Source organism: Pedobacter sp. R20-19 (assembly GCF_000708265.2).
GTDB lineage: Bacteria > Bacteroidota > Bacteroidia > Sphingobacteriales > Sphingobacteriaceae > Pedobacter.
On record NZ_JCKI01000001.1, the window covers coordinates 115,344 to 346,029 of the forward strand.

Annotated in this window: 204 protein-coding genes and 1 tRNA gene (2 of these 205 only partly in view); 100 read left to right on the forward strand and 105 right to left on the reverse strand. The window is 37.6% G+C overall.

Annotated features, from left to right (window positions below):
- Together AN34_RS00525 and AN34_RS00530 are read right to left on the reverse strand one after the other, a co-directional pair.
- A protein-coding gene (locus tag AN34_RS00525; RefSeq protein WP_029281185.1) for a M14 family metallopeptidase crosses the window boundary here: on the reverse strand, positions 1 to 96 show its 5' portion. Its footprint begins 1,644 nt before the window's first position; the window shows 96 of its 1,740 coding nt (coding positions 1–96); its start codon is at positions 94 to 96; the stop codon falls past the left edge of the window.
- Positions 97 to 125: 29 nt separating this feature from the next.
- On the reverse strand, positions 126 to 857 hold the full coding sequence (locus tag AN34_RS00530; RefSeq protein ID WP_029281187.1) for a hypothetical protein: 732 nt from the start codon (positions 855 to 857) through the stop codon (positions 126 to 128).
- Between the two features lie 59 nt (positions 858 to 916).
- Between AN34_RS00530 and pepT the strand changes: the two genes are divergently transcribed.
- Positions 917 to 2,170 (forward strand): peptidase T, encoded by a 1,254-nt coding sequence (pepT, locus tag AN34_RS00535; protein WP_029281189.1) that lies wholly within the window; start codon positions 917 to 919, stop codon positions 2,168 to 2,170.
- Positions 2,171 to 2,220: 50 nt separating this feature from the next.
- Here the strand turns inward: pepT and AN34_RS00540 are convergent, their stop codons facing one another.
- On the reverse strand, positions 2,221 to 2,559 hold the full coding sequence (locus AN34_RS00540) for a hypothetical protein (protein ID WP_029281191.1): 339 nt from the start codon (positions 2,557 to 2,559) through the stop codon (positions 2,221 to 2,223).
- Positions 2,560 to 2,743: 184 nt separating this feature from the next.
- Between AN34_RS00540 and AN34_RS00545 the strand changes: the two genes are divergently transcribed.
- The 3 genes from AN34_RS00545 to AN34_RS00555 all read left to right on the forward strand — a co-directional run bounded on the left by AN34_RS00545 (position 2,744) and on the right by AN34_RS00555 (position 5,499).
- Positions 2,744 to 3,610 carry an aldose 1-epimerase family protein gene (locus AN34_RS00545; protein ID WP_029281193.1) on the forward strand — a complete coding sequence of 289 codons (867 nt, stop codon included), beginning with the start codon at positions 2,744 to 2,746 and terminating at the stop codon, positions 3,608 to 3,610.
- 131 nt (positions 3,611 to 3,741) lie between these two features.
- The gene (locus tag AN34_RS00550; protein ID WP_051666096.1) at positions 3,742 to 4,164 is read left to right on the forward strand and encodes an ester cyclase; all 423 of its coding nucleotides are present in this window, start codon (positions 3,742 to 3,744) and stop codon (positions 4,162 to 4,164) included.
- Between the two features lie 255 nt (positions 4,165 to 4,419).
- The gene (locus AN34_RS00555; RefSeq protein ID WP_029281197.1) at positions 4,420 to 5,499 is read left to right on the forward strand and encodes an acyltransferase; all 1,080 of its coding nucleotides are present in this window, start codon (positions 4,420 to 4,422) and stop codon (positions 5,497 to 5,499) included.
- A gap of 38 nt (positions 5,500 to 5,537) precedes the next feature.
- On the opposite strand, the gene cysM is transcribed toward AN34_RS00555, so the two are convergent.
- Positions 5,538 to 6,410, reverse strand: a complete 873-nt coding sequence (cysM, locus tag AN34_RS00560) for a cysteine synthase CysM (RefSeq protein ID WP_029281199.1) — start codon at positions 6,408 to 6,410, stop codon at positions 5,538 to 5,540.
- Positions 6,411 to 6,415: 5 nt separating this feature from the next.
- Complete coding sequence (locus AN34_RS00565; RefSeq protein WP_029281201.1) at positions 6,416 to 7,228, reverse strand: serine O-acetyltransferase; 813 nt, start codon at positions 7,226 to 7,228, stop codon at positions 6,416 to 6,418.
- A gap of 399 nt (positions 7,229 to 7,627) precedes the next feature.
- Here AN34_RS00565 and AN34_RS00570 point away from each other — a divergent pair, with 399 nt between their 5' ends.
- The 5 genes from AN34_RS00570 to AN34_RS00595 all read left to right on the forward strand — a co-directional run bounded on the left by AN34_RS00570 (position 7,628) and on the right by AN34_RS00595 (position 10,751).
- Positions 7,628 to 8,185, forward strand: coding sequence for a hypothetical protein (locus tag AN34_RS00570; RefSeq protein ID WP_157263141.1), 558 nt, complete (start codon positions 7,628 to 7,630; stop codon positions 8,183 to 8,185).
- Positions 8,186 to 8,329: 144 nt separating this feature from the next.
- Positions 8,330 to 8,515: a hypothetical protein gene (locus tag AN34_RS00575; protein WP_036676298.1), complete on the forward strand. Its 186-nt coding sequence runs from the start codon at positions 8,330 to 8,332 to the stop codon at positions 8,513 to 8,515.
- A 537-nt stretch (positions 8,516 to 9,052) separates the two neighbouring features.
- Positions 9,053 to 9,568 (forward strand): thermonuclease family protein, encoded by a 516-nt coding sequence (locus tag AN34_RS00585; RefSeq protein ID WP_231625463.1) that lies wholly within the window; start codon positions 9,053 to 9,055, stop codon positions 9,566 to 9,568.
- 122 nt (positions 9,569 to 9,690) lie between these two features.
- Positions 9,691 to 10,254 (forward strand): Crp/Fnr family transcriptional regulator, encoded by a 564-nt coding sequence (locus AN34_RS00590; protein ID WP_029281208.1) that lies wholly within the window; start codon positions 9,691 to 9,693, stop codon positions 10,252 to 10,254.
- Between the two features lie 107 nt (positions 10,255 to 10,361).
- Positions 10,362 to 10,751 (forward strand): RidA family protein, encoded by a 390-nt coding sequence (locus AN34_RS00595; RefSeq protein ID WP_029281210.1) that lies wholly within the window; start codon positions 10,362 to 10,364, stop codon positions 10,749 to 10,751.
- Between the two features lie 154 nt (positions 10,752 to 10,905).
- Here AN34_RS00595 and AN34_RS00600 read toward each other — a convergent pair whose 3' ends face one another.
- The 3 genes from AN34_RS00600 to AN34_RS00610 are packed head-to-tail and all read right to left on the reverse strand — an operon-like array spanning position 10,906 to position 13,171.
- Positions 10,906 to 11,811, reverse strand: coding sequence for a hypothetical protein (locus tag AN34_RS00600; protein WP_029281212.1), 906 nt, complete (start codon positions 11,809 to 11,811; stop codon positions 10,906 to 10,908).
- 21 nt (positions 11,812 to 11,832) lie between these two features.
- Positions 11,833 to 12,618, reverse strand: a complete 786-nt coding sequence (locus AN34_RS00605) for a hypothetical protein (RefSeq protein ID WP_029281214.1) — start codon at positions 12,616 to 12,618, stop codon at positions 11,833 to 11,835.
- Positions 12,611 to 13,171, reverse strand: coding sequence for an RNA polymerase sigma factor (locus tag AN34_RS00610; protein ID WP_051666100.1), 561 nt, complete (start codon positions 13,169 to 13,171; stop codon positions 12,611 to 12,613). Before AN34_RS00610 ends, AN34_RS00605 begins: the two co-directional genes overlap by 8 nt.
- Before the next feature lie 773 nt (positions 13,172 to 13,944).
- Between AN34_RS00610 and AN34_RS00615 the strand changes: the two genes are divergently transcribed.
- The gene (locus tag AN34_RS00615) at positions 13,945 to 16,740 is read left to right on the forward strand and encodes a PAS domain-containing protein (RefSeq protein WP_051666102.1); all 2,796 of its coding nucleotides are present in this window, start codon (positions 13,945 to 13,947) and stop codon (positions 16,738 to 16,740) included.
- Between the two features lie 66 nt (positions 16,741 to 16,806).
- Here the strand turns inward: AN34_RS00615 and yidD are convergent, their stop codons facing one another.
- The 6 genes from yidD to AN34_RS00645 all read right to left on the reverse strand — a co-directional run bounded on the left by yidD (position 16,807) and on the right by AN34_RS00645 (position 24,325).
- Positions 16,807 to 17,172, reverse strand: coding sequence for a membrane protein insertion efficiency factor YidD (gene yidD, locus AN34_RS21355; protein ID WP_082468284.1), 366 nt, complete (start codon positions 17,170 to 17,172; stop codon positions 16,807 to 16,809).
- Positions 17,100 to 17,336 (reverse strand): hypothetical protein, encoded by a 237-nt coding sequence (locus AN34_RS00625; RefSeq protein WP_029281223.1) that lies wholly within the window; start codon positions 17,334 to 17,336, stop codon positions 17,100 to 17,102. Before AN34_RS00625 ends, yidD begins: the two co-directional genes overlap by 73 nt.
- A 217-nt stretch (positions 17,337 to 17,553) precedes the next feature.
- On the reverse strand, positions 17,554 to 18,372 hold the full coding sequence (locus AN34_RS00630; protein ID WP_051666106.1) for a glycerophosphodiester phosphodiesterase family protein: 819 nt from the start codon (positions 18,370 to 18,372) through the stop codon (positions 17,554 to 17,556).
- A 139-nt stretch (positions 18,373 to 18,511) separates the two neighbouring features.
- Positions 18,512 to 19,489: a glycerophosphodiester phosphodiesterase family protein gene (locus AN34_RS00635; RefSeq protein ID WP_051666108.1), complete on the reverse strand. Its 978-nt coding sequence runs from the start codon at positions 19,487 to 19,489 to the stop codon at positions 18,512 to 18,514.
- A gap of 28 nt (positions 19,490 to 19,517) precedes the next feature.
- On the reverse strand, positions 19,518 to 21,044 hold the full coding sequence (locus tag AN34_RS00640) for a RagB/SusD family nutrient uptake outer membrane protein (RefSeq protein ID WP_029281229.1): 1,527 nt from the start codon (positions 21,042 to 21,044) through the stop codon (positions 19,518 to 19,520).
- A gap of 11 nt (positions 21,045 to 21,055) precedes the next feature.
- A complete protein-coding gene (locus AN34_RS00645) occupies positions 21,056 to 24,325 on the reverse strand; it encodes a TonB-dependent receptor (RefSeq protein ID WP_029281230.1) in 3,270 nt (1,089 codons plus the stop codon).
- Positions 24,326 to 24,904: 579 nt separating this feature from the next.
- On the opposite strand from AN34_RS00645, the gene AN34_RS00655 reads away from it, so the two are divergent.
- The 3 genes from AN34_RS00655 to AN34_RS00665 all read left to right on the forward strand — a co-directional run bounded on the left by AN34_RS00655 (position 24,905) and on the right by AN34_RS00665 (position 28,106).
- Positions 24,905 to 25,342 carry a BLUF domain-containing protein gene (locus AN34_RS00655; protein WP_197285462.1) on the forward strand — a complete coding sequence of 146 codons (438 nt, stop codon included), beginning with the start codon at positions 24,905 to 24,907 and terminating at the stop codon, positions 25,340 to 25,342.
- Positions 25,343 to 25,392: 50 nt separating this feature from the next.
- Positions 25,393 to 26,451 (forward strand): S41 family peptidase, encoded by a 1,059-nt coding sequence (locus tag AN34_RS00660; RefSeq protein WP_197285463.1) that lies wholly within the window; start codon positions 25,393 to 25,395, stop codon positions 26,449 to 26,451.
- A gap of 236 nt (positions 26,452 to 26,687) precedes the next feature.
- Positions 26,688 to 28,106, forward strand: a complete 1,419-nt coding sequence (locus AN34_RS00665; RefSeq protein ID WP_051666112.1) for a serine hydrolase — start codon at positions 26,688 to 26,690, stop codon at positions 28,104 to 28,106.
- A 156-nt stretch (positions 28,107 to 28,262) separates the two neighbouring features.
- Here AN34_RS00665 and AN34_RS00670 read toward each other — a convergent pair whose 3' ends face one another.
- Positions 28,263 to 29,984: a RagB/SusD family nutrient uptake outer membrane protein gene (locus AN34_RS00670; protein WP_029281242.1), complete on the reverse strand. Its 1,722-nt coding sequence runs from the start codon at positions 29,982 to 29,984 to the stop codon at positions 28,263 to 28,265.
- Positions 29,985 to 29,995: 11 nt separating this feature from the next.
- Positions 29,996 to 32,983 (reverse strand): SusC/RagA family TonB-linked outer membrane protein, encoded by a 2,988-nt coding sequence (locus AN34_RS00675; protein ID WP_029281244.1) that lies wholly within the window; start codon positions 32,981 to 32,983, stop codon positions 29,996 to 29,998.
- A 669-nt stretch (positions 32,984 to 33,652) separates the two neighbouring features.
- Between AN34_RS00675 and AN34_RS00680 the strand changes: the two genes are divergently transcribed.
- The 4 genes from AN34_RS00680 to AN34_RS00690 all read left to right on the forward strand — a co-directional run bounded on the left by AN34_RS00680 (position 33,653) and on the right by AN34_RS00690 (position 36,909).
- Positions 33,653 to 35,266 carry a DUF6377 domain-containing protein gene (locus AN34_RS00680; RefSeq protein WP_051666114.1) on the forward strand — a complete coding sequence of 538 codons (1,614 nt, stop codon included), beginning with the start codon at positions 33,653 to 33,655 and terminating at the stop codon, positions 35,264 to 35,266.
- A gap of 180 nt (positions 35,267 to 35,446) precedes the next feature.
- Positions 35,447 to 35,935, forward strand: coding sequence for a DUF4385 domain-containing protein (locus tag AN34_RS00685; protein WP_029281248.1), 489 nt, complete (start codon positions 35,447 to 35,449; stop codon positions 35,933 to 35,935).
- 129 nt (positions 35,936 to 36,064) lie between these two features.
- A complete protein-coding gene (locus tag AN34_RS21530) occupies positions 36,065 to 36,208 on the forward strand; it encodes a hypothetical protein (RefSeq protein ID WP_157263143.1) in 144 nt (47 codons plus the stop codon).
- A gap of 8 nt (positions 36,209 to 36,216) precedes the next feature.
- Complete coding sequence (locus AN34_RS00690) at positions 36,217 to 36,909, forward strand: type 1 glutamine amidotransferase domain-containing protein (RefSeq protein ID WP_029281250.1); 693 nt, start codon at positions 36,217 to 36,219, stop codon at positions 36,907 to 36,909.
- Positions 36,910 to 37,059: 150 nt separating this feature from the next.
- Here AN34_RS00690 and AN34_RS00695 read toward each other — a convergent pair whose 3' ends face one another.
- The 8 genes from AN34_RS00695 to AN34_RS00730 all read right to left on the reverse strand — a co-directional run bounded on the left by AN34_RS00695 (position 37,060) and on the right by AN34_RS00730 (position 44,969).
- Entirely contained in the window at positions 37,060 to 37,293 is a 234-nt protein-coding gene (locus tag AN34_RS00695; RefSeq protein WP_029281252.1) for a hypothetical protein, read from the reverse strand.
- Positions 37,294 to 37,386: 93 nt separating this feature from the next.
- The gene (locus AN34_RS00700; protein WP_029281254.1) at positions 37,387 to 38,382 is read right to left on the reverse strand and encodes a helix-turn-helix domain-containing protein; all 996 of its coding nucleotides are present in this window, start codon (positions 38,380 to 38,382) and stop codon (positions 37,387 to 37,389) included.
- Entirely contained in the window at positions 38,383 to 39,363 is a 981-nt protein-coding gene (locus AN34_RS00705) for an AraC family transcriptional regulator (protein ID WP_029281256.1), read from the reverse strand.
- Between the two features lie 387 nt (positions 39,364 to 39,750).
- The gene (locus AN34_RS00710; RefSeq protein WP_029281258.1) at positions 39,751 to 40,272 is read right to left on the reverse strand and encodes a hypothetical protein; all 522 of its coding nucleotides are present in this window, start codon (positions 40,270 to 40,272) and stop codon (positions 39,751 to 39,753) included.
- Positions 40,273 to 40,396: 124 nt separating this feature from the next.
- Entirely contained in the window at positions 40,397 to 41,161 is a 765-nt protein-coding gene (locus AN34_RS00715) for a glycoside hydrolase family 11 protein (protein ID WP_051666116.1), read from the reverse strand.
- Positions 41,162 to 41,729: 568 nt separating this feature from the next.
- Positions 41,730 to 42,893 (reverse strand): NAD(P)/FAD-dependent oxidoreductase, encoded by a 1,164-nt coding sequence (locus AN34_RS00720; RefSeq protein ID WP_029281262.1) that lies wholly within the window; start codon positions 42,891 to 42,893, stop codon positions 41,730 to 41,732.
- A 23-nt stretch (positions 42,894 to 42,916) separates the two neighbouring features.
- Positions 42,917 to 43,666 (reverse strand): AraC family transcriptional regulator, encoded by a 750-nt coding sequence (locus AN34_RS00725; RefSeq protein WP_029281264.1) that lies wholly within the window; start codon positions 43,664 to 43,666, stop codon positions 42,917 to 42,919.
- A gap of 232 nt (positions 43,667 to 43,898) precedes the next feature.
- On the reverse strand, positions 43,899 to 44,969 hold the full coding sequence (locus tag AN34_RS00730) for a hypothetical protein (protein WP_029281266.1): 1,071 nt from the start codon (positions 44,967 to 44,969) through the stop codon (positions 43,899 to 43,901).
- A 380-nt stretch (positions 44,970 to 45,349) separates the two neighbouring features.
- Between AN34_RS00730 and AN34_RS00735 the strand changes: the two genes are divergently transcribed.
- From AN34_RS00735 to AN34_RS00785, 11 genes are all read left to right on the forward strand, one after another.
- Positions 45,350 to 45,532: a hypothetical protein gene (locus AN34_RS00735; protein ID WP_029281268.1), complete on the forward strand. Its 183-nt coding sequence runs from the start codon at positions 45,350 to 45,352 to the stop codon at positions 45,530 to 45,532.
- 151 nt (positions 45,533 to 45,683) lie between these two features.
- The gene (locus AN34_RS00740) at positions 45,684 to 47,327 is read left to right on the forward strand and encodes an ATP-binding protein (RefSeq protein WP_082468285.1); all 1,644 of its coding nucleotides are present in this window, start codon (positions 45,684 to 45,686) and stop codon (positions 47,325 to 47,327) included.
- Positions 47,328 to 47,337: 10 nt separating this feature from the next.
- Positions 47,338 to 48,003: a response regulator transcription factor gene (locus AN34_RS00745; RefSeq protein ID WP_029281271.1), complete on the forward strand. Its 666-nt coding sequence runs from the start codon at positions 47,338 to 47,340 to the stop codon at positions 48,001 to 48,003.
- A 635-nt stretch (positions 48,004 to 48,638) separates the two neighbouring features.
- The gene (locus AN34_RS00750) at positions 48,639 to 48,971 is read left to right on the forward strand and encodes a YegP family protein (RefSeq protein ID WP_029281273.1); all 333 of its coding nucleotides are present in this window, start codon (positions 48,639 to 48,641) and stop codon (positions 48,969 to 48,971) included.
- A gap of 11 nt (positions 48,972 to 48,982) precedes the next feature.
- Positions 48,983 to 50,047 carry a type I restriction endonuclease gene (locus AN34_RS00755; RefSeq protein WP_029281275.1) on the forward strand — a complete coding sequence of 355 codons (1,065 nt, stop codon included), beginning with the start codon at positions 48,983 to 48,985 and terminating at the stop codon, positions 50,045 to 50,047.
- Between the two features lie 631 nt (positions 50,048 to 50,678).
- Entirely contained in the window at positions 50,679 to 51,122 is a 444-nt protein-coding gene (locus tag AN34_RS00760) for a DUF6804 family protein (RefSeq protein ID WP_197285464.1), read from the forward strand.
- Positions 51,123 to 51,163: 41 nt separating this feature from the next.
- Positions 51,164 to 52,495, forward strand: a complete 1,332-nt coding sequence (locus AN34_RS00765; RefSeq protein ID WP_051666118.1) for a hypothetical protein — start codon at positions 51,164 to 51,166, stop codon at positions 52,493 to 52,495.
- Between the two features lie 12 nt (positions 52,496 to 52,507).
- Entirely contained in the window at positions 52,508 to 53,368 is an 861-nt protein-coding gene (locus AN34_RS00770) for a hypothetical protein (RefSeq protein ID WP_029281281.1), read from the forward strand.
- A gap of 91 nt (positions 53,369 to 53,459) precedes the next feature.
- Positions 53,460 to 53,672, forward strand: a complete 213-nt coding sequence (locus AN34_RS00775) for a hypothetical protein (protein ID WP_029281283.1) — start codon at positions 53,460 to 53,462, stop codon at positions 53,670 to 53,672.
- A complete protein-coding gene (locus tag AN34_RS00780) occupies positions 53,654 to 54,178 on the forward strand; it encodes a thermonuclease family protein (RefSeq protein WP_029281285.1) in 525 nt (174 codons plus the stop codon). The genes AN34_RS00775 and AN34_RS00780 overlap by 19 nt, the downstream gene beginning before the upstream one ends.
- Positions 54,179 to 55,049: 871 nt before the next feature.
- Positions 55,050 to 55,823 carry an HNH endonuclease gene (locus AN34_RS00785; RefSeq protein WP_029281287.1) on the forward strand — a complete coding sequence of 258 codons (774 nt, stop codon included), beginning with the start codon at positions 55,050 to 55,052 and terminating at the stop codon, positions 55,821 to 55,823.
- Between the two features lie 248 nt (positions 55,824 to 56,071).
- Here the strand turns inward: AN34_RS00785 and AN34_RS21535 are convergent, their stop codons facing one another.
- The 9 genes from AN34_RS21535 to AN34_RS00825 are packed head-to-tail and all read right to left on the reverse strand — an operon-like array spanning position 56,072 to position 67,041.
- A complete protein-coding gene (locus tag AN34_RS21535) occupies positions 56,072 to 56,278 on the reverse strand; it encodes a hypothetical protein (protein WP_157263145.1) in 207 nt (68 codons plus the stop codon).
- Between the two features lie 23 nt (positions 56,279 to 56,301).
- A complete protein-coding gene (locus tag AN34_RS00790; RefSeq protein WP_029281289.1) occupies positions 56,302 to 57,012 on the reverse strand; it encodes an OmpA family protein in 711 nt (236 codons plus the stop codon).
- Between the two features lie 12 nt (positions 57,013 to 57,024).
- Complete coding sequence (locus tag AN34_RS00795) at positions 57,025 to 57,678, reverse strand: TerD family protein (protein WP_029281291.1); 654 nt, start codon at positions 57,676 to 57,678, stop codon at positions 57,025 to 57,027.
- A 1-nt stretch (position 57,679) separates the two neighbouring features.
- Positions 57,680 to 58,246, reverse strand: coding sequence for a TerD family protein (locus AN34_RS00800; protein WP_029281293.1), 567 nt, complete (start codon positions 58,244 to 58,246; stop codon positions 57,680 to 57,682).
- Positions 58,247 to 58,273: 27 nt separating this feature from the next.
- Entirely contained in the window at positions 58,274 to 59,554 is a 1,281-nt protein-coding gene (locus AN34_RS00805; RefSeq protein WP_051666120.1) for a hypothetical protein, read from the reverse strand.
- Positions 59,555 to 59,559: 5 nt separating this feature from the next.
- Complete coding sequence (locus AN34_RS00810; protein WP_029281297.1) at positions 59,560 to 63,468, reverse strand: hypothetical protein; 3,909 nt, start codon at positions 63,466 to 63,468, stop codon at positions 59,560 to 59,562.
- A gap of 6 nt (positions 63,469 to 63,474) precedes the next feature.
- Entirely contained in the window at positions 63,475 to 65,118 is a 1,644-nt protein-coding gene (locus tag AN34_RS00815; RefSeq protein WP_051666123.1) for a hypothetical protein, read from the reverse strand.
- 18 nt (positions 65,119 to 65,136) lie between these two features.
- Positions 65,137 to 65,475, reverse strand: coding sequence for a hypothetical protein (locus AN34_RS00820; protein ID WP_029281301.1), 339 nt, complete (start codon positions 65,473 to 65,475; stop codon positions 65,137 to 65,139).
- Between the two features lie 27 nt (positions 65,476 to 65,502).
- On the reverse strand, positions 65,503 to 67,041 hold the full coding sequence (locus tag AN34_RS00825; RefSeq protein ID WP_157263147.1) for a hypothetical protein: 1,539 nt from the start codon (positions 67,039 to 67,041) through the stop codon (positions 65,503 to 65,505).
- A gap of 439 nt (positions 67,042 to 67,480) precedes the next feature.
- Here AN34_RS00825 and AN34_RS00830 point away from each other — a divergent pair, with 439 nt between their 5' ends.
- The 5 genes from AN34_RS00830 (at position 67,481) to AN34_RS00850 (ending at position 71,955) form a co-directional block, all read left to right on the forward strand.
- Positions 67,481 to 67,954, forward strand: coding sequence for a hypothetical protein (locus AN34_RS00830; protein ID WP_029281305.1), 474 nt, complete (start codon positions 67,481 to 67,483; stop codon positions 67,952 to 67,954).
- Between the two features lie 274 nt (positions 67,955 to 68,228).
- Positions 68,229 to 68,702 (forward strand): hypothetical protein, encoded by a 474-nt coding sequence (locus tag AN34_RS00835; protein WP_029281307.1) that lies wholly within the window; start codon positions 68,229 to 68,231, stop codon positions 68,700 to 68,702.
- 1,262 nt (positions 68,703 to 69,964) lie between these two features.
- Positions 69,965 to 70,183, forward strand: coding sequence for a hypothetical protein (locus AN34_RS00840; RefSeq protein WP_029281309.1), 219 nt, complete (start codon positions 69,965 to 69,967; stop codon positions 70,181 to 70,183).
- Positions 70,184 to 70,480: 297 nt separating this feature from the next.
- Positions 70,481 to 71,212: a glycosyltransferase gene (locus tag AN34_RS00845; RefSeq protein ID WP_029281311.1), complete on the forward strand. Its 732-nt coding sequence runs from the start codon at positions 70,481 to 70,483 to the stop codon at positions 71,210 to 71,212.
- A gap of 11 nt (positions 71,213 to 71,223) precedes the next feature.
- Complete coding sequence (locus AN34_RS00850; protein WP_051666125.1) at positions 71,224 to 71,955, forward strand: glycosyltransferase family 32 protein; 732 nt, start codon at positions 71,224 to 71,226, stop codon at positions 71,953 to 71,955.
- Between the two features lie 13 nt (positions 71,956 to 71,968).
- Here the strand turns inward: AN34_RS00850 and AN34_RS00855 are convergent, their stop codons facing one another.
- Together AN34_RS00855 and AN34_RS00860 are read right to left on the reverse strand one after the other, a co-directional pair.
- Entirely contained in the window at positions 71,969 to 72,739 is a 771-nt protein-coding gene (locus tag AN34_RS00855) for a glycosyltransferase family 2 protein (protein WP_029281315.1), read from the reverse strand.
- 10 nt (positions 72,740 to 72,749) lie between these two features.
- Positions 72,750 to 73,739, reverse strand: coding sequence for a hypothetical protein (locus tag AN34_RS00860; RefSeq protein WP_157263149.1), 990 nt, complete (start codon positions 73,737 to 73,739; stop codon positions 72,750 to 72,752).
- 283 nt (positions 73,740 to 74,022) lie between these two features.
- On the opposite strand from AN34_RS00860, the gene AN34_RS00865 reads away from it, so the two are divergent.
- From AN34_RS00865 to AN34_RS00875, 3 genes are all read left to right on the forward strand, one after another.
- Positions 74,023 to 76,209 carry a peptidase domain-containing ABC transporter gene (locus tag AN34_RS00865; protein ID WP_029281319.1) on the forward strand — a complete coding sequence of 729 codons (2,187 nt, stop codon included), beginning with the start codon at positions 74,023 to 74,025 and terminating at the stop codon, positions 76,207 to 76,209.
- Positions 76,210 to 76,385: 176 nt separating this feature from the next.
- Positions 76,386 to 77,390: a hypothetical protein gene (locus AN34_RS00870; RefSeq protein ID WP_029281321.1), complete on the forward strand. Its 1,005-nt coding sequence runs from the start codon at positions 76,386 to 76,388 to the stop codon at positions 77,388 to 77,390.
- Position 77,391: 1 nt separating this feature from the next.
- Complete coding sequence (locus AN34_RS00875; RefSeq protein ID WP_036676303.1) at positions 77,392 to 78,627, forward strand: glycosyltransferase; 1,236 nt, start codon at positions 77,392 to 77,394, stop codon at positions 78,625 to 78,627.
- Here the strand turns inward: AN34_RS00875 and AN34_RS00880 are convergent.
- The 5 genes from AN34_RS00880 to AN34_RS00900 all read right to left on the reverse strand — a co-directional run bounded on the left by AN34_RS00880 (position 78,616) and on the right by AN34_RS00900 (position 81,977).
- Entirely contained in the window at positions 78,616 to 79,491 is an 876-nt protein-coding gene (locus AN34_RS00880; protein WP_029281326.1) for a beta-1,6-N-acetylglucosaminyltransferase, read from the reverse strand. The genes AN34_RS00875 and AN34_RS00880 overlap by 12 nt on opposite strands.
- The gene (gene gwsS / locus AN34_RS00885; protein WP_029281328.1) at positions 79,479 to 80,501 is read right to left on the reverse strand and encodes a grasp-with-spasm system SPASM domain peptide maturase; all 1,023 of its coding nucleotides are present in this window, start codon (positions 80,499 to 80,501) and stop codon (positions 79,479 to 79,481) included. Before gwsS ends, AN34_RS00880 begins: the two co-directional genes overlap by 13 nt.
- Positions 80,494 to 80,727 carry a hypothetical protein gene (locus AN34_RS00890; protein ID WP_029281330.1) on the reverse strand — a complete coding sequence of 78 codons (234 nt, stop codon included), beginning with the start codon at positions 80,725 to 80,727 and terminating at the stop codon, positions 80,494 to 80,496. The genes gwsS and AN34_RS00890 overlap by 8 nt, the downstream gene beginning before the upstream one ends.
- Complete coding sequence (gwsG, locus tag AN34_RS00895; protein ID WP_029281332.1) at positions 80,717 to 81,712, reverse strand: grasp-with-spasm system ATP-grasp peptide maturase; 996 nt, start codon at positions 81,710 to 81,712, stop codon at positions 80,717 to 80,719. Before gwsG ends, AN34_RS00890 begins: the two co-directional genes overlap by 11 nt.
- A 76-nt stretch (positions 81,713 to 81,788) precedes the next feature.
- Positions 81,789 to 81,977 (reverse strand): hypothetical protein, encoded by a 189-nt coding sequence (locus AN34_RS00900; protein WP_029281334.1) that lies wholly within the window; start codon positions 81,975 to 81,977, stop codon positions 81,789 to 81,791.
- A gap of 555 nt (positions 81,978 to 82,532) precedes the next feature.
- Here AN34_RS00900 and AN34_RS00905 point away from each other — a divergent pair.
- The 4 genes from AN34_RS00905 to AN34_RS00920 are packed head-to-tail and all read left to right on the forward strand — an operon-like array spanning position 82,533 to position 86,322.
- Positions 82,533 to 82,850, forward strand: coding sequence for a DUF6249 domain-containing protein (locus AN34_RS00905; protein ID WP_029281336.1), 318 nt, complete (start codon positions 82,533 to 82,535; stop codon positions 82,848 to 82,850).
- A 9-nt stretch (positions 82,851 to 82,859) separates the two neighbouring features.
- On the forward strand, positions 82,860 to 85,274 hold the full coding sequence (locus AN34_RS00910; protein ID WP_029281338.1) for an outer membrane beta-barrel protein: 2,415 nt from the start codon (positions 82,860 to 82,862) through the stop codon (positions 85,272 to 85,274).
- A 9-nt stretch (positions 85,275 to 85,283) separates the two neighbouring features.
- Positions 85,284 to 85,853 carry an RNA polymerase sigma factor gene (locus AN34_RS00915; protein WP_029281340.1) on the forward strand — a complete coding sequence of 190 codons (570 nt, stop codon included), beginning with the start codon at positions 85,284 to 85,286 and terminating at the stop codon, positions 85,851 to 85,853.
- Positions 85,843 to 86,322, forward strand: a complete 480-nt coding sequence (locus tag AN34_RS00920; RefSeq protein WP_157263151.1) for a hypothetical protein — start codon at positions 85,843 to 85,845, stop codon at positions 86,320 to 86,322. The genes AN34_RS00915 and AN34_RS00920 overlap by 11 nt, the downstream gene beginning before the upstream one ends.
- A gap of 431 nt (positions 86,323 to 86,753) precedes the next feature.
- On the opposite strand, the gene AN34_RS00925 is transcribed toward AN34_RS00920, so the two are convergent.
- The 5 genes from AN34_RS00925 to AN34_RS00945 form a co-directional block, all read right to left on the reverse strand.
- The gene (locus AN34_RS00925) at positions 86,754 to 88,493 is read right to left on the reverse strand and encodes an alpha/beta fold hydrolase (protein ID WP_051666127.1); all 1,740 of its coding nucleotides are present in this window, start codon (positions 88,491 to 88,493) and stop codon (positions 86,754 to 86,756) included.
- A gap of 660 nt (positions 88,494 to 89,153) precedes the next feature.
- Positions 89,154 to 89,594, reverse strand: a complete 441-nt coding sequence (locus AN34_RS00930) for a hypothetical protein (RefSeq protein ID WP_157263153.1) — start codon at positions 89,592 to 89,594, stop codon at positions 89,154 to 89,156.
- Between the two features lie 530 nt (positions 89,595 to 90,124).
- The gene (locus AN34_RS00935) at positions 90,125 to 91,549 is read right to left on the reverse strand and encodes a DNA/RNA non-specific endonuclease (protein WP_029281349.1); all 1,425 of its coding nucleotides are present in this window, start codon (positions 91,547 to 91,549) and stop codon (positions 90,125 to 90,127) included.
- Between the two features lie 226 nt (positions 91,550 to 91,775).
- A complete protein-coding gene (locus AN34_RS00940; protein WP_029281350.1) occupies positions 91,776 to 92,825 on the reverse strand; it encodes an HNH endonuclease domain-containing protein in 1,050 nt (349 codons plus the stop codon).
- A gap of 88 nt (positions 92,826 to 92,913) precedes the next feature.
- Positions 92,914 to 93,198 (reverse strand): DUF3892 domain-containing protein, encoded by a 285-nt coding sequence (locus tag AN34_RS00945; protein WP_029281351.1) that lies wholly within the window; start codon positions 93,196 to 93,198, stop codon positions 92,914 to 92,916.
- 361 nt (positions 93,199 to 93,559) lie between these two features.
- Between AN34_RS00945 and AN34_RS00950 the strand changes: the two genes are divergently transcribed.
- The 7 genes from AN34_RS00950 to AN34_RS00980 all read left to right on the forward strand — a co-directional run bounded on the left by AN34_RS00950 (position 93,560) and on the right by AN34_RS00980 (position 98,845).
- Positions 93,560 to 93,913 (forward strand): hypothetical protein, encoded by a 354-nt coding sequence (locus AN34_RS00950; protein ID WP_029281352.1) that lies wholly within the window; start codon positions 93,560 to 93,562, stop codon positions 93,911 to 93,913.
- Between the two features lie 89 nt (positions 93,914 to 94,002).
- The gene (locus tag AN34_RS00955; protein ID WP_029281353.1) at positions 94,003 to 95,352 is read left to right on the forward strand and encodes an AAA family ATPase; all 1,350 of its coding nucleotides are present in this window, start codon (positions 94,003 to 94,005) and stop codon (positions 95,350 to 95,352) included.
- 1 nt (position 95,353) lies between these two features.
- Positions 95,354 to 95,833 (forward strand): hypothetical protein, encoded by a 480-nt coding sequence (locus AN34_RS00960; protein ID WP_029281354.1) that lies wholly within the window; start codon positions 95,354 to 95,356, stop codon positions 95,831 to 95,833.
- A gap of 32 nt (positions 95,834 to 95,865) precedes the next feature.
- Positions 95,866 to 96,240, forward strand: a complete 375-nt coding sequence (locus tag AN34_RS00965; protein ID WP_029281355.1) for a hypothetical protein — start codon at positions 95,866 to 95,868, stop codon at positions 96,238 to 96,240.
- Positions 96,240 to 97,565: a nucleoside 2-deoxyribosyltransferase gene (locus tag AN34_RS00970; protein WP_029281356.1), complete on the forward strand. Its 1,326-nt coding sequence runs from the start codon at positions 96,240 to 96,242 to the stop codon at positions 97,563 to 97,565. Before AN34_RS00965 ends, AN34_RS00970 begins: the two co-directional genes overlap by 1 nt.
- Entirely contained in the window at positions 97,555 to 98,184 is a 630-nt protein-coding gene (locus AN34_RS00975; RefSeq protein ID WP_029281358.1) for a 7-cyano-7-deazaguanine synthase, read from the forward strand. The genes AN34_RS00970 and AN34_RS00975 overlap by 11 nt, the downstream gene beginning before the upstream one ends.
- A gap of 4 nt (positions 98,185 to 98,188) precedes the next feature.
- Positions 98,189 to 98,845 carry a hypothetical protein gene (locus tag AN34_RS00980; protein WP_051666129.1) on the forward strand — a complete coding sequence of 219 codons (657 nt, stop codon included), beginning with the start codon at positions 98,189 to 98,191 and terminating at the stop codon, positions 98,843 to 98,845.
- A 263-nt stretch (positions 98,846 to 99,108) separates the two neighbouring features.
- Here the strand turns inward: AN34_RS00980 and AN34_RS00985 are convergent, their stop codons facing one another.
- From AN34_RS00985 to AN34_RS00990, 3 genes are all read right to left on the reverse strand, one after another.
- The gene (locus AN34_RS00985; RefSeq protein ID WP_029281362.1) at positions 99,109 to 99,504 is read right to left on the reverse strand and encodes a (deoxy)nucleoside triphosphate pyrophosphohydrolase; all 396 of its coding nucleotides are present in this window, start codon (positions 99,502 to 99,504) and stop codon (positions 99,109 to 99,111) included.
- On the reverse strand, positions 99,491 to 99,844 hold the full coding sequence (locus AN34_RS22075; RefSeq protein ID WP_082468287.1) for an HNH endonuclease: 354 nt from the start codon (positions 99,842 to 99,844) through the stop codon (positions 99,491 to 99,493). Before AN34_RS22075 ends, AN34_RS00985 begins: the two co-directional genes overlap by 14 nt.
- Positions 99,845 to 100,002: 158 nt before the next feature.
- Positions 100,003 to 100,293: a YDG/SRA domain-containing protein gene (locus AN34_RS00990; RefSeq protein WP_051666131.1), complete on the reverse strand. Its 291-nt coding sequence runs from the start codon at positions 100,291 to 100,293 to the stop codon at positions 100,003 to 100,005.
- Positions 100,294 to 100,810: 517 nt separating this feature from the next.
- Here AN34_RS00990 and AN34_RS00995 point away from each other — a divergent pair.
- Together AN34_RS00995 and AN34_RS01000 are read left to right on the forward strand one after the other, a co-directional pair.
- On the forward strand, positions 100,811 to 102,163 hold the full coding sequence (locus AN34_RS00995; RefSeq protein WP_029281364.1) for an ATP/GTP-binding protein: 1,353 nt from the start codon (positions 100,811 to 100,813) through the stop codon (positions 102,161 to 102,163).
- Positions 102,153 to 102,791, forward strand: coding sequence for an RloB family protein (locus tag AN34_RS01000; RefSeq protein WP_029281366.1), 639 nt, complete (start codon positions 102,153 to 102,155; stop codon positions 102,789 to 102,791). Before AN34_RS00995 ends, AN34_RS01000 begins: the two co-directional genes overlap by 11 nt.
- 820 nt (positions 102,792 to 103,611) lie before the next feature.
- Here the strand turns inward: AN34_RS01000 and AN34_RS01010 are convergent.
- Complete coding sequence (locus tag AN34_RS01010) at positions 103,612 to 103,812, reverse strand: hypothetical protein (RefSeq protein WP_051666133.1); 201 nt, start codon at positions 103,810 to 103,812, stop codon at positions 103,612 to 103,614.
- Positions 103,813 to 104,057: 245 nt separating this feature from the next.
- Complete coding sequence (locus AN34_RS01015; protein ID WP_051666135.1) at positions 104,058 to 104,309, reverse strand: helix-turn-helix domain-containing protein; 252 nt, start codon at positions 104,307 to 104,309, stop codon at positions 104,058 to 104,060.
- Positions 104,310 to 104,626: 317 nt separating this feature from the next.
- Here AN34_RS01015 and AN34_RS21540 point away from each other — a divergent pair, with 317 nt between their 5' ends.
- From AN34_RS21540 to AN34_RS01030, 4 genes are all read left to right on the forward strand, one after another.
- Positions 104,627 to 104,791 (forward strand): hypothetical protein, encoded by a 165-nt coding sequence (locus tag AN34_RS21540; RefSeq protein ID WP_157263155.1) that lies wholly within the window; start codon positions 104,627 to 104,629, stop codon positions 104,789 to 104,791.
- Between the two features lie 264 nt (positions 104,792 to 105,055).
- On the forward strand, positions 105,056 to 105,709 hold the full coding sequence (locus tag AN34_RS01020) for a TlpA disulfide reductase family protein (RefSeq protein ID WP_029281372.1): 654 nt from the start codon (positions 105,056 to 105,058) through the stop codon (positions 105,707 to 105,709).
- The gene (locus AN34_RS01025) at positions 105,696 to 108,908 is read left to right on the forward strand and encodes a SusC/RagA family TonB-linked outer membrane protein (RefSeq protein WP_029281374.1); all 3,213 of its coding nucleotides are present in this window, start codon (positions 105,696 to 105,698) and stop codon (positions 108,906 to 108,908) included. Before AN34_RS01020 ends, AN34_RS01025 begins: the two co-directional genes overlap by 14 nt.
- Positions 108,909 to 108,953: 45 nt before the next feature.
- Positions 108,954 to 110,324: a RagB/SusD family nutrient uptake outer membrane protein gene (locus AN34_RS01030; RefSeq protein ID WP_029281376.1), complete on the forward strand. Its 1,371-nt coding sequence runs from the start codon at positions 108,954 to 108,956 to the stop codon at positions 110,322 to 110,324.
- A gap of 59 nt (positions 110,325 to 110,383) precedes the next feature.
- Here the strand turns inward: AN34_RS01030 and AN34_RS01035 are convergent, their stop codons facing one another.
- The 4 genes from AN34_RS01035 to AN34_RS01050 form a co-directional block, all read right to left on the reverse strand.
- Positions 110,384 to 110,764 (reverse strand): hypothetical protein, encoded by a 381-nt coding sequence (locus AN34_RS01035; protein ID WP_029281378.1) that lies wholly within the window; start codon positions 110,762 to 110,764, stop codon positions 110,384 to 110,386.
- 78 nt (positions 110,765 to 110,842) lie between these two features.
- Entirely contained in the window at positions 110,843 to 111,304 is a 462-nt protein-coding gene (locus AN34_RS01040; protein ID WP_051666138.1) for a MauE/DoxX family redox-associated membrane protein, read from the reverse strand.
- A gap of 217 nt (positions 111,305 to 111,521) precedes the next feature.
- Positions 111,522 to 112,094 carry a Crp/Fnr family transcriptional regulator gene (locus AN34_RS01045; RefSeq protein ID WP_029281382.1) on the reverse strand — a complete coding sequence of 191 codons (573 nt, stop codon included), beginning with the start codon at positions 112,092 to 112,094 and terminating at the stop codon, positions 111,522 to 111,524.
- 110 nt (positions 112,095 to 112,204) lie between these two features.
- A complete protein-coding gene (locus AN34_RS01050) occupies positions 112,205 to 112,600 on the reverse strand; it encodes a hypothetical protein (protein ID WP_029281385.1) in 396 nt (131 codons plus the stop codon).
- Between the two features lie 277 nt (positions 112,601 to 112,877).
- Here AN34_RS01050 and AN34_RS01055 point away from each other — a divergent pair, with 277 nt between their 5' ends.
- From AN34_RS01055 to AN34_RS01080, 6 genes are all read left to right on the forward strand, one after another.
- Entirely contained in the window at positions 112,878 to 113,747 is an 870-nt protein-coding gene (locus AN34_RS01055; protein WP_197285465.1) for a LytTR family transcriptional regulator DNA-binding domain-containing protein, read from the forward strand.
- A 204-nt stretch (positions 113,748 to 113,951) separates the two neighbouring features.
- Positions 113,952 to 114,227, forward strand: coding sequence for a helix-turn-helix domain-containing protein (locus AN34_RS01060; RefSeq protein WP_029281390.1), 276 nt, complete (start codon positions 113,952 to 113,954; stop codon positions 114,225 to 114,227).
- 416 nt (positions 114,228 to 114,643) lie between these two features.
- Entirely contained in the window at positions 114,644 to 115,282 is a 639-nt protein-coding gene (locus tag AN34_RS01065) for a DUF6266 family protein (protein WP_029281392.1), read from the forward strand.
- Positions 115,283 to 115,385: 103 nt separating this feature from the next.
- On the forward strand, positions 115,386 to 115,757 hold the full coding sequence (locus AN34_RS01070; protein WP_051666140.1) for a hypothetical protein: 372 nt from the start codon (positions 115,386 to 115,388) through the stop codon (positions 115,755 to 115,757).
- A complete protein-coding gene (locus AN34_RS01075; protein ID WP_231625464.1) occupies positions 115,676 to 116,347 on the forward strand; it encodes a peptidoglycan-binding protein in 672 nt (223 codons plus the stop codon). The genes AN34_RS01070 and AN34_RS01075 overlap by 82 nt, the downstream gene beginning before the upstream one ends.
- Positions 116,334 to 116,816 carry a hypothetical protein gene (locus tag AN34_RS01080; RefSeq protein WP_029281399.1) on the forward strand — a complete coding sequence of 161 codons (483 nt, stop codon included), beginning with the start codon at positions 116,334 to 116,336 and terminating at the stop codon, positions 116,814 to 116,816. Before AN34_RS01075 ends, AN34_RS01080 begins: the two co-directional genes overlap by 14 nt.
- Positions 116,817 to 116,923: 107 nt before the next feature.
- On the opposite strand, the gene AN34_RS01085 is transcribed toward AN34_RS01080, so the two are convergent.
- From AN34_RS01085 to AN34_RS01100, 4 genes are all read right to left on the reverse strand, one after another.
- The gene (locus AN34_RS01085; RefSeq protein WP_369818068.1) at positions 116,924 to 120,256 is read right to left on the reverse strand and encodes an error-prone DNA polymerase; all 3,333 of its coding nucleotides are present in this window, start codon (positions 120,254 to 120,256) and stop codon (positions 116,924 to 116,926) included.
- Positions 120,165 to 121,673 (reverse strand): DNA polymerase Y family protein, encoded by a 1,509-nt coding sequence (locus AN34_RS01090; protein WP_029281402.1) that lies wholly within the window; start codon positions 121,671 to 121,673, stop codon positions 120,165 to 120,167. Before AN34_RS01090 ends, AN34_RS01085 begins: the two co-directional genes overlap by 92 nt.
- Positions 121,674 to 121,675: 2 nt before the next feature.
- Positions 121,676 to 122,425, reverse strand: coding sequence for an ImuA family protein (locus tag AN34_RS01095; protein ID WP_197285466.1), 750 nt, complete (start codon positions 122,423 to 122,425; stop codon positions 121,676 to 121,678).
- 480 nt (positions 122,426 to 122,905) lie between these two features.
- Entirely contained in the window at positions 122,906 to 123,517 is a 612-nt protein-coding gene (locus tag AN34_RS01100; RefSeq protein WP_029281406.1) for a GIN domain-containing protein, read from the reverse strand.
- 655 nt (positions 123,518 to 124,172) lie between these two features.
- Between AN34_RS01100 and AN34_RS01110 the strand changes: the two genes are divergently transcribed.
- Together AN34_RS01110 and AN34_RS01115 are read left to right on the forward strand one after the other, a co-directional pair.
- Positions 124,173 to 124,739: a DUF6088 family protein gene (locus AN34_RS01110; protein WP_029281414.1), complete on the forward strand. Its 567-nt coding sequence runs from the start codon at positions 124,173 to 124,175 to the stop codon at positions 124,737 to 124,739.
- A gap of 17 nt (positions 124,740 to 124,756) precedes the next feature.
- Positions 124,757 to 125,728: a nucleotidyl transferase AbiEii/AbiGii toxin family protein gene (locus AN34_RS01115; RefSeq protein ID WP_029281416.1), complete on the forward strand. Its 972-nt coding sequence runs from the start codon at positions 124,757 to 124,759 to the stop codon at positions 125,726 to 125,728.
- A 985-nt stretch (positions 125,729 to 126,713) separates the two neighbouring features.
- Here AN34_RS01115 and AN34_RS01120 read toward each other — a convergent pair.
- From AN34_RS01120 to metG, 3 genes are all read right to left on the reverse strand, one after another.
- Positions 126,714 to 127,985 carry a site-specific integrase gene (locus AN34_RS01120; RefSeq protein ID WP_231625465.1) on the reverse strand — a complete coding sequence of 424 codons (1,272 nt, stop codon included), beginning with the start codon at positions 127,983 to 127,985 and terminating at the stop codon, positions 126,714 to 126,716.
- 302 nt (positions 127,986 to 128,287) lie between these two features.
- A tRNA-Arg gene (locus AN34_RS01125) sits at positions 128,288 to 128,359 on the reverse strand.
- Between the two features lie 77 nt (positions 128,360 to 128,436).
- On the reverse strand, positions 128,437 to 130,545 hold the full coding sequence (gene metG / locus AN34_RS01130) for a methionine--tRNA ligase (protein ID WP_029281418.1): 2,109 nt from the start codon (positions 130,543 to 130,545) through the stop codon (positions 128,437 to 128,439).
- 40 nt (positions 130,546 to 130,585) lie between these two features.
- Between metG and AN34_RS01135 the strand changes: the two genes are divergently transcribed.
- Together AN34_RS01135 and AN34_RS01140 are read left to right on the forward strand one after the other, a co-directional pair.
- Entirely contained in the window at positions 130,586 to 131,485 is a 900-nt protein-coding gene (locus AN34_RS01135; RefSeq protein WP_029281420.1) for an LD-carboxypeptidase, read from the forward strand.
- Position 131,486: 1 nt separating this feature from the next.
- Positions 131,487 to 131,894 carry a DoxX family protein gene (locus tag AN34_RS01140; protein WP_029281422.1) on the forward strand — a complete coding sequence of 136 codons (408 nt, stop codon included), beginning with the start codon at positions 131,487 to 131,489 and terminating at the stop codon, positions 131,892 to 131,894.
- 116 nt (positions 131,895 to 132,010) lie between these two features.
- Here AN34_RS01140 and AN34_RS01145 read toward each other — a convergent pair whose 3' ends face one another.
- From AN34_RS01145 to AN34_RS01170, 7 genes are all read right to left on the reverse strand, one after another.
- Positions 132,011 to 133,639, reverse strand: coding sequence for a RagB/SusD family nutrient uptake outer membrane protein (locus AN34_RS01145; protein WP_197285467.1), 1,629 nt, complete (start codon positions 133,637 to 133,639; stop codon positions 132,011 to 132,013).
- A gap of 19 nt (positions 133,640 to 133,658) precedes the next feature.
- On the reverse strand, positions 133,659 to 136,775 hold the full coding sequence (locus AN34_RS01150; RefSeq protein ID WP_029281426.1) for a TonB-dependent receptor: 3,117 nt from the start codon (positions 136,773 to 136,775) through the stop codon (positions 133,659 to 133,661).
- 564 nt (positions 136,776 to 137,339) lie between these two features.
- Positions 137,340 to 138,851: a RagB/SusD family nutrient uptake outer membrane protein gene (locus AN34_RS01155; RefSeq protein ID WP_029281428.1), complete on the reverse strand. Its 1,512-nt coding sequence runs from the start codon at positions 138,849 to 138,851 to the stop codon at positions 137,340 to 137,342.
- Between the two features lie 27 nt (positions 138,852 to 138,878).
- Positions 138,879 to 142,067: a SusC/RagA family TonB-linked outer membrane protein gene (locus AN34_RS01160; RefSeq protein WP_029281430.1), complete on the reverse strand. Its 3,189-nt coding sequence runs from the start codon at positions 142,065 to 142,067 to the stop codon at positions 138,879 to 138,881.
- A 258-nt stretch (positions 142,068 to 142,325) separates the two neighbouring features.
- Positions 142,326 to 142,601 carry a RagB/SusD family nutrient uptake outer membrane protein gene (locus AN34_RS21365; RefSeq protein ID WP_082468290.1) on the reverse strand — a complete coding sequence of 92 codons (276 nt, stop codon included), beginning with the start codon at positions 142,599 to 142,601 and terminating at the stop codon, positions 142,326 to 142,328.
- A 120-nt stretch (positions 142,602 to 142,721) separates the two neighbouring features.
- Positions 142,722 to 144,203: a SusD/RagB family nutrient-binding outer membrane lipoprotein gene (locus AN34_RS01165; RefSeq protein WP_231625466.1), complete on the reverse strand. Its 1,482-nt coding sequence runs from the start codon at positions 144,201 to 144,203 to the stop codon at positions 142,722 to 142,724.
- Between the two features lie 17 nt (positions 144,204 to 144,220).
- Complete coding sequence (locus tag AN34_RS01170) at positions 144,221 to 147,442, reverse strand: SusC/RagA family TonB-linked outer membrane protein (protein ID WP_029281434.1); 3,222 nt, start codon at positions 147,440 to 147,442, stop codon at positions 144,221 to 144,223.
- A gap of 106 nt (positions 147,443 to 147,548) precedes the next feature.
- Between AN34_RS01170 and AN34_RS21985 the strand changes: the two genes are divergently transcribed.
- On the forward strand, positions 147,549 to 147,674 hold the full coding sequence (locus tag AN34_RS21985) for a hypothetical protein (protein ID WP_255353639.1): 126 nt from the start codon (positions 147,549 to 147,551) through the stop codon (positions 147,672 to 147,674).
- A 37-nt stretch (positions 147,675 to 147,711) separates the two neighbouring features.
- On the opposite strand, the gene AN34_RS01175 is transcribed toward AN34_RS21985, so the two are convergent.
- The 6 genes from AN34_RS01175 to AN34_RS01200 all read right to left on the reverse strand — a co-directional run bounded on the left by AN34_RS01175 (position 147,712) and on the right by AN34_RS01200 (position 161,315).
- On the reverse strand, positions 147,712 to 148,254 hold the full coding sequence (locus tag AN34_RS01175) for a DUF1735 domain-containing protein (protein ID WP_029281436.1): 543 nt from the start codon (positions 148,252 to 148,254) through the stop codon (positions 147,712 to 147,714).
- Between the two features lie 28 nt (positions 148,255 to 148,282).
- Positions 148,283 to 149,920 (reverse strand): SusD/RagB family nutrient-binding outer membrane lipoprotein, encoded by a 1,638-nt coding sequence (locus AN34_RS01180; RefSeq protein ID WP_029281438.1) that lies wholly within the window; start codon positions 149,918 to 149,920, stop codon positions 148,283 to 148,285.
- A 10-nt stretch (positions 149,921 to 149,930) separates the two neighbouring features.
- A complete protein-coding gene (locus AN34_RS01185) occupies positions 149,931 to 153,068 on the reverse strand; it encodes a SusC/RagA family TonB-linked outer membrane protein (RefSeq protein WP_231625467.1) in 3,138 nt (1,045 codons plus the stop codon).
- A 631-nt stretch (positions 153,069 to 153,699) separates the two neighbouring features.
- Entirely contained in the window at positions 153,700 to 155,127 is a 1,428-nt protein-coding gene (locus AN34_RS01190; RefSeq protein WP_029281442.1) for a SusD/RagB family nutrient-binding outer membrane lipoprotein, read from the reverse strand.
- A gap of 16 nt (positions 155,128 to 155,143) precedes the next feature.
- The gene (locus tag AN34_RS01195) at positions 155,144 to 158,365 is read right to left on the reverse strand and encodes a SusC/RagA family TonB-linked outer membrane protein (protein ID WP_029281444.1); all 3,222 of its coding nucleotides are present in this window, start codon (positions 158,363 to 158,365) and stop codon (positions 155,144 to 155,146) included.
- 454 nt (positions 158,366 to 158,819) lie between these two features.
- On the reverse strand, positions 158,820 to 161,315 hold the full coding sequence (locus AN34_RS01200) for a M14 family metallopeptidase (protein ID WP_029281452.1): 2,496 nt from the start codon (positions 161,313 to 161,315) through the stop codon (positions 158,820 to 158,822).
- Positions 161,316 to 161,398: 83 nt separating this feature from the next.
- On the opposite strand from AN34_RS01200, the gene murF reads away from it, so the two are divergent.
- Entirely contained in the window at positions 161,399 to 162,697 is a 1,299-nt protein-coding gene (gene murF / locus AN34_RS01205; RefSeq protein WP_029281454.1) for a UDP-N-acetylmuramoyl-tripeptide--D-alanyl-D-alanine ligase, read from the forward strand.
- 58 nt (positions 162,698 to 162,755) lie between these two features.
- Here the strand turns inward: murF and AN34_RS01210 are convergent, their stop codons facing one another.
- The 4 genes from AN34_RS01210 to AN34_RS01225 all read right to left on the reverse strand — a co-directional run bounded on the left by AN34_RS01210 (position 162,756) and on the right by AN34_RS01225 (position 166,811).
- Entirely contained in the window at positions 162,756 to 163,250 is a 495-nt protein-coding gene (locus AN34_RS01210) for a gliding motility lipoprotein GldH (RefSeq protein ID WP_029281456.1), read from the reverse strand.
- Positions 163,219 to 164,742 (reverse strand): regulatory iron-sulfur-containing complex subunit RicT, encoded by a 1,524-nt coding sequence (locus AN34_RS01215; RefSeq protein ID WP_051666146.1) that lies wholly within the window; start codon positions 164,740 to 164,742, stop codon positions 163,219 to 163,221. Before AN34_RS01215 ends, AN34_RS01210 begins: the two co-directional genes overlap by 32 nt.
- Positions 164,743 to 164,744: 2 nt before the next feature.
- Positions 164,745 to 165,893, reverse strand: a complete 1,149-nt coding sequence (locus AN34_RS01220) for a DNA polymerase III subunit gamma/tau (RefSeq protein ID WP_029281460.1) — start codon at positions 165,891 to 165,893, stop codon at positions 164,745 to 164,747.
- A 189-nt stretch (positions 165,894 to 166,082) separates the two neighbouring features.
- A complete protein-coding gene (locus AN34_RS01225; RefSeq protein ID WP_029281462.1) occupies positions 166,083 to 166,811 on the reverse strand; it encodes a DUF3575 domain-containing protein in 729 nt (242 codons plus the stop codon).
- A gap of 184 nt (positions 166,812 to 166,995) precedes the next feature.
- Here AN34_RS01225 and ruvX point away from each other — a divergent pair, with 184 nt between their 5' ends.
- From ruvX to AN34_RS01260, 7 genes are all read left to right on the forward strand, one after another.
- Positions 166,996 to 167,412, forward strand: coding sequence for a Holliday junction resolvase RuvX (ruvX, locus tag AN34_RS01230; RefSeq protein ID WP_029281469.1), 417 nt, complete (start codon positions 166,996 to 166,998; stop codon positions 167,410 to 167,412).
- A gap of 8 nt (positions 167,413 to 167,420) precedes the next feature.
- Positions 167,421 to 168,056 (forward strand): O-methyltransferase, encoded by a 636-nt coding sequence (locus tag AN34_RS01235; protein WP_029281471.1) that lies wholly within the window; start codon positions 167,421 to 167,423, stop codon positions 168,054 to 168,056.
- Between the two features lie 48 nt (positions 168,057 to 168,104).
- Entirely contained in the window at positions 168,105 to 168,779 is a 675-nt protein-coding gene (locus tag AN34_RS01240) for a glucosaminidase domain-containing protein (protein WP_029281473.1), read from the forward strand.
- 48 nt (positions 168,780 to 168,827) lie between these two features.
- Positions 168,828 to 169,664, forward strand: coding sequence for a glucosaminidase domain-containing protein (locus tag AN34_RS01245; RefSeq protein ID WP_029281475.1), 837 nt, complete (start codon positions 168,828 to 168,830; stop codon positions 169,662 to 169,664).
- Positions 169,665 to 169,712: 48 nt separating this feature from the next.
- Positions 169,713 to 170,468, forward strand: coding sequence for a hypothetical protein (locus AN34_RS01250; protein ID WP_029281477.1), 756 nt, complete (start codon positions 169,713 to 169,715; stop codon positions 170,466 to 170,468).
- Positions 170,465 to 170,788 carry a hypothetical protein gene (locus tag AN34_RS01255; RefSeq protein WP_029281479.1) on the forward strand — a complete coding sequence of 108 codons (324 nt, stop codon included), beginning with the start codon at positions 170,465 to 170,467 and terminating at the stop codon, positions 170,786 to 170,788. The genes AN34_RS01250 and AN34_RS01255 overlap by 4 nt, the downstream gene beginning before the upstream one ends.
- 81 nt (positions 170,789 to 170,869) lie before the next feature.
- Entirely contained in the window at positions 170,870 to 171,892 is a 1,023-nt protein-coding gene (locus AN34_RS01260) for a DUF3078 domain-containing protein (RefSeq protein WP_029281481.1), read from the forward strand.
- On the opposite strand, the gene AN34_RS01265 is transcribed toward AN34_RS01260, so the two are convergent.
- Complete coding sequence (locus AN34_RS01265; RefSeq protein ID WP_029281483.1) at positions 171,893 to 172,621, reverse strand: siderophore-interacting protein; 729 nt, start codon at positions 172,619 to 172,621, stop codon at positions 171,893 to 171,895. It abuts the gene before it with no gap.
- 95 nt (positions 172,622 to 172,716) lie between these two features.
- On the opposite strand from AN34_RS01265, the gene AN34_RS01270 reads away from it, so the two are divergent.
- Positions 172,717 to 173,706 (forward strand): helix-turn-helix transcriptional regulator, encoded by a 990-nt coding sequence (locus tag AN34_RS01270; RefSeq protein WP_051666148.1) that lies wholly within the window; start codon positions 172,717 to 172,719, stop codon positions 173,704 to 173,706.
- A 62-nt stretch (positions 173,707 to 173,768) separates the two neighbouring features.
- Here AN34_RS01270 and AN34_RS01275 read toward each other — a convergent pair whose 3' ends face one another.
- The 3 genes from AN34_RS01275 to AN34_RS01285 form a co-directional block, all read right to left on the reverse strand.
- Positions 173,769 to 176,189, reverse strand: coding sequence for a DUF5916 domain-containing protein (locus AN34_RS01275; RefSeq protein ID WP_029281486.1), 2,421 nt, complete (start codon positions 176,187 to 176,189; stop codon positions 173,769 to 173,771).
- 332 nt (positions 176,190 to 176,521) lie between these two features.
- Positions 176,522 to 178,675, reverse strand: a complete 2,154-nt coding sequence (locus AN34_RS01280; protein WP_029281487.1) for a M56 family metallopeptidase — start codon at positions 178,673 to 178,675, stop codon at positions 176,522 to 176,524.
- Positions 178,672 to 179,034, reverse strand: a complete 363-nt coding sequence (locus AN34_RS01285) for a BlaI/MecI/CopY family transcriptional regulator (protein WP_029281488.1) — start codon at positions 179,032 to 179,034, stop codon at positions 178,672 to 178,674. The genes AN34_RS01280 and AN34_RS01285 overlap by 4 nt, the downstream gene beginning before the upstream one ends.
- Positions 179,035 to 179,241: 207 nt before the next feature.
- Here AN34_RS01285 and ffh point away from each other — a divergent pair, with 207 nt between their 5' ends.
- The 8 genes from ffh to AN34_RS01325 all read left to right on the forward strand — a co-directional run bounded on the left by ffh (position 179,242) and on the right by AN34_RS01325 (position 186,902).
- Complete coding sequence (ffh, locus tag AN34_RS01290) at positions 179,242 to 180,582, forward strand: signal recognition particle protein (RefSeq protein WP_029281489.1); 1,341 nt, start codon at positions 179,242 to 179,244, stop codon at positions 180,580 to 180,582.
- 230 nt (positions 180,583 to 180,812) lie between these two features.
- Entirely contained in the window at positions 180,813 to 182,351 is a 1,539-nt protein-coding gene (locus AN34_RS01295; RefSeq protein WP_029281490.1) for a YifB family Mg chelatase-like AAA ATPase, read from the forward strand.
- Between the two features lie 447 nt (positions 182,352 to 182,798).
- Complete coding sequence (locus tag AN34_RS01300; RefSeq protein ID WP_029281491.1) at positions 182,799 to 183,206, forward strand: GxxExxY protein; 408 nt, start codon at positions 182,799 to 182,801, stop codon at positions 183,204 to 183,206.
- 299 nt (positions 183,207 to 183,505) lie between these two features.
- Complete coding sequence (locus tag AN34_RS01305) at positions 183,506 to 183,868, forward strand: hypothetical protein (protein WP_029281492.1); 363 nt, start codon at positions 183,506 to 183,508, stop codon at positions 183,866 to 183,868.
- 50 nt (positions 183,869 to 183,918) lie between these two features.
- Complete coding sequence (locus AN34_RS01310) at positions 183,919 to 184,743, forward strand: VanW family protein (RefSeq protein WP_036676322.1); 825 nt, start codon at positions 183,919 to 183,921, stop codon at positions 184,741 to 184,743.
- Between the two features lie 342 nt (positions 184,744 to 185,085).
- Positions 185,086 to 185,457 carry a hypothetical protein gene (locus AN34_RS01315; RefSeq protein ID WP_029281494.1) on the forward strand — a complete coding sequence of 124 codons (372 nt, stop codon included), beginning with the start codon at positions 185,086 to 185,088 and terminating at the stop codon, positions 185,455 to 185,457.
- Positions 185,458 to 185,569: 112 nt separating this feature from the next.
- Positions 185,570 to 186,139: a Crp/Fnr family transcriptional regulator gene (locus AN34_RS01320; RefSeq protein ID WP_029281495.1), complete on the forward strand. Its 570-nt coding sequence runs from the start codon at positions 185,570 to 185,572 to the stop codon at positions 186,137 to 186,139.
- A gap of 85 nt (positions 186,140 to 186,224) precedes the next feature.
- Positions 186,225 to 186,902, forward strand: a complete 678-nt coding sequence (locus AN34_RS01325) for a type 1 glutamine amidotransferase domain-containing protein (protein ID WP_029281496.1) — start codon at positions 186,225 to 186,227, stop codon at positions 186,900 to 186,902.
- A 63-nt stretch (positions 186,903 to 186,965) separates the two neighbouring features.
- Here the strand turns inward: AN34_RS01325 and AN34_RS01330 are convergent, their stop codons facing one another.
- A complete protein-coding gene (locus AN34_RS01330; protein ID WP_029281497.1) occupies positions 186,966 to 187,217 on the reverse strand; it encodes a hypothetical protein in 252 nt (83 codons plus the stop codon).
- Positions 187,218 to 187,499: 282 nt separating this feature from the next.
- Between AN34_RS01330 and AN34_RS01335 the strand changes: the two genes are divergently transcribed.
- The gene (locus tag AN34_RS01335; RefSeq protein WP_029281498.1) at positions 187,500 to 188,882 is read left to right on the forward strand and encodes an MBL fold metallo-hydrolase RNA specificity domain-containing protein; all 1,383 of its coding nucleotides are present in this window, start codon (positions 187,500 to 187,502) and stop codon (positions 188,880 to 188,882) included.
- A 70-nt stretch (positions 188,883 to 188,952) separates the two neighbouring features.
- On the opposite strand, the gene AN34_RS01340 is transcribed toward AN34_RS01335, so the two are convergent.
- A complete protein-coding gene (locus AN34_RS01340; RefSeq protein ID WP_029281499.1) occupies positions 188,953 to 190,200 on the reverse strand; it encodes a glutamate-5-semialdehyde dehydrogenase in 1,248 nt (415 codons plus the stop codon).
- A 277-nt stretch (positions 190,201 to 190,477) separates the two neighbouring features.
- Positions 190,478 to 191,557 carry a glutamate 5-kinase gene (gene proB / locus AN34_RS01345; RefSeq protein ID WP_029281500.1) on the reverse strand — a complete coding sequence of 360 codons (1,080 nt, stop codon included), beginning with the start codon at positions 191,555 to 191,557 and terminating at the stop codon, positions 190,478 to 190,480.
- Between the two features lie 209 nt (positions 191,558 to 191,766).
- Between proB and AN34_RS01350 the strand changes: the two genes are divergently transcribed.
- The 4 genes from AN34_RS01350 (at position 191,767) to def (ending at position 196,429) form a co-directional block, all read left to right on the forward strand.
- Positions 191,767 to 193,917, forward strand: coding sequence for an oligopeptidase B (locus AN34_RS01350; protein WP_029281501.1), 2,151 nt, complete (start codon positions 191,767 to 191,769; stop codon positions 193,915 to 193,917).
- 90 nt (positions 193,918 to 194,007) lie between these two features.
- Positions 194,008 to 194,460: a hypothetical protein gene (locus AN34_RS01355; RefSeq protein WP_029281502.1), complete on the forward strand. Its 453-nt coding sequence runs from the start codon at positions 194,008 to 194,010 to the stop codon at positions 194,458 to 194,460.
- Positions 194,461 to 194,486: 26 nt separating this feature from the next.
- The gene (locus tag AN34_RS01360) at positions 194,487 to 195,719 is read left to right on the forward strand and encodes a pitrilysin family protein (RefSeq protein ID WP_029281503.1); all 1,233 of its coding nucleotides are present in this window, start codon (positions 194,487 to 194,489) and stop codon (positions 195,717 to 195,719) included.
- A gap of 146 nt (positions 195,720 to 195,865) precedes the next feature.
- Positions 195,866 to 196,429 carry a peptide deformylase gene (gene def / locus AN34_RS01365; protein ID WP_029281504.1) on the forward strand — a complete coding sequence of 188 codons (564 nt, stop codon included), beginning with the start codon at positions 195,866 to 195,868 and terminating at the stop codon, positions 196,427 to 196,429.
- Between the two features lie 185 nt (positions 196,430 to 196,614).
- Here the strand turns inward: def and AN34_RS01370 are convergent, their stop codons facing one another.
- Genes AN34_RS01370 through AN34_RS01380 form a run of 3 tightly spaced genes read right to left on the reverse strand, consistent with a single transcriptional unit; the run spans position 196,615 to position 198,662 of the window.
- A complete protein-coding gene (locus tag AN34_RS01370; RefSeq protein WP_029281505.1) occupies positions 196,615 to 197,253 on the reverse strand; it encodes a hypothetical protein in 639 nt (212 codons plus the stop codon).
- 52 nt (positions 197,254 to 197,305) lie between these two features.
- The gene (locus AN34_RS01375; protein ID WP_029281506.1) at positions 197,306 to 197,551 is read right to left on the reverse strand and encodes a NifU family protein; all 246 of its coding nucleotides are present in this window, start codon (positions 197,549 to 197,551) and stop codon (positions 197,306 to 197,308) included.
- Positions 197,552 to 197,585: 34 nt separating this feature from the next.
- Positions 197,586 to 198,662, reverse strand: a complete 1,077-nt coding sequence (locus AN34_RS01380; RefSeq protein WP_029281507.1) for an Mrp/NBP35 family ATP-binding protein — start codon at positions 198,660 to 198,662, stop codon at positions 197,586 to 197,588.
- A 131-nt stretch (positions 198,663 to 198,793) separates the two neighbouring features.
- Between AN34_RS01380 and AN34_RS01385 the strand changes: the two genes are divergently transcribed.
- From AN34_RS01385 to AN34_RS01395, 3 genes are read left to right on the forward strand one after another with little or no spacing between them, the layout of a single operon-like run.
- Positions 198,794 to 200,941 (forward strand): transglycosylase domain-containing protein, encoded by a 2,148-nt coding sequence (locus AN34_RS01385; RefSeq protein ID WP_029281508.1) that lies wholly within the window; start codon positions 198,794 to 198,796, stop codon positions 200,939 to 200,941.
- Positions 200,942 to 200,998: 57 nt separating this feature from the next.
- Positions 200,999 to 201,541 carry a hypoxanthine phosphoribosyltransferase gene (gene hpt, locus AN34_RS01390; protein ID WP_029281509.1) on the forward strand — a complete coding sequence of 181 codons (543 nt, stop codon included), beginning with the start codon at positions 200,999 to 201,001 and terminating at the stop codon, positions 201,539 to 201,541.
- Between the two features lie 54 nt (positions 201,542 to 201,595).
- Positions 201,596 to 202,255, forward strand: coding sequence for a phosphatidylserine decarboxylase family protein (locus AN34_RS01395; protein ID WP_029281510.1), 660 nt, complete (start codon positions 201,596 to 201,598; stop codon positions 202,253 to 202,255).
- 760 nt (positions 202,256 to 203,015) lie between these two features.
- On the opposite strand, the gene AN34_RS01400 is transcribed toward AN34_RS01395, so the two are convergent.
- The 6 genes from AN34_RS01400 to AN34_RS01425 all read right to left on the reverse strand — a co-directional run bounded on the left by AN34_RS01400 (position 203,016) and on the right by AN34_RS01425 (position 207,437).
- Complete coding sequence (locus AN34_RS01400) at positions 203,016 to 204,191, reverse strand: mechanosensitive ion channel family protein (protein ID WP_029281511.1); 1,176 nt, start codon at positions 204,189 to 204,191, stop codon at positions 203,016 to 203,018.
- Between the two features lie 126 nt (positions 204,192 to 204,317).
- Positions 204,318 to 204,665, reverse strand: coding sequence for a 50S ribosomal protein L19 (gene rplS, locus AN34_RS01405; protein WP_010600018.1), 348 nt, complete (start codon positions 204,663 to 204,665; stop codon positions 204,318 to 204,320).
- 137 nt (positions 204,666 to 204,802) lie between these two features.
- Positions 204,803 to 205,477 carry a tRNA (guanosine(37)-N1)-methyltransferase TrmD gene (trmD, locus tag AN34_RS01410; RefSeq protein WP_029281512.1) on the reverse strand — a complete coding sequence of 225 codons (675 nt, stop codon included), beginning with the start codon at positions 205,475 to 205,477 and terminating at the stop codon, positions 204,803 to 204,805.
- A gap of 46 nt (positions 205,478 to 205,523) precedes the next feature.
- Positions 205,524 to 206,132, reverse strand: a complete 609-nt coding sequence (locus AN34_RS01415; protein WP_029281513.1) for a hypothetical protein — start codon at positions 206,130 to 206,132, stop codon at positions 205,524 to 205,526.
- Between the two features lie 42 nt (positions 206,133 to 206,174).
- The gene (gene rimM, locus AN34_RS01420) at positions 206,175 to 206,702 is read right to left on the reverse strand and encodes a ribosome maturation factor RimM (protein WP_029281514.1); all 528 of its coding nucleotides are present in this window, start codon (positions 206,700 to 206,702) and stop codon (positions 206,175 to 206,177) included.
- Positions 206,703 to 206,876: 174 nt separating this feature from the next.
- Positions 206,877 to 207,437 (reverse strand): 30S ribosomal protein S16, encoded by a 561-nt coding sequence (locus AN34_RS01425; protein WP_029281515.1) that lies wholly within the window; start codon positions 207,435 to 207,437, stop codon positions 206,877 to 206,879.
- A gap of 144 nt (positions 207,438 to 207,581) precedes the next feature.
- On the opposite strand from AN34_RS01425, the gene AN34_RS01430 reads away from it, so the two are divergent.
- Both AN34_RS01430 and AN34_RS01435 read left to right on the forward strand, forming a co-directional pair.
- Entirely contained in the window at positions 207,582 to 208,103 is a 522-nt protein-coding gene (locus AN34_RS01430; protein WP_029281517.1) for a 5'-3'-deoxyribonucleotidase, read from the forward strand.
- Positions 208,104 to 208,214: 111 nt separating this feature from the next.
- A complete protein-coding gene (locus AN34_RS01435; protein ID WP_029281519.1) occupies positions 208,215 to 208,538 on the forward strand; it encodes a heavy metal-binding domain-containing protein in 324 nt (107 codons plus the stop codon).
- An 84-nt stretch (positions 208,539 to 208,622) separates the two neighbouring features.
- Here AN34_RS01435 and pfkA read toward each other — a convergent pair whose 3' ends face one another.
- From pfkA to AN34_RS01455, 4 genes are all read right to left on the reverse strand, one after another.
- The gene (pfkA, locus tag AN34_RS01440; RefSeq protein ID WP_029281520.1) at positions 208,623 to 209,606 is read right to left on the reverse strand and encodes a 6-phosphofructokinase; all 984 of its coding nucleotides are present in this window, start codon (positions 209,604 to 209,606) and stop codon (positions 208,623 to 208,625) included.
- Positions 209,599 to 211,290, reverse strand: a complete 1,692-nt coding sequence (locus AN34_RS01445; RefSeq protein WP_029281522.1) for a protein-disulfide reductase DsbD — start codon at positions 211,288 to 211,290, stop codon at positions 209,599 to 209,601. Before AN34_RS01445 ends, pfkA begins: the two co-directional genes overlap by 8 nt.
- Positions 211,291 to 211,436: 146 nt before the next feature.
- Positions 211,437 to 211,886 carry a protein-disulfide reductase DsbD domain-containing protein gene (locus tag AN34_RS01450; RefSeq protein ID WP_029281526.1) on the reverse strand — a complete coding sequence of 150 codons (450 nt, stop codon included), beginning with the start codon at positions 211,884 to 211,886 and terminating at the stop codon, positions 211,437 to 211,439.
- Between the two features lie 7 nt (positions 211,887 to 211,893).
- Positions 211,894 to 212,670: a biotin--[acetyl-CoA-carboxylase] ligase gene (locus AN34_RS01455; protein ID WP_029281533.1), complete on the reverse strand. Its 777-nt coding sequence runs from the start codon at positions 212,668 to 212,670 to the stop codon at positions 211,894 to 211,896.
- A gap of 44 nt (positions 212,671 to 212,714) precedes the next feature.
- Between AN34_RS01455 and rsfS the strand changes: the two genes are divergently transcribed.
- The 5 genes from rsfS (at position 212,715) to AN34_RS01480 (ending at position 217,366) form a co-directional block, all read left to right on the forward strand.
- Complete coding sequence (rsfS, locus tag AN34_RS01460) at positions 212,715 to 213,089, forward strand: ribosome silencing factor (protein WP_029281534.1); 375 nt, start codon at positions 212,715 to 212,717, stop codon at positions 213,087 to 213,089.
- Positions 213,090 to 213,116: 27 nt separating this feature from the next.
- Entirely contained in the window at positions 213,117 to 215,225 is a 2,109-nt protein-coding gene (ftsH, locus tag AN34_RS01465) for an ATP-dependent zinc metalloprotease FtsH (protein ID WP_036676326.1), read from the forward strand.
- Positions 215,226 to 215,319: 94 nt separating this feature from the next.
- Positions 215,320 to 215,964 carry an LUD domain-containing protein gene (locus tag AN34_RS01470; RefSeq protein WP_029281538.1) on the forward strand — a complete coding sequence of 215 codons (645 nt, stop codon included), beginning with the start codon at positions 215,320 to 215,322 and terminating at the stop codon, positions 215,962 to 215,964.
- 24 nt (positions 215,965 to 215,988) lie between these two features.
- On the forward strand, positions 215,989 to 216,207 hold the full coding sequence (locus AN34_RS01475) for a response regulator transcription factor (protein ID WP_051666150.1): 219 nt from the start codon (positions 215,989 to 215,991) through the stop codon (positions 216,205 to 216,207).
- 79 nt (positions 216,208 to 216,286) lie between these two features.
- Complete coding sequence (locus AN34_RS01480) at positions 216,287 to 217,366, forward strand: 3-oxoacyl-ACP synthase III family protein (RefSeq protein WP_029281545.1); 1,080 nt, start codon at positions 216,287 to 216,289, stop codon at positions 217,364 to 217,366.
- On the opposite strand, the gene AN34_RS01485 is transcribed toward AN34_RS01480, so the two are convergent.
- The 5 genes from AN34_RS01485 to AN34_RS01505 form a co-directional block, all read right to left on the reverse strand.
- Positions 217,363 to 218,853 carry a tol-pal system YbgF family protein gene (locus tag AN34_RS01485; RefSeq protein ID WP_029281548.1) on the reverse strand — a complete coding sequence of 497 codons (1,491 nt, stop codon included), beginning with the start codon at positions 218,851 to 218,853 and terminating at the stop codon, positions 217,363 to 217,365. The genes AN34_RS01480 and AN34_RS01485 overlap by 4 nt on opposite strands.
- A gap of 144 nt (positions 218,854 to 218,997) precedes the next feature.
- Entirely contained in the window at positions 218,998 to 219,741 is a 744-nt protein-coding gene (locus AN34_RS01490) for a zinc ribbon domain-containing protein (protein WP_029281549.1), read from the reverse strand.
- Complete coding sequence (locus AN34_RS01495; protein ID WP_029281551.1) at positions 219,741 to 220,838, reverse strand: Nif3-like dinuclear metal center hexameric protein; 1,098 nt, start codon at positions 220,836 to 220,838, stop codon at positions 219,741 to 219,743. Before AN34_RS01495 ends, AN34_RS01490 begins: the two co-directional genes overlap by 1 nt.
- Positions 220,839 to 221,160: 322 nt before the next feature.
- On the reverse strand, positions 221,161 to 221,532 hold the full coding sequence (locus AN34_RS01500; protein WP_029281553.1) for a TM2 domain-containing protein: 372 nt from the start codon (positions 221,530 to 221,532) through the stop codon (positions 221,161 to 221,163).
- Positions 221,533 to 221,537: 5 nt separating this feature from the next.
- Positions 221,538 to 221,840, reverse strand: coding sequence for a DUF2752 domain-containing protein (locus AN34_RS01505; RefSeq protein ID WP_029281555.1), 303 nt, complete (start codon positions 221,838 to 221,840; stop codon positions 221,538 to 221,540).
- Between the two features lie 183 nt (positions 221,841 to 222,023).
- Between AN34_RS01505 and mfd the strand changes: the two genes are divergently transcribed.
- From mfd to AN34_RS01520, 3 genes are all read left to right on the forward strand, one after another.
- On the forward strand, positions 222,024 to 225,362 hold the full coding sequence (mfd, locus tag AN34_RS01510; protein ID WP_029281557.1) for a transcription-repair coupling factor: 3,339 nt from the start codon (positions 222,024 to 222,026) through the stop codon (positions 225,360 to 225,362).
- A 90-nt stretch (positions 225,363 to 225,452) separates the two neighbouring features.
- The gene (locus tag AN34_RS01515) at positions 225,453 to 226,589 is read left to right on the forward strand and encodes an ATP-binding protein (protein ID WP_029281559.1); all 1,137 of its coding nucleotides are present in this window, start codon (positions 225,453 to 225,455) and stop codon (positions 226,587 to 226,589) included.
- Entirely contained in the window at positions 226,589 to 226,807 is a 219-nt protein-coding gene (locus tag AN34_RS01520) for a DUF3820 family protein (protein ID WP_029281561.1), read from the forward strand. The genes AN34_RS01515 and AN34_RS01520 overlap by 1 nt, the downstream gene beginning before the upstream one ends.
- A 167-nt stretch (positions 226,808 to 226,974) precedes the next feature.
- Here the strand turns inward: AN34_RS01520 and AN34_RS01525 are convergent, their stop codons facing one another.
- Positions 226,975 to 227,691 carry a DsbA family protein gene (locus tag AN34_RS01525; protein ID WP_029281563.1) on the reverse strand — a complete coding sequence of 239 codons (717 nt, stop codon included), beginning with the start codon at positions 227,689 to 227,691 and terminating at the stop codon, positions 226,975 to 226,977.
- A gap of 193 nt (positions 227,692 to 227,884) precedes the next feature.
- On the opposite strand from AN34_RS01525, the gene AN34_RS01530 reads away from it, so the two are divergent.
- A complete protein-coding gene (locus AN34_RS01530; RefSeq protein WP_082468294.1) occupies positions 227,885 to 229,852 on the forward strand; it encodes a PQQ-binding-like beta-propeller repeat protein in 1,968 nt (655 codons plus the stop codon).
- A gap of 56 nt (positions 229,853 to 229,908) precedes the next feature.
- On the opposite strand, the gene AN34_RS01535 is transcribed toward AN34_RS01530, so the two are convergent.
- Positions 229,909 to 230,686, reverse strand: partial view of a M14 metallopeptidase family protein gene (locus AN34_RS01535; protein ID WP_029281568.1) — the 3' end only. The gene runs 1,916 nt beyond the window's last position; 778 of the gene's 2,694 nt are visible here — the last part of the coding sequence; the start codon falls outside the window, past its right edge — the gene reads right to left on this strand; it ends in the stop codon at positions 229,909 to 229,911.

The following is a 230,686-nucleotide window of genomic DNA, read 5'->3' on the forward strand; positions in this document are numbered from 1 at the left end:
GGCCGTTTGTGTTTTTTTGCTTTGCTCAAAAGGCGTTTTTTGCGCCATATTAGATGAAGACAAGAGCATCAGGCAAAACACAAAAAAAAATCTCATAAAAACTTATAGATATATAAAACCCGAATCTACAAAGTTTTATGATAAGCTCTGGTGTTTCCGAAAAAGTATTTGACTCCGATAGTGTAAGCATTATAGGTATCGGGCGAGTAATTTTTAAACTTAGTTGACGGATCGTCGTATCCATCTAAGCCCTCACCAAAAGTGAAATTGCTCTGAAGGTTAAGATTGATGGCATAGCGCATATAACCGTAACGATCGTATAAATAATAATTATAGCCCAAATTTAGCGGTACCCAAAGGTTATTGGTTTTATTTTCTCCTGGAAAGGGGCCAAACCCTGGATCATATGAGGCCCATAAGGGCTTATAACGAACAATATCAGTAATATTATTTCTAATTACGCCAACACCAATCCCTACATACGTCCCCTTAATATTATCTAGAAATCTGCTGCTTTCGAAATCAATTAATTCACCAAGAGCCATTTTAAAATTTAGGCTGATGCTAGAATATTCATTTACAAATTGCCTGTTGTGTTGATCGGTTCTAATATTTCCACCCTGTACTAAACCATACTGTGCTTCAACACCCAAGGATACAAAAGGAGTAAGGTAATGATTAACCTCTCCATACGCTGTATGGCCCCAACTGCCTTTTTCCACATCTGTTTTAGAAAAATTAGGTCCGGCGCCAAAACCGGCAGACCATTTAAAATAATTAGATTGCGCAAAAGATGAGTTGATGATTAGCGAGCATAAAACAATAAGGAGCGTATACCTGAGGCGCTTAAATGTCATGGTGTTTTTTCACAAAAATAATATGTTTATTCAATATTTATAACTTTTACCTTTGAATTATGAGCAAGTACATTAATTTAGGTCAGTCTTTAACACAAAGATTTATCCGATATGCAGCAATAGATACCCAATCCGATCCCGATTCTACCACTTGTCCTTCCACTTTAAAACAAAAGAATTTAGGTACATTATTGGTTGAGGAATTAATAGAAATGGGCATTTCTGATGCAGAAATGGATAATAATGGATATGTATATGGTACAATTCCATCCAATACAGATAAAAAGATTCCAGTAATTTTTTTCTGTTCTCATATGGATACCTCTCCAGATTGTAGTGGTAATAATGTAAAACCGATTATTCATGACAATTATCAAGGAGAAGATTTGATTCTGCCTGATGATCCAAATATTGTGCTAAAAATGTCTGAACATAGAGACTTAAAGCACCAGATTGGTCATGATATCATTACGGCCAGCGGCACAACTTTATTAGGTGCAGATAACAAGGCAGGAATTGCTGAAATTATGGAAGCCGCAAACTTTTTGATCCAGCACCCCGAGGTAAAACACGGAAAAATTAAAATCCTCTTTACTCCTGATGAAGAAATAGGCCGAGGTGTTGATCAACTGGATGTGAAGAAATTGGGAGCAGATTTTGGATACACTATAGATGGTGAAACGTTGGGTTCGATCGAAGATGAAACCTTTTCTGCCGATGGTGCCACATTGGTAATTCATGGCGTGAGTACACATCCTGGTTTTGCAAAAGGCAAAATGGAGAGTGCTATAAAAATTCTTACTGAAGTAATTTCGGCTTTACCAAAAGATAACCTAACTCCTGAAACCACACACCAAAAAGAAGGTTTCATTCATCCCGTAAGCATCTCTGGCCAGGTAGAACAAGCTGAAGCACATTTTATTATCAGAGATTTTACCGACGAAAAATTAACAGCACATGGGCAATTGCTGGAAAATACAGTTAAAAACGTAATCTCCAGATATCCAAACGCTACTTTCAGTTTAGATATTAAGGCACAATACAGAAATATGAAGCAAATTTTGGATCAGCATCCACAAATTGTTCAATATGGAATTGAAGCCATTGAGCGCGCAGGCATTACCGCTAAAAAACAAAGTATTCGCGGTGGCACAGATGGTTCACGATTATCCTTTATGGGACTACCATGCCCAAATATATTTGCCGGTGAGCATGCCTTTCATAGTAAACAAGAATGGGTAAGTGTACAGGATATGGAAAAAGCCGTGCAAACCATTATTAATATTGCCTGCATCTGGGAAGAGAAAAGTTAGTCTTTAGTATGGAGTCCTTAGTCGTAAATCAAGACTCTCGACTAAGGACTTTAGACTCCAGACTCATAAGCTTGTCCGATATCCAGCCTGCTGATCTTTCCGCTTTTATCGATTTGAAATTTGAAAACCGTTTTGAAATCTCCCCATTGATCAGAATGAAAATCGCCATATACAGAAAGCCCGTTATCTTCTACCGCATCAATGCTAATGAAACGCTCATGGCCAAAAGCTTTCTTAAAGAAATTATTAAACTGTACCTGGTTCCCATCATCATAAAAGGCTACGCTTTCACTAAACAATGCAAACCAACCCTTTAAATCAGCATTTTGCAGGGCTGTAATTGCGGCTTTAACTTTTGAGTTTGATAACTTTGATAAATCTACAGCCATAATTATTTCTTAATTTGATAACCCAATTCGGGCTAGAGGTTCCTGATGTGATTGTGATAGAACAGACTTAAAATGAATCGTCATCATTAATGATGGAATGCAAAGGATGCGACTACCATGAATTGCTCAAATTTAGTAAAAAAGATATTTTTTAAAGCATCATATTTGTTACTTTTAGCACACCATGATAACTCTTGAAAACGAATATATAAAAGTAAGCTTAGCGGCTAAAGGGGCAGAACTTCAACGCTTATTTAGTAAAGAAACTAAGTTAGACTACCTTTGGAATGGAGACGACAAATACTGGGGAAAGCATAGTCCGGTTTTATTCCCCATTGTTGGCGCTTTAAAGAACGACAGCTTTACTTATCAAAATGAAACTTATCATTTGCCCCGTCATGGCTTTGCAAGAGATCAGGTTTTTAATTACCAGAAAATAAGTGATACCGAAGCTGTTTTTACCTTAACCGAATCTGAAGAGAGTTTAAAGGTTTATCCTTTTCATTTTGAACTCAGATTGAAATATCAGCTCATCGATAGAAAACTAAACCTCACGTATGAAGTAATTAATACCGGCGAGGGCGAACTCCTTTTTTCTATAGGTGCACACCCTGCTTTTGCGGTTCCGTATACTCCAAAAACTGATTATACTGATTATTACCTGGCCTTTAATGCAGATAAAAAGCTAACTTACTGGAAGCTAGACAATGGTTTAATTGCGAAGGAAACAGGTAATATTCATCTGAACGGGCATAAACTAAATTTAAAGCATGAGCTTTTTTATAATGATGCTTTAGTGTTTAAAACGATGCAAAGTAACTGCATTAGTTTATTAAATACTCAGAATGATTATGGCTTACATTTCCATTTTGATGATTTCCCGTTTTTTGGCATCTGGGCAGCAACTGATGCACCATTTGTTTGCTTAGAACCCTGGTGTGGTGTAGCAGATAGCGTAACGCATAACCAGGAACTTGCCCATAAAGAAGGCATCATTAAATTAGATAAAGGCCAGAACTGGGAGCGGTATTGGGAAGTAGAATGCTTTTAGGCCTTAAGAGCATAGCAAAATTAAAGTTCAATCTATACTGATCAAATATCACTTTTAAAAGGATTTTTAATTTCTGGAAACAACAACAAAACTATCCTGTTGTAAAATAAAAGTTTCATTAAAGCATAAATATGGATAGTCAGGTAGAAAAAAATAAAGCAATTTGTAAGGTGTTTTTTGATGAATTATTTAATCAGAAAAATATCGATGCCATTGATCAGTTTGTTGATAGTGGCGTAACCATTCAAAATCCATTTCCGGGGCAAAGAACAGGCGCTGATGGGTATCGTGATATTAGTCAGATTTATAACCTTGCCTTCCCGGATTTGAAAATTAGCTTCAATCACATTCTAGGCGATGGAGATAAAGTAACTTGCCATTTCAAATTGGAAGGCACACACAAAGATCTTTTTATGAATGTACCCGCTACAGGCATTAAAGTTAAATATGATGTCGTTTATATCCTCAAATTTACCAATGAAAAAATAGTAGAGCATTGGTCTTTAGTTGATGAATTAAGCGTATTGCAACAGCTGGGAGCTCTTTCCATTTAAAACAAATTAGAATAAGAGGCTGTATCACCATTATTAATTGATGTTAAATTTGTCATGTTAAGCTTGTTAAACACCGTTTAAAACCTTTTTAACAAATCCTTCTACGGGGTTCAGGATGACAATTTTAAAGTCATGACACAGCCTCTTATTTAACCTTACATAGGAAGCTTTTGATCATTCTTGTTTGAAAAGCTTGAATAAATGGTTATTCTTGTGGTTAAGCCAGATAAGTTTAATCATCATCAATAGCTGAACATGAATGTTTTAATGCCGCAACCGCTCCAAACCAAACAACATTTTACTGTGCTAGATGGCTTGAGGGGAATAGCCGCATTTGGTGTTGTAACCTATCACTTTATGGAAATGGTGTATACCGATTACACCAGGAACATCATTGGCCACGGCTTTCTTGCTGTCGATTTCTTTTTCTGCCTTTCGGGTTTTGTAATTGGATATGCTTATGATGATCGAATGGAGAAAATAGGCATTGTGCAATTTTTCAAATCGCGAATCATCAGGCTTCACCCATTAGTATTGTTTGGATCTATCCTGGGCTTAATTGCCTTTTTATGTGATCCTTTTGGCGGCCACCCAGGTATTTTTAGCTTTGGGAAAATCATACTGCTTTTTTTAAGTTCAGCATTATTAATTCCTTTTCCGATTATAGAAGAAAGGGCCTTTAATTTGTTTGGTTTGAATGCCCCATCATGGTCATTATTTTGGGAATATGTAGCCAATATATTTTATGCCTTTATCTTATATAGATTGAGTAAAAAGTACCTTCTTGTGCTGGCTATTCTGGGTGCTTTGGCTCTTGGAACCGTAGCTTATAACAGCGGATCGCTCATGGGCGGCTGGGCTGGATCAAACTTCTGGGATGGAGGTGCAAGAATTTTATACTCGTTTTTAGCTGGTCTCTTGATCTTCCGCTTTAAATGGATCATCAAAAACAAACTGGGTTTTATAGGTCTTTCTATCCTCTTAAGTTTAACCTTGGTAATGCCATTTTTCCAATATAATTGGCTAGCCGAACTTTTAGTGGTGCTTATTTACTTCCCGGTGTTAATTGCATTGGGGGCTGGCACGAGTATTCATGAAAGCATTAAAAAACTTTGCATCTTCCTGGGCAAAATCTCTTATCCCTTATATATGACACATTACGCCGCCATTTGGATGTTCAGCAACTATTATAACGCTTACAAGCCGCAAGGAACTGAATTGGTATTTATTATTGTAATGGGCATTTTAGTGTTATTCGGATTGGCTTATCTTACCATGGTGTTTTATGATATTCCATTCAGAAAATATTTAACCCGGAAAAGAATTGAAAAATAAAATGCTTTTCTATTACCCGAGCATATATTTTGAAGTTATTAACCAAATAAATCACTGCTAAGGTATCGGTCGCCCCGATCACAGGTAATAAAAACCAATAAACCAGATTCTAATTCGGAAGCTAAACGAATGGCAGCTGCACAGGCACCACCAGAACTCATTCCGGCAAAAATCCCCTCTTCTTTAGCTAATCGTCTCGACATTTCAACCGCTTCTTCCTGACTAATATCCATTACCCGATCTACTCGTTCCGGTTCAAAAATCTTTGGCAAATATTCTTTTGGCCAACGGCGGATTCCAGGAATTGAGGAGCCTTCTGTTGGCTGGCAGCCCACAATTTGAACCAATGGATTTTGTTCTTTAAGGTATCTGGAACAGCCCATAATGGTGCCTGTTGTACCCATTGAGCTGATAAAATGTGTAATCTTGCCGTCTGTATCCTTCCACATTTCAGGTGCGGTAGTTTTATAGTGTGCCATATAATTATCAGGGTTGGCAAATTGATTCAGAAGAAAATAGCCATTTGACTCCCCTTTTTCTTCAGCATAATCCCGACAAGCTTCTATACTTTCGAGCAATGTAACCTGTGCGCCAAATGCTTCCATGGTTACTTTTCGTTCACGGGTAGAGTTTTCTGGCATTACCAGTTCAATGTCCAAATCATAAAGCTTAGCAATCATGGCAAGTGCAATACCAGTATTTCCGCTGGTGGCTTCCACCAATTTTGTTCCTGGTTTAATCTCACCCCTTTCTATCGCACTGCGGATCATATTTAGAGATGCCCTGTCTTTTACACTTCCACCTGGATTATTCCCTTCTAGTTTAGCATAAATTTTCACCTTTGGATTTGGGCTGAGCTTACTCAGTGCAACCATTGGCGTATTTCCGATTAAATCTACAATTCCTGACATACTACTTAATTCTTTTCCTTTATGTTTCTAATGGTGATGGTTGGCGAATGATAAACCAATGAATAGGGGTTTACACTTTCTGTTAGCCATACATTTCCACCAATCACGCTATCATGCCCAATGATGGTATCTCCACCTAAAATGGTTGCTCCTGAATAAATAACCACCCGATCTTCTACCGTTGGGTGCCTTCTACTACCAGCCAATACTTTTTTTACACTCATGGCTCCCAACGTTACACCTTGATATAACTTTACATGTTCACCAATTATTGTGGTTTCACCAATTACGATACCGGTTCCATGATCAATATAAAAGTATTCACCAATTTCTGCAGCAGGATGAATATCAATTCCGGTTTTTGAATGTGCGTGTTCAGTCAGAATTCTTGGGATGAGCCTGAGACCAAGTGTATGCAAAGCATGTGCAATGCGATAAAAGCAAATGGCATAAAATCCCGGATATGTTCTAATCACCTCAAATTCGCTAACCGCTGCAGGATCGCCTTTATAAATGGCAGAGATATCCGTATTCAGTATTTGATAAAGCGCCGGGAGCTGTGCAAAGAAAAGATCTGCTATTAAATTAATGCCCCCAGGATTTTCTGCATGGCCAGCTGATGCGATGCTAAATAGTTCTGATTTTAATCCTTGAGTATAAGTCACTAAATCGGTTTCATTTTCAAACCTGGTTATACTGTGTTCAGGATACAATAAGTCGACAATTTTGGCAGCCCAATGTGCAATGACTTCATTAGATGGCATATGGTTATGGCTATTCCGTTTTTTAAACAGGTAGCTAAAAAAATCGTCACTCATATAGTTAAATCTGATCAGACAAAAAATGCCTTTGTTTTGTAGGGTAAATATATTCATTTGCACCTTGCTAAGCGTCATTTACCAATCAAAAATCTTAGCGTTGTCAAATAGTAGGTTGAAATGTAATATATGAAACAAACCTTTAAAATTCGAAACATGAGGTAAATAAAAACTTACACTCTAAACTCATATTAATAAGCTCTATATACAGTAAAAGTGGAGAAAAAAAATAAAAATTGATTTTTATCATTGTGAATATCACATAAAAGAACAAAACTATAAAACTAGGTATACAAGAAATTCTTACCCCATCATCATTCTTCTATCTTTGAGTAAGATAAATTAATCATGAAAAAAATTTCTTTTATTTCAATAAGCATTTGTTTAACTATTGCATCAATGATTTTGACTGCAAGCACTTCTGCTCAAAATATACCTGCAACTCATACCAATGCCACATTTGAAGTTTACGACCATGTAAATGGGAATGAACTGATTAAAAATATGATTTCAGCTGGTCATTCTCTTTATAAAAATCGCAATGTATCACATACTGTATCAACGCCAAAATATATCTTAAACAGGATTAAACCCACATTTATATCTTTTGATGGATTGGATTACCTGGTTCAGAACGATTGCGTATTGGCGGTTAAGGGTATAAATTTAACTGATGATGCTTTATCGCAAATAACAGAAAAGCTATCTTTCTTAGATCAGGCTCAATTTAGTTATAATGAAAAGATTAACCTTGTTTATCACAATGAAAACAACAGTCAAAAAATAAGAAATTTAAATAAATGGTATTTACTAACGTTAAGAATATTATCTACCACATTAAATGATTTTGCAAACCTAACTAAGAGGTATGATGCAGCAACATTGGCAGAAAATCTGGCAAAAATGCGTGTTCCAAATATTGATGTGGCTGCCACACAAAAAATGCAAAACCTATAGTTAGGCTATTGAAATAATATTTTTTAATACCTTGAACTTATAGCGCATCTTTAATGAACCGGGATTTTTATTTAAATTCACTTATTGTGTCTTTTCGATCGGTTTGGAAAGATTAACAGTATTTCATTTCTAATTTCTCAAACAATGTTTATTCCTCTATTTATTGCCATGCTATTAGGATTCGTAAATCCTTCAACCACATCATCTACAAATGGTGCGACAACTAATATAAACGCAACCAACACTACAAGTGAGGATTCAGGAGATCAATCTCCTGATGATGGTACTGGTGGGGAAGGCGGCCAAATTCGGCCTCCAAAAATAAACTAACTGTTTGTCCGTTGGTCGGGATTTATAATCCCGATCGATATTCCTGAGGATTTTTAATCCTCCAAAACAGATTTAATAAATAGTTTTCATATCATTTCTATCCGACATTAACTCTTTAAATAAAAATGAGATTATATCATAAAGCTGAAATTTTAAAAAAATTATTGCTTTACGGTTTCCCTTATAAAAGACCTTTATCTCTATGTTAATTTTGAGCCAGAAAATCACTCAAAGAATCATACCTTAAAAATTAGTGCTCAGAAAAATGTGGTGGTTGCCCTGATGGTTCCACAGAAATGGCAACCCCACATTTTAAATCCTTTTTGTAAAACATCATCCCATGAAAACGTTTTGCTTATGCCTTCTATTTTCAATTGTAGCCACTTGCAAAGTACCTGCAACTGTTTACCTTTGCAACAGCGGGAGTGGCAAAAAATATCACCTCAGCGCTAACTGTCGTGGCTTGAGTAATTGCAGTCATAAATTAATTTCAATCTCTTTAGATAAAGCAAGAGATCAGGGTAAAACCTTATGTAAATGGGAAAAATAACCACAATAATTTTATTACTATTCCTTCAGCCTGTTTTCAAAAGAACAGAAATACTAGATTTAAACCTCAAAAACCAGACTTTCCTTGCAAAGGTGATCCGCATCATGGATGGTGATACAATGGAAGTGCTCTACAAAAATACGCAAATAAAAATCCGTTTGGCACATATTGATTGTCCCGAAAAAAGACGTTCGCAACCTTTTGGCAATCTTGCGAAGCAAGCCTTGTCTGATTTATGCTTCGGACAAAATGTGATGGTATACGGGCAAAAGTATGACCGGTATAAACGGCTCATTGCAGTAATCATTAATCAGAAAAAACAAGTGCTTAATCAGGAAATGATTAGAAAGGGAATGGCCTGGCATTATAAAAAATATTCTACTGATGCAGGTTATGCACAACTCGAAATAACGGCAAGAAAAAACAGGATAGGTTTGTGGCACGATGAACACCCTATCGCGCCCTGGGAATGGCGAAAGCCAAAGCCAAAACTTCACGTTTAAATTTTGGCTTTAAACATCATTACATTAAAGAAAGAAGAATTAATTGGCTACCTGGCCTGGTATTCTTAGATTTCTATACTTCAAAAATTCTTAACTTAGACGAATTAGAATTTTAGCTTTTCATGTACGAAATCCTGCGCAAACATATCGAAAAACAAATCACTTTAACGGATGAAGAATTTGATTTTGTACAGTTCCATTTCAAAAGCAGGAAATACAAAAGGCACCAATTCATCATTCAGGAAGGTGAAATGGTTAAATATTCTTATTTCATCATCTCTGGCCTTACCAAACTTGTTTATCAGGAAGAAAGCGGGAAAAGCCACATCATTTCTTTCGCTATGGAAGATTGGTGGGAGAGTGATTTTAATGCCTTTCTTACGCAACAGCCTGCAAGCTTTTCCCTGGAATGCATTGAAGATACTGAAGTGCTCTATATTTCACTTGCCGATTATAAAACGATCTGTTCACAGTCGCAAAAGATCGCATTGTTTTTTCTGGAAAAGGCCCATTTTGGCAATATTGCGGCACAACGCCGCATTTTATCTTTGCTTACTTCCAATGCAAAGGCACGTTACGAGCAATTGCTTAAACAGTATCCATCATTATTTCAACGGGTGCCGAAATCTTTGCTGGCTGCTTATCTTGGTGTTTCCAGAGAAACATTAAGCCGACTGGCCGGATAGTGTGACAAACATCACTTCAAAATGGTGATGTAACGCAACAGCATTTGTACCATCATTCTTCAATTTTGTGGCGTAGCAATGGTTGCTGCATCAAAACACAAATTGATATGGAAATCAAAACCATCAACCCCTGGAAATGGCAAGACCAGAGAAATTATGTTCAGGCAGTGGAAGTAAAGCAGGTAAACGGTACACTTTATTGTGCTGGCCAAACAGCCATTAATGCTGATGGCCTATCAAGTGACGCGGATATGGAAACCCAATTAACCCAAGCCATACAAAACCTTGAGCAACTCATTATAACATCAGGCTACGAATGCAAAAACATTGTGCGCTTGAATGTTTACCATACTGATATTGCAGCATTCTTTGAAAGTTTTCACCTGCTACAGGATTGGGTAATTAAACATGGGATTAAACAAGCTACAACCGTGTTGGAAGTTAAAAGTCTTTTCGAAACGTTAAAAGTTGAGTTGGAAGCTACAGTAGTAATGTAAAGCTAAGCACCCGGTTAAGTTGGCTAACATGCTTTTAAATTCTTCCGAAATCTAAATTTCAGCCGTATGTCGCCTCCCGAATCAAACAAGGGGCTTTTTCTGTGAAAAAACCCCTTGTTTGTAAATATCATAATTAAAAACACAGTACGAGCAGCTATTTTTCTCTGATGTAAATATTGTTGTGGGTTGATTTCAGAATCAAATCAATTCCTCCACCATTTATTTTTCCATTAAGCACTTCTCCGTCTGCACTTATAGTATTACCCGTTGTATATGAATAATTATTTTCATTAGTGGTAACTTTAACTTGTACATTTCCAGTTAAAGACCGTGCCAATAGCGGGTTGGTTCCTGTTTTTGTAACAGCAAGTGTTCCAGTACTTGTTCTTTCTGAAGCTACCTGATTCAGCACAATTTTTAACCCTTCGGCCGCATATACTTTTCCAGACCTGGTAACAACATCCAAATTTGCCTTTACTGTCTTTGGAATAGCAACATCTATATGTCCGTTTAGCGAGACAATAGAGATTGGACCTTTAGGTTCAGCAGGGAAGGTGGCATCAACTGATCCGTGCAGGGTACGGATATTCATCGGACCAACATTATTTAATAATACAATATCATTACCAGTCACGGCTACGTTAATTTCAGCTTTCAGATTTTTTAGCACTACGGAATCCTGGTACATATTGCTGTTGTTGGTAAAAGAGAGTTTGATGTCTTGAGGTAATTTAATGGTCACCATAGTCTGGTTGCTAATACTTACCGGGTTTACATTAATCTCATCTCCCTTAACGGTTACATCCAGACCAAGGCCACTGTTATCTTTAAAACCAGAACTATTAATTACAGTCAGCCCTTTCGCCCGCTCATCTGTTTCCTCGTCTTCATTTTTAGGAATCGAAAAAATAATTTCATTGCCATTATAACCCTCTACAATAACACCACTGATATTGAGGTTAATTTTACCGCTGCTCTTGGCAACCTTGTATTGTTTTTGTGCCGAAGCCGACAGGCCAATGGTTAACAGCGTGAATAATAAGATTAGTTGATATTTCATATTTATATTTTTTTATATTTATTAAAGTTTATTTTCTTTAAGGAGGATATGATAGGCTTCGTCTTTTACGGCTTCTAAGGTAGATGGATCATTCACCAGCGCATAAAGCTTTTCATCAATCTGAACATTGGGCATTTTACCCAGCAAGTTAACCAACACCAATTGTACCATGGGATCATCTTGATGATTAAAACTGGATACCAATAAGTTAGAAACATAGGCATCTTCCTTATACTTTTCCAGCACACTTAAGGCCGCTAAACGCACATTGCTATTGCCATCTTTTTGGATGGTACCAGACAGGCGGTTAAGCATATCATAACTAATCAATTCCTTTTTTTTAATAGTTAAAATTGCCGCTAGTCGGGAGCTTGATGAAGTGCTGTCATTTAGTTGCTTAAGCAGTTGATTCAGCTGATCAGCAGACCTAACTGTTTTTCTATGCCTAGGCTTTTTAATCGGTGCAGACACATATTTCACTGCTGCAGGGTTTTGATCAGGCGTGGACTGAGCTTTCGTTTTTTGAGGTCTTTGCTGATGCAGGGTATCTTGAGTGCCAGCAAAATGCTGTTCAGGATTTACGGTTTGATTTGCCAATCTAAAGAACCAAAAACCAACGGCACAAACCAATAATATAGCGGCAGCAGCCATCCACCAGGTAGATTTTACGATTAAAAGCCTATGTCGTTTTTGATCATTTGCCTGGGCTAATCTTGCTTTTAAACCGGCAAGGTCTAGTTGGGGGGCATCCAAATGATCGAAATCTCCCCGGTGCTTTTCCACAAAATCTTTTATCGGATCATTCATAATATGCTTTATCCTTAAGTGAACTTAAAATTTTCTTTTTTGCGCGGTGATATTGCGTTCTAACCGTTGATGAGGCAACTCCTAACATCAGCGCAATTTCATCCTGCGACATTTTTTCAAAAAGATACAAGTTTAATATTGTTCTGTATCCATCTGATAGTTCGTTAATACAACGGCGGACATCTTCTACCCGGCTTTCAAAAATTTCATCATCTCTGATGTCGTATTCAGCTTCCGCCCTGAATTCATGATCGCCAAGATCTGAAAACAACAGTTTCTTTCGCCTGATGTAAGAAATAGATTTGTTAATGGCCATTCTCCTTACCCAAGCTTCAAAATTATTAATTTCCTTTAGCCGCTTCTGATCATTAAAAGCAGTAAAAAAGGTTTCCTGTAAAATGTCTTCTGCCTCTGCGCTATGTGTAATCAGTCTGCTAATGGAGTTAAAAATCCCACGGGCATAACGGTTGTACAATCCGGTATAGCCCAAATCTTTACCCTGAAGGCAAAGGGAAATCAATTCCTGATCTGATATGTTATCTTTTTGTGGCAATGAGCGTTTAGTTAGTCGGCGTTTTAGCAGGTTTCTATCTTGTAGTCGCAGGATGTTGAATAATGTTGCATAAAGAATTTATTATTTAAATTTATTCATTTTATAAAGTCAAATGATTGGCCTTATCAGGATATGTTTAAAGAAAAATAAAAATATTTTTACTGTAATACAATATTGATTCAAAATTACCGTCTATATACTGAGAGCGTTAATTTAGATTAAACGGGAGTTGTCCTTCGGGATGATTCCCGTTTTCTTTTTTAGTACAAAATTACCTATTCACCGCAAATGATGCGGAGATTATCAAGGTTATTCTCCGCATTTAAATATAATACACTAAGTTGCCTTATAGCGATACCACAAAAGAAATATCCTGATTTCTGACGTGGTTAAGTTAGTATCAATATCTTATTTTTAAAATAATTTTCAGTCCATACAATAATCTTTTAAAATTACCGTCTTATACCTGAGAGCGTTAATTTAGATTAAACGGGAGTCGTCCTTAGGGATGATTCCCGTTTTCTTTTTTAGCCTTTATAAGGCGGCGTATTTAAACAGATCAAATCTTCAATTTATGGCAGTTGGAGGAAATTCCTTAAATTATTTTACCATACTGCAACACTTAATCTGTATTAGGTGTTGTAAAAACGTATCTTCCTTTTACTGAGTGTTTATGCTTTTTAAATTATATTAAGAAGTATTTAGGAAGCAATATGGATTTATGATATTTGCTTAATTTGAGTTTATTTTAGAAAATTATTACCACTTAATATATGAGCGATATCGCAGCGAATCAGGACCGTTTCGCAGCCCTTTTAGCCGCAACATCCGATGTAGTTTACCGCATGAGTCCAGACTGGGAAGTGATGTACGAACTGGATGGCCGCGGATTTTTAAAAAGCACATCCGCACCTATCACTGGCTGGAGAGAACACAACGTTCATCCATCTGATATGCAAATGGTAAATGCCGCAATAGAAAAAGCACTTATTACCAAATCAATGTTTGAGCTGGAGCACCGTGTTTTACGTTCGGATGGTAGCACAGGCTGGACAATTTCAAGAGCTGTGCCCATCTTAAATGATGAGGGAAATATTTTAGAATGGTTTGGAACAGCCAAAGATATTACCATCCGCAAAGAAACAGAAATTGAACTTCAGCGGGCAAAAGACCAGGCTGAACAGCAACAGCGGTTGTATGAAACCGTAACATCCAATACACCAGACCTCATTTATGTATTCGGATTAGATTATCGCTTTAATTATGTTAATAAGGCATTGCTTGAAATGTGGGGAAAGGGGCTGGAGGATTCAGTCGGTAAAACCCTGCTCGAAAATGGATACGAGCCCTGGCACGCCGAGATGCATGAGCGTGAGATAGATGAAATTATTGCCACAGGAAAAGCCATTCGCGGGGAGGTAGATTTTCCACATGCCGTACTGGGAAAAAGGACATATGATTATATCCTTTCACCTGTATTTGATGCAAATGGCGTTGTTGTAGCCATATCCGGAACTACCCGTGATGTAACACACCGCAAATTGCAGGAACAGGAGAAATACAGACTATCTGCCGAACTTGCCATGCTAAACGAAGCAGCCGAAACCACAAATGAAGAGCTCAACGCGGCAAATGAAGAACTTCAAGCTTCTCAGGAAAAGCTTAGGGAGGCCAACAGAAATCTGGAACAAATCCTAAATATGTTACCTGCTTCCGTTGTGGTGATTCGTGGTTATGACCTGGTTGTAGAGATGATTAATGAAAGCAACCTGAAATACTGGAACAAAACCAAAGAAGTGGTTTTAGGTAAAAAGTTTCTGGATATATTACCTGACCTCGCAGATCAACCTTTTGCCAGTCAGCTCCGAAAAGTAATGGAAACAGGTGAAGTGATCGATGTAAAAGAAAGCCCCGTGATTTTTACCATGCCCGATGGTTCCATCAGAGAAACCTATGTAGACTACACCTACCAACCCCTTGCGGATGCTGATGGTAATAGAAACGGTGTTTTAGTGATGTCTTTTGAAATTACAGAAAGGATACTTTCTAAACGATTACTCGAAAAATACACTGCCGAACTGACCCAGGTAAATAAGTCGCTTTCTATTGCGAACAATAAACTGGCAGCCAGTGAGGCTCGATTTAAGTTTTTTATTGAGGAGGCACCTGTGGCCATTGGAGTTTTACATGCCAGGGAGTTGATTGTTGAAACCGCTAACCAGAAGATATTGGAAGTTTGGGGTAAAAGCCCTGAAATTATAGGATTACCGCTTGCCCAGGCATTACCGGAATTAAGTGGTCAGCCTTTTCTAGGTATACTGGATAATGTATTTATGACCGGCGTACCTTTTTACGCCAATGAAATCAGCGCCATGTTAAACCATGGAGGAGAATTAAAAGAAATCTTTTTTAATGTAGTTTATCAACCTGTAGTTGGACAGGATGGAGCCGTATCTGATATATTGATCGTTGCGACAGATGTGACAGAACAAGTTCATGCACGCAAGTCGATTGAAAAAAGCGAGCAATATTTTAGAAAGCTTGCCGACCTTGTGCCCGCCAAGATTTCTAATGCTTTACCAAACGGCATGGTTACTTTCTCTAATCAGCAATGGCTGGATTTTACAGGAATGAGTTTTGAGAATCTTCGTGATTTTGGCTATTACCAGATCATGCATCCGGATGAGATTGCCCCCTTTAAAAAAGGGCTGGAAGTAGCAGCAGCTAATGGCACTCCACATGTTGCAGAAATGCGCTTTAAAGACACCAATGGTAACTATATCTGGCATTTAAATATCTCATCGCCCATTTTAGATGAAGAAGGAAAAGTAATGATGTGGGTTGGATCTACCACTGATATTCAAACGATAAAAGAGGAAGAGCAACGCAAAAGTGACTTCGTAAGCATGCTCAGTCATGAACTTAAAACACCTGTTACCTCCATTAAAGGACACGTACAATTGGCCTTAAGATTACTGTCCAGAGAAACATTATCACCATCGCTACAAAAACTAAGTTCATCATTAACCCGTATCGATGTACTTCTTTTGCAATTAACCGGACTTATTGGAGATATGCTTGACCTGAGCCGGATTGATGCCGGAAGGATGGACTTAAAAGTAGAGCATTTTGCAATTGATGCCCTGGTAAAAGAAGTGGTAGAAGATTTTCGTTTAAGTCACCAACATTACTTCTTCCATTTAGAAACCAAGGTGGAGGTATTTGTTAACGCAGACCGGGATAGAATTAGCCAGGTATTGATTAACCTGATTGCAAATGCAATTAAGTATTCACCAAAAAGTAATAGGGTTGATATTTCTGTAAAAACAACAACAGAAAGCGGAGTATTAATTGCGATAAAAGATTACGGGATAGGTATTGAAGAAAAAGACCAAACTAAAATTTTTGAACGCTTTTTTAGGGTGGAGGGTCAGAATGAAAAATATTATAGCGGCTTTGGAATCGGATTATTTTTAGCGCATAATATTATCACCAGACATGGGGGTAAAATCTTATTGGAAAGTCAAAGGGATCAAGGCTCAGTATTTACCGTACATCTTCCAATTTAGAAGTTTTATTCATTTATTTAGTTTTAAGCAAAGCCCATTTGAATAGCTTACCTCTAAAACTCTGTTTTATTTAGTATATGGGGCTGAAAATTTTTTGGCTATTTCATGTTGTTGTAATTGATCACCATTTGGCAAAATCATATAATTTTGATCGGTAACCGGATTTATGATTACCTGATAACCACCCCTGCAATTTTGATATCGATAAGCAAATGCCTTTAGTCCTTTGAATAACCCCTCTGTTTTAGCCATTTGATAAACATGCCGGGAACAGCTTATTCTAAAAATACACCGGGGCTCTCGGTTTTTAGCCTTGAGCATCCAGTATATTTTAATTAAGAATAGCAGCAGAAATCTCATTATAGATTTTTCCCAAATACAACCATCTGATATGAGGCAAGATAACCTGGTTTTGCACCAAATCCAAAGCATCCGGGATCCGGTTGCACATAAGTAGAAACACTCTCCAGCCTGATGTATATCCAGCCTTCGTTAAGATAGTAGTTGATAGTTTGCTCCAATTGTTCTGCTACTGCTACAGTAGTCTGCTTTTTATGATCTATGGTAGCGGTAAAGGGTATAACTTTATATTCCATATTAGTTGATTTACTGCGTATTGATTTGTTAAGATTCAAATGTAACACAGCACATCAAGCTAATTTTACGGGTTTCCGTAACGACAACCAGATAAAGAAAATGAAATAAAGAAAACTATCTATTTTCAAAAGAACATAGATTTTATCTATATCATCAAAATTAAGTGATGGCATATTTTAAAAAATAATGCCATCACTTAATTGATTCACTGTCTTGCTACCTAAGTCGGTTAACTTTCAGGTATTCAATTAATGCTTCTGGATGATCGGTCTGCATACCCTGGATGGCTTTTTTCATCGCATTCATCCAATCATCAGGCGTTTCATTTTTCTTTTGAACATCCAGAAAGACACTAATTCCTAAAGATCTGATCACCGGTAAAAGATTTTCGGCCGGAATGTTATCTACAACATCCAGGGGCATTTTGTCCAAAGCGGCTAATAATGCTTGCTTTGTTCTTATGGCTTTATCTAAACTAGACATTAAGGGCATTTTCGGTGCAACTTTTTTCCATGAATAGTATTGTTGCAGCTCATTGATATAAACCAATACCTGATCTGTCATCCCTGCTTTTTCAATTTCCTTGTAAGCCAGATCTACATCTGCAGCTTTAAAATCAAGGTAAATATTGATCCTACCTTTGCAGGTTTTTAATGCATCAGCAAAGCTGGCTATCTGGTGCAGGCTACCATCTACCCCTTTTAGCGTAAGTTTTTTTACTGCTTCAATATCAAGATCTTTTATCAAACCCTTTCCATCACTTACCTGATCTACGTGGTCGTTGTGCAAAAGTACCAATTGCCCGTCGCGGGTAGTTCGAAGATCCAACTCAACATAATCTGCACCCAGTAGAATAGCTTCCTCAATAGCAGCTATAGTATTTTCAGGCTTATTGAGGTGGCTACCACGGTGTGCAATAACGATGAAACCATGTTTTGATTTTGGCAGCGACTTTGCCATCTGTTGCGAAAAACCAGTTAAACAAAAATTGCTCAACAGGATGGCGCATAATGCCAGGTTCTTTTTTAAGTTCATGTTTTATGGCTTTAAAGCTTGTTACCCGTTCCTGAGCATCATTAGATCCGGCCATATTATTTTTGCTCATTTATTGTTCTGGCAAAATGATCATCAGCAAATGAAACCCTTATTAACCATTAAAGCCAGAAGGAGCATATTAAAAATGTAAGCCAGCCTTTTTTAAATAAAGAATCAACTCAGCCGGGCGATCACTTTGCAAAATGGCAGGCTTCTTTTCAACGAGCCAGCCCCAGCTTTCCTTCTTTTTATTTTCTTCCACGGCTAGGTCATCATCATGCCCTCCATTTAATGAAGGCCATAAGCTATTTAACCAAAGCACCTGTTGTTTGGCAATTTCAGGCAGCATATTAAGGTTTTTCAAGGTATCGGTATCAAAAATGGGCTGAATAATGCTTTTCTTATTAGGCTGGTAACTTTTAATAATCGGGAGGGCATCTGTACCTTTCATATTTACGACCACCATCAGGTATGCTTCTGCCGGAATTACTTCATGGCTTTTCAAATACTCAAAGGTTAGGTTATCCCCTACATTTACAATGGTTTGATTGAGGGTTTCCGTTTCCTGAAGAATCTGGAATACTTCCTTCAGGTGATCATTACCTTTATCAACATTGATGATAATTTTACCTTTTGCAGCCAGCATCATTTCTTTCAACGTTGGGATATGATGCGGAGTCGTTCTGCCCAAACCATTTTTTAATCTAAACTGTTGAATTTCGGTGAGGGAATAATCACTTACTTTTCCTTTCCCATTCGTACTTCGATCGATGGTTTGATCATGCATAATCACCATTTGGCTATCCTTCGTCATTTTAACATCGAGCTCCATGATGTCGAAGCCTTTTTCTATGCTGTTTAAAAGTGCCTGCATCGAATTTTCAGGTGCATTTCGCCAATCGCCACGGTGTGCGGCAACCAGAATTTCTTTATTGCCTTTACGGAATAGCGCAGCAAGCCTTTTTTCAGGGTGTTGTGCTGAGGCCATTAAGGAAGATAGCATCAATACGCCTAATAAAAACAGGTAACAGCTTCCTTGCTTCAAACAGGTTTTATCATTCATCTTTTCTAAATTTATGGAGATTGATAAAATGGTGGCTGTTTCTTCAGCCACCATTCAATTAAACAAAAGGATCGGTAAACGACTAATAACCTGGATTCTGGTACATTTTAGCTGGATCTAGCTTTACTTCATCGAAAGGAATCGGGAAGAATCTATCTTTAGTGGTTACGTTCGCCAGCTTGGCAATTCCGAAAGAAGATTGCGGCTTAGCCTTTAAATAGGTGGCCAATTCGGTGGCTGTAAAATTTCTGATTAGATCAAACCAGCGCTGGTGTTCAAAAGCAAATTCTACCCTGCGCTCATGAAGAAGGGCCAGTTTCAGTGTTGGGAAAGCTGTTGCATAAGCAGCATTGGTTCTCGAAACCGCATAAGTTGGCATTCCGGCTCGGATTCTCACCATATCCAGGTACTGGATGGCTACGGCATCATTTCCTTGTAACATGTTCACTTCAGCCAACATCAAAATCACATCTGCATAGCGCATCAAGATCCAGTCATTGCCACCATAGCCGTTTGCTGTTGCCAGTGAACTTGCATCACGGAATTTGGTGATGAACCAATCTTTCACAATAGGATCATTGGCATATTTTACAGAGAAATCTTTTCTAAGGTCTGAAGTTTCATATTCATTAATCAAATCTAATGTTACGTTGCCACCAATACCGGTTGATACCTTCAGCGAGTTGATGGTTTCGCCTTTGGCCTGGTTATTTGCGGCGATGCTAGAACTATAATTTACATCACCCTGTTTATTGGCAATCTGGAAAATCAGCTCTTTACAAGTTGTCTTTTTGTTTACATCAAACACATCGGCATATGGAATTTCGGATAAGTTTCCGAAGGTTTTCATGTTGTAAGCGGCCAAAAGATAGGTATTGGCATTGCCGAGATTTTCAGCTTTGTTGTTTGCAAGCGTAGCAGCCATGGTGAGGTAAACTTTACCTAGATAGGCATTAATGGCTGCTTTTGAGGCCCTCCCAATTCCAGCGGTTGGCTGAAAGTTGGGCAGGGTGCTACTTAAGCCATCTTTTAAATCTGCTACGATCTGATTATATACATCTGCTTCCGGCACCCTGAAAGTAGCTGCGGTTACTTCTTCGGTGGTTACCAATTGTTTGGTCACCAATGGAACAGGCCCCCACTTGCGCACCAATTCAAAATACATGATGGCCCTTACAAATTTGGCTTCTGCTATATAATTGGTTTTGGTGGCCGGATTGGCAAATGAAACTTTATCAATGTTGGATAAAATAACGTTGGTTCTGGCAATTGAATTATACAAGGCCAGCCAATGTGTTTTTAAGTAGGAATTACTTGGCAACAGCGAAAAATCATTAAACTGAAAAGGCTCGCCAGCATTACTTTGGTTATCGTTTCTTCCGGTATCATCAGAGCGTTCATCAGTAAACAAACCACTATTCTCGCCCATGGTATTGCTGCTTCTTAGGGCCTGGTAAGCACCATTAACGGCAAGCAATACATCATTCTCTGTTTTAAAATAATTATCTACCGTTACGGCATTGGGATTATTTTGTTGCAGAAATTCTTTTTTACAAGCACTTAAGCAAACAGTAGTACCCAAGGCCGCTATTAAAATATATTTTTTCATTTTGTTAAATTCTAAAAGGTCAGTTTAATACCAAGGTTGTAATTTCTTGCCAGCGGATAATTTCCATAATCCACCCCAGGCGTTAAGTTTGAACCGCCATTATAGTCTACTTCGGGGTTATAACCTTTATAATCGGTAATGGTGAAGGCATTGTCTACACTGGCATAAACCCGAATGTTACTCACCTTAAGCGTATTGGCAATCGCTTTAGGGAAACTATAACCTAAGGTAATGTTGGTACATCTAAAATAAGATCCATCCTGAAGGTAGAAAGATGATAAGCGGGTATTGTTACTTTGTGTTCCGGCACGTGAAGCCCTATAATTTAAGCCGCTTCCCGGATTGGCTTCATTCCTGTAGCGGTCTGCTACCTGGGCATACTGGTTACCAGAACCTTCAAAGTTATAGAGGTAATAATCCTGACCATCTAACACCTGATTACCTTGCGAACCATTAAATGAAGCCCGGAAATCAATCGTTTTGTAAGAAGCATTTAAAGCAAAACCATAAGTAAATTTAGGGTATGGAGTACCAATAATGGTTTTATCCGCATCATTTACAATTCCATCACCATTGGTATCCTGAAAATACAAATCTCCAATTTTAGCCGGATTGGTTGTAGAGGCAGACGGTGCTACCTTGCCCAGGTTATCGGCTGTGATTCGTCCCAATACTTTGAAACCATAAAACATACCTACTGGCTGGCCTTGCTGGGTAATGTGGGTCATGTAAGAACGTTCAGCACCATTGGTTAGAATGGTACTTGCACCACCCATATCCAATACTTTATTTCGGTTTAACGCAATGTTTCCACTTAGCCCCAGCGTAAAATCATGGTTCTGAATAATTCGTCCATCTAACTGAACGTCGAAACCAGTATTGCGCACCTTACTATCTGCCAGGTTGGTGAGGATAGAAGCACTACCTGAAACCGCTGAAATGGGTTGATTAAATAAGAGATTGTAAGAATTACTGAGGTAATAGTTGGCAATGATGAAGAGGCGGTTTTTGAATAAACCGATATCTGTACCAAGATTATACTGGGAAGTGGATTCCCATCCCAGTTTCGGGTCCTGAATATCGCTTGGCCAGATGGCTGTTGCAATCGCATTGCCAATCACTACTCCGCCCGGGGCATTCATTTGCTGCTGGGTTCTGTAATTTGGAATGTTGTTGTTTCCGCTTAAACCCCAACTCGCCCTGATTTTTACGGTAGAATGTTCGCCCAGAAAGTTATGGTAAAAATCTTCATCAGAAAGGTTCCAGCCTGCTGAAATGGAAGGGAAGTTACCATACTGGTTTAAAGGGCCAAACCTGGAGGAACCATCTCGGCGGAAAGTTCCTGTTAAAAAATATTTGCCTGCATAATTGTAACTTACCCTAGCAAAATAGGAGAGCAGGGTATTGGTAGATTTAGCTGCATTATCCAAGGCAAAAAAACTTGGATCGGCACCTTTATCTGAAATCTCTCCGATATAATCATTCTGGAAGCCTTTAGCAGACACCTGTATTAAATCACTAGTGGTCTTCTGTGCAGAATAGCCCCCCAGAACATCTAATTTATGCTTGCCAAATGTTTTGCTATAGTTCATCGTAAATTCAGCCAGCTGATCGGTTTGGCTTAACGTTTTGGCCACAGCATTGGCTGCCGTAACCGATGCAGTAGAATATGGTGGGTTATTGCCATTGCTCAGGCTGGTTGGCAAGTAATAATCATATTTCTCATTGTAAGTTTGTGTACCCAAATTGGCTTTAAAATCAAGACCATCTAAAATTTTATAAGTAGCATTGGCATTATAGGTGCTTCTGCTTCCTTTTCGGGTAATTTTTAACTGTTCTACTGTAGCCAAAGGATTTTCAGGATTTTGAATTCCATATTGTGAGGCGAGTGAAGCCATGCCAAACTGAATCGGGTTGCCATTGCCATCACGCGCCGGAAGATAAGGCAGGTAAAGCAAGGCAGACATCATCGGACTTAAATTATATCGTCCTTCCTGTACCTCTCGGTTGTTATTTTGCGTATAAGCAATGTTTGCGCCTACACGCAGGCGTTCACTCACATTCCCATCAATATTGGCCCTGAAGTTGATCACTTTCTGGTTGGTATTCGTTACGATACCATTGTTATCTTGATAACCACCACTCATGAAATACTTTACATCTTTATTCCCTCCGTTAAAAGAAAGGTTATGACGCTGGAAAGCCGCATTTCTATACAATTCATCCTGCCAATCGGTATTGTATTGTGCCGGGATGGCTTGCCGGGTAGAGAAATTATAAAGATCGGCAGGGATACTTACGCTACTTCCGTTACCAACATTGGTGATGCGGGTGGCATTGCTGTCGCCAAACATGGTATCATTCCATGTCTTGCCAGAATTAACCCATAAATCTTTATAGGCGTTGTTCCGTCCATCAATCAGTAACTGGATAAACTGATTGGCATCCAGGAGATCAATCTTTTTAGATAGCTGTGAAACTCCACCCTGCACATCGTATTCAAAATGACCTTTTCCATCTTTTCCTCTTTTGGTGGTAATTAACACTACCCCACCTGAGGCCCTAGACCCATAAATTGCGGCTGATGCGGCATCTTTTAAGATATCTATGGTTTCAATATCTTCCGGATTGATAGATACATTATTTCCGGCGGGATAACCATCAATCACGTATAAGGGATCAGAACTGGCGTTAATAGAACCTACACCACGAACCCTGATTTTAGTGCCAGAATAAGGTGCTCCACTGGTTTGCGATACCTGAACACCAGCAACCTTACCCACCAGGGCCTGGCCCACTGTTGGCGAGGTGAGGTTCATTTCTGAAGCTTTCACACTACTGATGGCCCCGGTAAGATCAGATTTTCTTACTTTCTGGTAACCAATAGCCACTACCTCATCTAAGGTATTGTTGCTTTCCCTTAAAATCACATTCAAAGTTCGGGCAGCATTTACGCCTACTTCCTGAGTAGTATAACCCACAAAGGTAAACACTAAAGTGGTTTCTTCCTGTAATGAAATGCTATACTTACCATTGCCATCTGTAACTGTAGTTTTTTTGTTTTTCTTGTCGTAGACACTTACGCCAGGCAGGGGTTGATGTTGTTCGTCAGTTACTGTACCTGTTATGGTAAAAGCAACACGATTTTTGACCATAGCCAGATTACGCTTATACTGGTAGGCAGCCATAATGGGCGAATTGCTGATGGCCAGTAATCCAATAGGCAAAAGCAATTTCCTGCAGGTTGACTTTAAACCTGCAATAAAAGAAAATGATGTCATCTCTTAAATGTTAGTAATGATTTTTGTTTGGTTTGTTTTTGTAGTGATATTCAAAGGCATGTCGAAGCAGATTCACATAGGCATTGATTTATTTACATTACAAAATTATTTTAAGGGCTTTAATTACGCCAAAGCTAGGTGTGTACTTTTAACACTATGTATCCTAAATGTTAAGTCTGGAAGAATGTTTTAAATTCAAATCATTCTTTTAGATTGCCTTTATACGTTCAAATGCAAGATAATTTAAGCTGTATGTCATTGCTATGTTGTTAAATTATCATTTGATTGTCTTATCCGTTCTAATTTCAATCTCTACTTAAACTACTTTCGTAGATAATATTGTTAGCATTAAATCAACGGGACGATTTAGACTATAACTGATGCATATTTTTTAGCATCAATACGCTACCCGGGCTTCTGGATGGGATTCCGGGTAGCAAATAAGCTTTCTCTTTTGCTCAACCTCTAGGTAGAAAAACCACTTCTAATGATACGACTTAAACCATCTATTGCTTTTTATTGTTATGTTTAAGCATTTACACCATCAGGTATCAGGCTATGGAATCTTTAAACCAGACTATGTATCGCTTAATTTATACCAGTGTTGCAGCCACTGTAATGCAGCCGGCAAATCTTATTGAGATTTTAAAATTCTCCAGAGGCTGGAATAAAGACCATGACATTACAGGTTGCCTGGCTTATATTGAAGGTAATCTGGAGAATAGATATCTGTGCCGCTTCATTCAGGTATTGGAAGGGCCTAAAGAGGAAATATTAAGCCTTTTTCAAAACATTAGTAAAGATAGCCGACATCATAATATCACCCTTATTAAACGTGGCCCCATCGAAAAACGGCATTTTGAATCCTGGGAAATGGGCTTTGAAAAGGTAGAACTTGAAGGGAATGCCATCCTGCAAGAGTTTTTCAGGCTAGACCCACAAATAATAGCCCTTCATGGCAATATCCACAATAACATGATGATGGATTTTATGAAGTCTTTTTATTATTATCTTTAAATGATGCAACCATTTGCGACCATGTTTCGTCTTTCTGAAAAATTGATATCATGAAAAATGCTCTTTTTGTATGCTTGCTAATGCTTACTTTTAACACTTGTTTTGCCCACATTATTACCACCAAAAACGATCTACCAGATAGCACAAGTAAGGATAGTATAGACGTATTTTATAAGGCACTTTTTAAAGCTTTAAAAGTTGGGTATCTGCACCGTAAAATGGTAGACTGGAAAAGGCTAGAAGCTGAAACTTACACCAATCTTAAACATTACAATAGCTTTAAAGCCTCTCTTAAAGAAATCACGAATTTATTTGATCAGATAAACGCTACCCATTGTTTGGTTTACCGGGGGAATGATAAATACACGGGAACTAAAAAGACTATTCCAAAAGACCTTTATTCTGCTCAATGGAAAAATAAATATGATAGCAAACCATCATTTGAAGTAAAGGTGCTTGATGGAAAATATGGCTATATCTTAATACCTTCGATGGTATTTTTCGATAATGCTGCAGAAAATATGCACAAGGTTGCACAGCCCTTATATGATCAAATCGCTGATGTTAAAACCAGTCATCAAATAGATGGTTGGATAATTGATTTAAGATTCAATTTGGGTGGAAACTCGGCACCTATGCTTTTAGCATTGTACGACTTTCTTGGCGACACAAATATCTGGGGCGAACTCAATGAAAATAAAAAATCAGTTAATCAATACAAACTGATAAATGGGAACTATATCCAGAAATCGACAACGATAGGCTCCATTCATCCTAAAGGTGCATTACTAGATCAGGTGAAAGTGGCACTGATTACTGGAATATTTACCGGAAGCTCTGGAGAGGTTACTGCACTGGCTTTTAAGGGTAGGGCCAATACCATTTTCATAGGCGAAAATACTGCGGGGTATACTACAGGAAATGTTTCATGGCCTTTACCTTTCAATACCGTCATTGCATTGACAACGGGCTATGACAGCGATCGAAATGGGAATTATTACCCCTATATCAGCCCTGACATTGTGGTTTCCAAACAGGATAACTTTGATGATTTAATGGCAGACTTCAATATTCTGGAAGGAATAAAGTTTATAAAAGGTAATGATTAAGCCTTTTTACTCATGAACAATCAGAAAAAATGAAAACGATGTGTTTTTATTACTTTCAGATAAGTTTTCATACTGATAAAACATGCCATATACAAAGATTAAATAATTTCCATATACCATAATTATTGAAGTTTTTTTTGCAACCTTAAATTAAGCTGCTTAAGTTTTAAATTATAAGAAAGATTTTATGCAACACTTTTTTGAATACTGCGACTTACTTAAAACACTTAATAATTATGATCCGGATAATAACGATGCTGATCTGTTTGTTTGTAAGCCTTGAATCTTTTTCTCAAAATACACCGCAACAAAGATTAGATAGCGTATTTAGCATCATGCATGCACAAAATCAATTTAATGGAACCGTGCTGATTGCACAAGCTGGTAAAGTAATTTTTTCGAAAGGCTACGGATATCAAGATACCCTTTCAAAACATAGCAATACGGCAGAAACCATTTACGAACTGGCATCATGCTCTAAACAGTTTACTGCGGCAGCAATTGTATTGCTGCATAGAAAAGGAATGATCCATTACCAAGACAGCTTAATTAAGTTTATTCCTGAACTGGCATCATGGAAAGGTGTTACGATTTATGATCTGTTGAGGCATACCAGTGGCATACCGGAATATATTGTAGACATGCCTGATCATTGGGACCATACCAAAATAGCCACCAATGATGATCTCATCAGGTTCTACGCGGCAAGAAAGGATACGCTATTATTTGCACCTGGTAGCAGGCACAGCTACAGCAATACAAATTATGCGTTGCTGGCCACCATTGCAGAACGTGTTTCGGGTATGAGTCTGGCAGAATTATTAAAAAAGGATATTTTTTTACCGCTAAAAATGAACAATACCTTCATCTACAATAGCCGGCAGCATCCGCAGAAAATTAAGAACCGGGCTACTGGTTATGTCTGGAAGAAAAACTCATTTGATAAAATCACTCCTGAAAATCCAAATTATGGCGATAGCCTTGCTTTTTATCTGGATGGAATTGTTGGAAACGCCAAAGTAAATTCAACAACAAAAGATGTTTATAAATGGATAGTTGCGCTTAAAAGCAATACTTTTTTTACTCCGGATGAATTTAGTTTAATGACAGCCATCACCAAAACACCTAAAGGCAGATCCATACCTTATGGTTTTGGGCTTGATCTATCTGGCGGAAATGATAATCTTTCCTTTGGTCACACAGGCAGTTGGGATGGTTATGCAACCTTTATTTATCATAATATGGGTAAAGACCGCACGATTATTACCTTACAAAACTTTAAATTGGGGGCTTATCCTTTCAAAACGATTACTCAAATCTTAGACAATAAGCCTACAGTTATTGAATACGCTAAAAAAATCTCATTGCCTAGGATAGAAATAGAAAAGTTTGCCGGTAATTATACAAACGAAGAAAATAAAGACGAACAGCAGGAAATCACCTTTTTGGATGGTCATCTGATCCACAATTCCAACACGATAAAATGGGATATGCGTTTTTTTCCCATTGGTGAAAACCAATTCCAGGCCATCAGGCAGGGAGGCGCAGATGGTGTAATCAAATTTACGGAAATGGAAAATGGAGACACAAAACTTGAAATGCTACAGCATGGAAAGGTAATTGGTACGGGCATTAGAAAAAATAAGCAACTATAAATTCCTTTTTGCTTGCTTGTTGACTTAAATAAAAAACATTATTTGCTCGGGTTTGATCTTAATTAAGCAGCGCAAATTAATGTTTTATTAAAAAAGGGTGTTCCGTTTTACCGGAAACACCCCCAACTAAACCAAATTATTCAAAAAAAATTTTGATTAATATCCTGGATTTTGTTTCAACTTTGGATTGGAACCCAGGATATCCCTGCCTATCGGAAAAATTTCTGTATGATTATCTGCATCAGGTTTTTTATCCCACCAGGTACCGGATGTAAATACACCCCAACGAATAAGGTCTGTTCTACGTCGGTTTTCGCCAACAAATTCCCTTCCCCATTCATCAAGCATTTCCTGATCAGTTAATTGCGCACCACTGGCATTATAGATACTGGCAGAACCTGCAGGATAATTCCGTTGCCGTACCTGGTTTAAAAAGTTAGCTGCACCTGCCTTATCACCAGCACGGTATCGGCATTCGGCCAGCATGTAATACACTTCCGAAAGACGGATCTCTGCATAGGCAGAAGTAATCCGGTTAGGATCAGGCGTTGGATAAACCGGATATTTAACCAGAAACACACCAGAATTATGGTCGGCATGGTTCATGTTCGATTCCTTATCTGCTATCCGGGTGCCAGGTTTTGCGCCTAGAAAAAATCCAACCTGATCACGAATGAATAGCGCATACGGGCCTTTATTTCCCCTTACGGTATCTGGCCGTGAAACGCCGTTTGTTGTAGCAGTATAAGGCAGATAGCCGTATAAAAACATGCCCTCACGTTTGCTGTTCCCCAAGTTTTTATACTTTTTAAGGCGAACATCATCTGGGTATTTCTGGAATTTTACAAAGGGTTTTCCTAAACTGTGCGTATATTCCACACTGTCTACATCCCGACCGGGTTGCAGCGCAAACCTTGGGTTAGATTTGCCAAAATCGGTAAAGCCACAATACAAGGGGGCAGCATCATAAGTCATTCCCCAAAAGAACATCCCACTATCGTATTGCCAGTGTGTACGGGCAAGGGTTCCCGGAAATCCGTAAATCACTTCGGAGTTTAATGAGCTGTTGGTATAATCAAAAGGTGCATCCCAACGCGTATCAAGCGTGTAGCTTCCATATTTACCGCTGATGATATCGCGGCAAAGAATTTCACATTCTGCATATTTCTCGGTACCGATGTAAACTTTGGCATTTAGATAAAGCCTGGCCAGCAATGTTGCCGCCGCAGCTTTTGTCCACCGCCCTATACCATTAGCCCCCAACTGATCTCTGACAGGAAGATCAGGGATGGCTGCTTTCAGTTCTGATTCTATATAAGTAAATGTTTCCAGCGGGGTGGCTTGCACGCCGCCTTGTGTGGTGTTTTTCACATCCGTTACAATTTCAATGTTGCGGTAAAAATCGAATGCGCGGAGGTAAAACCATGCCCGGAGTGTTCTAAGTTCGGCTTTAAAATCGTTTAATTCAGCAACGGTTACATTGAGTTTAGCAGGATCTGAAATGCCTTCCATATCCTGTAATGAATTGGTAGATAAAACAATTCCCTGGTAGAAGTTCCTCCACGCACCGTTGGTAAAACCATCAAGCGGTGTCCAGGTATGGTAATGCATCCGCTGGTAATAACCTCCATCTTGCCAATCGCCCTGGCGGTTATATGTACCCATTTCATCGGTACTGTTTTCACCCACCGCATATACATCATTTCCCTGAATGCTCCAGTAGGCGTGTTCAAAAGGGCGTAAGAAATCCCTGATCACGTCATCCCTGCGGGTGAGAAAGTTTGCCGCATCTACCTTATCGTATACCTCTTCATCCAGTTTTGTACATCCTGCCAGCGTCAACAAGATCATACCGATTAATATTTTATAATTTTTCATTTTTTGCTGTATTAAAAATTTACCTGAAGTCCTAAAATCAATTGCAGGGTAGAAGGATAATAATTTAATGAGGTGTTTACGCCTGGCGTTAAGCCGTTAACTTCTACTTTTTCGGGATCTCCACCGGTATATTTTGTAAACGTGTACAGGTTTCTTGCCGCACCGTAAACCCTGAATGATTTGAGGTATTTAATGTTCAATTTCTGCCTGTAACCCAATGAAACGTTATCTATTTTTAAAAACGAGCCATTTTCAAGGAAATAATCTGAGGCAATAGAAGTGGTGGATGTACTTTTCAGTAATGAATATTTGCTACTACTATCATAAGCTGATTTCAGCACATTTGCATCCGTTTGGCTGGAGGGTGTGCCCAGATAAAATGCTGATGTATTGAATATTTTATAACCAAAAGTTCCCCTGAAAAATATGCCCAGATCAAATTGTTTATACCTGAACGTGTTTCCCAATGAGGCGATAAATTTTGGCAAACCATTACCAACAAATTGTTTATCATCATTATTTGCCTGGTTGGCAGGTACAATTGATCCGTCTTTTCTGTAAACCAGCAGTGCGCCCTGATCGTTAACCCCTGCCGATTTCAGGGTATAAAACTCGCCTATGCTGTGTCCTTCCTGAATCCGCTGGATGTTTCCTGGTGAACCTGGAGCTGGTAAGCCCGCCACATCCTGAAAAGTTCCACCGTTGTATAAGGCGTTCGAAAATGAAATGAACTTATTTCGGTTATAGGAAAATGCCAGGTTGATGTTATACTCGAAATCAGGACTTTTAACTACTTCCCCACTTAATGCCACCTCAATACCAGCATTTTTCATCGATCCAACATTGGTAAACGTAGTCGCCTGCGTATTTGGCGGAACGGATACATTGTAGTTCCCCAGCAGGTCTTTATTTTTACGGGTATAATAATCAATAGAGCCACTCAGCCTACCTTTTAGCAGTGAGAAATCAAAGCCTACGTTAAAGTTTTCTGATTTTTCCCAGCTTAAAAACGGATTTACATTGGAAGATGGTCCGTAAACCTGGTAATACTGTCCATTAAATGGAAAATAACCCGCACCACCATATAACAGAAGTGAAAGGTAGTTTCCAAAATCCTGATTCCCGGTAACACCATAATCTGCCCTGATTTTCAGTTCATTTACCCAGGAAAGGTTGTCTTTAAAAAAACCTTCTTCCGAAATCCTCCAAGCTGCAGATACTGCAGGGAAATTTCCCCATTTGTTATTGGCTCCAAATTTTGAGGAACCTTCTCTTCTTAAGCTGGCCGTTACGATATACCGGTTATTGAAATCATAATTAAGCCTGCCAAAAAAAGCAATTAAAGTAGATCCGTTCTGGGTAGAAGAAACGGCAGACTGGCCCTGCCCGGCAGCTCCACCATTATACAAGCCTGAACCAAGGTTGTTCCATAAATAGGTATCAAAAGGAAAATCGTAATTCTGGGCATATACTTGCTTGTAGTTGTAAAGAGAATAAGAATACCCGCCAAGTAGTTTAAAATGATTCCTTCCAAGGTCGAGATTATAATTACCTGTCCATTCGATATTTTTCTGATCATTTTCCTGCTGTTCCTGCGAGGCGGAGTTGGTTTGGGTAACTTTATTCGAGTTGACCACTGATGAAAGCGTAGAGGGTGAGAAATTCAGGTTTTTAGCTGACCGGCTAATCTGAGAAATGGTCACCATGGTACTTAGGTTCGGAAGAATGTTCATTTTAAGGGAACCATTCAAATCCAGCTCCTTAATTTCCGACTGTGATTTAATCACGTTAGCATTTTCTACGGGATTATTGGAGAAGAATCCGGTATTGATGAAATTATACTTCCCGGCATTATTGAAAATCGGATAGGTTGGATTCAGCGTAAGTGCGTTGTTAAAATTCCCCTGATCCGCATTGCTGGTGTTCATCATTCTTGGTGCGGCCGTTAAGGTTGCTACAAACAAGCCATTATCGGTGGTATGGTTAATATTTAACCTTGCCCCATACTCTCTTTTATTGGCCCGGAGATCCACTCCATCTGCCTTCCGGTAATCTGCCGAAGCAAAATAATTGGTTTTGGCAGAGCCTCCTGAAAATTGAACGGTATGTTTGTGCGCAAAAGCTGGCGACTTGGTTACTTCTTTTAACCAGTCTGTTTTTGCGCCGTAATCCTGCCCTTGCTTATTCTGTACCCGGTTGGCGATAAATTCTTCTGCACTAAGGTTTTCCAGCTGGTTATTCAGATAATCAAAACTGGTAAAGCCATCATAAAACATCTGCGATTGTGAGGTTCCTTTTTTTGTGGTGATGATAATTACACCATTACTTCCTCTGGTTCCGTAGATGGCTGAAGCTGCACCGCCTTTCAACACGTCTATACTTTCAATATCATTCTGGTTAATGTTGTCAATGTTTCCTCCGGGTACCCCATTAATTACATACAAAGGGCCTAAACCTGCACTGCGTGAGGAAACACCCCTAAGCTGGATTCCCGGACTGGAGTTTGGATCTGCACTGGCCGTATTGGTAATGGTTAAGCCCGGTACCTTGCCCTGAAGCGACATAAGGGGATTATTGGCCGAAACCGTTAATAAATCCTTTCCTGAAACATGTGTAATGGCACTGGATACTTCTTTTTTGTTCAGTGTGCCGTAGCCAACACTCACCACTACTACTTCATTTAACTGGCTGGATGATGAGCCTAGTGTAATATTTATGGTATTTGACTGGCTAAGGTTAATGTTTTTAGCCTCATACCCGATATAAGAAAAGGATAAAGACTTGGCGTTTGCGGGTATTGAAATACTAAAATAGCCTTTGTTATTGGTTGTGGTAACGGCAGATTTCAGGTTATCGGTCACATTAACACCGATTAATGGTGATCCGTCGGTTTGATCGGTAACTGTGCCTGAAATGGTTCTGTTCTGTGCTTTTGCAACCACATTGCAAAAGCACAGAAAGCAACACAGGCTTAACATTTGAATAAAATTCTTGTACATATAAGGTCTTATTGAATGAATTTTGGTGAGTTGGTTAGGAGTTCTTCAGGGGTTTGAAAAGATTGTTTTTCAGCATTTGTGCATCAGATACCATTCTTTTCTGTAACCTTCTGATAAGAAAAATGGAATTAAGGCGACTTATTTTGACTCATAGGAGAGGTGGTTTTGTCCGTCGGATGGAAGAAGAAAAGCCACACATGTGCCGCAGATCAGTTCTAAAAAGCATTCTTTGGAGTGGTGAGTATTTGGTTAGTTGATGAATAAATTTCCTGTTGATTTGGATTTTAAATTCTGGTGCTAAAAATAGCCAATCGGTGCTGCGAATCATCCAGATTAAGCTGTGGAAAAGGATTTATATAAGCAAAACACAGGTATTTAAAAACACAAATTATTAATAATCAATATTTTACATTTTAACGGATTTAAAAATGTATAAATGGTTTTATCAAAATAATCGTTAAATATTGGTACTGATTCAAATGTATGTAGGTGCTTTTACCACTCTTTTTAGGGTATTTGAACGGTTTAATCGCAAGTTTAGAATAATGGGGGCTGCCAAATAAAATGAGAAAGGCCATTAATGTACCCGAAGCGGATTTACATTTTTATTGCAGCCGGGTATGCTGCTTTCATATTTTAATATAATTTTGATAAACCCTATAGCTTAACATGAAATCGTTTTACCTGTGCTTTTTTTTGATTCTCATCTGCTGTACAATAAGCTTATCTGCTCCGCGAGATAGCATACTGAATGTACTGAAACAGGAGCTCCTGAAAAAGAAGGATTATGATAAGATCAAGCTTCAGCAGATCAAAAGTATGAAAGCCAGGTTACACCATCAACCTGCAAATTACTATGCTATTTATACAGACTTATTTAATGCATACGAATATTATAAGTTCGATTCTGCCTTTGTATATGGAAAAAAGATGCTTGATTGGAGTACGGCACAAAAAGACCTGGTCAAGATTAACTTCAGCAAGATTAAAATGGCATCGCTCCTGCTTCATGCCGGATTGTTTAAAGAAACCTTTGACTATTTAAAAGAGATTGATGTATCTGTTCTGGACAACAGGATGAAATATGAGTACTATGGACTGAAGTCGGGTGCTTATTCTAACCTGGCCATTTACAATAGTGATGCAAATTTTACACCTGGCTATAACCAAAAAGCCATTCATTACCTAGATTCGGCGATTAAGCTGTGTTCACCCAACTCCTTTGAACTGCGCTTTACGCTTGGCAACAGGCAGGTAGTTTCCGGACAAACCCGCCAGCCGCCCTTATACTTTTTGGAGATATTGGAAAAGGATCAAATTAATGAACATGACCGTGCCCGGGTATTGACCGCTATGGCGGCTTTTTATCAGCAGGATGCAGATCATGAAAAAAGGGTACAGGTTCTGGCCGAATCTGCCATCTGCGATATCCGTTCTTCTACCAAGGAAACGCTGGCTACCCTATTACTGGCAGAGGATTTATTTTACCATGGCGACCTGTCTAATGCCTATCTGTTTATTCAACGTTCTCGTGATGATGCTGGATTTTATGGAAACCGCCTCAGAAAATTAAAGATTGAATCATTATTGCCCGAAATGGCCACCCAGGTAAACCTGGCCACGCAGAAACAAAAGGACAGGTTCATCAATTATTTCTTGATGATCTCCCTGATTACCATCATCATTTCGCTGGTGTTATTTATGATTTTTATTCAGCTCAGAAAACTCAAGGCGAAGGAACAGATTATCGAAGAAAAAAACAATGAATTAAAAGCGGTTAATGAACAGCTGCAGACCATTAATGAAAAGCTAAGAGAATATGCTACAATTAAGGAAAGGTATATTGGTCAATTTTTTGATTTGATATCGGGCTATATTGTAAAACTAGACAAACAGAAAAAAAGTATGGAACGCAAACTGATGACTGGCCGGTATCAGGAAGCACTTCATTCGCTGAATGAGATTAATATCAAAAAGGAAAGGGAGGTGCTTTTCAATACTTTCGATCAGGTGTTCATTAGTATTTTCCCCAATTTTGTAGCGGTGTTGAATGCCATGCTCGCACCCCAAGACCAGATCTGGCCAAAACATCAGCAATTGCTGAATACTGAACTCAGAATTTTCGCACTAATCAGGCTTGGAATCACTGATTTACAGGCCATTGCCACTATTTTGGAATACTCCGTAAACACTATTTATATTTATAAAATGCGGATTAAGGCCAAAGCGCTGGTATCTGGAGAAGAATTTGATCAGGTGGTGATGGATGTTAAGGCCATTTGATTAGTTTTTTTTTCAATTTAAAGCAGATCATTTAAAAAAAGGCGCCATCAGGATGATTAATGACCTCATCCCTTTGGGCTAGCCTTCACCCGTTTTCCAAACCTATTTCTTGCCTGGCTGTTATCATATAGCATTATAAGCATCTGTAACTGCTGATCTGCATTTTGCAAAATCCAAGATATGAGCACAACTAACCAGCCATCTTACCTTAACTTTGACCACGATCATTATCCCTGGAAGCCCGACATCGATTACCGTAAACACCCTGAAAAGTACCAGGTGGGTAAAGGCGAACAAGGGGTGCTGATTTGTGAGCCTTATAAATCAGAAATTGGTCAGTACTGGCGCTTTAAAACACCTCAAATTGCCACCTCAAGCAGCGAAAAGATTATGGCGCTTTTTTATACCTACCTTAAACATGGAGAATTTGTTGGGGCAGATATGGCTAGAAAATATCTTCAGATGGGATACACCAGGGCCAGGCGTTATGCCAATTATAAAGGCGGACGAAAATACGACAAGGAAAAAGAATATGCAACGCTTGATCGCGGCACGGGCGATCCTCAAAAAGCCGAATCTGCAGCAATATTTTACCAATGCTGGAAAAAGGCAGAAGCCGATCCCCTATACCTCAAACATAAGCTGGCCTGGAAAAAAACGTATGGATAACATCAGTCATAAAGTTTAACTGTGCGCAAGCTTATACACCAACCTATTGCCACGGAAAATTAATCTTTTCAACATTCCTGCAACCATTACCCATCAACCTTGTTATGATTGAAACTTAAAATGCATAACATGAAAGATCCCAAAGAACAAGAGGAGAAAGCACCAGCCGAAAATGTTAATCCTGAAGTGAAACCTCATGAAGATTCGAATTGGAATGAGCATCAGCAAGTAGATGAAGAAGGCAATGAGCTTGATCCGGAGGATATTAAATAAAACAGTTTATGAAAAAGATATTGATGGTACTTACCTCGCACAGCGAGATGGAAAATACAGATCATAAAACAGGCGTTTGGCTTGGTGAATTTACTGATCCTTACTATGAATTTATTGATGCCGGTTATGAGGTAACGCTGGCCAGCCCTAAAGGCGGCAGACCACCTGTTGACCCCATGAGCGAGCTGACAGAAAACCTGACCGGATCTAACCGCAGGTATCAGGATGATGAGGTAGCTAAGGCCGCTTTCTCGCATACTACCGTATTGAATCAGATCCATTCGGCTAATTATGATGCAGTATTTTATCCTGGCGGCCACGGCCCAATCTGGGATTTAGCGGTTGATAACAATAGCGGAATTTTAATTCTTGACTTTCTTGATTCGGGCAAACCGGTGGCAGCCGTATGCCATGGTCCAGCAGCGTTACTTAACGTGGAACATCAAAGACCAGGTTTTTTAAAGGATAAAACCATTTCTTCTTTTAGTGACACCGAAGAAACCATGGTAGGCCGAAGTGGTCATGTGCCCTATCTGCTGCAAAGTAAACTGGAATCGCTTGGCGCTACCGTAAAAACGGCACTGGTACCCTTCCTTTCTCATGTAGAAACAGATGGGCTGCTTATTACGGGTCAAAACCCCTTATCTGCAGGACCAGCAGCCAAGGCACTCATTGAGTTATTGGAACAGATTACAGTATAAATCCTTACCGGAATTTTTTTACCATGGGCTATGACGTTAACCCGTTCATAGCCCATTTTAAAATGTAGGCTATTTAACGCTCCGTGTGCCTTATTAAAAGATATTAATTATGATGATCACACGGCGATTAACTGACAGGAACCTGATATTTTAGTTTAGTAGACTATAAATCAGTGAGGCATCGATTTCTCCGCGGCTAGCTATTTTTAAGGAAGTACTCTCACCCATACATATCACCTCTAGATTACCCTCTGTGTATTCGAGGTAAACAAAGCCGGCGCTTTCTACGGATTTGCGTTTTTCTCCAGCCACTTCTGCATGGATCAGGTTGCTTCCGAAAAGTATGGGATTGCCATCAATAACGATATATTTTTTGAAGATCATAACTTTATTTTTGATGGTACAAAATTATCATCTACTTGCTGGAGCGTTAGCCAAAATAAGCCATAATAGTAGGAATACGCGACGGAAATAGGCTTATGGTGATTGTATTAGCGTGCCGGGGTTGATACCAAAGGTTTTTTTAAATACTTCTGCAAAGTATCCCGGCTTGCTATACCCTAGTTCGTAGGCCACCTGAGACACACTTTCAAAATGACCACTTTCCAGTAACTCTTTCCCTAAGAGCAACTTTTCTTTGAGAAAAAATTGCTTCGGACTATCTTTAAGAAGTTTTTTAAATAGTAATTTATATTTGGAAACAGACATTCCGGCGGTGTTAGCCAAAGTTTGAATACTTGGAAATTCGGAGAGCAACCCGTTCATGAGCTCATCTGCAGAAGCCTTGATGGCCAGAATTTCCTGCTCAGACAACTTGTTAATGATGGGATCGAATCTTGATGCCCTTTCCACCAGATACCCCAGCAGGAATAGGGCCGTATATTTTAAATGAAACTCGAATGAGGGATCTTCTACATTTTTATCTTTCAGCCGGTTAAGCAAAATCTTGCTTCGGCTATCAATGTGGCTATAAAAGTAAAGCGTATTTTTTGATTCATCAAATAGTGCTTCATGCACCTTTGGGGTATGATTTTGAGCGGCCAGTTGGTGGAGGAGGTCTTTAGCGATGAGCAAACGCAAACTATAGGATCTTGCGCCCACAGGGGGAAGTATAGAGCCAGGTATGCCAGAATCCATAAAGGCCATCCCTAACTTTGAGCTATAACCCGCTTTATGGGGCGTTCCATTTAACAGGTGTGTGGTGATCTCTTCACCGAGATCATAATAAGCCATATAAAGCCCGGATTTGGGCACCCGTGTAATGGCTATGGGTTTATGAAAATGCATATCCAGCAGAAATACAGAAAGCCCGGGCATTACTTCCAGAAATACCGCTGCACCGTCTGCCAGCTGCTGTGGCATCCGCATCATTTTGCCATCTATCAACGCTGCACCCAGGTTCTGCGAGATTTTTTGCAGCCATTCAGGTGTTAAGGTATAATGGTATAGAAATTCTTTTCTGGTGAGTTCCAATTATAATAAAGTTAAGTATTCTTTTGGAGTGAAACCATATGTTTTCTTGAATTGTTCGATGAAATGAGAGGCATCAAAAAATGCAAAGGCCTCTGCAACTTCAGCAATGGTGTGCTTTCCGGAATCCAGCATTTCTTTAGCGGTATCCAGTTTATTGGTGAGGAAAAAAGCATTTGCCGTAGCACCTGTGATTTTTTTAAAGAGTTGTTTGTATTTGGTTTCAGACATATTTACCGATGAGGCCAGGGCCTCAATGCCCGGAAAAGTTCCATTCATGGCTGCTATCAGTGCAGACTGAGAAGTCATAATACCGATAATATCTTCCTGAGAGACCCTATCCAGTATAATCTCCTGATGGAGTACCTGATCAAGATAATCGGCCATAAGACCATAAACGGTACCGGTAAGATAAGTATTGAAAAGCGGGTGACCGAAACCTGTTTTACGCAGCTCATTCATCAGGAACCACGCCTGGTTGCTCATCCGCTCAAATCTGATCAGCGTATTTTGCGCTACATCAAACAGCGCCTCTTTGAGTTCTTCGAAATTGGGTATTTTTTGCAGGTTTTGCCTTAGCGCCATTTTCCTGATAAAGATAGAGATGGAATAGGTTTTGCTACCGGATTTGACCAGGTAATCTCCCGGTAGGGTAGAATCCATAACCGCTACATTGTAGGCCCAGCGGCCAACTGGTTTTTGAACGTTATCCATCAATTGAACAGCTTCACCTTCTGTGAGGTTAAAATAAATCCCTACAAAATCGTCATCAGTATTCCGCAGCTGATAATTGATATCCTGGTGATAGGTAACATCTTGAAAAAATGCACTCAGATCCTGGTTAATTTGACATCCATAAAGAATGCCTTCCATCACTGCCGGGTGACATGTGATCCTGCCGTTTTCCAGATTGCCACCAAGTGAATCAGCCAGGACTTTCATCCAATCCATATCTACTCCATATCCGTGAACGACTGTTTTCATGCTGATTCTGGTTAGCTTAACGGTTTGCGTATCTGCAAAAATAGGTAAGTACTGGTAATTAAAAAAATGTTATAAATCCTAAAGCTGATGGAAACTTAGGGTTAAAATAAGTTATTTAGCGCTAATAACCCGTTATAGATTTACAATAGGCTATAACGTAGAATTGTTCATAGCCATTTGGTTAAAACTTGCTTGGGCCTTTAATACATCTTCACCTGAATGCGTAAAACGATCACCTGCTTTTTTTTATGCTTTAAATGATTTTATGAATAAAAAAATTCTTTTAAATAAGAACGTAAAATAAATAGTAAATCCAGGCACAGTGGAACGGGAACAGATATGACCGATACTGCCAACAGAAAGTGTTAAGAGACCATTAAATATCTTTTACTTATTTATTCTCTTCTTTAACAGTTCTTCGTATGCAGGCTCCAAAGGCTTTTCTGCCCCATCAGCAATCTTTATTCCGGCTTTCTCAAACTCAAGGATTAATCTTTTATCAAAATATGCCAGGTATGATGCAAATAATAGAGAATCTTGTTGTTCAGGTATTGTTTTAAAAGGGGCATCAGGTTCTTTAAACCTGTGTAAAACGGCTTTAGTACTGTCATTGCCTTCTAAAAGTACGGAGTCACCGTAAGCTGTGATCTTCGCTACATACTGTTTGGTCAGGTACTTTAAAGAATCATTTTCTATTTTGTAGGGAAGCTTGAACCGGCCAACCTTCTGATTATAAAAAACCACGTATTGCGAATCAATATCAAATTCGCTGTATCCATTTTCCGTAGAAAACCGATGCCATTTTCCAATTAGGGCTTTTCCTTTTTCATCTATGTGTTTAGGTTTTGGTGAATCGCAGGCGGGAAGGATAAAAATGAAAAAAGCAAGAAAATAAAGTATGGATCTCATGATAACTACTGATTAAATAAGGTTAAAAGTATTTTAATTCAGGCAATTGATTGGCAATTACCTGCAATTGTACTGCCTGGCTAATGGCCAGGCAGTAGGTGAAAGTGATGGATTTAAATAAGAGTTATTGTGCCCAAATGGTACAGTTAATATTGCCATTGGTATTAGTGCCCCATGTTTCAGAAACCATAATGGCAGGAATATTAAGTTGACCAAGTGTATATCCGTAACTTTTCCATTTGTTGTAGTGGTTGGCAAAAGTAATGACGTGATTTTGTGCAGTAGACGTTTTGGTAACCCTCGAACTATAAATCTGCCTGAAGCCATCCCCTCCATCAATATCTTTACCAGTCATCCAACGCGTCCATACGTTATAACCTGCACCATCGGTCTCAAATGTGCCCAGGAAAGTACCAGTATGCGGTGAAACTGCGCCCCAGGTTTCATTTACATAATATTCATAATAAGGGCTTCTGCTCCATCCGTACCAGCCAAAAGTACCACCGCCTGAGTTAGCATAAGTGCTCAGGTTATATCCTATCTTGTAGGTTGCTGATCCTACTGAATAACCTTTACCACAAGTAAAATTTCCGTTAAATCCGTTCCAGTTCACGCTGTAATTTCCGCCGGTACCATTTGCATAATTAACCGTGCCTGTAGCGCCGTCACTTTTCCAAAGCGACCAAAAGAAGCCGTTATGCGTGCCTGATTGATAGGATTCTGTAACTGCGGCTTTGTCTGCTGGAGTTGCAGAAGCAACCGTCTCTGGCGCTGTCTTTTGATCTTTTTTACAGCCTGTTAAGCATGTAGCACTTGCAAACACCATGGTTGCTGCCACAACAAGGGTAACCTTCCTGGTTACACTTGTAAATGAATGTTGTTTTTTCATATCAAAGTATATTGGTTAGAGGAGCAAAAAAAGTCTATTTACCGCTAAAGCATTGCTAGTAATCAGCAAATATATTATACAAATGTTCATACAGCTAGTATTTTTTTAATATACGATATTGTAGTATTTAAATGTATATCTTACCTTATTGATGCTAATGGCTTGTTCCTTTTAAACTATACTTTGCTTTCGATTGGTAGTACTTTACCAGCATTGCAAATCTGACGATTTTACCACAAGATACTTTTAGTCCCCGGAAGGCGGTTTATATGGTGATGATTTATTAAATTATAATCCATTGCATTGTTTGCCAGAACACCGCCCTTTGGGAAACATTATGCGGGTGCGCCGGTTGGCTTATGACACGTTATCAAAGTACCATCACCGTATGAATGAAAAGCCCAGCTTGGAACCAAGAAGTATTGATAAACTTGCGGATTAAATCCTGATGCGTGGATTTTTAATTTTATCTAATAGATTGAGCTTAACCCCCTGGCCAGATCTGACCAAGAGGTTTAAATTTTTTAAAATGGAGATTTTAATGGAAACTGAGATTTCTGGCTTGCCGTTAACCTTTTCCACTAAAAAAACTGGTCATTACAGCCAATGCATTTGTATGATGCATCCTTTCTCCATTTTCGAGCGATTCCGCTGCTTTAAAAGCCGCTCTTTTCCGCATCTCGGTTTCATACAACCCAATTGCATGCTGGATATCATCATGTTGGTTTGAGCATAGCACCTGGCTCAGTTCCAGTGCATCTAGCATGGCCATATTTGCACCTTCACCTGCAAATGGGGGCATAAGGTGAGCCGCATCACCAATAAGCGTCAGGTTGGGCATCGCATTCCAATTTTGTTCCAACGGCATACAGTTGATCGGCCTGCAGATGTAAGGTAAAGCTGCCTGCTCAAACAATTTCTGCCAGATCGCGTTCCATTCTCCATAGGCCCTTTTAAACCATTCGAGCATCTCCAGTTTATTGGAAAAATCCAGACCACTCTTCTCCGCCCAGTGCTCATCGGCTTTAAAACTGGCATAAAAACCAATTTCCCCATTCGATTTTTGTCCCATCAGGATATTCTTCTCGTTTCCAAATGCCATTATTTTTCCGCCGCGCAGGATAGCAGAAATATTCGGCACCTTTTTTTCAGCATCATAGATATTACCTTCAAGCATGGTAATGCCCGAATAAAAAGGTTTAATGTTGGTAAGGTAAGGGCGGATTTTTGAGTTTGCACCGTCTGAACCGATCACGATATCTGCATATTCCGTTCTGCCATCTTTAAAATTTAGCAGCCAGCCTTCGCCCTGTTTTTCCATGGCTATAAATTGGCTGTTCCAAATGATGCGCTCAGCATCCAATGAATCGATTAATAGGTTACGCAAAACGCCACGGTCAATCTCTGGTCTAAAGTGCTCCTCTCCAAAGGCTTTCTCCTGGTAGTTTTCATGGTCGCTGAAAACAATCTCCGCCTGTTCATTGGTAATGGTGGTCTTATCTGCACCCACCATATAGTTTTTTCTGAATTCATCCAGTAAACCAGCTTCCCTCAATGCAGCCAGCCCGGAATGTTCATGCAAATCCAAAGGAGATCCCTGCACCCTGGCATTTCTATCTCTATCTCTTTCAAACACTTTTACATTCATATTTTTTTGTTGTAAAAGTCGCGCCAGGGTAAGTCCACCCGGACCTCCTCCTATAATAGCTATTTTTTTATTTTCTAACTGCATAAATCGTTGTTTATACTGCAAAACTACGCGTCCTTGTAAGCCAGAAATTGTAAAAATCGGTCGTTTTTGTTTTTATGAAGTTCTTTTGGCGATACCCCTGCAAACTGTTTGATTTCTTTAATGAAATGAGACTGGTCGGTAAAATTAAGTTTGGGATAAAGCTCACCATTTTTAATATGCGCAAGAGATGCCTGAAAACGAAGGATTTTGCAATATGATTTTAAAGAGAGCCCGAACTGCTGTTTAAAATAACGGTTGATCTGCCGCTGGCTCCATAATATCTTTTGGGCAAGCTCGCTAATGGAAATTTCTCCATTGGAAGCAAATATCAATTGAAATAACTTTCTTTTCCGCTCGTCTATTTTTTGAGGTAAAATGGAATGGATTTTCGCTGTAATCTTGATGCAGAATGCCTGGAAATCGTTCAGGTCTGCAATGTTAAAATCCCAGAAACCTGGTGGTAATATTTTCCCCGTATCAATGAGTTCGGCGATAGGTTCGGCAAACAAATATTCAATGGCTAAGGGATGAAAACTTACAGCATAAAAGCTGTTCACTTCGGCTTTTACGTATTTTGGTCTGGTTTCCAAGCCCAGCAAAGCAATTTTAAAATCATTTTCATCAGTTGTTGAAAATATCAAATCAATTTTTCCATTGGGGATGATTACGGCCTGCTCTTGATTGGAGAAATTTTGTAAAGACGAGAAACAATACACAAAATCACTAAGCGACTGATTTGGATAGGCAAGTTCAAAATGTAAATCGTTATTCATGGTGTTATACAAAAGCTGGTGTTTTCATCCGCGTGTGCTCAAATTTAAATATTCACAGTTGAAAAACACACACCTAAGCCATCCTTTGCCCTTCCTCTAGCAGCATACCAATTGGAATTCTATGGAATAATTCCAGAAAATGCTATTACTCCAATTCCGCAACTATAATTTAAATGTTAAACTCCTGCTGCGTAAAACACGATATAAAATGCACTAAACATTCTACCATTAATTACATGGCCAAAGAACCTTCGGTTTGTTCAATTATGGGTTCTTGCTCTAATGGCAATAATTTTTCCAAATCCTGCGCTTCAGAATCATCTTTTGTGACGACTTCTTTCTCTAGCTTACTCACTGCATACCCGCAAAGGCCTACTAAAAAAGCGGCACAAATAAACCATACTAAACGGGTAAGTAAATAGCGGTAATAAGAAACATAATCTCTTAGTATGCCAGGAGAAAGTTTCTTCAGCGTCCTAACCGTATCTGGGGGATAAATACCCGCAGACGTAAAAAACTCATGATCCTTTCCGTGACCTTTATACCATACTTTCCCAATTGAATAACTCGTTAGCGTATCAGGTAAATTAATTTTTCTTTGCTGTGTTAAAGTTTGAACATTTAAAGGAATGATTGGTGCCCCAACATTTTGTTTATCATCTTTAACCGGCTCATAGTGATCTTCATCCCAGTACATAAATTTCTCACCTGCTTTTGGCCTCCTAGGGGAAGGGGTGTGAGTTTCCCATGCCACAAAAGAGGTAGAGCCAATAAAAAGTAGAAGGATACAGGCAATGGTGATATAGCGGGGGGAGAAGCGCGGAATATAAGTTGATCCTTCAGGCTGGATCAGTTCCTCATCACCTGTAGTTGTTGATGTTGTTGGTGTTGGTGTATTGGTAAAGAGATCATCTATAGGTTTTCCACCTATTTTAATTGTTTTATCAGCACTCAAATAATAAGAACTGCTTGGCCTAGGTTCCAAATCTATTAACCATGCTAGAAGATCGGTATTTCGCTCTTCAGTTGTAACTGTTCCACCAGTAATATGGTTCCAAAGAGGTCTAAAATCATCAGGCTCAGATTCGTTTAATTTTTTTTGGATATCGCAAACCATTCTATCTACATCAAAAAAAGTTGCAAGTATATCCAGGTCCTTTGGATCGTGCCTACTTGCGTAAACCTTCAAACATGCACTTCTTAATTTAGTAGTTGTTTCTCTAGGCAAAATTCCATGCAGCCTCCCATGATCTTTCATCTTTTTATAGGCAGCCAATACTATGTCTTGATAATCTTCAGGCATTTTTCAAAAAAATTTAAGCGTAAAAATAAAAATGGAATTTTTGGAATCCTTACGGGTTTCCGGAATCCTTTGGAATTTAAAAAGAATTCTTTAGAATCTTTGGAATTATCTGAAAACTAGCGATTTGAAGCTTAGATATTTGTCCCAACAATTAATTCAAGCAACGATTCAAACGATAATCCTAGCAAGAACTAAATGTTAAAAAACGAGTAGAAATCGCGGTCGTTATTAGCCGGTTTGGGAAGCAGTTATTAGCTCCCGCGACAGACACTCACCACTTCCCAAAAATTTCAGAAGGCCTTCTGATACAATCCGTAGAAAGGCCCGCGAATGGTTCGCGGGTACTCTGCCTAGTATTCGATTTCTAAATTTTTGACAAAATGTTTATTCCATATTTTATTGCCCTTTTCTTAGGACTTGTAAGTCCTTCAAATACATCATGCACCGGCGGAACATCTACTACTGTAAATGTAACTAATAGTGAAGATGGAGATCCTGGTGATCAGCCTCCAGGTGATGATACTGGTGGTGAAGGCTCACATGTTCCGCCAAAAAATCCATAATTGGCAATCAATCTGATATTAAGAACTATCTTAATAACTACAAGTAAGGCAGCAAATGTTGTCTTACTTTTTTGTTTATAAAACTATCCCACAATATCTAATTAAAAACAATCCTGTTTTTTTATATTTGAGTAAATAATTCCTTACGCTCTTGAAAAAAACATACATCTTCCTATTTTTTATCTCGGCTGTATTTGCTTGTAAGAAAAAAAACAATACCCAAGCTCTTCCTAAAAACCAAAATTTTGAAATAGCAGAATCATTTTATTTTAAAAATAATGACTCTGCATTTTATTACTTCAACAAAGTAACTACTAGTGCTCAAGATAGCTTGCAAGTGGCTATGGCTTATAACTACATGGCAGTGATACAATCAGATGCCGGAGATTACTTTGGGGGGCAGGAAAGCTTAACATTATCATTAAGTTTCTTAAACGAAAAAAAACAAACAGATCTTGCCTGTCTTGCTTCTAATTATAATGAGCTGGGATTAAATAGTACATATTTCAAGAAATATACCGATGCCATAAATTATTATAATTTGGCACTAAAGTTTTGCAGAAATGAGGCCTATAGATTAAGATTCCTCAATAATAAGGCATTAGCTTATCAGAAAAGTGGGGTCTATTCAAACGCAATCGATATTTACAATGAAGTTTTAAGAAAAATCCGAGATAGGAAAGAATATGCAAGAACACTTTCTAATGAGGCTAAAACAAGATGGCTTCAAAATCCAAATTACAATCCAATAGCTAGCTTTCTAAAAGCTTTGTATATCCGTGAGAAAATCAATGATCAGTGGGGGCAAAACTCAAGTTACGCACATCTTGCAGATTATTATATCAAAAAGCAACCAGATTCCGCATTTATTTACGCGCAAAAGATGTATTTAATTGCGACAAAACTTAATAGCCCTGACGATCGGCTCGAAGCACTCCAGAAATTAATCAAACTTAGCCCGGCTGCAACGACAAAACTATATTTTGAAGAATATCAGAAAATTGACGACAGTTTGCAAACCGCACGTAGTGCTGCCAAAAACCAGTTTGCACTGATCCGTTACGACACAGAAAAAAGTAAGGCCGATAATTTGGTGCTGCAAAAAGACAATGAAGGCAAAAGGTATCAGATCATCATACTTACTATAGGTATCCTTTTAATCATTATCGCCGGTACCCTTTGGTATAAAAAAAGAAAACAACGATTAGAGCTCGAAGCTCAAAACACCATCCGCGAAAATAAACTCAAAACCTCTCAAAAAGTGCATGATGTGGTTGCCAATGGATTGTACAGGATCATGAGTAAACTTGATAATCAGGAAACCCTAAAATACAATCCTATTGTTAATGAAATAGAAGAACTTTATGAGCAATCACGTGATCTCTCTTATGAAAAACCACAATCCAAAAACCAGGACTTTCACGACCATATATCCGAGCTGTTAAAATCTTTCGCTTCCGAAAACACAAGGGTAATATTGGTCGGGAATTCGGCTGCATTATGGGAAAAAGTTTCCGAACAGGCCAAAGATGAAATAGCGCACATCCTTCAGGAGCTGATGGTTAATATGGGCAAGCACAGCCAGGCCAGCGATGTGGTGATCAAATTTGAACAGGTGCGGCAAAAAATAAACATTTATTATACTGATAACGGCATTGGCATTACAGGTAAGCCACAACCCAAAAATGGTTTAACCAATACGGGTTCCCGTATTGATGCCATTGGTGGTACCATTACCTTTGATACTAAAGTTGAAAAGGGGCTTAAAATCCAAATCTCTTTTCCGGTTTCCTAATTGTATAAATATGTTTAAAAGAATACTTATTGCCGAAGATCAAGAAACACAGAATATTTCGCTACAAACAACCTTAGCTGATCTGAGTATAAAAAAACCCGAATACGTTTATTATTGTGATGATGCACTTACCTGGATAAAAAATTCTATCAGAGCAGAACAGCCTTATGACTTGCTAGTTACTGATCTCTCCTTTGTAGAAGACCATAATAAACAAAGAATTGCGGGTGGTGTTGAACTTATACAAGCTGCGAAAAAAGTACAACCCAGTTTAAAAATCCTGGTATTTTCTGTCGAAAATAAATCTGCTGTAATCGACATGTTATTTAAAGAACTGCATATTGATGGTTATGTGCGAAAAGCCCGTCATGATGCTCAATACTTAAAACTGGCCTTAACCGCTATCTATAATGATAAAAAATACCTTTCGCCCGATTTAAAACTGGCCAGAAAAGAAAATAATTCACACGATTTTACAGAGCTGGATATTGCCATTATCTCTCAATTGGTTGATGGTACACCTCAAAAAAATATTCCTTATTACCTGCAGGAAAACAATATTAAACCATCTGGCCTCAGCAGCATCGAAAAACGCCTTAACCTGATGAAGGAAGTACTTGGCTTTTCTAAAAACGAACAACTCATCGCTTACTGTAAAGACATGGGGATTATTTGATGGGTCTTTTAGTCTTAGGTCTTCAGTCGGTAGCCATAAGTCAATTAACCTCGGGATGGTTCCTAATGCGTGTGTTCTTCGTCATAATGACAGGGAATTTTAAAGAACTGATAGGCCGCGAAGTATCCTCATCCAATAGCTATCGGTTGCGGGAAGGATTTTTCAGCCGACAGCTTGCCCCAATTTTTGGGGAAGCAATCTTAATACAGTCGCGATAACCCATAGTTGTAAGATTGCTTTGTCGTTCCTCCTCGCAAAGACGACCATTCTATATTGGATTCTGTCCAATGGTACCCTATTCGAAAAATCTGTAACGACATCATGAATTACACTGTTTTTAAAAACCTCAGTGTGCGCTGTAACATGCCGCTGTGATTCTCTGTGGTAAAAAAGCTAATGGTTTGATGTTTAGCATAAATAATCGCTAAGCTATCAACCATGAATTGTTAATCTATCCTAAAGATTGCTTCGGCTCGCTCAGTCTGGCCTCGGTCTTGCATCCCATAGCCATCGGATAACGAAAACGGTTATGAACTAATGACCAATAAACTATTGACTAATGAACCAATCTACGGTTTCCCGTAAGGATCCACCATATTCCTCTCCTACTTTTGAGCAGCTAAAAAAACTTAACTATGGGAAAATTTATCATAACCAAAAGAACAAACGGCGAATACCAGTTTAATCTTGAGGCAGCAAACGGCAGGGTTATCCTCACCAGCGAGGGTTACACCACAAAAGCATCCTGCAATAAAGGAATTGAATCGGTTAAAACCAATGCGCCAATCGATACCAGATATGATAGAAAAGCCGCCAAAAACGGTTCATTCTATTTCAACCTTAAAGCCGCAAATGGCGAAGTTATCGGCACCAGCCAAATGTACAGCACTGCCGAAACGCGTAATAACGGCATTGAATCCGTTAAAGAAACTGCGCCGAAGGCATCAATTACAGATGAAACCATTTAATGCAAAAAGTTATGGATCTTAAATTAAAGTTAGAACAACTCCACCAGCGGGTGGTCGGGTTAAAAGACCAGATCAATACCGAAGAAGCCACCAAAAATGCATTTGTGATGCCTTTTATTCAAATCCTTGGCTATGATATTTTTAATCCTACCGAGGTGATACCCGAACACATCTGCGATATCGGCACCAAAAAAGGGGAGAAAGTAGATTACGTGATCCGTAAAAACAATGAGCCTATCCTCATTTTCGAATGTAAACATTGGAAAGAAAGTGCCGATGCACACAACTCGCAGTTGCACCGCTACTACCACGTTTCTAAGGCTAGGTTTGGCGTATTAACTAATGGTACGGTTTACAACTTTTACGCCGATCTGGAAAAACCGAATGTTATGGATGAGAAACCTTTCCTCACCATCGATATCGAAGACCTGAAAGATAATGCCATTAAGATTCTCGAAAGTTTTACCAAAAACGAATATAATTTAGAAACGATCCTGGATTCGGCCGAAGGTTTGAAATACATCAAAGCCATTAGGAAGGAATTTGAAAAAGAGATCGACAATCCTTCTGATGAAATGGTAAAATTATTGGTGAACCGGTTTTTCGATAAACCACTCACCGCAAACCGAATGATCGCTTTTAAAGAATACGCCAAAAAAGCCCTGGCCATTTCCATTAACGAATCGATCAGCGACCGTTTAAAATCGGCACTAAATATCAATGAGAAAATTGAGAAAAAGGAAGAGGGTAAAGCAATTGCTGTTATAGAAGATCCTGATACATCAAAAATTGTTACCACAGAGGAAGAACTGGAAGCTTTCCAGATTGTTAAAGCCATATTGCGTGAAAAAATCCCTTCAGCACGGATTGCCGCCCGCGATACGCAATCTTACTTTGGCGTATTGTTAGATGATAATAACCGCAAACCCATCTGCAGGTTCCACTTTAATACCGCCAATAAATACCTCGAAACTTTTCAGAACGGAAAGGATGCAGGCGAGAAAAAACAGTTGTTTAACCTCGATGAGCTTTATAACTATAGGGATCAGCTGCATCAAACCATAGCAAATTATTAATTAAACGCTCCACGCTCGCAAAAATGCAGGGGTTGCTTTTTGGTCTGTTTTGGGAGCAGACCGGGCAACCGCTCATTTTAAACACGCAAACGCTCAGCGATTTGTCCTCATAAGGGATAATTTATTGTATAAAAATTGCTAGAAATGAAAGTGGAGGCTTTTTCAGCCGACAGCCTGCCCCGATTTTCGGCGAAGCAATCTTACAACGATCGCTACTAGCGTGCACTTTAAGATTTCTTCGTGCTTCAGCAATGACAACCTTTCTCATAAGATCTGTAAATGGTAACGGATTCGAAGGATCTTTTATAACGATTAACAACCAGCATGTTCGTTATTTCTAACCATATAAGAAATATAAGATCATTTAAGCTTGCGAAACCCTCACCGATCATCGTCATTTCGGCCGTAACCTGTCCCGAATATTCGGGAGTGGAGCAATCTGCTGAGAAAATATAGCCATACTTCTTTTGCTGTTCATATGATTTAAGTTTTGTTTAACTGTTTGATATTTAGCGTTTTTTAATATCTGCTTAGATTGCCAGGATCATGAAAAATAGTTTTTTATGTTACGGTTTCCCGTAAGGAAAGCCCTCTTAATCAGGGTATTTTTGAATCATTAAACTACAATAAAATGCTCACGAAGGATCCGGTTAAACCATCAGTTGCAAAAAAAGGTAAGCACAATAGCAGTGTAATGCTGCCATGGGTTGTAAGTGCTATTTGTGCCATAGCCTGTTTTCTTGCCATATTAAGATTACCAATTGAATATTACACCTTTCTCCGCACCATCATTTCGTTAGGGGCATTGATATTCATTTATAGCTGGATCAAACAAAAAAATTATGCCTTAGTCATCATTTTTGTTCTCGTACTCATCCTTTTTAATCCCCTATTCCCCATTTACCTGCATCGGAAAAGCATCTGGATCCCACTGGATATCATCACCGGACTCTTGTTTTTACTTATTGCTTTTTATAAGAAAAGTGAACCTGTAAAACAAGACGAAAAAGCGACTGAAATTTTACCCGTTCAAAAAACATACGCCAGAGACCGCATGGTTTCGGCAAAAAGATAAATACAAAAATCACCTTATCAATCACCCCAAAACTTAATGTTATGATTGCCCAAATAGAAGAATTTTTTAACCCAAAAACAGCCGATCCGCCTCAGGATGAAAATGTGGCGATCAAGGAGCCTGTTATCGAAGAAACCGAGGAAGTAAGAAAAAGAACTTACCACGAAGCCGGCTTTAGGGACGGATCGCGAAACAGTGGTAGTCCACTGGCGCTTTCGATATGTTTGAACGCCATTTACGCAAGGTTTCAAAACGAAGAAAAAGAACTGGTAGAAAAACAGCAGCAGGCTAAAGAGCCTTACATTAATGAGCAGAAAAGTAAGGAAACCGAAATCAAAACACTGGTCATCAGTAAAGAAAGTAAAGAACAGCAGATTAACAAAGTAGAAACCAATATCAGGGCGGTAAAAGATCATATTGAAGCGCTAAAATTCGAAATCAACGACTTGCCCCGGAATCCGGAGAAATACCACATCAGTGCTTCAAAAGGGGCTTCAGGCAAATTCTGGATCGGTTTGATCATCCTGATGCCTTTAAGCCTGTATTTATTTACTTTTTATATCTCCACTTCTTATTCTGCCTTTTTTAAACTGCTAGATGCGAATAGTGTTACCGTTGTGATGAACATTCTTGACGCAAAAGCTTTTGAAAAAGCCTGGAAGGATGGTTCGCTGGAAGGTTTATTTGTCACCTTTATCCCTTTTGTGTTCCTGGGTTTGGGTTATTTGATCCACATGTTCGGTGAGGTTAAAAGCAAATGGAACTATTTCAAAATCGGACTCCTTTTTACCATATCCCTTTTATTTGATGCGATACTGGCTTACCAAATCGAAGAGAAGATTTATGAACTCAATAGAACTGCAGATGATGACAAATTTGGAATTCTCGTGGCCTTTGGCAAAATCCAGTTCTGGGGAATCATCTTTGCGGGTTTTGTGGTGTACCTCATCTGGGGCGTAGTGTTCGATTTTATCATGAAAGAACACCGCGAGAAAGACAAAATCAAACATGAACAGCTGCGAAGGAAAAAAGACATCCAGATCCATCAGGACAAGATAAGCGATATTGAAATTCAAAAAGCAAAATTGATAGAAGAACTTAATACATTCAAAACAGATTCAGTTGCAGCTCAAGATCGGGTTAAAGCACTTCAAAGCATTATTGATGCGGTGATTATTCCCACTAAAGAGTATGTGTTATATGCTTCAGAATATATGCAGGGCTGGATTACCTTCGTTAACGAAAAACTGCGCATTTCGCAACATGAAAAAGTTGTTCTTCAAAGTGAATGTATGGAGAGTTATCACGAAAACCTTAAAAAGGTTGGAGCCAGTGAAGATGCGCAAAATGCTGTTTACGTCACTACTTTATAACCACCAGCCATTATGAAACAAACATTCCTAAACTTATTGCTGTCGCTCTTCATTACAGCCGCTTTTGCGAAAGAGGCTAACGCCCAGTCAGTGCAACAAAATCTCAATATTAGCTTTTTACTGGATTTATCTGATCGGATCGATCCTAAAAAGAACCCCGGAATTTACCAACGCGACCTGCAATATATCAAATCAGTACAAAGAGCTTTTATTAACCATGTAAAGGGAAAAAAGATGCTCCTGTTAAAAGACCAGATGCAAGTTTTCTTTAATCCTTTGCCCAATATCCCCAATATCAATGAGCTAAGTGAACAATTAAAGGTCGATTTCAATCCTAAAACCAGTAAAAAGGATTTCCTGAATATAGAAAAGGTTTATACCGATAACCCTGCTAAAATTTACCAGCGCGCTATTAAAGATGGAAATTATGTGGGCTCCGATATTTGGAAGTTTTTTAAAAACAACGTTCGCGAATATTGCATTAAACCCCAGCATCGGAATATTTTAGTGATATTAACGGATGGCTATATGTACTATAAAGACAGCAAAATTGAAGAAGCCGGTAAAAGTTCTTACATCACTCCACAATTTCTGAATTTGAAAAAGCTCACCACTGCCAGTTACCAAAGCATTATGAAGCAAAAGAATCTTGGTTTTATTCCATTCCCTTATAACTTAAAAGACCTCGAAATTGTGGTATTAGGCATTAATCCTTCCATTAAAAATCCTTATGAAGAAGATGTGATTAAACAATACTGGGCAGATTGGTTTAAAGCCATGAAGGTAAAAAAGTTTGAACTTCGAATAACCGATTTGCCTTCCAGCCTGGAACCTGTAATTAACAATTTCATTCAGGGAAGCCACAAACCATAATTAAAATCATCACTATTTTTTATATTTAATTTAATCATCCATTTATAAACAAGTAGTTAAAACATAAAATTTTCATCAATCATCCCTCAACATGAAAACACTCTCCCTACTCATCTTCTTCTTCGCTAGCATGATTACCTGCAAAGAAACCACTACGGTATACATCTGTAACAGTCCTGGTGCTAAAAAATACCACAACACCTCTAATTGTCGTGGTTTAAGTAATTGTACTTATAAAATTGTGAAAGTAGATATCGAAAAAGCCAAAAAAGAAGGCAAAACATTATGCGGCTGGGAAAAGTAAGCCTGCTGCTGTTGTTGCTCACGCTTCAGTCTTGCTTCATCCAGCCAGCTGGAGATAAGAGCATCAATTATAGTCATCTGGTTTTTTCGGCTAAGGTCATCCGCATTTTAGATGGCGATACCATGGAGGTATTGTATCAGGACCACCCTATTAAAATCCGTTTGGCACATATCGATTGCCCCGAAAAACGTGGCCACCAGCCTTTTGGTACCCAAGCCAAACAGGCCCTTTCTGATTTATGTTTCGGGCAAATGGTAACGGTGCAGGGCCAAAAATACGACCGCTATAAAAGACTGATTGCTGTAGTGATTAACGATAAAAAACAGGTGCTTAATCAGGAAATGCTTAAAATGGGCATGGCCTGGCATTTTAAAAAGTACTCCAGCGACCTACTTTATACGCAGTTGGAGATAAACGCAAGGAAAAATAAAATAGGCTTATGGCAGGATAGCACAGCAGTAGCGCCATGGGAGTGGAGAGAAACGAAGCATAGTTTGGCGAAGTAAACTAAAAATGATCGTTTCTTAGCTCAAATGTTACCTTTCAAGTTTATGAAAAGAATTGAAATGTTACAAAGAAGCAATGACTTATATTTTTTAGGCAATAATAATCTAGTTATTAGACTTTTGTGTCTATTTCTTTTTTTCTAATCATCTGCATTACAGCCATTGCTCAAAGGCAAACAAAGTTGCATGTATAAGCTTAAAAAAAGATAGGCGCCCTGCTATCAAAACGCTATAATAATGGTTGTGTTCGCAACGAGTTGCTATCAATTAATCGTTTCTTGATCTTCTTACGATCCTCATCGATACTGATCCCTTCAACGGCTGCAATTTCTTTCAGTTTATCATGCAACTGGTCCTGTTGCCGAAACTGATATGAAAATGACTGATGGTGTATCAACTGGAGGCAACCATCTGAGTAAATAATCTTTGCTTTGGGATATGGTATTGACCATCTTCTACCTCTTCTAAAATGGAGAGGAACCAATAGAATTTATAGCCCGCAGCAGTGTTATTAAAATTGGCTGTTAATAGGTTAAAGATAAGTACTCGTGAAAGGGAACATCAGCTGCAAGATATCTATTATGCCAACAATAGAAAAAATATTCTTTAAATTCGGTAACAGCGAACCATTAGTTTTCTATTTTCATCATTACCATTAAACAAAATTTTTGGCCTGTGATCACCAACTCTTATATTACCGATGGTAAAAAACACAAATGATTGAAATGTATTTAGCATCTGACGAACCAACAACATGCCCAAGGTGTGGAAATAGAAGCAAACTATTAGAAGACTTTAATATATCTCAAAGGCACATTTGCTTAGACGTACAATGTAGTTTTGAATTCATTTTGGAGTTCGATAATACAATATGAAAACAGGACAGAAACTATGGACAAGGGAAGAGTTGATACTTGCGATAAATTTATATTGCAAACTTCCATTCGGTAGATTACATAATTCTAATCCAGAAATTATAAAACTTTCAAACCTTATAAATAGAACGGCAAGCGCGGTAGCATATAAATTGGTCAATTTCGCTAGCCTCGATCCAAGTCTGCAAGTCCGAGGCATTAAAGGTGCGGCTAATGCAAGTAAGCTAGATGCAGAGATTTGGAACGAATTCTATAACAATTGGAATCTCTTGCCTTATGAAAGTGAAAAACTACTGGCAAACTTCCAGCATACCACAGTTGAAATACTCAACCATATTCCGGAAACCGAGCTACATCGAGAGGGGCTGACAAGGGAACAACTGGTAAAGGTTAGGGTCAATCAATCTTTCTTTCGAAGCTCCATTTTAGCATCGTATAACAATACCTGTTGCATAACTGGAATTACCCAGCCAGAACTTTTAGTTGCTGGTCACATTAAACCTTGGAGTGTTGATGAAAAGAATAGGCTAAACCCTCAAAATGGAATTGCGATAAATGCCTTACATGATAAAGCTTTTGAAAGCGGTTTCATTACGATTACACCTGATTATAAAATTAAGATTTCGCCATCTTTACTTAAGCAAAAGGAATCAAGGTCAATCGAAGATTACTTCTTGAAACTTGATAATAAGGATATCATTTTACCTTCTAAGTTTCTTCCAGATATCGAATTTTTAAAATATCATAATGAATTTAGGTTTAGGTTTTAATTCAAAGTGCCTTGTTGAAAATAAGAAAGCTCCTTTAAGCAGTTACTTCGCTTAAAGACATTAAGTATAGGACTTTGCCGGCGATGTGTTTTATGCCTGGGCTTTCGCCCTTAAGCACGAAAACAATGTAGTATCCAACAATCAATACCTGGGCGACTTTACCATGCCACAGGCTTAACCCATAAACCCTGCCCTAACTGTTGATTATAACCGTTTGAGCAGGGTTTATTAAACTTTTGTTTTTTGAGCTACACTTTCCTTACTGCCGTTTTTAATACGGAGAGGAGAAAAAGGATCAGAAATACGATGAGTACCGGGGCAAAAACTTCTAACCAGCCTATACGCCCGAAAATGATTTTGATGACAAAGAGGATGCAGCTAAAAAGCATCCCCAATAGAATTAAGATTTCTTTAAAACCTTTTTGTTTTGTTTTTCTGGTTCTTCTTTTTGCCACAAGATTTTTTTTAAATGGATAACTTATAGAAACGTAATTTCAACACGCCTGTTCTTTTTTCTTCCGCTGGCAGTTTTATTTGAAGCAATCGGATTTTCAATACCTTTTCCTGTGGCGCTTATCCGGCTTGCTTCGATATTTAATGACGTTAAATGATTTTTAAATGCATCGGCCCTTGCCTGCGATACCTGCTGGTTTAGAGCTATCGGACCATCGCTGCTGGCATATCCATCAACATGGATGGATGCCGTTGGGTTTTTGATCAAATAAGCGACAATGCGTTTGATTAAAGTTTTGTTGGTGCTGGCAAAAGATGATGAACCCTGAACAAATGTTACCGGCACGGTATGGTTTAAAGCTTTGAGCGCTTTGGTTTGTAATTTATCAGGAGCCGCATTGAGATTGGTTTTCCCAATTGATTCTTCTTTTATCGCCGTTGAATTTACCTGCGCAACAGCAGTGGTATCCATACCGCTAACTTTTTCTCTTGTTGGTGTAGCAGGTACAACAACCGAAGCCGGATCGGAAGAAACGTTTGGTGCAGATGCTTTTGCCGCAGGATCTGCTTTGCCTGATGCATAATACCAGATGCCGCCACCAACCACCAGTATCCCGAATAAACCGATCAACCAACCCCTCGATTGGCCAGCGGGTTTTTCGATCTCTCCCTTTGAAAGATCAAATTTGGATGACTCTTTTTTAGCGCCATCATTTTTATTTAAATCGAATGCCATAATTTTATTTTTTTAGGTGTACATCTCAACTAAGGTTTGCAAACTGCCCGTATGTGCCCTGCCCATCGCTTCAAACTCCCAGCTTTCGCCAACACGGAACAAACGCCCAAATTCTACGGCATCTTCATTGGTATATTGGTCTTTCAGGTCATAACGCAGTATTTCCGAACCACTGCTTTCATCCACAATCCTGATGTAGCAGTCATTCACTTTTCCAAAGTTCAGGTCTAATGTTCTCCTGTCTTTTTTATTGTCGTGGGGGTATTTACAGATCGTACAGCATATAATAATCTGTTCGATTTTATCGCTGACTTTGGATAAATCGATAAACATATCTTCATCGTCGTCGCCATCACTTCTGCTCCCATCCGGATCATCAATGGCGCCGGTAATTGCACCATCTTCGGTAAATGGCCTAAAGAGGCCTTTCTCAACCTTATCCTCAATTTTATTACCCATACGGATTTGCCCGTAAAAGGTAAAGTACGAATCAGAAGGGATTTTGAAATCGCCACCAATCGAAAATGCCGAAACATCGAGGTCGAATTCTGGTCCTCCCGGTTGCTCGTTAGGATCCCAGCCCATTCCAATTTTTACAATGGTGAGTCCAGGCGCTGCCTTGGAAAGGGAGAACCGGTCTCCCTTATTTAAATTAAAACTGCTCATCTTATTGATATAATGCTATTAATGTATTTAAACCGCCGGAAAAGGCTTGGCCAAGGGCCTCTACATTCCATGCTCCCCCGTTTCTGGAGATTGAAGCAATCATCAGGGAATCTTCATTTGTAAATTCCTCTTTAAGCAGGTATTGACATAAAACCGATTTGTCGGCATGGTTCCTGATATTGATGTAGGAATTTTGAACGTGGCCAAAGTGGTGTCCTCTTTCTTCGCTTTGATCAATGGTTACGGCGAAATAAAGGAACTCCACTTTCGGATCTATTTTGGATAAATCGATATGGATTACTTCATCATCTCCGTCGCCTTCGCCACCCCTGCTATCGCCCGGGTAATGGGTAGAACCATCGGGGCTGGTGTTGTTGTTATAAAAAATAAAGTACTCATCAGCAAGAAGTTTGCCGTTTTCGCCCAGCATAAACACGGAGAGGTCGAGGTCTACCGGGTGCCCGTTTACAACAGCGGTATCCCAGCCCAGGCCTGCAATGAGGTGATTTAAGCCCGGTTCTTCCCCCATCAGGGAAACTGGTTTTCTTTTTTCTATTTGTATAGCCATTTTGTTAAGTTTTAGATTTTATACGCGCTAACTTTTTTTTGGAGGTAAAGACGGTGGTTTTACCGGATTGTTTTTAGTGCTTGGTGTTGCTTTTATTTCGGGCAACCTGGGGATGTTTACCGGTTTTGGAACATCGATTTGCTTTTTGGGTGGTAATGGCGGAGGCAGTTTTGGTGTTGGAAGGGCTGGCCGCGGCAATACAGGAGGCGCAGTGGGTACTTTTGCTTTAACGATGTAACTGCCATTGGCAATGGCCTGAAAAATAGCCAGCATGGTATCTTTAACATCAACAGGCTGCAATGCGACAACATGATGATATTTTTTAAGCAGTTTATCAGAAAAATACGCAGTGCTGATTTCTTCTGATCCAAGCAGGATCATTACCCCATCGGCCTGTAAATTGTTGGTCCTTAACAGATCATCGATTGCGGCAAAAATCATCCCGTCATTGGCATAATATTGCAACCTGTCGTTCAGGTTTCTTTCCCTTACATTAAACCAATACCGGTTTCCATCAGATAGTTCGGCTTCGCCTTTAATAATGGGGCTGACGTTTTGAAGTAAAGCCGCGCAGAAGGGAAGCAGGAAAGCGATTTCGGCATCTTTATTAACCGACAGATAAGAGTTTTGCAGGATGATATATTCTAAAATCATATCGGCCAGGATCTTTACCCTGGGGTCGGCACCCCGACCTACCAGTTCGGCCGAGCCAAGGGCTTCGGCCTTACTATTTTTGTAAAGGTTTAAATAAAGTACATCATCAATGCCATTCATGAATAAAATAGCCTTGTTGTTTGATAAAATCTGCTTTTGGGTAAGTATATTAAAAAGGGTATGATGATATCCAACGCGGTCTAAATTAAAATAGCCCGCCTCCTGAAACAGGTTTTCGATCAGCGATTTCTCATTATCTTCAATATCATCATCAAATAAAAAGCGCAAAGGAAACTGCTGCCTGTACGATTCGATAGAATCGGATTTGTATAATACGGTGTTTAAAAAGTGCGATAAGTATTGTTCAACACCATAATAAAACAGCTGTTTAACAGGTTTTTTATTGCCATATATATTGAAATGTTTAGCCGGATCTTTTACAATTTCGAAATAATTGCCATAAGCATAAGGATCGTTTTTGTAAAAGCGTTCCCTGGCGGCGGCACCAAAAATAAAATCGTTGCCATTTACATAAAAGTATAAGGGAACCTCGTTCGATTCCCTCATTTTTAATGGGGCATAAGGGTTACTGTCTGATTGATACCAGAAAGTAACCGTCCGCTTCGATATTTTTGCCAATACACAGAATCCCATCGTTACTATTGTTTTTGAATGCCTTTAAGCAGGTGTTTTTCGAAGAATTTCATCCCTTCCAGAATGATGATCGGCGCTACATAATCGAAATCTTTCTGATCATCGTGTTTCCGCTTTTGTGCTTTGATAAAATCCGGCTCGCCTTTGATGTAGTTTTCGATGTTCATATCCTGAAAACCGGCCATAAAATCTGTCGCATTCATTTTTAAACCGAACATGCTCGATGATACCTTGTAAAACAGATCTGCAAAATCCATAAACCTTGGGCAATGCGGTTTGCCTTCCTGCGGTAAACAGATAAAATGATTGCCAATGTGTTCCAGCATTTCCGGTGTAATGGAATTGGTTGATTCCAGATATTTAAATTCGCCATTTGGCGTAACCACACAGAAATTATCTTCTCCCAAGATCTCAATGGCCTGTTTGTTGGTGGGCACCAAAATGCTGGTGATATTGGTTGGGATGGCCAAACCTTTCGACACTTCGTATTTAACATCCGCATTGTCTGTTCCGCGTTGCGAATTGATATCAATTATTTTTAATGGACTGGTGGTTATCGGGCTAATGGTTTGTTTGGCCACTGCTTCTCCACCCATTCCCCTGATAAACATCTGCGTATAATAATCATCTGCTGCGGCCGGATTTACCGCAGTAAACCAATCGAATATCCTTGCCCCTTTACCTGCAAATGCAATTTTTATTTTTGGCGGAATGGCTTTAACGGCTGGTGGCGCATCTTCTGATTTTACAATTTCATTCCTCAGTTTATAGGCCAGCTGACCAGCGTAAAACATAATCAGGCCGGTAACGTAAAGGTTAATGCTCATCATTTCCTTACATTCGGCAGCGATTAAAAGATAGAAAGTTTCAAAATCCGAAGCTTCTAAACGGTCAACAACCTGTTCGAAATAATAGGGTGCGGTATTTTCGTTAAATTTAGGCGTACCTGAATTTAGTCCCTGGATAGATATTTTTTTCTTTTCGCATATCCTGAGCAGCACATTTTTAAAGTTGGGCGAAAACTTAGTAGCCTGTGCCACACGTTCCGCAGCGAAACGGATCGAGTTCTGTTTGATCATTGCTTTTCCGCCTTCCATCTGGCATAATGCGGTAATATCCGTTGTACTACCACCGATATCGAAACAGAGTACCAGCTCACCGGGGTTAATGGAGTAACCCCCATTTGGGCGAACCAGGTAATTGGCTACGGCACAGGCTTCTGATAAGGATTCTTCGTTGCTTAACTTTTTGAAATCGAACCTTACCGGACCGGTTTCAGTTTTGATATCTACCGCTGTAAGTGTTTTTTTAGCCTCATTTCCCCATCCTGTAGCAACATCTGCTTTAGGTTGCTCGCCCCAGCCACTATTGCCGGTGCCGGTTGAACCCCATGCTGGTGTTGCGTTTACAGGTGCTGAAGCCTGACTGCCCCAGCCACCCGATTGAGTTCCGGGAGAGCCCCAGCTGCTGCTGCCCGATGTATCGCCGATATCAGAAAGATCGGAAGGAGGGAAGGTTTTTAATTTAACCTGGCTTTCAATCGGTGATATTTCTTTAAGCGAATCCCAAATACCCCTGTATTCACTTAATAATTCTTTACCCATTGACGAGGGGTACGACCATTTTAAGGTATGCGGTTCATGGCCTTCAATAAATAACTGCGCATATACATGAAGCAGTAAGGTACTTAAATAGGCAGTTTTGTAACTCTTGTCAATCTGCTGGGTAGACCATTTCATATTGTACACCAGCTCTGCCCTGCCAATGCGGTTATAACCTAAAATGTAGCGGTTGTTTTCTGCATTTTCGATAGGAAGGTTTTTTTCAAAACAGGGGAAACCACCTTTTACCGCCTGGGCCATTAAGGAGTTAACCTGGATGTTGCCATCGTTTACCACTCTTCTCGAATCGTGTATGGTTAATACAGATTTGATGGAATTGGTGAGGATTTCGTCGTTCTGAAAAAAGAAAATTTCATCTTCCACCGCAGGCCTTTCGTCATTGTTTTTGCTGTCGCTGGCCAGCAATGATACCCTTTTGTTGGTGAGTTTCAGGTTTTCGCAAACCTCATTCCGCTGATCGGAAAAGTAAGCAATAGAAGAATTTGTGCTGCCAAAATCGACACCTAAAAAGGCTGGCGACAATGTTCTAGGTGCGTTTAACATGTTCACCGGTAAAGCCTGCGTATTGCCCGATCCATCGTAACGGATAATTCCAAAACCACAATCAACCCCTGCATGTGCAAACTTTACGCCTTTAAACGGTTTATTGCTTTCGTATATCTCGTATTTGTATTTATTGTCGGCCACCGCATTATTGGATGCGATATGTAACTGCGCTTTAATGTTGCCGTATTTTTCGGAGATTACCGCTGCCTTTCCATTATTGGCCAGGTATAAAGGAATGCCTTTTTCATCCAGTACGATCCTGAAAAAATCGTCATCAACATTTCCGATAAATGGCGTCGCCTGAAACTTGGCATCGTTATGCGGTATTTCCGAATACAGAAAATAGCGGTTCCATTGTTTGGAAATAAAATTAGGCCACATTAATATGTCCTTACCGCTAATCGATTCGGAGGTTATCCTGTAAATTACCTCTTTAACAATTTCGTTTCCGGTTTCGGTATATAGTTTTAACTGAACAATCAACCGTTCGCCGTCTTTATCTGTTGGGTCGTAAATGGCGGTAATCCGCGATTTTACATTTGATGATTCTGAAATGCCCACCAATGCATCAAGTGTGGCACCAAAAACATTTAAGGCCAGAGGTGTTAATGGGAGGGTAAAATAGGCGTAACTGTTCAACTGTCCTTTGGTTTCGGCCGCCAGTAGCAATATGGGTTTGGTTTTCAGGAAATTACGGGTCTCCATACCTTCCCTGCCAAAATCGATCTGGGCAATTTCGGTCGTGTCCGGAAGCAGTAAATCTTTCGGATCAAACAGGATACTTCCTTCTTTCGATTCGTTGTAGATAATTCCTTCAGAACCGAATAATGCTGTAGAATAGTTAAAAAGAAGGCTAAAAGGATAATTGAACAGGGAGCCCACTTCAGGTGGGGTAGATTTATCGAGTTTAGGGTAACCTTTTGTCTGCTGATAAATGACCATATCATTCATCCAGGCCTGGATACAGGTCGAAATATTGCCATACTCGGGCCTGATCTGTTCTTCTACACTGGCATAATTTAACCTGAACCTTTCAATATTATCCAAAATGTGTTTGGCATAACCATACAGGGTAAAAAGTTCCTGATGGTTAATTTCCGACTGTAAAGGATCAATAAATTTTCCGTTCTGTACATTAATGAAAGGGAATTTTTCCTTTATCTGATAGGATACCGAAGTAAAAACAAAACTATCAGGAGAAGTTCCACCAATAACTTTTCCTTTAAAAGAAATGACATCGATAAAGGGTATTCTATCTGCATTATTGGCCAATGATTGATCGCACCATAAGGGTTTTCGCTCAAACAGCATATTGCCAAATGCGCCGGTAGGCTCGTAGATGTTTGCAGTTGTATTTAAATGCTCTCCGTCTGAATAGGATAGATGAATTCTATTTGCTTCTATATCTTTATAGTTTAAAGCTATACAGCTAATCAATCCTTTCCATTCGCTGATCAGGGACTTATAAAATAACATTAAACCTGATGCTTCAGTATCTTTATCGCGGATATTATCTATGGCATTTTTGAATAAATTGGCACGGGCGAATACGGATGGTATGCCCGATACAATTGTTCCGATATTAACAGCAGAATTCCCATCCTGATCTACAGCGATTTCGGGTATCAGGATGTTTTTGGTAAATACTTCAAGCTGGGGGATTTTATCCCAGGCAAATTCGACGCCGTTAGGCTCTGTTTTGGGATGAACTTTTATCGCCAGTGCTTTGATTCTTTTATCAGACATGGTGCTTTAGTTTATATCGAAGTTTTGTGAAATGGTAAGTGCGTTAAAAATGTGCGCAAGGAATTTCTCTTTGGTGGTATTTACCTTTTGCTCGTCTTTGGGATTGGTATTGATCAGTTTTTCGACGAAAAGATCATAACGGTCTCTAAAAAGCCCGCCTTTACTCCAGTGGTGTTTTTCATCAAGGAAAATGGTGCCGACATCCAGTTTTTTTAGTTCGGAAGGATTATCCGGGAATGCCTTGCTATCGAAAAGGAACCTGCCCGGGGCAACGGAGTTTCTCACCTGATAAAGCCAGCCCGGTATAAATTTGGCATCTTTGAATGTGTAGGCAAAAAGCTTGAAGTATTCGTTGATGTCTTTACACTCCGCATCTGTTATGGTACTGTACTGGTTGAGTTTTTGGTTCTCGCATTGTTTGATGAAACCTTTTATACCTGCATCATCAAAAGCGCCACCGTTTTTGGTTAAAGAAATGTGTGCGAGGGAGAAAAAAGCACCCAGCTTGTTTACAAATATTTCGCCCGATTTATTTTCGTTTCCTATAAAATCATCAAAGGAGAAATTGAACGAATTATCTTTAAATTCTACCGCTTTATAGAGGTAATCGGCCTTTGCACTGTTAAAACCATCATTCCGGGTAAAGAAATCGTAAGCGGCACAGGCACATAACAACTCTGTAATGTGACAGGGATTTTTCTGTTCGCTGCCACCGGTTATAGTCTGATTGGAAACATTGTTGCCATCAATTTTTTTGCTTTCTATGGGCCAGCCGATATGATACAGCAGTTTATAACACTTCTGAACGGTAGGGTCGCTTTGGTAAAACTGCAACGCTGCCTGACTATTTAGTGGAAAGAATGACGAATCGGCAATTACGCTATTGGCTTTGCTGGCTTTTTGTTTATCATCGGGTTTATTAAAAGTGAAATACGCTGTTAATAAAGTAGAACCAAATTTGGCCTTGGCGAAATCGATACTGGCATTACCGTTAGAACGGATTTTTACAAAATCCTGTAATGCTTTGGGGATTACCGGAATAGATGATGCACCTGTACCACCAAATATAGAACCGAAAATAAAAACCCTGGCATTTGCACCTGCGCCCTCCAGTTTGCCCATAAAAGTGTCCAGTTCACGCTCCTGCGATTGTACTGCAGCACCTTTGATGATATTGCGGGCGGCTTCTACAATGCCATGATACATTAGCATAGAACCCAGGTGGGTTTGTGCCCGGTAACCATGATCTAAAGCAAACTCCTGTACGGAACTATTGTCTAAAAACAGGTCGGATATTAATTTATTGGCTTTCTGCTGTTCGGGAGAGCCTGTGGTAATTTTGCTGATGTTTTTATAAGTTTCCCTTCCAGGCCCGGCATAATTGGTGAAAAACCGGTATAAGTTCAGTTTGGCTGAAAAGAAAGTATTTGCGTTTGGTGTTCCGCCTACACTGGTACCTGTTGTTTTAATCCGGTTATAGAGGCCGATCAGTTCTTCAACTCGTCCTTTATTCCCGTTATTTTGATCGGTATCAAGCGTGAGAATTTCGATTTCCTGATTGTCGAACATCCCAATGCCACACAAGTGCGTAAAGGCTTCCAAACAGCGCATCCCGGTACCGCCTATGGCGATTACGAATAATTTATCCATTGATGTTTTGATTAGGGATTAAAACCAGTGTCCGATTTTTCCGGTGGCAAATATTTTGCTCATTACAAAACCGATTAGGATATAGAGTATAAAACCTATAGCAGTACCAATACTCAGGGCTGTTACATAATTATTCAATACCATAATATTTACATCTGGTTTGAATACATAATAGCCAAATAGAAAACAGACTGCCGGATTTAAGATGGCCAATACCCAGAACCAGGTTTTGCGTGCCTGTGGGTCTTTGGGATTACTCCCTCCTTCAAATTTGATGGCGTTTGCAATGATGGCCGATAAAAGAAGAAAGATCAATGCGGTAATGATCGAGATGATGTAAGCTGACGTTGATTCCATTTTAGACTTTATTTTAATGATTTTAGATTACTGTTTAGTTTTGATGTAGTACGAGTACACTACTTTGTCTACGGGTTTAAGTTCCTGTAAAGTGTTTTTGATCGATTCGGACAAAGCGGTATTAGGGGTGTTTTTAGCATTTACCCACTCGAATTTGGCCATTTTGGCGCCCTGTAGATTAGTAGTAGCCGTGTTTGATAAAATATCTACCTTGATTAACCCTTCTGGATTATGGATGTTGGCTACACTGAATTTAGGGTCGAAAGCAACACCAAATTCTACATTTTTTGGGTTAGATGCCCTGGTATTGGTAAAAAGAGTTTGGTTGAGGGTAAAAACCTCATTAAGCGGATTTGATGGCTGTGCTTTATAAATCCATTGTGCCTTTAATTTTCCGTCGGGATTGTAACATGCCAGTGCAATTTCATCCTTTTCCTGATCAGAAAACTTTGCCTCGCCATTATTTCCTTTGGCTAATTTGGGTTGATGTTTTTTAGCTTCTTCTGCTTTTGCAAAATTTTCGAAATCGGTGGTCACATCCGAAACTTTTACACTGAAGTTTCCAAAAGTGTAACTATCATCATTACTGAGGTCGATAAAAAGTTTCCGGAAGAAATCGTTAAACTGATTTTGGGCGGCATAAGTGCTGTGTAGTTGATCAATGTTTTTCCAATCTAATCCAAGCGGATAAAACTCAAAGTTCTGCCCGTTTTTAAGACCGTTAATGTAGCCCTCTTTTAAATCGAGTACATTTTTGGCTTTATCTGATTTTGCACTTTCATCATAAAAAATACCACCCGATTTTTCTGAAGGATACCCGGTTGATAGTTGATAAGCCGTGTTGGATAAATCAAACCTGGTAGTTGATGGGGCAAGTTTTGATTCGAGTTTTGAAATCAAACTTCCTGCATCCGGATTACCAGAGCTGAATATGGTAAAGTAAAGATGTTTGTTGACCTTGCCTTCTTTATAATCCACAATAAAAAAATGGACCGCATTACCTTTTTCAAGCCATTTGGAGAATGGGATTTTAAGAAAAGCAGTATTGGTCACTTCTATGTTTTTTTGCCACTCTTCAAAATCGGTAATCAGAAGGGCATCGCTGTTCCCGTCAACAATTTTTTCTACTGTTGATTGCAATGGTGCCCAAATATCAGCGTATTGTTTCGGGTCGCTTACCTGTTGCCCCAATTCGGTAGTATTGGCTACGTTGAGTAATGATATTTTATTGGAGCCTAATTTGTAAACTTCAAACTGCTGGGCGAGAACGGTGTTGAAGCAGGCCGACATCATGTTTTTGACGGTTGGATCGCTAAAAGCTTTATTTATACCAGATGAGAAATCAATGTAAAGTGCTGGTGTGCCCCTTTTAGTTTCATTGCCTGGAGTATTAGCGTTATGGTACGTTTCGATACGTTTACCCAAATCCTGATCATACAGATTAAAATTTGTAGCTGTGAACGGATCTTCTGATTTGGATCCTCCAGAACCTTTACAAGCTGAAATTGCAAATAGTCCCAATAATCCCATTATTTTAATAAAGTTCTGGGTATTGCCTGTTTTCATAATTTATACATTTTTAGTGTTTTTAGTATTGTTTAGCTGATCAAAAGTATAGGCACGAGAACGGCAATCCTTACGGTAAACCGTAAATAGAAAATTATAGGCGATAAAATTTTTGATTTAATTTTTAGAACCGAATGGATGTTATGGATCTTGAAAAAAGATATGCTTTAAACAAATACACATTTTATCTCTTTCAATTAATAAAGCTTAATCAGTTTTTAACCTATATCTATATGAATAGCTAAACAATTTACAGCTGTTTAATTGAGTGGGTGCAAAAAAAAGATATGAGAATTTCTTTGAACATATTGCTTGAAATAGCCATGCTAGGCTATAAATAAAGCAGACCAAACTTATAGGATGTCACATAAAGGCAGCGCAAATTAACTGTTGCTATATACGCTTTCATAACAATTAAATATCTGAAATTAAACCAATTATGTATGAATACATAGATATAAAGATTGAATATCTAAATCGAATGTTTCTTAAAAGAAATGCCTACTACAGAAAATTAGAAAAAACACTAACTCTATTTGATGATTTTGATGAGCAGAAAGAATCACTGAAATCACAGCAAGAATCAATTATAGAAAAATCAATAAACATTCCCATTGAAAAGCTTGATTTCCTATATGGAGCAGTTGCTTTTGATATATCAGTGAAAGATTATGGGAGTGAAATCAATTTTGATATTGAAAATTTGACGATAAGGCTGGCATATAATACCCCTACAGATTGGATGACTAAAAATACCACTTTGCTAGATATGCATAAAAATGCTCAAGAAATGGGTACTAGCGCAGTATTGAGATGGACTTATTATGTACACACTAGATGGACAAATACATCGACATCTATAACACGAGTTACTCAACGAGCAAAAACTCATGTTAAGACCATTCCTTTTTAATAAACATTTGCTATTTTTATTTTAAATTTCACAACCGTCATTCAAAATGAAATTATATTCATTTTCAGATTGTATAGTCCCGTGTAGTATACTTAGTTTGCTGGATTATTTACATTATATATTTACTTTCAACACGCATTCACTAGAGATTAACATTTTGATAAAAAAATAGATATATATAGTTTTATTAAACAACAAAACTTTCGTAAAATAGTTCTGAATGAGAGTTCTAGACGAAATAAACATATGAAAGTTTATTATAAAAAAAATAAATATGTCAACTATCCCACCACATAAAAACGACACCGATGGACTAATGTTTGTACAAGGAAGCTTCAATGTAATAGAGGATGAACTTGAACCTCCATTAACAGAAATAGAATCGAATTTTTCAACTATTGAAGAATGGCTAGTTTACACGTGTACACATGATAAACCGGAAAAACCAATCGCTAAATATAACTTTGGTCTATTCGAATCATTGGATGAATACGTCGTTACTTTGACTGGAATAAATACATATGAAAAGAATAATAGTTCTAGGATTTGTATAGAATTTCAACCAGAATATACCTTTTTCAGACTTCCTAAACCATATTATAAAAGTTTGAGTAGAGAACAGTTATTAAAAAAATTGACAAACGATCTCGACAACTTTTTAAGAACAAAGTACTTCCATCTTTCGTTTTTTATTCAGGCAAGTATTATTGTTTTAGAGCCTACAGGGCAAATACTTTGGGGTAAATGACCTTGCAATAGGGATTTTTTGTCTTAACAATAGTCTTATTCAATTAAGTTTGAATATTTTGACACAAAAAATTATAATTAAATCATAGTATTTGCATATAAAAAGTTTTAATATATATGTGCGTTATTAGTGGAATTCGAATTTCAAAAATCATTCTAAATATTTCAAAACGCTGATTTTAGCACTAGGTGTAAACCACAGTGAGACGATTAGAACCCAACATTCAAACTTTCAAATCCGCTGGATTTTTGAAAACCAAATTCTATTTTTTTTATAACACTATCCATTAATTCCTATTTTTAATAGCCATTTACAGCCAAATGGTAACAAAAAAATGGTTGAGCATTTGGTGAGCTGATTTTAATTTTGTCCTAGAAGATATTAATTTATAGGCGCTTATGGTTAAGTGTTAGCGTCCCGTCCATTCCGCGAAAAAAAATGAATTCAATTAAAGCTTGTAAATCAAATGTTTACGGGCTTTTTTTTGCAGGGCTTTGCCGAACCTCCGCTTGCTCGTTTTTCTGGAAATAAATGAGGACCTTTTGCATGCTGTTTTAACCCCTTAGAGTTTTCCATGGAGAGATCCATCCCTTGAGATCGCCCATAAGAAATATTCAAGAAAGCTAACCTAAAACGTTTCGCTACTATATCAAAACCTGCAAAGCCATAGCCCGATCTTAAGATAAATTTTAACCTAATACAACTTCGTTTTCCATGTTCCAGGATATCCGGCTTCCAAGAAAAGGATTATAGGAAGGGCTGTAAAAAATGTACCCAAAAACCTGAAGCTCAACGATACACTTGTGATAGGTTGAGGTCGAGTAGATCTTGGATGAACGCATGAGCCTGCTCCGGCTGACCTGAAAAGGGTGAGTCAATCCAGAATTTTCCGAAGCAAAAATCAGAGCGAAGTTTTGATCTTAAATTGAGGCAAAAAGAATGATCTAACCTTAAATCAGCTTATATTTTAAAGTTAGCATGATTTTAGCCTTAAATAGTTAACAGGGTACTCCCTCAGAAGGCTGAGTTAATCTCCCTATAGGTTATATGATAGTTTACCAATGTGAATTTAAAAACATAGTTATGGCGCATTATAAAAATTTATACTGCTTCACAAATCATATATTCCGAGTCGATTTTTAGTTAACGACAATGTATGTGATCAAAGTTTGTTAATTATTTTCATAGATTGATTATTTATATTTCATACTGCGTATTTTAGATGTAAATTTAATTTGACAAACATATCTTTGTTTTACAGTATGGAAAAAATTCAAACGATCAAAGTTTTAATTGAACAGGCTCAAATAGAATTCAATGATTTTTCTATAAAAAATAATCTTAAGGCAGGCACCAGATACAGACAAATTCTGAAAATGATTAAATCCATAGTTCAGGAATTAAGCTCAGAAGCTCTCGATCAAAAAAAACAAATCGCAGAAAAAAGACTTCATGAAAAACAATGTAGATCAAATGTTTAACAAGCTTTTATAGCGATTAATGTTGATGATGTATCAATATGAAACATACTGTTTCAGTATCTATTTGACCCAACACCTAAATGATTTTACGAATTACTAATCATCATCAAGGAGCTATAACGCTCAAAACAATCAAGCTGTAGAGATAAATAATGTATTGCTTAAACCATGACTATAGTGTAGGAAAATTACAAATCATATGGAAATTAACAGGCTTTATTTACTAATTGAAATTTATTAGTTATATTCCAAAATAACTTTTAAATTAAAATTCATCTTTATAACAGGTTAATTACTATGGATAATAAAACAGTTAATAGTTTATGGGTTAGCGATAAATTGGGGCCGCTGCAAATAATGTGCATGAAATCATACCTCAGTAAAGGACACGATTTTCATTTATACACCTATGGAACTGTTGCCAATGTGCCTGACGGTGTAATACTTAAAGATGCAAATTCTATCATTCCCGAAAACCAGATTTTTATTGATCTTAAAAATTCCTACGCAACCTTCTCGGATTGGTTTAGAATGACCTTACTGTTTAAAGTTGGTGGTTGGTGGGTAGATAGTGACACAATTTGTCTGAAGTATTTCGATTTCGAGGAACCATTCGTTTTTGCAACCGAAATCGGGAGTGAATCAGGCAAAATACAATCCTGTAATGCGGTTATCAAGATGGCTAAGAACTCCGACCTTGGAAAAAATATTCTTGAGGAGATATCAGAAAAGCTAAGTCGCGTTAAAAAAACAGATATCAAATGGACTGAAATTGGTGCCGTTGCTATGAAGAAGCATATTGACATCTTAGATTTCTCCAAATATGAGCTAAATTATGATGTTTTCTGCCCTGTTAATTTTTTTAATTTTACCGATTTCTTGTCGAATGAATCACTGGTGTTTGGAAAAAATACTTATGCTGTCCACCTTTGGAATAAAATGTGGGAATGGTCGAATATTTCCCCGGAAGTTTCAGGAAGGAATAATTCCTTCTTTGAACAAATAAAACGAGATTATTTAAACGCATAAATATCATACGCATGACAATCCCAAAAATTATCCATCAAACATGGAAGACTTCAGATGTACCTGAACAATTAGACACACTAAGGAAGACCTGGATAAACCATCATCCAGACTGGTCTTATAAATTGTGGACCGATGTAGATAATAGGGAACTGGTTAAAGAGTATTATCCGGATTTTTTAAGTCTTTATGATAACTATGAAAATAATATCCAGCGGGCAGATGTCATCCGGTACATGATTTTATATAAATTCGGTGGTATTTATGTAGATTTAGATTTTGAATGCTTCGAAAACTTAACTGCTACATTAGCAGGAAAGTTATGTGTCTTTGGTAAGGAGCCAGAAGAACATTGCCAGATGCATCAAAGAGAATTAATAGTATGTAATGCATTTATTGCATCTATTCCCGAACATCCTTTTATGGAACTTGTTTTAAAGGAATTGCAGGAGAATAAGAAGATGTATAATGATGTGGATACGCAGGTAATGGAAACTACGGGACCTTTTATGATTACTAGGCTTTATAACAATTACAAAGCTCAAGATGTAGAAATCCTAAATGCAGACGTGATATATCCGTTGTCCAGACAGGAAGTACTAAAATCGACGCATCAAGAGCACATATCACCAGTAATTCAAAAAAAATTAAATGATGCCATTGCTGTTCATTATTGGTTTAACACCTGGGTAAAACGTTGGGGGGGAAAGAATCAAATGTTCACGAATCTGGAAAATACCAATTAATTTAGCGGTAGTATTATTTGTGTACCCATGTCCATGTATGGATATATGCGTTAAGTTGCGCCTTTGTACACAATAAAATTTTCAAATACTCCTGCATATTTTTAATAGCAACTTCTCTGAATGGATGATAAGAGTTCAGACCTCTTTGATGATCTAAATGAAATAATGGACCAGGTATTCGCCTTATTGAAACCCCTAACCTCTCTAATCGCTTGTATCTTTCTTTGTCGTCTGGTCCCCAGCTGACTATATTCTCATTTTCTAAGCCACAGGATTTATAAAGACTTTTAGAGGAAGCAAATACGCCCCCTGTAGAATTGCTGAATAACAATTTCAATGTATTATAATCGATAAATAAGTTCTCATCCAAGGTTTCTAAAAAAAAGGATCTTGATGGCTCCTCGACATTATAAAATCGACCATCATAAGGATATACAAACAAATCCGGCTCTTTTCTTATTCTTTGTAACGTGTTAAGTATTTGCCTTTTCGGCAATATGATATCCGTATCATACATCACAAAGTATGGGGTATTGCAGTCTTCTATCAGTTTATTTCTGAATTTGGTCGTATGTAGTATTTTCTCAGTACTGTAAATAAAGGTATAGTTTATTCTTAATTCAGCATCATTGATAAATTTGGCTGAGTCATCAACTTCCAAAACATTAATTTCGGTTTTAAAATGTTTATGTATGTACCGGATTACTGTATTTAAATTTTCTAAACGAGAGACAGAATCAATCTTTACAAGAATCAGAAAGGAAGTATCTGTTAAATCTATCATTGAATATCAATTAAGAATATGTTTGCATTAGATGAGTTTTATAAAAATCATATAGAAGGATATTATCATGGATTGTAGCATTGGCAGGATTTAAGACATCTTGTTGATATACCAATTTCTTTAATTTCTCGGTATAAGAAAGATGAGGACAATTCAATTTTACTTGTATCCTTGTTAATACGGAGTTGATTTCTATTGCTTTTGCAATGTTTTTGGAATTGACCTTTACATGCCCGAGATGCTCTTGCGTTAAATAATACATAAAGTCCAAACAAAGTTGTTCCTTTAGCTCATCTAGACTTAAAGCAATCGCTGCCTCAATAAATATATCCATCAGTGCTAAATAATCAAATTGCGTAGACGAGTTAGCTTTCCTTCCAGGTAATTTTGGACGAAAAATAGCTGAAGAGATGAGTTGGTTAATATAGGACCTATTCTCAACGATATGAGTAGTTTGCATTAATATGTTTAAATAATCACTTAACTGTGAATAAAACCGCTGATTCCGGTTTCTGTTTAATTTCTTTAAATGCTCTATCAGCCCTAATAAGTTCTCTAATGCCATCAATTGTTCCCACTCCTGAGAACCATCTAAGCTTTTAATCCGTTTAACTAAATAGAAAGCTGAATGAATTAGGCTATCATTTAGTTGCAAATTATTCAATCCGCAGCTTGCCTGCATTACAATTCTATCTATTGGTGCTAACAATTCGTTTAGATCGACGATGATAAGCCCTTTCTGAAACACATTAAGAAACTCCAAGCCGATCAATGGAACATTATATTCCCTATCGGATAGATCACCAGTTGAGCTTGTCATCAATTCATGATGAATTTCATCAATATATCTGCCCGCAACCTCCAACAGCCCGGTACTTTTTGACGTGCTGTCATATTCAAACAAATACCTCATTAAGACAAGCTTTTCAGTGGGACTTAATATTTTTTGATTTGCCACCAACTCTAAAAAATGATCGTGTATACGTTCTATGAGTATCATTTTATCCATTTAGTAGTACTATATCTAAACTATTTCCACTTGAATGATAAATTAACCAAACTAATGTCTTTATAGGTCTTACATCAATGAAAATCTAAAATTACAAAAAAATAAATTTCAGGCCCATATTAGCTTGCTGAATAACTTTTGAAATAATTAATCAAATTTAATTTTTATATTGGAACTTAATATTGATAGATTTAAAATGTTTGACGTTCATTCATTAATCAATGTAATATTATAAATACAATCGAAACCTCCTTTAACTTACTAACGTCTCAAAATGTCAAAAAAGTTCAAGTCCTATATCCAGCCAGAACAGATGGACTGCGGCCCCACCTGTTTAAAGATGATATGCAAGCACTATGGTAAAAATTTTTCAATTAAATATTTAAGGGATAGGTCAAATGTAAATAGAGAAGGCGCGAGCTTGAAAAGTATTAGTATAGGTGCTGAATCTATCGAAATTAAAACGATGGCTGTAAAAATACCGATTGAGAAACTGCATTCTGTACCCATGCCGTGTATTTTACATTGGTCAAAAAATCATTTTGTCGTCCTTTATGAGATCAAACAAAAGAAGGGCAAGGCAATCTACAGGATTGCAGATCCTAAAATCGGTTTGATTGACCATAATGAAGAAAATTTTAAAACAAATTGGCTACACCAAGAATCGGAGGGAATTGCCTTGCTTTTAGAACCTTCGGAAAAGTTCAATGATCAGGTAGAAGTTAGTAACCAAAAATATACTTTCTATACGCTGCTAAATTACACACTAAAGTATAAGACATTGCTCATTTACTTAATCGCAGGTCTGACATTAGGGAGCTTTCTTCAACTACTTTTCCCTTACTTAACTAAAAGTATCGTAGACGTTGGCATTAAGAATAAAGACCTAAATTTTATATATATTGTAGTACTAGCCCAATTTATGCTTTTTATAGGCCGCTCGAGTTTACAGTTTATTCAAAGCTGGATACTTCTCCATATAAGTATCCGGGTAAACATCTCTATTCTCAGTGACTTTTTGATAAAGTTGATGAGGTTGCCAATGTCATTTTTTGATACTAGAATACCTGGGGATATTCTGCAAAGAATAAGAGATCATGAAAGGATAAAGAATTTTTTTACCGTTTCCAGTATTAATTTATTGTTTTCAACCGTTAGTTTGATCGTCTTTAGTGCATTATTATGCTCCTACAATCTCAAGATATTTCTTTGCTTTATAATCAGTGCTATCTTTTACATCTTATACATCTTGTATTTTCTTGAAAAAAGGCGATTATTTGATTTCAAAAGATTTGATATTGAATCCTCCAACCAAGGATCAGTTATTCAACTCGTTCAAGGCATCCAAGAAATAAAGCTTAATAATTGTGAAGATGAGAAACGCTGGGAATGGGAGAAAATACAAGCACAATTATTTACGCTCAATTTAAAAGGCCTTGCCCTGGATCAGACACAACAAGGAGGCGCACTCTTTATCAATGAAGGGAAAAATATCCTGATTACCTGTATTGCTGCTTTGGCGGTAATCAAAGGTGAGATGACATTGGGAACGATGCTTGCCATACAATATATTATTGGCCAAATGAATGCACCATTAGATCTCTTTGTTAATTTCATGCGCACTGCGCAAGATGCTAAGATAAGTTTAGAAAGACTAAATGAGATACATGAAAACAAGGAAGAAGAAGGTGAATCTGAGAATTTGACCATACAAATGCCTATTGATAAAACGATATCTTTAAAAAATGTTACATTTTCTTATCCAGGCACGGATTATCCGGTGTTAAAGGACATCTCACTTGATATACCGCATGGTAAAGTAACTGCTATTGTAGGAATGAGCGGCAGTGGAAAGACGACACTATTGAAATTACTTTTGAAGTTCTATGATCCAGATAAAGGCGTAATCTCCATTAATAATACTACCTCACTGGAAAGCCTATCTCATCATGCCTGGAGGGAAAATTGTGGAGTGGTTATGCAGGATGGCTTCATATTTTCGGATACTATAGTTAAGAATATAACGATAAAAGGAGAGATTGACATAGATAGACTAAATCAGGCAACTCGCTTAGCAAATATTTATCAATTCATAGACGCTTTGCCATTAAAATTAGAAACTAAGATTGGCTCTGAAGGGATCGATATCAGTAAAGGCGAGCAACAGCGAATTTTAATTGCCAGGGCAATCTATAAAGACCCTGCATACATCATATTAGACGAGGCTACCAACTCACTAGACGCCAATAACGAAAAGGTGATTATAGAGAATTTAAATAATTTCTTCATAGGCAGAACAGTTATCGTAGTTGCACATAGGTTAAGCACTGTTAAAAATGCTGATCAGATTATTGTTTTGGAAAAAGGGAATATCATTGAATCAGGTAGTCATCAATCTCTAGTTAGAAATAAGGGAAGCTATTACAACCTTGTAAAAAACCAACTCGAATTGGATAATTAATTTGTAATGAAATGATAAATAACAAAAAAGCCAGGGTTCACTCAGAGGAGATCAGTAATATCATTGATTCTCACCCGAAGAGCTTAGTGAGGATTTCCTTGTTGGTCATAGTTTTGGTTGCGATTATAACATTGACATTTTACCTAATGGCCTTTAAGAATATCAAGGTTTAGGCTATGGATCGAAGTGAAATATTATACCTGCTTGGCCGTATTAGAAATCATTTATACCTAAACGCCAATAACCAAAGAAATCTTGGTTATAAGTCGGGCTTGATGGGTACTGCTATGTTATTATTTCACTATTCAAGATATTTTAAGAACAAAAGCGATTATAATCTTGCCGTGGAATTGATGGAAGTCGTATTTCAGGTCGGCACAAACAATATGTCAGCACCTGATCTCATGGAAATCTCATCCAGCATCACACATATTGCCAGGGAAGAATTTATAAAAATAGACCTAAATAATTTATTGCAAGAGTCAGATCAAATACTTATTGGTACAATCGAACAGAGCAATGATTTATTTTATCTGGCAGAAACCGGATCTTACATGGTCAATAGGCTTAAGGATGGGTGCCATTTCGAAAATTCGCTATCGGCTATATTGAACAAACTTTTAGACCATGCGGAGAAACTGTCAATTTCTAAACCCGAATGCTTAATTTTTACCGAAAGGCAATTGACTATTAAAATCTTATCCATATTCTACAAAATACCTGAGAATTTTAAACTCAATAGTCAGCATAATAAGATCATAGCGGATCTGTGGTTTCAGTTAAAGACTAGCCTCAAGGATAGAATCTGCATTGATGAAAAATTACCTATATCAATTAGCGAAATGATTACTTTTTGTTTTGCTGGCTTAAACTCGAAACAAACATTTTGGATAAGCGAAGCCTTGAATATGATGGGATATTTAGTATCGCAGCTGGATATTTTCAGCGATGTAGAACGCATAAGATTCCATCATTTAGTAAAGCTTTTTGAAATTGAAATCCCTGAAATTTTTGAAATGAAACTAATTGAGAAAGGGATCAATACTGACTTTTACGACAAGTTCATAACCAGTAATCTACATAATTTATCACTGTCTGACGGACTTTGCCTGGCTGGAATAACTTTATTAGACAAAGTAGATCAGGCAAATTCAGATACTTTATCTTTTTATATCATTTGAGATGGTTAATTATTTAATTGTTAAGTTAAGTTCTATGCCATTAAACTACGGGGTTGGCACCTATATAGAGCATGTTATCCATGGTTTGAAATCCAAACCAAATATTGCAGTGCATATAATTCATTTAAATGATCATTGTTTGGAGTTCGAATATCAAAAGCGAAATAATATTCATCTTTACAGGTTTCCTGCTCCAAGCTTAAAACCATTGACACAGGATGAACGAAGCAATAGAGTTTACGTAAATAGGGTAGCTGATATACTATCGGATTATTTCGTAAATAGAAATAAAATGGTATTACATATCAATTATGCAGGTCTATATTTCGTTGCGGAAATTTTTAAAGAAAAGCTAAACGCCAAAATATTATCAACTATTCATTCCATAGACTGGAAATTCCTTTATACAACTAATAGGCAAATCTTTTTTAAATATTTCAATGAAACCAAAACGCATGCTATTAAGTCTTCCATAAAAGAATCACAATTAATAGACTTATCAGATAAGATAATCTTTGTGACTAATTACGGGAGAGAGGAATTTCTTAGGATATACAATTCACTAGCTCTGAGTAAAACATGTGTTATTTATAATAGCATCAAAATAGCGGCAGATCACTTTCCTACTAAACAGGAAAAGCTTATAGCAAAGCAGAAAATCGGCTTTAATACCGCTTCGTTCTTAATTCTGTTCGTCGGTAGATTAACCGATGAGAAGGGGACAATGTCTTTAATAAAAGCATTCCAAATCATAGCTAAAACGAATAAAGATGCTAAGTTAGTCATTATAGGTGATGGAAATTTTAACGAGTGCCACCAGCTAAGTTATGGGATTTGGGATCAGATTATTTTCACTGGACATCTGACTTCACCTGAATTGGAACTGTTTTATAGGGCAGCCGACCTGGGAATTATGCCTTCTCTTTTTGAACAATGTAGTTATGTTTCGCTTGAGATGATGATAAATAATGTCCCGCTGATTGTAAGTGATGTAGATGGTCTTGGAGAAATTTTCGATCACGAGCATACCGCTATAAAAATTACAGTAGATTACCAGGAAAACTATGCGATGACTATCAATATTAATGAGCTGGCCAGGCAAATGAATTCTTTAATTCATAATGATCAAAAACGTTGGGAACTTGCCGAAAACTGCAGTACATTAATCCGAAATAAGTTTGATGAAGATTTAATGATTGACGATGTTTATCACACCATCATTGGCTTATTTGATTAAGATTTTATCTTCGATCATCAGCAAAATATCTTCACATATATCCTTATCAAATTTTCTGGCGAACAGCTTCTTACTTCTTTTAATTACCTTAAAATCTTCTTTTTTTAAAATCCGGGGATAATCCGGTCCGGATTTCCAATCAATGTGCCTGAGATTATTATTGGCTACTGATTTTTTAAATGATGAATTGAGCAGTATCGTCTGAAAGAACATTTCATCAGGAATCAAGGTGCTTTTGAAAAACTCATATATCGCGAGATTTTCTTCTTTTAAACTATCTAAGATAAACTCAACGCATTGCTTACTTAAGCACCACCACTGTGAACCACCGTAGGGAACAAAATTAATCGCACGATAATCTTTTTTCTCTATCTGCTCCTTAACGAGCGCTAAACTTTTTTTTCCTCCAATTTCATCAATAAACCAGTTGAAGTGGATCCGTTCCATTCCGCCACTCTTCCCCCAGGAGTTAAGGGATGGCATGCGGGAATGCTGAATGTATTGTTTACCATAGGAGAAATTCAAAAAACTGCTAATATGCCCTGTCTTTTTAATCGGAGAATCCTGACCACTTAGTAAAACAAAATAAGCTCGCTCTGAGGAAGCATGATCAATAGCTTGTTGTATTAAGGCAATTGTTGCTTTAATTATATTAAATCCACCCCACCTAATTTCAAATCTTTTATCAGACAGAAATAGATTTTTTTGTTTGTATACCTGTAAGCCCGCCATAACACTTTCACTATTCAAGTCAACATGGATAAAAAATTTAACACCGGTATCATCCAGGTTCCGGATCAGTCTTATAGTCTGATCGGCATTTTTATGTACCAAAATAAGGTAATAAATTTCTAATTTTTCCACTCTAAAGAATAAGGGTCATAATTACATTTGAGCGGTTTTTCCAATGAGGTATCACTCTCCAAAAAAGCTCTGCAATCTGTGCACACATATCTGAATTCACATACTTTACAGGTTGTAATTTTATCTTTATTAATCCTCCATGTTTCTTGGAATACGCTACTTGACACGACGTCTACAATATCATCCGTGTAGATATTACCAAAACTTTTTTTCATAGAGGGGCAATTTTTTAAAGAACCATCAATATCAATACCTAATTTCCGATTTAGACATGAGTTGAAGTTGAGCCCCTCTGTAAAAGAAGGTAATCCTACCAGAAAGTAGTCGGGAGTTATTATTCCGCAACAACGATTGGAATCGATGACCTGTTCTGTCATTATGATGTTTCCCATATTGACTTCACTTTGGCCTGTAAACCTATGTGTAATTGTTTGAGGTGCAGAGTGTACAATTATTGATTTAATTCTTAAATATTTTTCAGTTAAAATTAACATGGCTTTCATATCTATTTCATTATTATATTTTATAATAAATTCAATAGACTTTATTCTTTTTCTTTCCAGTAATTCCAAAATACTATGTAATTCAGAAAGGCTTAGGTAATCATAACAGCGAACCTGAACATCTCTGCATCCGACGAGTTCTAATTTAGAAAAAATCAATGCGAAATTATGATGATAAGAGTCATTATGATCTATGATCGCATTTGTGATTATACTAGGGTTTTCCCATGTGAGTTCGATCTGGGGGAAAACTTCAGGCTCATCCGTCCAAAATCCCAAATCTTTATTTACTAAAGACTCAAAAAAGGCTACGATCTCCTCTTCGCCAATTTGGTTACTATAACTTTCCAAAATTTCTTCAATTGACAAGTCTTGAGTATTGGTCAGGATTTCCCAAAATGGGATTGTTACAAAATACATACTATCTCTCTGAAGATCACAAATTACCGCTCTTTTCACTCCTTTAACCAGCAGACAACATGCAAATAGCCTAAATACTTTACCCATTCTTTTCTTGAATTATTTTGTAATCAACTATCTTTGAAATGTTCTTATAATGACCAGTTGGCTGATAAGTTTCACTCTGGTAAGCATCAACACTAACCCCATACCTTTTGGATTTCATTTTCATACTTACTGCCTTATCAAATTTCACAAGGAACAAAAACTTGAAACTTGAAGGAAGTCCAGCGAACTTTTCTTTTGCAATATTAAGATATTCCTTAATGTTCATAACTTGAGAGGTATTGAGCTATTTTTCTGTACAATGGATAGTTACATGGACCTGCGACTTGTGCGAACTGTCCAACAGGATTGACTTCTAAAAAAACATATTCATTTTTTGTTGTCACCACAATATCTATTGAACCAGTCTGCAGGGATAGTCTATCCATCAGTATTGTGAGTTTTTCCTTAATTGCTTCAGGTAAGTTAAAGGGAACTGTCCGGTTCGGTTTTTGCATGTTGTAATTGCGAAAGTCGACAGTGGTTGTTTCGTCTTGTTGAGAAAATATCGCCATGGGATAAAACTCACCATTCAGATAAAAAATTCGCAACTCATATTTTTTTTCCAGTTTTTCCTGGATTAGTGAAGGAAATATTGTCTCTGGAAGTTCATCAATAGTGGCCTCGCTGAGTTCTTCGGTGTAAAACAACATTCTCCTTCCGAACTTTTCAGCAATAAAAAGGTTGTCAATGGCCTTGGTAATAATTCCTTTATGTTTGTTTTTAAGTACCCTGATCTTACTCGTTGATGTCGTAATTAAAGTATCAGGCACCTGTATTCCGATTTCAATTGCGAGCTTAAGAACTTTCAGTTTATTCACACTGGCAGTCAAACGGCTTCCCAGCCTAATGGGGATGTCGTCAAGCAAGTCGTGCATGAATTGTACCAAAACCTTATATTCCAACTCAAGATAGGATGCTAGTTTATTATTAAAAATCCTGGAGTTAAAAATATTGGTAGAAGATTGTTTCCTTAAGGGCGGGATGGATCCCCGCCGATACCAAAATGACTTAATATCTTTCGAGTTGATCTCATTACCTTTGTATTTAATTACAAATTCTGGCGTCGGTGTACTATTATCTATATTGACGCTTAGTTCTTCGGTGAAACCGTCATCAAAATTTATCCTTATATATTCGGCCTTGTAGTGTATAAGCCAATCAATGACATTTGGCGTGTTAACTTCAAAGTCATTGCTAAAAATGAGAACCATAATTTGTATCTAATTCGATATAAAAGCAAAAGGACTACTCATCAGAGCGGCCCTTTTGTTTAACTAACAACTAACACTAGCTTTCGAAATGGAAATCCCAGTCGTCACCAGCAGTGTAGCCAGTAGAGGTAACTGTTGATGAAGCTGATAAAGACTCATCAAGTCCGTTACCACCTTTAACAGTACTAGTTAAGCTCAATTTGTGAGCGCTGAATTCATTAAGAGAACCTGCTTGGTTCTCATTTTGGTTTTTGTTCTTTTCCATGTTAGTGGATTTAGGTTGAGAATTAATTAATTAAAACTAATATAGCTGTTTTATTTTTTTTCCACAACACACATGTAACTTAATAAATACTTTTATGTAATATTAAATCATTGTAAAAAAACTTACTGTTACAAAAGCGGCTTAATGCAACGTATACGCAATATATCGGATATAACATGCAGGTCATGTATCTTAATTTTTACATAATCATATACCAAAAACAAAATAAATCACTGTAAATCAATGACAATCAACATATTTTTAAATATGTTGCGAAATAACATATAGCTACAATTATAGCTATCGGATGGGAATTTTGAAATTAAGATGCGCTACAAACTTTATTTAAGAATAGGTTTACCACAAACCCACATGTATACTTAGATAATACTTTATGTAATAGCACCAATCATCAAATTACATATTTATAAACTTTCCATGTATTTTCAATAATATTACATCGACAACTTAAACTATTACATCTTAAGTAAAATAATTAAAATAAAAATAACCACGGAACGGATTGTAAAGTCTTATTAGAAAAACAAAAGCAATATGGATAATAACTTCATGATCGTATTAATGGCCTTAGCCCTTTTAATTTTCCTTTTCAGTATTAGATACTTATATAATAAGGAAAAATTAGCCATGATTGAAAAAGGTGCAGATTATCAACCCAGAAAGAACTCTTCTTTTACAATCTATAAGATAAGTTGTTTGTTAATAGGAATTGGAATCGGGATGTTCCTGTCCTTTCTCCTCTCAGAGCTGGCTTTCCCAAATCTTAGTGACGAGCCAATTTATTTTTCTATTGTCCCCATCTGTGCTGGAATATCTCTTATTATATCTCAAAAATTAACCTTAAAGCAATAGTATATGAGAATGATGCTCTCGGTAGTATTAACTGTAATTATAAATTATGGTTTATTCGGTCAAACCAAACTTCCCTTGGAACTAAAAGGCAAAATAACATCGAATATTGGCGATCAAATTGAAGGAGCGACGGTCATGCTTTTCAGCATCGATTCGGTTTTGCAGAGAACTGCTATTTCAAATCTCCAAGGAGATTACGCGATCGCTAATATAAATCCAGGGCAATATAGGCTCCAAGTCACTCATGTGAGTTATAGCGCTATACAGACCACTATTAACTTGGATTCGACAAAAGTAAATTTCTCCATCGTTCTCAAGTCTACGGGTGAAAACCATGTACTTAATGAAGTCAATATCAAAGCAAAGAAGCCATTTATCGAAAAAAAATTAAATAAGATTGTCTTAAATGTTTCAGAGAGTATCATTGCATCTAATGATAATTTATTAGATATTTTACAAAAGGCACCATCTGTTATGCTAACTCCAGACAATAAAATTGCTATTGGCGGAAGGCCTGGGGCACTGGTATTGATAGATGGTAGGGAGACCCGTCTTTCAGCAGGAGAACTGACCAACATGCTTCAAAACCTACCCAGCGCAAATATCGATAGGGTAGAAATTATTACTACTCCTCCGGCTAAGTATGAAGCGTCGGGAAGTGCAGGAATTATAAATATAATAACGAAAAAAGATAAAACTTTAGGCTTTAATAGTAACTTGACATCAGGAATTTCATATGGAGAGAACCTAAAGTACAATGCAAGCTTTTCAGGCAATTATAGGTTCAAGCGTTTTTTACTTTTTGGATCTTATGATTATTCTAATAATAAAAACATCTATCGGCCAGATCAAATAAGAACTTTTGATGAAAATAGCAACAAACAAATAGTATTCGACCAGAGAGGAGAAATCTTAAGCCATTCTAAAAACAACTACTTTAAAGTTGGCGCTGATTTTACAATAGATTCGAATAATGTAGTTGGATTTATTTTTAATGGCTATAACAACAGGAGTACAGGAAATGGCCTAAATACTACACTTATTGGCAGAACAACAACAGTTATCGACTCTAGCATTATAGCCAGAAGTAATACACAAAACCACTCTGAGAATAATTCATACAACATTAATTATACATCTTTGCTTTTAAAAAAGGTTAACCTCAGCGCAAACTTTGATTATTCGAATTATCTAGGAGATGTAAATAGCTTTATTGATAATAACTTCATAGGATCATTAACAAGTCCTTATAAAATATCAAATCAGCTGCCTATAAAAATAAATATAAAATCAGCAAAATTAGATTTGACAATTCCTGTAAATAAGATTTTAACTTTAGAAACTGGTTTGAAATTAAGTAGTACCAAAACTGACAATGACTTCGTATTTAGCTCGGATGCTGGATATCAGCCTAATCAACTTATAGTAGACTCCTCCAGGACAAATCACTTTATATATGATGAAAGAATAAATGCTTATTATGCCACAGGAAAAGGAACCCTGGGTAAAGTTGAATATGAATTGGGATTAAGGGCTGAGCAGACGATCTCAAAGGCTAATTCTTTAACGTCAAATTCAGTAGTTGATCGTAACTACCTTAATTTTTTTCCTACTATTTCTTTCAGCTATAACCTGTTAAAAAAAGGAAGGACCGAGGTCTCATATTCCAAGCGCATAGACAGACCATTATATAGCGATTTGAACCCATTTATAATTTTTTATAACCAATATTCATTCGAACAGGGAAACCCCTATTTAAAACCATCTATCTCAAATAGTTTTCAGTTATCACAAACAATTAACGACAAACTTTTTTTATCATTAGGTTATACACATACTGTAGACATACCTTCTGTAATTTACCGGAAAACTGCTGATAGTGAAGCAACAATGGTTACCACAGAAAATATTAGCTCATTAAAAAACTATAGCTTCTCAATGAGTTACCCGGTCATATCTTCCAAGACCCTCAACAGCAGGGTAAATGCGAACATTTATTACAATAAGTTTGCTGCAGTGGAACCTGCAACCAGTGCGAATTCTAAACTCACTTTTACCCTAAATTCCAGTACACAAATGAATATTTATAAGGGTTTACAGGGTGAAATAAACGTAATGTACATGTCACCTTCAGCATATGGAATAATAATTACTGAACCAATTTTTTCGCTCAATCTAGGATTCAGAAAGTCTATTGGGAACAACCTTAACTTAGGGCTCTCTGCTACCGATATTTTCAATACTGTAAAGACAGCTGGAAGAATTTATAATCAAAATGTACAAATTTATATACACCAAAAGGCTGAAACCAGACAGGTAAAATTAACATTGGCCTATAAATTAGGTAAAAAGACAGTTAAGATGTCAAGGCCCAAAGGCACAGGTGTTGATGAGGAAAAAAGAAGAGTTAAAATTGGAAATTAAGATATAAGCATGGCTGTCCAAGATGATCAAAATCTTATAAGTGAAATTTTACGAGGAAACCGTGAACTGTTTGGGGTTCTGATAAAGAAATATCAAAAACTTGTTTTCACTGTAGCATACCGTATAATTAAAGATGAAGATGAATCGAAGGATGTGTCACAAGATGTTTTTATAAAAGCTTTCCAAAACTTAAAAAAGTTTAATGGTGATGCTAAATTCAGCACTTGGATTTCTACAATCGCCTTCAGGCAATCTTTTGATTACCTGAAAAAAAAACAAAAAAGGTCCTCGTCGCTGGATAATTGGAATAATTCAGACTATGATATTAACTCAGACAGCTTAATCGAAATCAAGGAGAGGAAAATATTTATCCAGAAGGCAATAGATTTACTGAAGCCAGAAGATTCTATTATTGTGACGTTGTATTATTTAGAGGAAAAGTCACTAAATGAGATTTCTGAAATTACTGGCATCACGATAAATAATTTAAAAGCCAGATTGTTTAAGTCTAGAAAAATGTTAAAAGATATTTTTAAGAGGGTTGATAAAACCGAAATTAATGAGTTTTATGAAAGATGAAAATGAGCTTTGGGACTATGTCGAGGGCAAGTTCAACGTAGCCGATGGAGAAAAAATGGAGAGACTTCTTAATGATGACAAAGATTTGTTTCGCGAGTTTATGCTTATAAAAGAGGTCATTATGGCTTTAAAGGAAGACACCATTCCTAAACTTCCAGATGATTTTTTGGATGCTACACTTGAACGCTGTCTTTCGGTACCGCTACCGAGTAAAGCAGTTCGTGCTGACAACAGGGTAATAATTAGTCTGTTTGTTTGCTTATTTTTAATTTTTATAACTGCACTGGTATATGGACTAAATTATAGTAATGTAACAATTAAACGTCCAGTATTCGAATATGGGTTTTCAAGCACAAGAATTTATATGTTGCTAATGGTAACATTCGCATTTAGCTTTTTCATAGCCATTTTGTTTGATCATCGATATTCCAAGGGAAATGTATCTATCGGTGATAGCAAGCCGACATAATACCATGAATTCTAAGCTATCGGCAATAGCTGAAAGTCTAAACAGAAAAGGTGATTGGAACTGAAACCATATTTATGTACTCATGAATATATCTTATCTTAAGATAAGATTCGAAATCTATTGCGCCTGTATTCTCTTTTTGATCACAACCGAAAGGTTAAATAGTGAATTGGATGTATGACGTTGAAGACTTTAATTCCGTGGCTTGATGTCAATTATTATAATTAAAACATAAGATTAGCCGTCCTCATCTTCAACGTTTTTTTTGCATAATAATAGTCATTGATCAAAAATTTCCTTCAAATGCTTTTAAATTAGCTGGAATCAAATTAATGGTCGGCTAAACCTCTAAGACTTTTTTTATGGCACAATCAAGGTAAAAAATAAATCTCCCCGGTAATAATCAAACATGCCATAAATTTTTCATTGTATCATTGAACCTCTGACTTATCGGCAAGGAAATCAAATACAACTTTATTGAAAAGGCCTGGGTTTTTCAGTGGTAGATAATGATCCTCACCTGCTATGATTTGTGCGCTCGAACTTTTGATAAGCGCGTGGATCAATAGGGTATGTTCGGTTTTTATCACATCAGATTCTCCAGCGAGGATAAGTGTAGGCATGCTTATCCTACCCAGGTCATCTGCATTTATCTGCGGTTCCTGCAATACCAGTTGAGTGAGTCGCAATTGGTTATTAGATCCTGCATCTTTAAGTTTCATCAGGCTATCTCTACGTTTTTCAAACATCCGGACGATATCTTCCTTTATGGCCCTGGTGCCCGGAAAAATATTTGCGCCCATCAGGACCATTTTATCTATTTTTTCAGGGTGTTTCAAGGCAAACTCAATGGCTGTATTTCCGCCATCACTCCAACCCAGTAAACTCGCTTTTTGGATGTGGATGGAATCCATCACCGCCTTTAAATCATCCGCAAAAAGCCTATAGCTATAGGCCTTTGTATTTCTATTGATGCTGTTCCCATGTCCCCGGGTATCCATGGCAATGACCTGATAATGCGCAGATAGCGGCCCTATCTGGTTTCTGAACGAGCTGATACTCTCGCTGTTTCCATGTAGCAGAATGAGTGGACTACCTTTTCCATATGTCTCATAATAGATTTCTCCGTCTGCTACCTTGATGCGCTTTCCGTTGTTGTTTCCATACAATGCCCTGGATATCTCCGGATCAATTTTCGTTATTTCATTCAGGTTTCGCTCTTTTTGTTCTTCTTCCTCAACTTGTTTTGTTTTCATGGTTGATACTTCTATGCCAATAAGCAAATGGGAACTGGAAACTTTTTGCCATGTCGCTTCACTTTTCATCCTGTAAAGGCTCGAGCGCAATGGGTTGGGGAATGACGGTATAAAAAATGCCTGCCTGCTCGTATCCCCGGGTAAAGACTGGAGTTCAAGAATAGACAAGGAGACCGCAATTTCTTTTCTTCCCTTTATCTCGATCTGATAAGGACGCAAATCTATGGTCTGAACCTTTGGCATTCCCTGTTCAGATGAGCCAGACACATCGAACACTACATCTTTATCCAGCAAAGAGTGATCGGGAATTCCATTTTTAATTCCGTATACATTCAATCTAAGCTTTATGCTTTTAAAATGTCTTTTGTTGATGCCGAAATTAAGTTTTCTTAAGTAAACATCCGGGTCTATTTTGAGAATGGTCGCCTGTTCACGGCCCTTTTCATCACTGAATTTAGGTATTGTTTTGTACATTGCAGGAAAGAAAACAAGACTAGCCGACCAGCGTCCATAGCTTTTCATTTTTCTTGGCTCCGCCTTGATCTTTACCGTTTTAAGCTGCTGCGGCAGTTCTTTTAACATAATGGCCTTGTTCCCGTTTAAAAATTGCCTGATATCCATCTTTACCGTGTGGAAACCAATTGCGGAAAAAATGAGCGAATCTGTCTTTGAGATTTCATCCTGGCGGTAGCTCAGGATGTAACGTCCTAAAGAATCAGACACAGTACCAATAGCCTTGTTTTTAATGCCAATACTGACAAAAGGAACTGGCAGCCCGGTAAGTGCGTTTATGGTTTTTCCTGGTAATCCTTCGCTCTGGGCCCGGACTTTAATCGCAAAAATATAAAAAGAAGCGAGGACAAAAAGGAAAGAAATTTTTAATGTAGCATACCGGGAAGTGATATTTTTTTGCATATTGAAGGACATTTCAATAAAGATGAGGTGTAGGCTAAAAAGGTTGCAAGCATATGAATTATTAGCATGTTGTATTCCAAAAAACACGCTGTGGGAAAGTGTTGTCTAAATAGAATCCTAAAAAAGCAGAACATTTCGGAATAATTCTGGTTTTGATATTTCAATCAATCCACTGACCTACAGCGCTTTACAAGAAATAGTAAATATTCGTCTCACTAAAACCAGTCATTCAGAATGAACAACTATGAGTCTTAATGCGTTATAAAAACCAAAACAAAGTCTTGAAAATCAAAGATTTGCGTGACAATGCTCTGGTTTGAATCCAAGGAAGTGGTCCCGACGAAACCAGAACAATTTTTATTTAAATAACTTTCTGACTATCAAATAATTGTAAAACACAATTTCGACTCACCAACTGTCAAAATGACTATTATTGGCTCAAATGTTGACACTCAAATTTACGAAATGAATGCGTTTAACACAAGAAAAATCATCTAAATACAACCAGCTACAAAATATCAAGAAAATTGATAAATGATTTTCGCGAACATTTCAGCAAAACATACATTTACCCTAATTCTGTGACAAAAAGTGCAAAAAATTACCCTAATTCTGTGACAACAGACCGATTCTAAATTGAAGTTTGGCACCATTTGCTTATTAAGGATTTAGTAAATGGTCTAGCTTTCCGCGCAACGCTGGCTCCTTATCAAATTCGTTTTTAGTGAAGGTCATTAACTTAGTGGAATAGGCGAGGTAGTAGGTTTCGAAAGTGGAGAGGTTTTTGAAACGGGTCGAATACCTGGCTACAAAAGAAAGTAAGTTCAATTTGTCTTCTTCCCGATCTGAAATAAGTAATTTGGAAAGCAAATCGGTTGCCTGAATGAAACAAATTGTTAGGAAATGGTTTAGTTCTATCTTACCGGCGTATAATTGGGGTGGCAGCTCCAGTAATGCTGGATGATCACTATATTTGAGCAACCATAATTCCTGCTTTTTGGGGTGCTGAATTAAACAGGCACCCATCAATGTCAGTAGGGTAATGTATCCATATTCCCAATCGTCTCGTCCTTTTTTGAAACTAAGCCTGATAGCGCCCATTGCATTCTAATTATAGATAGATTTTTATTGTATTGTTTTTCGATATATGGCATAGTTATATTTACACCATAAATCAGAAACAACATTCATTTATTTGGGATAAAACTTACTTAAGTGAAAATCTTAAGCTTAGGGATGATGTCATGCAGCGCATAGCTATTAGTGCCTGATGATGTTTACACAAGGTATGTAAAATTAGAAAAAAAGCAAAATGAATTTAAAACTTTGAAATCATTTAAGTTCTTGAATGCTCCCCACAGATAAGTTTATTGAAAAAAGGCATGGTGAATCAATAACAAGATTGAAGTATAGGCTAATTTGACGGCAAGGGCTATCCATTTTGAGCATGCTTTCTCTACCTCAGGTTGCACCTACCCATAGCCAACCTCCATCATAAAAAGCATCATCACCTTCATAGGCCTGAACTCGAAAGCAAATAAAATACTAAAGCCATATCAGGTGATGATATGGCTTTAATAAAATTGAAAAAATTATTGGGTGAATCAATGAATCCTTAGCACCTATAACTTTTAGTTGCCACTATCTTTCACTTTCTCCACCACATCCTGTACGCTTTGTGGCAGGTTAGATAACAAATTGTAGCCTGTTGCGCTTTCAATATCACGCACAGATACAATGTAATCTTTCCAGTTCGCACCAATCGTGTTGCTATTAGGAGTATTAATGGCGATTACCCTTGTGGAAGACGTTACACGACTAACATCATTGTCTCCGGTTTTTAGCAGTACGGCCACTTTCCAAACGTTTGCCGGAACGGTTACTTTTCCGTTGTTGATCGTATTCACTACAGATGCACTTATTGAACCTACACCACCCGTACCATAGCTGCCCATAATCACATAAACCTCATATCCATTTAAGGCTTGCCCACGAAGATAGCTTTCAAATGATTCCCATGTTTTCTGATTATTATTGGGCGCCTGCGGAATCATATTGGTCATTAAAAATGTTGCCGAGTTCGCATTGGTAGAACTGGTGCGGTCGCCGCTTGGGCAGTTGTGGCCCCTGTCAAAACCAGAGCCTGAGTAGCTGTTGCTTTGTACCTGGTACCAGTTGGCCGGTAACCCCGTAAAGGATGCAAAATCATCTTTTCTGGTGGCTGCTCCGGTGAAATTATTGGGGTCCAGGTGCCAGCTTACCCAGTTTGGTATGCCTCTTGTCATGCTGTAGCTTTCTACATAATATTTTTGATCAATCAGGTAATTTTCTGAAGCCACAACAGATGCCGTCGCACCAGATGGATTACCAAATAATAAATTTGAATTATCGCCCCCTGCAGGTGGCGCATCTGCACCCGCCTCGGGTGTTCCCCTGCCTGGATTCGGGGCAGTAGTACCACTATTATCTCCCGTGTCTGTATCCGGTGCACCAACTGTAATCCCGGGGTCGCCCGTTCCTTTAAATATAATATCGTCTATATTAATCCTTGTCGTTCCTGTTTTTTTAATCTGGAACCTCACTTTACCGGTAGTACTCACTTTAAAAGAGTCTGTTACCAGTGTCGTACTGGTTTCAGCAATATCGGTACCCAGCTGGGTATAGGTTTTTCCACCATCTGTAGAAACTAAAAGTTGCCAGGTAGAATTGGCATCTGTTCCATATTTGGCATGTGAAACGTAAAGCATTTTAGTACCTGCCACATCAAAATTCATCGATAAATAACCTGTTCTTAAACGAACAGATTTGGCGCCATTTTTAGCATCTGCTGCAAGGTTGCCCAATAATGCATCACTAAAAGTCCATTTTCCCGTTAATAGCTGAACGCTATCTAAAGCGTAGGCTGTTTTTGCTCCCGATTCGAATGTTTCCGTAATGGCGTAAGCTTTTGGCGGCGTGGTTGGTGTTTCTTCTCCGAGGCTTGTTTTTTTCGAACAGGCAGATAAGGTCAGGATTCCGATAAATCCGGAATAGATCAAGATGTTTTTAATCTTCATGGTTTGTTTTTAACGTCTAGTGATTGCGTTAAGGATAGACTTTCATTTGAGAGCTGCAAAAGTAGGCAGAAAGATATTTATTAAACTTATTTATCTGTATTATTTTGGCTGTAATGGCTAAACTATGCCTAGCACCATACCATTTATCCCTTCAAAAGAATATTAAAAAACTGCAGAAAAAACAGAGGAATTAAACCAGGTCATCTGGCAAGTAACCAAAAGATGCTTAAACCATAAATTCAAACCCATTGTTGCCGGCAATGGTGATTAAAGGTTCTATTGTACTTTTAAATTTCAGCTTATACACATCGGGCAATTCCTTTACATTTTCCAGATCGGGAAAGATGATCAGGTAATCTTCGAGCAACTTCTCTTTAGGCGTTCTGTATTTCATAATTTCGATAGCCGTTTTTTGCAAACCATAAAAAGCATCAAAGTACTTTTCCAATTGCGGCAGCTTATCCGATTTGGAGCTATTGAAAGAAGGACAAGCCGGTATCAAATTCCAAAGCAGATCATGCGATACAAAAGCATAGGGAATAAAATGCTCAACTGCAAAATCGCCCTTGTGTAGTTTCTGGTTGGTATAAATACAATCTACACCACCCAATTCCTCAATTACCACATCCCATACCTTGCGCTGGTTTACCAAACTGTTTCTTTTGGCAGGTTTAATTAACTTATTCGGGATATCTGGTACATTGGGGTTATGCTTTTGTAAGTATAAACTGAGTTTCCAATAACAAAAGCTTTTTAATATGCCGGCATTTGCGCTGAAGTAATCTACCCAGATGGGATTAATAATAACATGTGTTTGATCTACCGCATATAAGCAATCGTTTTCAAATGTTTGCGATGCCTGGTAAACGGCGCTTCTATTTTCAGCGATAGCCGGAAACCAGGGACTTAAAAATCGATGTGGCACCTGCTTATCAAAATGCCACAACATCTTTTGTGTAAGTAAACTATTACTACCACCTATTCGCTGCTTAATCTTGTTTCGATCTTCATCAATATTGATTTCTTCAGCCGCTGCAATTTCCTCTACCTTAACGTGTAACTGATCCTGCTTACCAAAACTAATTTTAAAATAATTAATGGTATACCAACTGGTGGCAACCATTCCGGTAAATAACCTTTGTTTAGGGATATGATACTGCCCATTTTCTACCTCTTCTAAAATAGCCAGAAACCAGTAGAATTTATAGGCCGCAGCGGTGTTGTTAAAACAAGCAGCTAAGAGGTTTACAGGTAGGCGTTCGTGATTAGGAATCATTTGGGCTGTAAGATATCCAATAACTTGTGAAGATCAAATTTGCTTAGATAGAAAACTGGACGGACTGATCCGCCAGTTTTCATTTGTTTTAAGGGCATTCTTTCAAGCTCAATAGATTATCAGGGGTATCACTGTCTGCTTCCGTTTTCAGGTATTTTACACCTGAGCGGGTTGCTACAATAACCTTTCTGACATGACCGTTTACATTGGTGTGAAACGTATACGTTCCATTTTCAATGTGATTAATCGCTTCTGTTAAACTGAATTTAAACCGAGAGCCGTCTGCTTTGAGCCCACCTACCGATGAGATACGTTCATAAGCGCTAGTCCGATCATTTTTGTTGATGCAAGAAATTTGCAAATTAGTTGCCATATTAAAGTTTATTAATTCTTCGCGCTGTGCGAACCCACGGTATCTTCCTTGTCTAAGCATTTCTATTTTCTACCCTTAATAAAAATTAAGAGCCAAATTAAATACTCAAAACATCTGGTTTTTACGGTTTCCCGTGATAATATAAATTATCTATAAAATACCTTTGAAGTAAATAGCAGAAATCATTAATTACTCATTTATTAGTATTGATATTAATAGATATTACGATTACTTTAACCATTTCATCTATGATCCCAACAACGCTCAATTTTATTATGCCAAGCACAACTTCGTACATGCTCCATGTGCGAAAGAAATATTTTTCATTGTTAAACAGGCACGGCTTATCCCTATCTCAACCATGACAAGATTATTTACCATCATTCTGGTTATTATCAGCACAGTAACTTATGGCCAATTGCTTAGCCTGGATCAGGCGATTGCATTAAGACCAAAATCAATAGCAATACTGGAAGAAACCCTAACCACAAAAAAATGGTCACTTCTAGCAGTGAATGACCCTACGGATGAACAAAGGGGCTCAATTGATTTCGCACTGGAAAAGAGTAGTTTTGATGATAGCGCTAGGGCTTTTTTAAGTGTATACTATCAGGAAATGCTCCCCAATAGAATGAGTATACAGAATAACAGGCCTGGTGATTATACCTTATATCTTAACAGGCTACAGCAGCTTGAGTTTAATCTGTTTAAATAAAATAGATTTAGTTAAACTTTCATCATTATTCGCTTCACTTTTATTTCCAGATATCATATATTTATAAACACCAAACTATTGATTCTCTCATGCCAATTTTATACCTGGATAATTTTAGAGGTTTTAACGCAAAGTACTTACCATTAAGAAATGTCAATTTTTTTGTTGGTGAAAACAGTACCGGCAAAACGTCTATTCTCAAATTACTTGGCATCATATCCTCACCAAGTTTTTGGAGACATAATGTTTTTGGTGAAGAAAAAGAAGGAACCAGTTTAGGGACCTTTTCAGAGATAATCTCGATCATAACAAACAAAGAATATTTTGAAATTGGATTTATTGACCGAAAAAAAAACGACTTAGATAAAATTTGTGGATATAAATTTCGATTTATCGAAGGAACAAATTTCCCCCTTGTAAAAGAGATTAGGTATATAGAAAATGGATTGGAACTTCAGGCAACGATTGAAGAAGATCTTTTGAAGTATAGATATATATTGTCCGACAACATTGCAATGAGGAGTGAGCATGATGAAGTGTTTTTCAAGGACTGGATCGAAAGTAATAATTTGATTAACAAAGCCTTTAAAAGAGTAGTGCCAGATAGTAAATCTTTAACACAGATAATTTTTCAACTTCAGGCTTTAATTAATTTTGAACAACACAATTCTGCGAATAACGGTGAGCTATTTGATTCCATAAAAATTGGATTCCCAAATATTTTAAACACTATGGCTTGGTTCGCACCGACTGTGGCGTCTCCGACTAAAACTTATGAGCAACAACCATTAGTTTTTGAGCCAACAGGTACTCATATACCTTCAGTTTTAAGGGAAATTATGCCTAATCCAGATGTCCAGAAAATATTATCAAAATTCGGACAAGATAGTGGGTTATTTGAAAGTTTAATTGTGAAGAGCCCAACAGTTAATAAAGAAGAAATTATGGAATTCCGGGAGAACATAGCTAATGGGTTCGAACTTCAATTTTCTTTAAGTACCACAACTCATCAAATGCTCAATATTGTGAACGTGGGATACGGTGTATCACAAGTTTTGCCATTAGTCGTAGAGACGATTGCAAGGCCAGACAAATCCTGGATTGTTGGTCAACAACCTGAAACTCATTTGCATCCTAGGGCCCAGGCTGCACTTGGAGAATTTATCTATAAATCTCACGTAGAGGATGAGCAAAACTTTATCCTCGAAACACACAGCGATTACATCATCGACAGGTTTCGCATCAAGTTGAATGCTTCACTTAAGGATAAAAGCTCTGTGAAGACAAATATAAGCCAAGTTGTTTTTTTTACCAGATCAGACAAACGAAATGATTTTGCACTGGTAGGTATTGGCTCAGACGGTTCCTATAGTGAGAATCAACCAGATGATTTTCGAGAATTTTTCTTTAAAGAACAATTGAATTTATTACGAATTTGATATGTGCATTATCATTGATACCAATAGCTTAGCATCAGTATTTGATGTAAACTCCGCCAATCATTCGGCATTTAAACCGGTATTTGATTGGATTTTTTCTGGAAAAGGTAAAGTTGTATATGGAGGCACGAAATATCTAATTGAAATAAATAAGAGATACGTAGGAATATTTAACGAACTAAAGAATAAGCAGAAAGCAATCAGGGTAAGTGACGAGGCAGTTGATCAAATGGAAACCAATATATCTACCAAAATCGTTCACCCAGACTTTGATGATCAGCATTTGGTAGCCTTACTTATCGTTTCCAAAGCCAAATTAATTTGCTCTCTTGATCAACGGGCCTATAAATATTTCAAACATGAGCAATTCTTTAATAGAGCAAATGATCGACCCAAAATTTTTAGAGGTTCCAATAACAATAAAACCTTGCTTGTCGACAATAATATTGCAGACATATGCAAACCTTGTAAAATAAAATAACAAAATATAAAATTAACAAACTCAAAACGATTATGGGAAGTACAGGATCAGGATCATTTTCCGATTATTCTAAAAGGAAGCCTACGCAGCCACAGGACAACAACGGGGGAGCAAGCGGTGTCGATAAATGCGGAAAAGGTTTTTCCGCTAATTTAGAAGAAGTAAGCAGATGTTTTTATTTCATCAACTATGGCGTAGTTCCCGCATCTGGGGGAGGTGTCAAGGTCGCCTTCAATGGAAGTAGATTAGTTGTTGAAACTGCACTCGGTGAAGAAATAGGCTATCTTCCAACAAAGTACAACTATTTAAGAACCTGTTTAGACGACGGTTTTCAATATGCAGGGTCTATTTCAAGTTCAAAAAACACGCCTACCCCAAGTGTTTTAGTAGATATCGTGCCACTATAATGTCAAGAGTACTGTTGATTGGAGATGTTGTTGTCGATGTTACACTTAGATCGAAACAACAAGAGACAAAATTAAGAATGGGTGGGATCGTTCATGCAGCAAGAGGATTATGGGCACAAAATATTCCTTATTCGGTCGGCTATATTGCTCCAAGTTATCTCGATGATCAAATTAGAGATTATTTGAAAGCACATGATTGTGAAGAGGTCGTTAAAATTGGGGAAGTAACTGGTGCTCCTTATATATTTTTGATCCAAGAACCAAAAGAAATAGGTAATCAGGGGTATGAGTTTTTATTGCGCGAGGAAATCAAAATAGAATATATTTATGATAATATCAGTTACTTAGCTGAAAAAGAGCTTTCAGACACGCTGCTTATATCCGGAAATTACGATCTAGCAGATCTGATTTCAAGGCTTCCTGGAAAGATTCACATGGATGTAGCTAATAATGTAGGTGACCTTGAGTTCTTCAAAAATTTGGAAAAAAAAGTGAGCAGCTTATTCATCTCAACCTCATCCGCAATTTTTCAGAAATACTACAAAAATAACTTCCTCGATTTCGCTAACATATTTAAAACATACGTAGAAAAACTTATCCTGAAGGAAAACAGAGGGGGGAGTCGTGGATTTGTATTTGAAACAAATGAACTATTTTCTGCAGCTTCTCAAACAGCGCCAATCCAACACTCTGTCGGCGTCGGTGATGTGTTCGATACCTGTTTCATATCAAACCAACCTACAATGTCAAGTACTAACGCGTTGGTTCTATCTTCGTGGATTGCTTACGAATATGCCTCTACGTCTTATCCGGACGATTTTAAAAAGGGTGTGGAGCGAACGCTCAAATCTGATATAGCTGAATTAGCAAAGTTGGGCGGTGTTTCCTTAACTTGGGAAGAAAGAAAAGATATAAGTATATATATTGCTGCTCCCGATTTTGATCATGTAGATAAAACACCCATAGATTTGCTTGAGAATAGTTTATTGTACCATAATTTTAGACCTAGGAGACCGATTGTGGAAAATGGACTCATGGAGAAAGGAGCAAGCAAAACTCGTAAGCAAGAGCTATTTGAAAAGGATATGACACTGTTAGGCGAGTGTTCGATGTTAGTGGCCGTGTTATTATACAATGATCCAGGCACATTAATTGAAATCGGCTTAGCATCAGCCAGAGGAATTCCAACAATGGTTTACGATCCCTATAACCAAGCTGAAAATTGTATGCTTACCGAGTTACCTAATCTCATTTCAGATGATTTAGACGAAATCATCTCGGAAGTTTTTATCGAGAGTGCAAAAATAAAAAATAATGAAAAGTAAGGACGGCATTTTATTGGCTTCAGGTGGATTGGATTCCACAACAATGGCATACTGGTTACTGGATAAAGGAATAGACTTTGTTCCATTATTTTTAAATTATGGCCAGCACTGCGCAGATACCGAATTTGAAACATTAAAAACGGTTTTGCCCGAGTCATATAAGGGTAAAGTAGAATATGTTGACATCCAGTCGATTTACTCGAGATCTGAGTCTCGTTTTATTAAGCCCGCTAATCTTTGGGAGGAAGAAATTGCTGCCGATGATTTATATATTCCCTACAGAAATGTGTTAATGTTAACAATTGGTGCTACATTTGCACAAAACTTAGGATTATCAAATGTTTATTCCGCGTTTATAAATAGTAATCATGCTAAAGAAATTGATTGCTCGAATGAATTTTTCGATAAGATGGAAAATATGTTAGCAGATTATGGCTCGGTAAAAATTAATATGCCTTTTAGATATTTTTCAAAATATGAGGTTGCAAAGATAGGAATTGAACTCGGTGCTAATATCGGAGCTACATTTTCTTGCCAAGCATCTCCAGTTATTCCTTGCGGCGCGTGCCCGAATTGCGTAGATAGATTAGAAGCAATCAGGAAAATAGAGTCAGAATAAATTTATGGAAATAGTTTTTGAAGCTAGAAAGTTAGCCAATTATATTGGTGGTCTTGACACATTTGAAACGCTGTATGTAGAATCAGAATTTTGCTACCAACACATTGGTGCACTATTTGTTGATATTACTTTGCAAGCCGGATTAAATTATCAGTCTGTCGTTAAGCCGCGTGTCCAAAGAGTTTTGTTGAATTACCCTGAGGCTGATACGGTACTAAAATTTAGAGATGCAATTGAAGCCTGGGGATTAGAAACTATAATCAAGTGGAGAAATAGTATCAAGATTAATAGGTTGGAGCGATTGATTTCATTTGCCTTAGCAAATGAAATCAACACCTGCGCGGATTTCAAAATTTTTCTAATGAATGCTAATAACCGTGAGGAGTTTCAAAAATTAAATGGTGTTGGACCCAAAACTGTAGATTACACACTCAAGCTTTTAAATTTTGATACTGTTGCCGTAGATAGACATATCTATGCCTTCGTGGAGATGGCTGATGTAAAACCAGAAGGTTACGCGTTCACAAAAAAAGTAGTCGAATTCGCAGCTGACTTCCTCCAAATTTCTAGATCTTCAATGGATTATAGTATTTGGAAATATATGTCCAATGCTGAGCGGAGTTTAGATAAAAATACATCCCAACTTGAATTGGCGCTTTAGTTTAAAACACCATTAAACTCTTCGATTCGGCTCGCTAAGTTTCTTACACATTCTACTAGCCAATCTCGAAGCATCATTCCAGTACTGTTGACATGTTCTCATTTCTTGGCTTACTTGTTTTTTTGTACTTAATAAAAATTCTGTTTCTAACCGTTTTTTATTAGTGTTATTATTGATTTTGTATTGTCAATCGTTACATGCAACAATTCATAGCTATTAGTGTTTATTGACTTATAATTTTCTTAAGATTCAGAAGCTTTAGATTAATACTGCTTTAGAGCAATAAGCGCCTTAGCAATAGGTATATCCGCTTGCGCCAAATCGAAACTGAGTAGTTCTATTTTTTTTACCCATTGGATAGCATCATGCTCAGTTAAGGTGAAATCGGCTTGGATAAACTTACAGCAGTAAGCTATAAGCTCTATTTGAACCTGCTGATATTTATGAAAAATGGTTTTAAAATGTTTCTGTATTTCAACTTTAACTGAGAGTTCTTCCTTTAGTTCTCTCATGAGGGCATCGCTTTCTGATTCATTGGGCTCAACTTTTCCGCCTGGGAATTCCCAATAACCACCAAGAGGTTTTTCAGCTTTTCTTCTGCAGAGAAGTATTTTATCTTCCTTGAAAATAATACCGCAAACAACCCTAACTGTATCCATGAGCAAGGCGATGATAGGCTAGATTTAATAAATTTAGTTTATGCTTTTCTTTAAAAATTAGCTTTCCAGCTACATCGCCTAACAAGTTAAATTCATCTGAAATAGAAAATAGCCCTTTTTCAAACATTACATGATGGTGAGGGCACAAACATATTAGGTTGTTTGAATTATCATCTCCATTATGTGGTTTGCCTAGCGGTTTAATGTGTGCGCCTTCGGCATAACGGCCAACTTTGGTAATGATGGTTTCATTGCATATCTGGCATTGATAATTGTAGAGCTGTTTGACCTCTCTTGCTATTTTGGTGTCGCGAATTATTCTTAAAACGACGCTCTCTATACGTTTTTGTCCTTAGTAGCATAATCTAGTTCTATTTCTTCTGTGGTTTTCCTATTTGGATTAATACCTATGTATTCTAGCTTGTATCTGCAGATTTTAAAGCCACTTTTACCGATCTCCTGCCATGCATCTATCACACTGTAAAGGCCTGCGTACTTTTAGCCTTGTTTTGGAGAAAATGGGGTTTTGTGTTTTGCACCCCTAATTACTCTAACAGGTAATCCTTCGTCCATACTTTTTAATGATCCGGCATTGCCTCTGTTATTCCAGTCTTGGTCTTTAGTTTGCTTTTTACTGTCGCCTTCATTACCACCAGCGCCCGTATAAATGATTGTATCGCCGCGATCCTTGTCATCTTCGTAGCCCCCTGAAAGTACAATAGCGGCAACGCCTGTTTTCCCTGTTCCATCTATCCCTCCGGCCCAGTTTCTATGGAAACTATCATTCAATCTAATTCGTCTATCTTCAAATTGATAATCTTTTGGGATACCCTTTTATCTCTCCAAATATTATTGGTTTAGCCATTAAAAGTTAGCGTTTAATTTTGTTGCATTTAATAATGAAAAAACTAATCCTCTTATTTTCCTTCCTAACTTTACTAAAACCAATTCTCTAGAAATACAGATCTAATAAGTTATATTTGATATAACAGGAAAATCACCCAGAATGGGCAGGCCCGCCTTGCCATGAAATGTGTTTACAATTTTAGCAAATAAACTCACTAAATAAAATTGTAATGCACATGCGGCACGCTTGCGCCAGCGAGGGGAGACATCTGGGAAAAACCGTGGTCAGCGAAATATGACCGATTTGTCTAGAAGACATATTGACTTGCTATAAATGTCAATGTTAACGGAGGTTTCATTTCTGCTATTATGTGATACTATCACATCTTTTTATACTTAATTAGCGTTCATACATCGATATTTAAATATTTTAATTTATAATTGTGAAAAAACCACATATATGTTAGTTAGGCTTATCGTCAAAAATCTATTTTCTTTCCAGGATGAGGTTGAGTTTCATATGATTCCCGGCCAGGCATCTAGATTGAAACATCACAAGTATAAGATTGGTGAAAAGGAGTTATTAAAACTGTCTGCTATATATGGCGCTAACGGCTCAGGTAAATCAAACCTCGTTAAAGCATTAATTTTACTAAAACAATTTATCTTAAGCGGTAATATTCCAACAGCCTTGCAAAGAGGAAAATTTAAGCTGTCTAAGATATCTCAATCTTTCCCTGTAGAAATGGGTATTGAATTTTATTTTCAAAGCTCTTTATTTTTTTACAGTTGCTCGATGGACCAAGGAAAGGTTCTCGAAGAGTACCTATGTACTATCAATCCAAAAACAAATGATGACGAACTTATTTTTAGTAGGAAATCTGTAGATCAAGTTAACGAAGTTAAATTTTTTGAAGATTTTTATCACGATCCAGAAGCCAAAGTCCTCAGCGGACTGATAAGTAAAGATCTGTTGAAACCGAATCAATCTCTGATCAAAGTTGTCGAATCTTTATCTAATGCGGGATTCGATAAAATAAAACAGGTATATAATTGGTTTAATGATCAATTGACTATCATTACACCTTCAATGAAAGCAGCTAATATAGCTTTAAACTTTGACCTGAATCCGGCTTTGCGGAAATTTGCAGATGATATCATATGTAGTATTGGAGCAGGAATCTCAAGCGTAGATATAGAAAAAAAGGATTTAGAACATTACAAAGGTGCAATGGACGCAAAGGAGTTTGAAGAGTTAATTACCAATCTGCAGCAAGATCCTAAGAAAATTGCGCAATTGGAAGCAGCGGATGATGAGTTGTTTGCGGTAAATGAAAATGGCAAAATTGTTACTAAAAGACTTTTTCTCCAGCATAACGGACAAGAGGATAAAAACGTGCCTTTCAGTTTCTCACAGGAATCTGATGGTACTCGCAGAATTATCGAGTACATCCCCGCTTTATATCGATTAATCAATGAAGAAAAGGTATTTGTCATCGATGAAATCGAACGGAGCATTCATCCTATACTCATTAAAGAACTTATTTCAAAATTTTCGTTAGACGAGATGACAAAAGGACAACTTATATTCACTACACATGAGTCTAATCTCTTAGATCAACGCATGCTTAGGACCGATGAGATATGGTTTGTAGAAAAAAATAAGGTTGGGTCGACAAACATCTATTCCCTTAGCGAATACAAAGAGCACAATACCATTGACATTAGAAAAGGCTATCTAAATGGAAGATATGGAGCAATTCCATTTATAGCAAATTTACAGGACCTAAATTGGCATAAATATGTTGACTAGAACCAGACTTTATAGCAGAGTAGCGCCTGCTAAAGATGCTAAGCTGTTTCTGATTTTTTGTGAGGGGAGCTCAACAGAACCAAGATATTTCAAATATTTTAATGGGATAAATTCTCAAATTAGAATAGAACCAGTAGAAGCAGACGACCAGCAGGACAATACACCAACTGGATTATTAGCAGCTGCACAGATAGCCTTGATAGCTTCTGAGGAAAATCCTGCGCCGCAGTATCAACTTGTAGATGGCGATGAAGTCTGGTTCGCAATAGACACAGATCAATGGGGAGATAAAATTGATAAATTGAGGGAAGGTGCTTCCAAGTACGGTTGGAATGTGGCTCAAAGTAATCCTTGTTTTGAAGTGTGGTTGTATTACCATACTAATTCTGCTGCCCCAAACTTCGATGGGCACGAGCAGTCAATGGAGTGGAAAAATCAACTTAATACAATTCTTCCTGGAGGGTTTGATTGTCGAAAACATCCAATACTTATCCAGTCCGCGATTCTTAATACGAAATCTAGCCACATAAACATTAATACACCCTCTACAACGGAAATATACATCCTTGCGGAGCGATTTCTTCCCCTAGTAGAGAAAGAAATAAATCGTGCTTTATTGCTAATTTAGTTTTTCCTTTTAAATACTTAAGTTATGGGTAACCCGGCTCATATCCCAGACCATGGTGCGGCAAGAATTATGACTTTGAAAGTGTTCAAACTTGAAAGTGCTGCAGTAGTATGATTTTTTAAAGGTACCACTATATGCGAACTGGATTATTATTAAAGCAATTTCAGTTTGTTTCTCTTTTTTTAGGCTATTTAGATACAACATTGTTTAGTAGCTCTAGATAACGATGGTTTTTTAAATCTCTTTGAGCATCTGCTAGGATGGCAGTATAACTTTTTTCCACCTTCTTAAGCGTTAAAATTAAATAGTCCTCGTTGCAGATTGCCTTATGTTCGTTGATATACCAATGTTCAGCAACTAAAGTTTCTATAGCAGTGATTGAATTTTTCGATAAAAAAAAATCTCCCAACATGTATTTGATCACGTATCAACTTTAAAGTTGATGTGGCAGATTGCGCATGAAAAAAACATACCCTGAACTCCTAGTATGACTATCGTGATATTCTGAGGCTGGTTGATTTTAATATTCTAATCTATCGCTTAGGAAATACCTAAGTTTAGCAGAAGCTCTGAATAATATTTTCTCTCATCGGCCATTTAAATGCCGTAGATGATATGGCACGTATTAAAATCACTACTGAAATGATCAATATCGCTGCAATACCATATTGATTTACACCCATATTTTTTAAAAAGTTTCGAACATGTTTACTTGTAAATTTTATATACTTATTACCCTTAATATTTTTTTGTAGCTTTTTATTTCATTTATTCGTGTAGGTATCAAAAATTTTAGCATAGCGGTAAAATGTTGATCTGGTTAGTTGCAGACTTTTAAAATTTGTGCTGGCGTTTTATCCATGTCCTTATACACAGACCGCATAGCCAACAATTTGGAAATAGTATCTTTTATAAATCCTTTTGCTCTACCTTCTGTACGGCTTCTTGCCATTGCAGATTCTAAAGCAGCCTTAGTTCTCTCTCTGCTCAATTCTCTTTTGTCCTCTGCTAATGAAGCCATTATATTTAGAAAAGCCTTCCTGTATCGAAAACTAATTTAGTGGTTAACTTATTTATTGTATGATGTTAGACTTTGGAATCTTATAAATAGTCATGCTGTATTTGAAGAAAACGAAAACTAATCAGTTATATTTGATATAACAGGAAAATCACCCGGAATCGGCAGGCCGCGTTAGCTTGCTTTTTTTAAATCATTTCTGCAACATAGTTATCGACTAGGATATTTGATCGATAAGAAGATACATGCTATAATTCAGGTGTTTTGTTTTCGTATTTAAAATCAATTAACTCTTTCAACGGAATTTTCAAACCTTCCGCTAAGGCTACCATTGTAATTAGGGTTGGGGAAGACAAGCCTTTTTCAATTTTATGAATTTGGCTATGTTCAACATCACAAAGCTGTTCTAGAATACGAAGGCTTATGTCTTTACGATTTCGCAGTTCTTTAAGATGAGCACCAAATGATTTTAATAATTGATCTTTTCTGATTTCGTCCACCTAACAAATAGAGAAAAATGAGATAATTTATTTGTAGGTCTATTTGCATACAAAGAAAGGTTTTATTATATTCGTTTATTATAATTAGGTATTAATAAGAGTCTTGCAACTTCAGAATCTCACGCCGTTGAAGCAAGACAGCAGATTAATACCCATATCTATGTGTAGTTGTATATATTTGTACATCGAAATAGATGTGGGGCTGCTGTAATTCCATTTCAACGTAAGGCGTGAGAACTTTAATGAAGTTATGGTTTGCAGCCTCACATGTATTGTGAAAGCTTTTCCAACAAGACTCGTGTTTCATCAATACGAGTATGAACCAGAAAGAAACAGCAGTACAAATAAATGCTACGCTTCATCCCAAAGCGGTACCTGTTTTTGTGTTCTATTCAAATCCAAAACAGTTGTATCATGTTACTCATCCCATTGATTGTCCTTTTGATTATTTGTACGCTTTAAAGCCAAAAAACCCTGTTTAGTTTAGAGGGCGAACCCTGTTCCGTTCATAATAGCTTGATTAAGGTTAGAGGTAACTTACCAGGTTTTAAACGGACAGGGTTTTGCTTTTTTTGCTCAGGCAAAGCAGTAAATGCTTAAACTATGGAGACATAACGTAGATCGTAAAGCGATTTCCGATTCTTTGCTTCGTAGGATGACAGCCTTTACAGCATAGCAAGCTTTGGCCTGCCCATCAATTGCCTGGCCTTAACGACCATTTTTTTTATCATCAGCTAACAAACAATATGCGAAAAATACACTTATTCATCGCCCGGGCATGGCCATGCCCAAAAAACCGGAAGGCATTATATATAAAAACCCTGCAGCATCCTATTAATATAGGATATACCCTGCTGGTCTTAATGCTTGCTTTATTTAATACCAATGTAAAAGCGCAAGTTCTTGCCAAGCCGAACACCCTGTTGATTGGTGATAAGGTACCCAACCTGATACTGGAGAAAATACTGAACCATAAAGACAGCACCGCTACCCTGGGCGCATTTAGGGGCAAGGCCCTTATTCTTGATTTTTGGGCCACCTATTGCACCGCCTGTTTAAAGGAGTTTCCCAAAATGGATTCCTTGCAAAACCGCTATGGTAAAAACCTGCAGATCCTGTTAATCAACACCTATGAAAAGGACGATGAAGGCACCCTGCGCCGGTTTATCGATGCCCGTAAGGCAAGGGGTAGTTTCAACTTAGCGGTGGTTCAATCAGATGCCGCTTTGCGCAAAGTATTTCCGGTAAAAAGCATGCCACACTACATCTGGATCGGGGCCGATGGACGGATCAAGGCCATCACCGGGGCGGCAGCGCTAACCGGAGCCCCTATCGAACGCCTGATAGCAGGCCTTTCGCTTAACCTAAACACCAAACCCAACCGACATGAACTATTTTAACGCACACCGGCTCAGGCCATACGCTTTATGCATCGGCATCAGCCTGCTATGGCTATTGGCCAGCTTGGGTACTTCAGCGCAAACGCTCCTTAAACTCACCGGCCACGTAACCGATTTAGACGGCAAGGGCATTAATGCCACGGTGCGCAGCCCGGCTGCGGCAGTATTGGCTGCTGGTGGCCAGTTTGAAATCAATAAACCAAAGAATGGTGATACCATCCGCTTTACGGCCACGGGCTATACGGGCATTTACCGCATTTATGCAGGTGCAAATTTTCTTTCGGTAAAAATGACCGAAGCCGTGAAGCAACTGGATGAGGTGGTGGTGCAAACCGGTTACCAAACCGTAAAGCCCAATGAAATTAACGCCGCTGTTTCGCTTATTAATGAGCAGGCCTTAAGTGCCCGGGTGGGGAGCAATATACTCGATCGGCTGATAGGGCAGAGTAGCGGCCTAATGTTGCAAACCGGCAAAAGCAATGGCAACCCGCAAAATACCACCGGCCTCACCATCAGGGGGCTGGGCACCATTAACGGCCCGCTCGATCCTTTGATTGTACTGGATGGCTTTATTTATGAAGGGGATATCAGTAACCTTAACCCCAATGATGTAGAAAGTGTATCGGTACTCAAAGATGCCGCCGCTGCTTCCATTTGGGGTGCACGGGCAGGAAACGGGGTAATCGTCATCACCAGTAAACGGGGAAAATTAAACCAGGCCATGCAGGTGGCATTTAGTGCCGGTTATGTGGTACAGACACTACCAGAACTCAAGAAAATGAACCAGCTGGAAGCCAGCGATTACATGATGGTAGAAAGGCAATTATTTGATGCCGGATATTTTAACGATCGCATCAACACAACGCCTTTTTATGCCTTAACGCCTGCGGTAGAAATTTTGCTGGCCATGCGCAACGGAACGCTTAACCGGCAGGCCGGTGAGAGCCAACTAGAGACATTAGGCCGGCAGGATACCCGCCAAGCCTACCTGGATAACTTTTACACCCAGGCGCTTACCCAACAATACAATTTAAGTTTAAAGGGCGGTGGTGAAAAAAACAGCTATTTACTGAGTGCAGCTTATGACCGTACCAAAGGCGAAACCTACAACACCACCGCTAAACTGAACCTGCATTTTGCCAACGATTTTAAGATCACCAAAAACCTGGCCTTAAGTACCAATATGTATTATACCAACAGCACTGCCAACAGTGGCCGGCCGGCTTTTAACAGCCTGTCCATAGGAGGCCGTTATCCGGCCTATCTGGATTTTGCCGGTGGTGCTAAAATGGCCTACCAGTACCGGCCGGCCTATACCGATACACTGGCCGGTGGCAAACTGCTCGATTGGGCCTATTACCCGCTGGATGATTACCGGTATAACCAGTACCAAACGAAAACACAGGAGTTCTTTGCCAGTGCCGGCCTGCGCTACCAGATTGTAGATGGCTTAAATATACAGCTGAGTTACCAGTATCAGAAACAGGATGTAACCTTAACGCAAACGGCCGATGCAGCAAGTTATGCCGCACGCAACCTGGTGAATACCTACAGCCAGTACAATCCGGCTACAGGGCAAATCAAATACATTGTACCCAAAGGTGGCATACTAGCCACCAATACCACTGCTGTAAATTCATATACCGGAAGGGCCCAGTTAAACTACAATAAAATATTTGGCCTGCATGCAGTAAATGCCATGGCCGGGGCCGAAGCCAGATCTGCCGGCACCCAAGCAGGCAGCAACAGGCGCCTAGGCTATCAGGCCGATCCGCTATACTTTAGTGTGGTAGATGAGCTCACCTATTACCCCGAACTGCTTACTGGTACCTACAGCCAGCTGGCAGGCAGCAATACCTTAACGCAAACCGATTACCGGTTTGTGAGCCTGTATGCCAATGTGGCCTACAGCTACAGGGGACGCTATACGCTGAGCAGCAGCATCCGCCGCGATGGCTCCAATATATTCGGGGCCAATACCAATGATAAATGGAAGCCTTTATGGAGTGCAGGCCTGGGCTGGAAACTGGCTGAGGAAGGTTTTTATAACCTGGACTGGCTGCCCGTATTCACCTTAAGCAGCACCTTTGGTTATAGCGGCAATGTTGATTTAACCAAAACGGCATTGCCCATAGCCACCTACGCCACCAACAGCACCACCGGCCTGCCTTTTAGCCGGATCCAGGCCATCAATAATCCAGACCTTCGTTGGGAACAGCTTTCACAGCTTAACTTCAAACTGGACTTTGAACTGCAGCGGCAGTACCTTACTGGTTCATTTTCATGGTACGTTAAAAAAGGCACCGATTTGTATGGAAACGCCCCCTACGATTATACCACATGGGGTGCTAGAAGCGAATTGGTGCGGAACATTGCAGGGATGAAAGGTTATGGTTTTGATTTAGACATACACAGCAAAAACCTAAATGCCGGGCAATTCTCCTGGAACACGGATTTGTACCTGAGCTATAACCAGAGCAAAACCACCAAATATTATAGCGCAACTGGCACTGGCTTATACGGTATCCTATCCGGGGGCACCTATATTACCCCGATTGAAGGCTATCCCCTGTATTCAATAGCCGCTTATCGATGGGGTGGGCTAGATGCCAGTGGTAACTCACAAGGCTATTTAAACGGAGCCTTAAGTACGGATTATGCAGCCATAGCTGCAGAGGCTGCAGCAAGTGGTGCCAACCTGGAATACAAAGGCTCGGCAAGTCCTACCTATTTTGGTTCTTTAATCAATACGTTTAGGTGGAAGAGCCTGAGCCTATCTGTAAACCTGAACTATAAACTGGGTTACCAAGTACGCAAACCGTCACTGGCCTATAGCCAGCTCATTAGCAATGGCACTGGGAACAGGGAGTTTGCACAACGTTGGCAAAAGCCAGGTGATGAACTGCTCACCAATGTACCTGCTTTTATTTATCCTGCCAGCAGTGCCCGTGATGCCTTTTATGCCGGATCAACAGTGAACATCATGCCCGGCGATCATATCCGGCTGGATTATGTCCGCCTGGCGTATAATGTAAATACGACCCTGTGGAAATTCCCTTTTAGAAACCTAGAAATCTATTCAGGCTTACAAAATGCAGGTATTTTATGGAAAGCCAACCGATATGGTTATGATCCTGATTATACTAATGTAGTGCCCCCGGCCCGACAGTTCATTTTTGGATTCAGGGCTGCATTTTAACCGCAAACATTTCTTTAATACATGATTAATCTATTGAACTGCAAGATGAAAAAGATATACAAATTAATATTACTAACGAGTTTATATGGCACTACCGCCATATTGGGTTGCAAAAAATACCTCGAAGTAAAATCTGATGCCCGGCTGGTGGTACCGACCTCCATTAGTGACGCCCAGGGCCTGATGGATGATGCGGCAAATATGAACTTGCGTACCTCACCCTCTTATGGTGAGGCCACTGCTGATGACATCTTTTTACCGCCGACCAGCTACCAGGCAGTTGGCAACACCGCACAGGACGTGTACACCTGGAAACCTACGCCCTACCAGTTCGTTAACGACTGGAGCCTGGGCTATCTGGCCATTTATAACAGCAACCTATGCCTGGAAATACTGGATAAGGTAACGCGCCTGAGCAACAATGCCGGGGAATGGGATAATGCTGCTGGGAGTGCGCATTTTTACAGAGCCTATTACTTGCTGATGTTGACAGGCCAGTACGGCTTGGCTTATGATGAAAACACGGCTTCTAATGATTTAGGGGTATCACTTCGTTTACAAACCAATTTCAATATTCCTTCTAACAGAGCAACGGTGGCTGAATGTTATCAGCAGGTGATTGATGATGCCCAAAAGGCCTTTCAGCTACTACCTAACTATGCCGCGCACCAGATGCGGCCATCAAAAATGGCAGCTGCTGCACTCTTGGCCAGGTGTTACCTGTATATGCACAACTATGAAACAGCCTTAAAATATGCACGGGAGGCGCTTGCGCTCAATAGCCAACTCATCAATTATAATGGCGATGCCGATCTAATTTCTTTAAGTAGTACTACACCTTTTAGGAAATTTAATAAAGAAACCATTTGGTATGCAGAGTTGTCTGGCGGCTTTGGGGTACATGCCCTGTTGCGCGCAAGAATTGACAGCAACCTGTATGCCAGCTACGCCGCGAATGATTTGCGTAAAACTGCCTATTTCAGGGCAGCCGCACCCTACCAGCAGTTTAAGGGCAATTATACCGCAAATATTAATGTTAACTTTTCTGGTTTTGCCACCGATGAACTATACCTGATCAGTGCAGAATGCAAGGCCTGGTTAAATGATGTTGACGGTGGGATGGCCGACCTGAACACCCTATTGAAAACCCGTTTCAAAAATACTGCTACTTATGTGCCCTTAACGGCAGCCAACCGGGCAGAAGCATTAACAAAAATCAGAACGGAAAGAAGAAAAGAGCTGGTATTGCGGGGCCTGCGTTTTTACGATATCAAACGCTACAACAAGGAAGGTGCAAATATTAATTTAACCCGGGTAGCAGCAGGCCAGACCTATACCCTTAAAGCCAATTCAGGTTATTATGCCCTTCCGTTGCCCACTGATATTATACAGCTTACGGGAATGGCGCAAAACTAAAGCAAAAAGGGCAGCCGGAATTTCCAGGCTGCCCTTTTTTTAAAACCAGTGTGAACTTATTATTCAATACTGCGGTTCTGGATTTCCATACCTGCATCTGCACTGCCCGCCACGTAGGCATTACTTGAGTTAAATGCGGCAGCGCTAATGTTCAGGCTTGATTTTAGCGTAGGCGTGCTTCCCGGGTTAACATAGGTTTCATCAACGGTAATTAAACAGGCTTGCTGAGGGTTCTCATCACAGCCTGCCGCTGATGGATCATACAACCATTTGCTTTCATCCTCTACATTGGCTTTACTGTGGTTGGTATCATTATACCTGAACGTGTACTGCACCCTTTTTGAATGGGTAGCTTTAAAGGCTGAACCGGTAAATACCAGGGCGATTCCAAAAGCAGCGGCAAGGATGCCTGTGCTTAATTTTTTAAATGTTGTTTTCATGATTTAGGAATGCTTTATTGCATTTGAAAAAGCAAACGAAAAAGTTGATTTAAGATTGAGGGTTAACCCCTCGTTTGTTTAAGTGATAAGTTGATTGATGCTTGCTGTTGACCTCCTTTCTTGATGATATTTATAATAGAAACAAAAACCGTTTAAGGCAATAAGGCCAAGGTTAAACCAGAGGTGGTTTTTCCAACTCATTTTAGAAATGAAACCCCCGCAGCTGCATGGTGTATGTGGAAAATAATGCCCGAGTACCAGCAGGACATACACAGTGAAGGCCAGCAGCAACAACAGTGAAAGAGATAAACCAGCCATTTGCTTATTCAAGATCAGAAGCAATGCAACCAACCCTTCCAATAGGGGAAGTAAATAGGTAAGCAAAGAGATGAAGCCTGGAGAAAAAGGCTGCTCATTCATCTGATTATGATAATGGGCCAAATCGGCCACCTTAACGATGAAGGCATAAGACCAGAGTGCAATAAGGAGGTGTATACCTATGGCATTAACAATATGATATATATCCGGTTTCCTGTTCATAACGTTTTAATTGAATAGCACAAGTTAGGATGACCAGCTGGGTGAATGATGGTCAATTAAGCACCATAATATTATGAATCGGCACTACATATGGTCTTTTTTGCATACGCTTGCTGATCGCTGGCGATTGTATTGGAAAAGATATTAAAACTTTAACAGGCTAAAGTAAACAGGAAATGGTAACAGGTTCAGGTTAAGCTACGATCAATCATAGCCTTTATCCATAGCGCAGATGCTTGATGGTACTGATACTCATACCTAGAAATGAAGCAATGTGTTTAAGGCTGGCATGCAATAACAACTGGCTGTGATGCTCCAGCAAAAATTGGTATCGAACAGCCGTTTCCTGGTGTTGCAGCAAATCAAGGTACTGGCTCAATCTGGTATTGGTATTTTCTAAGACGGCCTGGTTAATAAAATGATATTCAGGAAAAAGCTCATGCAAATATTTAACATGTACGTATGAAAGGCAAATGACAGTGGAACGCTGGATGAGGGAGATACTGGTTTGGGAAGGTAACCGGCCACAAAAACCGGAAAAGGGCATAATCAATTCATTGCGCCAATACCATAAGGTGACGTCATCATGGTTTGTATCATCATAACGATGCACGCGGGCGGTACCATTAACAATGAACCACAGTGCTTTGGGTATTTCGCCCTCACTAAGCAACACATGGTTTTTCGGAAAGGTTTTTTCAATAATACTGGCTTGTAAATATTCTTCAAGCGCTTTTGATACTGGATAGAAACTATCAAGGTAATCCTTTAATTTTTTAAAGTTACACATAGGCTTCAGTTAACCGGTAATAAACACATGGGATGTGAACGGAAAGAAGGATGATCAGGGGTGATTTACCACAATTGATGTCGGTCAAATGATTGTGGCGGTTAAAAGCATTATTCGTACATAATCTTGTAGACTAAACGTTCCTCTTCAAGATAAGCACCACTGGCTGTAGCGCTCACCTTTTTCTCTTTATGTACCACAACTACTTTATCCTGCGCTTCAGCAGTATTTGCTGAATGTTTGCCGCTGGGGGTCTTAATGAAAGAGACAGGTAACCGTTTGCCAACAAACCTGCTTAGTTCAGCCGCGGCTGCGGTAATAAACAGATCACTAATTTTGTTCAGATAATCAAGCTGGCTGTTCTGAAGCTCGAAATTTGAACCCACCCACAATTTAAAATTGGCTACTATTAATCCTGCATGTTGCTGAAGTTGTTGGTCTGGCAGTGCATAAATTTCTTTTAGCAGACCCTGAAGCCCATCGGCATCTAGTTTGAATTTCCTCATAGATAAAGTTTTTAATACGCAACATTGCGATAACCAAACTTATTCAATCTAAAGCCAAAAAAAATCTATTAATCCAGCCGCGGTTAACAAATAGCCCAATTATCTAATCAAAAGGTGCTGATAGTAATTTAAACTGCCAGAAAACAGTAAATATCCGCCCGAATATTTTGTGTGGATGTATGACTACAAAAAACTAATCATAAAGGAATATCCTTGTATTTTTTTTAATAAAATTTTTTTTATATATTCTCATTTCAAACAATATATTTCCTTTTTTATGCCTCTACTTTCGGATCAAAAAATACATTACCCGTCTTTTTACGGCAGGTTTATTTTAGCGGCATTGGTATCAGTTTATATTGTAGTAGAAGGACAGGTAAGATCAGTTAACGAATTAGTTTATGACCCAAATGTTTACATCACTCTTATATTCAGTGTAGCCATTGCACTTGCATTGATTAATTACATCCATCAGGTTTCTCTACTGTTAGATAGATGGTATCCATGGGCATCCTATTTTAATAAGCGCCTGGCATTTCAGCTATTGTTTTGTGCCTTGATCCCCATATATTTTGACTTGGTTTTAATCAAATTCTTTTTCTGGCTTTTTATGCAGGATTTTAAAAAGAGTGCATATCTGACTTCAGAATTTCCCCTCGCCAAAATGCTGATTTACCTGATGAATATCTGGTATATGAAAATTAAAATAGGCTATACAGATAATCAGCAAACCTCGGAAATTACCAGGAAGGGTAATGACTCCCGTCTGAATGAAACAATAGAACATGACCGAGCTCAGGTATTTGAAGGGGTGTTAGGGAAAAAGAAGCGTGTTTTCCATGTGAAGGAACTAAATTACTTTAAACGGGAAGCGGGTACAGGCAAAGCTTCACTAACAGATGGAACTACATGGTTTATCGACTTCAATACAAGAGAAATAGAAAACCTGCTGGATCCGGATCAGTTTATCAAAATAAACAGGAATGTAATCCTTTCTTTTAATCTGATTGATAGTTATACAAGCGATTGTAAAAAAGGAGAAGTTATTCTTAAGCCAGATGTTGCTTTTGATGGCGACAAAAGTATTACCAGAGATCAATTTCAGGAATTTAAAATAGCTTTCAAAAAGTTTGTCGAAAGGCAATAGTTTTTCGTCCGGGTGTGGAAAAACGATTGTTTGTTGAAAACACCTGATATACAAAAGTACTTTTTAAACCAAGTTTTTTTATAAATTTAGATGTCGGTCAAAATACCCTTTCAACATTTTTTAAAGTGCATTCAGAATCTGTGAAGCATTAAATAGCTTCTATCCCCACTGTGCTGAATGCCTTCATACCTGAATATTGTGTATATGAAAAAGATCGATACTTTGATTAAAATCCTTTATAACATTTATCTGCTGTTAAAAGAAAACCCTGCCTTAATTACGCCGCTACACCCTGGCATGAAAGACGAACAATTGACGCGCCAGGAAGTAAAAGATTACCTCAAAATTAGTGAAAGCACCTATAAACGCAAAGTAAAAGACGGCACTTTGAAACCCACCAAAATGCCTGGTGGTGATCGTTTTTATAAAAGTGAATTGCTTGCTGCTTTTGAAGAAAGCCATCGCCGTGGCCGCACCTGATGCATTGCACTTTATTGCAGATAGATTAACCCTTTGTTAACCCTTTCTCTACCTGCCGTTAACCTTTTCTGTACCCATTGGTAACCCTTTGCTAACCTTGTAAGTAAAGTTAAGGTAACCAGATCATAATGAAACAGCTACGATATACAAGATTGCCTGCAGTATGATCATAACAGTGGTTGCGTATAGACCAATTATTTGCCGTGGCAGTAAATTCGGCAAGTAATTGATTTATGCCTATATACCCTTAATATTCCTTGCAAGCAATTCAAATCAGCTCAAAATAGCCCAATATTGTTCATTTAGGTTCAAAATATAGGCACCACCTGCCATTGCGCTAAGTTTGAGACATGGATTTAAAATATACCGGTATGAAAACATCCATTTAAGATTATTCACATTTAAAAATTAAAATTATGGGAGCGTATTCAAAAGGTGCCAATGGCACATTCTCAGGCAAGGTAGGCAGCGTGATAGGCAGTAGCTGGCGCAGTATTGATTACATCAGGAGTTTGCCTAAAAAATCGAGTAAAGAAGCCACTAAAGACCAGGTGGCACAAAGAACCAAATTTGCCATGGCGCCGGTTTACCTTAGGCCAATAAAGGATATCCTGAACATTGGTTTTGGCGATAAGAACCTGAACAAAACCACGGGCTATAATGCCGCAGTGAAAATTTTCTTAACCCAGGCCATCCAAGGCGATTATCCAAACTTTAACGTTGACTTTTCAAAAATAGTCATGAGTAAAGGATCATTGTCTGTTTTCCATTCACTAGCAGTTACTTTAACAGGTAGTGATCTGGTGTTGACCTGGCAAAGCATTTTAAACCGTTACAATGCATTTTCTGATGATAGCCTGATGGTAATGGTTTTCAATGAAACCAAGATGATGTATCTCATTTATGAAGATATGACGCGTATTGATTTAACCTATACCATCAATATGGGTACAGATTTTTCAGGAGATGTACTGTATATCTGGGCCTTTGCGATCAAAAGGGAAGGCGATATCGTTGGTAATAGCCAGTACTTAGGTACGGTTACCCTACCTTAATTATTTATCAATTTATCTGAATGGCTGTTTGCTTAAAGTTAACGTAATCTAATTCCTAAAACAGAACGGTAACAGTGAACAGCCATCCACAAATTAGAATATCATGAAAACACTTATTTTAAAATTAAGAGCGGCAAATTTTTCAAATCTTCCTGAAATCGCATTTGTTAGCTTTCTTGCCATTTTAACATGGAATACCTTAGCTAGGGTACTGTTACATTTTGATAGCACCACTGCCTTACCCGATCCGGGAATCTGGCAAATGGTTTATTTAAGCGCATTGCTTTTTATTGGCTGGCTGCTGCTGGCCTGGTACCTGATACATTATTTTTGGCATCGCCTGGGCCTAGTATCCTTAATTCATCTGATTTCACATTTCAACACTTTAGCATTATGGCAACAATTAGGATTTTACTGGGCATCATTTGCCTTGTTTTTACTGGCGGGCATTGCGTGTTTAGCAGCAGTATTTTAGCCAAGGCTTTCGTGGATGGCGAGAAGCACACAGTAGTTATAGGAAGAGGTAGTTCAAAAATAAGGATCGGGAAGCTGTGTGGTGTAGAAAAATCATTTGGACTTTTTACCAACAGCGCAACAGTAATTTCGGTTCAGCAACGCATCATCACCATTGCTCAATCACAGATTGGTGTTCGGGAAGCCACAGGTCATAATGATGGCCGCCAGATAGAAGCCTATTTGCATTATACCGGTTTAAAGAAGGGCAACCCCTGGTGCGCCGCTTTTGTCAGCTGGGTATTTGGGCAGGCAGGCTTTTGCCAGCCTGTAACTGCCTGGAGTCCAAATTTATTTCCGATCAAACGGCGTACCACCAACATTGGCCCTGCAACCATATTTGGCGTATATTTCCCATCACTTAAAAGAATTGCCCATTGTGGTTTAGTAGCGCAAAAGAATGGCCATTGGTTAATTACCATTGAAGGCAATACCAATATGGACGGCAGCCGGGAAGGTAATGGCGTGCACAGAAAACGCCGTCTGGTACAAAGTATTAAACTTTTTGCTGATTGGATAAAACAGGAAGGAGGCGACCATGCGCATAGATAATATTGGTTTTATGCTGTTAATTTTAATGTGCTGTGCTTGTAGCAGCCTAAAAAATACAAAGCAATTTCTGCAACAGCAGGCCCTGAGTGAAACCAACAGCTATAGCCATAATGATGAAACCATGCAAAGCAGCAATACAGAACAGATTACAGATAGTGGCAGCACAGCGTATGATGTGCAGATTACACCTGTAGGCCCTTTCACTTATAATACTTTGAGTGGTTTTCAGGGTACGGCCACAAAAGTGATCCTGAAAGGAAAACAACAACATAAAACGTTGCAACAGCGTGAAACTGTCAATTTAAGGCACCTTGAGCAAGCAAACCTGGTGAAGGACAAAGGAGAATACCGCAAGGTGGAAAAGAACCAGGTAAAAACCAGGAGAGCGATTGCCGCATGGCTCTGGGTAAGCCTGTTTATTGTAGCCTTATCAGGATGCGTCTATCTTTTGGTACGGTATTGGAAATAATGGCATTTATAATTTAAAACAACAAGCCACCCGCAATTGCAGGTGGCTTGCTTTAACAATCGGTATGACGGAGATTCATAAAGAAAATGCCTTTGCCTGTACAATATTTACTTAAAATTCCTTCCACCATGAAAAGCATCTTTAGCCACTTCTTCCCTTACCTGGGTTCTTTTATCGTGAACCTTGTAAGGCGCTGTTCTTTCATCGCCACGTGCCAGTGTTAATACCGGCAAATCATCTACCTCCCGTTGCACCAGCTTACCCAGCATTTTGGTAAAATCAAAACACTTACTTACAATCACATGTACCACCTGGCCTTCCCTTTGCAAACGGCCTTCTACCATAAGTAGCCTGGCATGCAGGATTTCCTTTCTGTAAGTTTCAAAAAGCTTCTCAAATACCACCAGGTTTGAAAATCCTGATTCATCTTCAATAGTTATAAAGCAAACCCCACCGGCTGTTCCGGGGCGTTGGCGCACCAATACCAATCCGGCTACCTTAACCAACTGTCCATTTGTTGTATCATGATTAATGGTATGGCAAGAGCGAATGTTAAGCATATCCAGTTGTGGACGCACAAAGCTCACCGGGTGCGCTTTCAGGGATAACCCTACCGTTGCATAATCCTGTACCACATGTTCGCCCATACTCATCAGCGGCAACTTAACCTGCGTTTCCAGTATACTTTCAGATGCCTGCCCTTTAAATAGTTCTATCGGTATATCCTGTAAAGCAGAAATTTCCCATAATGCCTTTCTTCTATCTAGCCCCATTGACCGGAATGCATCTGCATCTGCAAGTTTTTCCAGTGCGGCTAATGAAACACCTGCATCACGTAAGGCGGTAATATTGGTATAGCCCTGTCCGTTGCGTGCATTAACCAAAATATCTATATCCTCTGTCCTTATCCCCTTGATTTCGCGAAAACCCAAACGAAGAGCCAGGTAGCGCCCGGTTTTTTCTTCCAAACTATTATCCCATAAGGAATGGTTTACATCCAATTCACGCACTTCTACAGTATGTTTTTTCGCATCAATCACAATCTGAGCAGGCTGATAAAAGCCCATTGGCATACTGTTTAGCAATGCGGCAGCAAACGCATCAGGATAATAATGTTTTAACCAGCAGGATACATAAACCAGTAAAGCAAAACTGGCCGCATGGCTTTCAGGAAAACCATAACTTCCAAACCCTTCCAGCTGCTTAAATATGCGCTTGGCAAATTCCAGGCTATAACCTTTTGCCAGCATGCCGTCAATTAATTTTTGTTCGTATTGGTTAACCAGCCCCTTGAACTTAAAAGTAGCCATGCTCCTTCGCAAACCATCTGCCTCAGCAGGCGTAAATCCTGCTGCTACAATTGCAATTTTCATGGCCTGCTCCTGAAAAAGCGGTACACCTAGTGTCCTGCCCAAAATTTCTTCTAACTCTTTGGATGGATATACAATATCCTCTTCACCATTCCTTCTCCTTAAATATGGATGCACCATGTCGCCCAGGATTGGGCCTGGCCTTACAATGGCCACTTCGATTACCAAATCATAAAATTCACGTGGTTTTAATCTTGGTAGCATCGACATCTGTGCCCGGCTTTCGATCTGGAAAACGCCTAAAGTATCAGCCACACAAATCATATCATATACCTCAGGATCATCCTGTGGTATATTGGCCAAAGTATATTGCATGCCATAGTGATCGCGGCAGAGGTCAAAGGCTTTTCTTATACAGGTTAACATACCCAAGGCCAGCACATCTACCTTCAAAAATCCCAGTGCATCAATATCATCCTTGTTCCACTCAATGTTAGTGCGGTCTTCCATCCTGGCGTTCAGTATTGGGCAAAGATCAGTCAATTTGCCTTGCGTAACTACAAAACCTCCGGTATGCTGACCTAGCTGCCGAGGAAAACCTATCATTTGTTTGGTGAGCTCCAGCGTTTTGATCAGGTGCGGATCATCCGGGTTCAATCCTGATTCTGTTACCCGTTTGCCATCGAACCATTCGTCGGTATGTTCCCATAGTGATCCCGACAAGCGGTTAATCGTATCTACTGAAAGGCCCATAGCTTTACCTACATCGCGGATGGCACCTTTTTGGTGTTGCTGGGTAACTGTAGCTACTATAGCTGCACGGTCACGGCCATACTTATTATAAATATACTGGATGACTTCTTCACGCCGTTCATGTTCAAAATCCACATCAATATCGGGCGGCTCATTCCTGGCCGGAGAGATGAACCGCTCAAAAAGTAGGTCAAATTTCATCGGGTTGACTGAGGTGATGCCCAGTACGAAACAGATCGCCGAATTGGCTGCCGAGCCCCGGCCCTGGCATAGTATTCCACGCGAACGTGCTTCCCTTACAATGTCTTCCACAAATAGAAAGTAATTGGCATAATCCATTTCCTTTACAAAAGCCATTTCATGATTAATCATGTTCACCACTTTTTCAGGTACGGTTTCGCCATAAAATGCATATGCGCCCTTCCAGGTCAGGTATTCCAACTCCTCTAAAGGAGAACGCCCGCTCTGGTTGATCTCTTCCGGATATACATATTTCAATTCATCCAGTGAAAAATGGCAGGCCTCTGCGATGACCATCGTATTTTTAATCGCTTCGGGATATTTCCTGAACAGCCTTTCCATTTCAGCTACTTCCTTCATGTATCGCTCCGCATTCTGGTGCAGGCGGAAACCGGCCTCCTGTATCGTGCACTTTTCCCGGACACAGGTCAGTACATCCTGCAATTCACGGCGTGAAGGATCATGATAATGCACATCATTAGTGGCCACCACCGGAATTCCGTAAAAATCTGAAAGCTGCGAGGTTCGAAAGATCAGCTTATCATCATTACCCCGATAGGTTCTGGTTGCGGCTAAATAAAGCTGACCACCCAGGGCTTCCTGATACTGACCAACTGCAGCAATAAAAGCCGGATCATACTCAAACCTCCGGTTTAGTACACCTGGCATGACAAGGGTAAAGATCATCCCCTTGCGATGGGCATACACATCAGCCCTTGAAATATGGCAGGAACCTTTTTCCGCCCGCATGTTGCCGAGGGTTAGCAATGCTGATAATCGGCCGTAGGCTTCTTTATCTGTAGGGTAAGCCAGCAAGCTTGGTCCATCCAGTAAATCCAGCCTGCAGGCCGGGATTAGCTGTACATTTTTTTCCCGGCAAGCTGCATGTGCCCGGACAATACCTGCTAATGTATTGCGGTCGGTGATTGCGATCTTTTGGTACCCATATGTTGCTGCCTGGTTAACCAGCTCATGTGCATGGGAAGCCCCACGTAAGAAACTGAAATTTGAAGTCACCTGTAATTCACTATATCCCATAACACCTTCAAGCAAAAAATCCATGAATGAACCACTTGTATTTTTGTTCCCCGCCGTAGTGCCCGGAACGGAACAACCAGTACCGTCCGCCTTTTTCATCCTCTACCTGATAATAATCGCGGTGCTCACCCTGATCCAGCCACCATTCCCGTTCAATGCGCTCCGGGCCGTCTGCCTTGACCACATGGTGCTGCATCCCTTTGTAAATAAAAAATTTAGGCGGATGATCAGGAATCAGGGCCATCACTTCAATCGGGTCTGGCTGCTTTAGCAATTCAGTTGGACGGGGCTGATCTATCCGCCACTCTGTTGTTTTTTTTTCGGTAATTGATCCGGCTCGAGAAATTGCCCGCTCCGGCCAGTAACGGGTGGCAGGCAGGTAACGATGGATAACCTCTGCGCCAACCTTACCGGCTACCCGGTCGATCAACCGCATTACACTTTGGCTGTCTAACCCTGATTGGACTGTCCACATTTGTTCCTGAGGCACTTCCACATCATCCACCTTTGGCGCGTCAAGCACAAAAAGTTCAATGCCAAGGGCTGGCCGAATCTGATCAATCTTCAATTGGAAAAGCTTAAACAAATGGCTTATACTATGTGTAGCATAGCTGGTGCCAATAGATACCTGCACCACTTTACCATCAATCCGGTAACCGGTTAATATACCGGTGCGCAAACCTTTACCTTCTGATTGCATGTGTTTACAAAGCAGCTCCAGCATCTTACTTATAGCGATTTCAATTCCTGCCCGGGTTTTGATCGGATCTAAACATGGTAAACGTTCCTGGAATGGAACCGGCAACTGTAAAGGAACAAGTATATCATCCGCCGTACCCAGCGCCTGCGCCAGCCGCAACAGGAAACTTTCTCCGAAACGCCTGCGCAATACGGATCTCGGCATAGTCATAAAACTTTTAATCTGGTAAAACCCGAGCTTATGAAGCTTGGTGAGTATTGGTTGCTCCAACCGCAAAGCCTCAGGTGCCAGGTCAAGCAAAGCCTCAGGATGACTACCTGCCGGGATCAGCGGCGTTACTTTGCCGAAATGTGAAACTGCCCAGGCAGCGCCGGGTGTATCAGCGATGGCTACCCTAACCGTATAGCCCTTACTTTTTAACCTGGAAATGATCTCTTTAAGGTATTCCCGCTCCCCACCCCACAGGTGCGCGCATCCGCTGACATCTAGCAACAAGCCATCCATACCGAAATCATCAATAGCCACAATCGGGGAATAGCGAACACACCATTCGCCAAGCCCGCGCAACAAATTGCGAGGTCGTTCCGGCTTATCATCCAACACTTCCAGCCCATGACAAATCGCTTTGGCATCGGCTGCCCGCATACCAGGTTTTACCCCAGATTCAGCAGCTAAGGAACTTACCGCTGTGATCATCATGCGGCCATGATCGGGCGCAGCAAATACAAAAGGCACTCCTGCTAGTTCAGGGCGGCGGATCAGCTGCCAGTCGGCCAGTAGCTGGCGGAACCATATGGAAACAAAACGTCTTTGCATGCCTATCCAATTTGCCGCTTCTCTTGTTCAGCCCAGATGATGTGCTCAGCCGTCTTAACTTCTTGGAAACATTCACCAGCCCATTCCATCACATAGCTACCAGGGTTACCATTGCGCACCTTAAGCAAATCCACCCGCCAGCGTGGAAAGCCCAGACCTGGCATACCTGCCTCATTTTCCGTAGGCATGGGGCTGATCTTCCACCTTGCAGTAGCTACAGTGCTTGTTGCCTTACTGGCATCTTTCCTGAGGATAAAACCAGTTACACCGCTTTCCTCCACCGCAAGCTGCAGCCTCCTCGATTCAATTAAACTTATATTATTCAGTTCCGCCACTACCGCAGCAAGTCCATCGCACTTTAAAGCTTCTTCGGTAATCCACAGTACATCCTTTTCAGATTTTACATCCATGAAAATCATGCGATCGGGCGCTACATTGAAAGTACCCAAAGATGCCGGGAATAAGCGGCGTGATGTGCTTACCCAAACACAAGCACCACCTTGCGCCATTAATACCGACAATAAACCGGCAATGAAGCCATTACTTGCAGCAGCATGCTCAGGCAACACTGTAATAAATTCATGGATTGCTCTTTTAGGAAATACACCACCAGGAAAGACATTTTCTATTCCTCCAAGACCAATGCGCTCGGCCTTCCCTAAAGCCGGTGGCTTGATGCCTTGCCAGAGGAGGATGTCCTGCTGCAGTTTGATTAAAATTTCCTTTTTAGTATCCATGATTGAACGATTCATATACTATTATTTTTAGCATAATAAAAACCAATAACAAACTTAAAGCTAAATTTGTTAGCAAATAATGTAATGTGGAAAATTATGCCTTTTTTGTGGATAAGCAGAAAGGCAATGAGATATTGTATTAGAACTGATATTGAGTCTAAGGTCTGTAAACTATTTCAACAGCACAGGAGCACATTACAACGCAGACCAAATAAAAGCGACTTCAGCTAGTCAGGTCTCAATTACTTTTTCGGAAAAAAGTTCTCAAAATGTGATTCAGTTGAAAATATTTTTTATATTGAAAAAACCGATTATGAACTTGTATGGCCTCAGCGCAACATGTTTGGCTCTTCGATTTCATAGGTATTTTACGCAAAATAAACAACCAAGAGTTATGTGAGGAATCTATTGATCAGATTGGAATTAGTTATTAATAGCATTTCACAAAAAAAGCTGCCTAAAAGGACAGCTCTAATTGATCTCAATAACAAGTTTCTATTTTGCTAAAACCATTGCATTTTGTTCTGCTTCCATAATCGCTTCAGAAGCATATGATTCTGATTTAAGACTGGCAAAGTTGGCTAATTTTACGTTTTTCATGTTGCTAGCAATCATTGTACTTTGACTGGCAGTACCATTTAATTTTAATACCGCATCATCCTTAACGATGGTATATAAACTGCCTGCTGTAGTTTTAATCCTTGCTGTAGCACTCTGGCTCAAGAATAACTGCAGGTATTTTACATCAAAATTATTGCTGGTGACCACAACTGATTGACCATAAGCTTCAATTCTTTCCAAATCTTTTACGGTAATATTAAGTGTTACCTGACTTGTTTCCAATGAATTGATAAATAAGGTTTTTCCATCAGTTGATACTGAGGTTTTTGCAGCGTCATAGTTGTTCATACCCTCTACATTTTGCTTGTCACCTTGGGTTAAGACGATTTTCACATTCCCGCTCACCCAGATCCTGTTGAATTTTGATAATAAGGAAGTTTTTGTTTCTGCTTTAACTGGCTCAGCGGCAAAAGTTGCCATTGCTGATGAAGTTAATACTACTGCTGTTAATGCTGCTGCGAATATTGTTTTTGCTAAAGTTTTCATATCGTTTATATTTTAGGTTTTTGCTATTGTTTGTTATTAAGACGCAGCTGTCCATCAAACGTTTCAGGCAAAAATCCCGTAATATACCAGCGTAGGGAACCACTAGACCAACGCCTGTAATTTCTAGACGAACAGTTGCGAATTCTATAGCCAGATTTGCATAAATTTATCTATTGTGGCAATACGTATGTTTTTTGAATAAGTCCTATATCTAATGATTTGATGGCTACCATATCATCGGCGGATAGTTCGAAGTCAAATAGGTTAAAATTTCCTTAATCTTTTATTTACTGATTTTTGAATAGCACTGACCTCTCTTTGAATGAACCATCGCAAGACTACTTGGGCAATGCCCTTAATATATTTACCTGACAGTTCTTTTAAAAGTTCATGGATAAAAAGAGCGACTCGAACACAAATTGTGCATAAAAACAGATTTATCAATGGCGCTTCCATGACGAACTCAAACTGGAAATATAGAGATGTAAAATTTTTCAACTTGAATATGTGCTTATATTTAGATGCATGTAGAAAGATAGTAGAAGCAAAAGCTCTTTCAATTTGATTTTTTTAGAGCTGATTATTGAATGAAATTTCGTCAAAAATCATGCAAATACTTTAATAATCCATATATTTTTAACCAAAAGGATTTGTTATGCCAAAATTAGAGGAATTAAAGAGTCATCTTAAAAAAGGGGTGATATACAAAAGGGATGAACTGCAAAAGTGGTCAAAATCAATAGACAGGCATCTTTCGGAACTTACAGGTGAGGGGACTTTGAAAAGAGTTGGCCCTGGGCTATATCACTTTCCGAAGAAAAATGCATTTGGTTTTGAGCCACCGGCGGATGATATGCTCATCAAGAAATTCTTGGACAATACCAACTTTCTGATTACTTCTTTCAATTATTTTAATGCGTTGGGCCTGGGGACGACACAGTTGTATAACAAACAGATTGTTTACAACCACCTGCGCAGCGGAGATATTAAATTGGGTAACAAATTGTTCACCTTTAAAAAAAAGTCTTCTTTTCCAACCAAGCCTACCAAGGAATTTTTGGTGATTGACCTAATCAATAATTTGGAATCACTTGCTGAGGATCAGCCCAAAGTACTTGAAAAGGCATTGGAAACAGCAAGGAGTTTGGATCAGCAGTCTTTAGGAGATGCTGCTGAAAAATATGGAAACCCAAAAACAAGAAAGTTATTAGCTACGAACTAAGTAATTACCTAAGTTATATGAGCAGCAAGTTTCTTCACCAGCGAAAGGATTTTAAAAGCCTGATTAGTACATTGTCAGCTGAGACTAGTATACTTGATGCGTTGATAGAAAAGGACTATTGGATCATGCACGTACTTTATGGCATGAAAAACCTGGGACTCGGTTTTGAGCTTAAGGGGGGGACCTCTCTATCGAAGGGCTTTAAGATCATTGACCGCTTCTCAGAAGACATTGACTTGCATATCATCCCGCCACGGGCATTTTTTGACCAGACGGGCATTCAGGTAAATGAAAATCCGAAATCAACTGGTAAGAATACCGTAGAAAATAGGATGAAGTTCTTTGATTGGCTGTCGGACAATATTGTTATAGACGGTATTCAGCCAGAGCGCGACATCGAAATCGATGACGAAAAGGGAAGGAACGGTGGTATTCGGTTGAAATACAATGGCTATTTTGGTTCTGTGCCAGGAATTAAGGATGGCATATTGCTTGAGGTCAGATTTGCAAAGGTTACCCCTAACCAAAATGTTGATATTAGTTCATGGATGTACGATAGAGCATTGGAAGCTGGTCTTGATGTGCTTGACAATAGGGCTTTAAATATCGCGTGCTACCATCCCGGCTATACATTAGTGGAAAAGCTCCAGACAATCGTAACCAAGTTCCGTGGAGAACAAACTGTGGGTCGTGGTGGGCCAAAGGTCAATTTTATGCGGCAATATTATGATGTCTATAAGCTTTTACAGAGAGATGATATCCAGCAGTTTATTTCAACAAGAGAATATCAGGACCATAAATCGCACTGGTTCCCGGAGGTCGATCTTGATACTCCATTAGTGGAAAAGCAGGCTTTCCTTTTAACTGACGAGAAAATAAGGGAAGATTTTAGGAACCGATATAGCGGAACATCAGGACTTTATTACTTAGGGCAGCCTGATTTCGATGAAATACTAACGCTTATTCAAGCGAACCTATTAAAATTATAGTTATAACTTTTTTTGAAATAAAAGGCTAAAATCTCTTAGTTAATTGTGCCACCATTTGTTCGGAATAATCATATAACATTTAATTAAAAATCATTTCATATCAGATATTACATTCTACATGATCCCTTTGAAGCCTGTGTAGGATGCTCCTAATCACATCAGTAGTATCAATGCAAGAAAAGTCGGTTGGAAAAAATATCTTTTCGCGCTTACCCCTAATCACCTTGTTAACTACCTGATTGTATGACAATTAACTCACGTTAAAATGAATTATTTTGTCACAAATTCATGAAATATTTGTGACACTTTATAATATTTTTTTTGCCCAATAAACAAAAATAAAATGATGTAAAGCGATAACCCATAGCTCATCAATGACGGGCAAAATGTCCCCTAGCAAGGTTACACTATAAATTATATTTTAATGATTTTGCCAAACTAAGATGAATAAGGAATCTAAATAACATTGCTTCAATCTTCAAACCCTATAACTGCTACATAGTTAACAATCTATCTAAAAAGCTTCATAACTTTCACACCATCATCCTCTTTATTCCCTTCCAGAAGTTTCTCCTTTAATGCAGACATCTCTGTACCAGTTTAAAAAAACATAAAAAGTAATACTATTAGTATCATAATTATTTATTTTTTAAACCCTTGTGTAAAATTATCTCACTAGCGTCGATACAATACTGGCAATATCCGAGTACCTTATTACATAGTATGCGATGATATAAAATGAATAGAATTAACAGATATATTTAAGATTTAATAATTCTAGCTTGCTTCTTTCTGTCAAAGAAATATGTAATTTTTTAAAACAAGATGATATAAATCAAATTCCGAAAGCACACCCGCGTATATACCCAAATAATTTTGGACATCGTGTGCTATCAAAGAAGAAATACTAAAATTAAATGGATAATATTATACTCAATAATCACGGAAATGAGCATAATATTATCCACTTACAGCTATTTCATCTTTACCTAAAGAGCTTCATAACTTTCATATCGCCAGTATCCTCTTCTTCCTTATTCCGTTCCAGAAGTTTCTCCTGTAATGCAGACATCTCAGTACTAACTTTCGTATCGATCACCTTCGCATAGTGCTGCGTTGTTTTCAAGCTATTATGCCCGAGCATCTGGGATACGGTCTCAATCGGAACACCATTTGAAAGCGTAATAGTGGTTGCAAAAGTGTGCCTGGCAAGATGATACGTAAGCACCTTAGTGATGGTACAAAGATCGGCGATTTCTTTCAGGTAACCATTCATGCGTTGATTAGTGAGCACTGGCAATGCCACTTTTCTCCATCGGCATATCCTGTGATTCTTATACCTGTCAAGAATTACTTTTGCCTCATCCAACAAGGGGATGTGACAAGGTGTTTCCGTTTTCTGCCGTTTGATGAATATCCATAAATTACCGTCATCACCTTTTGTAATCTGATCCAGGCGAAGCTGCTTCACATCAATATAAGAAAGACCGGTGTAACAACTGAAAATAAAAATGTCACGAACGATGTTTAAGCGCTCAAGTGGAAATTCTCTGTTTTTAATTCTATCCAACTCTTCCATATTTAGAAAAGTCCTTGCCTTAGCTTTAGCAGTATTGCGATAATTTAAAAATGGATTACCAACAATCCACCCGGCACCCAGGCAATACAGCATGATTTTTTTCAGGTGAACAATATATTTCCGGGCAGACATTGCATTATTTCCCCGGTCAATTCTGAGGAATAGCTCATAATCAGTGATAAATTTAAAATCCACCTTTTTGATATTAATGTCCTGAACCTCATATTTGAGCTGAAGAAATTGTTTAACGTGCCTAATGGAACTTTGATAGGTTTGAAACGTGCTATAACTGTATCCTTTACCAATCAGTTTTTCCATATTTTCATTGTGCTTCTGATAAACTCTCAGCAGGCTATGGTTAGACGTATTCTTTCCGGTAAGATGATCCCTCAAGACTACCGCTGTCACCTCATCTTCCTTTTCCACAAGAGAGGTATGAAACCTTCGAACTTTTGAGGCGAGCGTGTCCAGATAATCATTAAGTTCCCGGATCTCCTCACGCAGGCCAGTGCCTTTTCCTTTTAGCGCAGACCAGAAGCTGGGAATAATTTCCCTGCTTCCGAATGTTTTCCTTTCACAGTAATCCGTAAATAGATAGGCATCATTTCGCCCTTGATAAAATTTTTTGGTCTTTTCAGATAGAACAAAAGATGAAAATTGTAACTCATAATGATACATTTAAAATTAAACAAATGTACATTTGAGCCAGTGAGTCATCAAGATGTTCGTCAGTCGAACGAGCTGTAAATCAATGTCTTACAAAATAATCCAGCGCCCGAACATTTCGGAATAATTCTGGTTTTGATATTTCAAACAATTTACTGACTTACATTACTTTACAAAAAGTAGTAAATTTTCGACTCACTAAAATTAACCATTCAGAATGGTCAAAAACGGGACTTAATGTGTTATGAAAACCAAAACAAAGTCTTGAAAATCAACGATTTGCACGACAATGTTCTGGTTTGAATCCGAGGAAGTGGTCCCGACGAGAATCGAACTCATATCTAAAGTTTAGGAAACTTCTATTCTATCCGTTGAACTACGGGACCAGGGTAATTTTTAGATTTGCAGAGTTACGATTTTAGATTTACAAATGCAAAACCTAAAATCGCAATTATTAATGCGCTTATCTGATTACACTGCCTGCTTCAAATTTTTCGGCAGGCGCTACAAAAGTAAGTTTTCCTTCTGAATTTTCAGCCATTAAAATCATTCCCTGTGATAAAATTCCTTTAATTTCACGAGGGGCTAAGTTTACCAATAAACTCACCTGCTGCCCTATAATTTCTTCAGGCTTATAATATTCTGCTATGCCAGATACAACTGTGCGCTCATCTAAACCCGTATTTACAGTAAGCTTTAATAGCTTTTTAGTTTTTTCGACCTTTTCTGCCGCAGTAATGGTTGCTACACGAATATCAAGAGCAGAAAAATCATCAAAATTAATATTCTCTTTAGCCGGGGTAACTACAGCATTATTGGCTGTATTAGTCGATTTACTTTGCTTGAGTTTTGCAATTTGAAAATCGATCTCAGCATCCTCAATCTTTTCAAACAACAATACAGCTTCGCCGATATCGTGCCCACGTTTAATTAAATTCACAGCCCCTGCATCCGCCCACTCATTTCCACCATTTTTTAGCATATTCATCAGTTTCTCTGCTGTAAAAGGTAAAAAAGGCTCAATCAATACCTGAATGTTAGCCGCAATTTGAAGGGAAAGGTGTAAAATGGTACGTACCCGATCTTCATCTGTTTTGATGAGTTTCCATGGCTCCGTTTCAGCCAGGTATTTGTTTCCTAAACGGGCAACATTCATCACTTCTGATAAAGCCTCTCTAAAGCGATAATTTTCTATCGAAGCAGAAATCTTTGCCGGATAGCTTGCCAATTCATCAATTACAGCCTGATCCACCGGTGTAATTTCCATACAGGTAGGCACACTTCCATTGAAATACTTATGGGTAAGTACCATTACCCGGTTAATAAAATTGCCTAGTATGGCAACCAGTTCATTGTTATTTCTCGCCTGGAAATCTTTCCAGGTAAAGTCATTGTCTTTGGTTTCAGGAGCAGTTGCCGTAAGCACATAACGTAAAACATCTTGTTTGCCTTCAAACTCTCGCAGATATTCATTTAACCAAACTGCCCAGTTTTTTGAAGTGGAAATCTTCTGCCCTTCAAGGTTTAAAAACTCATTCGCCGGAACATTATCTGCCAAAGTATAATCACCATGTGCCATTAACATAGCCGGAAAAATAATGCAATGGAAAACAATATTATCTTTACCTATAAAGTGAACCAACTTCGTTTCATCACTTTTCCAATACTCTTCCCATCCACATTTATCACTATCATAATTGTTGATATAATATTCTTCAGCCTTTGGATTCCAAACATCTAATTTGGCATAATTACATAATTCTTTAGTGGCAGAGATATAACCAATTGGCGCGTCAAACCAAACATACAATACTTTTCCTTCAGCATCCCGAAGAGGTACACGAACTCCCCAATCTAAATCTCGAGTCATAGCACGTGGCTGTAAACCAGCATTTAACCAGCTTTGACATTGACCATATACATTTGGGCGCCATTCTTTATGACTTTCAATATAATTTCTCAACCTTTCTTCGTATTGATCTAGCGGGAGAAACCAGTTTTTAGTCTCTTTTAAAATGGGTTGATCGCCAGAAAGTGTAGATTTTGGATTAATCAGGTCTGTTGCATTTAATGTGGAGCCACAGTTCTCACATTGATCACCATAGGCATTTTCGTTACCACACTTCGGACATGTGCCGGTAATATAGCGATCGGCCAAAAACTGTTTGGCTGAAGGATCATAATACTGTTCGGTAACTTCTTCTGTAAATACGCCCTTATCATATAAGGTTTTGAAAAATTCTGATGCAGTTTGATGATGGGTATGAGATGACGTACGGTGGTAAATATCAAAAGAAACACCAAATTCTTTAAAAGAATCTCCAATAATTTTATGGTATTTATCTACTACCTCTTGTGGCGTGATACCTTCTCTCTTGGCTTTTAAAGTGATTGGCACACCATTTTCATCAGATCCACAAATAAACTTGACATCGCGTTTATTCGATCTCAGGTAACGGGCATAAATATCAGCAGGGATATAAACACCTGCAAGGTGCCCAATATGAACTGGTCCGTTGGTATATGGAAGTGCCGCAGTTACGGTATATCTTTTTATTTTACTATTATCCAAAACAATTTTTATTAATTTGGCAAAGATAAGTGTTTTGAAGATGATTAAACAGCCCCCATATTTAAAAAAAGGAGATAAGATTGCCTTAGTTTGTCCGGCGAAGAAATTACCGAAGCCCATTGATGAGGCTATAGCGATTTTAAGCAGCTGGGGATTAGAGGTTATTATAGGTGAAAGTGTTTATGCCAGCCATCATCAATTTGCCGGAACGGATGAATTAAGGACTAAAGATATTCAGCAGTTTCTTGATGATCCATCTATTAAAGCGATTATTGCAGGCAGGGGAGGCTATGGAACCATTCGGATCATTGATGAACTGGATTTTACTCAATTTAACTTAAATCCTAAATGGATTATCGGATTTAGCGACATTACCGTTTTACTTTCACACATCATTTCTCAAAGCGAAGTACAATGCATCCATGGCCAAATGCCCTATACATTTGAAGAGAGTGCCTCCGAGGCTCTTGATTCCCTAAAAAATGCCTTATTTGGCGAGCAACAGGTTTATCAATACGAAAGTGAATTTCCGAACCGATCTGGAGAAGCCACAGGGTTATTGATTGGTGGAAATTTAACACTACTCGCCATGTTGCAGGGATCTGTATCAGAAATGGATTTTAATGATAAAATTCTTTTTCTAGAGGATGTAGGCGAACATGAATACAGTATCGACAGAATGTTACGAATGCTTAAAAGAGCTGGCAAACTCGCCCATTTAAAAGGCTTGATTATCGGGGCATTTAATGAAATAGAAGTCGAGAAAATTCCTTTCGGACAAACCGTAGAGGAAGTGATCTGGGATATTATAAGGGAATATGATTACCCGGTTTGCTTTAATTTTCCTACCGGACATATTGATCATAACCTCACCATGGTTTTGGGGGCTAAGGTACTTTTGAAAGTAGAAACAAATAACGTTCAATTTAAATATTTATAACATGGCAATTTTTGATAGTTTAGGTAAATACCGGAACACTGGTTTATTAATCATGCGTATAGGCATTGGCATCATGTTTATTGTTCATGGCTTTCCAAAGCTGGCTGGTGGTCTTGGTGGCTGGGCAGAGTTAGGTGGGAGTATGAAAGTAGTGGGCATAAACTTTTTACCCGTATTTTGGGGCTTTATGGCCGCTGTGACTGAAACCTTCGGAGGCTTTTTATTAATAGTAGGACTATTTTTCCGTCCTGCATGTATAGCCCTGGTTTTTACCATGATTATTGCAGCCCTGGTTCACTTTGGCAAAGGCGATGGATTAGGTGGTGCCAGCCATGCCATAGAGTTAGGCATTGTATTTTTTAGCTTAATTTTTATTGGGCCTGGTAAGTATAGCGTGGATAAGAAATAATTAAAATTTCCAAAATGACAAAAGCCAGCAAACGCTGGCTTTTGTCATTTTAAAGATTATTAATCAACTAAGTCGAAAATACAGACTGTATCTGTTCATTGAATTATAATCAGTTATTAATAACCTGGATTTTGTTGTCCGGCTAAAACAGGGTTTGCCTGAGTTTCTACGGTTGGTATTGGCCAGATAAATCTAAAACTTGTTGCGGCACCTGCATATGGAATTGCTGCAACAGATCTTACTCCTGTATACCCTGCTGCTGCATTATATGCAGAGAAAGCTATTGTAGAGCTTGTTTTTGCAGGAATACCATTAGGGCCGTATAGGTTTTCTTTTGCTAGGCGGTGGATATCCATCCATCGTTTACCTTCACCTAAAAACTCAATTCTTCTTTCATTGATAATACCTTGAATTAATGCAGCAGCAGTTGCAAAACTGGCAGCAGTATATCTATCTGCAGCTAATACTGATCTATTTCTAACGGCGTTTAATAAAGCTAAAGCCTGAGTAGTATTTCCTGTTCTGGCATAGGCTTCAGAAACGTTTAATAAAACTTCTGCATATCTAATTATCGGATTTGCATCAGTCCAGGTTGCCGGATCTTTGTATTTTGCACTGAAATAATACTTGGCAGCAACTCCCGTAGCAGCATCAGTTGTTGCCAACAGTGTTCTGCGTGTATCTGTTGCTTTCCAAGATGGATCATTCCAGATGATAGGAGATATTACAGCCAGCGCTCTCCCTGGTGCTTTTGAATACATCGTGCTTAACGAACCATTGGTGCCTGCATTACGGATTGTTGAATTTTCAATTGAAAAAATTGATTCAGTATTTCCATAATTTGCACCAACACTAGCAAATGGACCATCAGGGGTAGCTGTTAACGCATACCCACCAAGCGCAGTTGGCGCGGTGAAAGTAGTGCCAGCAGCCGATGTACCTAACTTTGTGCCCTCAGTAATTACACCAGCATAATCGCCCATATGCAACTTAACACGAGTTTTTAAAGCAATAGCTGCACCTTTCGTGGCTCTTGTAATTCTAAGAGATGCTGATGATTGCGCAGCTAAATTTGTTTCAGCAAAATCAAGATCTGAGAGAATTAAATCATACCCTTGCTTAACTGTACTGCGTCCCTCATTTTTGTATTGATCTACCAACTCTGGTGTATTAATACCAACAGTTCTAAGCACAACACCTTGATGTGTTGCACCAGTAGTTTCATTATATGGACGAGCAAATTGAATTAATAACTCATGATAGCTTAACGCCCTTAAAAAACGACACTCTGCTTCACCTGCTGTTGCCACATCAGTTGAAATGGTACCAGCAGCAGCAGCTTCTTTTAATTTAGTTATCACGATATTAGCTCTGTTAATAGTTGCATATAAACTTGTCCATAGTGCAGTATTATTAGCTGTAGTAGCATCGTAGCTATTTTCATAAGTTACTAAAAAGAATGATGGTATAGCCATCATGTCTTCGCCTCTCATATCACCCTGAATCGTATTTGCCGCCCCAAAAGGATATCCACGATTGGAGTTATCCGTATATGGACTAGATTGAGCGGCACTATATACACCAGTAATGGCTAAAGCTGCACGCTGAGGATTTGAGTATGCGTCATCTTCAGCAAAAGTATTATCAGGTACAATTTCAGTATATTTTTTGCAAGATCCTGCAAATAACATTAAGCCTAATAAGGGTAATACCCAGGCCTTTTTATTTATGAAATATTTTTTCATTATTAGTTTCTTTAGTCAGTTAAAATCTAACGTTAGCTCCAAATGTGAAGGTACGCTGTTGAGGGTTTCCGTTGAAGTCTGTTCCATATCCAGTAGTTGCAGAAGCCGTTGTATTTGTTTCCGGATCTAAACCTTTATAGCCTGTAATTACAAATAAGTTTTGCGCAGAAGCATATAATCTGATTCCGGTTACTTTTAATTTACTGGCAAAACTTTGTGGTACCTTGTAACCAAAAGCTACGTTATCTAACCTTAAGAATTTACCATCTTCAAGGAAACGTGTTGTGGCATCTCCATCTCTATTGATGAATGTAGATCTTCCAAACCACTGCCTTGGCGTTACGCCATCACCAGGATTAGATACACTCTGCCATCTGCCTAAAATTTCAGTTCCATTGTTTACAAAATTTTGATTTAACTGATCAACACGTGTTCTGTTATAGATTTTGTTTCCGCCCTGGAATCTTAAGAAGATATTTAAATCAAAGCCCTTATAAGTAAATGTATTATTTAATCCTCCAAACCATTTTGGTAATGAGCTACCTAAAACTTTCTTATCTGTTGAAGCTGATAATATGGCAGAAGCACCTGTGGCACTTGGGTTAGCAGGATCGTATACATTATAGGTTTGATTGGTTACATTACCTTGAATAATCTGACCATTTCCTTTTACATATAGTGGGTTACCGTTAGCTGGATTTACACCGGCATATTCATATCCATAAAAAGAATTTAATGACTCGCCAACACGAATGATATTATAAGTACTGATCTGATCTTGACCCTCTCTTAAAGATTCAACAATGTTCTTTTGTGCAGTAAAGGTGAAATTTGCATTGTAAGAGAAATTATCATTTTTAATAATATCACCACCAATGGAGAATTCGAAACCTGAATTTAAAATGTTACCCACGTTCTGTGTAATGGTATTTGTGGGAACACCAAGAGACGGTGCTGTAGGTGCATTTTGCACCAATGCATCTGTATTTTGTCTGAAATAATCTGCTGTAACATTAATACGGCCAGCAAATAAGCCTAACTCTAAGCCCACATCAACTTTCTTTTGTGATTCCCACTGAAGGTTATAGTTACCAATGTTACTGAAGCCAATTCCTGGTTGCGCACCATATACAGCTGCATTATATTGACCTAAATACCTAAAGTTTCCAATGCTTACATTACCCACTTCCGCATATGATCCACGAAGACGTAAATCAGAAATAAAACTTAAACCTGAAGAGTTTTTAAAGAAAGATTCTTCAGAAACACGGTAGGCAGCAGATACACCAGGGAAATAACCTAAGCGATTTGCAGTTGGTAGATTAGAGTTTTTATCTGAACGAATTGATCCACCGATGTAATACTTGTTTTTATAATTATAGTTTACACGGGCAAGATAAGATTCTAAAGCTGTTCTAACCAAACTTCCTGATGCTGTTGGCGTAACAAAAGTACCAGTTACGATATTTTGGTTCCAGTAAATATCTGTTAAGTTAGAAACAGAAGCTTGATAGAAAGATGTTCTGTCATTCTGAAACTCTTGAACCAAGGTTACACTTAAATTATGTGCATCTGCAAAGCTCTTATTATAAGACAGTACATTTTGAAGATCCAGCCTGATACTTGGACTAAAAGCCTGAGACATACTTCCATTGCTACTTACCCCATCACCAGCACGCGGATCTGTGTAAATAAAATCATCCACATTTTGATTATCAACGCCGACTTGAGTTCTAAATTTTAAGCCATCGAAAAGATTAACCTCTGCATATGCAGTAGCTAGTAAACGATAGGTTTGAGATCTTCTGATATTATTATCCAATACGAAGCGTTGGTTACCGATGTTATCTGAAATGGTAATTAAGTTATTACCTCTTCCTAACGCCGTTCTGTTAGGTGCAATATTGTACCCGGTAACATTCGCAGCATCATAAACAGGTACGTTAGGCAACATACGTAATCCTCCAAAAATATTTCCTGATAAAGTGTTACTTCCTGTTTGTGGGCCTGTATTATCTTGATAAGTAAATCCTGAAGTTAAGCCAAAGCTAAATACCTTATTTACTTTCTGATCAAAATTAGCTTTAATTGAATATCTTTTTAATGAATTAGAGATAATTACCCCTTGCTGGTCACTATATCCCAATGAGAAATAATATTTAGCCTTTTCTGTACCACCAGCAGCAGAAACACTATGATTTTGTTGCTGAGCCGTTCTGAATAAATAGTCCTGCCAGTCTGTATCGACAATTCCACCCTGACCGTCAGGCATTGAGAATGCCTGTGGGGCATTTCCTGCAGCTACTAGGCGTTCATTTGCTACCTCAATAAACTGCTCTGCATTTAGCTGATCATATCTTTTAGATACTTTACCTACGGCATAATAACCATCATAAGTAAAAGTAGCCTGACCTGCCTTACCTTTTTTAGTGGTAATTAAAATTACCCCTCCAGCCGCTCTTGAACCATAAATAGCTGTTGAAGCTCCATCTTTTAATACCTCAAAGGATTCAATATCATTTGGATTGATATCTGCTAAAGCATTTGAAGATGTGAAACCACCTACATCACCTGAAAAGATAGGAACACCATCTACAACGTATAGTGGCCCTTGACCCGAAGTAATGGTGTTCGTGCCACGAATACGCACCTGAGCAGGCTGCCCCAATAGTCCGTTCGCAGTAATTACCTGTACACCAGCTGCTTTACCAGCTAAAGCCTTATCAAATGATGGAATAGCCCTGTCTGTAAATTCCTGAGCAGATACACTAGATTGAGAACCAGTAACATCTTTTCTGTTTACAGATCCGTAACCTACAACAACAACATCAGACAGAGATCTTGCATCATTAGTTAACACTACATTAAGTACATTTGAATTGGTAACAACACGAGATATAGGCGAAAACCCTATAGATGAAAACTCAATACTAGCACCTGTTGTAACTCTGATAACGAATTTACCATCAGCGCCGGTTGTGGTTCCTCCTGATGCGCCTTTGATTTTTACACTTACTCCGGGAAGTGGCAATCCGTCTTCCTTCCCTGTAACTGTTCCAGTAATTGTTCTTTCTTGCGCCATTGCAGTACTTGCAATGAATAGCAATATGAACAAACTTTGTAAAAGTTTTTTCATAAAATTAGTTTAGTTTAGTTAATAAGAGCACAATATAAAATTTAACAACCTGTAAAGCAAATTTTACAAAACAAATATTAAATGCATTAATTAGCTAAAAAGAAAAGACCATTATACAAAAAACTCAAATACGTCAAAATAAAGGCAGTTATTAAACAAATAAAGACGTAAAAACCATATTTTAAGCTCATTTTTACTATCAAAGAAGATACAAATACATTAAAGCTAGATTAAAATATTTTTTTTATCTTACAAAAAGCATGATTTATGAAATAGACAACTTAAATCAGAGATGATCTAATCAGATTATCTATATATTTATATTAAATCGCAATCATAAGAAAAAATTATGACGATTTATCGTTTTTAAAATCATACTAATTTTAATGGTATAATTTATTTAATATACCTCGAATAATATAATATAAGCTGAAAGTAAAAAGAATCATTTTGAAATAGCATTTCAGCATTTATTATTAACCTTATAACTCATATTACAAAAATCAGTTCAAAAAAAAGAGGCTGTTTAAAACAGCCTCTTAAATCCTGATAACACATCAACTATTATGGGTTTTGTGGACCAATATTAGGGTTTGCATTAATTTCATCACGAGGGATTAAAAATAAAAATCTTGGATCTCCGGCAGGAATTTGCAATACGTTAGCAACAGATGCAGCTACGTAATTAGGAACATTTGAAGTTGTTCTGTCTAATGGTAAATTTAGGCGCTTAAGATCTAAATATCTAAATCCTTCTCCCCAAAGCTCAACTCTGCGGTTTACCATGATTTCATTAATTAAATCAGTACCGGTTTTTGGACTCTTAACTGCACTTAAATCTCTTTTGGAAACTAAAGTGAATAAAGCGGTTTGTGCTAAAGCGTCTTGTCCACTTCTGGCATAAGCTTCGGCAAGAATTAAATGCATTTCAGCACTTCTCATCCAAGGCACATCACCTAAGGACGGGTCACCTACAGCTTTAACAGAGAACTTTCTGGTCATGTATGGTCTTCTTACAAACGTTGACAGTGGTAACGGGAAATTAGTTGCTGTTGGTGAAGGCTCCCACATTTTCTTTCTTATATCGGTTAAAGAAATTAAATCATATAATTTAGAGTTAATCATTTTTGGTGTAGAGCGCTGATAACTTGAATTGGCATTATAAGCTATTTGCGCATAAAACGATCCAAAAGTATCACCTTGTTCAGTGGTAGGATTAGCTCCCCACATGTATTCTGATAGGTTGATATTATTAAAACCAGTTTGATAATCTGCCTGACTCATTAATGGAAATGCATTGCCATCAACTATTTCTTTAGCATATTTAATGGCATTAGTATAATCACCCATAGTTAAGGCAACTCTGGCCCTAAGCCCTTTTGAAACCCAAACACTTGCATGGGTTTTATTAGGAACTGAAACTGCATTTAAAGCAATTGCAGCATCTAAATCTGCTACGATTGCAGTATAAACAGCTTCAACACTCACTCTTGGCATTTTTGTATCCGTAGATTTTAACGGCAATGGTACTGCCAGTTGATTATTTGGTTTAGCATTAGGGTTATACCTCGTACCATAAAATTGCACCAAATAAGAGTAAGCATAGGCTCTCAATGTTAAAGCTTCAGCCTTAATTCTTGATTTATCGGCAGCCAAACCTTCTGCAGCATCAATATTATCGATAATGTAATTTGCATTACCGATCATCCTAAAGAATGTACGATAATAATATAAGTTACTGGCTGCATTATCGGTACGTGCTGCTACATAATTACCTTCACCAGTTGAGGTGAACCATGTTGCTGCAGCCTGGTGCAAATCTTCACCCATAAAATCTATACCTAAAAGAATACCTGCAACACCTGGTTTACCCTGAGCGTTACTGGTTGTTTCTGCAGTTCTTTCAAACATATAACGATAAATTCCATTTAATGCTACACTTGCATTTGCAGTCGTTGAAAATATAGATGTATTATCAACTCTATCTGTTGGTGTTGTTTGAAGATAATCTTTTTTACAGCCTGACCAACCTAAAATCATAGAGGCAAAAATCGCTGAGTAAAATATCTTTTTCATATCTGTCTTGATATTATAATTTAATAATTAAAAAGTGGCATTTAAGCCAACACTTAACATTCTTGCTTGTGGATAAACATTTGCGTTTGTTCCATCAAATGACTCTGAAGGATTTAAACCTTTTCTCTTCGAGAATAAGTGTAAGTTTTCACCTGTTACAAACAATCTAGCATTGCTTACATCAATCTTGCCTAACCATGATTTAGGTAAGCTATAAGATAAATTAACATTACGAATAGCTAAGTAAGAAGCATCAATTAGCCATCTTGTTGAAGTTGCATTGATGTTTGCAGAGTTACCGAAATCTACTCTTGGAATACTGCTGGTAGTATTTGTTTGTGTCCAGGCATTTAATAAATCTTTATGTAAAGCAGTTCCGTAAGAGCCAGTACTCATTAGGCCCTGATAGTTACTATCATAAAATTTACCTCCAATTTGGTAATTAACCAATACCGATAATGACCAGTTTTTATATGAAAAAGAGTTGGTAAATGAACCCATCAAATCAGGAATGGCAGATCCTGAACGGTCAAACAGAGCATTTGATTGATTAATCGTATACTCCACACCATTAACTGTTCTTTTATTTGCTGCTGTAATAGTTTGGGTAGGATCTGGGATATAAAGCGCAGCACCATCAGTAGGATCAACACCAGCATATTGCCTTAACCAAAACTGATAATAATCATAACCGACCTCTCTTCTTTTTGTACCACTAATAATAGTTGGTGATTCTACTGGAAGCTTAGTTACTTTATTTTTCAAGACTGTCCAGTTAGTGATCAAATTCCAATTAAAGTTATCAGTTCTCACAATATCTGCACCTAACATTAATTCTACACCAGAATTGTACATTGCACCCACATTCTGATTAATCCTTGTTACAGGATCTGATAATGGTTGAGGAACACTGAATAATAAATCTTTTACATTTTTCTTAAAGTATTCAAACTCTCCATAGATTCTTCTTTTCAAAAATGAAAAACTAACACCTGAGTTGAACGTGTTCTGAGATTCCCATTTTAGTAACGGATTAGCTGCAGATGTTAAAAGTGCTCCTGGTTCTGCACCATTATTCCAGCCTAAGTCATAAAATGCTCTATCAGGATAATAATCACTATTACCTGCATTAGATCCTGTTGTAAATAATATTGCATTATTACCTACTTCACCATAAGATACTTTAAGCCTTAAATCATCTAGCCAGAAAACATCTTTTAAGAAATCTTTATTAACTGACCATGAACCACCTAATGAGTAAAAAGTTCCCCATCTTGAATCTGGTGAAAACCTGGAAGAACCATCACGTCTTAAAGATGCATCAAAGAAATATTTATCTTTATAATTATAGCTCGCTTTAGAAAAATACGACTCTATATTATCATTATCTGCTTGTCCGCCAGAGCTATTGGCTGTTACGAAATTAGCAAATTCTGTATTACCTTGTAAAATTAAACCTGTTCTGCTTGCACTGAAAGTACGATAATTATAATCATAATTCTCATGTCCAACCAAAGCCGTTATGGTGTGATCGCCTATTGTTTTTTTATAGTTCAAAATCTGGTTGAACGTATAAGATCTAATGGTATTGTTACTTTGTGATTTATAACCATTTTGCGTTACTCCATCACCAACAGTTGGATTCCAATAAGTGCTACCATTGTTGTTTCTTAAATCAATACTAAATGTAGGAACGAAGGTGAAATCCTTTAAAAACTTAACTTCAACGTAAGTTCTTGCGCTTACCTGGCTTCTTCTTGTAAGGTACTCATTTAGTAAAGTCTCATATACAACATGTCTGGCAGGAGAAGCGCCTTGAGGACGAGCAATGGCACCTGGATGGTTTCCATAGTCATACCATTGTTCACCTGTTAAACTATTCATAATTGGTTGACCGGCAGCATCGAAAGCATGAACAGGATAAATTGGACCAATACCTCTGGTAAACGAAAATGCATTGATAAAACTTGAACCACTACCTGTAAAAGAATCATTTGCAGTATTTGCAGTAGTCATTGATCCTGCAATGTTTAAACCGGTTTTTAACCAAGGCTTAACTTGAGTATTCACATTAACACGGGCATTAAATCGCTGATAGTCTGATTTAATATTGAAACCCTGATCATTTAAATATCCCATTGAAACGAAGAAATCTGACTTTTCGGTTTTCCCTGAAAAATTTAAATTTGCGTCAGTTCTTTTTCCAAGTCTAGACATCGCATCATACCAATCAAAATCATTATATAATAATGAGGCATTAGGATTGAGCTTACCATCAGTGCCTACAACCTGCCCCCCAGGAACATTAAATGGATTGTATACTAAGTTGGTAAATACATCTGCTGATGCTCTTGTTGATGCTGCAGATTCAGATAGAGCTGGTGAAGCATTATACATTAAGTTATTCTTAATGCCTTGCCAAACCAAAGGATAATATTCTTGTGCGTTTACACGTTCATATTCCGGAATACCTCTTTCGGAAAACCCCTGAACAATATTGGCACTAATTGAAGGCTGTAAAGACTTCCCTCTTTTAGTTGTGATGATTACTACACCATTTGCACCTCTAGAACCATACAAAGCTGAGGATGATGCATCCTTTAACACCGAAATGCTTTCAATATCATTTTGGTTGATATCACCAATACTACCATCATAAACAGACCCATCCAACACATAAAGTGGCGTATTTGAGGCAGAGAATGAACCAAAACCACGGATTCTGATCGTTGGGGTACTTCCGGGCTGGCCGTTAGATGCACCAACACTAATACCAGGAGCTGAGCCCTGTAATGCTGCAACAACATTTGTTACCGTTCTGCTTTCTAAATCTTTAGCACCTAAAGTTGATACTGAGCCTGTAATGGACTCTTTCTTTTGTGTACCATAAGCAACTACAACCACATCTGATAAAGACTGTGCATCACCAGATAAGCCAACATTAATTACACCAGATGAAGTGATGTTGATAGTTTTAGTCAGGAAGCCTAAATAAGAAAACTGCAGGCTTTGAACTGAGGAAGAGATTCTGATGGAATACTTACCCTCGCCATTGGTTACGGCAACAGTTTGTGCACCAACAGCTTTAACACTAACACCAGGTAGGGGAATGCCATCTTCCGTTGACGTTACTGTTCCATTAATTGTTCGGTCTTGAGCCATTGCATTAAATGCAACAAACAGAAGCACGAACAAACTTTGTAAAAGTTTTTTCATGAATTTAAATTAGTTTGTTTGATTAATTGAATTAAATCGCAAAATATAACATATAAGAATATAATGCAACCTATTTCTGATGATTAAAATGATTTAGTCTAAAAACAAACCCATATTTGACCTTTAAATGACAATACAATAATTCAAACATTTGTATTATAATAAAGACTAAAAAATTAGTTATTAAAATTAATTCCAAAAAAAAACACCAACTCTCTAATGAAAGTTGGTGTTAGTAAAAGATAATTCTTATAAATATTAATATCCGCTATTTTGTTGTCTTTGTAAACCAGGGTTATTATCAATTTCTCTTTGAGGAATTGGCAATATGGTTTTAGCACCGCCAAAAGCAGCAGCTGGGTTTCCGCTTCTTAATGCAAGCCTATTTCTAAGCAAATCCATTCTACTATGACCTTCAAATGCTAACTCTTTACGTCGTTCAATCAATAATGCATCAATTAATGCTTGTTGACTGCTAACTGTTTTAGGAGCAAGACCAGCTCTAGCTCTAATTCTTGTATTTAAAATAGTAATGGCTTCTGCATTTGGTGTTGCACTTTCATTCGAATATTTCTACGCTGAATTGAAAATAAAATCCCATAAAAAAAGTGCTTATCAAATGATAAGCACTTTTCCTATAAATAAGGTATTATATTAATTTGGAAGCACTGTTGTAGCTACATCCCACCAAACAGGTTGATATAGAACAACTGTTCCAGGATAATTACCATTAGAAACAGCTTCACTGTTAGGGTATAAAAATCTTAAAGGGGTTCTGCCTGCACCTAACACAGATGTAACCGAAGTGATTAAGAAATTAGGATATCCGGTTCTTCTGTATTCTGTCCATGCTTCAAATCCTTGGGTTCCACACATAGCATAATACTTCTGTGTAATAATAGCCTTAATTTGCGTAGCCGCACTCGTACCTAACTGTGCATCAGGAGCAGTTGCTATATAAGCAGTAGCCTGAGCAGAAGTTAAGCTAACTGCAGTAAAACTTGTCTGAATACCTTTTTGGAATAAAGTACTAACACTACCTGCGGCCCAGCCTCTGGCTACTGCTTCAGCCTGAAGGAAAGCGCTTTCTGCAGAAGAGATTAATTTAACAGGTGCCGTAGCTGACGCTGGATTATTTGCACGGCCACCAACTAATGCAGATGGCGAAGAAATACTTTTTCCTGAATTTGAACTTAAGCTACTTGCTCCATTTAAAATATTTGAAATCGTATCTGCTGGTGCGATTACATCATAAAACTTAAATGCACGTGGGTCATTGTTTTTCTTAAAGCCATTAACCGCAGTGGCACTTGCACCAAGATTCTGTGTAAAATTTAAACCCACCATTTCATTATAAAGAGGATTTTGATTTCCACCTGTAGTAGAATATTTAATCTGTGCATCTTCATTTAAGAAGGTAGAATTTGCTGCATATAAAGCAGCAATACCAGCCTGTGCTTTTTGAGGGTTAACCTCTGAAATTCTTAAATAAGCACGCAATTTTAATGTATTTCCAAAAGCCGTCCATTTGGCTGCATTACCTTGAAAAACAATATCCTGCTCCCCTAAAGAAGTTGTGGCAGAAGATTTAAGTAAGGCAACCCCTTTATCGATGTAAGTGAAAACACTATCATAAACAGCAGATTGAGCATCATATTTTGGGCTTGATGACTTCGTAGCATCAAGTGCATCAGAAAGTGGAATATCACCAAATGCATCAGTAGCTGCCTGGAAAGTATAAGCTTTAAGGATGTATGCAATACCTTTTACATTATCACTGTTTGGCGTTTCACTCTTAATAATAAGATCAGCATTTACCAATGCATTACGGTAAATAGTTGTCCAGCTTCTATCAAATGCAGTATTTGTTACACTATATCTATCAAAATTTCTGTATTGTGAAGCGACTGGACTCTGAGTCCAATACTGCGCCCATATGCCTCCAAAGATCTGAAATCCATTTCCCATTAATTGCCCCAACGAAGCTTCAACTGTAGGTAATAGTAGAGTTGGTGTAGCACTATCTGGATTATTTGGGTTTTGATTAACATCAAGAAATTTCTTACAGCCGGTAAAACCAACTGTACTTGCCAGCAAAAGAAATAAAAAATTCTTTGTGCTAAATATATTTTTCATTTTCATAGTATTTAAGATTAGAACGAAACTTTTAAATTAACGCCGTAGTTTCTAACCGAAGGCGTTGCTGAAAAATCAAAACCTTGTGCATTTCCTGCACCTGCAGAGTTAACTTCGGGATCAGCATATTGGTTAGATTCTGGTGTCCAGATAAATAAGTTATTACCAAATAAACCAATACTTAATGCACTAATTTTATTGCTTTTTAATTGCTCTTTACTAAAGGTATAACCAAGAGAAAGCGTCCGTAATTTAACAAAAGAAGCGTCTACGATATTTGCTCCGTCAGCACGGTTTGGATAGTAATCTTGTTTATTATAACCTGTTGTATTCACAACGCTATTACCATTAGCATCAATATATACAGAATTAGGGAAAACCGTATTAATTCTTGCTCCGCCGGTTTCTGCTGAAGTACCCGTGAATGCCATGATATCTCTTGTTCTTGAATAGAAAACACCACCATGTTTAGTATCAAATAAAACACCTAATGAGAAGTTTTTGTAATTGATATTGGTTCCTAATGATGCTTGATATTTAGGGTTATAACTGCCTAAATACTGAGCAGATGTTGTATTTACCGGAATACCTGTTTCTTCATCTACGATAGTTCTTCCTTGTGCATCTTTAGCTTCTGTGATACCATAGAATTCGCCATAAGCTTTACCAACTGCAGCAACGATAGACATTCCTGAATATCCACCTACACTGATTTGTTCTAATCCATCTCTTAAAGAAACCACCTTACTTCTGTTTTGTGTAAACGTACCATAAAGCTCAACGCTTAAACCAGAATTGGTTTTAATAGGTGTACCTCTTAAACTTAACTCAATACCTTTATTTTGAATTTCACCAGCATTTGTTACACTAAATCCATATCCTGTTGAATTTGGAATAGGAATACTTAGAATCTGGTCTTTTGAATTGTTTACATAATAACTAAAATCAACTGACAACCTGTTTTTTAAGAAACCTAATTCTGTACCAATTTCAAATGAACTTGTTCTTTCTGGTTTAAGATTAGCATTTCCAAGTGTTGAACCAGCCATTAAAGCTGTAACATTTCCGAATGGGAAAGTTGTACTACCAAAGCCACCTAAGATCTCTCCTCTTGAGAAAGTAGTAAACAATTGGTAAGGGTCAGTATCATTACCTACCTGAGCATAACTTGTACGCAATTTACCATAATCTAAGAACTCAAATCCTGAAGATTTTTTTAATACTTCAGAAAATAGGAATGAGCCACTCACGCTTGGGTAAAAGAAAGAGTTGTTCGCAACTGGCAAAGTAGAAGACCAGTCATTTCTTGCTGTAGCCTCTAAAAACAACATGTTTTTATAAGACAAGTTTAAATCTGCATAAAGACCGAATAATCTTCTATTGCTGATATAATCTGAAATTACATCAACAGGCCCGTTACTGTTTGCAAGGTTATACCATCCTGGAACAACTAAACCACCACTTTCATTTGTAGCTGTAAGATTGGTAGAAGTATTTCTCATCCTGATGTTGTTACCTACCATTAGGGATACGTCAAAATCTTCACCAAATTTCTTTGTTGCGGTTACCATTAAGTCATTCACTACTTCATTCACATTATATTGACTAATCTGATAAGAGCCATTACTTACTTGTGAGTTACTACCAGTCGTGTAATTACCTGCGTCATCTGCAGGGGCATAAGAGAATTTTGGTTTTTTCTCTAACCTTCTGTCGCTATAATTATCTAAACCTAAACGTTCTGTAATATTTAACCAGCTTGATGGTTTGTAGTTTAAGGTAAAGTTACCTGTAATACGATTTACATCATTTTGATTCTCATAATTCTCAATTAACCAATATGGATTCATGCTATATGCACCATAATAGCCATAAGTCTTTGTGTCACCAACGCCATAGCTGTAATATGGATTGTTTAAATCTTTAAAGTCTGTAATCGGCATATCTCTTGGCGTTTGCAATACATTATTATATATACCGCCGGGATCCTGACCATTATTAGGTTTTTTTGAGCTTATTTTGGAATAGTTAAATGATACTCCTGCCGTAAATTTATCACTTAATTCTGCTGTACCATTGAAACGAACATTATATTTGTTATAAACATCCTTGTTGCCAGGAAAAGTTGAATTGGAATTCAACGAGTTTAGTCCAAGATAAAATGTTGTTTTATCGCCACCGCCTGAAAAGCCTAAATTATTATCAGTAGCAAAACCAGTGTCAAAAAAGTCACGAAGATTATTTTTCTGTGCCGAATAAGGTTTAGTTAAGCGCACACCGCCAATTGACTGTCCGTATTCTTGAACTTCACCAGTAAAAGGTGCTCCCCAGCTCCAGTTTTCTTTAGGATCATTAACATAAGTAGTATTGGCATCATTAGTCCCAACTTCATCATAATATCCCTGTCCGTATTCATTTTGCAAATCAGGCAACTTAAGAACAGAAGAGAATGTATTTGAAGTGCTAAACGTAATCTGAGGCTTAGCACCTTTAGCACCTGTTTTAGTGGTAATAATCAAGGCACCATTCGATGCACGTGAGCCATATAATGCTGCAGCTGCTGGGCCTTTCAGCACTGTAACTGAAGCAACATCATCTGGATTGATGTCATTACCACGGTTACCAAAATCTACACTGGCTAAACTAGAGCTACCACCGATTATACTTGAGTTATCAATTGGCACACCATCAATCACAATAAGTGCCTGGTTATTTCCTGAAATGGATGAACCTCCACGCAAAACTACTCTGGATGAACTACCTGGAGTATTAGAAGAAGAAGTAATGTTTACTCCGGCAATCTTACCACCTAAAGAGTTGATCACACTTGGGTTTTGCCCTGAAGTTAATTCTGTATTATTTAATGTTGGTGCAGAATAACCTAATGTTCTTTTTTCTCTTTTAATCGCATTTGCGGTTACAACAACCTCAGATAGGCCTTGCGAATCACTTGTTAAAATTACATTGTAAACAGTTGCTGCGGTAAGTTTAACTGTTCGAGATGCATAGCCAATGTAAGTTAATTCTAAAGATGTAGCAGATGATGGAACGGTTATGGAATACTTTCCATTTGCATCTGTTACGGCACCAATTTGTGCACCATTTACTTTTACACTTACCCCCGGAATTGGTAATTTGTCATCCGCGGAAGTAACTGTACCAGTGATTGTTCTATCCTGGGCAATGGCATTAAATGCCACGAACATGAGGATAAACAAACTTTGTAGAAGTTTTTTCATGAAATTCAAGTTAGTAGATATTATTAGTTTTTAAGAGAGCAAATCTAATGTTGTTGAAATAGTATTTAACATTATTTAACAACCGATTAGAATAAATTGCATCAAAATGACAAAGCTAGATTTTATTAATGACGATTTAAGCATTCAAAAATTAATCGGAACAGGTGATTTAATTCAGCAGAAATTCATTTTAATTCTAATGGTAAATAAACGCAAAAAAGGCCATCCGTGATAAATCGGATGGCCTTTATATTGTTTTTGTTTTATCTCTAGTTTGCTGCTACAGAAACTATAATAGAACCAAAATTACCACTAATTGTTCCTTGTGAAGCCGTATTAATTTTTAACGGAAGTGCGTATGTTGAACCTGTAACAAAATTGTTTGTATTAACAGGAATAACAAAATTAACACCCGCCTGGCCAGCCGGAATGACAACAGTTGTTGGCATGGTATACCAGGTTGCCGGGATTAAAGTATAAGATCTACTGGCTTGTGTATTATGTAAGGTTAAGGCAGCTGCATCAATTCCAATTCCAACAGTTACATCAGATGGTGCAGGTTTTCCTGTACCGCTATAGTTAACGCGGATATTCAAAGGTGATGCCGTTCCTTTTGCAAGTGTAAGTTGATAACGGGCTAATTTTACGCTTGCGGTTAAAGAACCTGAAGCGATATAATCAGGATTATCAAATTCTATAATTGCACCAGCACTATTTGGTGCATCCGGACCAATGATTGGATTAGACTTAAGGCAAGAGCTTAAGGTTAATACAACAAACAATATTGCCAGGTTTTGATATATTCTTTTCATTTCTTTTCGTTTAAATTTAAAATATTATTTATCTAGCCCAGAATATTTTGGTTGAATACTTATTAATATTTGTTGGCACGTTTGCGCTATTATAAGTAAATTCAGTACTTGGATAAAGTAATCGTGTAGGTAATTTATCTGCTGCTGTTGAAACTCCAGCTATGGAAACAATTGTTTGCGCAGGAGTTGCTGCACTAATATCAGGGTTACTTACCGGATAACCAGTTCTTCTAAATTCATTCCAGGCTTCATCACCAAATATTAAGTTTAAAGCAATATATTTTTGAGTAATGATTGCTTCTAATTGTTGTGCCTGAGTGGTAGCTAAACCGTAGTTAGCAATGTACTTTGTTGAGTTGGCTGTTTGATAAGTGGTAGCATCTGCTACCGGATCTTTACCTGCTGATACAGCTCCGGTATTTGATTTATACAAGTACCTGAATGATGCCTGAATACCTGAATTAAATAAAGATTGTGGAGTACCAGCAATTACACCAGTTAATGCGCCTTCGGCTTGAAGAAAATAACTATCGGCAGCCAAGATAACAGGTTGAGCAGCATCTGGTCCTTTGAAAATTCCAATTGCCTCAAAAGAAGTAGAACTTGTACCTCTAAACCATGAATTTGGCGTTGCACCACGACCAGCAGTTGCCAATTGATTACCCAATTGATTTGTAGCTGTTGAGATACCGGATTTGTAAACCACATTTGCACGTGCCGGATCAGTTAATTTTGTTCCGTTGTAAAAACTCATGATGAAAGGCGTTGGAACATAATTTGAACCAGCAGCCACAGCAGCACCTGCAGCAGAATATACGAAACCATTCCATCCTGGATTCTGTTTTCCAATCACTTTGGTATATCCAGGATTAATAGAAGCATCATCCGTTAGGAAACCTGCAACATCAAAGTTTTTATTGGTGAAAGCTACTTTGTTTCCAGCACGCAAAACTAATCTTAATTTAAGTGTATTTGCGAATTGAATCCATCTGGTGATTTCAACAGTAGTTGTAGCACTTGAACCAAACATTACATCTGCACTTTTGAAATTACTAGCAGCAACAGGGTTAGCTTTGAATGATACGATTGCGGCATCGCAAAGGTCTGCTAATGATTTGTAGATATCAGTAGCTTTATCATATTTAGGTGTAACACTGGCAGCACCTTTTAAGGCATCAGTATATGGTACATCGCCGTATTGATCAACCAATCTTTGAAAAGTATATGCTTTCATTAATTTGGCTGCCGCATTAAATTGAGCATAGCCTGCTTTACCTTCTGTGTTATCAATTACGTATTGGAAATCAGTTGCAATATCATAGCTATTGTTCCATAAACGTTGCCAATCCGTTGAAGCATAATCATAAGAAATGATTGCACCCCAACCACTAACTCCTCCGCCATTCGCAGCGTAGCCTACAACCTGTGAGCCATAAAAGTTAAATGAAGCTGATGTTGTTGCATTCGCCGGGTTAGGAATTGTTCCTTCAAGCGGCGCCTGCCCCCAGGTTAAATTTGCAACAGCCGTCATTGCCTGAGGAAGTACCAATTCTGGTGTTCCTGAAATGGGTTGATTGGTATTTGTATTGACATCAAGGTATTTCTTGCATGATGATAACGAAAGACCAACACTGGCTGCAAGAAATAATATAAATATTTTTTTCATGATTTCTGTATTAAAAAGTAAGTGATAACGTAGCACCATAATAACGTGATGGTGGCGTTTCTGTTCCATTTAAACCAACACCATTACCACTGTTCGTAGTTGAATTACTGTTGTACTCTGGATCTGTATATACGTTAGTTTTTGGAAGGAAAACAAATAAGTTACGACCTTGCGCACTAATTCTAGCCGCCTGGATAAATTTAGATTTCGCTAAAAGTGTTTTTGGGAAATCATAACCCAGTGTAATTTCTCTTATTTTCCAAAAATTACCTGATGTGATGTAATTTTCATCAATATTTGTTCTTGGCCCACCTATAGTCCAGTAACCTGGTCCACCATCTTTTACTGTGATGTTAGTGTTTTGCACATAAGTGTTTGTTGCCGGATCAAGATAAGATGAATTAGGGATTACAAAACGCTCTCTGTTGTAAGCAACTGTATTGATACCAGCACCACTAAAATCTAAGCTACTTGGCCCTATTCCATTATACACAGAATAACCACCTCTATATTCAGCTAATGCCGTTAATGTGATGCCTTTAAATGATGCACTTAGGTTAATACCAAAAATATCGGTAGGTGCTGCATTACCAAAAACAGATAACGTTGAAGTTCCTGAAGGATAGCCAGTTACGCGATCTACAATTATTCTTCCTTCATTATCTCTATTATAAGATCTGCCTTGGAGAACCGGGAAAGGTTGTCCAGCAATACCATATGATCCAGCGTTTGTTGTATTTGATAAATTAATACTCGAGATTCCAGCTAATAATTCATCCACCATGTTTTTGTAGTGTGAATAGTTAGCAGCAACAGTTACTGTCCAATCAGATGTTCTAACAGGTACGAAAGCTAAAGTTGTCTCAATACCTTTACTACTTGTTTGACCCGCATTTAACAGATAGTTACTATAACCAGATGAGTTAGCTACTGCTGCTGTTACGGTTTGATTTTTAGTTTTTGTACTGTAATAGGTAAAACTGGCATTAATTCTATCTTTCAGGAATGACATATCTGTACCTGCTTCGAAAGAATAAGAAAACTCAGGTGTAATATTTGGCGATACTAAGCTATTACCTACTGTAAATCCACCAATTCCATTATAAGGAAAACCAGAATTTTGATTAAAGGTAGCATCTAAACGATAAGCACCCAAAGTGTTTTCAGCACCACCTACGTTAACTAAACCAACTTTTGATAAACCTGCTCTTAATTTAATGAAATCAATTGCTTTTATCTCTTTCAATGCAGGAATCGCATCTGTTGGCACGAAAGAGATGTTACCTGATGGATAGAAGAATGATCTGTTTGCAGCAGACAGACGGGAATCCCAGTCATTACGTGCTGTTGCACTTAAAAATAAATAATTTTTAAAGCTTACATTTAATAATCCATAAATAGCCTGCTGACGCGCTAAATAATTGGTTTCTGTTGCTGTTGGTGTATTGGTACTATTGCTTAAATTAAATAATCCTGGCTGAACCAATCCACTAACTGACGATTCCATTGTTTTAGTACGATCCTGACGCATAAATGCGGCTGCAATCAAATTAAAATTGAAATCGTTTACTGTTTTTTTGAATGATGCCTGAAATTCATTTGTAATTCGACCTGTATAAATAGCACCATCGGTTACACCACCAACTACATCAGTCCTTTTATAAGCACCAATTTCTGGTCTGGTTTTGATGTAATCATTAAATTTATAAATGTCAGAATAAGATTTTCTTGTATTATTTCTAGAGTTAAATCCCACACGGTAAGTCAAATCAACCCACTTTGCAGGGCTATATTTTAAATCCCAGCTACCGGTTAAATAATCATTTCTTACATTTTCACGGAAGTTATCAATACTAAAATAAGGGTTGGTATAATAAGCATTCGGATAGCCACTTGGATCAGCAAATGGATCATTTTTCCAATCTTTGAATGATGTGATAGGCAAGTTACCCGGACTTTGTAACATCTGATCATAGAAACCAGTTGACGTAGTTTGATTATAACGATTCTGAGCGTAACTTATCGCAAATGATGTAGATAAATTTTTAAGTAAATTTCTAGTTCCATTAAAACGAACATTTGATTTATTGAATTTATCTTTTGGAAGTGTACCACTTACATCAAGATATTGACCTGAAATAAATAACGTACCTTTCTCATCACCAGAAGATAAAGATAGATCGCTTTGACTGGTTAAACCATTATCCCAAAAATCATACTTATCATTACCCCATTGATAAGGGCTCATTTTTACTGTACCATCAGCTAATGGCAAGCCAATTGCTCTTGGCACCCCATCGAAAGCTGGGCCAAACTGCTGATTTTCATAACCTAAATAAATCTTTAGGTCGTTATCAGAACCACCGCCAAACTGCTCTTGCAATTTAGGATAGAATGCAACCTGCTCTACTGTTAAGCTTTGTTGCGCTTTAATCTCTAATTTACCTTGTTTACCCTTTTTCGTAGTGATAATTAATGCACCATTTGATGCATCAGATCCGTAAAGTGCAGCTCCACTGGCTCCATTTAGAACGGTTACATTATCAATATCTTCTGGATTTAAATTGCTTAAAACAGAATTTGGAACTATAATAGCGTCCAAAACGATCAATGCCTGGTTATTACCGGTTAATGATCTTTGGCCCCTTAATACTACCCGAAAGTTAGGGTTTGTTCCTCCAGATGTTCCATTAATTTGCAAACCAGCTACCTTACCCAACAATCCACTTGCAACGTTGGTAGGTTTTGCACCAATTAATTGATCAGACTTGATGGTTGTATTAACTGTACCTAAAGACCTTTTACTTGCCGTTAAACCTGCCGCTACAACAATAACTTCGTCGAGAGAAGCGGCATCACCGGCTAAAGCAACATTAATTGTACTCGAGGTGCCTAAAACCCTTGATTGAGTAACAAAGCCAATAAAAGTAAAGTTTAATGTGGTAGATCCGGATGGAACTCTGAGCGAGTATTTACCATTGGCATCTGTTACGGTACCCATTTGCGTACCTTGTACCTTAACGCTTACTCCCGGGATCGGTAATTTGTCGTCCGAAGAAGTAACTGTACCAGTAATTGTTCTGTCTTGTGCCATTGCGCCAAAAGCAACGAACATAAGAATGAACAAACTTTGTAGAAGTTTTTTCATAATTTAAAAATAGGTTAGTTAATGATTAATGATTCTCCTAATTTAAGTTTTGAGAATCATCACAGAAAATTTTTTTTAACATTTTTTAACAACTTTCCGAAGTAATAGATTAATTCTCTAGTAATCAGTAAATTAAAATTTAATACTGTTGATTTCACGAGGTTTTTTTGAACTAAATCGTTAAGGCAGATGCTAAAATAGTATCCATAAACTTTAATATTGATAAAAATTGACTTATAAATAAGTCAGTAAATGCAGATTTGTTGTGTAACAATATATTTTTTTTGAATGATTGACTTTCTTGCAATCATAAATATCAATAATATTTTAGCTAAAAATTATTGAAATGTGTTAGAATAGCACATGAATGATAAAAACTATTTGGATGAGCGAGTGAATTTATCTTAAATCAACCATTCGGAAGTTTTTCCATTCCAGATAGCTATTATAATCTTCCTTAATAAGCAGTAATAATAAATTGTAGCTATTTCTAGCACATATGTTTAATTTATATTAACCTTAACTACTAAATACCACAATAAAATCAGTTTTAAATTATTTGAGAATTTGATTCTATAAAAAAGGCGGGTACTTTTTGAGTACCCGCCTTCATTTATTTTAAAAGAGCAAATTAAAATTTATCCCAAAATAATTTAGTCGTTACATTGTCTCCACCAATTGCACTAGAAGCCTGACTATAATTGCTACCATTTAATTGCTGTTCATTACTTGGATAGTTAAGCCTGTTAGGAAAACCAGATTTAGCTCCTACTGGTGGAGTAATTTTTGGAAAATCCAATCTTCTTAATTCTGTCCAACAATTAAAAGGCCTATTATAAAGTGCGATCCATTTTTGGACACCTATTTTTTCTCTCCAGGTACCAGGTGCCGTTGCATAGGAAATTAGTGGGTTTGCAAGATAAGTGGATGCTTCTGTAGCTGTACCTCCCCAGTATAAAATCGATGCCTTAATCGCATTATTGTAATGCGTTTCTGCATTACCGCTAACTGTATATCCCCTCTCAGCTGCCTCTGCTCTATTAAATTCAGTTTCTACATAATCCATCAGCAGGGTTGGCGCATCAGCAGCATAAACTTTAGGACCAGGCTTAGAAACAGCAGATATCGTATTCACCTGCCCAACTATACCACCAATGTAGGCACCGTTTGAATTGGTACTAAAATACTGTGGTAAACGAGGGTCTGCCAGCGCCAACAATTTGTCTACCAAATCTTTTGCGGCCACGTAATCACCACGCCCACCAGTTACAATATCAACAAAAAGTGGATTTTGGTTTGGTGCACCAGCCAGATATTTAAAAGTTGCATTATCTACATCGGCAGATATTGCACCTGCATCTGATGCCTCCACAGCAGTTTTGGCGATTGCATTATCTGCATCTGCTAAAATTAAAGCTTGTTGCATCCGCAAAGAGTTACCAAATTTTATCCATTTTGAAACATTCCCTTGAAAAATAAGGTCTTCACTTGCAGAAAAACCTGCACTTGCCGTATTGAGTTGAGCAATGTCGGTATTTAGCCTTTTCAATAGATCTAACGAAATCGTCTTCGCATCATCATATTTGGGAAAAAGATTTTGTTGATCTAGCGCCTGGCTATATGGTACGTTGCCAAAAGTATTAACCAGAGTACTAAATGCCAGCACTTGCATGATATCAATAATTGCGAGTTGATTCGACTTTATACCTGCGTTTAAGGTAGCATTGGCCTTTATAATGGTTGATGATTGGTTTAAATTTTGGAGTACTTCTCTATACATCGTAGTCCACCATGCCTGAGGAATATTTCTGGTACCGAAGTCATACTGGGCTTCATCCTGATACGTTACCATTGCCCACTGACTTGTAGTGAATCTGAAAACATTGGTGTTAACACTGGCACTCGTAACAACATCACTGTAAGATTTGGTTGCGAATGAAAACAAAGTAGCAGCAGGAACCTCCGATGGCCTTTTGGTATCAATATTAAGTGATGTGATATCCTTTTTACAAGCTGCAAAAGAAACAAGCATTGCAAAAAATATGATTGATTTTTTCATTTTATTGTTGATTTAATTAGAATGATAGCTTTGCATTAATCCCTATTGTTCTGGTTGTTGGATATGCACCACTTTGTACACCCTGCGCATTTCCAGAAGACAAATTCTCTTCCGGATCTGAATAAGGGAGATTTTTATGTATAATCCATAAATTTCTGCCAAAAACAGAAAGATCAATCCCTTTGATAGGACCCCATTTTGAAATCATGGCTTTCGGAAAAGAGTACGTTAATGTAGCTTCTCTTAATTTCACATAGCTGGCATCGTATGAAAATGCAGATTGCGGAAGGGTAGGAGAATTGGCATCTATCACAACACGCTTAGTATTAACTTGACCATCTTCGGTTACACCATCCAAAATAACGCCTCCGCTATTTCCACTATTGGTTACCGGATTCCTTACCGGATTACCCAGATCGTTTAATCCAACAGTATTTGGTAAAATACCGGTATAGGTGGCATAAAATTGGTCTAATGACCAAACATTGCCTCCAGAACGGATGTCGATTAAGAAGCCTAAGGATACGTTTTTATATTTAAAGCTATTGTAAATACCACCGATCCATTTTGGGTTAATATTACCAATAACATTAGTTGTACTTGATGTTATTTTATAATATCCATCTGCACCAATAACCTTTTGTCCGTTTGAGTTATAGACATAATCTTTACCCTGAATGGTGCCATATGGCTGACCTAAAGTAGCATTAACACTTATACCAGCCTGAAAACTAGCCAATTGCAAATTTTTACTGTCATTGTACAATTCCAAAACCTTACTGTCATTTTTTGTCCAGTTAATGTTAATGTTCCAGGAAAAATTTTGTGTTTTGATCGGCGAACCATATAATGAAACCTCGACACCATTATTTCTTATAACGCCAGCATTAACATAGGTATTGGTAAATCCTGTTGCAGCAGAAACCGCAACTGGTATAATTTGATTTTTTGTTTTTGTTAGGTAATATGAAGCATCAAAGCCAATGCGATTATTTAAAAATGCCATATCTATACCGATCTCACTGCTTTCTGTTTTTTCGGGTTTCAATGAAGGATTATTAGTAGTGAAAGGATATGCAAATAAAATGCTTGATCCAAATAGATTTTGAGAGGTGTAAACATTTTTGGTACTTCCCCAAGGCGCATCGTTTCCAACTGTAGCATAGTTGACACGTAGTTTTCCAGATGATATCCAGTCAACTTTATCCTTTAGTTGCTTGGAGAATAACCAGCTACCAGCAACCGAATAATAGTTATAGGCATTTCCGCCTTCTGGAAGTGTAGAAGATTTATCTCTTCTAAAAGTTCCATCTAAGGTTAAAAATTCATCATAGGTCAGGGTAGCTCCACCAAAAAATCCGTCAACTTCTTTAGGCTGATAGTTTTCTATAGGGGCTGCTACGGCACCAACCGAATTAGAAATACTATAAAGCCCTGGCACAATGAGTCCACCATTTGTTGTAGAAAAAACGCTATTCAACAAACTCTTTCTGATATTACCTCCAAGCAATGCCTTCAAGTTAAGTTTCTCCGTAACATTTTTATCAAAGTTTGCGATAAGGTCAAAATTTGTTTCGTTAAACGATCTATCCGTGCGGGCATAAGAGGCTGCTCCCTGACTTCCTACGGCAACTCTTTCTTCCTGAAATTCATTGTAAGTATCTAAAGAAACACGCCCGAGGATATTTAGCCAATCAGTTGCCTTATAATTTAAAGACGCATTCCCAAAAATCCTGCTTCTAGTATCATTTTGATAATTTTGATATCTTGTCCAATAATAATTATCGGTATATTTAGGAACCAAGCCTTCAGGCGAAGAAGGGTCGGCCCAATTCCATGAAACATTTTGCTTATTTCTAAAGTAAGCATCCTTTTGAGCCATCATATCAACATTGGTTTGATACCACTGCCTAAAATTTTGGTTCACATTTAACCCACTATATCCTGACCCATATCTACCCAAACCTTCAACTTTTGAATAATTCGCAAGTGCCGATGCGGTTAACCGATCAGTAATTTGGTATGTAGAACCGAAATTTAATATATTTTTAATGATTTTACTATTGGGTAACGTACCTCTGTCATCACTTCTGGTATAACCCAGCTTGATTGTCCCTTTATCAGATGAGCCATCAAATATGATATTATTGTTATTAGAAATTGCTGTTTCGTAAAATGTTGATGGATTATTTGCGGCAGCAACCCATGGCGTTTTTTTCTTATAATTAGTAGAGTATGGGTCAAAAGCATCCCACTGATACACCAGTAGATTTGGATCAAATTTAGCTCCGTAAGATGCATCTTCAGATGTGGGAACAACCTTTTCTTTAACACCATTACCTTGAACATCAATCAATAAGAAGCCATCTCCACTTTCGTATCCGCTTGAATACCCGGCACCATATTCAGTTTGATACTCCGGAAAAGTTGATTTGTCAATGGTTCCAATAGTTAAACCACTATTAACCGTTATCCCCATACCTTTACTCTTCCTGCTTTTTGTAGTAATCATAATTACACCATTCGCCCCTCTGGAGCCATAAAGTGCACTTGCTGCAGCTCCCTTAAGAACGTTAACGGATTCTATATCATCAGGATTGATATCTGCTGCCGCATTTCCATAATCATAACCGCCCCTACCTGTTCTCTGATTAGTAGAATTATTGTTTGAATTGTCGACTGGAACACCATCAACTACAAATAGCGCCTGGTTATTCCCGGTTAAAGACTTATTACCCCTGATTACGACATTGGTTGATCCACCAATTGCATTGCCTTGAATAATCTGTAAACCAGATACTTTGCCTGATAGTGCAGACGCTGCATTTGATGATCGTGTTTGGGTAAGTTCTTCACCTTTCACCTGCTGCGCTGCATAAGATAATGTATTTTTCTTCCTAACCTGGCCCAGAGCAGTTACCACAACTTCATCCAATGCATTAGCATCTGAAGATAAGACAGTATTAATTACATTTGAACTTCCGATGGGCCTAGATTGTGTGGCAAACCCGATTGAGGAAAATACAATAATTTTAGCGTCTGCTGGGGCTTTAATGGAGAACTTTCCGTCAGCACTGGTTGAGGTGCCCCCTGTGGCACCAAGAATTTTTACGCTTACACCAGGGATTGGCAGCTTATCTTCGGATGAAGTAACTGTTCCTGTAATTGTTCGATCTTGAGCCAATGCATTCACTGCAATAAACATCAAAATGAACAAACTTTTTAGAAGTTTTTTCATAGTTAGTGTAGTAGTTTGGTTAATGTTTATTCTAATTTAGGTTTTACTGCCTATTTCAAAGATTATTTTTTAACAATTTTTAACACTAATTAGACAATCATACTATACAAAATAACAAGACATTGATTTTCAATAGATTAAACAATGTAACATAAATACTACAATAATACCACTATTTAGATTTTTAATATAAAAACTGTTAAAATTTAAAAAAGGCTTAAATAAACACCTAAAAAATCATAAAAAACTCAAAAAAATATAAAAAAATATAAAAAAACATATTTAATTATATTTTGTATAGCTTAAAATACAATTTAACTCGTTTTTGAGTGTTAAAATTATCATAAAAATAGACTAAACTTGCGTATAATTATACTTTAACTTTAAATATTAAAAAAAATGGCATGTATTTTTGAAATACATGCCATCTAACAATGAGCTTAAATTTATTCTTTTAATACTTACAAAAAATTATATTGCTAAAAAGTGTTTTACCACTTTCCCAAAAATTTCTAAAAAGCGGGTCATTGGCAAGGTAAACCACTGTTCCGCGACCAAAATTTTGCACACCAATCAGTAACCCTGATTTTAATTCCTCACGCACTTTTTTACCCACTACTCCAGCCATTAAGCTTTTATCATTTACCAGGCCAACATTCCAGCCTTCTGCGAATGGTTCATATATTTTTCGATCGGTTTTTAAGGTATAATAGGTTTTCCCCAGGCCGTATGCAAAAGGATGAGAAGCATCGAGGTTTACTTTATATATAGCACCTGGAATAGCAAATTCATAATCATCTTTGTCTTTATCTTTAAAAAGCAGTTTGCTTGGTATTGGTTTTTCATCTTTTTTAGCAATCACTTCTTTCTTTTTAATTTCGAAGCCCTTTTTATCTATTACACTTTCTATTGCATCTTCCATCAAAATGAGTTTTCCACCCTTATTTAACCATGCGGTTAGGCCCTCACTAATAAAGGAACTGTAACTTCCATCAGGCAGAATTAGGGTATTAACTTTATTAATGTCTAAATTATTGATGTCTTTTGCGGTTATAATACAAGTTGTAAGATTTAAATCATGTTCCAGATAAAACCAAACCTCACCAAAAGCCAGAGAGGAAACTTCGCCTCCGGAAACGATTGCTACCTTTGGCTGCTTCAGGATGGGATATACGTTCGATCCGAAATCTTTTCCTTTCTCTACAAAACCACTGGTAATCCCCACTACAGGCTTATTTAATCGCTTTGCAATCTGCACAACTTTTGTACTCAAATCTTTAACAGATTTCTCATTTTCAGTTCTGAATACGATTAATGTTCCGGCAGGATATTCTTTACCCAAAACGGTAAATGGCTGATCAGCCTGACGCACTTTTATGTTTTCCCGCTGCAAACCATTTAAAATTTGTGCATCCTCTGCCGACCCCCAGGAGAACAACCAGGCTAAAGGCTTTTCAATATTATTTGATGCTTCCTCTGCTATAGCCAAATCTTCATATTTTCCTTTAAAGCTTTCTTTACTTGCATAACCTTTCAAACCATAAACATAGGGGAGGGCCCATGCGGTAATATCATAGGTATTAGAATCAGTAACCTTTGTTTGCGGCTCTAATAAAACGTTGGCCAGAACTGCTCTCGGTTGTTGAACATTAATGATTAGATCATTCCGGGTTAAGCTAAAATTTTCTTCTTTCTGTGTATCGTAATCGTAGGCCTTACCAGATTTTTCTCCACCATAAGCAAACTCAATTTTATTCTTTTTTAAAAGCTCAGCTAATTTCTTTTGGCGGGATAAGTTACTGGCCTTAATTACAAAAGTTTTATAAATACCCGGAGAACTTGTCATTTCCTGTTGAAAATATTTTTTATATTCCTCCAGCAACCTGTTATGGTTTTGCGAAGAAACTTCTATGGTAGACATGCCTGTGGCAAAGTGATGTGCAATCCTATCTTTCAGCGTTAAAGTATCGCCATCATTCGTCACTATAGATAAACCAGCCCTGATTCCACCTTGCTCATAAGTCATTCCAATTGATCCATTATATAAGGGATAAGTATCGCCATACGATGGGTATAATAGATCAAACCGCTCTTTTGTAAAATAAGGCCAACCTTCCTGATCAAAATACTTCGCATTATTTTTCCCCACAATGATTTGAAAACTTTTTTGCCACGGCGTAATATCCTGATGTACAGGCTCTGCTGCCGGAGCGAAATAATACGGCTCATTATAACTTTGTTCATGAAAATCAACATGAACCTGAGGCATCCATTCGTTATATAAAGCAAGTCTTTGCTGACTTTCTATTTGTGTTTGCCAGGCCCAATCCCGATTTAAATCGAAATAATAATGATTTGGTCTGCCACCTGGCCAAGGCTCAATGTGCTCTCTGGCAGACGGATCTGAATTTGGCGTTTTACCTACCACACTGTTAAAATAATTTACATAACGGTCTCTTCCATCAGGGTTTAAGCATGGATCAATCACCACCACCGTATTTTTTAACCATGAATTGGCCTGCTGATTTGTACCAGAAACCAAAGTGTAAAGCATTTTCATTGATGTTTCAGTTGAGTTGGCTTCATTCCCATGAACATTATAACTGAGCCAGGTAATTACAGGCTGGTTGCCCAAATCAATATTATTAGCAATGCCGGATACCAGCTTTAAATTGTTTTTTTTAATTTCCTCTATTCTGGTTATATTCTCAGCTGAGGAAATTACCGCAACCATTAATGGCCTGCCTTCATTCGTCATACCATATGCAATCAGTTTCATGCTTTTAGGTGCTACAGCTGCCACTTGACGAAAATATTCCGCTACCTTATAATGAGGCGTGAAGTGCGTTCCAAGCGCATATCCTAAAAATTCATCGGGAGATTTAACCTGAGCTTTAACAGAGAATATCGATGTGATAATAAAAAGTAATAGGGTAAGGCTTTTCTTCATAAAGGTTAAAATTTATCTAATGTACTAATTTTGTTATTTGTTGCGATGAAAGCTTAATTTTACTGCAAATTTTTAGCAAAAGCATGATTACTACTGAAAAGTTATACAGCCATTACCAAGAAAACCCAATCATTTCTACTGACACCAGAAACATTATACCTGGCTGTATCTTTTTTGCATTAAAAGGCGACAACTTTAATGCAAATGAATTTGCTGCCCAGGCCATTGAAAAAGGTGCAGCTTATGCCATAATCGATGAAGCTAAATTTGCTTCAGATCAGTGTTTGTTGGTAGATGATGTGCTTTCAGCATTGCAAGATCTGGCACGTTATCACCGCCAGCAACTAAATATACCCGTAATTGGATTAACGGGTAGCAACGGCAAAACCACCAGCAAAGAACTCGTTAATGCAGTATTATCGGAACGGTACAAAACTTTTGCCACCTTTGGCAACCTGAATAACCATATTGGTGTACCACTTTCTATATTATCCATTACAAAGGATGTGGAAATTGCAGTGATTGAGATGGGCGCTAATCATCAGAAAGAAATAGAATTGCTTTGTACCATTGCTCAACCAACGCATGGCATTATCACTAATGTGGGCATGGCACATTTAGATGGCTTTGGCGGATTTGAAGGTGTTAAAAAAGGAAAGGCTGAACTTTATGCCTATCTCAAAGCATATAAAGGATACACCTTTATTAACCGCGACAATACTTACCTAATGGAAATGAGTGCGAAAGCTGGTCTAAGCAAACTCATTTATTACGGAACTGAAAATGGAAATACCATTAAAGGAAGCTTAAAAAGCAGTGATCCTTTTATTGAGATTGACTGGACAAATCATGAGGTGGCTTCAACCGTAAAAACAAACTTAACTGGCAGCTACAATTTTGAAAATATCCTGGCAGCCATTTGCATCGGGGATTTTTTTGATATGACCTCTGAACAAATTAATGCAGGTTTATCTGGCTATCAACCAAAAAACAATCGTTCACAACTCACTCAAACAGATAACAACCATGTGATTTGTGATTTTTACAATGCCAATCCAAGCAGTATGTCTGCCGCATTAAATAACCTTTCAGTTATAACGGCTAATTACAAAATTGCAATTTTAGGAGACATGTTCGAGTTAGGCCCCGAATCTGCCAAACAGCATGAACTTATTGCAAAGCAAGCTTCTGAAAGTGGCATCGACGAAGTTATATTGATAGGGAAGGATTTTTATGCCTTTGAAAATGAAATTAAGGCTACCTTTTTTCAAACACCCGCAAAAGCCGCCATTTACCTTGAGGAAAAGCAAATTAAAGATAGCCTAGTATTACTTAAAGGCTCAAGGGGCATGAAGCTGGAAAGTTTATTGCAGTTTTTATAATAGATTAAATAGTATAGAATTATAGAAATACAAACCTATACTATTTAATTAAGCACAATTAACGCTGATGCTCATTGATCAAAATACCTAAATCAACCACTTCTAATAAAGGGTTATCTCTCATATTCTGTTCAATTTCAATGGTAAACTTTCCATTTTTCGGAAAATGATAATTGGTTTGCATCGGAAGTGTGTAACTAAAAATATTTCCTGAGCCACTCCCTAACCATTCTCCATCATTTTTTGCCAATTTATATTGATAGCGCTTGGTTACTGTATTTTTCCCGTCGTTAAAATGAGCCAGAATATAAATGTTTGAATACTTATAATCAGCTGTGTGCCTTAATTTGAAATAAATATTATAGGCTTTTGTATTATCCTTAATCTCAAATGAATTAACAATGTGATTTCTATATGCCCACTTCCGCTCCGGAACCTGATCATTAGAATCAATCACACTGGAAGTACAGCTCATTAAAAGTGAAGCAACTATCAGGAAAAACAATAAAGATGTTCGCTGTTTATTCTGCAGCTGGCTTTTGATCTGAACCATTATCTTTTCTGCGGTTATTATTTTTTCTACGGTTATTTCTGCTTTTATTTTTGCTTGGCTCCGGCTTCGCTCCATCTACATGAGTTTCACCTTCTGCCTTCACGACAGGTTTTTGGGCTTGCTGCTGAGGTTTTGGATGATTATTCTGGGTTTTAGGCCCATTTAGATGTTGTGGTTTTGAAACTACTTGTTGTGGCTTAGCTCCTGTATTTTGCTGTAATTTTGGGCCATTCTGTGCTGACCTTCCGCCAGATTGAGGCTTCTGATTTGCCTGTTGAGGTTTAGCATTGGCCGCTGAATTTTTATCACCTGCGGGCATCCGCTCTCTTCTGTTCTGGTTATTATTGGTTTTGCCTTTTTGGTTACGGTTCTGGTTGTTTTTACCTCTTGAACGTTCATCCAAACGGGTGAGACTATCCTGACCTACTACATTTTCATAATCAAATGATTTTTCAACCACAACTGGTGCCGCAATTTGAACAGCTTCTTCTTTGAGGTTAGGTGCCTTTTTACCGGCTTTGTTCATCACCATGATTTCTTTAACACGAGATGCTTTAACCGGAATCCAGTTTTCATCGCCCTGGTAACTAAACCACATAATTTTTTTAAAAATATCTGTCTTTTGATGGCGGGCATAACCCGCTTCGGTATCCAGATTTTCAATACGATCAGGAATATCTTTTAGTGCATCCAGGTAAGTATCTAACTCATAGTTTAAACAACATTTTAGCTTTCCACACTGGCCGGCAAGTTTTAATGTATTTAAAGATAAATTCTGATAACGGGCTGCGGCTGTAGAAACGGTTTTAAAATTGGTAAGCCAGGTAGAGCAGCATAATTCACGCCCGCATGAGCCAATTCCACCTAAACGTCCAGCTTCCTGGCGCATTCCAATCTGGCGCATTTCAATGCGAATACGAAAGCTTTCTGCCATTTTTTTAATCAGCTCGCGAAAATCCACACGTCCATCAGCAGTATAGAAAAAAGTAGCTTTAGTTTTATCGGCTTGGTAGTCTACATCACTAATTTTCATAGACAAACGCAGGTCTAACGCAAGTTTGCGAGCCTTATGCATCGTTTCCCACTCCATTTCTTTAGCCGCATTCCATTTTTCTACATCCGCTTCTGTAGCCTTCCGGTAAATCTTTTTAACTACCTGATCTAAAGGAGCCTTTCTTCGTTTCATTTGCACACGTACCAATTCACCCGTAAGTGAAACGTGACCTACATCAAAACCACCAGTTGGCCCTTCAACGGCTACCAGCTCTCCAATTTCCAGATAAATGTTATCATGATTTAAGAAAAACTCCTTACGTGAGCCTTTAAACTTTACTTCTGTAACCTGAAAAGGTTTATAATTTGAGGGCATATCCAAATTGGATAGCCAATCGTGCACTTCCATTGTCTGGCACCCACCAGTACCGCATGAGCCATTACTCTTGCATCCATTAGGGGTGCAACCACCACCTGTTGAACAACTTCCACATCCCATAACTAATTGTATATATATTGAGTCCCCGCAGGGAGCGTTTTAAACTTGATAATTTTTACCAATTGTAAAGATACATCTAAAAAGAGAATTTTTGGGTTTGCATTCCTTTCAATATGGTAGTGTGCCGTTTCCAATTCACTAATAATGGCCTCGGCCATTGGTAAACTTAGCACGTGAGTACTTAATTTCCTGGCCGTATCTAACGTAAGTGGTGGTAATTTTACCAGCTCTTCTGCACCACTAATAATTAAGCAGCACTCCCGTAAATAATTAATGCCATATCTTAAAAAATTCTTTTGATTCTCTCGTCCCCATTTTGCGGCTACCTCTGTAAAATCAATCAAATCGGGCACTTTGTTACCAAACCCCATTCTTAACCAGGCCGTAAAAGTTCCGGAGCTATCGTTTTGCGTATCTGCAGCTAATGCTTTTGCTTCTATTAAATTTCCATCTGCCAGGAAAGCATAATCGATAGACTGATGTGATGTTAGCCCACCATGTTGCATTAAATAGCCAGAAATATCATCACTACTTAATTTTGGTATCTTAACAATTTGAGTCCGCGATAAAATTGTTGTTAAAATCTGATCCTGACTTTGCGCAATCAAGATAAACAGGGTATTGGCAGGCGGTTCTTCTATTAGTTTTAACAAGGCATTACCTGCTTTATCCAAATATTCTGGCAACCACATAATCAAAACTTTCGTTTCTGCCTCAAAGGCTTTATAACTTAGTTTTTTGATGATATCATGGCATTCTGCAATTGGAATATTGGCTTGTTTGTTTGCTGCATCGAGTTTTGAACGCCAGATATCCATATCAAAATAAGGATCTTGCAAAAACATATTTCGCCATTCATCCAATATATCTACCGCAACTTTTGTACTGGCAGATGCGAAAAATGGATAGGAGAAATGCAAATCCGGATGGATCAATCGTTCATATTTTCTACAACTGGAACAATCGCCACAACTATCATTGTCTCCTTTGTTCAGGCAATTCACATATTGCGCATAAGCTACGGCTAAAGCTACTGCACCAGAGCCCACAGGAGATAAAAAAAGTTGTGCATGGCTCATCCGGTTTTCCTTAACCGTTTGCACAAGCTGCTGCTTTATTTTTTCCTGACCAATGATTTCTTTAAATTGCATTTGGTGCAAAATAAGAAATTGATACGAGATTCACACATTTGTGCTAACTAAGTTCGGTTACCGGCATACATTCTTAAACTTGATAGATTTAAAAATGATTTAAAATTCAATGGATAAACGTATTATAATATCATTCGAAATTAAAACCTGAAGCCACTCTAAACAGATCAGCTTCAGGTTATTATAAGATTAAAAGCGGTAGCCTATACCGATATTTGCACGGATTCCTGCCCATGGCCCCTTAAAATCTACCATTGCACCATTAGCAGTTACCGTATTAGTGGTTTTTCCAACAGGAAGATTAATATCATCCAGGTTACTTTTTAAATCTTTTTGCTCTTGTTCTGTTAGTGTTTTTGTGCCTTTTAAATTTCCTCTTGAAAATCCATATTGAGGACCAAAAATAGACCAGTCCAGATAAAAGTTATTTGCAATACGCCATTGCGCTCCAACTAAAACACCAACAGTATATGTATTTATGTTTCCATTTAATGGAATAACTTCATCCTGGTTATCTGAATGATATTCATAATTTATGGAAGCACTGTAATTTGCATATTTTAAAAACGGCGCGATATAAAATCCTTTAAAAACTTCATTGCCAAGATAAAATTTAATCTCAGGAGTGATTGCAAAATTGCCTGTTTTTAAACTTCCCATCTGTTCATCAATACTATTAAGAGAAGAACTGAACGGCAAAGAGCCTTTAGGCATTATTCTTAAACCAATACCTACACTCGTTTTTCCATAAATAGCTCTTTCATACTGAACATTAAAGGTTTTCATAAATAATGATGGAAAGTTTAACTTAATTAGGTTATCCCCTGTATCAGTTGTTTTTTGCGCAAATGCAAAAGAAATAGACATTAAGCCAGTAACGATGGTTAGGGCTAGAGATTTTGTAATTTTTAGATTCATATTTATTTTTTCTGATCATGATACAAGCGGCAAGCCAAACTACAAACAAACTGGATATCAAAGTATTATATATTATACTAAGCTATAGTTTTGAGAAGTATATTCTACATGTGAGGAATTACATTCCCAATTCTTCAAAAATTCAATAAAATGAAAAACATTACCTTTGAGGTTTTTAATACATATGGCTCGAATTTTGGCTTTTGATTATGGCACCAAGCGTATCGGCATTGCCGTTACCGATCCTTTGCAAATTATTGCAACAGGGTTAGATACTGTACACCCAAAAGATGCCATTGAATATATCAAAAAATACCTGCTTGCAGAACAGGTAGAAGCTTTTGTACTTGGCGATCCTAAACAAATGAATGGAGCAGATTCAGATTCTAAACAGCATGTTAAGGGATTTTCTACATTGTTAAAAAAAGCCTTTCCCACCATCCCGCAGCATTGGGTTGATGAACGTTTTACTTCAAAAATGGCACATCAGGCCATTATACAAAGTGGCTTAAAAAAAATGGATAGGCGGGATAAAGATCGGGTAGACACTGTCGCTGCCACCATCATTTTACAATATTTTATGGAAACCAACCGTTTATAACCGAATACATGAGCCTGATAAACGACAACTTACAAGATTTATTAATTCATTACTGCGAGCCTGAAAGCCAGTTGCTACAACAAATAGATCGGGAAACCAATTTAAAAGTTTTGATGCCCCGGATGCTCTCCGGACATTATCAGGGTAGGGTTTTAAGTATGCTGAGTAAGATGATTGCGCCAAAACGTATCCTGGAGATTGGCACCTTTACGGGTTATGCAACATTATGCCTCGCTGAAGGATTAACGCAAGACGGAAACATTTATACTTTAGACATTAATGTAGAACTGGAGGATATGGTAAGGAAGCATTTCGAGCAATCGATATACCATAACCAGATCAACTATATCTTAGGTGATGCCATTAAAACCATAAACGATTTAGATGAAACCTTTGATATTGTTTTCATAGATGCTGATAAAAAGAATAATGGTACTTATTATGATTTAATCTTTGATCAGGTTCGCCCGGGAGGAATAATCATTGTAGATAATGTATTGTGGAGTGGTAAAGTTCTTCAGGATCAGCAGGACAAAGACACCAGAAATATTACCAGCTTTAATGATAAAATAGCCGCAGATGAGCGTGTAGAAAAATTAATCTTACCTGTAAGAGACGGGCTGTTTGTAATCAGGAAAAAATAAACCCTTTTTCATTGCTATGCACGAAGCAATGATGATAATGAAAAGAAAATGAAAATTATATTTACTATTTACCTTTTACTTTTAAGTGTAATTGTTACTAAAGCACAAGATACGGATGAGTATATTTCAGAACATGTGGAATGTGCTCAAGAATTAATGCATGACCATAAAATACCTGCCAGTATTATTTTAGCGGTCGCCATTCACGAATCTGCAGCAGGGAACAGCAGAATTGCTCAACATTTAAACAACCATTTTGGCGTAAAAGGGCCTAACAATAACACTGAAATTCGTTCTGCCTACCGAGATTACAATAGCGACGAAGATTCATACAATCATTTTGTTGAAATTATGGAAACACGCGCTCCTTTTAACAATTTGTTTGAAAAGTATGATCAATATGATTATAAGGGCTGGGCAAAAGGAATTCAAAGATCAGGTTATGCACAAAGCCGCACCTGGGCAAGCCAGGTCATTAATCTGGTTAAAAAATATGAGCTTTATCAATATGATGATCGCCCTGCAGATTATATTGAACCTATTCCTGCCAAATCAGTTTATCACCGTAAAAAGAGGCATAGCGCTTCTGCATGGTATACTGTAAAATCTGGCGATAACTTAAATTTAATCGCCAAGAAAAAACACACAACGGTTAAAACCATTATGAGAAAGAACGGGCTCAAAAATTCTAAATTAAAACCCGGTCAAAAAATTAGATTGTAGTTATTCTAAGTCATGCTCACCAAAAAACAATTATATCTGATCATTATTATGAAATTCATCTTCTTCTATATTGCTTTTGCCGTGCTTCTCTTAAGTTCTTGCGGAACACGTAAATACTCAAAGAACAATAAGCAGATTGAAAAGGCAGCCAATAAAGCCAATAACAATACCTACAAGAGTTACAATACATTAAGCTATATAGATGAATTTAAAGCTGTTGCCATTGAGGAAATGAATTCTGATGGGATTCCGGCAAGTATAACCCTGGCACAGGGCATTCTGGAATCGGGTAGTGGCAACAGTGATTTAGCGAAATATGCCAACAATCATTTTGGTATTAAATGTACTTCAGAGTGGAAAGGAAAAAATTATTTCAGGGATGATGATCAGAAAAACGATTGCTTTAGGGTGTATAAAGATGCCCGCGAATCATTTAGAGATCACTCGGAATTTTTAAAGCGGAAACGCTACAGCTTCTTATTTCAACTAGATAGAAATGATTACAAAAGCTGGGCACAGGGATTAAAAACAGCCGGTTATGCCACTAACCCAAAATATCCTGATTTATTAATTGGTGTGATTGAAAAATATCAGCTTTATCAATATGATCAGCCGGAAAGCGAAAAACAAAAAATTGCCCGGGAAGACCGGGTTTTTACACAGATCAATCAAAATATCCCTAAAGAAAAAGAAAAGTTTGCCCCAGTTGAAACTCCTCCACCTGGAGCCAAGCCCATCCTGGCAGATGGAACTTATACTGTAGTAAAGGGCGATACCTTATACAACATTGCAAAAAGATTTAACTTAAGTGTTGACGAATTGAAAATGCTGAACGAAATGACGAGCGACGGAATTAGACTTGACCAGGTGCTTAAGGTTAAATAATGTTAAGCCTAAACATTCCGTACAGGATATTTGTAGTTTTGTAGACTAATGAAACTTTTTGCCGCTTTAGTATTATCATTTAGCTTCTTTTCGATGCTTGTTCATGCACAAACCAAACCTGTGCAAGGTCTTGTTATTGATAAGGAAAGTAAACAGCGTTTAGCAAAAGTTTACATTTATAATCTTCGCACCGGCGATGGACTTTACAACAATACAAAAGGAGAGTTTAGTACTGCGGCCATTCCAGGAGATACCCTGGTTGCGGCACTTGCAGGCTATGGGGTAGATACATTAATTTTTCATGGTCAGCCGGCAGCTTATTTTCAGTTAAAGTCTTTAGGCATTAGGCTGAGAGATGTTGTTATACAGCAAAAAAGATTAACGCCACAACAGCTTTATGAAAAATCGGTACAGGAATATCGTTATCAAACCAAAAAAGGCAGTAGTAAAGATTTAATCAACCTAGGTAACGGAGGTGTTGGTTTAGGTATTGATGCGATCTACAATCTACTAAGCAAACAAGGCCGTAATGCCCGTCATCTTCAAAAAATACTGGAAAAAGATTATCATGAAGATCTGATTGATTATCGCTTCAATCCCAACTTGGTACAACAGGTATTAGGAATTAAAGATACTGAACTGATTGATTTTATGCAGCAATACCGGCCAACCTATCAGTTTGTGCTTGATGCTGATGACTATTCTTTCAATGTATTTATCAAAAATGCTTATAGAAGTTATCGCATTAATCCAAAGGCATTGCAACTGCCAAAATTGCCCAACATAACAATTGAAAAACTGTGAAAGCACCCATTTTGATTGTAAAAAAATTACCTGCCACAGGTATGGCTATCTTTCCTTTTATCCTGCTTAAAAATTTAAAACTTAAGCAAGACCAAAGCATCATTAACCATGAAAAAATTCACCTTCGCCAACAGCTGGAGCTATTGATTTTTCCATTCTATATTTTATACCTGATCAACTATTTCATCAACTTAATCCGATACCGGGAACACCATAAAGCTTATTTAAACATTGTTTTTGAAAAGGAGGCATACCATTACGAATTAAACATGGAATACCTTAAGAAAGGCAATTGGTATGGATGGATTAAACTCATCTAACTGTTAGGTTTTAGTAACAAACGAGAGATTCATTCTTTTAAAACTTTTGATCTATAATTTTTTTCGTTTTCTTTGTAACCCATGAAGAATTGTTTAGCCGTCCTAATCCTTATTCTAAGTATCTGCTCTATAGATTTATATGCACAGGAAATTGATACCATTCCAATCAATACCAAAGACCTGAATATAAAGTTAAAACGTAGTCCGTTACCAAGCAGGCAGGGACCTTTAAACTTCGAACCGGTTAAAATTCCGCCTTATATCGTTAATGCAAAGGTAAATTACTGGAAAACCAAAACTTCAATAGGCATTAATATAAACCAGGCACAATTTAGTGATAACTGGAAAGGTGGTGGGGTAAACTCTGTGGCCGTTGGTGGTTTATTAAACTGGAAAGCAGAATACAACAAAAATAATTACAGCTATGTAAGTGAACTTATTTTGCAATACGGTAAAATCAAAAATAAAGACCAGTTGCAAAAGAAAACCAATGACAGGATTTTCTGGGATAATAAAGCGTCATTTCAATTATCTAAAAACTGGTATTTTTTCGGTTCGATCAACTTTGAATCACAATTTGATAAAGGTTTTTCTTATGCTACCGTGAACGGTACTGAAACGGCAACACTGATTTCGAAATTTATGGGCCCGGGTTATTTAACAGAATCCATAGGTTTTGAATATAAACCATCAAAATACTTTTCAACCCGATTTGGTACAGGTACGGCCCGACAAACATTTGTGCTTGATAAAGCGCTATTCAATGATCCTGACCCTACTAAACCACCTAAAGAGTCAGTATACGGTGTAGACTATGGCAAAACTTTTAGAAATGATCTTGCCTTTCAAATTGTTTCTGCTTTTGATAAGGATATTTTTACCAATACAAATCTAAAGGCTCGTTATGCGATGCTTATTCCTTATGAAGATTTTGGGTGGAACAGAATTGATCATCGCCTTGATATTGCCTTAACGGCAAAAATTAACAGGTTTATGAATACAAGTTTAACTGGCATAGCTTTATTTGATGAAGATACAGGCACCAATAAAATTCAAGCCAGTCAAACTTTAGCATTAGGTTTTGCTTTTGTTTTTCCGAGGTAACTAGCCCCCGGTTTTACCGTTTTCCCAATAACAGGTGGTTTGGATTTGTTTGTAGCTAACGCCTCTTTCTTTAAGATATTTTTTAAATTTTTGAACGGATTTACCTCTGCCTGTAAGATAAAAGCTTGCGTTTTCCCACATTTCCCAACATTTTGGATGCATATTTTCCATCCACTCTATGGCATTCCCTGCAGGTGAAGTGAGATCTGAAGGCACCACGTCAATTAATAAATCAATGTTTGCTAAAGCCTGATCATTTTCTTCATTCATTTCCAAAATACCGAAGCATTCATGGTCTAAACCTTGTGCTGTTTTACCAAATGACTCATACAAACCGATACTGGTTTCATCACCAAAAAAGAAATGTTGGTTTGAATCGAAATTGTACTTTACTTTAGCCTGATCTGCAATAAACTTTAACTGGTTACCCTTTTCTATATTTGCCGCCCAGCTGCTTCCCGGGCCTTTTCGGTTTAAAAAAAAGATAATCTGGCAGGTTCCTGCCTCCTGATCAAAATCAGAGAGGGTATAATGTCTGTATTCGTTTGAGTTTATCCGGAATAAAACCTCCTTTCCTAGGATGAAATCCAGATCCAAAAAATTTCCCCTGAGTATTATTTCTTTAATATTATTGCTGAGCATCCTGGTATCAGCCACTTCAACTTCAAATATTTTATTGCTGATCATTTTTTCCATTGTATTGGCCAGCCATGATGGTAATTTCGGCATCGTGTAAATTGTTTAGTAACTTTAAACAAAAGTAATGGTCAAATACGAAGTTCATTTTACATCAAAAGGATTAAAACTTATATGAAAGGGATTTTATGGCTTTAAGCATTTACGATAAATCAAACCAGCAATATGTGGTTAACCATATGATTGATCATTCGGATATAAATCTTCCATTGGTTACGGAGCGAAAAGAAAAATTCAGCTTTCCTTTTGGTGATGCGGAATTTGTACAGATTGCTTTCTCAGGTATTTTTATTGTTTATGGCGATGTTCTTGTAAAGGAAAACCAGTTGCGGGTAAAATCTTTTGATGATGCAGAATTGGTTGAACTTCATTTTTCGATTAAAGGAGGAGGAATTTTAGAGAATTTTTTAACTAAGAAAAAGATCGCTATTAAAGCCAATCAGCATAATATTATTTACACGCCAAACTTTGATGGAATTGCGAATTTTAATACAGATAGATCACACAAATTTTTTGAGGTTCATTTTCACCGTGATAAATTCGTGGATTTAACCAGTGATAGTGGTTCCCTTTTAAAGAGATTTGGGGAAACCATTATGAACAATAAGCCAATGGCCATTTCTGCTGATAATCTACCCATCAGTATAGCCATGTACGCTTGTATCAATGATATTATGAACTGTACCTTTACAGGCGGGCTGAAGCTACTGTTTCTACAATCTAAGTGTGTTGAGTTATTGGCTCTGCAGGCACAGGCATTTGAATATGCGAATAAAAGATCAACACCAAAGACTTTAAAATCAGATTATGATAAGGACAGAATTTATTATGCCAGAGAATATTTGCTAAAACACGCTCATCATCCACCATCTTTAACCGAATTAGCTAAGGCTGCCGGAATTAATGAGTTTAAACTAAAACGGGGTTTTAAAGAAACCTTTAACAATACTGTTTTTGGTTATTTAAGTGATTATAAACTAATGGAGGCTAAGGCTCTTTTAGCAGATCATCAATTAAACATTAAAGATATTTCCGAACAGTTAGGCTATTCATCCGTTCAGCATTTTAGCCATGCATTTAATAAAAAATTTGGTGTGAGTCCGGGCAAAGCGAGGTAGGCTAGTTGGAAGTTCAAAGTCTTTAATCGTGATTATTTAAACGATGATTAACTAGAAAAAGCTTAAGCTTTCTTCCTCTTTTTCTTCAGATCAAGATAATCTACATAGTATAAAACCTTAACCGAAATACTGTTATTCTGCGGAGCATTTAAAATTCCGCTCAGGTTTTTATTATAACGCTGTGTGTAATAAGTGTAGTAAGTTTCTGCAGCATCTTTGTATGAAACCGAAAGCGTGCTGCCTGGCGCAAACTGCCAGGTATAAATTAAGTCTATGTTAAATACATTGTAATTTCTATCCAACCCATTTAACGGTGCTCCGGTATAATCGCTCAAATTGCCATCCAGTTTAAGCAGGTAAAATTCTTTATTCCTTCTGTCGCTCCAATAGTGTCTCAATACTACTGTAAATCCCATTAAATTGGTAAAAGTATATTTGGCATCGAATGAGTTTTCTACCGTTCTACGATCGTATCTGGAGAAAATGGCTTTATCACCCTGTGCCGTTACCCAGTTTACATAATTGTAATTAGGGTTAAAATTCAGATCTAAACCAAAAGCTATTTTATCATTTATCCGCAGGTTTTGGAAAAAGTAAAAATTGTATTCTCTGCCTTTAAAAAGCTCTTGCTCTCTGTAGCGGATGTTACCGCCAAAATTATACGCTTTTGCGCGGTTAGGGTTAATGTATAAGCCGAAGCTATAGCTTTCTGGTGCTTTATATACCTGCCCGTTCCTCGATTCGTAGAAATCGTTTTTTGCCGCCGTATAGATACCATTTATTTCTGCCGACCAAAGGTTTTTGAATTGAACGTAAGGTCCGCCTTCAATAGAAAAAGTTTGAAAGCTACCAGGCGTGGCTCTCCGTGAATACAAAATGTTAAAGTAGCTTAGTAATTGATTGTACCAGCTGCTTGGTTTATAAATATTATAATGGAATTCCGCCACCTGATCTAAAAAATTGTTGTTGGTAAAAAAACCTAAATCGGAGGGGTCGAACTTATCATCCGCGTATTGCTGCGAATAACTCCAGAGAAAATTACCGCTCTGTTTGCCAAACTTAAGCCCATAGCTATATCCTGTACTGGTTTCTTTACCCTGTAAATAACTCATTTTACCTGCGCCATTAACAAAGTATTTGTTCCCTTTATTATTCAGGTTAAACAGTAAAGCCGTTACATTGGCATCATAAGCTGAACCCTGCCTCAATACATTGGTATTTATAAATGTTGCCGAACTGTTGTTTTTTAACGATTGATCGAAAACCAAAATATTATAATTAGTAAGGGGCTGGGTTTCTACCATACGTACGTTACCTTGTGCATCTTCTACCTCGGTTTCCATACTATTCGTTATTGCATTAAAAATTCCAATGCCCAGCCCCTTTGCCGTCCTTCCTGATATTTTTGTGGCATTTAATACTTTAGCTTCAGTTTGATCTTTTACAATTTTATCATTCCCAACGGCACTATAATCGTAATAAGATGGAATAGAACCAATCCGTTTGGAATAAAACAAATCACCTTTGTTAAAAAGCTCGGTTCCTTCGGTAAAAAACTGGCGGTTTTCGTTAAATTTTACTTCGAAAGGGGTAAGGTTTAGGATCCTGTTATCTGATTGTACCTGACCGAAATCAGGCACCAAAGTCATATCAAGTGTAAAACTGTTATTAATGCCATATTTAACGTCCATTCCGCCATTAAATCGCGATGTGGTATTTTTAACCCCTGGCAAATTAACCGGATAATGGTTTACATAGGCAGAAACATAGGGCGAAAAAGATAACCTTAAGGGTGGTTTAATATCTTTTATACCCGTCCAAAGACCTTCCTGGTTAATAAAACCGTTAACTTTCGGATCAACAAAATTCCAAAAAGTTTGAGTATTGTTCCGCTGTATCCTGCGGCTAAAGTTCAACCCCCAGTTCTGAATATCTTTACCAGAAAAACGCAGGGCTGAATAGGGAATCTTCATTTCGCAGGTCCAGCCTTTATCATCTAATTTAACTGCACTTTCCCACACAGCATTCCAATTTGCATCTTCATCTCCAACCTGCGAGTATTTAGCATCAAACTGAACACCCGCTGCAGTAACGAAAAAACCGTTTCCATTCATTTTATCGTAAAAAGGATCTACAATAATTGAAATGAAATCAGCATTGCCGATATTATCCCTAGAAACCAGTTCATGCGAAACACTATCAGGATGATCATACATCCGGGCGTAAACATAAATCGCAACATCATCATAAAGCACCTTCATTTCGGTACGCCTGTCTTGAGTTTCTATTTTTCCCGGATTTGGCCTTATTTGAATAAAATCAGTAGCAATGGGGATATTATTCCAGCACTCATCATCTAAAATGCCATCAATTTTAGGCATCTGCATTGTTCTTTTAGCGTCTAAGTGCTTCTGTTTAGAAATATCCTGCGCCTTACAGAAAGTAAAAATAAATATTAAAATAGGTAGGATACAGCGTTTCATTCGTTTAGGTTAGTTGGATATATGACTGCGTACAAAACAAAATGTTGCATCAAACAAAATATATTCAGCAAGTTGGTTACATCTTTATCTGATATCTACCGTAAACTGGATTTGTGAATTACTATTGGCCTTTTTTCTTGTGCTTACTCCTAAATTTTTATCCGCCATTGGCTGGGTAATGGCAATAAGAGATCATGTTGCTTAATATTAAACCACCAATTTTAGTAAGAATAGTAGGTTTGTTTATTTTTAGAAAAGTAAATCTGATATAACTATTTTTGGCACACAAGTACCAAAAATAGTTTTTTTTTAACTGTTAGTCAATCACTTAACTAATCAAGAGAAAGCACTTTCATTTTAATGTAGTCTTCTATAGCATTATAATTGTGGCCTTTTTTCTTCATCGAAGCTACAAATACAGGAGACGTTCCGGTGGCTTTTGCCGAGAGAATATCATCTACATTTAAATTCTTAAAGCCTAGTTTTTTAAACTCGCTAAAATCAGTAGCGGCTACACTTAAAGATTTTAAAGATATAATCTGATCAGCAGTTAAATCTGGTAGGCCAGCTGTTTTAAAGCTTGCAAAATACTCGGGTGTAACATTTAACGATTTCATGGCGATTAGATTATCGTCAGAAACCTTCAATCCCTGAGCCGAAAAACCAGCATAATAATCGGCCGTAACACCTAAAGATTTCATGGCGATCAGGTTATCCTCAGAAACTTTTAAACCTTGGGCCGAAAAGCTTTTGGCATAATCGGGGGTAATATTCATCACCTTTCTAGTAATCAAATTATTTAATTTTTCGTCCTCATCACTGTCTTCTTTAGTATTTTTATGAGGATTTTTGCCTGGATTTGCTTTTACAGGGTTTGTTTGTGCAGTCATTGCACGGCTTTCTTCATCGGCTGATTTTGCATTTTTAAGGTACTCCCCTGTAATGCCCTGCGATTTAAGGGTGATCATTTTATCGGCTGTTATTTTAGTAAAGCCTGATGCTTTAATATCTTTTATAAAATCTGCATCTACATTTAAGGCTTTTAAGGGGATTAATTCGCCCAGTGTTACATTCGTTAAACCTGCTGCCTTTAAAGATTTGATGTACTCAGGGCTTACATTCAAAGCAACTAAAGGGATTAAGTTATCTTTAGAAATACCTTCATAACCTAATGCTCTTATCCCGGCAACATAGCTTCTTTTGGCATTGATCATAAAAAACACCAGGTTATCTTTAGTCTTGATGTTGGTTATACCTTCTTTAGTAAGGAAATTGGTAAAATCTGCATTAGGACTAAATTTGTAAGTACCCATTCCGGTATTATTATCGAATTTTCCGGTAAAGTTCATGGTACCTGCATCGCGGATTACTGAGAAAGTCCCTTCACCTACCCTTGGCAGGTTTTTAAGTTCTGCCAGCGAAAAAGACTGGCTGTTGTTGTTTTTGCCGTCTTCGTCTGATTCGAAACGAATATTTACTTTATCTCCATTAATGGTGGCAAACCAGGTGCCATCGTTCTCCATCAATTGAAACTTTTCATTCTTTTTTACCTTCGGACTATTTTTTCCATAAGCTATCGGCTCATTAAGGAAAGCGATAAACACCAAAAACAAGGGTACAATAAAGAGGTATTTCCAGGTAGAATTTACGTTTGATTTTTTTGCGTTCATCATAACTAATCTTTTTTTAAGGATGGATTGATTGTAGTTAGTAGTCAAACTGGCTGGAAAATGTGGGGCCGACACTTTTACCAGACTCATTTGATAGCTTGCAGGCTCTATATTAGAGCTGGCCAGCAGTTCATTATCCGTCAAAAACTCGAGGTTGTCTTCCATCGCCCTCCTGTACATCCAGGCAAAGGGATTAAACCACTGAAAAACCAAGGCCAGTTCGGCGATCAAAATATCATAGCTATGACCTTGCTGGATATGGATTTTTTCATGCAGGATAATTTGGTTGTAGGTATCCCAATCATATTTTTCGGGATTAATAAAAATGTTGTTGGCAAACGAGCAAGGTGCCTGGTTGCCGGCCAGTTCAACAATTCTGAAACGGCCATCAATAATTACTGGTCTGGAATAAGCACGATAAAGCAAAACACAAAGTTGAAAAACAAAGTTAATAGCAAACACAATTACGCCTAACCAATAAGCCCATAAAACCAGCTTTAGAATAGAAATATCTTTGAAAAAAGAACCTTTATCTTTGTTTTCCGTGTTAGCTGTAGCCTTTAGTGTTGACTTTTCCTGAGGTACGTCTACCGCAGGTGCCATTGGTGCATTAATGGTAAGCGGAACCTCTACACTAGCCTTTCTGAATGAAAATTGTGCTGGCACTGGTATTAAAGGCAAGCTAAATGACAAAACCAAACACACCAGCAGTACATATCTGTTTAAAGGAAAAAAGGTTTCATTTTGCAACAAGAGCTTATAAAACACCAGGCAACCTGTTAAAATCAGGGCCACACTTAACACGTAAAACATCATGGTTTTTTTGTTTTAATGAGGTTAACAATTTCAGTTAATTCGTCTTCAGATAAGTTTTGTTCTTTAGCAAAAAAGGCTAGCATACGCGGGTAAGAATTGTCGAAGTATTGGCTTACTACATCCTTTAACGCATGTTTCTGGTATTCTTCCCGCCCAATAACTGGAAAGTAACAAAACATATTCCCAACTACATCATGACCTAAAAATCCTTTTTCCTCTAAAATTTTCACCATTGTAGCAACGCTGTTGTAGTGCGGTTTTGGTTCTGGCAGTAAAGGGATAATGTCTCTGATAAAGGCCTTCTCTACGTCCCAAAACACCTGCATAATTTGTTCTTCTCTTTTTGCTAGTTTGATCATGTTGTAAAAATTGATAAACAAACATACTACTAATTTATTAATACCAATACTAACGCATTAGTATTAATGTAACTTTTGCATTACATTCAATTTTTAAATGGCTATGTTTTTAAAAATCAGCTGTTAGAATTGCCGTTTAATTACGATTGAACTCTCTTTTAGGCAAAAAAACAATATCTTTGCATTTACAAAAATTTGTACCCAATTATGTTTGATAATTTACAGGACAAGCTAGATAGAGCATTTAAAGTATTAAAAGGACAAGGCAGCATTACGGAAATCAACGTGGCAGAAACCATGAAAGAAATCCGCAAAGCGTTATTGGATGCCGACGTAAATTATAAAACAGCAAAAGCATTTACAGATGATGTGAGACAAAAAGCGTTAGGACAAAATGTACTAACAGCTGTTTCTCCAGGTCAGTTGCTTACCAAAATAATGAACGATGAACTTGCGGCCTTAATGGGTGGCGAGGTTAAAGAGTTAGATACCAAAGCAAATCCTACCATTATACTAATTGCAGGTTTAAATGGTGCTGGTAAAACCACTTTTGCAGGTAAACTGGCATTACATTTAAAGGGGAAAGGAAAAAAACCTTTATTGGTTGCCGGCGATATGTATCGCCCTGCTGCGGTAGATCAACTGGAGGTTTTAGGAACTTCTGTAGGTGTATCTGTTTATGCCAATCGTGAATCTAATGACCCTGTAGGTATTGCTTTAGAGGGTATTGCTCATGGTAAGCAAAATGGCAACAATGTTATTATTATAGATACTGCCGGTCGTTTAGCCATTGATGAATCTCTAATGAACGAAATTTCAGAGGTAAAAGCTAAAACGCAACCTCACGAGATTTTATTTGTAGTAGATTCAATGACTGGTCAGGATGCAGTAAATACAGCTAAAGTATTTAACGACCGATTAGATTTTACCGGTGTTGTTTTAACTAAATTAGATGGTGATACCCGTGGTGGTGCAGCCCTTTCTATTAAATCTGTTGTAAATAAACCGATTAAATTCATAGGTACCGGTGAGAAAATGGAAGCACTTGATGTGTTCTATCCGGATCGTATGGCATCACGTATTTTAGGTATGGGTGATGTGGTTTCCCTTGTAGAGCGTGCACAAATGCAGTTTGATGAAAAGGAAGCTGCCGAACTACAGAAAAAAATCCGCAAAAATAAATTTGATTTCAACGATTTCTATAGCCAGATTCAGCAGATTAAGAAAATGGGTAACATGAAAGATTTGATGGGCATGATTCCGGGTGTGGGTAAAATGATGAAAAATGTGGATATTCAGGACGATGCATTTAAATCTATCGAAGCCATTATCAACTCGATGACTCCATTTGAAAAGGAAAATCCTGATGCCATTCAACAAAGTCGACGTTTACGTATTGCAAAAGGTTCTGGAAGCAAGGTAGAAGAGGTAACCAAACTCATTAAGCAATTTGAAGATATGCGTAAAATGATGAAGCAGTTTTCTAATCCGGCAGCCGCAGCAGCAATGATGAAAGGTATGCCGAAAATGCCATTTGGAAAGAGATAGGTTTTAAGCGGAAAGCTTAAAGCGATGCGGTTTATAAATATTTAAATCCCGATCATACATGGTCGGGATTTTTTTGTTAAACCTTTTAGATATTAAAAAACTTATAGATTTTGTTGGCTAATCTCATTAATCCCTTCAGACCATTTTAAATTAAATATTTCTTTATATATTAGAAATCAATTATTCATCCCCGAATAACATAACATCCCGTTCCATTTTCAGTATTATTCATGCTTGTAAAAACATACGGGAGCGCTGTTTTTGGCGTCGATGCACTCACCATTACAATTGAAGTAAGTATTAGTGGAGGTACCAAATACTATATGGTTGGTTTGCCCGATAATGCCGTGAAAGAAAGTTTACAAAGGGTAGCAAGCGCCATCAACGTAGCCGGTTTTCGAATGCCAAGGCAAAAAATTGTAGTCAACTTAGCGCCTGCAGATATTAAAAAAGAAGGATCATCTTATGATTTACCGATTGCAATAGGCATTCTTGCTGCATCTGGGCAAATCCCATGCGAAGAGCTGGCGAATTACTTTATCATGGGTGAACTTTCGTTAGATGGTGCTATTCAACCTATTAAAGGTGCATTACCAATCGCCATTCAAGCTCAAAATGATGGCTTTAAGGGTTTTATTTTACCTAAACAAAATGTTCGTGAGGCGGCCATTGTAGATGGTTTGGTTGCCTATGGTGTGGAAACGCTTGCACAAGTAATTGCTTTCTTTAATAAAAGTGAAACGCTCGAACAGGTGAAGATTAATACCAGGGAAGAATTTCTAAAAAATATTGGCAATTATGAACATGATTTTTCTGATGTTAAAGGGCAGGAGAATATTAAACGGGCTCTGGAAATTGCCGCCGCCGGCGGGCATAACGTAATTTTGATTGGCCCACCTGGGGCAGGTAAAACGATGTTGGCAAAACGACTTCCTACAATTCTACCCCCATTAAATTTATATGAAGCACTCGAAACAACTAAAATACATTCTGTTGCAGGAAAATTATCTGCTGCAGATGCACTGATGACCATTCGTCCATATCGATCTCCTCATCATACGATTTCGGATGTAGCCTTAGTGGGTGGTGGAATACATCCTCAACCGGGAGAAATTTCTCTGGCTCATAACGGCGTTTTGTTTTTAGATGAATTGCCGGAGTTTAAACGAACTGTTTTAGAAGTAATGCGTCAACCTTTAGAAGATCGCAGGGTTGCTATTTCCAGAGCCCGCTTTTCAGTTGAATATCCTGCAAGTTTCATGCTGGTCGCCTCCATGAACCCATGCCCTTGCGGGTTTTACAATCACCCAGAAAAGGAATGTGTATGTGCGCCAGGTGTTGTACAAAAATACCTCAGTAAAATATCCGGACCTTTGTTAGATCGAATTGATTTACATGTTGAGGTTACCCCAGTCAATTTTTCAGAACTAGCCTCATCCCGCGATGCGGAAAAAAGCGAATGCATTCGGAAACGCGTTATCCAGGCAAGGGAAATTCAAGATCTCCGTTTTGCGGATAAGGAAGATTTACATTATAACGCACAAATGAGCCCAAAAATGGTGCGCAAAGTTTGTCAGATCAGTGACGCTGGCACAGCTTTACTCAAATCTGCTATGGAACGCTTAGGTTTGTCAGCAAGAGCTTATGATCGAATTTTAAAAGTAGCCAGAACCATTGCAGATTTAGACGGAAGCGAAAATGTAGCACTAGAGCATTTGGCAGAATCAATTAATTACAGAAGTTTAGACCGCGATGGGTGGGCCGGATAAGCGATTATAATAATGAGCTGACAATATTTTTATGATTAAAATTGAATATACTTAACCATATGGGAATATAGAACATATAGCAAAATCCATAACGAAATATTTAAGATAACCTATATGAACTAAATGCCTATATGGTTCAAAACAAACATACTTAAACCATATAGCAAAATCTATAAACAAACTATTTAAGATAACCTATATGAACTAAATGCCTATATGGTTCAAAACAAACATACTTAAACCATATAGCAAAATCTATAACCAAATATTTAAGATAACCTATATGAACTAAATGCCTATATGGTTCAAAACAAACATACTTAAACCATATAGCAAAATCTATAACCAAATATTTAAGATAACCTATATGAACTAAATGCCTATATGGTTCAAAAATAAATACGGTTACAAATAAATCAAATTCATATACTCCTAACCTCCGAAAAAATGACTAAAACATATATACGAGAAATAACATATAAAGTTATTGGTGCAGCAATAGAAATTCACAAAGCCCTTGGACCAGGTCTTTTAGAAAGCGTATATCATGAGTGCATGAAACACGAACTGATGCTTAGAAATATAAACTTTATCACTGAAGTTTCAATGCCAGTATGTTACAAAGAGATAGAAATTGCAACCTATCTAAGATCTGATTTGTTGATTGAAGGCTGCCTGGTGGTCGAAATAAAAGCATCAAAAACGATAGAACCTATTTTTGAAGCCCAGGTATTAACCTACATGAAATTATTAGAAGCACCACAGGGATTGATCATAAATTTCAATTGTGTCAATATTTTTAACGATGGACAAAAAACTTTTGTCAATGATTTTTACCGCAACTTGAACGATTAATTTAGTCGCATATACCATGATTCAACATTTTCAATATTAAACTTAACCTCATAACAAATAATATTTTTCAAACTATTTGCTTTAATGGCTAAGTTTAAGCAAATAAACGCTTGCTTATGAAATGGTGCCTATATGTATCATGTATAATTCTTCTTTCAAGTTGTGTCTCATTAAAGCAAACAAAACAAGATCACATCAGAAAAATTTCTGACTTAAGCGCCTTTAACGGTAATTATTCCAATAGAATAAATTCATCTGATTCATCTAACTTACTATGGAATCAGTTGAATTTAGACCATATGCCTGCATTTAATGCTAAAGGTGGGAGAATTGAACTCCAGGCCATAGATAAAAACAAAATAAAGGCAATATTATTCTTAGACGGCGAACGAAAATCAGAACTAGCTTTAAAAGGCAAAATGAAGAATAATTATTTTGTATCTGTCCATAAGCGAACCATTATTCCGATTCCATTTATATTTGGAAAATTTAAAAACAACCAGTTTCAATTGGCATTGAGCGAAGATAATACGCTACAGATAGACTGTTTAAATAATCAATGGGGTTGGGTCTTTATCTTTCTAGCCAGTCACGATCAAACAAGACATTATGAATATAAATACCTAAAACAAGGTTTGGAAGCTAATGGCGATTTAAAATAATGTCAATAAAAAAATAAAATGTTTAAGCCTGGAGATGTATTCAAAAGAGGATGAAAAAAAGAAAGTTGATTAGCCAATACCATCCTATTTTATATTTTTTGGCCATTTGGACAAGGCGCATAAAAAGAAGGTTAGAGTGGCTTTTAGACAATAAAAAATACGCGAATAATAAAAGATTAGACCATAAACTTGAATTCAGAATTAAAAAACATCAATCTGTTTTACTAAAAAAGCTTGGCGAAAATAATGAGCAATTACAGCTAAATAAGGTTACCAATTTAAAAATTGCAGCAGCAAAGATAAGTGGCATCATCATCAAACCTGGTGAAACATTTTCCTATTGCAAGCTGGTTGGTTTACCGACTAAAGCAAAAGGTTATTTAATGGGAATGGAACTGTCTTTTGGTGAAGCAAAAGCTGGTATAGGTGGTGGGATTTGCCAAATCTCTAACCTAATCCATTGGTTAGTTATCCATAGTGCTTTAACTGTTACTGAAAGGCATCACCATTCTTTTGATCCCTTTCCTGATGATGGCAGGGTTTTACCCTTTGGCAGCGGCGCAACCGTTTTTTATAATTATTTGGATTATCAATTCACTAATAATACTGAACATACCTTTCAAATCAATTTATGGTTTAGTGATAAATGTTTGGAAGGCGAACTAAGGATCGACGCACCACTCAACTATGCATACCATATTATAGAAAAAGAACACCAGTTTTTAAGAAAAGATGGTCAGTTTTTCCGGAAGAATGAAATCTGGAGAGATAAATTATTAAAATTTGAAGGTGGCAGAATTGTAAGTACAGAACTCATTATGAAAAACTTTGCCAGAGTAACGTACACACCAGATCGTTATCTTGAGGAAGATTAGATTAGTATATCAGGGTAAACATTTTCTTAAGGTCAATATCATCTTAATTCTTCATCAAGACTTCTTCTTTTTTTATATGCCCTTTCTCTCTACAAAACTAAACAGTTTGCCGAATTAAAGAAATTCATCAATGATGGTTAAATTCATTTAAAAAAAATTAAAAAAGCAACTTAATACATCATCAAGAACCTATCATACAGCAAGTTAAACAACAAAATCTTCTTGCTTTAGCACACAACATTAACGTTAAAAAAAATCTTTTGGCATAGTGGTTGTAAACAGCCTGTTACATTTAACCAGATTCTGTAGACTATTTCTTCAGATTCATATTGAAAAACATTTATGAAAAAGACAATCCAAATTTTCAGCATGCTATTAATAGCATTAACAGTAATGGTATCATGTAAGAAAGATACCGACCCTGCAGACAAAGATTTCTTTGTAGGTACTTACAGAGGAAGCGTATCTTATACACAAGGTAGTAATCAAATCACCAGCACCGACGGCAAAGTTACCGTAACAAAAGTTAATGACACTTATAGCTTCTTTTTTGGAAACAACATTCCTGATATTACAGGCGTTAAATTTCAGGAAAGTGGTAATACCTACGTAAGTATTGGTACGGGTGTAATTGGAATTACAATTGATGCCAGTACGCTAAAAATTGGTGTTTCCAATTCGAATGGTACTTGGACAGCCAACTGTACCCGATAAGATTTAAAAGAGAATTTAAGTCCCGACAAAATCGGGACTTTTTCTTTGCCCTAACATTTTAATCTACCCATCAAAAAACAAATCAGATTCTAAATTTATTTAGCTTTATAGCATGAGTTTTGAATTAAGAAAACATATTGAAGAAATTGTCTCACTAACCGATGAAGAGTTTGAATACATTAATAGCCACTTCAAGCTCAAACAACTTAAAAAACATCAGTATTTAATTCAGGAAGACGAATTGGTTAACCATATTTATTTTGTGATTAAAGGGCTTCTAAAAGCAACATTTAATGATGTAAGTGGCAAAGAATACATCATTCAGTTTGCAACAGAAAACTGGTGGATTTCAGATTTTCAGGCTTTTTACAATCATGTCAAATCTATTACAAGTATCAGTTGTTTGGAAAATGTAGAGCTGCTTTACATCTCCAAAGAAAACCTAGATAAAATATGTAGAGAGAATCATAAAATGGAGTATTTTTTTAGGGTAAAAAATAGTTCTGGTTATGTGGCCTTACAACAAAGAATTTTGTCTTTGCTTACCACTAATCCGAAGGAACGCTTTGAGCAATTCACCCGCCAATATCCTCATTTGGGGCAGCGACTCTCTAAAACTATAATTGCAGCATACCTTGGTATTTCGAGAGAAACCTTGAGCCGGATTTCACCAAAAGTGTGATTGAACGCACAGAAAATTTGTGACTAAAGTCCTGTGTCGCTGAAAAACTTCGCCTTAAATTTGAATAACATTAAACATTAATGATATGAGTAAAAAAGTTTTATTCGTGCTTACGAGTCACGACGAATTAGGAAATACAGGTAAAAAAACAGGTTTTTGGTCAGAAGAATTGGCAGCTCCATATTATGCATTAGCAGATAAGGATGTAGAAATCGTTCTAGCTTCTACAAAAGGCGGTCAGCCACCAATTGATCCAAAAAGTGAAGAACCTTCTTTTCAAACTGATCATACGAAAAGAATGGATAACGATACCATTCTTTTAGATAAATTAAAAAATACAATTCCATTAAATGAAGTAAAAATGGAAGATTATGATGCCGTATTTTATCCTGGCGGTCATGGTCCACTTTGGGATCTTGCTGAAAGTACAACATCTCAAAAATTAATTGTTGATTTTTATACCGCAAATAAACCAGTTGCTTTTGTATGTCATGCGCCTGGGGTATTAAAAGATGTAAAAATAAATGGTGAATATTTGGTTAAAGGTAAAAAAGTAACAGGCTTTACCAATACCGAAGAAGAAGGCGTACAATTAACCAATGTGGTACCTTTTTTGGTAGAAGATATGTTGGTTCAAAATGGAGGAGTATACTCTAAAATAGAAGATTGGAATCCATATGCTGTTGTAGATGGCTTATTAATAACTGGGCAGAATCCAGCTTCATCAGAGAAAGTAGCTGAAGAATTATTAAAAATGATTTAATAAGCTAAAATTTAGCTATTCTACTGGTTGCTGGCTTAGTAACCAGTAGAATATTCAAGCTCTTTATAATTCCTCTTCTTCATCATCTTCTTCAGGCACATATTTTTCTATAGCCTGCCCAATTGCATTTACCTCCTCATCTTCCTCAAAAATCGGAAGCTCGGTTTTATAATCCATTTTTAACCAAATAGATGAGGTATCTTTTTGAATCTGAATATATTCTCTTCCATCTTTAAAAATGGTGTATGAGTCATTCCCTTCAGGAAAAACAGAATAATTTACGGGGCCTATTTCTATATCAAAAGGTTCTTGCATCGTTGATTTTTTTTTCGATAAAGATAAATCATAAATCTGCTTAAGCATAATCATTTTTAAGTGAAAGCATTTAACATTTAGTATGAAAGAATAAAACTATTCAACATGAAAGGTTCGCAAGAGGAGAGATAACCAATGGGATATTTTCTGTTGGAAAAAGATGCGCAGAACTATTAAAAGCAAATATGAATATGCCTAATAATTAAAAAATTACATCTCACTGCATAAAAATTCCGTCATTTGTATTACTTTACACCAAACAATTTACCGAAAGATTAGAAGATGAAGTTAACGTTTTGGGGCGCGGCGCAACAGGTAACAGGAAGTATGCACCTGCTGGAAGTTTGGCATTATAAAATATTGATAGATTGCGGATTGGATTATGAAAAGGAAACTTACCAGGAAGATAACCAACAATTTCCTTTTGACCCTTCCAGTATCAATCTTGTTATTTTAACCCATGCACATATTGACCATTCTGGTAATTTACCAACGCTTGTGCACCTGGGTTTTGATGGCCAGGTACTTTGCACACCTCCAACTGCAGACTTAACATCTATTTTATTATTTGATTCTGTAGAACTCTTTTTAAGGAAACAAAGTAGAAAACCACGCACTAAACGTGGTAATTTTAGTGGACCAAAACCATTGTATTTGCACAAACATGTGATGGATACGATTGATCGCTTCGTAACCATAGCCTTTAATAAGCCTTTCAAAATTAATGGCGATATCAGCTTAACTTTTATCCCTGTGGGGCACTTGTTGGGTGCAGCTGCTGCGGTTTTAACCATAAATGATCATGGCGAAGAAAAGCGTATTGCTTTTTCGGGCGATATTGGTAGGGAACATTATCCCGTTTTAGTAAAGCCAGATCCCATACCAGCCGTAGATTACTTTATATGCGAAGCCACTTATGGAGGCCGTTATCATACCAAAGACCAAACACTGGAAGAAAGATTGATAAAAGAAATTGAAGAAGCTTGTATCAAAACCCCGGGCAGATTAATTATTCCTGCTTTTAGTATTGGAAGAACACAATCCCTTGTATTCGCCTTAAATCAAATTTTCGCCAAAAAATTATTGCCGCCAATTCAGATTTTTGTTGATAGCCCCATGGCTATACAGGCAACGGATGTTTATCGGAAACACCATAACCTGGTTAATCAGGAGGCCAAGGATTTTTATAAAACCATGGGTGATGAATTTGAATTTGAGCATTTGGCTTACATTCAAACCATGAAAGAAAGCAAGGATGTTTCCAATTATTTTGATCCTTGCATCATCATCTCCTCTGCAGGAATGTTAGAAGGTGGGCGTATTCAGGATCACCTGTATTATAATATTCAAAATTATTACTGTACCATTCTTTTTATTGGCTATTGTGCAAAAGGTACATTAGGCTATAAACTCCTAAGTGGCGCACCCATTGTGAGGATTAAAGACCGTGAAATGATGGTTTATGCCACTATCCGACAAACAGATTTACTTAGCGGACATGGTGATCATGATGACCTCATGCGAACAGTGAAACAAACCGGTCAGCCGAAGAAGGTTTTTTTGGTGCATGGTGAAGATAAAAGTTTGAAGAGCTTATCTGCTGCTTTGCAGGAAAATGGTTTTGATGTAGTAGCACCCGAAAGAGGAGAGGTATTTGAGATTTAAATAGTTTATTGGTGATCAGTTTCCAACTTACCACCTTCCCAACTATCCAACTCATCAGCTAACCATTCCCCTATTTTCTCACCTGCCCATCACCTCTAACTACCCATTTACAACTTGTTAATTCTTCCAAACCCATTGGGCCACGAGCATGTAGTTTCTGTGTACTAATACCAATTTCTGCACCTAATCCGAATTGAGCACCATCGGTAAAGCCTGTAGAAGCATTCGCATAAACTGCAGCTGCATCAACCAGATTTAAAAAATTTGTAATGTTTTCTGCATTTTCAGAAATAATGGCTTCGCTATGTTTAGAACTATAATCAGCAATGTGGTTAATCGCTTCATTAAAATCATCTACAACTTTAACAGCCATTTTTAAGGATAGAAATTCTGTGCCAAAATGATCTTCCGTAGCACGGTTTAGCAGATTTGATGGATAAGAAGATTTTAGCATCTTATAACTTATTTCATCTGCAAAAAGTTCCACTTGTTTTTCAGCTAACGGCATTAAAAGTGCTGTCAAATCATTCAATCTACTTTGGTGAATCAACACGCAATCCAACGCATTGCACACACTTACCCTTCTCGTTTTGGCATTTAAAATAATGGCTTTCCCCTTTTCTAAATCTCCTGATTCATCAAAATAGGTATGTACAATTCCAGCACCGGTTTCAATAACGGGGATTTTACTATTTTCCCTTACATAATTAATTAAAGACTGACTTCCACGTGGAATCAACACATCCACAAAACCTCTGGCATTCAGCAAAGCCTCAGTTGCCGCCCTCTCGGCAGGTAATAAGGTAAGCACATCAGGATTAACTCCATGCTTTTCTAATACCTTCTGAATTACTTTTGCAATGGCTAAATTAGAAGATTCAGCATCACTTCCACCTTTCAAAACAGCAACATTTCCCGTTTTAAAACACAATGAAAAAACATCGGCAGTAACATTCGGGCGTGCTTCATAGATCACACCAACAACGCCTAGCGGCACTCGGATTTTTTTTAAATTTAAACCATTATCTAAATTTTTCTCAGATAATACTTCATTTAGCGGACTAACCAGATTCACCACATTCTTAATATCATTGGCTATATCTAAAATCCGTTGCGATGTGAGCTTCAGTCGGTCATATTTAGGATCGTCAACAGGCATTTTAGCCAAATCTTTTTCATTTTCCTGAAGGATGATTGATGTGTTTTCGACTAAAGTCTCCGCTAAATCAGAAAGAACCACATTCACTTTTTCTTTAGATAGATTAATAAGATTTCGGGTTGCTTTCTTGGCGTTTTCGAAGTATGTTGAGTAGTTCATGTTTTGATTGTGAGTTTGTGAGTAGCAAGTATTTAGTATCAAGTATCAAGATTGGGCGCAGAATATAGCGATCGCATTAAGATTTTATCAGTTTGTATTTTTTATCACTGAGAACACTGAGTTTTCACAGAGGGTAAACAGGTTTTACTATTAGCTCTGTGGTGCCCGGGGCCTTTCTCCGTGCGCTCTGTGGTTAATCTTTTTCTTCATTTTTACACAAGAGGTTATTTACACTTCTTTCTTTGCGCCTTCTCTTTGCGGTTAAACCCCAATAAATCTATATCGCCGAATAAAAATAATCATAATGCACTAAAGCCTTTTGCTTCTTTAATCCAATTCTTTCTCTTGCTTTATCCGACCCGTATTCTGCAATTCCCAATCCAATTAAAGCCTGTTGCTCATCCACAATTTTAATAATATCTCCTTTTAAAAAGTCAGTCTGAATCTCTATAATTCCAACTGGTAATAAGCTTGTTGCCTTACCAGAAGTCAGAACCATTTTTGCACCATCGTTTAACTTAACAATTCCAGTTGCAGCGGTTTCGGAGTGTGCAATCCATTTTTTCTTGCCCGATTTACTTTTTTCAGGCACAAATCGGGTGTGAATCAAATTCTGATGAAGAAGAGCCGTTAATACATCATCTTTGGTGCCATTGGCTATATGAACGTTAATCCCGAGCTTAGCTACCTTTTGTGCCATCGTAGATTTGGTAATCATTCCACCTCTGCCAAATTGTGATTTTCCAGTTTGAATAAAAGAAGCCAGATTTGAAACCGTTCTAGATATCTCTTCAATAACCTTCGATCCTTCCATTTTAGGGTCACCATTATAAATCCCATCCACATTCGACAAGATAATCAAGGCATCAGCATTTAACATTGAAGCAATTAAGCCCGCCAGTTCATCATTATCAGTAAACATTAATTCGGTTACCGAAACCACATCATTTTCATTAACAACGGGAATAACATCATTCTGCAGCAAAATTTGCATGCAGTTTTTCATATTCAGATAATGTGCCCGATCGCGAAAATCTTCTTTCGTTACTAAAACCTGGGCACACTTTATTTGATGTATAGCAAAAAAATTAGAATAAGTATTAATCAGTTTTACCTGACCGATTGCAGCTAATAATTGTCGTGTAGTAATGGCATCTTGTTTCTCTGAGACCTTAATTAAACTTCTGCCAGCCGCAACAGCTCCAGAAGAAACCAGAATAACTTCTATACCCTGCTTTTTGATTTCTGCCAGTTGGTTAACAAGATGATTGATTCTCTTTTCATCAGGTAATCCATTCGCTTGCGTAATTACATTCGACCCTACTTTAACGACTATTTTTTTATACCCTAATTTCATGATGATTTAAAGCAGTTTATGGAGGCAATTTAACATCATTTTCTTTAATTCAGATCATTATCAATGAGCAGCATGGATTTTTACGAAAATGATAATTAGTTTGAACTTGGGCGTTTGGCATTCAAATCCTATTAATCACTTATGAACCAATGACCATTAAACTAATAAACTATTTCATTAAATTGCATTCACCTAATCCTGAACCAAACATGAAACGTATTTTACCCTCCCTGATCTTGCTCAGTGCAATTTCAGCATGTAATCACCCGCAAAAGAAAGAAATGGAACCTATAAAATGGCCTGATGTAAAGGCACCTATCGCGGAAATTATTCCGCACAAAAGAATAATTCACGGCGATACAGTAGTAGATAATTATTACTGGATGATTGATTACTTTAAAAAAGGACCGGATAGTACGAAAGTGGTAAATTATCTAAAAGCCGAAAATCAATATCTGGATGAGATGATGAAGAGCACCGATGCTTTTCAGGCTGATTTGTTTAAAGAAATGAAAGCTCGGATTAAGGAAAAAGATGAATCCGTGCCCGTTTTCAGGAATGGATATTTTTATTATTCCCGTACAGAAGAGGGTAAGCAATACTTTAAATACTGCAGGAAAAAAGGCAGTTTAACCGCTCCTGAGGAAGTACTTTTAGATGTTGATGAAATGGCAAAAGGCCATGCCTACTTTAGTGCAACAGGTTTTAAAGTTAGTCCGGATAATAAATTGCTGGCTTATGGTGTGGATAAGGTTTCACGCAGGCAATATACCATTCAGGTTAAAAATTTGGAAACCGGCGAAATTTATAAAGATGCCATCACCAACACCGAAGGTCCGGGTGCTTGGGCAAATGACAATAAAACTTTATTTTATACTTCGAAAAATCCGGTTACGCTATTAAGTGAAAAGATAAAAAAACACACCCTCGGTACCAATGAAAAAGCCGATGTGGTGGTTTATGATGAAAAAGACAATACAAACTATATCGGTGTAGGCAAGTCTAAAAACGGAAAATACATTTTTGTAGCCTCGCAAGGTACCCTGACCTCAGAATATAAAATGATTGATGCTGATCATCCAGAAGCTGATTTTAAAGTTTTTGCTGCCCGCTCTAAGGATGTTTTGTATGATATAATGCCTGTTGATGGAAAATTTCTAATCCTAACCAATTGGAAGGCTAAGAACTTTAGATTAATGGAATGTCCGCTAGATAAAACAGAAAAAGAAAACTGGAAGGAAGTTATTCCACATCGAGCTGATGTATTGTTAGAAAGTGCAGAGGAATTTAAAGATTATACTGTTCTATCTGAACGCAAAAATGGTTTAACAGAATTGCGAGTTTTGAAGAAAAATGGTGGCGATTATTACATTAAGTTTGATGAACCGGCTTATGATGCTGGCGTTGGTGCTAACCCTGAATATAATAGTAAAACCTTACGCTATTCTTATACCTCTTTAACTACACCAAGTTCGGTTTATGATTATGATTTGGAGAAAAAAGATCAGAAATTGATGAAACAGCAAGAGGTTGTGGGAGGTTACAATCCTAGGGATTATGTAACAGAGCGTATTTTTGCAACCGCAAAAGATGGTACCAAAATCCCAGTTGCTTTGGTATACAAAAAAGGTTTTGAAAAAAATGGTCAATCACCATTGCTGCTTTATGGATATGGCTCATATGGCGCAAATTCTGATGTCTATTTTTCTTCCGTTCGCTTAAGCCTTTTAGATCGGGGTTTTGTTTTCGCCATTGCAAACATTCGTGGCGGACAAGAAATGGGGCGCCAATGGTATGAGGATGGTAAACTAATGAAAAAGAAAAACACCTTTACTGATTTTATTGCCGCCGGTGAATACTTGATTGATCAAAAATATACTTCAAAGGGTCATTTGTATGCCAATGGAGGAAGTGCCGGTGGCTTACTGATGGGAGCTGTTGTAAATATGGCACCAGACTTATGGAATGGTGTAATTGCGGATGTTCCTTTTGTAGATGTAGTTAACACGATGTTGGATGAAAGCATTCCATTAACCACGAATGAGTTTGATGAATGGGGAAATCCAAAGAAAAAAGATGCTTATGAATACATGAAAAGCTATTCTCCTTATGAAAATGTAGAGAAGAAAGCCTATCCAAATATGCTGGTAACTACGGGTTTGCATGACAGTCAGGTACAGTATTTTGAACCTGCAAAATGGGTGGCCAAATTGCGTGCAATGAAAACAGATAAAAATGTGTTGTTCCTTAAAACCAATATGGAATTTGGACATGGTGGTGCATCTGGCCGTTTCGATTATTTAAAGGAAGAAGCATTAGGATACGCCTTCTTTTTTAAATTAGAAGGGATTAAGAAGTAATAACAATATAAAAGTTGAGTGAGTTGAAAAATTAATTGTTCTTTAACTCGCTCAGCTTATCCTTTTCACATATAGTATAAAAGATCACTAATGAATGCTAAATTAAAACCGCTTCAAATGATTCACCTGGCATTATGCTTTTTTGTCTTCCTATTTGCTATTGTAACTATTTTAATTAATAGAAATCAATTGTATTTTGATGCCAATCCGGCGAATACTGCACCTTTCAACCCCATATTTCCAATTGTAGGGTTAATTTCGCTCTCTGTGAGCCTTATTGCATTTAAAAACTTACTTGCAAAAATAGATCAGGCTGCCGCTGTTGATTCAAAAATAAATCAATATCAAACGGCTTTTGTTGTGAGTTCAGCATTATTAGAAGGAGGTGCTCTTTTTAATCTTGTAGGCACATTTGTATCACAAAATGCATTCTTTTTAATTTTTGCCGCAGTGAACCTAATTTTCCTCATTCGCAATCGGCCTACCAAAGATAAATTGATATCCGCTTTACAATTGCAATATCCAGATACCGAAACATTGTAATCAATTAGCCCTATCTTTGCCGGTCAATGGAATACAATGTTCACACTTTACCCAATGGCATTCGCTTGTTGCACGTACCATCGGCCTCAGCCATCTCACATGCCTGCATCATTATCAACAGCGGTTCCCGCGATGAGGCTGAACATAAAGCCGGCTTAGCACATTTTATTGAGCATTTAATTTTTAAGCGCACCGAAAAACGCAGTACCAATCAGATTTTAAATCGGTTGGAAAGTGTAGGAGCTGATTTAAATGCCTATACAACTAAAGAATATACCTGCGTTCATGCTTCCTTTTTAAATCCCTATTTAGACCGGACACTAGATCTTTTTAACGATATTATCTTTCATTCCACCTTCCCCGAAGAGGAAATGGATAAAGAAAAGAGTGTAATTTTAGATGAAATTGCTTCCTATTTAGACCAACCTGAAGAGGCCATTAATGATGATTTTGAAGATATGCTTTTTGCCGGTCATCCGCTAGGTAATAATATCTTAGGCACTATTGATTCTGTTCAAAATTTCACTAGAGAAGATGTGATTGCTTTCAGGAAAGCAAACTACAGAACCAATGAAATCGTGGTGGCAGTGATCGGGAATTATAGTCTGAATAGTGTGGTTAATAAAGGCATTAAACACTTTGGAGATGTTGAAAAAAATATACCAGAAAAACACAGAACTAAACCAGACATTTTAAAGCCAACCACAACCACCATATACAAACCGATTATGCAGGCGCACTGCATATTAGGAACACAAACTTATTCAACATACCAGGAAAAAAAGGTCGGATTAATGCTGCTAAATAATTATTTTGGCGGTAATGGAATGAGTTCCGTATTAAACCTGCAAATCAGAGAAAAATATGGCATAGCCTATACCATCGAATCAAATTTTTCACCACTTAGTGACACAGGAATCTTCTCCATCTATTTCGGAACAGATAAAGAAAAACAAGCAAAAGCTTTGTCTCTGATTTTTAAAGAAATAAAAAAACTAAGAGAAAAGCCACTGAATGATCTTCAATTACAAAAAGCTAAAAACAAATTTATTGGTCAGATTGCTTTAGGAGAAGAAAATAGAATCGGATTAATCATTTCAATGGCAAAAAGCTTAATTAATCATGATAAAATTGATTCGCTTGAAACGGTTTTTGAAAAAATAAATGCGGTAAATACCCGGCAAATTGCTGAAATCGCTGATGAGGTTTTAGACATAGAAAAGCTTAACATTTTTACTTTCTCGCCGATAGCGGAATAATTGTTATTTTTGTAAAAAATACCTTTGCAATGCTTGATTTTTTCGTCATTGTGAGGCACAAAGCAATCCTTGTAACGATCGCCAGTTAACCCAGCGCATTGATTGCTTCGTACCTTACAATAGCGGACGACATAATATATTACATCATGAAATTACCTATAGTTGCTTACGGAGATCCGATTTTAAAAAAGATCGCAACCGACATTGATAAAGATTACCCAGAATTAGAAAAGCTGATCAGCGACATGTTCGATACCATGTATTACGCAAATGGTGTTGGCTTGGCTGCACCACAAATTGGTTTACCCATCCGTTTATTTATTGTAGACATTAGTGAAGACGAAGAAGATGGAACTCCAGGTTATAAAAAGGTATTCATTAACGCTAAAATTCTAGAAGAAACCGGCGAGGCTTGGTTGTTTAATGAAGGCTGTTTGAGCATTCCTGATATTCGTGAAAATGTATCACGCAAACCAAACATTAAGGTAACTTACCTGGACGAAAACTTTATAGAACATACCGATGATGTAGATGGAATGCCAGCCCGTGTCATCCAGCATGAGTATGATCATATTGAAGGCAAATTATTCACTGATAAAATAAGTGTCCTGCGCAAAACCATGTTAAAAAGCAAGCTGGATGCCATTTCAAAAGGGAATATCAAAACTGATTATAAAATGAAGTTCTTAAATAAGAGCAAAAAAAGATAGATTTTATTCAAATATAAGAGGGAAAATGGAAACGTTTTCCCTTCTTTATTTATCGTTATTGCCGAGGAATGAAGTAATCCCAATCACAAAACAGATTGCTTCGTCAGCTGAAAAAGCCTGCTCGAAATGACGACGCTTTGGGTTGAATGCCCAAGACTCCAGACTCCGAACTAGAGACTCCAGACTTAATTCTCACTTCGCTTCTTATCGCCGTCAAAAATCTGTTGCATCAATTTACCCCAGGCAAAAGGATTTAATAAAGGATTGGTTTGTACCATGTTTTTATTAACCATCCTATCGAAGTTGTATCGATAATTCTGACTGCTTATTTCCTGTCCATCACGAGGTAAAGTCTGGATCAAACCATCTATCGATGAACGGGAGAGATTCTTTTTGGCAATCGCCATATCATCATCAGCCAGTTTCATGGATAAAAATTCACGCGTAAATTCTTCTGTAGTTGCCCACGGAAAAACGCGAACAGAGGGTAAATCAATTACGTTGGATTTTAACTTAACCATAATCGTATACTTACTGTCTGGTGTACCTTCCGGAATTACAGTAGAGAATTTTTTATAGCCAATTGCAGTGAATAAAATGGTATCACCAGGATTAACAATAAAGGTAAAATAACCACGATAATCTGCGGCAACACGTTTACTGTTTGCCGATAGGTTGGTAATGGTTACGTAAGGGATTACATTTGAACTATCGATATCTGAAATAATTCCTGAAAATTGGATAAGCTTTTCCCTGGCCGGCTTCTGTTGTGCAAAACTGGCAAAGGAAAAAAATAAGCAAATTAGGGTAACACAATATCTCATTGAGACAAAAGTAATTTTAATAACAAAACTTCCTTGTTAAATATTGTTAAAGCTAATCTTGCTCTGCCATGTTTACGGCAACTACTGAAGTAATTTGAGGTACAGCTTTCATAATGGCTTGTTCAATACCCGATTTCATCGTCATAAAACTCATTGGGCATGAGCCACAGTTGCCCAATAACTTAAGCTTTACTGTACCATCAGCTGTAATTTCTTCAACAGAAACATCACCTCCATCAGCCTTTAAATATGGCCTGATAGTTTCCAATGCCTGTTCTACTTGTTCTGTTAAATTCATTATTGGTTTTTTAAAATATAAAAATAGTAATTTTTTAGCACTTCACCATTTGTGCATTATTGATGGATATCTGCTGTGCAATTTTACTTGCGATATTTCCAAAGATAACATCAAGCAAAGGATTTTGGTTTAGTGCTACTGGTTTCCCGTTATCTCCTGCCTCAGAAATACTTTGAATAATTGGAATTTCGCCTAAAAACGGCACATCAAATCGCTCTGCGAGTTTAGTTCCGCCACCTTTACCGAAGATATAATATTTATTATCAGGTAATTCTTCAGGTGTAAAATAAGACATGTTTTCCACTACACCTAATATTGGAATATTAATCCCGGGCATCTGGAACATGGCAAGCCCTTTATGTGTATCGGCTAATGCAACCTGCTGAGGCGTGGTAACTACAACCGCCCCCGATATAGGGAAACTTTGTGTAATGGTAATGTGAATATCTCCGGTACCGGGAGGAAGATCTACAATTAAATAATCGAGTTCTCCCCAATTGGTATCATTAAAAAGTTGTTTTACAGCATTTGAAGCCATTGGCCCTCGCCAAGGCACTGGCTGACCAGGATCTGCGAAAAACCCAAGGGATAAAACCTTAATGCCATATTTCTCAATAGGAATGATTTTTGTTTTTCCATCTGCCATTTCTTCAGCACCTGGTTTGGCATCAACTAAATCAAACATGGTTGGTACTGAGGGGCCATAAATATCAGCATCAATTAACCCCACCTTGGCACCATCTTTAGCCAATACCACAGCCAGATTACTGGATACCGTAGATTTACCCACACCCCCTTTGCCTGATGAAACCAAAATAATATTTTTGATGTTATCCAGTGAAGATGAATTTACAGGCTGAGTGACTCTTGAAGTAACATTAATACTGATTTCAGCGGTGGCTGAAACGAAGTGTTTAATGGCGTTGGTACATGCGTTTTTAAGCATTTCCTTCATCGGGCAGGCCGGTGTAGTAAGCTCTAACGTAAAACTTATATGCTGATCAGTAATTTTTAAATCCTTAATCATGTTTAAGGTGACCAAATCTTTTTTAAGATCAGGATCTTCTACATTCTTAAGTGCATCTAAAACTTGTTGCGGGGTAATTTGCATTGTATTAATTTAAATTCAAAATTAACAAAACATCGCTACATATACTTTTATTTAGGCTTTTAAACTGTAATTTTAACACGAAATAAACATTTAATTGTTACGTTTAAGCAATTAACCATTTTTACGACTATATGCAAATACCAAAAATCAAGATCCCCAAAAAATATTTAAAAATCGGAGCCTGGGTTTTAGGTGTTTTTTTAATTGTTTGTATTTCTTTAGGAGCTGTTGCCTATTCGAAACGAGAGGCCTTGTTAAAGAAAATGGTGGCTAAGGCAATAGCGAAGGCAGATAAAGATTACGGACTGGAAGTGAAGATCGGCTCTGCCGGATTTACAGGTTTGAGCACCGTAAAAATGACCGCTATTTCTGTAGTTCCAAAAGAACGGGATACCCTTTCCAACATTGGAGAATTGAGCATTGGTGTGAAGTTATTTCCACTAATCTTTGGAAATGTTAAACTATCTGAGGTAGAAATGAGAGATGGCTTTGTTAGTGTTGTCTTGAAAGATTCTACGACAAACATCGATTTTATTTTAAAAAGGAAGAAAAAGGATAGCACAGAAAATAAAGGAAAATCAAATCTGGCAGAAATTGCCAACAACATCCTTAATCAGGTTTTATATAAAATTCCTGATGACATGGATGTGAAAAATATGGTTTTTAAGTTTAATGATCATGATACAGCGAAACTTAGTTTTGCAACGGTTGCTGTAATTGATGGTGGTGACTTAAAATCGACCATTAACGTTAACAATGGAGAATCTACCTGGCATATTGATGGCTATGTAAATCCGGGCAGCAAAGAATTAAGCTTCACGGCCTATGCAGATGGAAAAAAACTTGAATTGCCTTATCTCAATAATAAGCTTCATGCCAAGCTAAGTTTTGATACCCTGCAAACAGAGCTAAAAAATGCAAAATACAGTGGCAGTGATTACAAAATATCTGGTTCATGGTCTGTTAAAAATATGCTAATTAACCAGCCTAGAATTGCCTCCAATGATATTATTGTTCAAAGTGCAAAATTAGATGCTGATATTTTGGTAGGCCCGAACTACATCGCCTTAGATAGCAGTTCTACAGCTTATTTAAGAAATGCAGAAATACATCCTTTTATTAAATATACCTTAGGAAAAAATAAAATTTACGAACTCAAACTCAATGCTCCCGAACAGGATGCACAATCTGTTCTGAATGCTTTTCCTCAAGGTTTATTTGAATCTCTGGAAGGTTTAAAGGTTCAGGGAAAGGTAAAATACAACCTTAATTTTTATCTGGACACTAAAATACCGGATAGCGTTCGCTTTAATTCAACATTAACCCCTGTTGATTTTAAAATTACGAAGTGGGGCAAAACAGATCTGCAAAAAATTAATAGCCCATTTGTTTACACACCTTATGAATATGGTAAACCCATGCGTGATATCACCATCGGCCCAGCTAACCATAACTTTACACCATTAAATCAGATTTCAAAAAACTTTATCAATGCTGTGCTAACTGCAGAAGATCCATCCTTCTTTACCCATAATGGTTTTGTTGAAGAATCAATCCGAAAATCAATTGCCGTAAATTATAAGGAAAAGAAATTTAAACGGGGCGGAAGTACCATCAGCATGCAGTTGGTTAAAAACGTTTACCTCAGTCGCCAGAAAACATTGGCCCGGAAAGCTGAAGAAATTCTCATTGTATGGCTTATCGAACATAATCACCTGGTGAGCAAGAACAGAATGCTGGAAGTTTATTTCAACATCATGGAACTTGGAAAAAACATTTACGGCATTGGCGAAGCATCAAGATATTACTTTGGCAAGCAACCTGCTGATTTAACTATTGGCGACGGATTATTTTTAGCCAGTATTGTTCCAAAACCTAAAGCAGCAATGTACAAGTTTATGGCTGGCGGTGGCCTGAAACCTTATATGTTTAACTATTTTAGATTTATGGGAAACATTATGGCCAGACGAGGTTTAACACCTGCTGATACTTCTGGTTATGGATTTTATAATGTTCGCTTAAGAGAAGGTTTACGTCAGTACCTGGCACCAGACACTTCCGCCGTGGATACCTCAGCATTTGATGGCGATGATGATGAAGGAATGCCACCTGTAATTATGCAGGATAATAATAAAAACCTTTTCGATCGTATTTTTGGCGGGCGTAAGAATGACACCTCAAGTGTTAAAACTGCTGACACTACAAAAACAAAAAAACAATTGAGACAGGAGCGGAGAGAACAGCGAAGACGAGAAAAAGAGCTGGAAAAAGGACTTTAAAAGTTTTCAGCTAAGAAATGAATCGTCCAACATTACATTAAACATTACAAAAAAAGAATGCACAAAATACAGGTAGAGGATAAAGAATTTGAGATCTTTTTAGAGAATGATACCATTAATAAAAGAATCCGATTAATGGGCATTCAAATGAATGTGGATTATGAAAACAAATGTCCGTTATTTATCGGTGTACTAAACGGGAGTTTCTTATTCATGGCCGATCTCATCAAAGAAGTTAATATCCCATGTGAGGTGGCATTTATGCGTGTGGCATCTTATGAAGGTACTTCCAGTTCTGGTCAGGTAAAAGAATTAATTGGCTTACCAGCTAATATTAAAGACAGAGATATCATTATAGTTGAAGATATTGTAGATACGGGATTAACACTCACACATATTCTAAAAACCATCAAGGAGAAAAATCCAGCATCAGTTAAAGTTGCATCTCTTTTACTCAAACCAACAGCCTTAAAATATGAAATTGAGGATCTGGCTTATATTGGGTTTGAAATTCCAAATGAATTTGTTGTAGGTTATGGATTAGATTATAATGGCTTGGGAAGAAACCTGATAGATATCTACAGAGCAACTGAGGCATAATTTTTAAATGGGATTAATTTATTTTTTGCACCTTTGCCCAATAATTTTAACACCATGACCATACATAAGGAAGGTTATACCACAATAGCCATAACCATTTTACTCATTTTCGTGATCAATGCCGTTGTTGATTATAAATACTACGACATCACTTGGTTGAGATGGTTTATCTATATTTTCTCAGCAGCATTATTTCTGATTGTGCTTCAGTTTTTTCGCAACCCAAGCCGGAGTTTTTCTAATGGCGAAAATCTGGTTATTTGCCCTGCAGATGGAAAAGTTGTAGTAATTGAAGAGACAGAAGAAGGTGAATATTTCAAAGATAAAAGATTACAGGTGTCGATTTTTATGTCTCCCGTAAACGTGCATATTAACCGAAATCCTATTTCAGGTGTGGTTAAGTTTTTTAAATACCATCCAGGTAAATATTTAGCCGCCTGGAACCCTAAATCTTCAACAGAAAATGAACGCACCACTACTGTGGTTGAACATAAAAATGGTACTTCTGTTTTGTTCCGCCAAATTGCAGGCGCTTTGGCCCGTAGAATTGTTTGGTATGTAAAAGAAGGAGATCAGGTTGTACAGACGGAGCAATTTGGTTTTATTAAATTTGGATCGAGAGTGGATGTTTTCTTACCCGTTGGAACCAAAGTGAATGTTGAACTTAACCAGGTAGTAAAAGGTGGTATTACCACGCTTGCGACACTAAGTTAAGACATATAATAGCTATAAAGAAAGCCGATTTAGTTTATGCTAAGTCGGCTTTCTTATTTATTTAAATATCTGAGCGGTGGTTTATATCTCTTTAGGATATTCTATATAATAAATTTTAGTCGTCATTAGCGTTTAATGCAGTTATTGTTTACAGAGTCTTAATACACGAACTATGAACGGTCGTCCTCCTGAACTTATTTCTCAGGATTTATCTAACTCCAAACTTTCAAAAAGATCATCCCAAAAGTAATTTTCAGATTGAATTAGCTTAATCTTCCATTCCCGTTTCCAGTTCTTCAACTGTTTTCTCTAGGCCAATCTCTTCTGTTATAATCGAAAACTATTCATAGTATATGTTTATTACAACCGTATTTAGCCGTAAAAGAGTAAGGATATTTCTTTTCGTGGTTCTCGATAATTTAATTGTAGAGGTCTGAAGTGACACCAATGTATAGAACAGTGTTGTTAAAGTTCGTTAAAACGTACACACAGCCACCTCTTTCCATATTTTGTTTTCATTGAAGATATGGATTTGTTATGATTTGTCAAATGATTAATAAGGTCCTGAATCAAGTTCAGGATGACCTGGTAGCTATAGCGATTGTTTATAGACAGTGCTTAATGCGGTAGCTATAGTGATCATTGCCTGAATGCATTTCAGAGTCTATTTTACAGAAAAGATGCTGAAATAAATTCAGCATGAGGATCGCCCTAAGCGAATTAGTTAAATTAATAAATCGACTCGAGGTTTATAAGCAATTTAATCTACAGCGTCATTACCAACTTCCTTTTCTACCTCAGGAGCAATTGGGCGATCACTAATTAGACGCTGGGTAGGGTATGCAAAATCAGATTTGTTGTTGATTACGATATCCATAATCACCAAGTTAATTTCTTGCCGTATTTTAAGGAAATCACTATAAGTTAGTACGGTTACAAAATAATTTACTTCTATATTTAAACCAGAATCGCCAAAACTTTTAAATGATGCATTGCCATCATCACTGGTACCATTGTGGTTGTTGATATAACTTTCAATTTCCGTAATAATTTTTCTTAATGACTCTGAAGTGGTTTCATAGGTGAGACCGATAATAAAAGAGACCTTACGGGAATTTCTAAGCGAAAGGTTTTCCAAAACACCATCAATCATCCCTCGGTTAGGGATAGTTGCCATTGTACGTTCAGATGTGCGAATTCTGGTACTTCTGAAGCCAACTTTCTCTACCGTTCCTTCTACACCGTCCACTTTAACCAAATCGCCAACTACGAAAGGTTTATCCAGAAAAATGGTAAACGATCCGATCAGGTTTTCCAGACTCTCTTTTGCAGCCAGTGCAATAGCAATACCGCCAATTCCTAAACCAGTAATAAGTGTTAACACATTGACTTCAAAAACGAAACCTAAAAGGGTAAAAAAACCAATAAAGATAACTAGCGTTTTGAACAATTCTTTGAGGAAAGGAACCAATTGATCATCTGATTTATTGCTGGTTAATGATGCTTTGAATAATAATACGTGGCTAATAAAATCGATAATTCTTAAAATAATCCAGAATATGGAGAGAATAATCAGAAAAAGAAAAATCCGGTCAATACAATCACCTAAACTTACCGGTACAGCTATTTTAACTTTTCCCACCAGCTTTCTGTAATGAAATATGGCCACTTCAAGCGGGTGCTTTAATTGGTTAATAGCGAGGTACATAGTGGTTAACTGAATCAGCAATGAAATGGGTTTGATCAGTAACGCTACAAAAGCATCATCATGAGATTGCTGTGAAAAATTTTTGAAGAGCATAAATAAAAGCTTACTTAAAAGCTTTGAAATAATTCTTTTTAGGATAATCCCGAAGAAAAGGATTGCACCAAAAAGGCAATAGGCTTTTACCGTATTACCCCAAAATACCTGATCGAAAAATGCTGCATCTAACATATCCACAAATTTAATCCTTATAAAGGTTATTCATCTCTGTTAATTCTAACCTGATAGTTAAAATACTTTAAACAAAAAAACCTCCACGAAATGAATCGTGGAGGCTATATCTTATAATAAAGAATATTATTTTCTCAAAGATTTGATACGAGCAGCTTTACCAGTTAAAGCACGTAAGTAGAATAATTTCGCTCTACGAACTTTACCATAGCTATTCACTTCAACTTTCTCAATGTTTGGAGAGTTAAAAGGGAAAATACGCTCAACACCAACACCGTTGCTGATTTTACGAACGGTGAAAGTTTCGTTAGCACCTGCACTGTTACGTTGGATTACAACACCTTGGTAAATTTGAACACGTTCTTTATTACCTTCGCGAATTTTATAGTGTACGCTCACTGTATCGCCAGACTTGAACGCAGGAAAATCTTTTTTCGCGATGGCCTGCTCTTCAACAAATTTTACTAAATCCATGATTTTAAGCTATTAAATCGATATTTCAACCCGTGAAATTCGGATTGCAATATTAGGGATTTTTTTTCAATTAAAAAAACTAATTTTATTTTTTCCACAATCTTTTAGAATTCCACATTAAGCCTGTGTAAACTCTTCTATTCCAAAAGGTCAGGACGGCGTAGCCTGGTTCGTTCCAGTGCCTGTTCATGCCGCCATTCATTCACTTTTGCCTCATGTCCGCTTAATAAAACATCCGGCACTTTATAGCCCCGCCAATCTGCCGGTCGGGTATAAACCGGAGCATCTAAAAGCTCCCCCTGAAAACTATCGGATAGGGCAGATGTTTCATCATTTAAAACACCAGGAATTAAACGAACAACAGCATCTACAACAATAGCAGCCGGTAATTCTCCGCCGCTTAACACATAATCTCCAACAGATATCTCCCGGGTTACAAAAATATCCCGAATGCGTTGATCTATCCCCTTATAATGACCACAAAGAATAATGATGTTCGTTTTAATGGATAGTTCGTTAGCAGTGCTCTGATTGAGCGTTACGCCATCCGGACTCATGAAGATAATCTCATCATATTGCCTTTCGGCCTGAAGCTTCTCAATACAGGCCGCAAAAGGTTCAATACTCATTACCATTCCACTTCCACCTCCATATTGATAATCATCTACACTCTTTTGTTTGCTGGTAGAATAATCCCGTAAATTATGCACAACAATTTCAGCAATGCCTTTTTTTTGGGCCCGCTGTAAAATGGAATGAGCAAAAGGACTTTCTAATAGTGCAGGCAGCACCGTTATAATATCGAAACGCATGGCGCAAATATAAAGTTTTGAATTGGGAGTTTTCAGCTGGGGCAAACTAAACCGTCCATTGATCATGAATCACAGCAACAATGTAATAAGCATCTCCTTGCTTTTTAAACACAAAACGCAGGCTTTTCCAATCCAGGCCTTTGTACTTTTCGTCAGTACCTTTAAAATAATATTCTGTAAAATGAAGCTGTGGGTAACTTTCTTTTAAATTATTAATGGTATTACCCCGACCTATAAATTCATCGTAGCTTTTTTCATCGGCGTTTAAATAATCTGCATCATAAATAAACTTCTCTAAATAAGGCTTAACCTTCATTTTAATAGCCATCCCGCTATTATCAAAGTGGCCCCAGGTAAGAGTCCAGTTTTTATCAATGGCTTCTAAAAAATCTTTTGCCAATACATGTTTATGTGTTTGATCTATAAAGCCATAAGGCGAAAAACGGACTCCATCAACTGGATGGAAATGGGAGGCAAATGACTTATAATCTTTTATTTTTAAAGCCTTTAAAATGCCTAAAGCTACCGTTTCTATTGTATCTCTTTGAGTTTTTACCTGCCTTAGTTTTGCTGCTTTGGTTTGATTGTCAGGTTGCTTACTTTGATTGCAACTGACCAACACAAATGCTATAGCGATAATAAATAAACGTTTCATAAATACTAAACGATCAAGAAAAAAAACTGATAATTATGAACCTTATGTTGCCAGATAAACATCCAGCAAACCCTCAGGTAAATCCAGTGTCAGGATTTTTTCTTCATCATCAATTTCAACAATAAAATCTTCATTTAATGGGAAAAGAATTTCAGTTTCCTGATACATCACTGTTGCCACAAATTGCTGTGGATATTCATTTACTTCTAAAATTTCGCCCAGTTTACCCATTGTTTCATCAATGGCCATGAAGCCCTTCAGGTCTGTATAGAAAAATTCACTTTCATCACGCTCAGGCTTTTGGCTCAATGGCAAGTACAATTTCTTCTTCAATAAAGGCTGGGCCTTATCAATATGATCAACATCATCAAAATTAAAATAGCCGGTTTTATTTGCCTGTAATTTTGATTCTGCAACAAAGTAGGGCACAAGTTTGCCATTCATATCGGCAAAAACAATATCAAATTCAAGTTGCTCGTATTCATCAAACTCGAAAAATACTTGCACTTCACCTTTTAAACCTCTTGTTTTTGTAACGTAACCTACGTAAAATGCTTCTTCGTGTTTCATATTACCCCAAACCCCTAAAGGGGCTTAATTATGGCCGTCATCCTGAATTTATTTCAGGATCTTAATAAACAAATGCTGAAATAAGTTCAGCATGACGAACGTGTAAAAAATTGCTTAAATAAAAATAGCGTTCCGAATTTCGGAACGCTATTTTTTGAAACAAAATAATTAAAATTATTCTGCTCCTTCTTCTTTAGTAGTTTCTGCTGCAGGTGCTTCTTCAGTAGCTTCAGCTTCAGCAGCTGGTGCTTCTTCTTCAACAACCTCTTCTGCAACTGGTGCATTTTTAGCTGCAATTGCTGCTGCTCTGTCTTCTTTTTTCTTAGCTTCTGCTGCTAATGCTGCTTTACGCACATCTGCTTTAGAAGTAGCTAAACCTTCTGTTTTACCAGAGATTTTACCAGCTTTAGCATCAACCCAAGCAGTGAATTTTTCGTCAGCTTGTTCTTGTGTTAAAGCACCTTTTTTAACACCACCTTCTAAGTGTTTTTTGTATAAAACACCTTTGTAAGATAGGATAGCACGAGCTGTATCAGTTGGTTGTGCACCACTGTTTACCCAAGCTAAAGTTTTTTCGAAGTTAATTTCGATAGTAGCAGGATTGGTGTTTGGGTTATAAGAACCTAAACGCTCAATGAATTTACCATCACGTGGAGAGCGAGAATCTGCTACCACAACGTGGAAAAAAGGCTTTCCTTTTTTACCGAATCTTTGCAATCTGATTTTAGTTGCCATTTCTTTTCGTATTTATGTATTCAACATAGTTCCCGGAGCTACATACTGCGGGGCTGCAAAGATAACTAAAATACTGTAAATTAAAAACATAGTTTAATATCTTTATTTTCAGGAGATTTGGCTCAAAATATTTGCACATACGATATGGAAAAAATTGCGATTGACATGGATGAAGTAATTGCTGATGCTGTTGGCAAATTCATTAAACTATATAACCGGGATTATAATGTTCCACTGGATTTGAAAATCGATGCCGGAAACGAAATTTTCCATCATGTTCCTCAAGAGGTGAATCAAAAATGGTTTGAATATATTAATGAGCCTGGTTTTTTTCGTGATTTAGAAGTAATTGCAGATAGCCAGCGTGTGATTAAAGCATTGCAGGAAAAATACGATGTTTATATTGTTTCCGCAGCCATGGAATTTAGAAATTCTCTGGTAGATAAGTACGACTGGCTGGCAGAACATTTTCCATTTATTGATTGGCAACACATCATGTTCTGCGGAAATAAAATTGTGAGTACAGATATCATCATTGATGACCGCACTAAAAACTTTGTTAATTTTCCCGGCCGGCCTTTATTATTTACCTCGCCACATAATTTATTGGTTACTGAATATGAAAGGGTAAACACCTGGGAGGAAGTGGCAGGCTTACTTCTTTAATATAAAATCTTGCGGTAACTAAATAGGTAGAAATCAGTTAAGATAAAATCTGATTTAAAATACATGTAACATTTTACCGGTAAAATATTCTAATATTAAAAAAATCAAGCTATGTTAGTAACCACAACGCCTACGGTTGAGGGCAGAAAAATTATTAAATATATTGGTCTAGTTACAGGCGAAACAATCATTGGCGCAAATATTTTTAAAGATTTGTTTGCAGGTATTACAGATATTGTTGGAGGAAGATCAAGCTCTTATGAGCGGGTTTTGCGTGAAGGAAAAGATACTGCCGTGAATGAAATGCAACAATATGCTGCTGCTTTAGGCGCAAATGCTATTGTGGGTGTAGATTTAGATTATGAAACGGTGGGCAGTGGCGGAAGTATGTTAATGGTAAGTGCCAATGGTACAGCTGTTATTTTAGAAGATTAAGAAATTGCTTATAGCGAAACTAAGCAAAAACAGAAAGTCTTTCCGGTGCGGGAAAGACTTTTCTTTTTTAGCATGATCTGATTCTTAAAAAGATAAGATATCAATTAGTTTTAACCACTTCGAACTTACTTTTTCTGCATCAATATGTTTAATGGCATGATCAAAAGGTGTAAACACAATCTCCCTGTTCATTTGCCCAACCATTACACTTCTTTCCCCGCTTATTAAACCCTCTACTGCAGCAACCCCTAACTGGCTTGCCAATACACGATCCATACAGGTTGGCTTTCCTCCACGTTGAATATGCCCTAAAACGGAAACTTTCGTGTCGTAATGAGGGTATTTTGTCTGCAAAATTTCACCTACTTTAAATGCACCTCCATTTTCATCGCCTTCTGCAACAATAATAATTTTGGACGCTTTATCTTTTCGGCTATGTTCTAATTTATGTAAAATATCATCGGCATTCATATTGGCTTCAGGAATCATAATGGCCTCCGCACCCACACCAATGCCACTTCTTAATGCAATTAAACCCGAATCTCTGCCCATCACTTCTACAATGAAAAGTCTATCGTGAGATTCTGCCGTATCTCTGATGCGGTCTACAGCATCAATTACGGTATTGATTGCCGAATCGTAACCAATAGTAAAATCTGTTCCGGCTAAATCATTATCAATTGTTCCAGGTAAGCCAACGATTGGAAAATCAAATTCTTTCGCAAATACATTTGCACCAGTAAATGTTCCATCTCCACCAATCACAACTAAAGCATCAATGCCTCTTTCTTTCAGGTTTTGATAAGCTACCCTTCTTCCTTCCACTGTTCTGAAAGACTCACTTCTCGCTGTTTTTAAAATGGTTCCGCCACGTTGTATAATGTTTGCGACAGATTTTCTATCCATAGGAATAAAATCATTATTGATTAATCCTTCATACCCACGAATAAATCCGGTTACTTCTATGTCGTAATAAATGGAGGCCCTTATTACGGCTCTGATTGCGGCATTCATGCCTGGCGAATCTCCGCCAGAGGTTAAAACACCAATGTTCTTTATCTTACTCATTTGTTTTTTTCTGGAAAGCTGCCTTTCCGTTATCTAAAAATTTAATGTAGTTTTCAGGCTCATAATCAGCTCCTTGTGGCGGTACAAGAATATTTCCGTCTCCATCAACAATTACATACTGTGGTTGAGAATTGCTGTTAAATGTTGCCGCCTGAAAATCACTCCACTTTTTCCCGATTGTATTTATCTTCTTTTTGCTGAATGTAGAAATATAATGTTCCTCTACTGGTAGTTCTGTCTTGTCATCAACAACTAACTCAGCCATTACGAAATCATTCTTTAATCTTTTCGCAACTTCTGCATTTGACCAGACATTATTTTCCATTTTTCTGCAATTTACACAATTCCAGCCCGTAAAATCAATTAAAACTGGTTTACCGAGTTCTTTAGATGCCTGTTTTGCTTGTTCAAAATCATAATAAGGGTCAAATCCCTTGGGTGTTAGACGATGAAACAACTCTGCGTATTTTTTTTCTTTTATAGATGTTTTAGCACTTGAAACGGGTGGTGCGGCTGTTAAATTATTTAAATCAAAATCCTGGGTTGCTGTAGGAGGTAAAAAAGCACTGATGGATTTTAATGGGGCCCCCCACATTCCTGGCACTAAATAAACTACCCAGGCAAATACTAAGATGGCTAGAAATGTACGTGGAACAGATAGATAGGGTAAGTCACTATCATGAGAGAATTTAATTTTACCTAATAAATATATTCCCATTAAAGTGAATATTGCAATCCATATCGCCAGGAAAACTTCTCTATCCAACAAATTCCAATGATAAGCCAAATCTACGTTAGATAAAAATTTAAAAGCAAAAGCCAACTCAATAAAACCAAGTACAACTTTAACACTGTTTAACCAGCCGCCAGATTTTGGCAATGATTTTAACAATGAAGGAAACAAGGCAAACAAAGCAAATGGAATTGCTAAAGCGAATGAAAACCCAAACATACCAACTGCCGGGCCTAATCTATCGCCTTTTGATGCTGCATCTACCAATAGGGTACCTATTAGAGGTCCGGTACAAGAAAATGAAACCAAAGCCAAACTAAAGGCCATGAAAAATATACCCATTAATCCGCCTTTATCAGATTTTGCATCAATTTTATTTACAAATGCACTTGGTAAAGTAATTTCAAACGCACCTAGAAAAGATGCACCAAAAACAACTAGCATTAAAAAGAAAAAGGCATTAAAAATACCGTTAGTAGAAAGTGCATTAAGTGCATCAGAACCAAAGGCTATGGTAACCAACATCCCCAGAGCCACGTATATTACAATAATTGATAAGCCATAGATTATAGCCTGACCAACAGCTTTGCTTTTGCTCCCTGCTTTTTTAGTGAAAAAACTTACAGTTAAGGGAAGCATTGGGAAGATACAAGGCATTAAAATCGCCGCAAAACCAAATAATAATCCTTTAATAAAAGTTTGCCAAAGTGTTAGTTTTTCCTGATCAACAGCTTTTTTAAGTGGCACGGTCGCCTTAACCGTATCCTTTTTAATAGAATCTTTAACAATTTCATTGGCTGCACTATCCTGTGCGGATCCAACTTCAGTGAATACCATATCATCAGGTGGAGCTGAAGCTGTGGTATCCTGGATAGCCAAAGCATAACTTTTAACGGCTGGCAAGGCTAAAAACATTGCAGCCATTAATAACAATAATAAAACCTTTTTCATTTGTGTGTTTCGTGTGTGTTTGAAGCCGTGAAATTAAGCATTATTTTATAAATGATTAATCTTTAAAGGAATAAGACACCTAGATTTTACTTTAAAAAGAAACAGTCCCGATTTTGTCGGGACTGTTATAAATATTTTGTAATCAATTACTTAACCGGGATGCTAAATTCGATCTCTTCCGGAGGAAGGCATTGCCTGTCATTACAAACCATAAACTCTACCTTACCCTTAGCTGTTGTGGCTGCTTTATTTAATTTTATCTTCTGCTGAAAAATTACTGTTTTCTCAAAATAGCTCACATTCATTTTAAAGGTATCTTCATATTTTGTGATGGCCTTTGGTTCTGAGGTTTTTCCTACCAAAGAAAAATCTTTAGATGGAGAAAAGGTAAAGGTAGTTTTAACTGGTCCGCCATCTTTCACATTTTGAGAGTAAATATGCCATCTATCTTCAATAGTTGCCTTTAAATAAAGAATAGCTTCTGTTTTGCTAACCTTCTTGGCCGCATAAGACCAGGTTACGGGTTTTTCAATTTGAGCAAACGCTCCTGCAATGGTAAATAATACCAGAGATAGCGCTAGAGTGATTTTTTTCATTGTGTGTTTATTTTGTGTGTATAAATTCTATTTCTTTAAAATTGAAGGCTCGAAGTCCATGATCTGTATGCATCACCAAACGACCACCGTCTTCTACTCCTGTAATGGTTCCTTCAAAAACCTTTCCATGATCTAGGTAGGATGCCCTAATATTAAAATTGTATAATCGTTTTAGGTAATTTTTCTGTAAAATATCATACCCTCCAGATTTTAAGATCAGGTAATATTTTTCTATAAAGATGGAAATTTTCTCTAAAATGTATATCAAATCAGTTTCCTTTTGTAAAATCTGTATGAGCGAGGTTGCCCTATTGCTAATTTGATCAGGAAAGTTTAGCTGATTAATATTCAAACCAATGCCAATAACAGAAGATTTAAATGCACTCCCTGTCAGTGTGTTTTCAATAAGAATCCCACCCATTTTTTTATTCAAATAATAGATATCATTAGGCCACTTAATCTTTATGTACCCTGCAATAAATGCATCTAAAACATCACTAACGGCTAAACTAACGGCAATATTTAAATAAAATTGTTTCTGCAAAGGCAAGAAAGAAGGTTTAAGGTAGATACTCATGCTGATATTTTTACCCGCTTCAGTTTGCCAGACACTTTGCTGTTGTCCTCTTCCTGAAAACTGATTATCTGCCATAATAACAGTACCCTCGGCTAATGGCTCGGATTTTGACACTAAATCCTTTAAAAAGTTATTAGTAGAATCAACCTCTTTTAATTTGATTAAATTTTGACCAACAAATAGTGTCGAAAAAGTGTTATTTTGCAAGTGTTGAATTTATAATATTGTAATTCCCAAATTAAAGCATTTTAATGGTAAAAAAGAAAATAGTAGCCCTTTCTACTTACCTTTCTGAGTTAGCTGTACAAGGCATACAAGAGAAAAAAGGAGAAGATATCGTGCGGTTAGATCTTAGAAATATTCACACTTCAGTAGCTGATTATTTTATTGTAGCAAGTGCCAACTCTGGCACTCAGGTTAAAGCAATTGCAGATAGTGTAGAAAAAGAGATATATAAGGCCACCCAGGCCGATCCAAGACATAAGGAAGGTCAAGAATCTGCTGACTGGATTATTCTCGATTATTTTGATGTGGTTGTACACATTTTTAAAACAGAAAAGCGCCACTTTTATGGCATAGAAGAATTGTGGGGAGATGCTGAAAGTACAAATTACCAAAGCGCATAACCTATTAGAACCATTTTGAACAAGACAATGAACGATAATCAGAATATAAACGACAGTAAAAAAATAGGAAGAAAAATACCTAACATTCCTAAAAAACCACAAAAAGGGCCAAAGTTTAATGTTTTCTGGATTTATGCAGCTATCATTATTGCTGTTATTGCAGCTCAACTATTATTTTCAGGTGATGGTGGCAAAAAAGTAGATTACCCGGAGTTTGAAAGCAAAATGCTTTTAACCGGAGATGTAGAACGCTTGGTTGCTTATCGATCAGAAGATTTAGTAAAGGTAGAGGTTTATATTAAGCCTGAGGCACTAAAAAACAAACCTGAGTATAAAAAATATAAAAGTACAGGTACATTTTCTGCTGTAAATACAGGCCCAACGGTATATTTCAATGCCGGTACGATGGATGGATTGGACAAGCAATTGGCCGAATCACAAAAAAACCTTCCTGCCGGGCAAAAACCAATTCTGGCAGAAAAAGACAGCCGCAGCAATCCATTTATGGGTTTACTGGTTAACATTGGTCTTCCATTACTGCTTTTAATCGGCTTTTGGATATTCATGATGCGCCGCATGGGCGGTGGTGGAGCTGGCGGAGGTCAGATTTTCAGTATTGGTAAATCAAAAGCAACCTTGTTTGACAAAGAAAGTCAGGTAAACATTACATTTAATGATGTTGCTGGTTTAGAAGAAGCCAAACAAGAGGTGATGGAAATTGTCGATTTCCTTAAAAACCCTAAAAAATATACTAACCTGGGCGGTAAAATTCCTAAAGGAGCATTATTAGTTGGTTCTCCTGGTACAGGTAAAACTTTATTGGCGAAAGCTGTAGCAGGCGAAGCACAGGTACCATTCTTCTCTCTATCTGGATCAGATTTCGTGGAGATGTTTGTGGGTGTAGGTGCATCACGTGTTAGAGATTTGTTTAAACAAGCGAAGGACAAGGCACCTTGTATTATCTTTATTGATGAGGTTGATGCCATAGGCCGTGCACGTGGAAAGAATAGTGTAATGGGTGGCAATGATGAGCGTGAAAACACCTTAAATCAATTGCTGGTTGAAATGGATGGTTTCGGAACGGACTCGGGCATTATCATTCTGGCAGCAACTAACCGTCCTGATGTATTGGATTCTGCTCTTTTACGTCCAGGTCGTTTCGATAGACAAATTTCTATTGATAAACCAGATTTAGTTGGCCGTGAACATATTTTTAATGTTCACTTAAAGCCTATTAAAACTGCAGAAGAAGTAGATGCTAAAAAGTTATCAGCGCAAACACCAGGCTTTGCTGGTGCTGAAATTGCCAATGTTTGTAACGAGGCTGCATTAATTGCTGCACGTAAAAACAAAGAGCAAGTTGATATGCAGGATTTTCAAGATGCCATTGACCGTGTAATTGGTGGTTTAGAAAAGAAAAACAAAATTATCTCTCCTGAAGAAAAACGAATCGTTGCTTATCATGAAGCTGGTCATGCTATTGCAGGTTGGTTCCTGGAGCACGCAGATCCATTGGTTAAAGTTTCCATTGTTCCTCGTGGAGTAGCTGCATTAGGCTATGCTCAATACCTACCTAAAGAACAATTTTTATATACTACCGAGCAATTAACAGACGGTATGTGTATGACAATGGGCGGGCGCGTTGCAGAGGATATTACCTTTGGTAGAATCTCTACCGGCGCACAGAATGATTTAGAGCGGATTACCAAGCTTGCATATGCCATGGTAAGTATTTATGGAATGAATGAAGCGGTAGGAAATGTTTCCTTCCATGATCCTCAGAATGAATATAATTTTAACAAACCATATTCTGAAAAAACATCAGAATTGATCGACGTTGAAGTTCGTAAATTGATTGGTGATGTGTATATCAAAACCAAGCAGTTACTAATAGACAAACAAGAGGGTTTAGAAAAATTAGCACAAAAATTATTAGAAAAAGAGATTTTATTCCAAGCTGATTTAGAAGAAATTTTGGGTAAACGCCCGTTTGATACGCGTACAACTTATGATGAATTCGTAAATGGAACGGGTGATCAAAGCCCTGCAGCTGAAGGACTGATACATGACGGTGTGAGCGATACTGATATTAACAAAGAGGTTAATGGTTTAAATCCGGCATCAGAAAAAGAGTAATAGTGGCTATGCGTTAAATTGCATATCAACACAATTATACATAAGTTTGAACCCTTGAGCCTTTAAAAGTTCAAGGGTTCATTTTTTTATCCCTATGAAAGATAATACGACAGCAAAAGAGCAGATCTTAAAAAAAATAAGAAAAGCACTTTTAGAAAAGCGTGAAAATCCTTATCCAAACTTGGAAGAGAGCCAGTTGTATAAAAAGAATACAGATGAGCTCGAAATTCTATTTGCCGAGCAATTAACAGCGATATCTGGTAACTTTATATTTTGTGAAGATGGGATTGATTTTTTTGAAAATATGCTACAGCTGGCCGACAAGTTCAGGTGGCGCAAAATATATTGCTGGGAACCCGAACTTCAGGATTTTTTAACGAAATATGAATTTCCTTTTTACCAGACAGATAAAGATTTTGAGCAGGCAGAAGTCGGTATTACACTTTGTGAAGCTTTGATTGCCCGCAATGGAAGCGTGATGGTGAGTAACCAGGGCGCTGCCGGCAGAAGACTGAGTATTTTTCCGCACCACCACATTGTAATTGCTAAAACCAGTCAGCTGGTATTAGATCTTAAAGATGGTTTTCAACTGTTGAAGAACAAATATGGTAATCAAATCCCTTCCATGATCAGTAATATTACAGGCCCAAGTAGAACCGCAGACATTGAAAAAACACTGGTTTTAGGTGCCCATGGTCCGAAAGAACTTTTTGTATTTATGATTGATGATTTAAGTTAAGTTTAATTGCTCAATCATCAGCAAATGATAACATCAGAGATTTTTTCAGAAAGCCATATCTCTTCAATAGAAACGGAAATACTTTCCCTAATTAGTGATAATTACACTTCACAACAAATTGCCGAAAAATTATTTATTAGTTTAAATACGGTTGATACACACCGTAAAAACATGGTTCAGAAGTTAAATGTAACTGGCAAAAGCGGATTATTAAAATTTGCGATAGAAAATAAGCATCGCTAAAAATTTATTTATTTTCGTTATCCGAATATAATTGATATTTTTATACTACATACCGTTTTAGTATGCGGTATTATAATTTATGAGCAAAGCAATAAATACGGTAATAACCGGTACAGGGAGTTACATTCCTGAAAATATAATTTCTGGTAATGAATTCTTAAATTCAACTTTTTTTGAAAATGGAAACCGCATCGAAAAAGATCCGGCTGAGATTATTCACAAATTCTCTGAGATCACCGAAATCGTAGAACGAAGATACGTTGGCGAGCAGCAGTTGAGCAACCATATTGGTGCTAAAGCAGCAGAAAAGGCTATTGAAAACGCAGGGATCGATAAAGAAACATTAGATTACATCATCTTTTGCCATAATTTTGGAGACATTCCTTTAGGCAGTAATCGGACGGATATTCTTCCATCACTAGCCGCAAAGGTAAAGCAACAATTGGGTATTTTAAATCCAGACTGCGTAGCTTATGACATTATATTTGGCTGCCCGGGTTGGGTTCAGGGTTCTATACAGGCTGACTATTTTATTAAAAGTGGAGATGCCAAAAGGGTTATGGTAGTTGGTGCAGAAACTTTAAGCAGAATTATAGATCCACATGACCGTGACAGCATGATTTTTTCAGATGGTGCCGGCGCAGTAATCTTTGAGGGCAAAGAAGAGGAAGGCCAAAAGAAAGGGATCATCGCACATAAAACAGAAACCCATGCGGTTAACTATGGTAATTTACTTACGATGGGCAAAGGTGCGCATCCGGAAGAAACAAATGGTAATCTCTATTTGAAAATGAACGGACGTAAGTTGTACGAATTTGCAGTGGTTCAGGTTCCTCAAGTTATAAAAAAGGCAATTGATAAGACCGGATTAAGTGTAGAAGATGTGAATATTGTTTTTGTGCACCAGGCCAATGGCAAGATGGATACGGCAATAATGAAACGTTTATTTAAGCTTTATGGCAAAGATACAGTTCCGGAGAATCTGGTTCCAATGACCATTTCCTGGCTGGGCAACAGTTCCGTTGCTACAGTACCTACACTGTTAGATTTAGTTTTAAAGGGTAAAGTTAAAGATTATAAGGTTAAAGCAGGAGATGTTGCTGTTTTTGCATCAGTAGGTGCAGGGATGCATATCAATGCCTTTGTGTATAGGTTTTAATTACCCAACCTTTTTAGTCCTGCTTTAGCCTGGCTTTCAATGCTGCTTTCATATTCATGGTTTTTCATGGAAATGGCAGTATTGAAAGCCTCTCTTGCTTTAGCAACATTCTTCTTTCTTTCATATACTTTACCCATTTGCATTGCAGCATTTGCTGCAAAATAATATTTTAAGCCTTTACCTTGATTAATCGTTTCCTGATAGGCGACTATAGCCTGATCATCTTTATTTAAGCCATCATAAACCCTGCCCAAACGATAGTTAAATTCTGCCTTATCCTTATCACTTGAATAATCTAATGTCTTTTTATCTGCTAAAATTTGTAATGCCCTTGTTAAGTAGCCACCATCAAATAACAATCTTGTTTTTAACAAATCTACCGGAGGAGCAGGAGCAGAGGCTTCATTCTTAGCTTGCTTATCCTTTTCATTGTAGAGGTAACCATTATTTACCGCTTTATTTGCATAACTATTATAAGCAGATTTATCTCCCTTTAAAAGCGCTATCCAAGCTAGATGAAGATTGGCATCCTTAACCCAGTTAACGCCTTTGTTCGTCTGTAAAAATCGGTTAAAATAAACACTAGCATTAAGATCGAGTTTATTTAAGTGAGCAATGCCTTCTAAGTAATCAAGATAAGGAAAGGGTTGATAAATGCCCCCTTCAGGCTTTCTGGCTAGAATCTGTATCGCTTCATCATTATGTGCATTTTTTAAACAAACATAACTTTGTAAGTAGCTTTTTAAAAGACTCGTATCAGCTATACTTTTTGTATATTTCATTGTTTTAGCATAGGCTGATGGGCTATGGGCAACATCTGTTAGTACATAGGCATAATAAAAAACCACCTCATCATAAAAAGGGTCATAAGATGATTTTGGCAAATAATCAGCCAGCTTTTCAAACATATCAAGACCACTCTGAAGATTCCCTTTAATACCAAAGGTTGAGAGTGTTGTTTTTAATACCCCATCAGGAAGATTGCCCAGAACAGCATTAATCAGGCCTAACCCCTTAAAATTAAGTTGAAAATCAGGGAACTTTTTTCTGTTCTCCTGTAATAAACTATTGGCCTTTTTAACCTCCATTGCTGCATTAAAATACTCACCAAAACGGCCGCGAATTAGCGCCCATTGCAAATTGATTTCGGCTTGCGCATATAGATAATACGGTGAATTCTTATCGTCATCACTAATCTGGTCTAAACGTGCTGACTTATTGCCTTTCAATCGATCAAAATCTGACTTACTTTCTGAGGTTAACAAAGTAAAGTAGTCAACATAGTTTTCCAACAGGGGAATAATAGCGTTATTAGGATGTTGTTTCTTTTCAGTTGAAATATAAGCTCTGGCATTGCCAAGCTTTAACTCGAATATACTTTTATAAGCCTTCAGGCAATTGCTGTTAAAATCAAAGTTAGCAAAGAGGGAGGTAGTATGAAATATGAATAGCGCAGAAAGAACAGTGAAACGCTGTATTTTAGTCATTTGTGGTAATATTTTAATTTATTGATGGCCTGAGCGATAAATGAATAAGACTTAAACGTTAGAATGTTTTTCTTGTTTTATACATAAATAAAAAACGTCCCGATTTTGTCGGGACGTTTTTAAAAAAATTTCTATAAGTTCTGATTAACCTTCTGCAACTTCATGAGTTAAAGCTTCATCAACCAAGATACGACCGCAGTGCTCGCAAACAATAATTTTTTTACGCTGGCGAATATCTAATTGGCGTTGAGGTGGAATCTGGTTAAAACATCCTGAACATGAATCACGATCAATAGTTACTACTGCTAAACCATTCACTGCATTTTTGCGAAGGCGTTTATAAGCTACCAATAAACGCTCCTCAATTTGAGGCTCTGCCTTATCTGCTTTCTTTTGTAAATCCTGCTCTTCTTTTTCAGTTTCAGCTGTGATTACATCAAGCTCACCTTTTTTAATTTCTAAATCTTTTCTTCTTCCTTCTAATTCAGCTTTTGCAGCTTCATAGATTTCAGTTTTTGAAGTAATTTCAAAACCGTGCTCTTTAATTTTTTTCTCAGAAACCTGGATATCCAAGCCTTGAATCTCAATTTCTTTAGTTAAAGCATCGTATTCACGATTATTTTTAACTTCTTTTAATTGAGTATCATATTTTTTTATGGAAGACTGCGCATCTTTTATCGTGTTTTTACGCGTTACGATTGAATCTTCCAGATCATCAAGTTCGGCCTTAATTTTTGAAATTCTGGTTTCTAATCCTAAAACATCATCTTCTAAGTCGGCAACTTCCATTGGTAATTCGCCACGTACCTGACGGATTTTATCAATTTTGGTGTGGATATTCTGTAATTCGTATAAAGCTTTTAGCTTTTGTTCTACGGTTTGTTCCATTAAAACAAGTAATTTATGGGGTTTGTATTTTGCTCCGTTAAACGGATTGCAAAGTTAGTAAATTTTTTCTGAATAATTTCAACCAATAAATTTGAGGTAAATTGTTCAGTTTCAAAGTGTCCGATGTCGGCAATGATGATTTTTTCTTCCGCATCAAAAAAATCATGGTATTTGAAATCAGCGGTAATAAAAGCATCTGCGCCAGCGGCAATCGCTTCTTTTAACAGAAAACTTCCGGAACCCCCGCAAACAGCTACTTTTTTAATTCTTTTTCCGGTTAAAGCAGTATGTCTCACCACTTTTGCATGCATCCTATCTTTCACCAGGTGTAAAAAGTCGTAAGCATCCATGTCATATTCTAACCAGCCCAACATGCCCGAACCAACCTGTTCGTGTTTATTTTCCAATTTATAAATATCGTAAGCTACTTCCTCGTATGGATGATTTTCAAACAACGCAACCAAAATTTTTCTTTCGGTCTGAGCGGGATAAACCATTTCAATTCTGGTTTCTGCTTCCTGGTGACGAACGCCTTTTTCACCAACGTAAGGATCAGAATCTTCATTGCCTTTAAATGTTCCAAAACCATCCGCATTAAAGCTGCATTCACTGTAGTTCCCAATACTTCCACCGCCTGCATAAAATAAAGCTGAACGCAATTGTTCTGCCTGCGCATGTGGGCAATAAGTAACCAGTTTTTTTAACAACCCAGCCTTAGGCGAAAGTACTTTTGTACCACTTAGGCTGAGGCGTTCGCAAATGCGGGCATTTACACCAGTATGTACACTATCTAAATTGGTATGTATGGCATATAAAGCAATATTATTTTTAATGGCCTTCAGTACCACACGTTCTATATAGGTTTTTCCATTTAACTTTTTTAATCCCTTAAAAATAATGGGATGATGGGTAATAATCAGATTAAAACCTGTAGAAATGGCTTCATCAACAATGGCCTCAATGCAATCTAAGGCAACTAGGGCTGCTCGAATATCCATATTTGGATCGCCCACAATTAAACCCGAATTATCATAATCTTCCTGATAATTCAACGGTGCAATACTTTCTAAGTAATTGGTGATTTCGGCTAATTTCATGGTATAAATATAGAATATTTCGGGTTTTGTTTAAAAGGAATATTGTCCAAATTGTTATTTCGAACCTATTGAAACCCGCAAGGCTCAGCAAAGTTAAATCTTCAAGATGGATACTTTTAAGATCGCTCCATTTTACTGTGCAGCAATGGAAACACTCATCGGTAGAAACAAAAAGCCCGCAAACCCGATTCTTCATCAGGTGCGGACTTATAGTGTATATCGGCACAAACGTTAAAAAGTATTACTGTCTTTGCTTTTCAAAATTTATAATCATATTTACTAAGTCTTTTGTTTAAAGGGCTTTAAAAATGCTATTTAGCGTTTATTGAAATCCACCGCCCATTCTTACCATTTGCAAACTTTCAAAAACAGCTTTTTGATTGTATTCAAATGCCAGGCTTTTATGGTTAATTACATCTACAATGGTTCCAATCATACACAAACCACCAGTAAAGAAGTATAAAATACCCATTCCAATTTGTCCGATGACGAATCTGTGTATCCCGGCGAAGCCTACAAAACCAATTAAGGCCAGTAACAAAATTTCTGAAGGTTGTTTTCTTCTGCTGCCGTAAATCATTAAAAAATTACGCAATTGCTGCTCATTTAAACCTGTTGTTGCTTGTTGTAAATAAGCATATTCTTCTGGCGTTATACCTGGTAACGACATTAAAGGTGATTGAAATATATCCATGGTTTCTATGTATTTAAGGTTAAAGTTTTAAATTTTCTCTTATTTCTGATTAATGTATAAATTCTATAAACTATAATTAAAAGTGCCGGAAGCCCGAACCAATGTTCGGAAAAGCTTTCGGTAAACTCACCATGAAAAATATGGCTGATTGACCTGCCCAATCCACACCCAGGACACCAGCCCTCATAGCCTAAATTGGCAAGCGGACAAAGTGTAAAGTGATGCTCATGACCATTTGCTGTTGCCAGTAACACTAAAGCCACTACCCAGAACGTTAGTTCTAACGGGAAGTTTTTAATGTATTTCATGCTTTCAATTTATGTATTTTAGAGGATTTGAAACTTGCTTTGTTACATGGATGGACGCCTATTCGACAAACTGCAGATATAATCCGACGAATCAGTACCTGCACCCGAACAAACTTAGCACAAACTTAAAAAACCTTTAACAAAATTGCAGGTTAATATTAAAGATAAGCTTATTTTTGTGCCTTGAATATTCGTGATTTAATAAACAGATATAAAACCGACGATCGGGTAACTGAGTTTACCAAAGCGTTAAACAGTACTAAAAGCCCGAAGATACAATTAAAGGGATTGGTGGGTTCTGCCGATGCCATTGTTGCACTTTCTTCTTACTTTTTACTTCATAAACCAATGCTTTTCATTCTTCCGGATAGGGAAGAGGCTGCTTACTTTCAATCTGACCTTGAGAGCGTTTTGGATAAACAGGTTTTACTATTTCCTTCATCATACCGTAAATCTTTTGATTTTACCCAGGTAGATACTGCCAATGTATTGGCTCGTGCTGAAGTACTAAATGAACTTAATCACGATTCGGAATATGGAAAAATTGTGGTTTCCTATCCAGAAGCCATCGCTGAAAAGGTGATCGATCGCTCTGCGTTAGAAAAAAACACATTGGAAATTAGCCTCGGCGCTAAACTGGGAATTGATTTTATTAATGAATTTTTAATTGATTATGATTTCGATCGCAGGGATTTTGTTTACGAGCCTGGTCAGTTTTCTATCCGTGGTGGTATTGTAGATATCTTTTCTTTTTCTTCGGATTTGCCTTTTCGCATTGAGTTTTTTGGCGATGAGGTAGAAAGTATCCGCAGCTTTGAAATTGAAAGCCAGCTTTCGGTAAATAGTGTAAAATCTCTTACGATTGTTCCAAATGTACAAGCCAAATTCTTAACAGAAAGTAACATCAGCATCCTCGATTATATTGATCAGGATACACAGCTTTGGTTAAAGGATGTTGAATTTACTTTAGATATTGTAAAAGCTGGTTATAAGAAAGCTGTAGAACTTTGGAAAGCACTTTCACTGGCAGATAAGGCACAAAATCCAGAATGGATTGATCCAAAGTTTGCTTTTAGTGACGAAAAATTACTGGGTGACCATTTACACGATTTTCCGTTAGTGGAGTTTGGAAAACAGTTTTTTTATAAAACGGATGATCGGTTTGAATTTGAAACCAAACCACAGCCATCGTTTAATAAAGATTTTAACCTGCTTATTCATAATTTAAAGGAGAATGAAAAAGCTGGAATTGTAAATTTCATCTTTACCGATTCGCCGAAACAGATTGAACGTTTATATGCCATTTTGGATGACATAGATAAATCGGCCAAATTTACCCCAATTAACAGCATGTTACGTGAGGGTTTTGTTGATCCTCAAATTCAAACGGCTTTTTATACAGATCACCAGATTTTTGACCGTTACTATAAATACAAGCTTAAAAAGGGTTATCAGAAAAGTCAGGCCATTACCCTTAAAGATTTACGGGAATTAAAATCAGGCGATTACGTTACGCACATTGATCATGGTATTGGAAAATATGCCGGATTAGAAAAGGTGGAAGTAAATGGCAAAACGCAGGAAATGATTCGTTTAATCTATGCCGATAACGATTTGCTTTATGTGAACATTAATTCACTCAACCGCATTGCAAAGTATAGCGGAAAGGAAAGTGGAGTTCCGAAAATGAATAAACTCGGTACTGACGCCTGGGATAAGCTTAAAAAAACTACAAAAAAAAAAGTTAAAGACATTGCCCGGGACCTGATTAAGCTTTATGCCTTAAGAAAAACTCAGGCAGGAACAGCTTTCTCTCCCGATGGTTATTTACAAACCGAACTAGAGGCTTCATTTATTTATGAAGACACACCTGATCAGCTCAAAGCTACTCAGGATGTAAAAAAGGATATGGAAGCGCCACATCCGATGGATCGTTTAGTTTGTGGCGATGTAGGTTTTGGCAAAACAGAAATAGCTGTTCGTGCAGCTTTTAAAGCAGTTGCCGAAGGTAAACAAGCTGCTGTTTTAGTGCCAACAACTATTTTAGCTTTACAGCATTTTAAAACTTTCTCTTCACGGCTGAAGGATTTTCCGGTTACGGTAGATTACATTAATCGTTTCAAAACCAATAAGCAGATTAAAGATACACTGGCAGAAGCCGCAGCCGGAAAGGTTGATATTTTAATTGGCACCCATCGCTTGCTCAGTAAGGATGTGAAGTTTAAAGACTTGGGTATCATGATTATTGATGAAGAACAGAAATTCGGCGTAACTGCTAAAGAGCGTTTAAAGGCCGTTCGTGTAAACGTAGATACTTTAACACTAACCGCTACACCAATTCCAAGAACGCTACACTTTTCATTAATGGGCGCCCGTGATTTATCTATTATCAGCACGCCACCACCAAACCGTCAACCGGTAAGTACCGAATTGCATGTATTTAATGATAAACTGATTCAGGAAGCTGTTCAGTTTGAATTAGACCGCGGCGGACAGGTTTTCTTCATTCACAATCGTGTAAATGATTTAATGCAACTGGGCGGAATGATTCAAAAACTTGTACCAAAAGCCAGAATTGGTATTGCACATGGAAAATTAGATGGCGATGCCCTCGAAGATGTAATGCTTGATTTTATCAATGGTGAAAAAGATGTTTTAGTTGCAACCACAATTATTGAGGCTGGTTTAGACATTCCGAATGCCAACACGATCATTATTAATCACGCACATATGTTTGGGCTAAGTGATTTGCACCAGATGCGTGGACGTGTAGGCAGGAGCAATAAAAAGGCTTTCTGCTATTTGTTATCGCCACCACTTTCTACGTTAACATCTGAGGCTAGAAAGCGCCTAAGCGCAATTGAAGAATTTTCTGATTTGGGCAGCGGTTTTAACGTGGCCATGCGGGATTTGGATATACGTGGTAGTGGAAATTTACTCGGTGCCGAACAAAGTGGCTTTATTGCTGAAATAGGTTTTGAAATGTACCATAAAATTTTAGATGAGGCCATTCAGGAACTGAAAGAAGCAGAATTTAAAGGCTTGTTTGAGAATGAGCCAGAACGGCCATTTGTTGGCTTCACACAGGTAGATACAGACTTAGAGCTATATATTCCTGATGCCTATATTACCAATATTACCGAACGTTATAACCTGTATACAGAACTTTCTAAATTAAGCAATGAAGCTGAACTAGCCATTTTTGAAAAACATTTAGCCGATCGTTTTGGTCCGGTTCCGCCACAGGTAAAAACCATGTTGAGTGTGGTGCGTTTGCAATGGTTTGGAAAGAAACTTGGCTTTGAGAAAATTAGCTTTAAGAAAAATAGCCTGCGAGGGTATTTCTTAAGTGATAAACAATCGAAGTATTTTGATTCCAATACCTTTACCAGAATTTTAACTTTTGCTCAGAATCATCCAAGAATGTGTAATTTAAAAGAAGTTAAAAATACTTTACGCATTGCTTTTGATAATGTAAGTACCGTTGAAGAAGCCATTCAAACTTTAGAACTAATCGATTAAAAACCTTAATTCAGTCAGTCGGCTGACTGAATTAACGTTAATTCAGTCAGCCGACTGACTGAATTAACAAAATTTATCTATATTTGACTTATGCAAAGTCAAATTTCAAGATATTTAAAATCAACTATTCTCCGTAAAATAGGGAAGAATAAAGTGATTTTACTTTTCGGAACAAGAAGGGTTGGCAAAACATGGCTGATTGAACAAATCACTGCTGAAGCAAATATTGAATATATTTTTTTAAACGGAGAGGATCAGGATATTCAAACCTTGCTTGCTACCAGAACTGCAGCTAACTACAAAAGAATTTTAGGTAATAGTAAACTATTGGTTATCGATGAAGCACAGGTGATTCCTGAAATTGGCAAAATTTTAAAGTTGCTAATTGACAGCTTTAAAGATTTAACGATTATAGCGAGTGGTTCATCAGCATTTGACCTTTCTAATCAAACCGGCGAACCGCTTACTGGTAGAAGTATAACCTACTATTTATATCCAATTGCGCAATTAGAATTAGCACCAAATGAAAACGGCTTACAAACTGCTCAAAACCTGGAAGAAAGGCTAATTTTTGGTTCATATCCTGAAATATTTAAATTAGAAACGTTGGCAGAAAAATCTCAATACCTAACAGAATTGGTGAAATCATATTTGTTAAAGGATATTTTGATTTATGAAAACATTCAAAATAGTAATAAACTATTCGATTTGTTAAAGCTTATTGCCCTGCAAATTGGTTCGGAAGTATCAATTGATGAACTGTCACGTTCATTAGGGATAAGTAAAAATACTGTTGATCGTTATCTTGATTTGCTTTCGAAGGTATTTATTATTTATAAAATTGGCGGATATAGCAACAACCTTCGTAAAGAGGTTACCAAATCTTCGAAATGGTATTTTTACGATAATGGTATCCGGAATGCCATTATCAATGATTTTAGATTATTATCACTTCGGAATGACCAGGGTATTTTATGGGAAAACTATGGGTTTAGTGAACGGATAAAAAAAACCAACTACGAACAACAAGGTGCTCAGTATTATTTCTGGAGAACATATGACCAGCAGGAAATTGATTTAATTGAAACTAAAAATGGAGAGATGGTGGCAATCGACTTTAAATGGAGTAATCAAAAAAAGAAAATACCTGGCTTTTTTGCCAAAAACTATCCACACGCTTCATTTTCTATCATTAACAAAGAAAACTATTTAGATTTTATACTTTAATGGATCCTACCTTATTACTCGACTTAGTAAAAATGCAAATGCCTTACGGGAAATATAAAGGCTATCTAATCTGCAATATTCCTGAAAGCTACCTGCTCTGGTATAAAGACAAAGGCTTTCCGAAAGGTAAATTGGGTGATTTAATGGCTACCATGTTCGAAATACGGGTTAATGGTTTGGAATACCTGTTAACGCCTTTGAAGAATCAGCAGCAGTAAATTAAATTATGCGTAATTACTTAATCAATCATCATCCTGAGCGTAATCTAATTTATAAATAGATGCTGAAGTAAATTCAACATGAAGAGGTTCATAATATTCCCGCAAATCAAAATGATGTACGCAGAAAAATCTACATTGATCAGTGTAATCTGCAGGAAACAAACCTATATTTCACAACCATTCTCATCACAAACCGCATCATCATTCTTATTTAATGAAGTAAGCGTAGTTTTAGGCTGAGTGGCTTTCCATTCTGTAAAACTTTGAGTAAGCGCATCGGTAAAAGCTTCCACAGGTTGTGCGCCAGATATACCATACTTTCTATCCATTACAAAGTAAGGAACACCTCTAATACCTAAGTTCTGGCTTTCATAAATATCATACCGAACAGCTTCGCTAAATAGATCTCCTTTTAAAATCTCTTCTGCCTCAGTACGATTCAACCCGATTTCTTCAGCAAGATTGATCAAAACATCGGTTTCACCAATATTTTTGCTGTTTACAAAATGAGCTTCAAACAATTTTTCTTCAGCCTGATCTTGCAAACCGTGTTTGGCTGCCAAATGAATTAACCGGTGTGCATCAAAGGTATTTGCAGGAATATTGGTATCAAAATCAATAGATAAACCTGCATTTGTAGCCATTTCTACTACCTGTTTAGTCATTTGCTTAGCCTGCTCAATTGGCATTCCCTTACTTCTAGAAAGATAATCGTACACCGTTTCATTGTTTGTATTATGATATTCAGGATTTAGCTGATAACTTTTCCAATCTACTATGATCTCATCTTTAAAAGGCAATTTTTCTATGGCCCTCTCAAAGTGACGTTTACCGATATAACAAAACGGACACATTACGTCCGACCAAATTTCTACTTTCATAAAGCAAAAGTAATCGCTTCTAATTTAAGGCGGGTAAATTGAAAGTAAAAACCTATCCTTTCCCAAAGGGGAATAATATCTCACAACATGGGACAAATTTCCCCAAGCGTAAAATAGAGACCTATATGCCACCTCCTAATCAAAGAAATAAATATGGCATCATTTTGCAATAATCAATTTAAATATACTAATTATGATGAAGAAAACGCTTATTGCAAGTTTACTATTAACGGGCTTATATTTCAGTACTTTGGCACAGCGACAGGCTGATTACGTCGCTAAGTTCGATACCAAAATTCAGTCTATCACCTTAGATAATTTAACAGGAAATATACTTGTTAAAGAAGCGGATAAGGTGTCGTCCTTTAACCCCCAGACAAATACGATTGATTGGAGCCTGACTGATGAACAGATCGGAAAAATGAGTACAGCAACTAAACTTATAAATGCTAATCAGGCCCTTAATGATCCAGATTTATTGAAAATTTTTCAGTCTACCGATCAATTAGTTTTTCTGGAAAATACACCATACATCCAGGCAAACATCAATTCGAAAGATGTGATTATCAATTCTCTTAATGGTAAAGTGATATTTAATTCTGGCACAACCAATTATAGGCTTGTATTAAGTCAATATATCCAAAGTGACGAAAAATTTCTATTTTTAGTTACCGAGGGTAAAGATTTCAAGTGTGTTCTTTTTGACCCTATAACAGGTAAAGATAAATGGAACACTATTGTAGGGACTAAAGACGGGATGCTGAAATCATTATTGGCCAATTCAGTTGCAAATAGTATGGGATTAGGGCTTTCTAAACTTACTACGAAAGATGAAGTGGTGACCACAAGTGATGCTATCTATGCGACAATAAATAATCACCTGTTTAAGCTTGATAAAGAAAATGGCAAAATAATATGGACAATTAAAGAAGCCGTTAATAGATTTTATCTTTCAAACGATCAAAAACACATCATTACTATGCGTAATGCAGGCAGTATAATTTCATCAAAAAAAGCATTAAATGCTTTGGATACGGAATCAGGCGCTCCATTATTTAAAGAAGATATTACAACAAAATACGTATCCTATATTGAAGATTGGGGAGCTAAGTTTTTAGTAGCACATTCAAATGGATTCAACTTTTTTGATTATAATTCAGGTAAAAAGATTTGGAAGAAAGATGCGAAAGGTGATGATATTAAACAGGTTATTGCTGTTGATAATGACTACCTGTATATAGCAGACAACGAAATGAGTTTGATTGATCGCGATGGTAAACAGAAATGGAAAAATTTTATTGAAATAAGTGATGACAAAACAGATCCTGTATATTTCTTAAATAAAATTGATAACAATAAAGTACTTTATTTAACAGGTACTTACGGAAATATGGTGGATTACACAACAGGAAAAAAGATTTGGAAAGGCAATATTAAATTTGACCCTAAACTACCTTTACTTTATGCTTTTGATGAGGCAAGCAAATCTTTTTTAGTTTTCAATGATGAAAAACTCTACAAATTTGACCCTGCGGCTTTAGAAAAGCCAGAACCCTTTGCTAAAATTAAGGTTAAAAATGACAAAGCTTTAAGTACAATCGGTTTATTTGATTGGGGAGTATCATTAACTGGCGAAAATGAAGTAATAGGAGTGGGAAAAGATGGAGCTATAAAATTTCAACGTACATACAAAGAACCTGGATCTGCAACCAGAAGACTGCTTAAAACTGGTAGTATAATTGGAATGTCGTATTTCGGTGCGGTATCGAGTCTTCAAGGAGGGCTCTCTGAAGCAATATATTTGGTAAGAGATGGTAATGGTAATGTTATACATGATTATTTGCTTACTGAAAAATCCAGACAAGAGCTAAGAAACAAATCTATCTTAAATAATGATATTGCTAATTCAATTAATTCTAGTGTATCTGGCCGTATTAACTCTAGATTTAAAGCCTTAAAACAAAACAATGATTTTGCATTTATTTTTGCCCGTGGAGAGAGCGATGAGATGAACTATCTTGTAAAAGTGAATAAAGCGAATGGTGAAGAGGTAGATAAGATTAGCATTGATAATACAAAACCTATCTATGAAATTGATTATATAACGGACAACCTTTATTATGTTTACAAGAACGAACTAAAGGTATTTTCTAAGAAATAAGTTTCGAAAATCAACACAAAGCCAGCGAGATATCTACTGGCTTTGTGTGATTAATTTTATTTATACAACTGATTAAAAATTAATTTAAAAGTTCCATGTGTTTGTGCCCTGAACGCGATTTCCGGACCAAAAGCCAGTAACTTTCCTTTCCCTACATTTGCCTCAAAAGCAGTTACACCGTCCTGCAAATATGCCTGCCCCCAAGCCCAACCGCTGCGCAAAGGTTTAGCAGATTTGAACCACATCAATGGTTTGATTTTTCCGGCAGTAATGGCATCTCCTGTTAATTTAAAAACCGGACTATTATCAAAATACACATCCGCATCATTTTCCATTCCCCAGTTAGCAGGTTGTTTGGGATCTAATTCAACTTGTAGAACACTTCCTGGAACGTAATATTTCTCGGCCGGAAGTCTTTTTTCTTCACCATTTACAATCTCCGTCATGGCATTACGAATTGGTAAGTATAAATGATAAGCCAAATTGGTACTGCTTCCAATGGTTACAATATTGCCCCCTTCTTCTAAAAATTTCTTTAATTGAGGTATAGATTTATCTGCGGTAATCCTACCTAAACGATTTCTATATGTCAAAGGAATATCTTCTGCTTTAGGTCCGAAGGATCTTGAGCCGAAGCCACCACCCTGTAGTGCCGGAATTGCGCCACCAACGAAAATAATTACATCAAATTTAGATTTTAAACTTCCTGCATCAATGTCTTGCGGATAAATAACGGTAGCATTGTAATGATACTGTTCCATAATAAAACGCATCCAACCAGAAGCCATCGATCCACCATAATTATCCCATAAGGCAATTCTTGAAGCAGAAATT

Excerpts from the sequence above, each read along its gene's own strand:
- AN34_RS00530 (WP_029281187.1), bottom strand. The coding sequence starts at position 857 with ATGACATTTAAGCGCCTCAGGTATACGCTCCTTATTGTTTTATGCTCG.
- pepT (WP_029281189.1), top strand. The coding sequence starts at position 917 with ATGAGCAAGTACATTAATTTAGGTCAGTCTTTAACACAAAGATTTATC.
- AN34_RS00540 (WP_029281191.1), bottom strand. The coding sequence starts at position 2,559 with ATGGCTGTAGATTTATCAAAGTTATCAAACTCAAAAGTTAAAGCCGCA.
- AN34_RS00545 (WP_029281193.1), top strand. The coding sequence starts at position 2,744 with ATGATAACTCTTGAAAACGAATATATAAAAGTAAGCTTAGCGGCTAAA.
- AN34_RS00550 (WP_051666096.1), top strand. The coding sequence starts at position 3,742 with ATGGATAGTCAGGTAGAAAAAAATAAAGCAATTTGTAAGGTGTTTTTT.
- AN34_RS00555 (WP_029281197.1), top strand. The coding sequence starts at position 4,420 with ATGAATGTTTTAATGCCGCAACCGCTCCAAACCAAACAACATTTTACT.
- cysM (WP_029281199.1), bottom strand. The coding sequence starts at position 6,410 with ATGTCAGGAATTGTAGATTTAATCGGAAATACGCCAATGGTTGCACTG.
- AN34_RS00565 (WP_029281201.1), bottom strand. The coding sequence starts at position 7,228 with ATGAGTGACGATTTTTTTAGCTACCTGTTTAAAAAACGGAATAGCCAT.
- AN34_RS00570 (WP_157263141.1), top strand. The coding sequence starts at position 7,628 with ATGATTTTGACTGCAAGCACTTCTGCTCAAAATATACCTGCAACTCAT.
- AN34_RS00575 (WP_036676298.1), top strand. The coding sequence starts at position 8,330 with ATGTTTATTCCTCTATTTATTGCCATGCTATTAGGATTCGTAAATCCT.
- AN34_RS00585 (WP_231625463.1), top strand. The coding sequence starts at position 9,053 with ATGGGAAAAATAACCACAATAATTTTATTACTATTCCTTCAGCCTGTT.
- AN34_RS00590 (WP_029281208.1), top strand. The coding sequence starts at position 9,691 with ATGTACGAAATCCTGCGCAAACATATCGAAAAACAAATCACTTTAACG.
- AN34_RS00595 (WP_029281210.1), top strand. The coding sequence starts at position 10,362 with ATGGAAATCAAAACCATCAACCCCTGGAAATGGCAAGACCAGAGAAAT.
- AN34_RS00600 (WP_029281212.1), bottom strand. The coding sequence starts at position 11,811 with ATGAAATATCAACTAATCTTATTATTCACGCTGTTAACCATTGGCCTG.
- AN34_RS00605 (WP_029281214.1), bottom strand. The coding sequence starts at position 12,618 with ATGAATGATCCGATAAAAGATTTTGTGGAAAAGCACCGGGGAGATTTC.
- AN34_RS00615 (WP_051666102.1), top strand. The coding sequence starts at position 13,945 with ATGAGCGATATCGCAGCGAATCAGGACCGTTTCGCAGCCCTTTTAGCC.
- yidD (WP_082468284.1), bottom strand. The coding sequence starts at position 17,172 with ATGCTTTGGATTTGGTGCAAAACCAGGTTATCTTGCCTCATATCAGAT.
- AN34_RS00625 (WP_029281223.1), bottom strand. The coding sequence starts at position 17,336 with ATGGAATATAAAGTTATACCCTTTACCGCTACCATAGATCATAAAAAG.
- AN34_RS00630 (WP_051666106.1), bottom strand. The coding sequence starts at position 18,372 with ATGAACTTAAAAAAGAACCTGGCATTATGCGCCATCCTGTTGAGCAAT.
- AN34_RS00635 (WP_051666108.1), bottom strand. The coding sequence starts at position 19,489 with ATGGTGGCTGAAGAAACAGCCACCATTTTATCAATCTCCATAAATTTA.
- AN34_RS00640 (WP_029281229.1), bottom strand. The coding sequence starts at position 21,044 with ATGAAAAAATATATTTTAATAGCGGCCTTGGGTACTACTGTTTGCTTA.
- AN34_RS00645 (WP_029281230.1), bottom strand. The coding sequence starts at position 24,325 with ATGACATCATTTTCTTTTATTGCAGGTTTAAAGTCAACCTGCAGGAAA.
- AN34_RS00655 (WP_197285462.1), top strand. The coding sequence starts at position 24,905 with ATGTATCGCTTAATTTATACCAGTGTTGCAGCCACTGTAATGCAGCCG.
- AN34_RS00660 (WP_197285463.1), top strand. The coding sequence starts at position 25,393 with ATGAAAAATGCTCTTTTTGTATGCTTGCTAATGCTTACTTTTAACACT.
- AN34_RS00665 (WP_051666112.1), top strand. The coding sequence starts at position 26,688 with ATGATCCGGATAATAACGATGCTGATCTGTTTGTTTGTAAGCCTTGAA.
- AN34_RS00670 (WP_029281242.1), bottom strand. The coding sequence starts at position 29,984 with ATGAAAAATTATAAAATATTAATCGGTATGATCTTGTTGACGCTGGCA.
- AN34_RS00675 (WP_029281244.1), bottom strand. The coding sequence starts at position 32,983 with ATGTACAAGAATTTTATTCAAATGTTAAGCCTGTGTTGCTTTCTGTGC.
- AN34_RS00680 (WP_051666114.1), top strand. The coding sequence starts at position 33,653 with ATGAAATCGTTTTACCTGTGCTTTTTTTTGATTCTCATCTGCTGTACA.
- AN34_RS00685 (WP_029281248.1), top strand. The coding sequence starts at position 35,447 with ATGAGCACAACTAACCAGCCATCTTACCTTAACTTTGACCACGATCAT.
- AN34_RS21530 (WP_157263143.1), top strand. The coding sequence starts at position 36,065 with ATGAAAGATCCCAAAGAACAAGAGGAGAAAGCACCAGCCGAAAATGTT.
- AN34_RS00690 (WP_029281250.1), top strand. The coding sequence starts at position 36,217 with ATGAAAAAGATATTGATGGTACTTACCTCGCACAGCGAGATGGAAAAT.
- AN34_RS00695 (WP_029281252.1), bottom strand. The coding sequence starts at position 37,293 with ATGATCTTCAAAAAATATATCGTTATTGATGGCAATCCCATACTTTTC.
- AN34_RS00705 (WP_029281256.1), bottom strand. The coding sequence starts at position 39,363 with ATGAAAACAGTCGTTCACGGATATGGAGTAGATATGGATTGGATGAAA.
- AN34_RS00710 (WP_029281258.1), bottom strand. The coding sequence starts at position 40,272 with ATGAGATCCATACTTTATTTTCTTGCTTTTTTCATTTTTATCCTTCCC.
- AN34_RS00715 (WP_051666116.1), bottom strand. The coding sequence starts at position 41,161 with ATGAAAAAACAACATTCATTTACAAGTGTAACCAGGAAGGTTACCCTT.
- AN34_RS00720 (WP_029281262.1), bottom strand. The coding sequence starts at position 42,893 with ATGCAGTTAGAAAATAAAAAAATAGCTATTATAGGAGGAGGTCCGGGT.
- AN34_RS00725 (WP_029281264.1), bottom strand. The coding sequence starts at position 43,666 with ATGAATAACGATTTACATTTTGAACTTGCCTATCCAAATCAGTCGCTT.
- AN34_RS00730 (WP_029281266.1), bottom strand. The coding sequence starts at position 44,969 with ATGCCTGAAGATTATCAAGACATAGTATTGGCTGCCTATAAAAAGATG.
- AN34_RS00735 (WP_029281268.1), top strand. The coding sequence starts at position 45,350 with ATGTTTATTCCATATTTTATTGCCCTTTTCTTAGGACTTGTAAGTCCT.
- AN34_RS00745 (WP_029281271.1), top strand. The coding sequence starts at position 47,338 with ATGTTTAAAAGAATACTTATTGCCGAAGATCAAGAAACACAGAATATT.
- AN34_RS00750 (WP_029281273.1), top strand. The coding sequence starts at position 48,639 with ATGGGAAAATTTATCATAACCAAAAGAACAAACGGCGAATACCAGTTT.
- AN34_RS00755 (WP_029281275.1), top strand. The coding sequence starts at position 48,983 with ATGGATCTTAAATTAAAGTTAGAACAACTCCACCAGCGGGTGGTCGGG.
- AN34_RS00760 (WP_197285464.1), top strand. The coding sequence starts at position 50,679 with ATGCTCACGAAGGATCCGGTTAAACCATCAGTTGCAAAAAAAGGTAAG.
- AN34_RS00765 (WP_051666118.1), top strand. The coding sequence starts at position 51,164 with ATGATTGCCCAAATAGAAGAATTTTTTAACCCAAAAACAGCCGATCCG.
- AN34_RS00770 (WP_029281281.1), top strand. The coding sequence starts at position 52,508 with ATGAAACAAACATTCCTAAACTTATTGCTGTCGCTCTTCATTACAGCC.
- AN34_RS00775 (WP_029281283.1), top strand. The coding sequence starts at position 53,460 with ATGAAAACACTCTCCCTACTCATCTTCTTCTTCGCTAGCATGATTACC.
- AN34_RS00780 (WP_029281285.1), top strand. The coding sequence starts at position 53,654 with ATGCGGCTGGGAAAAGTAAGCCTGCTGCTGTTGTTGCTCACGCTTCAG.
- AN34_RS00785 (WP_029281287.1), top strand. The coding sequence starts at position 55,050 with ATGAAAACAGGACAGAAACTATGGACAAGGGAAGAGTTGATACTTGCG.
- AN34_RS00790 (WP_029281289.1), bottom strand. The coding sequence starts at position 57,012 with ATGGCATTCGATTTAAATAAAAATGATGGCGCTAAAAAAGAGTCATCC.
- AN34_RS00795 (WP_029281291.1), bottom strand. The coding sequence starts at position 57,678 with ATGAGCAGTTTTAATTTAAATAAGGGAGACCGGTTCTCCCTTTCCAAG.
- AN34_RS00800 (WP_029281293.1), bottom strand. The coding sequence starts at position 58,246 with ATGGCTATACAAATAGAAAAAAGAAAACCAGTTTCCCTGATGGGGGAA.
- AN34_RS00805 (WP_051666120.1), bottom strand. The coding sequence starts at position 59,554 with ATGGGATTCTGTGTATTGGCAAAAATATCGAAGCGGACGGTTACTTTC.
- AN34_RS00810 (WP_029281297.1), bottom strand. The coding sequence starts at position 63,468 with ATGTCTGATAAAAGAATCAAAGCACTGGCGATAAAAGTTCATCCCAAA.
- AN34_RS00815 (WP_051666123.1), bottom strand. The coding sequence starts at position 65,118 with ATGGATAAATTATTCGTAATCGCCATAGGCGGTACCGGGATGCGCTGT.
- AN34_RS00820 (WP_029281301.1), bottom strand. The coding sequence starts at position 65,475 with ATGGAATCAACGTCAGCTTACATCATCTCGATCATTACCGCATTGATC.
- AN34_RS00825 (WP_157263147.1), bottom strand. The coding sequence starts at position 67,041 with ATGAAAACAGGCAATACCCAGAACTTTATTAAAATAATGGGATTATTG.
- AN34_RS00830 (WP_029281305.1), top strand. The coding sequence starts at position 67,481 with ATGTATGAATACATAGATATAAAGATTGAATATCTAAATCGAATGTTT.
- AN34_RS00835 (WP_029281307.1), top strand. The coding sequence starts at position 68,229 with ATGTCAACTATCCCACCACATAAAAACGACACCGATGGACTAATGTTT.
- AN34_RS00840 (WP_029281309.1), top strand. The coding sequence starts at position 69,965 with ATGGAAAAAATTCAAACGATCAAAGTTTTAATTGAACAGGCTCAAATA.
- AN34_RS00845 (WP_029281311.1), top strand. The coding sequence starts at position 70,481 with ATGGATAATAAAACAGTTAATAGTTTATGGGTTAGCGATAAATTGGGG.
- AN34_RS00850 (WP_051666125.1), top strand. The coding sequence starts at position 71,224 with ATGACAATCCCAAAAATTATCCATCAAACATGGAAGACTTCAGATGTA.
- AN34_RS00855 (WP_029281315.1), bottom strand. The coding sequence starts at position 72,739 with ATGATAGATTTAACAGATACTTCCTTTCTGATTCTTGTAAAGATTGAT.
- AN34_RS00860 (WP_157263149.1), bottom strand. The coding sequence starts at position 73,739 with ATGATACTCATAGAACGTATACACGATCATTTTTTAGAGTTGGTGGCA.
- AN34_RS00865 (WP_029281319.1), top strand. The coding sequence starts at position 74,023 with ATGTCAAAAAAGTTCAAGTCCTATATCCAGCCAGAACAGATGGACTGC.
- AN34_RS00870 (WP_029281321.1), top strand. The coding sequence starts at position 76,386 with ATGGATCGAAGTGAAATATTATACCTGCTTGGCCGTATTAGAAATCAT.
- AN34_RS00875 (WP_036676303.1), top strand. The coding sequence starts at position 77,392 with ATGGTTAATTATTTAATTGTTAAGTTAAGTTCTATGCCATTAAACTAC.
- gwsS (WP_029281328.1), bottom strand. The coding sequence starts at position 80,501 with ATGGGTAAAGTATTTAGGCTATTTGCATGTTGTCTGCTGGTTAAAGGA.
- AN34_RS00890 (WP_029281330.1), bottom strand. The coding sequence starts at position 80,727 with ATGAACATTAAGGAATATCTTAATATTGCAAAAGAAAAGTTCGCTGGA.
- gwsG (WP_029281332.1), bottom strand. The coding sequence starts at position 81,712 with ATGGTTCTCATTTTTAGCAATGACTTTGAAGTTAACACGCCAAATGTC.
- AN34_RS00900 (WP_029281334.1), bottom strand. The coding sequence starts at position 81,977 with ATGGAAAAGAACAAAAACCAAAATGAGAACCAAGCAGGTTCTCTTAAT.
- AN34_RS00905 (WP_029281336.1), top strand. The coding sequence starts at position 82,533 with ATGGATAATAACTTCATGATCGTATTAATGGCCTTAGCCCTTTTAATT.
- AN34_RS00910 (WP_029281338.1), top strand. The coding sequence starts at position 82,860 with ATGATGCTCTCGGTAGTATTAACTGTAATTATAAATTATGGTTTATTC.
- AN34_RS00915 (WP_029281340.1), top strand. The coding sequence starts at position 85,284 with ATGGCTGTCCAAGATGATCAAAATCTTATAAGTGAAATTTTACGAGGA.
- AN34_RS00920 (WP_157263151.1), top strand. The coding sequence starts at position 85,843 with ATGAAAGATGAAAATGAGCTTTGGGACTATGTCGAGGGCAAGTTCAAC.
- AN34_RS00925 (WP_051666127.1), bottom strand. The coding sequence starts at position 88,493 with ATGCAAAAAAATATCACTTCCCGGTATGCTACATTAAAAATTTCTTTC.
- AN34_RS00930 (WP_157263153.1), bottom strand. The coding sequence starts at position 89,594 with ATGGGCGCTATCAGGCTTAGTTTCAAAAAAGGACGAGACGATTGGGAA.
- AN34_RS00935 (WP_029281349.1), bottom strand. The coding sequence starts at position 91,549 with ATGAAGATTAAAAACATCTTGATCTATTCCGGATTTATCGGAATCCTG.
- AN34_RS00940 (WP_029281350.1), bottom strand. The coding sequence starts at position 92,825 with ATGATTCCTAATCACGAACGCCTACCTGTAAACCTCTTAGCTGCTTGT.
- AN34_RS00945 (WP_029281351.1), bottom strand. The coding sequence starts at position 93,198 with ATGGCAACTAATTTGCAAATTTCTTGCATCAACAAAAATGATCGGACT.
- AN34_RS00950 (WP_029281352.1), top strand. The coding sequence starts at position 93,560 with ATGACAAGATTATTTACCATCATTCTGGTTATTATCAGCACAGTAACT.
- AN34_RS00955 (WP_029281353.1), top strand. The coding sequence starts at position 94,003 with ATGCCAATTTTATACCTGGATAATTTTAGAGGTTTTAACGCAAAGTAC.
- AN34_RS00960 (WP_029281354.1), top strand. The coding sequence starts at position 95,354 with ATGTGCATTATCATTGATACCAATAGCTTAGCATCAGTATTTGATGTA.
- AN34_RS00965 (WP_029281355.1), top strand. The coding sequence starts at position 95,866 with ATGGGAAGTACAGGATCAGGATCATTTTCCGATTATTCTAAAAGGAAG.
- AN34_RS00970 (WP_029281356.1), top strand. The coding sequence starts at position 96,240 with ATGTCAAGAGTACTGTTGATTGGAGATGTTGTTGTCGATGTTACACTT.
- AN34_RS00975 (WP_029281358.1), top strand. The coding sequence starts at position 97,555 with ATGAAAAGTAAGGACGGCATTTTATTGGCTTCAGGTGGATTGGATTCC.
- AN34_RS00980 (WP_051666129.1), top strand. The coding sequence starts at position 98,189 with ATGGAAATAGTTTTTGAAGCTAGAAAGTTAGCCAATTATATTGGTGGT.
- AN34_RS00985 (WP_029281362.1), bottom strand. The coding sequence starts at position 99,504 with ATGGATACAGTTAGGGTTGTTTGCGGTATTATTTTCAAGGAAGATAAA.
- AN34_RS00995 (WP_029281364.1), top strand. The coding sequence starts at position 100,811 with ATGTTAGTTAGGCTTATCGTCAAAAATCTATTTTCTTTCCAGGATGAG.
- AN34_RS01000 (WP_029281366.1), top strand. The coding sequence starts at position 102,153 with ATGTTGACTAGAACCAGACTTTATAGCAGAGTAGCGCCTGCTAAAGAT.
- AN34_RS01010 (WP_051666133.1), bottom strand. The coding sequence starts at position 103,812 with ATGGCTTCATTAGCAGAGGACAAAAGAGAATTGAGCAGAGAGAGAACT.
- AN34_RS21540 (WP_157263155.1), top strand. The coding sequence starts at position 104,627 with ATGAACCAGAAAGAAACAGCAGTACAAATAAATGCTACGCTTCATCCC.
- AN34_RS01020 (WP_029281372.1), top strand. The coding sequence starts at position 105,056 with ATGCGAAAAATACACTTATTCATCGCCCGGGCATGGCCATGCCCAAAA.
- AN34_RS01025 (WP_029281374.1), top strand. The coding sequence starts at position 105,696 with ATGAACTATTTTAACGCACACCGGCTCAGGCCATACGCTTTATGCATC.
- AN34_RS01030 (WP_029281376.1), top strand. The coding sequence starts at position 108,954 with ATGAAAAAGATATACAAATTAATATTACTAACGAGTTTATATGGCACT.
- AN34_RS01035 (WP_029281378.1), bottom strand. The coding sequence starts at position 110,764 with ATGAAAACAACATTTAAAAAATTAAGCACAGGCATCCTTGCCGCTGCT.
- AN34_RS01040 (WP_051666138.1), bottom strand. The coding sequence starts at position 111,304 with ATGAACAGGAAACCGGATATATATCATATTGTTAATGCCATAGGTATA.
- AN34_RS01045 (WP_029281382.1), bottom strand. The coding sequence starts at position 112,094 with ATGTGTAACTTTAAAAAATTAAAGGATTACCTTGATAGTTTCTATCCA.
- AN34_RS01050 (WP_029281385.1), bottom strand. The coding sequence starts at position 112,600 with ATGAGGAAATTCAAACTAGATGCCGATGGGCTTCAGGGTCTGCTAAAA.
- AN34_RS01055 (WP_197285465.1), top strand. The coding sequence starts at position 112,878 with ATGCCTCTACTTTCGGATCAAAAAATACATTACCCGTCTTTTTACGGC.
- AN34_RS01060 (WP_029281390.1), top strand. The coding sequence starts at position 113,952 with ATGAAAAAGATCGATACTTTGATTAAAATCCTTTATAACATTTATCTG.
- AN34_RS01065 (WP_029281392.1), top strand. The coding sequence starts at position 114,644 with ATGGGAGCGTATTCAAAAGGTGCCAATGGCACATTCTCAGGCAAGGTA.
- AN34_RS01070 (WP_051666140.1), top strand. The coding sequence starts at position 115,386 with ATGAAAACACTTATTTTAAAATTAAGAGCGGCAAATTTTTCAAATCTT.
- AN34_RS01075 (WP_231625464.1), top strand. The coding sequence starts at position 115,676 with ATGGCAACAATTAGGATTTTACTGGGCATCATTTGCCTTGTTTTTACT.
- AN34_RS01080 (WP_029281399.1), top strand. The coding sequence starts at position 116,334 with ATGCGCATAGATAATATTGGTTTTATGCTGTTAATTTTAATGTGCTGT.
- AN34_RS01085 (WP_369818068.1), bottom strand. The coding sequence starts at position 120,256 with ATGAAAAAGGCGGACGGTACTGGTTGTTCCGTTCCGGGCACTACGGCG.
- AN34_RS01090 (WP_029281402.1), bottom strand. The coding sequence starts at position 121,673 with ATGCAAAGACGTTTTGTTTCCATATGGTTCCGCCAGCTACTGGCCGAC.
- AN34_RS01095 (WP_197285466.1), bottom strand. The coding sequence starts at position 122,425 with ATGAATCGTTCAATCATGGATACTAAAAAGGAAATTTTAATCAAACTG.
- AN34_RS01100 (WP_029281406.1), bottom strand. The coding sequence starts at position 123,517 with ATGAAAACTTTAGCAAAAACAATATTCGCAGCAGCATTAACAGCAGTA.
- AN34_RS01110 (WP_029281414.1), top strand. The coding sequence starts at position 124,173 with ATGCCAAAATTAGAGGAATTAAAGAGTCATCTTAAAAAAGGGGTGATA.
- AN34_RS01115 (WP_029281416.1), top strand. The coding sequence starts at position 124,757 with ATGAGCAGCAAGTTTCTTCACCAGCGAAAGGATTTTAAAAGCCTGATT.
- AN34_RS01120 (WP_231625465.1), bottom strand. The coding sequence starts at position 127,985 with ATGTATCATTATGAGTTACAATTTTCATCTTTTGTTCTATCTGAAAAG.
- AN34_RS01135 (WP_029281420.1), top strand. The coding sequence starts at position 130,586 with ATGATTAAACAGCCCCCATATTTAAAAAAAGGAGATAAGATTGCCTTA.
- AN34_RS01140 (WP_029281422.1), top strand. The coding sequence starts at position 131,487 with ATGGCAATTTTTGATAGTTTAGGTAAATACCGGAACACTGGTTTATTA.
- AN34_RS01145 (WP_197285467.1), bottom strand. The coding sequence starts at position 133,639 with ATGAAAAAATATTTCATAAATAAAAAGGCCTGGGTATTACCCTTATTA.
- AN34_RS01150 (WP_029281426.1), bottom strand. The coding sequence starts at position 136,775 with ATGAAAAAACTTTTACAAAGTTTGTTCATATTGCTATTCATTGCAAGT.
- AN34_RS01155 (WP_029281428.1), bottom strand. The coding sequence starts at position 138,851 with ATGAAAAAGATATTTTACTCAGCGATTTTTGCCTCTATGATTTTAGGT.
- AN34_RS01160 (WP_029281430.1), bottom strand. The coding sequence starts at position 142,067 with ATGAAAAAACTTTTACAAAGTTTGTTCGTGCTTCTGTTTGTTGCATTT.
- AN34_RS01165 (WP_231625466.1), bottom strand. The coding sequence starts at position 144,203 with ATGAAAAATATATTTAGCACAAAGAATTTTTTATTTCTTTTGCTGGCA.
- AN34_RS01170 (WP_029281434.1), bottom strand. The coding sequence starts at position 147,442 with ATGAAAAAACTTCTACAAAGTTTGTTTATCCTCATGTTCGTGGCATTT.
- AN34_RS21985 (WP_255353639.1), top strand. The coding sequence starts at position 147,549 with ATGACAAAGCTAGATTTTATTAATGACGATTTAAGCATTCAAAAATTA.
- AN34_RS01175 (WP_029281436.1), bottom strand. The coding sequence starts at position 148,254 with ATGAAAAGAATATATCAAAACCTGGCAATATTGTTTGTTGTATTAACC.
- AN34_RS01180 (WP_029281438.1), bottom strand. The coding sequence starts at position 149,920 with ATGAAAAAAATATTTATATTATTTCTTGCAGCCAGTGTTGGTCTTTCG.
- AN34_RS01185 (WP_231625467.1), bottom strand. The coding sequence starts at position 153,068 with ATGAAAAAACTTCTACAAAGTTTGTTCATTCTTATGTTCGTTGCTTTT.
- AN34_RS01190 (WP_029281442.1), bottom strand. The coding sequence starts at position 155,127 with ATGAAAAAATCAATCATATTTTTTGCAATGCTTGTTTCTTTTGCAGCT.
- AN34_RS01195 (WP_029281444.1), bottom strand. The coding sequence starts at position 158,365 with ATGAAAAAACTTCTAAAAAGTTTGTTCATTTTGATGTTTATTGCAGTG.
- AN34_RS01200 (WP_029281452.1), bottom strand. The coding sequence starts at position 161,315 with ATGAAGAAAAGCCTTACCCTATTACTTTTTATTATCACATCGATATTC.
- murF (WP_029281454.1), top strand. The coding sequence starts at position 161,399 with ATGATTACTACTGAAAAGTTATACAGCCATTACCAAGAAAACCCAATC.
- AN34_RS01210 (WP_029281456.1), bottom strand. The coding sequence starts at position 163,250 with ATGGTTCAGATCAAAAGCCAGCTGCAGAATAAACAGCGAACATCTTTA.
- AN34_RS01215 (WP_051666146.1), bottom strand. The coding sequence starts at position 164,742 with ATGGGATGTGGAAGTTGTTCAACAGGTGGTGGTTGCACCCCTAATGGA.
- AN34_RS01220 (WP_029281460.1), bottom strand. The coding sequence starts at position 165,893 with ATGCAATTTAAAGAAATCATTGGTCAGGAAAAAATAAAGCAGCAGCTT.
- AN34_RS01225 (WP_029281462.1), bottom strand. The coding sequence starts at position 166,811 with ATGAATCTAAAAATTACAAAATCTCTAGCCCTAACCATCGTTACTGGC.
- ruvX (WP_029281469.1), top strand. The coding sequence starts at position 166,996 with ATGGCTCGAATTTTGGCTTTTGATTATGGCACCAAGCGTATCGGCATT.
- AN34_RS01235 (WP_029281471.1), top strand. The coding sequence starts at position 167,421 with ATGAGCCTGATAAACGACAACTTACAAGATTTATTAATTCATTACTGC.
- AN34_RS01240 (WP_029281473.1), top strand. The coding sequence starts at position 168,105 with ATGAAAATTATATTTACTATTTACCTTTTACTTTTAAGTGTAATTGTT.
- AN34_RS01245 (WP_029281475.1), top strand. The coding sequence starts at position 168,828 with ATGAAATTCATCTTCTTCTATATTGCTTTTGCCGTGCTTCTCTTAAGT.
- AN34_RS01250 (WP_029281477.1), top strand. The coding sequence starts at position 169,713 with ATGAAACTTTTTGCCGCTTTAGTATTATCATTTAGCTTCTTTTCGATG.
- AN34_RS01260 (WP_029281481.1), top strand. The coding sequence starts at position 170,870 with ATGAAGAATTGTTTAGCCGTCCTAATCCTTATTCTAAGTATCTGCTCT.
- AN34_RS01265 (WP_029281483.1), bottom strand. The coding sequence starts at position 172,621 with ATGCCGAAATTACCATCATGGCTGGCCAATACAATGGAAAAAATGATC.
- AN34_RS01270 (WP_051666148.1), top strand. The coding sequence starts at position 172,717 with ATGGCTTTAAGCATTTACGATAAATCAAACCAGCAATATGTGGTTAAC.
- AN34_RS01275 (WP_029281486.1), bottom strand. The coding sequence starts at position 176,189 with ATGAAACGCTGTATCCTACCTATTTTAATATTTATTTTTACTTTCTGT.
- AN34_RS01280 (WP_029281487.1), bottom strand. The coding sequence starts at position 178,675 with ATGATGTTTTACGTGTTAAGTGTGGCCCTGATTTTAACAGGTTGCCTG.
- AN34_RS01285 (WP_029281488.1), bottom strand. The coding sequence starts at position 179,034 with ATGATCAAACTAGCAAAAAGAGAAGAACAAATTATGCAGGTGTTTTGG.
- ffh (WP_029281489.1), top strand. The coding sequence starts at position 179,242 with ATGTTTGATAATTTACAGGACAAGCTAGATAGAGCATTTAAAGTATTA.
- AN34_RS01295 (WP_029281490.1), top strand. The coding sequence starts at position 180,813 with ATGCTTGTAAAAACATACGGGAGCGCTGTTTTTGGCGTCGATGCACTC.
- AN34_RS01300 (WP_029281491.1), top strand. The coding sequence starts at position 182,799 with ATGACTAAAACATATATACGAGAAATAACATATAAAGTTATTGGTGCA.
- AN34_RS01305 (WP_029281492.1), top strand. The coding sequence starts at position 183,506 with ATGCCTGCATTTAATGCTAAAGGTGGGAGAATTGAACTCCAGGCCATA.
- AN34_RS01310 (WP_036676322.1), top strand. The coding sequence starts at position 183,919 with ATGAAAAAAAGAAAGTTGATTAGCCAATACCATCCTATTTTATATTTT.
- AN34_RS01315 (WP_029281494.1), top strand. The coding sequence starts at position 185,086 with ATGAAAAAGACAATCCAAATTTTCAGCATGCTATTAATAGCATTAACA.
- AN34_RS01320 (WP_029281495.1), top strand. The coding sequence starts at position 185,570 with ATGAGTTTTGAATTAAGAAAACATATTGAAGAAATTGTCTCACTAACC.
- AN34_RS01325 (WP_029281496.1), top strand. The coding sequence starts at position 186,225 with ATGAGTAAAAAAGTTTTATTCGTGCTTACGAGTCACGACGAATTAGGA.
- AN34_RS01330 (WP_029281497.1), bottom strand. The coding sequence starts at position 187,217 with ATGCAAGAACCTTTTGATATAGAAATAGGCCCCGTAAATTATTCTGTT.
- AN34_RS01335 (WP_029281498.1), top strand. The coding sequence starts at position 187,500 with ATGAAGTTAACGTTTTGGGGCGCGGCGCAACAGGTAACAGGAAGTATG.
- AN34_RS01340 (WP_029281499.1), bottom strand. The coding sequence starts at position 190,200 with ATGAACTACTCAACATACTTCGAAAACGCCAAGAAAGCAACCCGAAAT.
- proB (WP_029281500.1), bottom strand. The coding sequence starts at position 191,557 with ATGAAATTAGGGTATAAAAAAATAGTCGTTAAAGTAGGGTCGAATGTA.
- AN34_RS01350 (WP_029281501.1), top strand. The coding sequence starts at position 191,767 with ATGAAACGTATTTTACCCTCCCTGATCTTGCTCAGTGCAATTTCAGCA.
- AN34_RS01355 (WP_029281502.1), top strand. The coding sequence starts at position 194,008 with ATGAATGCTAAATTAAAACCGCTTCAAATGATTCACCTGGCATTATGC.
- AN34_RS01360 (WP_029281503.1), top strand. The coding sequence starts at position 194,487 with ATGGAATACAATGTTCACACTTTACCCAATGGCATTCGCTTGTTGCAC.
- def (WP_029281504.1), top strand. The coding sequence starts at position 195,866 with ATGAAATTACCTATAGTTGCTTACGGAGATCCGATTTTAAAAAAGATC.
- AN34_RS01370 (WP_029281505.1), bottom strand. The coding sequence starts at position 197,253 with ATGAGATATTGTGTTACCCTAATTTGCTTATTTTTTTCCTTTGCCAGT.
- AN34_RS01375 (WP_029281506.1), bottom strand. The coding sequence starts at position 197,551 with ATGAATTTAACAGAACAAGTAGAACAGGCATTGGAAACTATCAGGCCA.
- AN34_RS01380 (WP_029281507.1), bottom strand. The coding sequence starts at position 198,662 with ATGCAAATTACCCCGCAACAAGTTTTAGATGCACTTAAGAATGTAGAA.
- AN34_RS01385 (WP_029281508.1), top strand. The coding sequence starts at position 198,794 with ATGCAAATACCAAAAATCAAGATCCCCAAAAAATATTTAAAAATCGGA.
- hpt (WP_029281509.1), top strand. The coding sequence starts at position 200,999 with ATGCACAAAATACAGGTAGAGGATAAAGAATTTGAGATCTTTTTAGAG.
- AN34_RS01395 (WP_029281510.1), top strand. The coding sequence starts at position 201,596 with ATGACCATACATAAGGAAGGTTATACCACAATAGCCATAACCATTTTA.
- AN34_RS01400 (WP_029281511.1), bottom strand. The coding sequence starts at position 204,191 with ATGTTAGATGCAGCATTTTTCGATCAGGTATTTTGGGGTAATACGGTA.
- rplS (WP_010600018.1), bottom strand. The coding sequence starts at position 204,665 with ATGGATTTAGTAAAATTTGTTGAAGAGCAGGCCATCGCGAAAAAAGAT.
- trmD (WP_029281512.1), bottom strand. The coding sequence starts at position 205,477 with ATGCGTTTCGATATTATAACGGTGCTGCCTGCACTATTAGAAAGTCCT.
- AN34_RS01415 (WP_029281513.1), bottom strand. The coding sequence starts at position 206,132 with ATGAAACGTTTATTTATTATCGCTATAGCATTTGTGTTGGTCAGTTGC.
- rimM (WP_029281514.1), bottom strand. The coding sequence starts at position 206,702 with ATGAAACACGAAGAAGCATTTTACGTAGGTTACGTTACAAAAACAAGA.
- AN34_RS01425 (WP_029281515.1), bottom strand. The coding sequence starts at position 207,437 with ATGGCAACTAAAATCAGATTGCAAAGATTCGGTAAAAAAGGAAAGCCT.
- AN34_RS01430 (WP_029281517.1), top strand. The coding sequence starts at position 207,582 with ATGGAAAAAATTGCGATTGACATGGATGAAGTAATTGCTGATGCTGTT.
- AN34_RS01435 (WP_029281519.1), top strand. The coding sequence starts at position 208,215 with ATGTTAGTAACCACAACGCCTACGGTTGAGGGCAGAAAAATTATTAAA.
- pfkA (WP_029281520.1), bottom strand. The coding sequence starts at position 209,606 with ATGAGTAAGATAAAGAACATTGGTGTTTTAACCTCTGGCGGAGATTCG.
- AN34_RS01445 (WP_029281522.1), bottom strand. The coding sequence starts at position 211,290 with ATGAAAAAGGTTTTATTATTGTTATTAATGGCTGCAATGTTTTTAGCC.
- AN34_RS01450 (WP_029281526.1), bottom strand. The coding sequence starts at position 211,886 with ATGAAAAAAATCACTCTAGCGCTATCTCTGGTATTATTTACCATTGCA.
- rsfS (WP_029281534.1), top strand. The coding sequence starts at position 212,715 with ATGGTAAAAAAGAAAATAGTAGCCCTTTCTACTTACCTTTCTGAGTTA.
- ftsH (WP_036676326.1), top strand. The coding sequence starts at position 213,117 with ATGAACGATAATCAGAATATAAACGACAGTAAAAAAATAGGAAGAAAA.
- AN34_RS01470 (WP_029281538.1), top strand. The coding sequence starts at position 215,320 with ATGAAAGATAATACGACAGCAAAAGAGCAGATCTTAAAAAAAATAAGA.
- AN34_RS01475 (WP_051666150.1), top strand. The coding sequence starts at position 215,989 with ATGATAACATCAGAGATTTTTTCAGAAAGCCATATCTCTTCAATAGAA.
- AN34_RS01480 (WP_029281545.1), top strand. The coding sequence starts at position 216,287 with ATGAGCAAAGCAATAAATACGGTAATAACCGGTACAGGGAGTTACATT.
- AN34_RS01485 (WP_029281548.1), bottom strand. The coding sequence starts at position 218,853 with ATGACTAAAATACAGCGTTTCACTGTTCTTTCTGCGCTATTCATATTT.
- AN34_RS01490 (WP_029281549.1), bottom strand. The coding sequence starts at position 219,741 with ATGGAACAAACCGTAGAACAAAAGCTAAAAGCTTTATACGAATTACAG.
- AN34_RS01495 (WP_029281551.1), bottom strand. The coding sequence starts at position 220,838 with ATGAAATTAGCCGAAATCACCAATTACTTAGAAAGTATTGCACCGTTG.
- AN34_RS01500 (WP_029281553.1), bottom strand. The coding sequence starts at position 221,532 with ATGGATATATTTCAATCACCTTTAATGTCGTTACCAGGTATAACGCCA.
- AN34_RS01505 (WP_029281555.1), bottom strand. The coding sequence starts at position 221,840 with ATGAAATACATTAAAAACTTCCCGTTAGAACTAACGTTCTGGGTAGTG.
- AN34_RS01515 (WP_029281559.1), top strand. The coding sequence starts at position 225,453 with ATGCAAAGTCAAATTTCAAGATATTTAAAATCAACTATTCTCCGTAAA.
- AN34_RS01520 (WP_029281561.1), top strand. The coding sequence starts at position 226,589 with ATGGATCCTACCTTATTACTCGACTTAGTAAAAATGCAAATGCCTTAC.
- AN34_RS01525 (WP_029281563.1), bottom strand. The coding sequence starts at position 227,691 with ATGAAAGTAGAAATTTGGTCGGACGTAATGTGTCCGTTTTGTTATATC.
- AN34_RS01530 (WP_082468294.1), top strand. The coding sequence starts at position 227,885 with ATGATGAAGAAAACGCTTATTGCAAGTTTACTATTAACGGGCTTATAT.